This window comes from Stenotrophomonas sp. INTA L402-1, assembly GCF_059295135.1.
Genome location: NZ_JCAFWP010000002.1, coordinates 52,107 through 273,576, shown reverse-complemented (window position 1 = coordinate 273,576; position 221,470 = coordinate 52,107). Strand labels below are relative to the sequence as shown.

The 221,470-nt window shown below is 66.6% G+C and carries 211 protein-coding genes, 5 tRNA genes and 3 pseudogenes (1 of these 219 running past the window's edge); 133 read left to right on the top strand and 86 right to left on the bottom strand.

All coding sequences use genetic code 11. The annotated features are described in order from the left end of the window. Window positions 1-794: 794 nt before the first annotated feature. The gene (locus AC5O77_RS03970) at window positions 795-2,858 is read right to left on the bottom strand and encodes a 3-hydroxyacyl-CoA dehydrogenase NAD-binding domain-containing protein (protein ID WP_494506501.1); all 2,064 of its coding nucleotides are present in this window, start codon (window positions 2,856-2,858) and stop codon (window positions 795-797) included. 235 nt (window positions 2,859-3,093) lie between these two features. Here AC5O77_RS03970 and rpoE point away from each other — a divergent pair, with 235 nt between their 5' ends. From rpoE to recO, 9 genes are all read left to right on the top strand, one after another. Continuing rightward, entirely contained in the window at window positions 3,094-3,714 is a 621-nt protein-coding gene (gene rpoE, locus AC5O77_RS03965; RefSeq protein ID WP_010482816.1) for an RNA polymerase sigma factor RpoE, read from the top strand. Beyond that, window positions 3,711-4,592 (top strand): sigma-E factor negative regulatory protein, encoded by an 882-nt coding sequence (locus AC5O77_RS03960; protein ID WP_032129851.1) that lies wholly within the window; start codon window positions 3,711-3,713, stop codon window positions 4,590-4,592. The genes rpoE and AC5O77_RS03960 overlap by 4 nt, the downstream gene beginning before the upstream one ends. Window positions 4,593-4,666: 74 nt before the next feature. Next, complete coding sequence (locus AC5O77_RS03955; protein ID WP_032129850.1) at window positions 4,667-6,202, top strand: DegQ family serine endoprotease; 1,536 nt, start codon at window positions 4,667-4,669, stop codon at window positions 6,200-6,202. Between the two features lie 179 nt (window positions 6,203-6,381). Continuing rightward, window positions 6,382-8,175 carry a translation elongation factor 4 gene (gene lepA, locus AC5O77_RS03950; protein ID WP_032129849.1) on the top strand — a complete coding sequence of 598 codons (1,794 nt, stop codon included), beginning with the start codon at window positions 6,382-6,384 and terminating at the stop codon, window positions 8,173-8,175. Window positions 8,176-8,229: 54 nt separating this feature from the next. Continuing rightward, window positions 8,230-9,024, top strand: coding sequence for a signal peptidase I (gene lepB, locus AC5O77_RS03945; protein ID WP_032129848.1), 795 nt, complete (start codon window positions 8,230-8,232; stop codon window positions 9,022-9,024). Window positions 9,025-9,076: 52 nt separating this feature from the next. Then, entirely contained in the window at window positions 9,077-9,460 is a 384-nt protein-coding gene (locus AC5O77_RS03940) for a DUF4845 domain-containing protein (RefSeq protein WP_010482821.1), read from the top strand. Further along, a complete protein-coding gene (gene rnc / locus AC5O77_RS03935) occupies window positions 9,450-10,130 on the top strand; it encodes a ribonuclease III (RefSeq protein WP_032129847.1) in 681 nt (226 codons plus the stop codon). Before AC5O77_RS03940 ends, rnc begins: the two co-directional genes overlap by 11 nt. Beyond that, window positions 10,127-11,023 carry a GTPase Era gene (gene era, locus AC5O77_RS03930; protein WP_010482823.1) on the top strand — a complete coding sequence of 299 codons (897 nt, stop codon included), beginning with the start codon at window positions 10,127-10,129 and terminating at the stop codon, window positions 11,021-11,023. The genes rnc and era overlap by 4 nt, the downstream gene beginning before the upstream one ends. Before the next feature lie 18 nt (window positions 11,024-11,041). Beyond that, on the top strand, window positions 11,042-11,761 hold the full coding sequence (recO, locus tag AC5O77_RS03925) for a DNA repair protein RecO (RefSeq protein WP_478058186.1): 720 nt from the start codon (window positions 11,042-11,044) through the stop codon (window positions 11,759-11,761). Window positions 11,762-12,334: 573 nt separating this feature from the next. On the opposite strand, the gene AC5O77_RS03920 is transcribed toward recO, so the two are convergent. Further along, window positions 12,335-13,063 carry a response regulator gene (locus tag AC5O77_RS03920; protein ID WP_032129364.1) on the bottom strand — a complete coding sequence of 243 codons (729 nt, stop codon included), beginning with the start codon at window positions 13,061-13,063 and terminating at the stop codon, window positions 12,335-12,337. A 127-nt stretch (window positions 13,064-13,190) separates the two neighbouring features. Between AC5O77_RS03920 and rlmD the strand changes: the two genes are divergently transcribed. The 9 genes from rlmD (at window position 13,191) to AC5O77_RS03875 (ending at window position 20,523) form a co-directional block, all read left to right on the top strand. After that, on the top strand, window positions 13,191-14,525 hold the full coding sequence (gene rlmD, locus AC5O77_RS03915; protein WP_494506500.1) for a 23S rRNA (uracil(1939)-C(5))-methyltransferase RlmD: 1,335 nt from the start codon (window positions 13,191-13,193) through the stop codon (window positions 14,523-14,525). 33 nt (window positions 14,526-14,558) lie between these two features. After that, window positions 14,559-15,044, top strand: a complete 486-nt coding sequence (locus AC5O77_RS03910) for a CYTH domain-containing protein (RefSeq protein WP_032129341.1) — start codon at window positions 14,559-14,561, stop codon at window positions 15,042-15,044. Between the two features lie 113 nt (window positions 15,045-15,157). Beyond that, window positions 15,158-15,853 carry a DsbA family oxidoreductase gene (locus AC5O77_RS03905; protein ID WP_494506499.1) on the top strand — a complete coding sequence of 232 codons (696 nt, stop codon included), beginning with the start codon at window positions 15,158-15,160 and terminating at the stop codon, window positions 15,851-15,853. A gap of 163 nt (window positions 15,854-16,016) precedes the next feature. Next, on the top strand, window positions 16,017-17,024 hold the full coding sequence (gene nagZ, locus AC5O77_RS03900; protein WP_032129343.1) for a beta-N-acetylhexosaminidase: 1,008 nt from the start codon (window positions 16,017-16,019) through the stop codon (window positions 17,022-17,024). Then, window positions 17,024-17,578 carry a hypoxanthine-guanine phosphoribosyltransferase gene (locus tag AC5O77_RS03895; protein ID WP_005410592.1) on the top strand — a complete coding sequence of 185 codons (555 nt, stop codon included), beginning with the start codon at window positions 17,024-17,026 and terminating at the stop codon, window positions 17,576-17,578. The genes nagZ and AC5O77_RS03895 overlap by 1 nt, the downstream gene beginning before the upstream one ends. 82 nt (window positions 17,579-17,660) lie before the next feature. After that, a complete protein-coding gene (locus AC5O77_RS03890) occupies window positions 17,661-18,407 on the top strand; it encodes an S-methyl-5'-thioinosine phosphorylase (RefSeq protein ID WP_010482830.1) in 747 nt (248 codons plus the stop codon). 88 nt (window positions 18,408-18,495) lie between these two features. Further along, entirely contained in the window at window positions 18,496-18,702 is a 207-nt protein-coding gene (locus AC5O77_RS03885) for a cold-shock protein (RefSeq protein ID WP_005410590.1), read from the top strand. Between the two features lie 102 nt (window positions 18,703-18,804). Continuing rightward, the gene (locus AC5O77_RS03880) at window positions 18,805-20,073 is read left to right on the top strand and encodes an FAD-dependent oxidoreductase (RefSeq protein WP_032129344.1); all 1,269 of its coding nucleotides are present in this window, start codon (window positions 18,805-18,807) and stop codon (window positions 20,071-20,073) included. Between the two features lie 180 nt (window positions 20,074-20,253). Then, window positions 20,254-20,523, top strand: a complete 270-nt coding sequence (locus AC5O77_RS03875) for a hypothetical protein (protein WP_494506498.1) — start codon at window positions 20,254-20,256, stop codon at window positions 20,521-20,523. A 1-nt stretch (window position 20,524) separates the two neighbouring features. Here the strand turns inward: AC5O77_RS03875 and pdeM are convergent, their stop codons facing one another. The 4 genes from pdeM to AC5O77_RS03855 are packed head-to-tail and all read right to left on the bottom strand — an operon-like array spanning window position 20,525 to window position 26,214. Then, a complete protein-coding gene (gene pdeM, locus AC5O77_RS03870) occupies window positions 20,525-21,166 on the bottom strand; it encodes a ligase-associated DNA damage response endonuclease PdeM (protein WP_494506497.1) in 642 nt (213 codons plus the stop codon). After that, window positions 21,156-23,615, bottom strand: coding sequence for a ligase-associated DNA damage response DEXH box helicase (locus AC5O77_RS03865; protein ID WP_494506496.1), 2,460 nt, complete (start codon window positions 23,613-23,615; stop codon window positions 21,156-21,158). The genes pdeM and AC5O77_RS03865 overlap by 11 nt, the downstream gene beginning before the upstream one ends. Next, window positions 23,612-25,219 (bottom strand): ATP-dependent DNA ligase, encoded by a 1,608-nt coding sequence (locus tag AC5O77_RS03860; RefSeq protein WP_494506495.1) that lies wholly within the window; start codon window positions 25,217-25,219, stop codon window positions 23,612-23,614. Before AC5O77_RS03860 ends, AC5O77_RS03865 begins: the two co-directional genes overlap by 4 nt. Then, a complete protein-coding gene (locus AC5O77_RS03855) occupies window positions 25,216-26,214 on the bottom strand; it encodes a ligase-associated DNA damage response exonuclease (RefSeq protein ID WP_494506494.1) in 999 nt (332 codons plus the stop codon). The genes AC5O77_RS03860 and AC5O77_RS03855 overlap by 4 nt, the downstream gene beginning before the upstream one ends. A gap of 113 nt (window positions 26,215-26,327) precedes the next feature. Between AC5O77_RS03855 and AC5O77_RS03850 the strand changes: the two genes are divergently transcribed. Beyond that, window positions 26,328-27,965, top strand: a complete 1,638-nt coding sequence (locus AC5O77_RS03850) for an acyl-CoA dehydrogenase family protein (RefSeq protein ID WP_494506493.1) — start codon at window positions 26,328-26,330, stop codon at window positions 27,963-27,965. A gap of 308 nt (window positions 27,966-28,273) precedes the next feature. Here the strand turns inward: AC5O77_RS03850 and AC5O77_RS03845 are convergent, their stop codons facing one another. The 3 genes from AC5O77_RS03845 to AC5O77_RS03835 form a co-directional block, all read right to left on the bottom strand. Next, entirely contained in the window at window positions 28,274-28,684 is a 411-nt protein-coding gene (locus tag AC5O77_RS03845) for a hypothetical protein (protein WP_014647982.1), read from the bottom strand. 157 nt (window positions 28,685-28,841) lie between these two features. Continuing rightward, the gene (locus AC5O77_RS03840; RefSeq protein ID WP_004153024.1) at window positions 28,842-29,183 is read right to left on the bottom strand and encodes a hypothetical protein; all 342 of its coding nucleotides are present in this window, start codon (window positions 29,181-29,183) and stop codon (window positions 28,842-28,844) included. Window positions 29,184-29,307: 124 nt separating this feature from the next. After that, window positions 29,308-30,483 (bottom strand): thiolase family protein, encoded by a 1,176-nt coding sequence (locus AC5O77_RS03835; RefSeq protein ID WP_494506492.1) that lies wholly within the window; start codon window positions 30,481-30,483, stop codon window positions 29,308-29,310. A gap of 183 nt (window positions 30,484-30,666) precedes the next feature. Between AC5O77_RS03835 and AC5O77_RS03830 the strand changes: the two genes are divergently transcribed. Then, on the top strand, window positions 30,667-33,507 hold the full coding sequence (locus AC5O77_RS03830; protein ID WP_494506491.1) for a S8 family serine peptidase: 2,841 nt from the start codon (window positions 30,667-30,669) through the stop codon (window positions 33,505-33,507). A gap of 44 nt (window positions 33,508-33,551) precedes the next feature. Here the strand turns inward: AC5O77_RS03830 and AC5O77_RS03825 are convergent, their stop codons facing one another. After that, a complete protein-coding gene (locus tag AC5O77_RS03825; protein WP_010482852.1) occupies window positions 33,552-34,649 on the bottom strand; it encodes a Glu/Leu/Phe/Val dehydrogenase dimerization domain-containing protein in 1,098 nt (365 codons plus the stop codon). A gap of 278 nt (window positions 34,650-34,927) precedes the next feature. Between AC5O77_RS03825 and AC5O77_RS03820 the strand changes: the two genes are divergently transcribed. After that, a complete protein-coding gene (locus tag AC5O77_RS03820; RefSeq protein WP_049421268.1) occupies window positions 34,928-36,004 on the top strand; it encodes an HDOD domain-containing protein in 1,077 nt (358 codons plus the stop codon). A 3-nt stretch (window positions 36,005-36,007) separates the two neighbouring features. Here AC5O77_RS03820 and AC5O77_RS03815 read toward each other — a convergent pair whose 3' ends face one another. The 3 genes from AC5O77_RS03815 to AC5O77_RS03805 all read right to left on the bottom strand — a co-directional run bounded on the left by AC5O77_RS03815 (window position 36,008) and on the right by AC5O77_RS03805 (window position 38,913). Continuing rightward, complete coding sequence (locus AC5O77_RS03815) at window positions 36,008-37,573, bottom strand: phospholipase D family protein (RefSeq protein ID WP_478058194.1); 1,566 nt, start codon at window positions 37,571-37,573, stop codon at window positions 36,008-36,010. A 93-nt stretch (window positions 37,574-37,666) separates the two neighbouring features. Continuing rightward, entirely contained in the window at window positions 37,667-38,365 is a 699-nt protein-coding gene (locus AC5O77_RS03810) for an RNA pseudouridine synthase (protein WP_494506490.1), read from the bottom strand. Window positions 38,366-38,412: 47 nt separating this feature from the next. Beyond that, window positions 38,413-38,913, bottom strand: a complete 501-nt coding sequence (locus tag AC5O77_RS03805) for a M48 family metallopeptidase (RefSeq protein WP_012511793.1) — start codon at window positions 38,911-38,913, stop codon at window positions 38,413-38,415. Window positions 38,914-38,974: 61 nt separating this feature from the next. Here AC5O77_RS03805 and AC5O77_RS03800 point away from each other — a divergent pair, with 61 nt between their 5' ends. Together AC5O77_RS03800 and AC5O77_RS03795 are read left to right on the top strand one after the other, a co-directional pair. After that, window positions 38,975-39,532, top strand: coding sequence for a DUF2058 domain-containing protein (locus AC5O77_RS03800; RefSeq protein WP_494506489.1), 558 nt, complete (start codon window positions 38,975-38,977; stop codon window positions 39,530-39,532). Window positions 39,533-39,691: 159 nt separating this feature from the next. Further along, window positions 39,692-39,958, top strand: coding sequence for a DksA/TraR family C4-type zinc finger protein (locus AC5O77_RS03795; protein ID WP_100435179.1), 267 nt, complete (start codon window positions 39,692-39,694; stop codon window positions 39,956-39,958). A gap of 524 nt (window positions 39,959-40,482) precedes the next feature. On the opposite strand, the gene AC5O77_RS03790 is transcribed toward AC5O77_RS03795, so the two are convergent. Both AC5O77_RS03790 and AC5O77_RS03785 read right to left on the bottom strand, forming a co-directional pair. Then, window positions 40,483-41,076: a mechanosensitive ion channel domain-containing protein gene (locus AC5O77_RS03790; RefSeq protein WP_317218168.1), complete on the bottom strand. Its 594-nt coding sequence runs from the start codon at window positions 41,074-41,076 to the stop codon at window positions 40,483-40,485. A 35-nt stretch (window positions 41,077-41,111) separates the two neighbouring features. Continuing rightward, on the bottom strand, window positions 41,112-41,291 hold the full coding sequence (locus AC5O77_RS03785) for a hypothetical protein (RefSeq protein ID WP_049398314.1): 180 nt from the start codon (window positions 41,289-41,291) through the stop codon (window positions 41,112-41,114). A 126-nt stretch (window positions 41,292-41,417) separates the two neighbouring features. Between AC5O77_RS03785 and AC5O77_RS03780 the strand changes: the two genes are divergently transcribed. The 3 genes from AC5O77_RS03780 to AC5O77_RS03770 are packed head-to-tail and all read left to right on the top strand — an operon-like array spanning window position 41,418 to window position 43,418. Next, window positions 41,418-41,996, top strand: coding sequence for an RNA polymerase sigma factor (locus AC5O77_RS03780; RefSeq protein WP_494506488.1), 579 nt, complete (start codon window positions 41,418-41,420; stop codon window positions 41,994-41,996). Beyond that, the gene (locus AC5O77_RS03775) at window positions 41,993-42,526 is read left to right on the top strand and encodes a hypothetical protein (protein ID WP_494506487.1); all 534 of its coding nucleotides are present in this window, start codon (window positions 41,993-41,995) and stop codon (window positions 42,524-42,526) included. Before AC5O77_RS03780 ends, AC5O77_RS03775 begins: the two co-directional genes overlap by 4 nt. A gap of 10 nt (window positions 42,527-42,536) precedes the next feature. After that, a complete protein-coding gene (locus AC5O77_RS03770) occupies window positions 42,537-43,418 on the top strand; it encodes a DUF4097 family beta strand repeat-containing protein (protein WP_494506486.1) in 882 nt (293 codons plus the stop codon). Window positions 43,419-43,467: 49 nt separating this feature from the next. On the opposite strand, the gene AC5O77_RS03765 is transcribed toward AC5O77_RS03770, so the two are convergent. The 3 genes from AC5O77_RS03765 to AC5O77_RS03755 all read right to left on the bottom strand — a co-directional run bounded on the left by AC5O77_RS03765 (window position 43,468) and on the right by AC5O77_RS03755 (window position 45,546). Then, window positions 43,468-43,650, bottom strand: a complete 183-nt coding sequence (locus tag AC5O77_RS03765) for a hypothetical protein (protein WP_005410566.1) — start codon at window positions 43,648-43,650, stop codon at window positions 43,468-43,470. An 11-nt stretch (window positions 43,651-43,661) separates the two neighbouring features. Beyond that, complete coding sequence (locus tag AC5O77_RS03760; protein WP_053462562.1) at window positions 43,662-43,955, bottom strand: YkgJ family cysteine cluster protein; 294 nt, start codon at window positions 43,953-43,955, stop codon at window positions 43,662-43,664. Window positions 43,956-44,184: 229 nt separating this feature from the next. After that, entirely contained in the window at window positions 44,185-45,546 is a 1,362-nt protein-coding gene (locus tag AC5O77_RS03755) for an Hsp70 family protein (protein ID WP_071228695.1), read from the bottom strand. A 192-nt stretch (window positions 45,547-45,738) separates the two neighbouring features. On the opposite strand from AC5O77_RS03755, the gene AC5O77_RS03750 reads away from it, so the two are divergent. Continuing rightward, window positions 45,739-46,074: a zinc ribbon domain-containing protein YjdM gene (locus AC5O77_RS03750; protein WP_010482882.1), complete on the top strand. Its 336-nt coding sequence runs from the start codon at window positions 45,739-45,741 to the stop codon at window positions 46,072-46,074. A gap of 6 nt (window positions 46,075-46,080) precedes the next feature. Here the strand turns inward: AC5O77_RS03750 and AC5O77_RS03745 are convergent, their stop codons facing one another. Next, on the bottom strand, window positions 46,081-47,235 hold the full coding sequence (locus AC5O77_RS03745) for a tetratricopeptide repeat protein (protein WP_494506485.1): 1,155 nt from the start codon (window positions 47,233-47,235) through the stop codon (window positions 46,081-46,083). Between the two features lie 228 nt (window positions 47,236-47,463). On the opposite strand from AC5O77_RS03745, the gene AC5O77_RS03740 reads away from it, so the two are divergent. From AC5O77_RS03740 to AC5O77_RS03725, 4 genes are all read left to right on the top strand, one after another. Then, window positions 47,464-48,066 carry an HD domain-containing protein gene (locus AC5O77_RS03740; RefSeq protein WP_125893954.1) on the top strand — a complete coding sequence of 201 codons (603 nt, stop codon included), beginning with the start codon at window positions 47,464-47,466 and terminating at the stop codon, window positions 48,064-48,066. Window positions 48,067-48,116: 50 nt separating this feature from the next. After that, complete coding sequence (locus AC5O77_RS03735; RefSeq protein WP_049398321.1) at window positions 48,117-48,290, top strand: oxidoreductase-like domain-containing protein; 174 nt, start codon at window positions 48,117-48,119, stop codon at window positions 48,288-48,290. Then, the gene (locus AC5O77_RS03730) at window positions 48,287-48,904 is read left to right on the top strand and encodes a DUF998 domain-containing protein (RefSeq protein ID WP_032130397.1); all 618 of its coding nucleotides are present in this window, start codon (window positions 48,287-48,289) and stop codon (window positions 48,902-48,904) included. The genes AC5O77_RS03735 and AC5O77_RS03730 overlap by 4 nt, the downstream gene beginning before the upstream one ends. Before the next feature lie 78 nt (window positions 48,905-48,982). Next, on the top strand, window positions 48,983-50,329 hold the full coding sequence (locus tag AC5O77_RS03725) for a virulence factor family protein (RefSeq protein ID WP_494506484.1): 1,347 nt from the start codon (window positions 48,983-48,985) through the stop codon (window positions 50,327-50,329). 355 nt (window positions 50,330-50,684) lie between these two features. Here AC5O77_RS03725 and mprF read toward each other — a convergent pair whose 3' ends face one another. Beyond that, a complete protein-coding gene (gene mprF, locus AC5O77_RS03720) occupies window positions 50,685-53,249 on the bottom strand; it encodes a bifunctional lysylphosphatidylglycerol flippase/synthetase MprF (RefSeq protein WP_125893956.1) in 2,565 nt (854 codons plus the stop codon). 192 nt (window positions 53,250-53,441) lie between these two features. Between mprF and AC5O77_RS03715 the strand changes: the two genes are divergently transcribed. Then, on the top strand, window positions 53,442-53,789 hold the full coding sequence (locus tag AC5O77_RS03715) for a RidA family protein (protein WP_005410556.1): 348 nt from the start codon (window positions 53,442-53,444) through the stop codon (window positions 53,787-53,789). Window positions 53,790-53,938: 149 nt separating this feature from the next. On the opposite strand, the gene rnfB is transcribed toward AC5O77_RS03715, so the two are convergent. From rnfB to AC5O77_RS03670, 9 genes are all read right to left on the bottom strand, one after another. Further along, entirely contained in the window at window positions 53,939-54,352 is a 414-nt protein-coding gene (gene rnfB, locus AC5O77_RS03710) for an Rnf electron transport complex subunit RnfB (RefSeq protein WP_080291848.1), read from the bottom strand. A gap of 25 nt (window positions 54,353-54,377) precedes the next feature. Next, complete coding sequence (locus AC5O77_RS03705) at window positions 54,378-54,968, bottom strand: HAD family hydrolase (RefSeq protein WP_049463206.1); 591 nt, start codon at window positions 54,966-54,968, stop codon at window positions 54,378-54,380. A gap of 76 nt (window positions 54,969-55,044) precedes the next feature. After that, window positions 55,045-57,138 carry a methionine--tRNA ligase gene (gene metG / locus AC5O77_RS03700; protein ID WP_182266497.1) on the bottom strand — a complete coding sequence of 698 codons (2,094 nt, stop codon included), beginning with the start codon at window positions 57,136-57,138 and terminating at the stop codon, window positions 55,045-55,047. Window positions 57,139-57,239: 101 nt separating this feature from the next. Further along, entirely contained in the window at window positions 57,240-57,683 is a 444-nt protein-coding gene (locus AC5O77_RS03695) for a DUF2147 domain-containing protein (RefSeq protein WP_006462411.1), read from the bottom strand. A gap of 326 nt (window positions 57,684-58,009) precedes the next feature. Further along, on the bottom strand, window positions 58,010-58,414 hold the full coding sequence (gene gloA2, locus AC5O77_RS03690; RefSeq protein WP_049463208.1) for an SMU1112c/YaeR family gloxylase I-like metalloprotein: 405 nt from the start codon (window positions 58,412-58,414) through the stop codon (window positions 58,010-58,012). Next, window positions 58,411-59,481 carry a serine hydrolase domain-containing protein gene (locus AC5O77_RS03685; RefSeq protein WP_125893962.1) on the bottom strand — a complete coding sequence of 357 codons (1,071 nt, stop codon included), beginning with the start codon at window positions 59,479-59,481 and terminating at the stop codon, window positions 58,411-58,413. The genes gloA2 and AC5O77_RS03685 overlap by 4 nt, the downstream gene beginning before the upstream one ends. Before the next feature lie 16 nt (window positions 59,482-59,497). Further along, complete coding sequence (locus AC5O77_RS03680; protein WP_125893964.1) at window positions 59,498-61,438, bottom strand: DUF885 domain-containing protein; 1,941 nt, start codon at window positions 61,436-61,438, stop codon at window positions 59,498-59,500. Window positions 61,439-61,532: 94 nt separating this feature from the next. Beyond that, window positions 61,533-62,318 (bottom strand): queuosine precursor transporter, encoded by a 786-nt coding sequence (locus tag AC5O77_RS03675; protein WP_049398695.1) that lies wholly within the window; start codon window positions 62,316-62,318, stop codon window positions 61,533-61,535. After that, window positions 62,315-63,010, bottom strand: a complete 696-nt coding sequence (locus AC5O77_RS03670) for a DUF502 domain-containing protein (RefSeq protein WP_005414135.1) — start codon at window positions 63,008-63,010, stop codon at window positions 62,315-62,317. Before AC5O77_RS03670 ends, AC5O77_RS03675 begins: the two co-directional genes overlap by 4 nt. Before the next feature lie 76 nt (window positions 63,011-63,086). Here AC5O77_RS03670 and AC5O77_RS03665 point away from each other — a divergent pair, with 76 nt between their 5' ends. After that, window positions 63,087-64,403, top strand: coding sequence for a hypothetical protein (locus AC5O77_RS03665; protein WP_494506483.1), 1,317 nt, complete (start codon window positions 63,087-63,089; stop codon window positions 64,401-64,403). A 7-nt stretch (window positions 64,404-64,410) separates the two neighbouring features. Here AC5O77_RS03665 and AC5O77_RS03660 read toward each other — a convergent pair whose 3' ends face one another. The 4 genes from AC5O77_RS03660 to trxA form a co-directional block, all read right to left on the bottom strand. After that, window positions 64,411-64,863, bottom strand: coding sequence for a DUF4442 domain-containing protein (locus AC5O77_RS03660; protein ID WP_154353097.1), 453 nt, complete (start codon window positions 64,861-64,863; stop codon window positions 64,411-64,413). Window positions 64,864-64,938: 75 nt separating this feature from the next. Further along, on the bottom strand, window positions 64,939-66,564 hold the full coding sequence (locus tag AC5O77_RS03655; RefSeq protein WP_180836605.1) for a CHASE2 domain-containing protein: 1,626 nt from the start codon (window positions 66,562-66,564) through the stop codon (window positions 64,939-64,941). Then, the gene (locus AC5O77_RS03650; RefSeq protein ID WP_494506482.1) at window positions 66,561-68,261 is read right to left on the bottom strand and encodes a FecR family protein; all 1,701 of its coding nucleotides are present in this window, start codon (window positions 68,259-68,261) and stop codon (window positions 66,561-66,563) included. Before AC5O77_RS03650 ends, AC5O77_RS03655 begins: the two co-directional genes overlap by 4 nt. Before the next feature lie 107 nt (window positions 68,262-68,368). Continuing rightward, window positions 68,369-69,226 carry a thioredoxin gene (trxA, locus tag AC5O77_RS03645; RefSeq protein ID WP_164080895.1) on the bottom strand — a complete coding sequence of 286 codons (858 nt, stop codon included), beginning with the start codon at window positions 69,224-69,226 and terminating at the stop codon, window positions 68,369-68,371. Between the two features lie 125 nt (window positions 69,227-69,351). Between trxA and AC5O77_RS03640 the strand changes: the two genes are divergently transcribed. The 9 genes from AC5O77_RS03640 (at window position 69,352) to AC5O77_RS03600 (ending at window position 77,085) form a co-directional block, all read left to right on the top strand. Then, the gene (locus AC5O77_RS03640) at window positions 69,352-69,954 is read left to right on the top strand and encodes a DUF998 domain-containing protein (protein ID WP_049463216.1); all 603 of its coding nucleotides are present in this window, start codon (window positions 69,352-69,354) and stop codon (window positions 69,952-69,954) included. 105 nt (window positions 69,955-70,059) lie between these two features. Further along, complete coding sequence (gene leuS / locus AC5O77_RS03635) at window positions 70,060-72,702, top strand: leucine--tRNA ligase (RefSeq protein WP_121504589.1); 2,643 nt, start codon at window positions 70,060-70,062, stop codon at window positions 72,700-72,702. A gap of 136 nt (window positions 72,703-72,838) precedes the next feature. Beyond that, on the top strand, window positions 72,839-73,423 hold the full coding sequence (locus AC5O77_RS03630) for an LPS-assembly lipoprotein LptE (RefSeq protein WP_032128984.1): 585 nt from the start codon (window positions 72,839-72,841) through the stop codon (window positions 73,421-73,423). Between the two features lie 9 nt (window positions 73,424-73,432). After that, the gene (gene holA / locus AC5O77_RS03625; RefSeq protein WP_032128985.1) at window positions 73,433-74,470 is read left to right on the top strand and encodes a DNA polymerase III subunit delta; all 1,038 of its coding nucleotides are present in this window, start codon (window positions 73,433-73,435) and stop codon (window positions 74,468-74,470) included. A gap of 3 nt (window positions 74,471-74,473) precedes the next feature. Continuing rightward, window positions 74,474-75,139: a nicotinate-nucleotide adenylyltransferase gene (nadD, locus tag AC5O77_RS03620; RefSeq protein WP_071228712.1), complete on the top strand. Its 666-nt coding sequence runs from the start codon at window positions 74,474-74,476 to the stop codon at window positions 75,137-75,139. Window positions 75,140-75,197: 58 nt separating this feature from the next. Next, window positions 75,198-75,608, top strand: a complete 411-nt coding sequence (gene rsfS / locus AC5O77_RS03615; RefSeq protein ID WP_005418109.1) for a ribosome silencing factor — start codon at window positions 75,198-75,200, stop codon at window positions 75,606-75,608. Window positions 75,609-75,672: 64 nt separating this feature from the next. After that, window positions 75,673-76,143, top strand: coding sequence for a 23S rRNA (pseudouridine(1915)-N(3))-methyltransferase RlmH (rlmH, locus tag AC5O77_RS03610; protein ID WP_317218110.1), 471 nt, complete (start codon window positions 75,673-75,675; stop codon window positions 76,141-76,143). Between the two features lie 22 nt (window positions 76,144-76,165). After that, window positions 76,166-76,242, top strand: a tRNA-Asn gene (locus AC5O77_RS03605). A 165-nt stretch (window positions 76,243-76,407) separates the two neighbouring features. After that, window positions 76,408-77,085 carry a hypothetical protein gene (locus tag AC5O77_RS03600; RefSeq protein WP_139042451.1) on the top strand — a complete coding sequence of 226 codons (678 nt, stop codon included), beginning with the start codon at window positions 76,408-76,410 and terminating at the stop codon, window positions 77,083-77,085. 94 nt (window positions 77,086-77,179) lie between these two features. Here AC5O77_RS03600 and AC5O77_RS03595 read toward each other — a convergent pair whose 3' ends face one another. The 4 genes from AC5O77_RS03595 to AC5O77_RS03580 form a co-directional block, all read right to left on the bottom strand. Next, a complete protein-coding gene (locus AC5O77_RS03595; RefSeq protein WP_494506481.1) occupies window positions 77,180-78,601 on the bottom strand; it encodes a basic amino acid/polyamine antiporter in 1,422 nt (473 codons plus the stop codon). Between the two features lie 138 nt (window positions 78,602-78,739). Next, window positions 78,740-81,574, bottom strand: a complete 2,835-nt coding sequence (locus tag AC5O77_RS03590) for a TonB-dependent receptor (protein ID WP_032128988.1) — start codon at window positions 81,572-81,574, stop codon at window positions 78,740-78,742. 191 nt (window positions 81,575-81,765) lie between these two features. Next, window positions 81,766-82,416, bottom strand: a complete 651-nt coding sequence (locus AC5O77_RS03585) for an energy transducer TonB (RefSeq protein ID WP_494506480.1) — start codon at window positions 82,414-82,416, stop codon at window positions 81,766-81,768. A 216-nt stretch (window positions 82,417-82,632) separates the two neighbouring features. Beyond that, window positions 82,633-83,370 (bottom strand): SIMPL domain-containing protein, encoded by a 738-nt coding sequence (locus AC5O77_RS03580; RefSeq protein WP_006382138.1) that lies wholly within the window; start codon window positions 83,368-83,370, stop codon window positions 82,633-82,635. A gap of 131 nt (window positions 83,371-83,501) precedes the next feature. Here AC5O77_RS03580 and AC5O77_RS03575 point away from each other — a divergent pair, with 131 nt between their 5' ends. From AC5O77_RS03575 to tldD, 4 genes are read left to right on the top strand one after another with little or no spacing between them, the layout of a single operon-like run. After that, window positions 83,502-84,110 (top strand): Maf family nucleotide pyrophosphatase, encoded by a 609-nt coding sequence (locus AC5O77_RS03575; RefSeq protein WP_032128990.1) that lies wholly within the window; start codon window positions 83,502-83,504, stop codon window positions 84,108-84,110. Next, entirely contained in the window at window positions 84,103-85,590 is a 1,488-nt protein-coding gene (gene rng / locus AC5O77_RS03570) for a ribonuclease G (protein WP_010482960.1), read from the top strand. Before AC5O77_RS03575 ends, rng begins: the two co-directional genes overlap by 8 nt. A 30-nt stretch (window positions 85,591-85,620) precedes the next feature. Then, window positions 85,621-89,475, top strand: coding sequence for a YhdP family protein (locus AC5O77_RS03565; RefSeq protein ID WP_180844946.1), 3,855 nt, complete (start codon window positions 85,621-85,623; stop codon window positions 89,473-89,475). A 60-nt stretch (window positions 89,476-89,535) separates the two neighbouring features. Further along, the gene (tldD, locus tag AC5O77_RS03560) at window positions 89,536-90,981 is read left to right on the top strand and encodes a metalloprotease TldD (protein WP_049398683.1); all 1,446 of its coding nucleotides are present in this window, start codon (window positions 89,536-89,538) and stop codon (window positions 90,979-90,981) included. Between the two features lie 41 nt (window positions 90,982-91,022). Here tldD and yjgA read toward each other — a convergent pair whose 3' ends face one another. Next, complete coding sequence (gene yjgA, locus AC5O77_RS03555) at window positions 91,023-91,610, bottom strand: ribosome biogenesis factor YjgA (RefSeq protein ID WP_049398682.1); 588 nt, start codon at window positions 91,608-91,610, stop codon at window positions 91,023-91,025. 68 nt (window positions 91,611-91,678) lie between these two features. Between yjgA and pmbA the strand changes: the two genes are divergently transcribed. Together pmbA and AC5O77_RS03545 are read left to right on the top strand one after the other, a co-directional pair. After that, a complete protein-coding gene (pmbA, locus tag AC5O77_RS03550) occupies window positions 91,679-93,046 on the top strand; it encodes a metalloprotease PmbA (protein WP_197615829.1) in 1,368 nt (455 codons plus the stop codon). Between the two features lie 87 nt (window positions 93,047-93,133). Then, window positions 93,134-93,505, top strand: a complete 372-nt coding sequence (locus AC5O77_RS03545; RefSeq protein ID WP_010482972.1) for a DUF4870 domain-containing protein — start codon at window positions 93,134-93,136, stop codon at window positions 93,503-93,505. Between the two features lie 85 nt (window positions 93,506-93,590). Here the strand turns inward: AC5O77_RS03545 and AC5O77_RS03540 are convergent, their stop codons facing one another. From AC5O77_RS03540 to AC5O77_RS03520, 5 genes are all read right to left on the bottom strand, one after another. Continuing rightward, complete coding sequence (locus tag AC5O77_RS03540) at window positions 93,591-94,469, bottom strand: polyprenyl synthetase family protein (RefSeq protein ID WP_121504580.1); 879 nt, start codon at window positions 94,467-94,469, stop codon at window positions 93,591-93,593. Then, complete coding sequence (locus AC5O77_RS03535) at window positions 94,459-94,719, bottom strand: exodeoxyribonuclease VII small subunit (RefSeq protein ID WP_005410522.1); 261 nt, start codon at window positions 94,717-94,719, stop codon at window positions 94,459-94,461. The genes AC5O77_RS03540 and AC5O77_RS03535 overlap by 11 nt, the downstream gene beginning before the upstream one ends. A 36-nt stretch (window positions 94,720-94,755) precedes the next feature. Beyond that, on the bottom strand, window positions 94,756-96,054 hold the full coding sequence (gene tilS, locus AC5O77_RS03530; protein WP_494506502.1) for a tRNA lysidine(34) synthetase TilS: 1,299 nt from the start codon (window positions 96,052-96,054) through the stop codon (window positions 94,756-94,758). Window positions 96,055-96,759: 705 nt separating this feature from the next. Then, on the bottom strand, window positions 96,760-97,305 hold the full coding sequence (locus AC5O77_RS03525; protein WP_032128996.1) for a WG repeat-containing protein: 546 nt from the start codon (window positions 97,303-97,305) through the stop codon (window positions 96,760-96,762). After that, window positions 97,302-99,008 (bottom strand): alkaline phosphatase, encoded by a 1,707-nt coding sequence (locus AC5O77_RS03520; RefSeq protein WP_032128997.1) that lies wholly within the window; start codon window positions 99,006-99,008, stop codon window positions 97,302-97,304. Before AC5O77_RS03520 ends, AC5O77_RS03525 begins: the two co-directional genes overlap by 4 nt. A 154-nt stretch (window positions 99,009-99,162) precedes the next feature. Between AC5O77_RS03520 and AC5O77_RS03515 the strand changes: the two genes are divergently transcribed. Then, window positions 99,163-100,497 carry a dicarboxylate/amino acid:cation symporter gene (locus AC5O77_RS03515; protein ID WP_046988032.1) on the top strand — a complete coding sequence of 445 codons (1,335 nt, stop codon included), beginning with the start codon at window positions 99,163-99,165 and terminating at the stop codon, window positions 100,495-100,497. A 261-nt stretch (window positions 100,498-100,758) separates the two neighbouring features. Here the strand turns inward: AC5O77_RS03515 and AC5O77_RS03510 are convergent, their stop codons facing one another. Beyond that, on the bottom strand, window positions 100,759-101,532 hold the full coding sequence (locus tag AC5O77_RS03510; RefSeq protein WP_053091065.1) for a C40 family peptidase: 774 nt from the start codon (window positions 101,530-101,532) through the stop codon (window positions 100,759-100,761). A gap of 131 nt (window positions 101,533-101,663) precedes the next feature. After that, the gene (locus AC5O77_RS03505) at window positions 101,664-102,242 is read right to left on the bottom strand and encodes a C40 family peptidase (protein ID WP_065428014.1); all 579 of its coding nucleotides are present in this window, start codon (window positions 102,240-102,242) and stop codon (window positions 101,664-101,666) included. Between the two features lie 73 nt (window positions 102,243-102,315). Here AC5O77_RS03505 and AC5O77_RS03500 point away from each other — a divergent pair, with 73 nt between their 5' ends. The 7 genes from AC5O77_RS03500 to AC5O77_RS03470 all read left to right on the top strand — a co-directional run bounded on the left by AC5O77_RS03500 (window position 102,316) and on the right by AC5O77_RS03470 (window position 108,963). Further along, window positions 102,316-102,798: an FKBP-type peptidyl-prolyl cis-trans isomerase gene (locus tag AC5O77_RS03500; protein WP_049398704.1), complete on the top strand. Its 483-nt coding sequence runs from the start codon at window positions 102,316-102,318 to the stop codon at window positions 102,796-102,798. 99 nt (window positions 102,799-102,897) lie between these two features. Next, entirely contained in the window at window positions 102,898-104,142 is a 1,245-nt protein-coding gene (locus AC5O77_RS03495) for a DUF418 domain-containing protein (protein ID WP_494506479.1), read from the top strand. Window positions 104,143-104,145: 3 nt separating this feature from the next. Continuing rightward, window positions 104,146-105,396 carry an NAD(P)/FAD-dependent oxidoreductase gene (locus AC5O77_RS03490; protein ID WP_293799512.1) on the top strand — a complete coding sequence of 417 codons (1,251 nt, stop codon included), beginning with the start codon at window positions 104,146-104,148 and terminating at the stop codon, window positions 105,394-105,396. Further along, window positions 105,393-106,751, top strand: coding sequence for a glutathione-disulfide reductase (gene gorA, locus AC5O77_RS03485; protein ID WP_293799514.1), 1,359 nt, complete (start codon window positions 105,393-105,395; stop codon window positions 106,749-106,751). Before AC5O77_RS03490 ends, gorA begins: the two co-directional genes overlap by 4 nt. Before the next feature lie 188 nt (window positions 106,752-106,939). Next, a complete protein-coding gene (locus tag AC5O77_RS03480) occupies window positions 106,940-107,860 on the top strand; it encodes a DMT family transporter (RefSeq protein WP_478057009.1) in 921 nt (306 codons plus the stop codon). Beyond that, on the top strand, window positions 107,857-108,195 hold the full coding sequence (locus AC5O77_RS03475; RefSeq protein WP_317217438.1) for an MGMT family protein: 339 nt from the start codon (window positions 107,857-107,859) through the stop codon (window positions 108,193-108,195). The genes AC5O77_RS03480 and AC5O77_RS03475 overlap by 4 nt, the downstream gene beginning before the upstream one ends. Window positions 108,196-108,288: 93 nt before the next feature. Then, a complete protein-coding gene (locus AC5O77_RS03470) occupies window positions 108,289-108,963 on the top strand; it encodes a rhomboid family intramembrane serine protease (protein WP_005410509.1) in 675 nt (224 codons plus the stop codon). Window positions 108,964-109,103: 140 nt separating this feature from the next. Here the strand turns inward: AC5O77_RS03470 and AC5O77_RS03465 are convergent, their stop codons facing one another. Both AC5O77_RS03465 and AC5O77_RS03460 read right to left on the bottom strand, forming a co-directional pair. After that, the gene (locus AC5O77_RS03465; protein ID WP_478057008.1) at window positions 109,104-110,687 is read right to left on the bottom strand and encodes a phytoene desaturase family protein; all 1,584 of its coding nucleotides are present in this window, start codon (window positions 110,685-110,687) and stop codon (window positions 109,104-109,106) included. Window positions 110,688-110,765: 78 nt separating this feature from the next. Beyond that, on the bottom strand, window positions 110,766-111,260 hold the full coding sequence (locus tag AC5O77_RS03460) for a VOC family protein (RefSeq protein WP_032128230.1): 495 nt from the start codon (window positions 111,258-111,260) through the stop codon (window positions 110,766-110,768). A gap of 316 nt (window positions 111,261-111,576) precedes the next feature. On the opposite strand from AC5O77_RS03460, the gene AC5O77_RS03455 reads away from it, so the two are divergent. After that, window positions 111,577-114,600 carry a TonB-dependent receptor gene (locus AC5O77_RS03455; RefSeq protein ID WP_478057019.1) on the top strand — a complete coding sequence of 1,008 codons (3,024 nt, stop codon included), beginning with the start codon at window positions 111,577-111,579 and terminating at the stop codon, window positions 114,598-114,600. A 71-nt stretch (window positions 114,601-114,671) separates the two neighbouring features. On the opposite strand, the gene AC5O77_RS03450 is transcribed toward AC5O77_RS03455, so the two are convergent. After that, on the bottom strand, window positions 114,672-115,874 hold the full coding sequence (locus tag AC5O77_RS03450) for an ISL3 family transposase (protein ID WP_478057018.1): 1,203 nt from the start codon (window positions 115,872-115,874) through the stop codon (window positions 114,672-114,674). Window positions 115,875-116,062: 188 nt separating this feature from the next. Next, a pseudogene (locus AC5O77_RS03445) lies at window positions 116,063-116,702 on the bottom strand (transposase); the annotation flags it as partial. 34 nt (window positions 116,703-116,736) lie between these two features. On the opposite strand from AC5O77_RS03445, the gene AC5O77_RS03440 reads away from it, so the two are divergent. Further along, window positions 116,737-116,958 carry a transposase gene (locus AC5O77_RS03440; RefSeq protein ID WP_478057007.1) on the top strand — a complete coding sequence of 74 codons (222 nt, stop codon included), beginning with the start codon at window positions 116,737-116,739 and terminating at the stop codon, window positions 116,956-116,958. 111 nt (window positions 116,959-117,069) lie between these two features. Here AC5O77_RS03440 and AC5O77_RS03435 read toward each other — a convergent pair whose 3' ends face one another. From AC5O77_RS03435 to AC5O77_RS03410, 6 genes and pseudogenes are all read right to left on the bottom strand, one after another. After that, window positions 117,070-119,076: a M13 family metallopeptidase gene (locus tag AC5O77_RS03435; RefSeq protein WP_478057006.1), complete on the bottom strand. Its 2,007-nt coding sequence runs from the start codon at window positions 119,074-119,076 to the stop codon at window positions 117,070-117,072. Between the two features lie 308 nt (window positions 119,077-119,384). Beyond that, a complete protein-coding gene (locus tag AC5O77_RS03430; protein WP_049398732.1) occupies window positions 119,385-121,487 on the bottom strand; it encodes a M13 family metallopeptidase in 2,103 nt (700 codons plus the stop codon). A gap of 186 nt (window positions 121,488-121,673) precedes the next feature. Next, a pseudogene (locus AC5O77_RS03425) lies at window positions 121,674-123,449 on the bottom strand (TonB-dependent receptor domain-containing protein); the annotation flags it as partial. A gap of 86 nt (window positions 123,450-123,535) precedes the next feature. Continuing rightward, window positions 123,536-124,739 (bottom strand): annotated as a pseudogene (locus AC5O77_RS03420) (TonB-dependent receptor plug domain-containing protein); the annotation flags it as partial. Between the two features lie 413 nt (window positions 124,740-125,152). Continuing rightward, the gene (locus tag AC5O77_RS03415; RefSeq protein ID WP_478057005.1) at window positions 125,153-125,992 is read right to left on the bottom strand and encodes a TonB-dependent receptor domain-containing protein; all 840 of its coding nucleotides are present in this window, start codon (window positions 125,990-125,992) and stop codon (window positions 125,153-125,155) included. A gap of 21 nt (window positions 125,993-126,013) precedes the next feature. Then, on the bottom strand, window positions 126,014-128,803 hold the full coding sequence (locus AC5O77_RS03410; RefSeq protein WP_494506478.1) for a TonB-dependent receptor plug domain-containing protein: 2,790 nt from the start codon (window positions 128,801-128,803) through the stop codon (window positions 126,014-126,016). Between the two features lie 214 nt (window positions 128,804-129,017). Between AC5O77_RS03410 and apbC the strand changes: the two genes are divergently transcribed. Together apbC and dcd are read left to right on the top strand one after the other, a co-directional pair. Beyond that, entirely contained in the window at window positions 129,018-129,872 is an 855-nt protein-coding gene (apbC, locus tag AC5O77_RS03405) for an iron-sulfur cluster carrier protein ApbC (protein WP_478057003.1), read from the top strand. 77 nt (window positions 129,873-129,949) lie between these two features. Then, complete coding sequence (dcd, locus tag AC5O77_RS03400; protein WP_010483020.1) at window positions 129,950-130,522, top strand: dCTP deaminase; 573 nt, start codon at window positions 129,950-129,952, stop codon at window positions 130,520-130,522. 96 nt (window positions 130,523-130,618) lie between these two features. Here the strand turns inward: dcd and AC5O77_RS03395 are convergent, their stop codons facing one another. Genes AC5O77_RS03395 through AC5O77_RS03385 form a run of 3 tightly spaced genes read right to left on the bottom strand, consistent with a single transcriptional unit; the run spans window position 130,619 to window position 131,892 of the window. Then, window positions 130,619-130,786, bottom strand: coding sequence for a LiaI-LiaF-like domain-containing protein (locus AC5O77_RS03395; protein ID WP_005418011.1), 168 nt, complete (start codon window positions 130,784-130,786; stop codon window positions 130,619-130,621). Between the two features lie 15 nt (window positions 130,787-130,801). Then, the gene (locus AC5O77_RS03390) at window positions 130,802-131,224 is read right to left on the bottom strand and encodes an HIT domain-containing protein (RefSeq protein WP_049398714.1); all 423 of its coding nucleotides are present in this window, start codon (window positions 131,222-131,224) and stop codon (window positions 130,802-130,804) included. Next, complete coding sequence (locus AC5O77_RS03385) at window positions 131,221-131,892, bottom strand: dienelactone hydrolase family protein (RefSeq protein ID WP_478057002.1); 672 nt, start codon at window positions 131,890-131,892, stop codon at window positions 131,221-131,223. Before AC5O77_RS03385 ends, AC5O77_RS03390 begins: the two co-directional genes overlap by 4 nt. Before the next feature lie 203 nt (window positions 131,893-132,095). Here AC5O77_RS03385 and rimO point away from each other — a divergent pair, with 203 nt between their 5' ends. Together rimO and AC5O77_RS03375 are read left to right on the top strand one after the other, a co-directional pair. Next, window positions 132,096-133,457: a 30S ribosomal protein S12 methylthiotransferase RimO gene (gene rimO / locus AC5O77_RS03380; protein ID WP_478057001.1), complete on the top strand. Its 1,362-nt coding sequence runs from the start codon at window positions 132,096-132,098 to the stop codon at window positions 133,455-133,457. After that, window positions 133,454-134,290, top strand: a complete 837-nt coding sequence (locus AC5O77_RS03375; protein ID WP_478057000.1) for a DUF3025 domain-containing protein — start codon at window positions 133,454-133,456, stop codon at window positions 134,288-134,290. The genes rimO and AC5O77_RS03375 overlap by 4 nt, the downstream gene beginning before the upstream one ends. Window positions 134,291-134,448: 158 nt before the next feature. Here AC5O77_RS03375 and greB read toward each other — a convergent pair whose 3' ends face one another. Together greB and AC5O77_RS03365 are read right to left on the bottom strand one after the other, a co-directional pair. Further along, window positions 134,449-134,955 carry a transcription elongation factor GreB gene (gene greB / locus AC5O77_RS03370; protein WP_049398718.1) on the bottom strand — a complete coding sequence of 169 codons (507 nt, stop codon included), beginning with the start codon at window positions 134,953-134,955 and terminating at the stop codon, window positions 134,449-134,451. 78 nt (window positions 134,956-135,033) lie between these two features. After that, window positions 135,034-136,539, bottom strand: a complete 1,506-nt coding sequence (locus AC5O77_RS03365; RefSeq protein WP_478056999.1) for a helicase HerA-like domain-containing protein — start codon at window positions 136,537-136,539, stop codon at window positions 135,034-135,036. 122 nt (window positions 136,540-136,661) lie between these two features. On the opposite strand from AC5O77_RS03365, the gene AC5O77_RS03360 reads away from it, so the two are divergent. Together AC5O77_RS03360 and AC5O77_RS03355 are read left to right on the top strand one after the other, a co-directional pair. Beyond that, window positions 136,662-138,266, top strand: a complete 1,605-nt coding sequence (locus AC5O77_RS03360) for a transglycosylase SLT domain-containing protein (RefSeq protein ID WP_071228772.1) — start codon at window positions 136,662-136,664, stop codon at window positions 138,264-138,266. Between the two features lie 24 nt (window positions 138,267-138,290). Beyond that, window positions 138,291-138,638 carry a ribonuclease E inhibitor RraB gene (locus AC5O77_RS03355; protein WP_032128242.1) on the top strand — a complete coding sequence of 116 codons (348 nt, stop codon included), beginning with the start codon at window positions 138,291-138,293 and terminating at the stop codon, window positions 138,636-138,638. Window positions 138,639-138,729: 91 nt separating this feature from the next. Here AC5O77_RS03355 and asd read toward each other — a convergent pair whose 3' ends face one another. Further along, window positions 138,730-139,572 (bottom strand): archaetidylserine decarboxylase, encoded by an 843-nt coding sequence (gene asd / locus AC5O77_RS03350; RefSeq protein WP_478056998.1) that lies wholly within the window; start codon window positions 139,570-139,572, stop codon window positions 138,730-138,732. Continuing rightward, the gene (locus tag AC5O77_RS03345; protein ID WP_006381470.1) at window positions 139,569-140,219 is read right to left on the bottom strand and encodes an SCO family protein; all 651 of its coding nucleotides are present in this window, start codon (window positions 140,217-140,219) and stop codon (window positions 139,569-139,571) included. The genes asd and AC5O77_RS03345 overlap by 4 nt, the downstream gene beginning before the upstream one ends. Window positions 140,220-140,341: 122 nt before the next feature. On the opposite strand from AC5O77_RS03345, the gene prmB reads away from it, so the two are divergent. The 10 genes from prmB to AC5O77_RS03295 all read left to right on the top strand — a co-directional run bounded on the left by prmB (window position 140,342) and on the right by AC5O77_RS03295 (window position 151,393). Next, window positions 140,342-141,271: a 50S ribosomal protein L3 N(5)-glutamine methyltransferase gene (prmB, locus tag AC5O77_RS03340; RefSeq protein WP_032128243.1), complete on the top strand. Its 930-nt coding sequence runs from the start codon at window positions 140,342-140,344 to the stop codon at window positions 141,269-141,271. Beyond that, window positions 141,268-142,371 (top strand): chorismate synthase, encoded by a 1,104-nt coding sequence (gene aroC / locus AC5O77_RS03335; protein ID WP_478056997.1) that lies wholly within the window; start codon window positions 141,268-141,270, stop codon window positions 142,369-142,371. The genes prmB and aroC overlap by 4 nt, the downstream gene beginning before the upstream one ends. Beyond that, entirely contained in the window at window positions 142,364-143,401 is a 1,038-nt protein-coding gene (locus AC5O77_RS03330) for a 2-hydroxyacid dehydrogenase (protein ID WP_478056996.1), read from the top strand. Before aroC ends, AC5O77_RS03330 begins: the two co-directional genes overlap by 8 nt. A gap of 91 nt (window positions 143,402-143,492) precedes the next feature. Then, the gene (locus tag AC5O77_RS03325; protein WP_478056995.1) at window positions 143,493-144,521 is read left to right on the top strand and encodes an aspartate-semialdehyde dehydrogenase; all 1,029 of its coding nucleotides are present in this window, start codon (window positions 143,493-143,495) and stop codon (window positions 144,519-144,521) included. A gap of 148 nt (window positions 144,522-144,669) precedes the next feature. After that, window positions 144,670-146,724 carry a FimV/HubP family polar landmark protein gene (locus AC5O77_RS03320; RefSeq protein ID WP_478056994.1) on the top strand — a complete coding sequence of 685 codons (2,055 nt, stop codon included), beginning with the start codon at window positions 144,670-144,672 and terminating at the stop codon, window positions 146,722-146,724. A 26-nt stretch (window positions 146,725-146,750) separates the two neighbouring features. Then, entirely contained in the window at window positions 146,751-147,113 is a 363-nt protein-coding gene (locus AC5O77_RS03315; RefSeq protein ID WP_032128247.1) for a VOC family protein, read from the top strand. 32 nt (window positions 147,114-147,145) lie between these two features. Next, window positions 147,146-147,916, top strand: coding sequence for a tRNA pseudouridine(38-40) synthase TruA (gene truA / locus AC5O77_RS03310; RefSeq protein WP_478056993.1), 771 nt, complete (start codon window positions 147,146-147,148; stop codon window positions 147,914-147,916). Continuing rightward, complete coding sequence (locus tag AC5O77_RS03305; RefSeq protein ID WP_019660598.1) at window positions 147,913-148,569, top strand: phosphoribosylanthranilate isomerase; 657 nt, start codon at window positions 147,913-147,915, stop codon at window positions 148,567-148,569. Before truA ends, AC5O77_RS03305 begins: the two co-directional genes overlap by 4 nt. 253 nt (window positions 148,570-148,822) lie before the next feature. Beyond that, window positions 148,823-149,488, top strand: a complete 666-nt coding sequence (locus tag AC5O77_RS03300) for a hypothetical protein (RefSeq protein ID WP_478056992.1) — start codon at window positions 148,823-148,825, stop codon at window positions 149,486-149,488. A 48-nt stretch (window positions 149,489-149,536) separates the two neighbouring features. Beyond that, entirely contained in the window at window positions 149,537-151,393 is a 1,857-nt protein-coding gene (locus AC5O77_RS03295) for a C40 family peptidase (RefSeq protein WP_478056991.1), read from the top strand. Window positions 151,394-151,441: 48 nt separating this feature from the next. On the opposite strand, the gene AC5O77_RS03290 is transcribed toward AC5O77_RS03295, so the two are convergent. Then, the gene (locus AC5O77_RS03290) at window positions 151,442-152,329 is read right to left on the bottom strand and encodes a LysR family transcriptional regulator (protein ID WP_032128249.1); all 888 of its coding nucleotides are present in this window, start codon (window positions 152,327-152,329) and stop codon (window positions 151,442-151,444) included. Window positions 152,330-152,426: 97 nt separating this feature from the next. Here AC5O77_RS03290 and trpB point away from each other — a divergent pair, with 97 nt between their 5' ends. The 5 genes from trpB (at window position 152,427) to glmM (ending at window position 157,584) form a co-directional block, all read left to right on the top strand. Next, window positions 152,427-153,644, top strand: a complete 1,218-nt coding sequence (gene trpB / locus AC5O77_RS03285) for a tryptophan synthase subunit beta (protein WP_032128250.1) — start codon at window positions 152,427-152,429, stop codon at window positions 153,642-153,644. Continuing rightward, complete coding sequence (locus tag AC5O77_RS03280; RefSeq protein WP_478056990.1) at window positions 153,641-154,318, top strand: hypothetical protein; 678 nt, start codon at window positions 153,641-153,643, stop codon at window positions 154,316-154,318. Before trpB ends, AC5O77_RS03280 begins: the two co-directional genes overlap by 4 nt. A 1-nt stretch (window position 154,319) precedes the next feature. Continuing rightward, window positions 154,320-155,129, top strand: coding sequence for a tryptophan synthase subunit alpha (gene trpA / locus AC5O77_RS03275; RefSeq protein ID WP_285303114.1), 810 nt, complete (start codon window positions 154,320-154,322; stop codon window positions 155,127-155,129). Between the two features lie 218 nt (window positions 155,130-155,347). Next, window positions 155,348-156,223: an acetyl-CoA carboxylase, carboxyltransferase subunit beta gene (gene accD / locus AC5O77_RS03270; protein WP_285303115.1), complete on the top strand. Its 876-nt coding sequence runs from the start codon at window positions 155,348-155,350 to the stop codon at window positions 156,221-156,223. Beyond that, window positions 156,223-157,584 carry a phosphoglucosamine mutase gene (glmM, locus tag AC5O77_RS03265; RefSeq protein WP_032128253.1) on the top strand — a complete coding sequence of 454 codons (1,362 nt, stop codon included), beginning with the start codon at window positions 156,223-156,225 and terminating at the stop codon, window positions 157,582-157,584. The genes accD and glmM overlap by 1 nt, the downstream gene beginning before the upstream one ends. Window positions 157,585-157,665: 81 nt before the next feature. Here glmM and AC5O77_RS03260 read toward each other — a convergent pair whose 3' ends face one another. Genes AC5O77_RS03260 through AC5O77_RS03250 form a run of 3 tightly spaced genes read right to left on the bottom strand, consistent with a single transcriptional unit; the run spans window position 157,666 to window position 161,568 of the window. Continuing rightward, on the bottom strand, window positions 157,666-158,523 hold the full coding sequence (locus AC5O77_RS03260; protein ID WP_032128254.1) for a polysaccharide deacetylase family protein: 858 nt from the start codon (window positions 158,521-158,523) through the stop codon (window positions 157,666-157,668). Then, on the bottom strand, window positions 158,516-159,661 hold the full coding sequence (locus AC5O77_RS03255) for a glycosyltransferase family 4 protein (protein ID WP_478056989.1): 1,146 nt from the start codon (window positions 159,659-159,661) through the stop codon (window positions 158,516-158,518). Before AC5O77_RS03255 ends, AC5O77_RS03260 begins: the two co-directional genes overlap by 8 nt. A gap of 20 nt (window positions 159,662-159,681) precedes the next feature. Continuing rightward, window positions 159,682-161,568 (bottom strand): DUF3413 domain-containing protein, encoded by a 1,887-nt coding sequence (locus AC5O77_RS03250; RefSeq protein ID WP_478056988.1) that lies wholly within the window; start codon window positions 161,566-161,568, stop codon window positions 159,682-159,684. 195 nt (window positions 161,569-161,763) lie between these two features. On the opposite strand from AC5O77_RS03250, the gene AC5O77_RS03245 reads away from it, so the two are divergent. The 27 genes from AC5O77_RS03245 (at window position 161,764) to pnp (ending at window position 189,695) form a co-directional block, all read left to right on the top strand. Continuing rightward, entirely contained in the window at window positions 161,764-162,699 is a 936-nt protein-coding gene (locus AC5O77_RS03245) for an isopenicillin N synthase family dioxygenase (RefSeq protein WP_032128257.1), read from the top strand. Window positions 162,700-163,473: 774 nt separating this feature from the next. Then, the gene (tpiA, locus tag AC5O77_RS03240) at window positions 163,474-164,229 is read left to right on the top strand and encodes a triose-phosphate isomerase (RefSeq protein WP_478056987.1); all 756 of its coding nucleotides are present in this window, start codon (window positions 163,474-163,476) and stop codon (window positions 164,227-164,229) included. A 31-nt stretch (window positions 164,230-164,260) separates the two neighbouring features. Beyond that, window positions 164,261-164,698: a preprotein translocase subunit SecG gene (gene secG, locus AC5O77_RS03235; RefSeq protein WP_010486424.1), complete on the top strand. Its 438-nt coding sequence runs from the start codon at window positions 164,261-164,263 to the stop codon at window positions 164,696-164,698. A 51-nt stretch (window positions 164,699-164,749) separates the two neighbouring features. Further along, window positions 164,750-164,834: transfer RNA gene (locus AC5O77_RS03230), tRNA-Leu, on the top strand. A 111-nt stretch (window positions 164,835-164,945) separates the two neighbouring features. After that, complete coding sequence (locus AC5O77_RS03225) at window positions 164,946-165,302, top strand: NADH-quinone oxidoreductase subunit A (RefSeq protein ID WP_008265012.1); 357 nt, start codon at window positions 164,946-164,948, stop codon at window positions 165,300-165,302. Then, entirely contained in the window at window positions 165,293-165,847 is a 555-nt protein-coding gene (locus tag AC5O77_RS03220; RefSeq protein ID WP_005410463.1) for a NuoB/complex I 20 kDa subunit family protein, read from the top strand. Before AC5O77_RS03225 ends, AC5O77_RS03220 begins: the two co-directional genes overlap by 10 nt. 33 nt (window positions 165,848-165,880) lie before the next feature. After that, window positions 165,881-166,630, top strand: coding sequence for an NADH-quinone oxidoreductase subunit C (locus AC5O77_RS03215; RefSeq protein ID WP_005410462.1), 750 nt, complete (start codon window positions 165,881-165,883; stop codon window positions 166,628-166,630). Next, window positions 166,627-167,934, top strand: coding sequence for an NADH-quinone oxidoreductase subunit D (locus tag AC5O77_RS03210; RefSeq protein ID WP_006458796.1), 1,308 nt, complete (start codon window positions 166,627-166,629; stop codon window positions 167,932-167,934). Before AC5O77_RS03215 ends, AC5O77_RS03210 begins: the two co-directional genes overlap by 4 nt. A 97-nt stretch (window positions 167,935-168,031) precedes the next feature. Further along, on the top strand, window positions 168,032-168,559 hold the full coding sequence (gene nuoE, locus AC5O77_RS03205; RefSeq protein WP_006381132.1) for an NADH-quinone oxidoreductase subunit NuoE: 528 nt from the start codon (window positions 168,032-168,034) through the stop codon (window positions 168,557-168,559). A gap of 4 nt (window positions 168,560-168,563) precedes the next feature. Further along, the gene (gene nuoF / locus AC5O77_RS03200; protein ID WP_006381131.1) at window positions 168,564-169,904 is read left to right on the top strand and encodes an NADH-quinone oxidoreductase subunit NuoF; all 1,341 of its coding nucleotides are present in this window, start codon (window positions 168,564-168,566) and stop codon (window positions 169,902-169,904) included. After that, window positions 169,901-172,135: an NADH-quinone oxidoreductase subunit NuoG gene (gene nuoG / locus AC5O77_RS03195; protein ID WP_006381130.1), complete on the top strand. Its 2,235-nt coding sequence runs from the start codon at window positions 169,901-169,903 to the stop codon at window positions 172,133-172,135. The genes nuoF and nuoG overlap by 4 nt, the downstream gene beginning before the upstream one ends. After that, window positions 172,132-173,226 (top strand): NADH-quinone oxidoreductase subunit NuoH, encoded by a 1,095-nt coding sequence (gene nuoH, locus AC5O77_RS03190; protein ID WP_006381129.1) that lies wholly within the window; start codon window positions 172,132-172,134, stop codon window positions 173,224-173,226. The genes nuoG and nuoH overlap by 4 nt, the downstream gene beginning before the upstream one ends. 3 nt (window positions 173,227-173,229) lie before the next feature. Then, a complete protein-coding gene (nuoI, locus tag AC5O77_RS03185; RefSeq protein ID WP_006381128.1) occupies window positions 173,230-173,718 on the top strand; it encodes an NADH-quinone oxidoreductase subunit NuoI in 489 nt (162 codons plus the stop codon). 9 nt (window positions 173,719-173,727) lie between these two features. Continuing rightward, window positions 173,728-174,384: an NADH-quinone oxidoreductase subunit J gene (locus AC5O77_RS03180; RefSeq protein WP_032128645.1), complete on the top strand. Its 657-nt coding sequence runs from the start codon at window positions 173,728-173,730 to the stop codon at window positions 174,382-174,384. Beyond that, entirely contained in the window at window positions 174,381-174,686 is a 306-nt protein-coding gene (nuoK, locus tag AC5O77_RS03175) for an NADH-quinone oxidoreductase subunit NuoK (RefSeq protein WP_005417921.1), read from the top strand. Before AC5O77_RS03180 ends, nuoK begins: the two co-directional genes overlap by 4 nt. Window positions 174,687-174,693: 7 nt before the next feature. Beyond that, the gene (gene nuoL, locus AC5O77_RS03170; protein ID WP_494506477.1) at window positions 174,694-176,871 is read left to right on the top strand and encodes an NADH-quinone oxidoreductase subunit L; all 2,178 of its coding nucleotides are present in this window, start codon (window positions 174,694-174,696) and stop codon (window positions 176,869-176,871) included. Between the two features lie 23 nt (window positions 176,872-176,894). Continuing rightward, window positions 176,895-178,403 (top strand): NADH-quinone oxidoreductase subunit M, encoded by a 1,509-nt coding sequence (locus AC5O77_RS03165; RefSeq protein ID WP_032128647.1) that lies wholly within the window; start codon window positions 176,895-176,897, stop codon window positions 178,401-178,403. 15 nt (window positions 178,404-178,418) lie between these two features. Then, complete coding sequence (gene nuoN / locus AC5O77_RS03160; protein WP_032128648.1) at window positions 178,419-179,879, top strand: NADH-quinone oxidoreductase subunit NuoN; 1,461 nt, start codon at window positions 178,419-178,421, stop codon at window positions 179,877-179,879. A 127-nt stretch (window positions 179,880-180,006) separates the two neighbouring features. After that, window positions 180,007-180,083, top strand: a tRNA-Met gene (locus AC5O77_RS03155). An 82-nt stretch (window positions 180,084-180,165) separates the two neighbouring features. Further along, window positions 180,166-180,242 (top strand) — tRNA-Met (locus AC5O77_RS03150). 356 nt (window positions 180,243-180,598) lie between these two features. Continuing rightward, complete coding sequence (gene rimP / locus AC5O77_RS03145) at window positions 180,599-181,189, top strand: ribosome maturation factor RimP (RefSeq protein ID WP_032128649.1); 591 nt, start codon at window positions 180,599-180,601, stop codon at window positions 181,187-181,189. Between the two features lie 4 nt (window positions 181,190-181,193). Beyond that, the gene (nusA, locus tag AC5O77_RS03140) at window positions 181,194-182,705 is read left to right on the top strand and encodes a transcription termination factor NusA (protein ID WP_005410449.1); all 1,512 of its coding nucleotides are present in this window, start codon (window positions 181,194-181,196) and stop codon (window positions 182,703-182,705) included. 92 nt (window positions 182,706-182,797) lie between these two features. Beyond that, window positions 182,798-185,443: a translation initiation factor IF-2 gene (infB, locus tag AC5O77_RS03135; protein ID WP_032128650.1), complete on the top strand. Its 2,646-nt coding sequence runs from the start codon at window positions 182,798-182,800 to the stop codon at window positions 185,441-185,443. A gap of 158 nt (window positions 185,444-185,601) precedes the next feature. Then, window positions 185,602-185,985, top strand: a complete 384-nt coding sequence (rbfA, locus tag AC5O77_RS03130; protein ID WP_005410447.1) for a 30S ribosome-binding factor RbfA — start codon at window positions 185,602-185,604, stop codon at window positions 185,983-185,985. Between the two features lie 107 nt (window positions 185,986-186,092). After that, entirely contained in the window at window positions 186,093-187,001 is a 909-nt protein-coding gene (gene truB, locus AC5O77_RS03125; protein ID WP_478056985.1) for a tRNA pseudouridine(55) synthase TruB, read from the top strand. A gap of 173 nt (window positions 187,002-187,174) precedes the next feature. Beyond that, on the top strand, window positions 187,175-187,435 hold the full coding sequence (gene rpsO / locus AC5O77_RS03120) for a 30S ribosomal protein S15 (protein ID WP_005410445.1): 261 nt from the start codon (window positions 187,175-187,177) through the stop codon (window positions 187,433-187,435). A gap of 151 nt (window positions 187,436-187,586) precedes the next feature. Beyond that, entirely contained in the window at window positions 187,587-189,695 is a 2,109-nt protein-coding gene (gene pnp, locus AC5O77_RS03115) for a polyribonucleotide nucleotidyltransferase (RefSeq protein WP_125427128.1), read from the top strand. A 120-nt stretch (window positions 189,696-189,815) separates the two neighbouring features. On the opposite strand, the gene AC5O77_RS03110 is transcribed toward pnp, so the two are convergent. Beyond that, window positions 189,816-190,802, bottom strand: coding sequence for a tetratricopeptide repeat protein (locus AC5O77_RS03110; RefSeq protein WP_235202879.1), 987 nt, complete (start codon window positions 190,800-190,802; stop codon window positions 189,816-189,818). 222 nt (window positions 190,803-191,024) lie between these two features. Between AC5O77_RS03110 and AC5O77_RS03105 the strand changes: the two genes are divergently transcribed. Further along, complete coding sequence (locus AC5O77_RS03105; RefSeq protein WP_478056984.1) at window positions 191,025-192,215, top strand: glycoside hydrolase family 18 protein; 1,191 nt, start codon at window positions 191,025-191,027, stop codon at window positions 192,213-192,215. A 100-nt stretch (window positions 192,216-192,315) separates the two neighbouring features. Further along, entirely contained in the window at window positions 192,316-192,708 is a 393-nt protein-coding gene (locus tag AC5O77_RS03100) for a VOC family protein (RefSeq protein WP_478056983.1), read from the top strand. A 129-nt stretch (window positions 192,709-192,837) separates the two neighbouring features. Here AC5O77_RS03100 and AC5O77_RS03095 read toward each other — a convergent pair whose 3' ends face one another. From AC5O77_RS03095 to AC5O77_RS03085, 3 genes are read right to left on the bottom strand one after another with little or no spacing between them, the layout of a single operon-like run. Then, the gene (locus tag AC5O77_RS03095; protein WP_478056982.1) at window positions 192,838-194,397 is read right to left on the bottom strand and encodes a PepSY-associated TM helix domain-containing protein; all 1,560 of its coding nucleotides are present in this window, start codon (window positions 194,395-194,397) and stop codon (window positions 192,838-192,840) included. Between the two features lie 10 nt (window positions 194,398-194,407). Beyond that, a complete protein-coding gene (locus AC5O77_RS03090; protein ID WP_478057017.1) occupies window positions 194,408-194,671 on the bottom strand; it encodes a hypothetical protein in 264 nt (87 codons plus the stop codon). After that, on the bottom strand, window positions 194,671-194,967 hold the full coding sequence (locus AC5O77_RS03085; RefSeq protein ID WP_317218280.1) for a hypothetical protein: 297 nt from the start codon (window positions 194,965-194,967) through the stop codon (window positions 194,671-194,673). The genes AC5O77_RS03090 and AC5O77_RS03085 overlap by 1 nt, the downstream gene beginning before the upstream one ends. A gap of 429 nt (window positions 194,968-195,396) precedes the next feature. Here AC5O77_RS03085 and thrS point away from each other — a divergent pair, with 429 nt between their 5' ends. The 10 genes from thrS to AC5O77_RS03035 all read left to right on the top strand — a co-directional run bounded on the left by thrS (window position 195,397) and on the right by AC5O77_RS03035 (window position 203,732). Next, on the top strand, window positions 195,397-197,298 hold the full coding sequence (gene thrS, locus AC5O77_RS03080) for a threonine--tRNA ligase (protein ID WP_180853729.1): 1,902 nt from the start codon (window positions 195,397-195,399) through the stop codon (window positions 197,296-197,298). Between the two features lie 48 nt (window positions 197,299-197,346). After that, entirely contained in the window at window positions 197,347-197,889 is a 543-nt protein-coding gene (gene infC / locus AC5O77_RS03075) for a translation initiation factor IF-3 (RefSeq protein ID WP_005410437.1), read from the top strand. Between the two features lie 266 nt (window positions 197,890-198,155). Next, complete coding sequence (rpmI, locus tag AC5O77_RS03070; protein ID WP_005410436.1) at window positions 198,156-198,353, top strand: 50S ribosomal protein L35; 198 nt, start codon at window positions 198,156-198,158, stop codon at window positions 198,351-198,353. An 11-nt stretch (window positions 198,354-198,364) separates the two neighbouring features. Continuing rightward, a complete protein-coding gene (rplT, locus tag AC5O77_RS03065; protein ID WP_006380762.1) occupies window positions 198,365-198,724 on the top strand; it encodes a 50S ribosomal protein L20 in 360 nt (119 codons plus the stop codon). Between the two features lie 193 nt (window positions 198,725-198,917). After that, the gene (locus AC5O77_RS03060; protein WP_005417865.1) at window positions 198,918-199,913 is read left to right on the top strand and encodes a phenylalanine--tRNA ligase subunit alpha; all 996 of its coding nucleotides are present in this window, start codon (window positions 198,918-198,920) and stop codon (window positions 199,911-199,913) included. Window positions 199,914-199,998: 85 nt separating this feature from the next. Then, window positions 199,999-202,380 carry a phenylalanine--tRNA ligase subunit beta gene (pheT, locus tag AC5O77_RS03055; protein WP_478056981.1) on the top strand — a complete coding sequence of 794 codons (2,382 nt, stop codon included), beginning with the start codon at window positions 199,999-200,001 and terminating at the stop codon, window positions 202,378-202,380. A gap of 27 nt (window positions 202,381-202,407) precedes the next feature. Then, window positions 202,408-202,707 carry an integration host factor subunit alpha gene (locus AC5O77_RS03050; protein ID WP_005410432.1) on the top strand — a complete coding sequence of 100 codons (300 nt, stop codon included), beginning with the start codon at window positions 202,408-202,410 and terminating at the stop codon, window positions 202,705-202,707. Then, the gene (locus AC5O77_RS03045) at window positions 202,688-203,044 is read left to right on the top strand and encodes a MerR family transcriptional regulator (RefSeq protein ID WP_005410431.1); all 357 of its coding nucleotides are present in this window, start codon (window positions 202,688-202,690) and stop codon (window positions 203,042-203,044) included. Before AC5O77_RS03050 ends, AC5O77_RS03045 begins: the two co-directional genes overlap by 20 nt. Before the next feature lie 68 nt (window positions 203,045-203,112). Beyond that, a tRNA-Pro gene (locus tag AC5O77_RS03040) sits at window positions 203,113-203,189 on the top strand. Window positions 203,190-203,273: 84 nt separating this feature from the next. Next, the gene (locus AC5O77_RS03035; RefSeq protein WP_494506476.1) at window positions 203,274-203,732 is read left to right on the top strand and encodes a hypothetical protein; all 459 of its coding nucleotides are present in this window, start codon (window positions 203,274-203,276) and stop codon (window positions 203,730-203,732) included. On the opposite strand, the gene AC5O77_RS03030 is transcribed toward AC5O77_RS03035, so the two are convergent. The 15 genes from AC5O77_RS03030 to AC5O77_RS02960 all read right to left on the bottom strand — a co-directional run bounded on the left by AC5O77_RS03030 (window position 203,716) and on the right by AC5O77_RS02960 (window position 212,071). Continuing rightward, window positions 203,716-204,813: a tyrosine-type recombinase/integrase gene (locus tag AC5O77_RS03030; protein ID WP_494506475.1), complete on the bottom strand. Its 1,098-nt coding sequence runs from the start codon at window positions 204,811-204,813 to the stop codon at window positions 203,716-203,718. The two genes, AC5O77_RS03035 and AC5O77_RS03030, sit on opposite strands and share 17 nt — an antisense overlap. A 2-nt stretch (window positions 204,814-204,815) precedes the next feature. Continuing rightward, window positions 204,816-205,016 carry a helix-turn-helix domain-containing protein gene (locus tag AC5O77_RS03025; protein WP_049441206.1) on the bottom strand — a complete coding sequence of 67 codons (201 nt, stop codon included), beginning with the start codon at window positions 205,014-205,016 and terminating at the stop codon, window positions 204,816-204,818. Window positions 205,017-205,071: 55 nt separating this feature from the next. After that, the gene (locus tag AC5O77_RS03020) at window positions 205,072-205,791 is read right to left on the bottom strand and encodes a hypothetical protein (protein WP_494506474.1); all 720 of its coding nucleotides are present in this window, start codon (window positions 205,789-205,791) and stop codon (window positions 205,072-205,074) included. Then, a complete protein-coding gene (locus AC5O77_RS03015) occupies window positions 205,784-205,936 on the bottom strand; it encodes a hypothetical protein (RefSeq protein ID WP_494506473.1) in 153 nt (50 codons plus the stop codon). Before AC5O77_RS03015 ends, AC5O77_RS03020 begins: the two co-directional genes overlap by 8 nt. Next, window positions 205,929-206,264 carry a hypothetical protein gene (locus AC5O77_RS03010; RefSeq protein WP_494506472.1) on the bottom strand — a complete coding sequence of 112 codons (336 nt, stop codon included), beginning with the start codon at window positions 206,262-206,264 and terminating at the stop codon, window positions 205,929-205,931. The genes AC5O77_RS03015 and AC5O77_RS03010 overlap by 8 nt, the downstream gene beginning before the upstream one ends. After that, window positions 206,261-206,479, bottom strand: a complete 219-nt coding sequence (locus tag AC5O77_RS03005) for a hypothetical protein (RefSeq protein ID WP_032127482.1) — start codon at window positions 206,477-206,479, stop codon at window positions 206,261-206,263. Before AC5O77_RS03005 ends, AC5O77_RS03010 begins: the two co-directional genes overlap by 4 nt. Continuing rightward, a complete protein-coding gene (locus AC5O77_RS03000; protein ID WP_494506471.1) occupies window positions 206,476-206,691 on the bottom strand; it encodes a hypothetical protein in 216 nt (71 codons plus the stop codon). The genes AC5O77_RS03005 and AC5O77_RS03000 overlap by 4 nt, the downstream gene beginning before the upstream one ends. Further along, entirely contained in the window at window positions 206,691-208,379 is a 1,689-nt protein-coding gene (locus AC5O77_RS02995) for a lambda-exonuclease family protein (RefSeq protein WP_494506470.1), read from the bottom strand. Before AC5O77_RS02995 ends, AC5O77_RS03000 begins: the two co-directional genes overlap by 1 nt. After that, the gene (locus AC5O77_RS02990) at window positions 208,376-209,257 is read right to left on the bottom strand and encodes a recombinase RecT (protein ID WP_494506469.1); all 882 of its coding nucleotides are present in this window, start codon (window positions 209,255-209,257) and stop codon (window positions 208,376-208,378) included. The genes AC5O77_RS02995 and AC5O77_RS02990 overlap by 4 nt, the downstream gene beginning before the upstream one ends. 99 nt (window positions 209,258-209,356) lie before the next feature. Continuing rightward, a complete protein-coding gene (locus AC5O77_RS02985) occupies window positions 209,357-209,875 on the bottom strand; it encodes a hypothetical protein (protein ID WP_494506468.1) in 519 nt (172 codons plus the stop codon). Between the two features lie 148 nt (window positions 209,876-210,023). Beyond that, window positions 210,024-210,341 (bottom strand): hypothetical protein, encoded by a 318-nt coding sequence (locus AC5O77_RS02980; protein WP_494506467.1) that lies wholly within the window; start codon window positions 210,339-210,341, stop codon window positions 210,024-210,026. Between the two features lie 109 nt (window positions 210,342-210,450). Further along, entirely contained in the window at window positions 210,451-210,774 is a 324-nt protein-coding gene (locus AC5O77_RS02975; RefSeq protein WP_494506466.1) for a hypothetical protein, read from the bottom strand. After that, the gene (locus AC5O77_RS02970) at window positions 210,771-211,121 is read right to left on the bottom strand and encodes a hypothetical protein (protein ID WP_494506465.1); all 351 of its coding nucleotides are present in this window, start codon (window positions 211,119-211,121) and stop codon (window positions 210,771-210,773) included. Before AC5O77_RS02970 ends, AC5O77_RS02975 begins: the two co-directional genes overlap by 4 nt. A 172-nt stretch (window positions 211,122-211,293) precedes the next feature. Further along, window positions 211,294-211,455, bottom strand: coding sequence for a hypothetical protein (locus tag AC5O77_RS02965; protein ID WP_494506464.1), 162 nt, complete (start codon window positions 211,453-211,455; stop codon window positions 211,294-211,296). A 154-nt stretch (window positions 211,456-211,609) separates the two neighbouring features. Then, window positions 211,610-212,071, bottom strand: a complete 462-nt coding sequence (locus AC5O77_RS02960) for a hypothetical protein (RefSeq protein ID WP_494506463.1) — start codon at window positions 212,069-212,071, stop codon at window positions 211,610-211,612. A 65-nt stretch (window positions 212,072-212,136) separates the two neighbouring features. On the opposite strand from AC5O77_RS02960, the gene AC5O77_RS02955 reads away from it, so the two are divergent. Beyond that, window positions 212,137-212,442: a transcriptional regulator gene (locus tag AC5O77_RS02955; protein WP_494506462.1), complete on the top strand. Its 306-nt coding sequence runs from the start codon at window positions 212,137-212,139 to the stop codon at window positions 212,440-212,442. Next, complete coding sequence (locus tag AC5O77_RS02950) at window positions 212,443-212,634, top strand: hypothetical protein (protein WP_483737077.1); 192 nt, start codon at window positions 212,443-212,445, stop codon at window positions 212,632-212,634. Here the strand turns inward: AC5O77_RS02950 and AC5O77_RS02945 are convergent. Continuing rightward, window positions 212,631-212,798 (bottom strand): hypothetical protein, encoded by a 168-nt coding sequence (locus AC5O77_RS02945; RefSeq protein WP_494506461.1) that lies wholly within the window; start codon window positions 212,796-212,798, stop codon window positions 212,631-212,633. The two genes, AC5O77_RS02950 and AC5O77_RS02945, sit on opposite strands and share 4 nt — an antisense overlap. On the opposite strand from AC5O77_RS02945, the gene AC5O77_RS02940 reads away from it, so the two are divergent. The 13 genes from AC5O77_RS02940 to AC5O77_RS02880 all read left to right on the top strand — a co-directional run. After that, window positions 212,797-213,012, top strand: a complete 216-nt coding sequence (locus AC5O77_RS02940; protein WP_494506460.1) for a hypothetical protein — start codon at window positions 212,797-212,799, stop codon at window positions 213,010-213,012. The genes AC5O77_RS02945 and AC5O77_RS02940 overlap by 2 nt on opposite strands. A gap of 261 nt (window positions 213,013-213,273) precedes the next feature. Continuing rightward, on the top strand, window positions 213,274-213,645 hold the full coding sequence (locus tag AC5O77_RS02935) for a hypothetical protein (protein WP_494506459.1): 372 nt from the start codon (window positions 213,274-213,276) through the stop codon (window positions 213,643-213,645). Continuing rightward, window positions 213,594-214,559 carry a hypothetical protein gene (locus AC5O77_RS02930; RefSeq protein ID WP_494506458.1) on the top strand — a complete coding sequence of 322 codons (966 nt, stop codon included), beginning with the start codon at window positions 213,594-213,596 and terminating at the stop codon, window positions 214,557-214,559. The genes AC5O77_RS02935 and AC5O77_RS02930 overlap by 52 nt, the downstream gene beginning before the upstream one ends. After that, a complete protein-coding gene (gene dnaB, locus AC5O77_RS02925; RefSeq protein WP_494506457.1) occupies window positions 214,556-216,037 on the top strand; it encodes a replicative DNA helicase in 1,482 nt (493 codons plus the stop codon). The genes AC5O77_RS02930 and dnaB overlap by 4 nt, the downstream gene beginning before the upstream one ends. Continuing rightward, entirely contained in the window at window positions 216,034-216,204 is a 171-nt protein-coding gene (locus AC5O77_RS02920; RefSeq protein ID WP_494506456.1) for a hypothetical protein, read from the top strand. Before dnaB ends, AC5O77_RS02920 begins: the two co-directional genes overlap by 4 nt. Beyond that, window positions 216,201-216,653: a recombination protein NinB gene (locus AC5O77_RS02915; protein WP_494506455.1), complete on the top strand. Its 453-nt coding sequence runs from the start codon at window positions 216,201-216,203 to the stop codon at window positions 216,651-216,653. Before AC5O77_RS02920 ends, AC5O77_RS02915 begins: the two co-directional genes overlap by 4 nt. After that, window positions 216,650-216,880 carry a hypothetical protein gene (locus AC5O77_RS02910; RefSeq protein WP_494506454.1) on the top strand — a complete coding sequence of 77 codons (231 nt, stop codon included), beginning with the start codon at window positions 216,650-216,652 and terminating at the stop codon, window positions 216,878-216,880. The genes AC5O77_RS02915 and AC5O77_RS02910 overlap by 4 nt, the downstream gene beginning before the upstream one ends. Then, window positions 216,877-217,260, top strand: a complete 384-nt coding sequence (locus AC5O77_RS02905) for a Ref family recombination enhancement nuclease (protein ID WP_494506453.1) — start codon at window positions 216,877-216,879, stop codon at window positions 217,258-217,260. Before AC5O77_RS02910 ends, AC5O77_RS02905 begins: the two co-directional genes overlap by 4 nt. Continuing rightward, complete coding sequence (locus tag AC5O77_RS02900) at window positions 217,245-217,775, top strand: hypothetical protein (protein ID WP_494506452.1); 531 nt, start codon at window positions 217,245-217,247, stop codon at window positions 217,773-217,775. Before AC5O77_RS02905 ends, AC5O77_RS02900 begins: the two co-directional genes overlap by 16 nt. A gap of 29 nt (window positions 217,776-217,804) precedes the next feature. Then, a complete protein-coding gene (locus AC5O77_RS02895) occupies window positions 217,805-218,218 on the top strand; it encodes a hypothetical protein (RefSeq protein WP_480981240.1) in 414 nt (137 codons plus the stop codon). 318 nt (window positions 218,219-218,536) lie between these two features. Continuing rightward, complete coding sequence (locus AC5O77_RS02890; RefSeq protein WP_494506451.1) at window positions 218,537-218,947, top strand: terminase small subunit; 411 nt, start codon at window positions 218,537-218,539, stop codon at window positions 218,945-218,947. Beyond that, on the top strand, window positions 218,931-220,286 hold the full coding sequence (locus tag AC5O77_RS02885; RefSeq protein WP_494506450.1) for a phage terminase large subunit: 1,356 nt from the start codon (window positions 218,931-218,933) through the stop codon (window positions 220,284-220,286). Before AC5O77_RS02890 ends, AC5O77_RS02885 begins: the two co-directional genes overlap by 17 nt. Beyond that, window positions 220,283-221,470: the 5' portion of a hypothetical protein gene (locus AC5O77_RS02880; protein ID WP_494506449.1), read on the top strand. Its footprint extends 870 nt past the window's final position; only the first 1,188 of its 2,058 coding nucleotides appear in the window; its start codon is at window positions 220,283-220,285; its stop codon lies off the right edge, out of view. The genes AC5O77_RS02885 and AC5O77_RS02880 overlap by 4 nt, the downstream gene beginning before the upstream one ends.

Genomic DNA, 221,470 nt, shown 5'->3' with positions numbered 1-221,470 from the left:
TCCCCTTTGGGGGCCGTACGATCCTTTATCGACGTTCGTGTGCGGGATGGGGATCGCTCGACTCGTCTGTCGGCTAGTATCCGCAGATGCATGCTTGACGGTCCCTCCACCCTGGCTCCTACATACCGCGTAGGAGCCGGGAGGAACATACAAGCTTGCTCGACTGGGGTTCCCGCCAACGGCGCAGCCCCTCGTGGCTGGTTGCTTGGTCGTGTAAAGCAAAAGCCGCGCTTGGCCGGGCGGGGTGGGTTCGCGGGGGACGCCGTGAATCCGTCCTTGGAGGCTTGGCCGCGGCATCCATGCCGCGGACACCCCCGCGAACCCACCCCGCCCGGCCTCTGACAGTTTCCGTGGGCGTCCAGCCACGGAGAAGAAAAAAGAAAATCAAAATCAAACGCCGGTCGCTTCGCTCCTGGTAGCAACCAAGGTTGCCACCCACCAGTTCGCAGTAGCCATCAACCAGATTCGCAGTTCACCAACCGTCACCGGGAAACTGTCAGGGGTGGGGCGGTGTGGGTGGGCAGGACCGTTGGCGCCATGGGCCCGAGGCATGTCTCGGGCGGGTTGGGCAGGACGCCCAACCCCGGTCTTGCCGTGTGCGCAGGACAGCGCACACGAGCAAGGCGCCATCGAGCCCCCATGGACGGGTTTACGGCGTGTCCTGCCTGCCCACACCGCCCCGCCCAACAAACAGAAAAGCCAGAGCCGGCTGTTGCTCCGGCTCTGGCTTTCAGGATTGCCGGCCAGCGGCCGGCACTACCGCGGGTGCCGGGCCGCAGGCCCGGCCGATCAACTCACACCACCGGTTCGCGCAGGGCGGGGTTGTCCCAGCCCGGGCGCGGTGCGAAACGGTCACCATGGCGCTGCTGCAGCGCCTTCAACCGCTCGACGATCGCGTCGGCACCCACCGCGCGGATGTGCTGGATCGGACCACCGCGGAACGGTGCGAAGCCGGTGCCGAAGATCACGCCGGCATCCAGCAGGTCCGCATCGGCCACCACGGCTTCGTGCAGGCAGGCCACCGCTTCGTTCAACAGCGGCAGGATCAGGCGGTCCTCCAGATCGGCCGGGGCCTGGTAATCGCTGGCCACGTCCGGCTTTTTCGGCTTGCCGTTCTCCCAGGTGTAGATGCCCTGGCCATCCTTCTTGCCGCGCTTGTCCGGTTCCACCGTCTGCAGCGCGGCCGGAATCTGCAGGCCCAGGAACGGTGCCAGTTCGCGGCCGACACCGGCGGCTACGTCCAGGCCCACGGTATCGATCAGTTCGATCGGGCCCATCGGCATGCCGAACTTCACCGCCGCCCTGTCGATCACCGGGCCCGGGATGCCTTCGGCGTAGGCAGTGGCGGCTTCCAGCATGTACGGGAACAGCACACGGTTGACCAGGAAGCCCGGGCTGCCGGCCACCGGCACCGGGAACTTGCCCAGTGCCTTGCAGAACGCGGCCAGGCGACGTTCGGTCTCAGGCGCCATGCCGTCGTGATGGATGATTTCCACCAGCGGCATCTGCGCGACCGGGTTGAAGTAGTGCAGGCCAGCGAACTGTGCCGGGCGCTGGATGTGGTCGCGCAGCTCCACCAGCGGAATCGACGAGGTGTTGGTGGTCAGCAGCGCATCCAGCTTCATCTTCGGTTCCAGCGTCTGGTACAGCGCGCGCTTGGCTTCCGGGTTCTCGATGATCGCCTCGATCACCAGATCGGCCTCGGCCACGCCGCTGCCTTCCAGGTCGGCACGCAGGCGCGCGGCCACTGCAGGACGCTTGCTCTCGTCGCGCACCTTCTTGGCGAACAGCGCCTGCGCGCGTTCCATGGCCGGGTCGATGAAGCGCTGCTCGCGGTCCTGCAGGGTCACCTCGAAGCCCTTGTAGGCGGCCCACGCGGCGATATCACCGCCCATCACGCCGGCGCCGACCACGTGCACGTGGCGGATGCCGGAATCACCACCGCCGAGGCCCTTCAGGCGCTCGGTCAGGAAGAAGATGCGGATCAGGTTACGCGCGGTCGGCGTGCTGGCCAGCTTCACCACCGCGCGACGTTCGGCATCCAGGCGCGCCTGGATCGGCTTGCCGCCGCTGCGCTGCCAGGTGCTGATCAGCGCGTAGGGCGCCGGGTACTGGTCCTTCTTGGCCTTGCGCGCGACCTGCTTGACCATCTGCGGTGCCAGCAGGGTGCGTGCCAGCCAGGTGTTGGTGGCCCAGGCCGTCGCGCGCTGCTTGAACGGGCGGGTGGTGCCGGACAGCGCCAGCGCTACGGCCGTGTCGAGCACCACCGCCGGTGCCACCACCTTGTCGACCAGGCCGATGCCACGCGCAGCCGAGGCTGACAGGGTGCGGCCGGTCAGCATCATGTCCATCGCCGCCGGTGCGCCCACCAGCTGCGGCAGGCGCGCGCTGCCACCCCAGCCCGGGAAGATGCCCAGCTGGGTCTCCGGCAGGCCGATGCGGGTGCTGCTGTCATTGGAGGCCACGCGGTAGCGGCAGGCCAGCGCCAGCTCGGTACCGCCGCCCAGGCAGTGGCCGTGGATGGCTGCCACGGTCGGGCAGGGCAGCTCGGCCAGCTTCTGGTAGGTGGACTGGCCACGGCGGATGGCATCGTTCACGGTGCCGCGGCGGTCGAATTCCTGGAATTCCTTCAGGTCGGCACCGGCAATGAAGCCGGCCTTCTTCAGCGACTGGATCACCACGCCCTTGGGCGGGTCCAGTGCAATGCGCTCAAGCAGGTCGCCCAGTTCCAGCAGCACGTCCTGCGACATGGCGTTGACGCTGCTGTCCTGACGATCCAGGGAGAGAACCACCACGCCGTCGTCGCGGATCTCGGGGTGCCAGTGGCTGAAGCGGAGACCATCGAAGCCTGAGAGCATGGACGTTCCATCCGGTTGTGTATGGAGAAGCGGCTATGATCCAGAGGTTGTTTCCCCCGCGTCAAATCCCAATAGCAGGGGAGTGGCGACCCCGGATCCATGGCCGTGGACCGGGACGCTAACGGAACGGTGGTTAAAAGCTGGTGCGGCGCCAGGTGATCGGCGACTGAACTTTTCCCGGGATTGGCAGTCTCATTGCCCGACGTCGGTTGGGCTGACAGGAGTGCGGCCCCTCATGGCCGATGTTGATACACCTCAGGAGCTGGATCTGGAACTGGTCCGGCGCGTGCAGCACGGCGAGAGCGCCGCGTTCGATGTCCTGGTGCGCAAGTACCAGCATCGCGTGGTGGCCCTGGTCGGTCGCTACATCGCCGACTGGAGCGAATGTCAGGACGTCGCCCAGGACACTTTCATCCGTGCGTACCGCGCGATCGGAAGTTTCCGCGGCGATGCCCAGTTCTCAACCTGGTTGCATCGAATCGCCGTGAATACCGCCAAAAACTACCTGGCTTCACACAATCGACGGCCGCCGACCGATGACATCGACATCGGTGACGCCGAACAGTTCGACAGCGGGACGCGCTTGCGCGACACCGATACGCCCGAACGCGAGTTGATGCGCCAGGAACTGGAACAGACGGTGATGAAGGCCGTCAATGCGCTGCCGGAAGAACTCCGGTTGGCGATCACCCTGCGCGAGGTGGAAGGCCTGAGTTACGAAGATATCGCGCAGAAAATGGGGTGCCCGATCGGCACCGTGCGTTCACGGATCTTCCGGGCGCGCGAGGCGATCGACACCGAACTCCGGCCGCTGTTGGACATCGGCAGCGCCACCCGTGAGAAGAGCCGCGTATGACCAGTAATCCGTTCAACGAATCGCAGAACCACCAATCGCCCGCCGGGCAGCGCCTGGACCAGCGCCATCGCGAACAGCTGTCGGCCCTGGTCGATGGCGAGCTGGGCGCCGACGAAGCGCGCTTCCTGCTGCGCCGGATGGAGCACGACCCCGAGCTGGCCGGCTGCCAGGAACGCTGGCAGCTGCTGGGTGACGTGATGCGCGGGCAGGCCTCGGCGCTGGCGCCGGCCGGCTTCAGCGCGGCCGTGGCCGCCGCCATCGCTGCCGAACCGGCGCCGCAGGCCGAGCCGCGCCGCGAGGTGCGCCGCAGCGGTTGGCGGGCCTGGGGCGGTGGCGCCGCACTGGCCGCCTCGGTGGCGGCGGTGGCGCTGTTCATGGGCGGCGAGAAGCTGAAAGAGGCCACCCCGGGCGAGCCGCTGGCACCGCAGGTGATCGCCAGCCAGGCCGAACTTGCGCCCGCGCCGACGACGCCGGCTCCGGTAACCGAAGCCTCGGTGGATACCGCCGCAATGGCCGTGGCCGGTGTACCGGCAGTGGCCATGGCCGCGGCCAGCCGACGCCAGGACACCCGTCGCGCCAGCGCTACCCGCAGCCAGCAGGCCGCGCGTGCCGCCCAGCGCGAGGACATGCCGCAACGCGCCGTGGCCGCCGCACAGGCGCCGCTGACCCCGACCGTGCCGGCCAATGCCAGCCGCAACATGCCGTTCGGTGAGGTTGGTGGCCTGCAGGCGCGACCGTGGCCGCGCTCCAGCCTGGCGCCCGCTGCCGGTGGCGCGCTCAATGCGAGCTTCCCGGCCCACGCCGGGGGCGCCGCGTTCTACCCGTTCGAGCCGCGCCTGCAGGACGACCTGCCGGTGCCGCCGCGCCCGCGCGACTGAGCCGGGCGCTTTCACGCCCCGCCGTCGGCGGGGCCCGTATTCCTCTTTCCATCCGATCCGGAGGTTGCCGTCCGATGACTCCCCGACTCCGCACGCAGGCCATGGGCCTGCTGGCCCTGACCCTGCCGTTGGTGGCCTGCGCGCAGGCCCCGGCTCCGGCCGCCCAGACCCAGGCCGCGCCGGCCGCCGCGCCGCGGGCCCCGGCCCAGCCGCTGGTCACGGGCCTGCCTGACTTCACCAATCTGGTCGAACAGGTCGGGCCTGGCGTGGTCAACGTCGACACCACCATCGTCCGCAACAACCGCCAGGCCTCGCGGGGCCCGATGGGCGGCGACGATGACATGCCGGAGTTCTTCCGCCGCTTCTTCGGCCCGGATTTCCCGATGCCGGGGCAGGGCCCGGGCGGTCCGGACGGTGGCCCCAGCATCAAGGGCCGCGGCATGGGCTCGGGCTTCATCATCTCGCCCGATGGCTATGTGCTGACCAACTACCACGTGGTGGCCGATGCCAGCGAGGTGAAGGTCAAGCTGGGTGACCGCCGTGAGTTCACCGCGAAAGTGGTGGGCAGCGACCAGCAGTACGACGTGGCACTGCTGAAAATCGACGGCAAGAACCTGCCGACCGTGCGCGTTGGCGACTCCAACTCCCTCAAGCCGGGTCAGTGGGTGGTCGCGATCGGTTCGCCGTTCGGCCTCGACCACTCGGTCACTGCCGGCGTGGTCAGCGCCCTCGGCCGCAGCACAGGTGGTCCGGACCAGCGCTACGTGCCCTTCATCCAGACCGACGTGGCGATCAACCAGGGCAACTCCGGTGGCCCGCTGCTGAACACCCGTGGCGAAGTGGTCGGCATCAACTCGCAGATCTTCTCCGCCTCGGGCGGCTACATGGGCATCAGCTTCGCGATCCCCATCGACCTGGCGATGAGCGCGGTCGAGCAGATCAAGAAGACCGGCAAGGTCACCCGTGGCCAGCTCGGCGCGGTGGTGCAGGAAATCGACGGGCTGAAGGCGCAGGCGATGGGCCTGCCGGACAGCCGCGGCGCCCTGGTCAACCAGATCGTGCCGGACTCGGCTGCAGCCCGGGCCGGGGTGAAGATCGGCGATGTGATCCGTTCGGTGAACGGCGCGCCGGTCAACAGCTGGTCCGACCTGCCGCCGCTGATCGGCGCGATGGCACCGGGCAGCCGGGTCACCCTGGGCGTGATCCGTGATGGCAAGCCGCGCGACCTCAGCGCCACCCTGACCGCACTGACCGAAGACGGGCAGGCCGGTTCACGTGGCCCTGCCACCGGCGACAGCGATGCGGCTCCGCAGGCCGGCGCCAATGCCCTGCTGGGGCTGGACGTCAGTGACCTGACCGCACCGCAGCGCAAGCAGCTGGGCCTGGAATCGGGCGAAGGCGTGCGCATCACCGGGGTCAAGGGCCAGGGCGCGCGTGATGCGGGCCTGTCTCCGGGCATGGTGATCCTGCAAGTGGCCAGCACCCAGGTCGGCAGCGTGGACGCGCTGAACCGTGCGCTTTCCAGCTACAAGAAGGGAGACGTGGTGATGCTGCTGGTGCGCACCGGCAGCGGCAACAGCGCGTTCGTCGCGGTCAAGGCCGGCCAGTAAGGCCTGCCGGGGCCGCTTCGGCGGTCCCGGCTTTTCCCCGAAGCCCCGCCCTGGCGGGGCTTCGGCCATTCCGGGCCCGGTCCGATGAGGCCGTTTTCGCGGGCGGGCGCCGGGCATGCGATAATCGACCGTTACCCTGACGACGCCGCGCGCCGCCGCCACCTATGTCTTCTGATTCGATGCGGAACATCCGCAACTTCTCCATCATCGCCCATGTCGACCACGGCAAGTCCACGCTGGCCGACCGCATCATCCAGCTCTGTGGTGGCCTGCAGGCCCGCGAGATGGAAGCGCAGGTGCTCGACTCCAACCCGATCGAGCGCGAGCGTGGCATCACGATCAAGGCGCAGTCGGTGTCGCTGCCGTACCTGGCCAAGGACGGGCAGACCTACCATCTGAACTTCATCGACACCCCCGGCCACGTCGACTTCTCCTATGAAGTCAGCCGCTCGCTGGCCGCCTGCGAAGGCGCGCTGCTGGTGGTCGATGCGGCCCAGGGCGTGGAAGCGCAGTCGGTGGCCAACTGCTACACCGCCGTGGAGCAGGGCCTGGAAGTGGTGCCGGTGATCAACAAGATCGACCTGCCCACCGCCGACATCGAGCGTGCCAAGGCCGAGATCGAGGCCGTGATCGGCATCGACGCCTCCGACGCCGTGCCGGTCAGTGCCAAGACCGGCCTGAACGTGCAGGACGTGCTGGAAGCGATCGTGCATCGCATCCCGCCGCCGAAGCCGCGCGACACCGACAAGCTGCAGGCGCTGATCATCGACTCCTGGTTCGACAACTACCTGGGTGTGGTCTCGCTGGTGCGCGTGATGCAGGGCGAGATCAAGGCAGGTGACAAGCTGCAGGTGATGTCCACCGGCCGCAACCACCAGGTCGACAACGTCGGCGTGTTCACCCCGAAGCGCAAGGTGCTGCCGGCGCTGCGTGCAGGTGAAGTGGGTTGGGTCACCGCCAGCATCAAGGACGTGCACGGTGCGCCGGTTGGCGACACCCTGACCCTGGCCGGCGACCCGGCACCGAAGCCGCTGCCGGGCTTCCAGGAAATGCAGCCGCGCGTGTTCGCCGGCCTGTTCCCGGTCGATGCCGAGGACTACCCGGACCTGCGCGAAGCGCTGGACAAGCTGCGCCTGAACGATGCCGCGCTGCGTTTCGAGCCGGAAAGCTCCGAGGCGATGGGCTTCGGCTTCCGCTGCGGCTTCCTCGGCATGCTGCACATGGAAATCGTGCAGGAGCGCCTGGAGCGCGAATACAACCTGGACCTGATCAGCACCGCGCCGACGGTGGTGTATGAAGTCCTGAAGACCGATGGCTCGATCATCAACATGGACAACCCGGCCAAGCTGCCGCCGGTGAACCAGGTCGAGGAGATCCGCGAGCCGATCATCCGTGCCAACGTGCTCACCCCCGAGGAGTACATCGGCAACATCATCAAGCTGTGCGAAGAGAAGCGCGGTAGCCAGATCGGCATCAACTACCTGGGCAGCCAGGTGCAGATCAGCTACGAGCTGCCGATGGCCGAGGTGGTGCTGGACTTCTTCGACAAGCTGAAGTCGGTCAGCCGTGGCTATGCCTCGCTGGACTACCACTTCGTGCGCTTCGACGCAGGCCCGTTCGTGCGCGTGGACGTACTGATCAACGGTGACAAGGTCGATGCACTGTCGCTGATCGTGCACCGCAGCCATGCCGACCGTCGCGGCCGCGAACTGTGCGAAAAGATGAAGGACCTGATCCCGCGCCAGATGTTCGACGTGGCCATCCAGGCCGCCGTCGGCTCGCAGATCATCGCCCGTACCACGGTCAAGGCCATGCGCAAGAACGTGCTGGCCAAGTGCTATGGTGGCGACGTTTCGCGCAAGAAGAAGCTTCTGGAAAAGCAGAAGGAAGGCAAGAAGCGCATGAAGCAGGTCGGCCGCGTGGAGATCCCGCAGGAAGCGTTCCTGGCCGTGCTGCAGATGGACAACAAGTAAGCCCGCACCGGCCCTGCGGGGCCGGTCGTCTGGTGACGTTGCAAAGGACCCTGAATGAAACTGTTTGAGATCCTCCTGGTCGTGCTGACCCTGGCCTCGGGCCTGATCCTGCTCGCGGACAAGCTGTACCTCGCCAAGCGTCGCGCCCAGCGCGCGGGCCTGCTCGATTCCGAGCCGGTGCTGGTGGACTACTCGCGTGCGTTCTTCCCGGTGCTGGCGATCGTGCTGATCGTGCGCAGCTTCATTGCCGAGCCGTACAAGATCCCGTCCAGCTCGATGATGCCGAACCTGCTGATCGGCGATTTCATCCTGGTCAACAAGTTCTCCTACGGCCTGCGCCTGCCGATCAGCAACACCAAGTTCGTGCCGGTGGGTGAGCCCTCGCGTGGTGACGTGGTGGTGTTCCACTTCCCCGGCCATGGCGAGAACGATCCGGCCAAGGGCGAGAACTTCATCAAGCGCGTGATCGGCGTGCCGGGTGACACCGTGGTCTTCGAAGGCGACGGCGTGATCCTCAACGGCGAGCCGCTGAAGTACGACAACAAGGGCATCTACGCCGGCCACAAGGGCCAGGGCGAGGGCGCCAACCTGCTGGTCGAGCACCTGCCGGGCCGCACCCACACGGTGCTGGAGACCGACTATCCGCGTGGCCAGGGCCAGTGGACCGTGCCGGCCGGCAAGTACCTGGTGATGGGCGACAACCGCGACAACAGCGACGATGGCCGTTTCTGGGGCCTGCTGCCGGAAGAGAACCTGCGTGGCAAGGCGTTCCTGATCTGGCTGAACTGCCAGGGTTGGTTCTGCAAGGATGGCTTCGAGCCGTCGCGGATCGGCTCGAGCATCAACTGATCGGGCACCAACTGAGTATTTTCACATCCAACGCGTATCTGGGGAGAACGCAATGAAGACGATGAACACGCAGCGTGGCATGACCCTGACCTCGTTCCTGACGGTCCTGATCGTGGTTGGCTTCTTCCTCTACATCGGCATGAAGCTGTTCCCGATGTACCAGGAGTACTACGCGGTGCGCTCGGCGATGAAGAGCCTGGCCAACGAGCCGGGCGTGGGCAGCATGGAGCCGGCGCGCATCCAGGACCTGTTCTTCAAGCGCCTGTACATCAACTATTCGGACAACGTGAAGCCGGCCAACGTGAAGTTCGACCGTCGCGACAATGGCTGGACCCTCAAGGTCAACTACGAAGTTCGCCGTCAGCTGATCGGCAACCTCGATGTGGTTGGCAAATTCGATTCTTCCCAGGACCTGACACGAAGCGGTGCCCAGTAAATTCATCCAACGTGGCGACCTGATCGGTCATGCCTTCAGCGACCCGGCCCTGCTCAAGCAGGCGCTGACGCATCGCAGTGCCGGTGCGCCGCACAACGAGCGCCTGGAGTTCCTCGGCGACAGCATCGTCAACATGATGGCGGCCGAGGCGTTGTACCGACGCTGGCCCAAGGCTGACGAAGGCGCGATGACCCGTGCCCGTGCCGAGCTGGTGCGTGAAGGCGCGCTGGCGGTGATCGGGCGCACCCTGGAATTGGGCGAGCGGCTGACCCTGGGCCCCGGCGAAATGAAGTCCGGTGGTCATCGCCGCGATTCGATCCTGGCCGACGCGGTGGAAGCCGTGGTGGCCGCGATCTACCTGGATGCCGGCTTCGAGGCCTGCCGGGCGGTGGTACTGCCCTGGTTCAGCGCTTCGATCGAGGCACTGCCGGCTTCCGGTCGGCCCGAGAAGGACCCCAAGACCCGCCTGCAGGAATGGCTGCAGGCCCGACAGAAGGCGTTGCCGCAGTATGAACTGGTGTCAGAATCCGGTGACGACCACGCCAAGCACTTCCGGGTACGCTGCAACGTAGCCGACCCGGCCGCCAGCACCGAGGGCGAAGGCGCCTCGCGGCGGCTTGCCGAACAACAGGCGGCTGCAGCCGTCCTAGAACAACTGGATTCCAAGTGAGCGAACAAACTTCCCATCATTGCGGCAGCGTGGCCGTCATCGGCCGCCCGAACGTGGGCAAATCGACCCTGACCAATGCCCTGGTCGGCGCCAAGGTCAGCATCGTTTCCAACCGCCCGCAGACCACGCGCCATCGCCTGCTGGGCATCGCCACCTATCCGGAAGGCCAGCTGGTGCTGGTCGACACCCCCGGCCTGCACAAGGTGCAGAAGCGGGCGATGAACCGGGTGATGAACCGCGCCGCGCGCGGTTCGCTGGAAGGCGTCGATGCCGGCCTGCTGGTGATCGAAGCCGGTCGCTGGGACGAGGAAGACAGCCTGGCGTTCAACGTGCTGCGTGACGCCGGTATCCCGGTGGTGCTGGTGGTCAACAAGATCGACCGGCTGAAGGACAAGGGCGCGCTGCTGCCGTTCCTGCAGGAGGTCACGGCCGGCCGCGATTTCTCGTCGGTGCATCCGATCTCGGCGCAGAAGCGCAACGGTCTGGAAGCGCTGGTGCGCGACGTGCTGGCACTGCTGCCGGAAGCGCCGCCGATGTTCGGCGAAGACGAGATCACCGACCGCAGCCAGCGCTTCCTGGCCGGCGAACTGGTACGTGAACAGCTGATGCGCCAGTTGGGCGAAGAGCTGCCGTATGCCACCACCGTGGAAATCGAGCGCTTCACCGAAGATGGCAACCTGCTGCGCATCGGTGCGGTGATCTGGGTCGAGCGCGAGGGCCAGAAGGCGATCGTGATCGGCAAGGGTGGTACCCGCCTGAAGGAGATCGGGGCCAAGTCCCGCCTGCAGATGGAGCGCCTGTTCGGGGCCAAGGTGTTCCTGGAGACCTGGGTGCGCGTGCGTGAAGGCTGGTCCGACGACGAGGCCGCACTGAAGGCCTTCGGTTACGAGTAAGCCGTTGCAGTCGCTTCGATGATGATCGAGGACGACACCGGCTTCGTGCTGCATGCACGGGCCTATCGCGAGACCAGCCTGCTGGTCGAAGTGCTGAGCGCGCAGTATGGCCGGATCGGCCTGCTCGCGCGTGGCGTATCCACCGCCAAGGGACAGGTGCTGCGCGCGGCCCTGCAGCCGCTGCAGTGGATCCGCTTCAGTGCCCAGCAGCGGGGCGAATTGGCCCAGCTGCGGGGTGCCGAGGCACTGGATGCTGCCCCGCGCCTGGTCGGCCAGGCGATGCTGGCCGGCTTCTACCTGAGTGAATTGACCCTGCGCCTGGCCCCGCGCCAGGACCCGCTGCCGGAGTTGTACCTGGCCTACGGCGAGGCACGCGCGCGGCTGGCCGTGGGCGCCGGCCTGGCCTGGACCCTGCGCCGGTTTGAGCGCGAGCTGCTGTCTGCGCTGGGCCTGGGTTTCGATCTGGACAGCGCCAGCGACGGCCAGCCGATCGACCCGGCCGCGCGCTACGAACTGGACCCACAGGAAGGCGCGCAGCGCCTGCTCAGCGAGCGCGGTGGGGAACGCCGGGCGGCCGCGACGGGTTCTGCGCTGCTGGCGCTGGCCGCCGATGAAGAGCCCGATGCCGCCGACCTGGCCAGCCTGCGCCTGCCGATGCGGCGGGTGCTGGCCCATCACCTCGGGCCGCGGGGACTGAAGTCCTGGGAAATGCTCGAGCAGCTCGCGCCCAGGCGTTGAGGGGGGTTCGGCAGGGCTTGCAGCCCTGCACCTGCCGAGGCTAAGGCACGAGCAACAGCAACAGCAACAGCGTGCATTTCGTGGGATGGCAGGGTGGGTCCGGTTGCGGGAGACGCCGTAAACCCGTCCATGGGGGCTTGGCCGCGGCATCCATGCCGCGGACACTCCCGCAACCGGACCCACCCCGCCTTCGACAGTTTCTCGCGAGCTGTCGGAATGGCACTCTGCTCTGGTGGGTGTCGACCTTGGTCGACACAGTAGAGCCACGCCATGCGTGGATGCGTTTCGATTTCAATTCGAAATCTTTGATTCCGATTGAGATTCATCCACGCATGGCGTGGATCTACCAGCCGTCACCGGGAATCTGTCGGGGGGGGCGGTGTGGGTTGGCAGGACCGTTGGCGCCATGGATGGCGCCATCGAGCCCCCATGGACGGGTTTACGGCGTGTCCTGCCCACCCACACCGCCCCGCCCAACAAGCAGAAAGCCAGAGCCGCTCTGGCTCTGGCCTTTGACGTTGCCCTGGCTTGAAGGCTTCGGCAGGTGCAGGGCGCAGCCCTGCCGAGCAACCCTCAATGCAGCAGGGCAGCTACCGCGTCGCGGAACCCCGCCTGGGCCTGCCCGGACTCCGGCGCATGATGCAACTGGCGCACCGCCCGGCCCAACCGCGCCGCGCCCACGAAGCCACAGCTCGCCTGCAGCCGATGCAACTGGCTGCGCAGCTGGCGCTCGTCATGCTGGTCCACCGCCTGCTCGACCGCATCGCGTACGCCCGGCAGCTCGGCCAGGAACAGCTCGCGCAGCGCGATCAGGTGGTTGCGCTGGCCATTGAGCGCGGCCAGTGCCGCAGTCTCGTCCCAGTCCTGTACCTGCAGCTCGACCGCGGCCGGCGCCTGGGCCATGACGATCCCGGCCGGGCTGTTGACCAGGGCGCGGCGCACCGCCTTCAGCAGCTGGTCGCGGCCCAGCGGCTTGACCAGCGTGTCGCTGAAACCGGCCTCGCGCAGGCGCGCATGGATCGAGGTATCGCCGTCGGCGGTATGCGCCAACGCCGGGGTGTCGGGATGTGAACGGCGCAGTTCGCGCAGCAGCTGCGCGCCATTGCCGTCAGGCAGGTTGACGTCGATCAGCCACAGGTCATGCGCGCCGGGTTCGGCGCTGGCCAGGGCGCTGGCCAATGAATCTGCGGTGTCCACGTCCGCCGGTAACGTTTCCAACGCCGCCTTGAAAAAACCGCGGCTGATGATGTCGTCCTCGACAAGCAGGAAGCGGGGCCGGCTGGCCCGCGGGGTCATCTGCATCAGGGCTGCCTCCATGTCAGCTGTTGCAATCATCAAGCACAGCGGCGGCGGGCGCAAGCGGGTCCGGACCCTGCCGGTCAGGATCTGCGACAATACGCCCCCATTTTTGCCCGCAGCCTGTTGCCACGTGGCCCGATCCCGCTCCCGCATCGACCGTACCCCGTTCCAGACCGAGATCCTCGACCTCAGCCATGATGGTCGCGGTGTCGCCCGCCGTGAAGGCGAGGGCGGCAAGGTCACCTTCGTCAGCGGCGCCCTGCCGGGCGAGGTGGTCATGGCCGAACAGACCGCCCGCAGCCGCCATTTCGACGAAGCGCGTACGGTGGAAGTGCTGCAGGCCTCGCCGCAGCGCGTCACCCCGAAGTGCCCGCACTTCGGCACCTGCGCCGGCTGCGTGCTGCAGCACCTGGACGAAGACCAGCAGATTGTCGCCAAGCAGCGCGTGCTGATGGACAACCTGGAGCGCATCGGCCACGTGAAGCCGGGCACCGTGCTGGCGCCGCTGGTCGGCGAGAGCTGGGGCTACCGGCGCAAGGGCCGCTTCTCGGTGCGCCGGGTCGAAAAGAAGGACAAGACCCTGGTCGGCTTCCGTGAACAGGATCCGCGATTCGTCGCCGACCTCAGCCAGTGCCTGACCGTGATCCCCGAGATCGGCACCAAGGTCGAGGCGCTGTCCGCCTTCATCGAATCGCTCGATGGCAAGCGCGACATCCCGCAGATCGAATTCATCGCTGGCGACCAGGCCGTGGTCCTGACCGTGCGCCACCTGCAGCCGCTCAGCGATGCCGACCGCGTGGCCTGGGCCGCCTTCGGCCAGCAGCATGGCTTCGTGATCTACCTGCAGTCCGGTGGCGTGGATACCGTGCAGCCGCTGGACGGGCAGGGCGTGCCGCTGTCGTTCCGGCTGGCGCCGTGGGACGTGGAGCTGGCGTTCCGTCCGTTGGACTTCATCCAGGTCAACGCCAAGCTCAATGAGAAGATGATCGCCCACGCCCTGGACCTGCTGGAGCCGGGTGAGGACGAGCGTGTGCTGGACCTGTTCTGCGGCCTGGGCAACTTCACCCTGCCGCTGGCGCGCCGCGTGCGCGAAGTGGTCGGTGTGGAAGGCGATGCTGGCCTCGTCGCGCGGGCCCGTGAGAATGCCGAGCGCAACGGCCTGACCAACGCCCAGTTCTTCAGCGCCGACCTCACCCAGGACCAGCGCAGCACGCCGTGGATGCGCCAGGGCTTCGACAAGCTGCTCTTGGATCCGCCGCGCTCGGGCGCGATCGAAGTGCTGCAGCAGCTGCCGCTGAAGCAGTTCAAGCGCATCGTCTACGTCAGCTGCCACCCGGGTTCGCTGGCACGCGATGCCGGCTATCTGGTCAACGAACAGGGCTTCACCCTGGTCAGTGCCGGTGCCATGGACATGTTCCCGCACACCGCGCACGTGGAAAGCATCGCGGTATTCGAGAAGCGCTGATCGGCTGTCATGCCCATCGCGCATAATGGCGCGATGGGCATCGAAATCGAACGCAAATTCCTCGTCAGCAGTGATGGCTGGCGCACCGCCGCGCACCGGGTGATCCCGATGGCGCAGGGCTACATCAACGACATGGGCGCGCTCGATCGCGGCACCCAGAACGCTTCGGTGCGCGTGCGCATCGAAGGCGACCACGCCGCGCTGAACCTGAAGTCGCGAACCATCGGCCACACCCGCCAGGAGTTCGACTACCCGATCCCGGTGGACGATGCGCGCGCACTGCTGGCGCTGTGCGTGGGCGGCCTGATCGACAAGCGCCGCCATCTGGTCGAACACGCCGGCCTGACCTGGGAGGTGGACGAGTTCCTCGGCGACAACGCCGGCCTGGTCGTGGCCGAAGTCGAACTGGACAGCGCCGATCAGGCCATCGACCTGCCGGACTGGGTGGGTGCCGAAGTCACCGATGATGCCCGCTACTACAACGTTGCCCTGGCCAGTCACCCGTATTCAGAGTGGTGAAACCTCCAAAAAGGGGACGGAGGGGATTAAGTCGTCTTTACCCATCTGTGCGGAAAACGACTTAATCCCCTCCGTCCCCTTTTATCGAGGGTGTCGGCCCCCATGTGGAAAGGATGAGAATCGACATCTACTCCGACGTGGTCTGCCCCTGGTGCTGGATCGGCAAGCATCGCTTCCAGCAGGGTGTGCAGTTGCTGGGCGCCAACGCGCCTGAACTCGATATCCACTGGCAGCCGTTCCAGCTCGACCCGGATGCTGACGCCACCCCGGTGCCGCTGCGCGAGGCCTATGTGCGCAAGTTCGGCGGCGTCGAGCGTACCGAACAGATCCTCGGTCAGACCCAGACCACCGCGCGGGCCGAGGGCCTGTCGATGGACTTCAGTCAGGGCCAGGTGCGGGTGACCACGCTGCCGGCGCACCGGGTATTGTGGCTGGCGGGCGAGCACGGCGTGCAGGATGCGGTGGGCGAAGCACTGTTCCGTGCCCACTTCGAGCACGGTCAGAACCTGGCGGACCCCTCGGTGCTGATCAAGGCGGGCGCGGCAGGCGGCCTCGACGCGGGTGAAATCACGCAGATGCTGGCCTCCGACCGCGGCTTGGCCGAGGTCGAAGCCAAGCTGGCGCAGGCTCATGCATTGGGCGTTTCTTCGGTGCCGACCTTCGTCATCGATGGGAAGTGGGCCATTTCCGGGGCGCAGCCCCCCGAGGCCTTCGCCAACGCCCTGCGCCAGATCGCCGCCGAGCAGGGCGCGCCTGCGGCCCCGGCTGACGGCGACGAGGCCTGCGGCCCGGACGGCTGCAAGGTCTGACCGGATCCGAAAAGGGGACGGAGGGAATTAAGACGTATCCAGCCCGTAGGGGCCGATTGCGGCTTAATCCCCTCCGTCCCCTTTTTCTGACCACTGCGCCTGTCGGCCGGTTCTGCGACAATGCGGCACTGCGCCATGCGGGCGCGCGTTGTGGAGATCGACCATGCTGCTGATCGGCGTTGCCGGCACCGAACTGACCGCCCAGGAACGTGACTGGCTGCAGCACGATGCCGTGGCCGGGGTGGTGCTGTTCAAGCGCAACTTCGCCTCGCGCCAGCAGGTGACCGATCTGAGCGCGGCGATCCGCGCTGCCGCGCCACGCCCGCAGCTGATCTGCGTGGACCAGGAAGGCGGCCGCGTGCAGCGTTTCCGTGAGGGTTACAGCGAGTTGCCGCCGCTGCAGGACATCGGGGCGATGTACGCCACCGACCCGCAGCAGGCGCTGGCCCTGGCCGAGCAGCACGCCTGGCTGATGGCCAGCGAAGTGCGCGCCAGCGGCCTGGACCTGAGCTTCGCGCCGGTGGTCGACCTTGGCCGTGGCAACCGCGCCATCGGCAACCGCGCCTTCAGTGAAGACCCGCAGGTGGTGGCCGCGTTCACCGCCGCCTACGTGCGCGGCATGCATGCGGTCGGCATGGCCGCCACGCTCAAGCATTTCCCCGGCCACGGCACCGTGCTGGAAGACACCCACGTGGATACCGCGATCGACCCGCGCGCGCTGGACGAGCTGCGCGCCCAGGACCTGGTCCCGTTCCAGGCCGGCATCGCCGCCGGTGCCGACGCGGTGATGATGGCGCACGTGATCTATCCGCAGGTGGCACCGGAACCGGCCGGCTATTCGCCGCGCTGGATCCAGGACATCCTGCGCGGCGAGCTCGGGTTCCGCGGCGTGGTGTTCTCCGATGACATCGGCATGGCCGCCTCGCACAGTGCCGGCGGCGTGCCGGCGCGCGTGCACGCGCATCTGGACGCCGGCTGCGACGTGGTGCTGGTCTGCCACCCGGAACTGGTCGATGAAGCCCTGCACGCGGTGCAGGGACGCTCCCTCAATACTGCTGCGCTGCTGGGCCTGCTGGGCCGCGGCGCGCTCGGCTGGGACGGCCTGCTGGCCGATGCCCGCCATGGCGACACCCAATCCCGTCTGCTTGAAACCCTTGGAAGAACCGTCTGATGCCCAACCTCACCATTTCCCAGGCCCTGGCCCAGGCTGACCTGCTGGTCGACCGCCCCACCATCGACAAGGCCATCGCTGGTATCGCCGACGCCATCGCGCGCGATTACAAGGGCGAGGTGCCGCTGTTCCTGTCCATCATGCACGGTGCGCTGCCGTTCGCCGGCCAGCTGGCGCTGGAACTGGGCGCGCGCGGCCAGGACGTGCAGTTCGATTACCTGCACGCCACCCGTTACCGCGGTGAAACCACCGGCGGCGACCTGGTCTGGAAGCACAAGCCGGCCACCTCGCTGTTCGGTCGCCGCGTGCTGCTGGTCGACGATATCCTCGACGAGGGTTACACCCTGCAGGGCGTGCGCACCTGGTGCCTGGAACAAGGCGCGACCGACGTGCGCATCGCCGCGATGACGGTGAAGAAGCACGACCGCGCGCTGCCGGACGTGACTGCCGACTACGCCGGCATCGAACTGCCGGACCGTTACGTGTTCGGCTTCGGCATGGACGTCAACGAAACCCTGCGCTGCGTGCCGGCCATCTACGCGATGAAGGAATAACGGCGCAGCCGCCCGCGGCGCGTCTTCTTCTGCCGCCGGCATCCTCGGGTGCCGGCGTTCGTCTTTTCATGGAGTGCTTCGAATGCAACAGATCGCCCTGGCCGTGATCGGCGGTACCGGTGTCTATAACCTGGCCAAGCTTGACGACGTGCAGACCCACGAGGTCGACACCCGCTTCGGCCGTCCGTCGGGCCCGGTGCGCGTTGGTACGCTGCTCGGCCATCGCGTGGCGTTCCTGGCGCGGCATGGCGAAGGCCATTCGCTGCCGCCGCACAAGATCAACTACCGCGCCAACCTGGCCGCGCTGCAGCAGCTGGGCGCGCAGCGCGTGCTGGCGTTGAACACGGTGGGAGGCATCACCGAACACTTTGGTCCGCGCGTGCTGGCCTGCCCGGACCAGATCATCGACTACACCTGGGGCCGCATCAGCACGATCTGTGAGGAAGAAGGCACCGACGTGGTCCACGTTGATTTCGGCCACCCGTACACACCAATGCTGCGCAGCAAGATCCTGGCTGCGGCCAAAGTGACCGGCGTCACGGTCCATGACGGTGGCTGCTACGGCGCAACACAGGGCCCGCGCCTGGAAACCATCGCTGAAATCGCCCGTATGCGCCGCGACGGCTGCGATCTGGTGGGCATGACCGGCATGCCGGAAGCCGCCCTGGCACGCGAGCTGGGGCTGGATTACGCCTGCCTGGCGATCATCGCCAACTGGGCTGCCGGCTGTGGTGATGGCGAGGAGATCACGATGGCCGAAGTGCTGGCCAACGTGCAGGCGGCCGGCAACGGACTTCCGGAACTGGTGGGCGAATTGGCACGGGGGTGATTGTCTTCCCCGAGCAAGCTTTGCATACTCAGCTTGTGCGCGGGTTCAGCGTACACCACCCATTCATTGCATAAGGTCTCGCATCACCATGCCGAACGGTACCGTCAAGTGGTTCAACGACGCCAAGGGATTTGGCTTCATCTCGCCGGAGGATGGCAGCGCCGACGTGTTCGCGCACTTCTCCGCCATCAACTCCAAGGGCTTCCGCAGCCTGCAGGAAGGCCAGCGTGTCACCTATGACGTGACCCAGGGCCCGAAGGGTGCCCAGGCTTCGAACATCACGCCGGCCGAGTGATCCACTCGACAGTGCGTTGAAAACCCCGCTTCGGCGGGGTTTTTTTTGCGCGGATTGCCCGCGACCCGCTCGCGATCCACCCACCTCGGGCACAATGCGGCCATGACGGAACGACTGCGCATCGCCGTGATCGGCTACGGCACCGCTGGACAGGCAGTGTCCATCCTGCTCACCCGTGACGGCCACGAGGTGGAGATCTTCGAACGCGTGCCCACGCCGGGGCCGGTGGGTGCCGGTTTCCTGCTGCAGCCCAGCGGCCTGCAGGTACTGTGGCAGATGGGCCTGCTTGATTCCGTGCGCGCACATGCCGCGCCGGTGCACCGCCTGTATGGCGACACGCCGTGCGAGCGCGCGGTGATGGACATGCGCTACGAGGGACTGGATGCGCGCCTGCACGGCCTGGGCATGCAGCGCGGGGCCTTGTTCTCGCTGTTGGACGAGGCACGCGCAGGCGAGGGCCAACTGCATGCCGGTACCACCATTACCGAGGTGGATGCCGAACACGGCCGTCTGCGCGACAGCGACGGGCGCACGCATGGCCCGTTCGACCTGGTAGTGGTCGCCGATGGCGCCGCGTCGACGCTGCGCGGCACGATCGCCGGCGGTGCCGGGCTGGACCGCGTGTATCCGTGGGGGGCGCTGTGGTGCCTGCTGCCGGCCGAGGACTGGCCGCACGTGCAGGAGCTGCGGCAGCGTTACGTGGCCGCGCGCAAGATGATCGGACTGCTGCCGGTCGGCACGCGCCCCGGTGATGACACGCCGCGCCTGAGTTTCTTCTGGAGCCTGCCGCGCGCCGACTTCGAACGCTGGCAGGCCGATGGCATGACGCCCTGGCTGGATGAACTGCATGCACTGTGGCCGCAGGCCAGTGCGCGCTTCGCCCATCTGCGTGATGCCGGCCAGTTGGCGCGCGCGGTCTACCGTGATGCGGTGATGACGCGCTGGCACCACGGCCGCATGGTGCTGGCCGGTGATGCCGCGCATGCGATGAGCCCGCAGCTGGGGCAGGGCGTGAACATGGCGCTGTTGGACGCGCTGGCGCTGCGCGATGCGGTGCGCACCTATGGCGGCAGCACGGTCGCGCTGCAGGCCTACCAGGCGCAACGCAGGGCACACGTTGCGGTGTACCAGCGCTGGAGTCGTTGGCTGACGCCGCTGTTCCAGTCCGACCGCGACGCCTGGGCGAAGGCGCGTGACGTGCTGCTGGGCCCGATGGGGCGCCTGCCCGGGGGCCGTGGCCACATGCTGCGCGTGCTCAGTGGCACCCAGCACGGCTGGTTCGGTGCACTTGCACTGGATCCGGCGTTCGTCGACGCACTGGCTACCGCAGCGGAAATGCCTCGTATCAACGCGATTTCGGCCAATGCGTGAAGCGCGTCGTCACCTGAATTAACGGTTGCCTCACCGCCGATATGCGAGAAGTAGGTTGCACGCGATTGCGCGTCGCCCGTTTTCCTTTCCGTGATCAACATCGCGCGTGGCCCGGGCGGCGCTGCCGTTGCGGCCTGTTGCGGCCCGGACGTGCCGCCTGTTGTTGAAGAGGAGGACGCCATGTTGTTCGCGGTCGAGGAGCTGGAATCGGAAATCTGCAAGCTGCGCGGATTGCTGCAGATGCTGCACGAGGACCAGCCCGACGTACTGGAGGACGTGTTCGAGTTCCATGTCGGCAGCCTGATCAGTCATGCATCAGCGGAGCACCACGCGCGCATCCGCACCTGCGCGCAGGAAATGCTGGCGGCGATCCAGGCGTTGCCGCGACGACGTGAGGGTGACACGCCTGATTTCCTGTTGATGCCGCAGCTGGGCATTCGTCCGGCCTGATTCAAGCCACCGGCAGTTGCACCAGGCCGTTTTCCACGCAGGCGACCCTTTGCTCGCCGCGGGCGGGCACGGGCACGATGCCGGCAGTGAATGCGGAGAAGGCCGGCAGCACCGTCATCCGCTGACGCAGCCAGAACGCGGGGAAGCGCCGTCGCAATGGCGGCAAGGCGACCTGCGGATGCAGATGCCCGGCGATCACATGCAGCTCTGCATCGGGCATCGGCTCATGGCGAAGCAGGAACGGCTGCAGCCGTACTTCATCGTGGGTCTGTACCTGCAACTGAGCATGCGGCAGCTGGCGGTCGTGATTGCCGCGCAGGACATGCACGTCCAGCGAAGCATTGCGTTCGCGCCATGCCAGCCATTGCTGGTACCACGCAGCGCGATGCGCCGGTCCATGCAGGATGTCACCCAGGATCCACAGCTCGCGACAGGCATGCCTGTCCAGCAGCCCCTGCAGGCGTTGCAGGTCTTCGCCGGTGCCGCCGCTGGGCAATGCGATGCCGGCGCGGCGGAATACATCGGCCTTGCCCAGGTGCAGGTCGGCGATTAACAGCGCCTGCCGCGCGGGCCAGTACAGCGCACGCGCGCCAAGCAGAATCAGCGATTCGCCGGCGCGCAGCAGCGGCAGTTCATCGGCCATGGCGGTGCTCCAGCTGCTGGGCCGCGCGTTGCACGCGGGTGCGCCAGTCCTCGTTGCTGAACTGCCCGCGCAGGCGTTCGGCCCATAACGGGAAGCCCAGTGGCGTGAGTGATGTCGGGTGCTGCGCCGAGATGGCCTGCATGCCGATCCTTGCCAGGACCTGCTGTAGTCCCGGCAGATCCAGACTGTCGTGCAGCACTTCGCGTTCGGCCAATGCCAATAGCAGGTGACCGGGGTCATGCTCGCGCAGTACGTCGTAGAGCAGGCCTGCCGAGGCCTGCAGCTGGCGCAGCGATCGCGGCATACCGCCGGGCAGGCTGGGGACCAGCAGGCCCGCTACGCGTGCGATGCCACGGAACTGGCGGCGCGCCAGCTCGCCCAGGTTCACCGCGGCACGCAGATCGTCCATCAGCTGATCGGGGGTGAACAATGCTCGCCATTGCGCCGCATCCAGTTCGATCGCCTGCGCCGGTGCCAGCACCAGGCCATGATCGTTCACCGCGTAGCCGATGCTGTTGCGCTGCCGGCGGGTACAGCGCAGTGCCAGCAAGGCGGCCAGCGCCTCGTGCACGTGACGGCCGGCAAAAGGGTAGACGAACAGGAACTGGCCGTCGCGGCGCCGCACCTCTTCCACCAGCAGATGCTCTGGGCCGGGAAGCGCCGACAACTGCTGCTGCAGTGCCAGCAAGGGGGACAACCAGCGTGATTCGGCACTGTCGTCGGCGCCGGACAGTACCCACTCCAGCTCGCGGCCGAGCGGCATCGACAGTGGCAACTGGCCTCCCTGCCAGCGCGGCACCACACCATCACCGCGCCCTCGTGCCAGCCGCACGAAGGCGGTCATGTCGCGCAGCTGCACCAGTTCCAGCAGGCGCCCGGCGAACTGGAAACGGTCGCCGCGACGCAGGCGGCTGGCGAACTGTTCCTCCACGGCGCCCAGGTCACCGCCGCGCAGGAACTGCACGCGCACGCTGCCATCGCTGCTGATGGTGCCGATCGACAGCCGATGGCGCAGTACCTGGCGGCGATCGTGCATGCGGTAGTAGCCGTCGGCATCACGCGCGACCTTGTGGAAATCGGGGTACTGGGCCAGGGCCTGGCCACCCTGCACGATGAACGTCAGCACGGCCTGCCACTGGTCTTCGCCGAGCGACGCAAAGGCATGGGTACGCCGTACCTGCGCCAGCAGCGCATCGCTGTCGAAGCCACCGGCCAGGGCGCGGCTGACCGCATGCTGGGCCAGCACATCCAGCGACAGCGTCGGCGGCCGGCGTGCTTCGACCACGCCTTCGGCCAATGCACGGCGCACCGCGGCGTATTCGGCCAGCTCCAGTGCATGGCTGGGCACGCACAGGATGGAACCGCTGGCACCCGGGCGGTGACGCGCACGTCCCGCGCGTTGGCGCAGGCGGGCCACGCCCTTCGGGCTGCCCAGCTGCAGTACCTGCTCAACCTCGGGGAAGTCCACGCCGAGGTCGAGGCTGGAGGTGGCAACCACGCAGCGCAGCGCGCCCGCGCGCAGGCCATCCTCGACCTGCTGGCGCAGCGCTGGATCCAGCGAGCCGTGGTGCAGCGCAAGCGTGTCCGGGGCTTCCGGCCAGACCGCGGCCAGCGCCTGATGCCACAGTTCTGCCTGCGCACGGGTATTGGTGAACAACAGGCTGCTGCGTGCCCGCATCAACGCGTCCAGCACCCGCGGCAGCTGCGCCAGGCCCAGATGCCCGGCCCACGGAAAACGTTCGCCGGGTTCCGGCAGCAGGCTGCGCACGCTGATCGCGCGCGGGCGCACGCCCTGCACGATCGGCGCGTCGGGCTGTCCGGGCAGCAGCACGTCGCGCGCCTCATCCAGGTTGCCCAGCGTGGCCGAAAGCCCCCACAGCTGCGCTGCAGGCGCAGCTTCGCGCAACACCGCCAGGTTCAACTGCAGCAGCACACCGCGCTTGTTGCCCAGCAGCTCATGCCATTCGTCCACCACCACGCAGCGCAGCTGGCGCATGCGCGGCAACGTATCCGGATAGCTCAGCAGCAGCGCCAGTGATTCGGGCGTGGTGACCAGTACGTCGATGCGGCCTTCGCGGGCCTGGCGCCGCTCGCGGTTGCTGGCGTCACCGCTGCGCAGGCCGACACGCCATCCCAGTCCCAAGCCGTCGACGACCGCCTGGAGCGCGCGTGCGGTATCACTGGCCAACGCGCGCAAGGGCGTTACCCACAGCACCTGCAATGGGCGCACCGCACTGGCGCGGCGGGGCGAGGGCGGTGGATCGATCAGCGCCTGCAGCAACGGCCCGCCGAACATCGCCAGCGTCTTGCCGCTGCCCGTGGGCGTATGCAGCAACCCGGATTCGCCGGCCAGGTAGTGGCGCCACATCGCGCGCTGGAAGGGCAGTGAGCGCCAGCCGCGTGCCGCGAACCAGTCTTCCAGCCGGCGCAGTGCCTGGCTGCGGGTCATCGCGCCAGCGCCTGCAGGCTGGCCAGCTGATCGGCCTCGCTGGCAGGCTTGTCGTGGCGCCAGCGCAGGATGCGCGGAAAGCGCACGGCGATCCCCGACTTGTGCCGGCTGCTGCGGTTGACCGCTTCGAAACCCAGTTCGAACACCTGTTCGGCGCGTACGCTGCGCACCGGCCCGAAACGCTCGCAGGTGTTGGCGCGGATCCAGCGGTCAAGCGCGAGGATCTCCTTGTCGTCCAAGCCCGAATACGCCTTGGCCACCGGCACCAGCGTGTCGCCGTCCCAGACGCCGAAGGTATAGTCGGTGTACAGCGTGCTGCGCCGCCCATGGCCAGCCTGTGCGTACAAGAGCACCGCATCGATGGTGAGCGGATCGACCTTCCATTTCCACCAGTCACCGCGGCGTCGCCCAGCCAGGTAGGGTGAGCCGCGTCGTTTCAGCATCAGCCCTTCCACGCCACGCTCGCGTGCCACATCGCGCATCGCCGCCGCCTGCGCCCAGTCGACGGCGGCAACGTCGGGCGACAGCTGGATCCGCACATCGTCCAGTGCACCGATGACCGCGGCAAGTCGCGTACGCCGTTCCTGCAACGGCAGCTCACGCAGGTCCGCGCCGTCGTGCTCCAGCAGGTCATAGGCGAGCACGCGTACCGGCGTGTTGCGCAGAGTCGCTGCTCCTGGCTTGCGACGCTGGATGCGGGTCTGCAGGGCGGTGAATGCGCGCGGCAGGTTGGCGGTCTCGTCCCAGGCCAGCAGCTCTCCGTCCAGCACGCAGCCCTCCGGCAACGCCATCGCGGCGTGCTCGATCTCGGGGAAGCGGCCATCCAGTCGTTCCTCGCCACGGGACCACAGCGCGACTTCGCCACGCCGGCGCAGCAGCTGCAGGCGTATGCCATCCCATTTCCATTCCAGCAGCCAGTCGTCGATCGCGCCGAGGCGTTCGGCAGGATCGCCTTCCAGAGGGGAGGCGAGGAAGAAGGGGTAGGGCTGCTGGCGGTCGGACGGCAGCTCGTCCGGTGACAGCAGTTGAGCCAGCAGCCCGGGCGAGGGGACCCACTCGCCGAGCATGCGCTGGGCGATGCGTGCGATGTCCAGGCCGGACCATTCCGCCAGTGCCTGCTGTACCAGTCGCTGCGAAACGCCAACGCGCAGGGCGCCGGTCAGCAGCTTGTTGAACACCAGGCGTTCGCTGCTGCACAGCTGCCGCCACCCGGCGACGACCGCAGCGCGGCGTACTGCCTCGGGTTGGTTGGCCACGGCCAGCAGATGCTGTTCGATCCAATCAGCCAACGGGCGGTCGGCGGCTGGCTGCGATGGATCATCCAGCAGCAGGGTCAGCGTTTCGGCCAGGTCACCCACCTGCGCATAGCTGTCTTCCACCAACCAGGGGGGCAAGCCGGATTCTTCGGCAATCCAGCCGCGCAGTTCGCCGCTGGCGGCGATCTTCCGGCGTGCGCCGCCCACCTTGCCACCGCTGAGCAGGTACAGCGCCCATGCCGCATCGTGCGCGCGCGCCTGGCGGAAGTAGTCGACCAGGGCTGCACGCTTGTCCAGCGTAGCCGTGCTGCGGTCCAGGTGCTGGTAGAGCGCAGCGAAGGCCTTCATTCCTCGCTCCCGAAATCGGTGCGGAAGGCTTCGGCAGCCACGCCGCGCTCGCGCAGGAACGGAATCAACGCATCGGTATTGCCATGGGTAGCGATCACCCGCTGCGCGCCCGTCTGTTCGATGGTCTGCAGCAGTGCTGGCCAATCGGCGTGATCGGAAATGACGAAACCGCGATCGACATTGCGGCGCCGGCGGTTGCCGCGCAGTTGCATCCAGCCCGAGGCGAAACCCAGCTGGTGGCGGCCGAAGCGGCGCATCCATGGTGTGCCCGCGGCCGAGGGTGGGGCGAGGATCAACTGGCCCGCCGCGTCCGGCTGGCGGCCCTGTTCGGCCACCGCGAGCGTCTCCAGCATCGGTACGCCGGCCTGCCGGTACACCGCCACGCCATTGGCGATGGCGCCGTGCAGCCAGGCTGGTCGATCGTCCAGCGGCAGCAGCTCGGCCAGCACCCGCTGTGCCTTGCCCAATGCGTAGCACAGCAGGATCGCGGCTTCGCCACGTTGTTCGCATTCGCGGCGCCACGCCACGATCTCTGCAGCCACCGCCGGCGTGTCCGGCCAGCGGTAGATCGGCAGCGCGAACGTGGCTTCAGTGATGAAGGTATCGCAGGGCACCACTTCGAACGGTGTGCAGGTCGGATCAGGCTGTCGCTTGTAGTCGCCGGAGGCTACCCATACCTGCTGCCCGTCGTCGATGCGTACCTGTGACGAACCGAGCACGTGGCCGGCCGGATGCAGCGATATCTGCACCTGCCCGAGGCGGAACGGCACACCCTCGGCATGCGCCTGCACCGGCACGTCACCCAGGCGCCAGCGCAGGATCGGCAGGCTGCCTTCGCTGCAGTGGTACTCCCCCATGCCCGGGCGGGCATGGTCGCCGTGGCCATGGGTGATGACCGCGCGCGCTACCGGTCGCCACGGGTCGATATGGAAATCGCCGGCGGCGCAGTACAGCCCCTCCGGGCGCAGCACCACCAGATCGTCGTTGCCTGCCATGCGGTCACTGTGGCCTGCGTCTCGTGCAGAGGGTGAGAACCGGCCTGAACACGGGCTTGGCAGGCGATGCGGCACAATCGGGCCGCAGACCTCTTGCCGCCAGGATGGACCGGATGAGTGGACCCAGCTTCAGCAGCAACGCACCGTATGAAACCCATGTGGTGTTGAACCAGCCGCCGCCGTTCGCAGGGCGACAGTTGTGGACCGACGACGTGGCGCTGATGGAGGCCGTACAGCGCGAAGGCGCCGCCAGCTTCGCGCCGCGACTGGGTGTCTATGGTGCACTCGCCGGTGATGAACTGTACCGGCTCGGCTTCGATGCCAACCGTGATCGTCCGCGGCTGCGCACGCATGATGCACAGGGCCATCGCATCGACACCGTGGAGTTCCATCCGGCCTATCACCAGTTGATGGACACGGCAAAATCGCACGGCGTTGCTGGATTGTCCTGGCATGAGCCGCAGCCTGGCGCGCACGTGGCACGTGCGGTGTTGAGCTACCTGCATCACCAGGCCGAGGCGGGCACCAGCTGCCCGTTGACCATGACCCATGCGGCAGTGGCGGTACTGCATTCGCAGCCGCATCTGGCCGAGTGGGCGCGCAAGGCCGCTGCGCCGGTCTATGACCCGCGCGACGTGCCGGTGGCGGACAAGGCCGGCATCACCCTGGGCATGGGCATGACCGAGAAGCAGGGCGGCTCGGATGTCCGTGCCAACAGTACGCGCGCCGAACCGATCGATGGCGAGCGTTACCGTCTGGTCGGCCACAAGTGGTTCTTTTCCGCACCGATGTGCGATGGCTTCCTGGTGCTGGCGCAGGCGCCGGGAGGCCTGACCTGCCTGCTGATGCCGCGCCGGCTGGCCGATGGTGACCGCAATGCGTTCCGGTTGATGCGGCTGAAGGACAAGCTCGGCGATTGGGCCAACGCTTCCAGTGAGGTCGAGTTCTGCGGCGCACAGGCATGGCGCGTGGGCGAAGAGGGGCGCGGCGTGGCCACCATCATCGGCATGGTGATGATGACCCGCCTGGACTGCATGCTGGGTGCAGCGGCGGAGATGCGCATGGCGCTGGCGCAGGCGCTGCACCACGCACGTCATCGACGTACCTTCGGCAAGCTGCTGGTCGAGCACCCGCTGATGACCAACGTGCTGGCTGATCTGGCGCTGGAGTCGGAAGCGGCCACGGTGTTGGCGATGCGGATCGCGCGCGCGGTGGATCGCGCCGGTGTGGATGCCAATGAAGCCGCGATGGCGCGGTTGGGGACGGCGCTGGGCAAGTACTGGCTGTGCAAGCGCGCGCCGGCCTTTGTCAATGAAGCGCAGGAATGCCTGGGCGGTGCGGGCTACGTGGAGGAGTCGATGCTGCCGCGCCTGTACCGGCAGGCACCGTTGAATTCGATCTGGGAGGGCAGCGGCAACATCCAGTGCCTGGATGTGCTGCGTGCGCTGGCGCGTGAACCGGAGGCGATGGCGGCCCTGCGCGGTGAGCTGGCATCGGTGGCTGATCGTGATGGGCGCTATGCAGCGGCATTGCAGCGTTGGGCAGCGGCACCGCCACCGGAGGAAACGCAGGCGCGGCTGTTCTGCGAGCGCACTGCGCTGCTGCTGCAGGCGGCGCTGTTGCTGCGTGCGCGCAGCCCGATGGCGGAGGCGTTCGTGCGTAGCCGGCTGGAAGGGGAGCACGGGCTGGCGTTCGGGACGCTGCCGGCGGGGGTGGAGCTGACGGCGATGCTGGCGCGCGCGCTGCCGTAGGAGGCGGCCAACGGCGGAGCCCCTCGTGGTGGGCGCTGATACTGATGGGTGGGCCGCGCGGGTAGATCGCGCAGGGGGCGCTGCAAGTACGTCCATGTAAGCTCGGGCGCGCCATCCATGGCGCTTACGCCCCTGCGCAACCTACCCGCGCGTCCGTGGACACTTTCCGTACGCGTCCAGCACGGAATCAACAGAAAGAGCAGAGAGCGAAAAGCAGAAAAGCCGCGGCAGTGCCGCGGCTTTTCCTGTGCAGCCGAGCCGATGCTCGGCTGGTCGGTAGCGCCGGGCCATGCCCGGCGAACGAACCGTTAGTGCTTGGCTTCTTCCTTGGCGGCGTTGGCCTTGGCGTCATTGGCGACATCGCGGGCCTTGTCGGCGACCTTCTGTGCGGCGTTCGCGGTGGCGTCGCTGGCATGTGCGGCGGCATCGGTTGCGGCGTCCTTGGCCTTGTCGGCGGCGTTGGCGGTGGCGTCTGCAGCCTTGTCCAGCGCCTGCTGGGTATCGGCGGCGGCCTGCTCGGACGCGGCAGCGGTCTTGTCGGCGGCGTCGCGGGTGGCTTCGGCGGCCTTGTCCACAGCGTCACGGGCGGCAGCGCCTGCGCTGTCGGCAGCCTGCTGTGCGTCCTGCTTGGCCTGTTCGGCTTCCGGGCCCTTGCAGGCGGCCAGGGCCAGCAGCAGGGAGGCGGCCAGCAGGGTGGTGGTGATCGGACGAATCTTCATGGCGGTCTCCGGTACTGCAATGGATGGGGACGCCAGCCTATTCATGCCGTTGTGAAGACGGGGTCGCGATGCAGCGGCTCAGTCGCGCGCATTCGAAAAAAGAAAAAGCCGCTGGCGAACCAGCGGCTTTTCCAGAACAGCGTGAAGAAAGAAGTTATTACTTCTTGGCTTCTTCAGCAGCGTCCTTGGCCTTCTCAGCGGTGCCTTCAGCAGCCTTGGCAGCGTCAGCAGCGGCGCCGGCAGCGGCGTCGGTGGCAGCAGCGCCAGCCTGGGCAGCAGCGTCAACCGAAGCGTCAGCAGCGGTGGCGGCGGTGTCAGCGGCCTGCTGGGCAGCGTCGGCGGTCTGGGCGCCAGCAGCGGCGGCCTGGTCGGCAGCAGCCTGGGCTTCGGTGGCGGCTTCGTTGGCCGAAGCAGCGGCGTCCTGGGCAGCTTCCTGCTTCGAGCAGGCGGCCAGGGCCAGAGCCAGGGACATCGCGACCAGCAGCTTGTTGATGCTCATTGTGTGAATCCTCGTCGTTAGAATTAGGCAACGCGCATGCTGCGCGCCGACAACATGATGACAAGCCAAGATTGGGTGTCAAGCGATCCCGCATTCATTTTTGCGAAATCATCGTTAAATCTTTTTAAATCAATTCGATGGCGATTGCGGTTGCTTCGCCGCCGCCGATGCACAGGGTGGCAATGCCGCGCTTGCCACCGCGCGTGCGCAGGGCGTTGACCAAGGTCACCACCAGGCGTGCACCGGAGGCACCGATCGGATGGCCCAGCGCGCAGGCGCCACCATTCACGTTGAGCTTGTCGTGCGGAATGCCCAGTTCGCGCATCGGCGCCATCGCCACCACGGCGAAGGCTTCATTGATCTCGAACAGATCGACCTGGTCCAGCGACCAGCCGGTCTTGTCCAGCAGTTTGTGCAGCGCGCCGATCGGGGCGGTGGTGAACCACTCCGGTTCCTGCGAATGGGTCGCGTGGCCGACGATGCGGGCCAGCGGGGTGATGCCGCGAGCGGCTGCATCTTCCTCGGTCAGCAGGACCACTGCAGCAGCGCCGTCGGAGATGCTGGAGGAACTGGCGGCGGTGACGCTGCCGTCCTTCTTGAAGGCCGGGCGCAGGGTCGGGATCTTGGCGATGTCCGAGCGGCCCGGCTGCTCGTCGGTGGTGACCTCGACCTCGCCCTTGCGGGTGGCGACCTTCACCGCGACGATTTCATCGGCGAACGCACCGTTGGCCTGCGCCGCCTGCGCGCGCTTGACCGATTCGATGGCGTAGGCGTCCTGCTCTTCGCGGCTGAACTGGTATTTGTCCACGGCGCATTCGGCGAATTCACCCATCGTCTTGCCGTCATAAGCGTTGACCAGGCCATCGTGGGCCATGTGATCGACCGCCTGGAAGTTGCCGAAGCGGTTGCCGGTGCGCGAGTTCGGCAGCATGTGCGGCGCGTTGGACATCGATTCCATGCCGCCGGCGACAACGATGCTGGCCGAACCGGCCTTGATCAGGTCATGACCGAGCATGATGGTCTTCATGCCCGAGCCGCATACCTTGTTCAGCGTGGTGGCACCGGTCGACAGCGGGATGCCGGCAGCGATCGCCGCCTGGCGGGCGGGCGCCTGGCCGAGGTTGGCCGGCAGCACGCAGCCCATGAGGACTTCGGAAACGTCGCTGGCCGGGATGCCCGACTGTTCCAGGGCGGCAGCGATGGCGGCCGCGCCGAGGGTCGGGGTCGGCACGCCGTTGAACTGGCCGAGGAAGGAGCCGATGGCGGTGCGCTTGGCGGCGGCGATGACGATGTTGGACATGGCAATCTCGTTGATGCGTAAGCAATGTTCGGAAAGGAGACCGGGGGCCGTTGGATGTGCCCCGGTTTCCCGGCAGACTGCGTGGGGGTCGACCCAAGTATAGAGGGTCGGGGAGGGCCGCCGCTGGGCGCGGCCGCACGCCTGCCGGGATGAAGGCAGGACAACGTTCATGGGGAGGAATCGATGGAACGCACGATGATGGTGAGGTCTGCCCTGGGAACCGCGCTGGTGGTAGCGCTGACGGCCTGTGGTGGAGGTGGCGGGGGCGGCAACGTGCGCATCGATACCCCGCCACCACCGCCGCCACCGACTACCCCGCCACCGACGACGCCGCCCCCGGTCAAACCGCAGGAGCCGGCCTTCGACGCGCATCTGTCAGTCACCAATGCGCGCGCCGCACAGGCTGCCGGCCTGACCGGCCAGAACGTGCGCATCGGCATCGTCGACTCCGGCGTGCAGCGCAATGCGGTGGCGTTGAATGGCCGGGTGCTGGCCAACCTCAACTACATCGATCCGGCCAGGAACAATCTGGGTGTCGATGATGTGGTCGGCCACGGCACCGCCGTGGCCAGCCTCGCTGCCGGCGCGGCAACGGGCTCCTGGCCGGGTGGCATCGCGCCAAAGGCGCAGATCGTGTCGGCACGGATCATTGCCGACAAGCCGCCGGTCGATGACGGCAGCGGCAAGGGCAATTCCTTCAGCGGCCCGCTGGGCGTGGCGCAGGTCCACCAGGACCTGATCAGCTACAACGTGAAGGTGATGAACAATTCGTGGGGCGGCCTTTACTGGACCGACCTGCCGACCACCGCGCAGGTGGCCGCCGAATATCGCCCCTTCGTGATCAACCATGGCGGGCTGGTGGTGTTCGCCGCGGGCAATGATGGCCGCAGCGAGCCGAGCAGCCTGGCCGCACTGCCCAGCCAGCAGGGCGTGGCCGGCACGCTGCCGGCTGCCGACCTGGAGCGCGGCTGGCTGGTGGCCACCGCAGTGGATCCGTATGCGCCCGGTACGCTGGCCAGCTATGCCAATGCCTGTGGCCAGGCGGCCCGCTACTGCCTGACGGCGCCCGGCAGCGCGGTCTACCCCGATGCCAACGGTGGCAGCTACTACTGGAACTACGGCACGTCATTCGCGGCGCCCTTGATTTCCGGTGCGGCGGCGCTGGTCTGGGAGCGCTTCCCGTACTTCAGCAACGATCTGGTGCGGCAGACCCTGCTGGGTACCGCCAAGGACATCGGTGCGCCGGGCGTGGATCCGGTGTTCGGCTACGGCCTGCTCGACATCGGTCGTGCGATCAACGGTCCGGGTCGTTTCGACTGGGGTGATGTGGTCGCCAACGTGGATCTGGCCTCGACCGGCTCGGCGTGGCGCAACGATATCGTCGGCAGCGGCGGGCTGGTCAAGCAGGGCGGGGGCACCCTGGTGCTGGCCGGCAACAACAGCTACACCGGAGCAACCCGCATCGAACGCGGCATCCTGTCGCTGCAGAACGGTGGCGTGATCCGTTCCAACGTGACCATCCTCGGCCAGTCCGATCCGGATTCGACCGGCCTGCAGTTCAATGGCGGCACGCCCCGCGTGATCGGCAATGTGGTCAACGGCAGCAGCGTATTCCTCACCACCGGCAACACCACCGGCACCATCGAGGGCAACTACACCCAGCAGGCCGGCGCACAGTTGATGATCGCACTGGGCGCCAATGCGCTGCAGGTCACCGGCAATGCCGCGATCGACGGTGGCGTGCGCGTGCATGGCTTCGTTTCCGGCTACGTGCCACAGAACGGCAGCCGGCAGGACCTGATCCATGCGGCAGGCGGACTCAGCGGCACCTTCAGTACGCCGGCTACCTCCAGTGGCCTGCAGGGGCTGTCATTGCTGCAGAGCAGCTACGGCTATGACAGCAACAACGCGTGGTTGAACCTGACCCAGGTCAGCGTCACCGCAGCGGCCAGCGGCCTGGGGGCGTCCGCCCAGGCGGCAGCACAGCGCCTGGAAGGTGCATTCGCAGCGCTGGACAAAAACGCAGGCCTGCAGGGATCGGCCTTTGGTGCAGCGGCCGGTACCCTGCAGTGGACCGGCGGTGGCCCGCAGGGCCTGGCCGCCAGCCTGCAGAGCCTGTCCGGTCAAGCGCATGCGCGAGCCGAAGCAGCGACCTTCGACAGCATCGACATGTCGCGGCGTGCGATCGCCGAGCGCTTTGATCGTGTACAGGCCGCACCGCGCCTGCGCGGGAGCTGGCAGAGCGCGCTGGGTGAGGCGGGGCAGGGCAGCTTTGCCGGCAACGCTGCCGACAGCCGGGGCTGGATGGCCGGCCAGGATCTGCCACTGGGCAGCAATGGCCTGATGGGCGTGGCGTTTGGTGAGACCCGCAGCACTGGTGGCAGCAGTTTCGGCGGCGATCGTGGGCGTGATCGCCAGGCGCAGGCGCAGCTGTACGCCGGCTGGAATCTGGGGCGTGGCTATGCGTTGGCCCAGGTGGGCAGCGGTCAGTTCACCCGCGCGCTGGATCGTCAGCTGCTGCTCGGTGCGGGTGCCTATGGCGTCTCCGCGCGGTACGGCGGCCGTTTCAGCAGTGCCAGCGTGGAGGGCGGGTACCGGCTGGGGCGTGCGGGCGCATCGATGACGCCCTACGTCGGTGCCAGCACCACGCGTGTGGAGACCGACGCCTTCAATGAACTCGGCGGCTTTGGTTTCGGCCTGCGGGGCGATGCCAACCGCGTGCAGCGCAGCCAGATGCTGGCCGGTATCCGCGGCGAGCGCGGCTGGGGGCGTTGGACGCTGCGTGGGCATGCCGAATGGCAGCAACGGCTTGATGGTGCGGATGCGGACTGGCAGGCCAGCTTCGTCGGCGTCGATGCCTGGGCGCCGTTGGCGGGCTGGAACGCGCCGCGCGGCAGTGCGCTGATCGGCGTGGCGCTGGAATCGTGGTGGGGCCGCAATGGCCGCCTGAGCCTGGGCTTCGACCAGCGTGTTGGTGGCGAAGGTGCGCGGCAGGCCGCCTTGCGCTACAGCACCGGCTTCTGAAGGACGGCTCGCGCCGGGTCATGCCCGGCGCGACATCGGCAGGTTCAACCGCCGCGCAGGTTGCCCAGGCGCGGGGTGCTGCGGCCCAGCGGCATCTTCAGCTTGCCGATCGACAGGATGCGGCTTTCGGCGATGCGGTCGGCGGCACGCTGCGGCGCGATGTTCTCGCGCTGCGACAGTTCGAAGATGCGGGTGAGGTTGTGGTAGATGCTGCGGATCAGGCGCATTGCGCGTTCGCGGTTGTAACCGTCGATCTCCAGCGACACGTTCATCACGCCACCGGCGTTGACTGCATAGTCCGGCGCATACAGGATGCCGCGCGCATGCAGCTCGTCGCCGATTTCCAGGCTCGACAGCTGGTTGTTGGCGGTGCCGCAGATGATCTTCGCCTTGATCCGCGGCAGCGTGTCGGCGTTGATCGCACCTTCCAGCGCGCACGGTGCGAACACGTCGGCGTTCACCTCGTGGATCTCATCCGGTTTGACCGCTTCGGCGCCGAAATCGCTGACCGCGCGATCAACCAGCGCGCTGTCCAGGTCGGTGACGTACAGCTTGGCACCGCGGTCGCGCAGCAGCTTCACCAGTTCCATGCCGATGTGGCCCAGGCCCTGCACGGCGATGCTGGTCTTGCCCACTTCCTCATGGCCGAACTTGAAGCGCATCGACGCCATCAGTGCCTGCAGCGCACCGTAGGCGGTGAACGGGGCGGGATCGCCGGAGCCACCATGGACCTGGTGCACGCCGGTCACGAACTGGCTTTCCAGGTAGATGTTCTCCATGTCGTTGACGTCGGTTCCGACGTCCTCGGCGGTGATGTAGCGCCCGCCCAGCGAATCGACATAGCGGCCGAAGGCACGGAACAGCACCTCGGTCTTGTCCACTTTGGGGTCGCCGATGATCACCGCCTTGCCGCCACCCACGTTGAGGCCGGCCAGTGCATTCTTGTAGGTCATCGTCCGGCTCAGCCGCAGCGCATCGGCCAGCGCCTCGTCGGTGCTGGCGTAGGGGCGCATGCGCACGCCGCCCAGGGCCGGGCCGAGGGTGGTGTTGTGGATGGCGATGATCGCCTTCAGGCCGGCGTCGTGGTTGTGGCAGAACACCACCTGTTCGTGGCCGGTGGTGGCGAGGGTTTCGAATAGCATGGCGTCTCCGATGGCGCGATCAGCGGCGAACTGCAGCGAACGGCCAGTGAACGGTAGGGTCCCAAAACAAAAAAAGCGACGTCGTCGGTGCAGGGGGACGGGTCGCGCGGCGCCATTCTAGTCCATTCCCCCGGCCGGTGCCGTCGACATCGGTGGCCTTCCGGTTAAAGAAGATGAAAGTTCGGCCGATGCTGCGACGACGGCGGGTGGCCGGATTCGCGTGAAGAGGCAGGGCGGTCAGTGACGGCAAGGGCACCACAACGACAGGGCGGGCGGCGATGACGCCGGCCTGGTGGCGATCACTGCGTGGCTGGCTGGCGCGTTCGACCGGGACGGCACCGTCCCGGTTGGCGGCGGCGTCGCGGCAGGCGGTGGCGGCGGCTGCGGCCAGCCTGCAGGGCGCGGCTCTGCCCTCGGCCGAGATCGCTGCACATCTGCAGCGTGGCCTGCATGCACTGGCCCTGTACCCGCGCCTGGCCGGTGAATCCACGGCGGTGCAGGCCGCGGGGTTGGGCGAGGCGGTGGCGCGCGCGCTGCAGGACCGGGACTGGGCGGCCCGTCAGCTGCCGCGCCGCCCGCAACTGCTGCCGCAGCTGATCCAGACGGTCAACGACGATGCTGCGTCGGCGCGGGTGATGGCGGCGATCATCGGCCAGGACCCGGTGCTGACCGGCAACCTGCTGCGCATCGCCAACAGCCCGGCCTACAAGGTGCACGAGCGCCCGGTGGAAAGCCTGCAGCGGGCGGTGACGCTGGTCGGTACCGAAGGCGTGCGACAGATCATCAGCGCAGTTCTGGTGCAGCCGGTGATGCAGGTGCAGTGCGAGGTGTTTCCGCAGTTCAGCACGATCATCTGGGAGCACGCACTGCTGGCCTCGCGCGCAGCCGCTGACCACGCGCGCACGGTCACTTTCGGCGATGCCTTCGCCGCCCAGTGGCTGGGCCTGGTACAGGGGCTGGGGGCCGCGCTGGTGATGCGCCAGCTGCTGCAGGAAGCGCAGGCACGCGATGAAACGGTGGAACCGGCGCTGGCGCTGCAGCTGCTCCAACAGTGGTCGCTGCCGTTGGCGCAACGCGTGGCTGCGGCCTGGGAGCTGCCCGAGCCGGTGCACCAGGCGCTGGCGCCCGAGGCGGATGGCCCGCTGGCCGACAGCCTGCGCCTGGCCAGCGCGGCCGCAGCGGCCAGCCTGCTGTGCCGGCACGGACATGCCAGCCAGAGCCGCATGCTGGCCCTGCTTGAACAGTTGCCTTCGGCGCCGCCGCATGCCCTGCGCTGGATCTGGCGGCGCCTGCATGGGCGCAGCGTGGAAACACGGGATGACGCCGGACAGGAAGAGGCGGGTCCTGCGCCCTGAGCGCTACAGCTGCGATTCCACCGGCAGCCAGCTGATCACCCGCGCGGTCCAGCGCTTGCCCAGGCTGGCCCCGGGTTCGGCCTCCACCCAGTGCGGCGGTGGCTGCCGCTCCAGCCAGCGCAGGTCATCATCGCGCCCCAGCGCCAGCCACCAGCTATGCTCCGGGCCGGCCAGGCGCAGGTACTCGTCGCGCAGCTGTGCACCGAGCGCCGGGTCATCGAACAGCACGCCCATTTCGGTATTGAGGTAGGCCGAACGTGGGTCGAGGTTGAACGAACCGACGAAACCGCGGCGGTCATCGACCACGAATGCCTTGGTGTGCAGGCTGGCGCCGCTGCTGCCGAACAGGCTGGCATCCAGCTGGCCGTGTGCCTTCAGTTCGTACAGCTGCACGCCGGTCCTCAGCAGCGGCACCCGGTAGCCCATGTAGCCGCCGTGTACCGCTGCCACATCGTTGGCGGCCAGTGAGTTGGTCACCACGCCCACCTGCGCGCCGCGTGCGGCCAGCGCCGACAGCGCCTCGACCCCATCGTTGCCGGGCACGAAGTAGGGCGAGATCAACAGCGCACTGCGCCGCGTGCTGCGCAACTCGTCGCTGAGACGGCTGACCAGCCAGCCGCGGCGATCGTCATCGCGGTGTTTCATCGGCGGATCGGAGGCGATGCGCACGTTCGCGCTCCAGTGCAGCGGTTCCGGGCTGGGCCGCTGCAGCGCGCGCGACTCGGCCACGCGTTGCAGGTAGGGCTGTGCCTTGGCATGCATGGCATCCAGGTCCGACTGCCGTACCAGCTGCTGCAACTGTGCATCGGTATACGAGGCCAGTGCGGAAATCGGGATCGCCGTGCTGCTGTTCCAGTAGTCGTCGAAGATCTGGTTGGCTTGCTGCACGGCGGGGCCGGCCACCACCAGGTCCAGGTCCTGGAAGTTCACATCGTCGCGCGCGCTGAAGTATTCCTCGCCGATGTTGCGGCCACCGACGATCGCGATGCGGCCGTCGGCGATCCAGCTCTTGTTGTGCATGCGGTGGTTCACGCTGAAAGCGCGTTGCACCAGCTCCAGCGTGCGCGCGATGCCGCTGCGGTTGCGGAACGGGTTGTACAGGCGGATCTCGATGTTCGGATGCGCATCGAGTGCCATCATCAACGCGTCCTTGTCCTTGGCGTTCATGTCGTCAAGCAGGATGCGCACGCGCACGCCGCGCTCGGCGGCGTCGTACAGCGCCTTGGCCATCAGATGGCCGATCAGGTCGTCGTGCCAGATGTAGTACTGCAGGTCCAGGCTGCGGCCTGCGTGCGCGGTGATCATCGCGCGCGCGGCGAAGGCATCCATGCCATCACTGAGGAACGCCACGCCGGACTGCCCGGGGTGTGCGTCCTGCAGCGGCACGATCTGCTGGTCGATGCGGGTCTGCGCCGGCTGCAGTGGCAGCACATGCGAGGGTGCGCCCTGTGCCTGCGGGGTGAGGTGGTCGGCCAGCAGCAGCCCGGACAGGACCAGCAGCAACAGCGCGGCGAGGATGATCGCAGCGGCGCGCAGCAGGCGTCGCCACAGGGGCTTGGGCAGGCTCATGCCCCGATGGTAGATCCACGCCGTGCGTGGATGAAAGCCAACAGACCTATCGCCGTAGATCCACGCCATGCGTGGATGGCAGGGACTTCGCGGTCAGAAGCGCTCGTCGCTGCCCAGGTAACGCCACTGCCCCGCAGGCAGCGGTCCCAGTGCCACGCGGCCAATCCGCAGCCGACGCACGGCCGCGACCTGCAGGCCGGCAGCGGTGACCGCCACGCGCAGGCCCTTGGCCGTCAGGCCCTTGCCGGCGAAGCGCAGGCGCTGCTCGCTCTGCCAGCTGACCTTGGCGCCGCCCGATTCCTGCTGCAGCCGCGCCATCAGCCAGGGGCCGCGCTCGGGACCGCCTTCGGCCACTTCGATCAGGTATTCCTGTTCGGTGCGGCCCAGATTGCGCTGCAGATGGGCCAGCGTGGCCGGGTCCTGGCTGACCACCACCAGGCCGCTGTCGCTGGCCGGAAGCGAGGCGGCCAGCTGCAGGCCGTGGAAGTGACGCTGAAGCGGACGGATGTCGCTGGCATCAAGTTCGCTGCGGCTGTCACTGCTGACCAGCGCGCACAGGGTTTCAGCGGCAACGCCTGCCGGCTTGTGCAACAGCATGCTGGCCCGCTCGGCCTTTTCATCACTGGCCTGCTCGGCCACGACGATCACCGCGCTGTCATCGACCGGGCGCTGCGGCTGCTCGACCACCTCACCATTGACGCTGACCCAGCCGCCTTCGATGTAGCGCCGGGCTTCACCGCGCGGGATGCCGAGCAGGGCGGACAGGCGTTTGTCGAGACGGGTCGGTTCCATGGCGGAAAGGTCAGGCAGGGGGCGCGCAGTGTAGCCGCAACGCCGGTTCAGCGCTGGCCGCGGTTGGCCAGCTCGGTCAGGTACAGGCGGGTATCGAACTCCAGCTGCAGGTAGTCCGGCTCCATGTGCTGGCATAGCTGGTAGAAGGCCTTGTTGTGGTCGGCCTCCTTCAGATGGGCCAGTTCGTGCACCACGATCATGCGCAGGAATGCGGCCGGCGCCTGCCGGAACACGGTGGCGATGCGGATCTCGCGGCTGGCTTTGAGGCGGCCACCGTGCACGCGGGAAATGGCGGTGTGGGTGCCCAGCGCGTGCTTGATGACTTCCAGCGTATTGTCGTAGCAGACCTTGTTGAGCGGCACCGATTTGCGCAGGTAGCGGTCCTTCATGTCCTGCGTGTAGTCGTACAGTTGGCGGTCGCTGCGCACTTCATGCGGGTCGGGGTAGCGTTGCTGCAGCCAGGGGCCGAGCTTGCCCTGCGCCAGTAGTTCGCTGACCTGGGCGACCAGGGGTTCGGGATAGCCGGTGAGGTACTTCAGGACTGCCATGCAGGGGCGGCGGGGCGTCGGTAGAATGGGGCCTCCAGATTACACGCGGTACGCATCGACCATGGCAAAGCCCAACGCGCTGCAGGAACAATTGCTCAAGGCCGGCCTGGCCAAGAAGTCGCAGGCCAGCGCCGCCGCCAGCGCGCAGGCCAAGGCCCGGCAGGGCAAGGCCGAATCGACCTCGGCCGAGGTCCAGCGTGAGGCTGAACGTGCCCGCGCGGAGAAGATCGAGCGCGACCGCGCGCTGGCGGCCGAGCGCAACGCCCAGGCCAAGCAGGCTGAACAGAAGGCCCAGGCCAAGCAGATCATCAGCGCCCATGCCGTGCCCCACAAGGGCGACGACGAGTACCGCTTCAGCGACGGCGCGGCGATCCGCACCCTGCTGATCGACCCCAAGCTGCGCAAGGCGCTGTCGGTGGGCGTGCTGGTCATCGTCGCCCACGGCGAGAGCTACGCGTTGCTGCCGCGCGCTGCCGCCGAAAAGGTGCGTGAACGTGCCCCGGAAGCGATCATCGTCGACCACGGCCAGCCAGGCTCGACCGCAGAGATCTCCACCGGCAACGCCGAAGACGACGCCTACTACGCCCAGTTCCAGGTGCCGGACGATCTGGTCTGGTAAGCAAAAAGGGGACGGAGGGGATTAAGCCGCAATCGGCCTGATCCGGCCCGTCTGCCTTCTGCTCAGCTTGCTGAAGGCCCGCCGGTCATGGCCCGGCGCTACCGTTCACTGCGCGGTGTATCGTCCCCATATCAGGCGACACACCTGAGGAGGATGGCCATGGCCACCGGTTGGGCGGGAGACGGCGCGGTCCAGGACCAGATCGACGCCACCGTTGACGATGCGATTGCCCGCGCGCGGCGCCAGCTGCGTGAGGGCCCGGGTCTGGAACACTGTGAGGAATGCGACGCGCCGATCCCGTTGGCGCGGCGCCAGGCCGTGCCGGGTGTGCGGCTGTGCGTGGCGTGCCAGCAGGTGCATGACGACGAAGAGCAGGCGCATGCCGGCTACAACCGCCGTGGCAGCAAGGACAGCCAGTTGAGGTAAAGGTTGTTCGGCAGGGCTTGCAGCCCTGCACCTGCCGAAGCAACGTCAACGTCAACGTCAAAAGCGGGCGTTCCGTGGGGGGGCGGGGCGGTGTCGGATTGCGGGGACGCCGCAAGTACGTCCTTGTAGGCTTGGCAGCCGCATCCATGCGGCTGACACCCCGCAATCCGGCACCGCCCCACCTCTGACAGATCCCCGCGATCGGGTAGATCCACGCCATGCGTGGATGAAATCTGTCAGATATCGATAGTCAAATTGGGGTCAGAGCCCGTTACGCAGCAACGGGATCCGACCCCGTGCCGTTCCTGCAGATCGCGGAAATCTGTCGAAGGCGGGGTGGGTCCGGTGGCGGGAGTGTCAGCCGCATGGATGCGGCTGCCAAGCCCCGGGGGTCACTTCAGGGATGGGTTTACGGCGTCTCCCGCCACCGGACCCACCCCGCTATCCCACGGATAGCAGGCTTTCGCCGTTGCCGTTGCCGTTGCTTCAGCGGGTGCAGGGCGCAGCCCTGCCGAAAACCACCCTCAGCCGTCGCCCTGGATGCCGCCGGGGGCCTGCGCCGGGTCGCGCCAGCGGCGCACCGTGCGCTGGAAGAACAGGTTGTTCGGCAGCTGCAGCACCGTGCCCTCGTGGCCGTCGCCGGTTTCCTGCAGCGTGGTGTAGATCAGGTTCACGTCGATCACCCGGCCCTTCAGGCCCGGCTTCTCGCCGTTTTCCAGCACCTCGATGTAGTCGTGCAGGCGGAACGGGCGGGTGGTGAAGATCAGCAGCGTGCAGAAGATGTTGGACAGCACGCTCCACGCCGCGAAGAAGGCCACCGCGCCCACGGCTGCAAAGCCGGTGAACGCGGTCCACAGCACCGACGGCTTCGCGCCGAGCAGGCTGAGGATGTACAGCAGGGCACTGAAATAGACCACGAAACTGGTGATCCGGCGCGCACCCATCACCATCTCCGGCGGCAGCGTGTAGTGCTCGGCGAAGCGGCGGATCAGGCGACGGGCGAGCACGCGCAGGAGCCATGCGACCAGCAGCACCAGTACGATCTGCAGGGCGACGCCGGCGTAGTTCAACCACGGGTGGGTCCAGGTGGGCAGGTGATCCTTCAGCGACAACATCATGGGGCGAAAACAGGCGGCGGGAACGGCCCCTGATGTTACCCGGCGCGTGCGGGGGATTCGACCGCCGGGTTCCAGGCCACGCACACCAGCTCCTGGCGGTGCTGCTGCAGGCAGGCGCGGCCATTGTCGGGACGCAGCTGCAGTGACAGGCCCAGCGCCTGCAGCAGGACACAGGCGGTGATCACCAGCAGGGCGGCGCAGGATGGGCTGGACATGGCAGGACTCCTGGACGGCAATTTCGCGAAGGACCTTTCATGGATGCAGCAGCCACCCAAAAGGTTGCATGCCATCGATCATCGATCGGCTCTAAACCTTTTCCCGGGTCGCCGCATCCAAGCGATATGCTCGACACCACCATGCCCGCGCCGCCTGCCGCCAACGACGCCGTCGATGAACCCGCCCTGGTGCGGGCGGCGGCCGCCGGAGATACCGCTGCCTATGAACTGCTGTACCGGCGCCACGCGCCCCGTGTATTCGCTGTGCTGTGGCGGTTGTGTGGCGGCCAGCAGGCACGCGCCGAGGACGCGCTGCAGGAAGCGTTCCTGCAGGCGTGGAAGGCGCTGCCGGGCTTCCGTTTCGAGAGCAGCCTGTCGACCTGGCTGCACCGGCTGGGCGTCAACGCGGCACTGATGGAGCTGCGCGGGCGTGCGGGCGGGCAGGATCACGACAGCCTCGACGAAGTGGACAGAGGGTTGCAGGAGCTGGCAGTGCACGATCGTTGCGCCGGCACCGAACGCGACCTCGAACGGGCACTGTCGACACTGCCGCCACGGGCACGTGCGGTACTGGTACTGCACGACATCGAAGGCTGGAAACACCAGGAAATCGCCGAACAGCTGCAGATGGCCGTCGGCAGTTCCAAGGCACAGTTGCATCGTGCGCGCGGCCTGTTGCGCGCACGGCTGGGAGACATGACATGAGTACACACGACCACGATTCCGACCACGATCTGCTGGCCCGGCTGCGCGCGCTGCCGACCGAACGCGGCGTACCCACCGATGGCTGGGCACGCCTGTCGGCGCAGCTGCCGCCGCGTGAACCGCAGGCGGCACCTGCGCCGGGCGACAACGTGGTGGCCCTGCCAGCGCGCTCGCGGCGTCGCTGGTGGCTGCCGGTCGGTGCGGCGTTGGCGGCCAGCCTGGCGCTCTACGCGGTGTCACCGTGGCGGCATACGCAGCCGGAGGTGCCGGTGCCTTCAGCGCTGCAGCTGCAGGCTGCGGCGATGACCGAGCAGTACCAGCAGGCCGTCGCTTCGCTGCCCGATGGACGGGCGCCGGAATGGCAGCCGGCGCTGCACGAACTGGATGAAAGCGCAGCGCAGATCCGTGCCGCCTTGGCGCAGGACCCGCGTGCACCGCACCTGCTTGGCCAGCTCAAGCGCACCTACGCGCTGCGGCTGGAACTGACCCGGCAGGCGGCCTATGCCGCCGAGTCCGGCTTGACGACCTGAGGAGACCCCCATGACCCGAACCCTGATTTCCTGCTGTGTCGCGCTGCTGCTGGCCCCTGCCGTGGCGCTGGCCGACACCCGTATCGACGAGCGCCACACCCTGGCCGCGGGCGGTCGCATCGAGCTGAGCAATGTGGCCGGCAAGGTGACCGTGCGTGGCTGGGACCGCAATGACGTGCAGCTCACCGGCACGCTCAGCGACGGCCTGCAGCTGCGTCAGGAGAAAAGTGCCAACCGTGTGCGCTGGGAGATCGAATACCCGCGCCGCAGCAGCAATGGTGGCGCGACGCTGGTACTGAACGTGCCGCGCTCGGTGGAGCTGCTGCTGAGCACGGTCAGCGCCAGCCAGGACATCAGTGGCATCGATGTGCGACGGCTGCAGGCCGACACGGTCAGCGGCAGCCTGAGCGCGGCTGGCCGCAGTGGCGACAGCAAGCTCAACACGGTCAGTGGCAGCGTCAGCGCACGCCTGCAGACGCCGAAGCTGGACGTGAACACGGTCAGTGGCCGGATCGAGGCCGGCGGCGGCGTGTCCGGTGATATCGGTGCGCAGACGGTGTCCGGCCGGGTCGAGGTGGATGCCGGGCGCGTGCAGCGGCTGGCGGTGGAGACCGTCTCGGGCAGCATCGATCTGGCAGCGGCCGGTTTGGCTCCCGGCGGCCGCATCAACGTCGAATCGGTCAGTGCCTCGGTCACGCTGAGCCTGCCGCGCACGGTGTCGGCACAGCTGTCGGTGAACAGCTTCAGCGGATCGATCAACAGCGATGCCGGGCAGGTGGAGCGGCCGCGCTATGGGCCGGGCAGCCACCTCGATACGCGTCTGGGCGGCGGTGACGGTGACATCCGCATCCAGTCGCATTCGGGCGGTGTGCGGGTACGCCTGGACCGCTGAACGCGATCCGGCAGGCCGCGGCGGCAGCGCCGCCGCGGTCGATACTGGGTCAGCTGGCTTTCTTCAGCGCCCAGGTGGTGCCGAGGACTTCGATCTTGCCACCGGCCTTGCGGAACGCTGCCAGGTCCGAAGCGATCGAATCGCTGCTGACCACAGTGCTGGCGGCCGCGCCCTTGCGTTCGCTGCGGATGCTGTTGCTGGCCTTCGCGGGGGTCTTTGCCTTGCGGGGCATGGTTGCTCCTGTCAGGTGGAAGGGGAGGAAAGCGCCCAGGCATCGGCCTGGCGCAGGTAGTCCTGCCGCTCGCGGCGGCAGTCATCGCCGCCCATCGAAAACTGGCGGCAGATCGCCGGGCGCTGCGAATAGATCGTGCAGCGCAGGTGATAGGGATCGATCGCCGCGCACCAGCCTTCCTCGTTGCGCGCCATCACGGCACGGCCGTGGGTGTCGCGTGACAGGAACTGGCCGGGCACGTGGTCGCCGGGCTGCAGCAGCACGGGCAGCCGGCAACAGACCGCGTCACAACGGCGGCAGTCGATGGGTGCAGGTGCTGCGTCAGGTTGTAAGGCCACAGGGGCCTGGCGGGTGCCCAAAGCGGGTCTCGATGGCGGCTCAGGTGCTGCGCGGACCATGAACGAGCCAGGAAGGCATGGCCGCTAGGCCCGCGGGGCGGGCCAGGCTGCACTGTGGACACACACCGGCGTGGCCGGCGGAAGGTGCAGCGTGGTTCTAGCCGACCAAGAGTAACTTAGACCGCGTAACGTTTTGTTAATCCTGGCTGGCTGCCGCCAGCGCAAGGCCCTGGACCACGCCCAGCGAGGGCTCGCCGTGGACCATGCGGGCCCCCGGGAAGGCCTCGGCCACGGCCTGGCGCAGGTAGCCGGCACGGGACATGCCGCCGGTCAGGAACACCGCGTCCGGGTCGCCGCCGATGTCGCTGCGGACCTGGGCCAGCAGCTCGCGGATCTGCTCCAGGTAGCCATGGGCGGCGGCGGCCAGGCCGTCGGCGCTGCTGTCGGCATGCAGGTCGCGGGCGATGTAGTCCAGCGTGCTGCGGTGTTCGCTGGCGGCGCTGAGGGCAATCTTGGCGCGTTCGACATCGCGGTACAGGCGGGCGGTATTGCCGGTGTCCTGCAGGGCCTGCAGGCGCGCGCCCCACGGGTCGTCGACGTGATCGTATTTGTGCTGGCGGAAGTCGCGCTGGCGCGTCATGTCCTGCACGGTGGCGGCTTCCACGTAGTGGTGGGCGGGTACGCGGGTGATGCCGCGGCCGAACAGCGGCATGTAGCTGGACAGGCTCAGCGCCAGATCGATGTCGGTACCGCCACGGGCGATACCCCAGGCGCGGTGGATGCGCGGCGCAGCATCGCCACCAACCTCGGCGTGGGCGATATCGGTGGTACCGCCGCCGATATCAACGATCACCGCCTGGTGCCGCTCGCGGCTTTCGGCGTGGTAATGCATGGCCGCCGCGGCCGGTTCCTCGAGGAAATCGATCTGGTCGAAACCGGCCTGGGTGGCGGCTTCGCGCAGGATGTCCAGTGCCTGATCGTTGCCGGCCGCGCCGATCGAGCTGCGGAACTGCACCGGGCGGCCGAGCAGGGCGGCACGCAGCGGCTGGCCAAGCTGGGCGCTGGCGGTCAGGCGGATGTGCTCGAGGATGTGCGCGGCGATGCCGGTGATGGTCTGCTTCGCGCGCGGGTGCAGGTTGTAGCCCAGCATCGACTTCGGGCTCTGCACCAGGTTGCCTTCGTGTTCCTCGAAATAGGCTTCCAGCGCGTCGTCGCCGTAGACCGCGTTCTGCAGCAGGTCGCTGGCGCTGCGCTCCTTGCCGGCGCGGGCTTCCATCCATTCCCGGCGCAGTGCGCGCAGGGCTTCGCGGCGCAGCGCCTGCGGCGTGCGTTCCTGGCCGGCGGCGCGGGCCGCGCGCGCGGCGCTGTCGATCATCTGCTGAAGCTCGTGTTCCTGGCCGGCGTCGAGCTGGAAGTCGTCCGGGTCGGGCACCACGCCAGGGAAGTACACGCTGGTGCGGAACTGCTCGGCGTCGCCGAAGCGGATCGGCAGCAGTTTCCCCTCATGCACGATGGCGGCGGCGGAGTTGCTGGTACCGAAGTCGATGCCGAGGCGCATGGGGAGTTCCGGGGGGCGATCAGGGGCCGCGCACTCTGCTGCAGTTCGTCGCCGACTGCAAGTTCCTGCGGCCTTCTGTTCTGGATGGGGGTTCCGGATCGGGTCATGCGAGCCGCCGGGCGCTGGCCGGAAAAGGGCAGGGAGCCAGGCGGTTACAATGGCGGCTGTTGATTCACTTTGAGGTACTTGCTGATGTCTTCTGCCCCCGCCTGCCCGCAGTGCACCCTGGAAAACACCTACGCCGATGGTGCGCTGTGGATCTGCGCCGACTGCGGTTTCGAATGGACCGCCGAGGAAAGCGCCGGTTCCACCCTGGTCGTGCGTGACAGCAACGGCAACACCCTGCAGGCCGGCGACACCGTCACCGTGATCAAGGACCTGAAGGTCAAGGGCTCCTCGATCCCGCTCAAGCAGGGCACCGTGATCCGCAACATCCGCCTGGTCGAGGATGACGCCGAGCACATCGAAGGCAACTCGGACAAGATCAAGGGCCTGGTCCTGAAGACCTGCTTCCTCAAGAAGGCCTGATCGCCTTCAGCGCTTGGCCTGCTGCTGCGCGCGCCAGCGGGCCAGGCTGTCCAGTTTGGCCTGGTAGCGCGCCTGCTCCGGCGCGCCCCCCAGTTCCTGCGCACGCAGCAGTTCGCGATCGGCGCGCTTGAGCTGGCCAGCCAGGAAATAGACGCGTGCCAGCCCGAAGTGGAACTGATGCGCGGTGTCATACAGGCGCACGGCCTGCCGGTAATAGCGGATCGCCTGGTCCAGCTGGCCGGCACGTTCGGCCTTGGCGCCGAACATGTACTGCGCGAACGGGTCTTCGCGCTGCACCGACTTCAACCGGCGCTCAAGTGACTGCGCCTGCGCGGTCAAGCCCAGGCTGCGGAACAGCGCGGAGGCATTGGTCAGTGCGGCATCCTGGCGGCCTTCCAGCTGCAGCGATCGGTCCAGCGCCTGCCGCGCCGCCTCGTTGTTGCCTTCGCGGTGGTCGAGCACGCCGAGGTTGTTCCACACCGGAGCGAACCCGCTGTCCTGAGCCAGGGACGCGTCGAAGAATGCACGCGCGCCGACGAAATCACCGTCGGCGAGGCGCTCCGCACCCCGGTTGTTGTAGAAGTGCGCCAACGCCCGCGCACGGCTGACGGGAACCGGGCCGCGGCGGTCATAGAGCACATTGCGGTCCAGATCGACGGTACCGAAACGCCCACCGACGTCGACACCGGCGTTGACGTGGCCGACGCTGTAGACCACGCCCGCGTCCTGGTCCTGGTACCAGGACACCACCTGCCCGACTTCCTGCACGCGGGCCTGGATGCCAGCCTCCCGCGCAAGCGTCACGAACAGCAGGGTGAAGGCCAGGCAGTTGGCGCGGCGGTGCTGCCAGATATCGCTGACGGTGTAGGTCGCATTGGCGTCGTACTGCAGGTCCAGCCCGTGCTGGTCGAAGATCATCTCCACGAGCGCCTGCAGCCGCTGGTCGCGGGAGTAGCTGCGCTGGATCACCTGCTTCTGGAGCATCGCACGCAGGTCCGCGGGAATGGCGAACACTTCTTCCGGGGTCGGCACACGTGCGGCCGACACGGTGATGGTCGGGGTCGTCACCACATCGGCGGGCGGTGCCTGGCCTGCGCTGAAGGCAGGAGCACAGAAGGCCAGCAGCGAAAGAGCGAGGCAATGGGCGGCAGAACGGTGCATGACGGTTCCCGGCAGCGGCGGGCGCTCCCGCCTGTGGCGAGTGTATGCCCATGGATGTCCGGCTGCAGCGACCGTTGGTCGGCGCCGCGTTCATCCACAACCGGTGTGGACCAGCGCTCGACAAAGCTGTGGACAACTGGCTCCGGGCCCCGCCCGGCAAGCGTTGTGAGTGCGTGGTGAAAAAACCGCCAGCTTGCCCGGCGCCGGCGCAGGCGGGATGATCCGGTCATGGACTTCTCACCGCTGACGCTTGCCCCGGCGCAGTGGCAGGCGCTGCAGGACAGCTATGCAACGCCGCCACGGGCCTACCACCACTTCGGCCATGTGCGCGCGGTGCTGCAGCACTGCCAGGAGGTCGCCGACGGCCCCGGCTGGAAGCAGCCGGCCGAGATCTATCTGGCCGTGCTCTATCACGATGCGATCTATCAGGCGGGGCGCAAGGACAACGAGGCGCGTTCGGCGCAGCTGGCTCTGCAGGCGATCGCACAGGCGCCAGAGCTTGCCACTGTCGACGCCGCTCGCGTGGAGCAATTGATCCTGCTGACCGCCCGCCACGGCGCGCTTGGTCCAGAGGATGTGGATGCCGAGGCGGCGCTGTTCCTGGACTGCGACATGGCCATCCTGGCCGCGCCGGAGCCGGTGTTCGCTGCCTATGACCGTGGCGTGGCCGAAGAATACAAAGGGGTGGTGCCGGGCTTCCTGTACCGTGCCGGCCGTCGCCGCTTCCTGCAGGGCCTGCTGCGCGCTCCGCGGATCTTCCTCAGCGAGTTCTTCCACCAGCGCCTGGACGCGGCCGCCCGTGACAACCTGCGACGTCAGCTGGGCGTTTGAGCCGGCCCGGTACACTGGTGACCTGTTTCCAATGATTGCCGTTTCCGACCGTGTCCGTCCCTGATCCCGATCCCCGCCCGCTGCCACCGGAAGAACCCGGCCCCAACGAATGCTGCGGCAGTGGTTGCCCGCTGTGTGTGCTGGACCTGTATTCCGATGAGCTGCAGCGCTACCGCAAGGCGCTGGCCGAGTGGAAGACGCGGCATCCAGAGGCCGCACCATGAGCCGTGCACGCCCGGCGGCGGTGCTGGCGCTGGTGGCACTGGTGCTGTTCGTGGCCACCGCGCTGTGGACCCAGGTTGCGCGCAGTGATCTGGACTGGGTGCGGGCGACCTTGAGCCTGTACCTGCACGGGCCGTGGGGGCTGGCATTGCGCGCTGCCTACTGCCTGCTGGCGCTGGCCATTGCGGCGCTTGGCATTGCGCTGTATCGCGGCAGCATCGGCCCGCGGCGCAGTGCGGCCGCACCGTTGCTGTTCACGGTTTCCGCGCTGGGCCTGGCGACGGTCGCCATCGGCGACAGCTGGCTGCCTGAAGCAACACCGCTGCTGGCACCGTTCATCCATGGGCTGGCAGCCAACACGGCGTTCCTGTGTGCCAGCGTCGGCATGCTGCTGCAGGCCTGGTACCTGCGCCGCGAACCGGGTTGGCAGTCCGCTGCGGGCCTGCTCTGGGGCTGGGCATGGCTGGCCTTTGTGCTGCTGTGGCTGCATGTGCTGTGGCGTGGTGGACCACCGCGTGGGCTGGGACAGAAAGTGGTGATCGCGGTGATCGTTGGCTGGCTGTTGTATCTGGCGATGGCGCTGTACCGTCGCAGCCGTCGGGCCGCGGCCCACTGAATCCCCAACGGCCTGCGCCGGTACGTGCCGTGCACGCGGCGGCGGCGTATCGTGTGCGCACTCCATCGGGGATGCGATATGAAGCGTGCAGGGCTGGGCAGGGCAATGGGTGTGGTACTGGCGCTGGCCGCGCTGCCGGCAACGGCGGCCGTGACCCCGCAGCAGTTCAGCCATGGGCGGTTCGAGCAGATTCCGGTGCACATGCCATCCGGCACGCCGCAACGGGTGGTGATCTGGTTCCACGAACCCACGGCCGGTGGTGACACCAGCCGCCTGCCGATCGAGGCCCTGCGTGCCGATGGCGCGCTGGTCGCGGCAGTGGACATTGCGCACCTGCGCGGTGTGCTCAAGCGCGAGGGGGACCCGACCTGTTCGTTCGGTTCCGGTGACGTCGAGAATTTCTCACGTTGGCTGCAGGCCTCGCTGCATCTGCCCGGCTACCACCTGCCGCTGGTCGGCGGTGATGGAGAAGGTGCCGAGATGGCCTATTCGCTGGCAGCGCAGGCCGATACCCAGGTGTTCGCCGGCGTACTGACCACCGGCTTCTGCCCGGACCACAACCACCAGCGCATGGTCTGCGGCGATGGTGTGAAGCACGACAGGCTGCAGCCGGCCGAACTGAATTTTCCGTGGTTGAGCGCGGCCGGTGACCGCGGCTGCAAGGTCGGCCAGGCCAGCGCGTTCGTGCAGCAGGTCGCGATGGCACGCGAGTTCAAGCGCACCGCGCGCGGTGATGCGTCACCGGGCCTGGTGGCTGCGGCACGGGTGATCGGCGCGCAGGCCGGCGTCAGCCTGGCACCGCCGCCTGCTGCACTGAAGGGCCTGCCCGTGGTGGAAGTACCGGCGACCGGCAACGGTGACACGCTGGCCGTGTTCGTCTCCGGTGACGGTGGCTGGGCTGGCCTGGACAAGAACGTGGCGTCGTCACTCAACGAGCATGGCGTGGCGGTCGTCGGCATCGATTCGCTGCGCTACTTCTGGAGCGAGCGCACTCCGAAGGGCTTTGCGGGCGACCTGCAGAAGATCATCGACCACTACCGCCAGCAATGGCACCGCGACAAGGTGATGTTGATCGGTTTCTCGCAGGGCGCCGATGTGCTGCCGGCCACCATCAACCAGCTCGACGCTGGCACCCGTGAGGCGCTGGAGCGCATCGTGCTGCTGTCGGTGGGCAGGAAGGCCGACTTCGAATTCCATGTCAGCAACTGGCTGGGCGGTGGCGGCGACGGCCTGCCGATCGCACCGGAAGTGGCCAGGCTGCCGGCGGAAAAAACGCTGTGCGTGTACGGCGACAAGGATGAGGACGCGCTGTGCCCGGACCTGCCGGCCAATGACGGCGTGAGGAAAGTGAAGCTGGCGGGCGATCACCATTTCGGAGGTGACTACGATCGCCTCGCCGAAGTGATCCTGAAGGGCGGGGTGTAGCGTTTGGTAGACGCCGACCTTGGTCGGCGCTGGGGCTGAAGGAGCCGTGGAATGAGCGTGTCGACCAAGGTCGACACCTACCAGGCGCATGTAGCGTCGAGCCACGCTCGACGGCTGTTGGTAGACGCCGCCGACCTTGGCCGGCGCCGGGGCTGAAGGCGCCGCGGGATGAGCGTGTCGACCAAGGTCGACACCTACCCGGCGCATGTAGCGTCGAGCCACGCTCGACGGCTGTTGGTAGACGCCGACCTTGGTCGGTGCTGGGGCTGAAGGTGCCGTGGAATGAGCGTGTCGACCAAGGTCGACACCTACCGGGTGGCAGGTAGCGCCGGGTCATGCCTGGCGGATCGCGGCTTCAATTCCGCCGCGGATCCAGCGAGATCAGGCGCGTGGCATCCAGGAGCGCGGCCGGCAGATGCATGCCGCCGGGCGCGGCGAGATAGCGCGGCCGCCACTGCGGATCGAACTTCGATTTGAAGCGGCGCAGGCCACTGAATCCGTAGAAGCGTTCGCCGTGCCGCGCCAGCAGGCCGGCCAGTCGGTTCCAGCGACCGGCCAGCCGATGCTGTGCCAGCCCGGACAACGGTGCCATGCCCAGCGAGAAACGCGCATAGCCCTGCGCGCGGCCCCACAGGAACAGTTCGATGAAGAGGAAGTCCATCGTGCCCTTCGGTGCTTCGTTGACGTGGCGCATCAGGTCGACCGACAGCTCGGCGCCGGCCGGTGCCTGCCACAGGTTGGCGAACGCCACGATCTGGCCCTCGGCCTCGACCAGCGCCACCGGGAAGCGCACCAGGTAATCCGGGTCGTAGCTGCCCAGCGAGAAGCCCTTCTCATCGCCGGCCTTGTCTTCCAGCCATGCATTGGAAATTGCGTGCAGGCGCGGCAGCAGGCTGGGAATTTCCTCCACCGGTGCCACGCGGAAGGTCAGGCCACCGCGCTTGCCCCGGTTCCAGGCTTGGCGCAGATCGGCGCGTTCGCGGCCTTCCAGGCCGAAGTCATGCAGCGGCACCATCGCTTCCTCGCCCAGCTTGACCAGGCCCAGGCCCAGGTCGAGGTAGGTCTGCCAGTAGGTCTCGCCCACCTGGTAGAACACCGGGCGCAGGCCCAGCCGGTCGGCTTCCTCGCGGAAGCGCCAGATCAACGCGCGCGCCACGTCAGGCGGGCCGACTGGATCGCCCATCGCGATCAGCGAACCGCCGTAGCGCTGCATCATCACGAAGCCCTGTTTCGCGTCATCGCGCAGCACCGCCTTGTCGGCGGTCAGTACCAGGCAGGCCTGGGTATCGGTGGCACCGGCCAGTACCGGCGCCAGTGATTGCAGCGTGGCCTCGTCGGCGGCTGGCAGCGGGCTGCGCGTGCTGTGCAGCAGCCGCGCCAGGCCGAACATCACCAGCGCGATGGCGACCACCAGCAACGCACGCAGTGCGCGCGGTGCATTGCCCGACACCGCGAACTGCCACCACAGCTCGTTCTGGTATTCGACATGACTGTAGGTGAAGAACAGCAGCCAGGTGACCGCAACCAGCACCAGGCCGAGATTGCGCAGCCACGGCCACGACCAGGCTTCGTCCAGCAGGGCACCCTGGCGGTAGAACTCGCGGCGTGCGGCCCACAGTGCCATCGCCACCAGCACTGCCGAGACCGCGATCAACAGCTGGCCACCACGCAGCCACAGCGGCAGCGGGGTGATCACGCACACTGCCATCGCCAGCATCCACGCCGCATGGCTGCGCCGGGCCAGGCCCTGGCCGATCAGCAGCAGTGCAACGCCGCTGAGGCTGCCGATCAGATGGGATGTTTCCAGGATCGGCAGCGAGGCATTGACCAGGTGACGGCGCGGCGTCGGCAGCGTGCCGTCGATGACCAGCGCGGCGCCGATGCTGAACACCGCCAGCGCGATGATCTGCGGCAGCCACGGGCGCAGCGCGTTCCAGCCGGCACGCGTTGCTCCGGCGCTGGCCTGCAGCGGCTGCCGCAGGGCAGGCGCAAGGGCGAGCAGGGTGGCCAGCACCAGCGGCAGCACGTAGTAGGTGACGCGATAGATCAGCGCCGCCGCCAGCACCGCTGCCGGTGCCACCTGCGGCAACAGCTTCAGCAGGCTCCACTCGAACACACCCAGGCCCGCGGGCACGGTGGAGACCAGGCCGGCCAGCACTGCCACCAGGTAGAGCCCGACGAAGCCTGGTAGACCGGTGGGCGTGGAGTCCGGCAGCAGCACGTAGAACGCGGCACTGGCCAGCACCAGCTCGATGACGCTGAGGACGGTGACACCGATCATGGTGCGGCGGTCGGGCAGCCACAACGCATGACCGAATACGCTGAACTGCCGTCCATCGCGGCCGACCAGCAGCACCGTGGCGAGGTAGGCGAGCAACGCGACGATGCCGACGATACGTACCGCATTGGGATCCAGCGGCAGTGCCAAGGCTGCGGCAGCCGGTTCCATGCACAGCGCCACACTGATCAGCAGCCATGCACCGAACACGAAGCCGAGCGTGCTCATCAGCACCACCTGGCCGATCTGCGCCAGGTCCAGGCCGGCGCTGCGGTAGCCACGCAGGCGCACCGCGCCGCCGGTCAACGCGGCAAAACCCACGGTCTGGCCCAGCGTGTGCGCAAGGAAGGCGGTGATGCCGACGCGCGCGGGGTGCACGCGGATGCCGCTGCGACGCAGGCCGATGGCATCGAAACCGATCAGGCAGGCGTAACTGGCCAGGCCGAGTACCACGGTGAGCGCGATCTGCGTGCCGCTGAGCTGCCGGAACGCCTGGCGGATGGCGCGATAGCCGTGCTCGTCGAACTCGTTGGCCAGGCCGTGCAGGGCCAGGGCGAGGATCAGCAGGGGGATGACGATGGTGGCAACCCGCTTCCAGGTTGGCGTGGAAGAGGCGGTGGTGGAGTCGACGGGGGCGGTCATCGGCGCAAGGGTGCGGCAGGAGGGGCGAGGGCGGTGTCAACGCGGGCGTGGCGCATCGTGCGCCTGTCATCGTCATTTGACCAGTGGGACCGTCCGAGTCCGGTAGTGACGTGTCGCGGAGGATGCCCGTGCACCCACCGTCGACCGGTTTGGAGGACAATGCAGGCCTGATCAACCGCAGGAGCCACGCCCATGATGGAGCGTTACGACGTCGGACCGCGCATGTCCGAAATGACCGTATACAACAAGGTCGCCTATCTCTCCGGCCAGATTCCGGAAGACACCAGCCAGGACATCACCGGCCAGACCCGGCAGGTGCTGGCAGAAATCGACAAGCTGCTGGCGTTGGTCGCCAGTGACCGCCAGCACGTGCTGCGCGCCGAGGTGTTCCTGGCCGACATGGCCGACTTCGACGGCATGAACAAGGCGTGGGATGAGTGGGTGGTCGAGGGTGCGACCCCGGCGCGTGCCACGGTCGAGGCCAAGCTGGCCCACGCTGACTGGAAGGTCGAGATCGTAGTGACGGCGGCGGTACCGTAACGGCAGGCAAGGTCAGGTCCCACCAGCGGAGGGTAGAGTCGACTGTTACTCGACTATCGCGCGCAGCGCGGGGTTTTGCGCCGCCGGAACGAAGAGCAGGCGCAACCGTCGACTCTACCCCGCCGCTCGACTGCCGGTTGGTCTGGTGGCTACGTTGGCACCAGCTCGATGCAATCCACCGGGCACGGTGGAATGCACAGCTCGCAACCGGTGCACAGATCGGCAATGACCGTGTGCATGTACTTGGCGCCACCGACGATGGCATCCACCGGGCAGGCCTGGATGCACTTGGTGCAGCCGATGCAGTCGGCTTCCACGATCAATGCCACCTGCGGCGCCTTGTGCTCGCCGCGCGAACGATCAAACGGAATGGCGGGTACGTCCAGTACCTGCGCCAGTGCGCGCGCGCCAGCGTCGCCGCCCGGCGGGCAGCGGTCCACGCCTGCCTCGCCGCGCGCCATGGCCTGCGCGTACGGGCGGCAGCCGTCGTAGCCGCATTGCCCGCATTGGGTCTGCGGCAGCAGGCGGTCGAGGCGTTCGGTCAGGGGAGGAATCAGGCTCATGCGTGGCGAAGGCTGCGCGTTGGGGTTACTTCAAGGGTTTGCCACGGAACCAGCGCTCGTGGGCCAGCGCCAGCATCGGCTTGTCTTCGGAACTGTCACCGTAGGCATGGATGCGCACGTAGCGTGACAGATCGAACTGGCGACGGATGTGCTCGACCTTGCGCGGGCCACAGTCACCACCGGCATAGCGACCTGTGAGACGGCCGTCCTGGCTCTCCAGCCGATTGCAGATCAACTGCAGGCCCAGCTGTTCGCACCACGGCCGCAGATACAGGTCCAGCGAGCCGGACACGATCACCACGGTGTGCTGCTGTTCCTTGTGCCAGCGGATCTGCTCCAGCATTTCCGGGCGCACCACGTCGGGCAGGAACTCACGCGAGAAGCCGGCGGCCAGCGTGGCGATGTCATCGCTGTGGCGGTCGCTGAAGGTCAAACGGGTGACGCGCGCGCGGATGCGCTCGGCCGAGATCAGTTTCAGCTTGTATGCGGCCAGCCACGGGCCGACTTTCCACCACGCCTGCGCCAGCTGTTCGGCCGTGGCCACGCGGCGCAGGAATCGGCCATAGGTATCGCAGGTGGTCACGGTGTGGTCGAAGTCGAACAGCGCCAGTTCCATTCCGTTGCCTCCCATCGCGTTGCCCCGAGGCCGGTGCTGCCGGCGGGCGTGGCCGCAACCACGCCCGCTGCGGGCATCAGCGGACCGGCATGCCCGGCTGCGCGCCGCTGTCGGCGTCCAGCAGCGCCAGCGCGCCGCCGTCGAAACCGGCCGACAGGATCATGCCTTCGCTCAGGCCGAAGCGCATCTTGCGCGGGGCCAGGTTGGCGATGAACACCACACTGCGGCCGACCAGCTTCTCCGGCTCGCCGTAGCTGGCGCGGATGCCGGAGAAGATCTGGCGCTTGCCCAGCTCGCCGGCGTCCAGTTCGAAGCGCAGCAGCTTGTCAGAACCTTCCACGAACTCGCAGACCAGCACCTTGCCGATGCGCAGGTCGAGCTTGGCGAAATCGTCGATGCCGATGTAGGCCGGAGCATCGGCACCCTTGGCTTCGTCCTTGGCCGGTGCCGGTGCCGGTGCCGGTGCGGCCGGCTTGGCGGCGTCGGTCTTGGCGGCGGGGGCGGCAGCGGCGGCCGGCTGCAGGGTGTCCTTGGAGGCGTCGATCATGGCGTCAATCTTCTTCGGGTCGATACGGGTGAACAGCGGGGTGTACTCGGTGATGCGATGGCCCAGCAGCGGCTGCGCCAGTTCGGTCCAGTCGGTCACCGGCGCGGCCAGGAAGGCCTCGGCCTGCGCAGCGGTGGCCGGCAGCACCGGCTTCAAGGCGGTGACCAGCACGCGGAACAGGTTCAGGCCCTGGCTGCACACGGCCTGCAGCTGCGCGTCGGCGCCATCCTGCTTGGCGATCACCCACGGCTTGACGTCGTCGATGTAGCGGTTGGCTTCGTCGGCCAGGGTCATGGTCAGGCGGATCGCCGCGGCCGGATCGTTGCGCTCGTAGGCTTCACGGATCGGTGCCAGGCCGTCGACGAAGCGCTGGTACTGCGCCGCATCAGGCAGCTGCGCAGCCAGCTGGCCGTCGAAACGCTTGCTGATGAAGCCGGCGCAGCGGCTGGCCAAGTTGACGAACTTGCCGACCAGGTCGGCGTTGACGCGGGCGATGAAGTCACCCAGGTTCAGGTCGAGATCGTCGACGCCACCGCCGGACTTGGCGGCGTAGTAGTAGCGCAGCGCTTCCGGCTCCAGGCCGGCGTCGAGGAAGGTACGCGCCATCACGAAGGTGCCGCGCGATTTGCTCATCTTGGCGCCGTCTACGGTCAGGTAGCCGTTGACGTGCAGGCGGGTCGGCGCGCGGTGGCCGGTGCCATGCAGCACCGCCGGCCAGAACAGGCCGTGGAAGTTGACGATGTCCTTGCCGATGAAGTGGTGCAGCTCGGTGGCGGTGCCGGCGCGCAGATGCGCTTCGAAGTCTTCGCCGAGCTTGCCGCACAGGGTCTGGAAGCTGGACAGGTAGCCGATCGGCGCATCCAGCCAGACGTAGAAGTACTTGCCCGGCTGGCCGGGAATCTGGAAACCGAAGTAAGGCGCATCGCGCGAGATGTCCCACGCGCGCAGGCCACCTTCGGCATTGAGCCACTCACCCAGCTTGGCCTTCACGCCCGGCAGGGCGACATCGCCGGCCAGCCATTCGCGCAGGAATGCATCGAAGTGGCCCACCTCGAAGAAGAAGTGTTCCGAATCGCGCATTTCCGGCGTGGCACCGGAGATGACCGAACGCGGCTCCTTCAGGTCGGTCGGCGCATAGGTGGCGCCGCAGACTTCGCAGTTGTCGCCGTACTGGTCGGGGCTGCCGCAGTTCGGGCAGATGCCCTTGACGTAGCGGTCGGGCAGGAACATGCCCTTGGCCGGGTCGTAGAACTGCGCCACCGAGCGGCGGCTGATGTGGCCGGCCGCTTCCAGCTTCAGGTAGAACTGCTCGGTCAGCGCCTTGTTGGCCGCCGAATTGGTCGAGTCGTAGTGATCGAAGGCCACGCCAAAGGCGGCGAAGTCACGTTCGTGGCTGGCCTGGATGTTGGCGATGAAGGTTTCAGGGGTGACCCCGGCCTTTTCCGCGGCCAGCATGATCGGCGTGCCGTGGGTATCGTCGGCGCAGACGAACCAGGCCTTGCCGCCACTCATTCGCCGCGCACGCACCCAGATGTCGGCCTGGATGTAGCCGACCAGGTGGCCCAGATGCAGCGGGCCGTTGGCGTAGGGCAGGGCGGTGGTGACGAGCGCGGTACGGGTCATGGTCGCGGGGTGAAGCCGAGGGGAACCGCAGAGTATCGCATGCCCGCAACGACGTGACCCGGCCGAAGCCGGGTCACGGGGATGAAGCGGGGCCTGGGGGCTTATTCGCGCTGCCAGGTCTGCGCGCGGCAGATGAAGGCAATGCAGCCGGACACGTCCAGCTTGGTGCCACCCGGCTGCAGCTCCATCTTCGACTTGTAGGTCTTGCCGTTGGCCGGGTCGAGGATGGTGCCGCCGGACCACTTGTTGGCGCCGTCGGCCTTCAGGTTCCAGAGAATGGTCATGCCCTTCACCGGCTTGTTCTTGTTGGCGCCTTCACAGCCGTCGCAGACCGGGTTCGGGCCCTTGTCCGAGTGCAGGATGTCGACCACCTTGCCGGTCAGCGTGCCGTTGGCGGCCTGGGTGATCTCGACGATCGACTTCACCTTGCCGGTTTTGTCGTCGATGGTCTTCCAGCGGCCGGCGGCGCCGTCGGCGGCCTGTGCCGACAGGGCGGCCAGGCACAGCGGCAGTGCCAGCAGCAGGGTCTTGAAGGTTTTGCGCATGGTCCCCTCCCAGGGTTCATTCCGGCACGCTGCCGGCATGGGTCGACTGTATACCCATTCGGCGGGGTATGGGGAAGGGGGGCTTTGCAGGGCTGCGCCCTGCACCTGCTCAATGCAACGGCAACGGCCAGAGCCAGAGCGGCATTCCGTGGGATGGCAGGGCACCGTGGGTTTGCGGGGACGCCGTAAACCCGTCCATGAAGTGACCCCCGGGGCTTGGTCGCCGCATCCATGCGGCTCACACCCCGCAAACCCACAGTGCCCCGCCTTCGACAGGTTCACGCTGCTGATGGTGGGTGCCGACCGTTGGTCGGCACGCGGTCGGCTCAACCGACTTCGTACAGCTCCAGCGGCAGGTCGTCGGGGTCGGCGAAGAAGGTGAAGCGGCGGCCGGTGTATTCGTCCACGCGGATCGGTTCGCATACCACGCCATGCGCGGCCAGGCGCTGGATGAAGGGTTCCAGCCGGGCGACGCGGAACGCGAGGTGGCGCAGGCCCTGGGCTTCCGGGCGGCTGGGACGGGGCGGCGGCGAGGGGAAGGAGAACAGTTCCAGCTGGCCACCGTCGGGCAGGGCCAGGTCCAGCTTCCAGGAATCGCGCGCGGCACGGTGGTTCTCGGCCAGCACGCGCAGGCCGAGGATGCGCACGTAGAAGTCCTTCGAGCGTGCGTAGTCGCTGCAGATCAGTGCGGCGTGGTGGATGCCCAGCAGGGCGTCGGCATCGCGGGTCATTGCAGGGTGTCCAGCCAGCGCTGGGCGATCTTCAGCGCCAGCGGATAGAGTTCGGGGTCGTTGCGGTTGGTCAGCACGATCACGGTCAGGTGCTTCTCCGGGTGGCGCACGATCACGTTGCGGAAGCCGATGCTCTCGCCGCTGTGCCATTGCACCGGGCCATTCAGGCGCCAGCCGAAGCCGTAGTGCGGCACGTCCGGTTCGGGTGTTGCGGTGGCCGGGCTGAACATCGCGCGGCGCGAGGCTTTCGACAGCAGGCGGTCGTCGTACAGCGCCGCATCCCAGCGGGCCAGGTCGTCCAGCGAGGAATAGATGCCGCCATCGCCGAGCACGGCGCTGGTGGTGCTCTGGTCGGTGCGTTGCCAACGGCCATCGATCCAGCTGTAGCCATAGGCGCGTGCAGCGACCGTGTCCTCGCCGTCCTGGTGGGCCACGGTATGCGCCATGCCCAGCGGGCGGAAGATGCGCTGCTGCAGAAAGCTCGCGAAATCCTGGCCGGAGGCGCGGCCGACGATCATTGCCAGCAGTGCATAGCCGCTGTTGCTGTAGCGGTACTGCGTGCCCGGTGCGAAGTTCAGCCGGTCCTGGCGCGACAGCAGGGCCAGCACATCGGCATCGTGTACCTGCCGTGTGTCCGCCGGGTCCATCAGGTCTTCGTAGTCGAGCAGGCCGCTGGTGTGCGAGAGCAGCTGGCGGATCGTGATGGCCGCTGCAGCCGGCGGCAACTCGGGCAGCCACTGCCGGGCCGGCTGGTCGAGCCCAAGCCGGCCATCCTCCACCAGCAGCAGCACCGCCGCAGCGGTGAACTGCTTGCTGACCGAGGCCAGCCGGAAGTTGCTGGCCGCGGTGACCGTGGTGCCGTCCTCCAGCACCGCCAGGCCGTAGCCGCGGCGGAATACCGGTTGCCCGTCGTGCAGTACCAGCACGGCGGCGCCGGGTACCTGGCCATCGTAGGCCTGCATCAGGCCGTCGATGCCCGCATCCGGTGGGGTCAGCACCGGTGCGGCGGAGGTGGCCAGCGGCAGCAGGCCCAGCACGGCGGCGAACAGGGCGACGGCAGGGCGCATGGCGGCTCCGGAGGGGTCAGGGTGAAGGCGCGGGTGTGGCGCTGGCCGGCTGCGCCATCCAGCGCTCCATCTTGCGGTCCAGCACGTCCAGCGGCATCGAGCCATCCTTCAGCAGTTCGGCGTGGAAGCGGCGCAGGTCGAAGGCGGCACCCTGGCGTGCCTTGGCCTTGTCGCGCAGGGCGACAATGGTGGTCAGGCCGGCCACGTTGGACAGCGCCTGGCCGGGCTGGGCCATGATCCGCTCGACTTCGGCGTTGGCGTCATCGCTGCTCATGTCCACGGTCTTCTGCAGGTAGGCCACGGCCTGCTGCTTGCTCCAGCCCTGGGCGTTCACGCCGGTGTCGGCCACCACGCGGGCAGCGCGCAACAGGCGCGAATACAGGTAGCCGATGCGGTCGTAGGGATCGGTGTAGATGCCCAGGTTCTCACCCAGTGTTTCGGCATACAGGCCCCAGCCTTCGACGAAGGCGAGATCGCCACCCAGGCGGCGGAAGCGCGGCAGCTTGGCCAGCTCCTGCTGCAGGCCCAGTTGCACGTGGTGGCCGGGGATCGCTTCATGCAGGTACTGCACCGGCACGTTCCAGCGCTTGCGGCTGGGCAGGTCGCGGGTGTTCACGTACAGCACGCCCGGTTGCCCGGCCGCAGACGGCTGGTAGGCCGCTGCTGCGGCGGTCAGTGCACGCTCCGGTTCCACCGCGCGCACGTCCAGCGTTGACTTGGGCAGGGTATCGAGCACCTGCGGCAGGCGTGCGTTGACCTGCTGCTGCACCTGGCGATAGCGGTTGATCAACGCATTGGCGTCGCCGTACTGGAACTGGCGGTCGTTACGCATGCTGCGCAGCAGCTTGGCCGGCGTGCCGCGCAGCTTGGCGTCCTTCATCACCGTGGCGATCTGCGTCTGCAGTTCCTGCACGCGCTGTTCACCCAGCGCGTGCAGCTGCGCGGCGGTCTGGTCGCTGGCCGTGGTCTGCACGATCAGGTTGGCGTACCAGGCCTGGCCATCGGGCAGTGCGCCCAGGCCGCTGCTGGTGCGCGAGGCGGGCAGGTATTCGGTGGCGATGAAACCGCGCAGGGCACGATAGGCCGGCATGATGCGCAGTTCGATCATGCGCTTGTATTCGGCGCTGATGCGGGCCTTGTCCTCGGCCGCGATGGTGTTGGGCATGGTGCGGATCGGCGACCAGAAGATGCTCTCTTCAGCAGTCGGCTTGATCACTGCATCCAGCTGCGGCAGTACCTTTTCCATCAGGTCGCGTGGCTGCACCACGCCGGCCTTCATGCCCTGGCGCATGTTGTCGATGGCCTGGTCGAACAGCTCGGGAATGCCCAGCGAACGGCGCGACCAGGTGTCGTAGTCCTGTACGGTGTTGAACGGCTGCGCGCCGGCACCTGCACCGAGGATCGCCATGATGCTGCCGACGTTGTAGTACTGGCTGATCGGCATCATCCAGCTCGGGTAGCGCTCGGCGGCCAGCGAAGCGCGCGCGTCGCGCACGAAGATCTCGTAGCTGAGCAGGTCCTGGCCCTGCAGGCCGTCGCTGCCGAGTTTCTCGACCTTGCCCAGCCACTCGGTGGTGAAGTCGTGCGATTGCTGGCGCCACGCGGCGGACAGGATGTTGGGCAGCTGGTCGTTGTAGCGGGCCTCGCCCTGGAAGGTTGCCTGCAGCGGATTCAACCGCATCGAGGCATCCCAGTATTCGTCATACAGGCGCTCCAGCTGCACCTGCTTGGGTACGGCGCGGGCCGGTGCGACCGGACGCGGCGTGGCGCGGCGCGCCGAACTGCCACGGGCCGGCGCGGTAGCGCGGGCAGGCCGGGCCTTGGGCTTGGCGGCCTGGCGGGTCTGCGCGGCGGCAGGGCGGCTGGCCTTCTTTTTCGCTGCTTCGGCCGACGGCACGGCGCTGAACAGGAACAACGCGGCGATGGCGGCGGCCAGGGCGCGGGTGGGATGCGGCATCAGGAGCTTCCGTGGAACACAGACCGTGGAGCTTGCACGATCCGGCCGCGTACGGCCAGCGTGAAGGCGCAGTCAGCTTTTTGCTGCTGGGGCTTCAGTCAGCCGCAGCGGCGGCGCGCAACGATGCGGCTCGCTCGGCACCCAGATAGCGGGTGATGGCACGCCGCATCAGGTACAGCAACGGAATCAGGGCGATCGCAAAGCCCATCTTGTAGATGTAGTTGACGCTGCTGACCGCCAGGAACAGCGAGGTCGGCCAGTGTTGCGGGCCCAGCACGAAGGCGATCCAGATCACCACGAAGCTGTCGACTACCTGCGAGACCGCCGTCGATCCGGTCGCGCGCAGCCACACGTGGCGTTCTCCGGTGGCCTGGCGGATGCGATGGAACACCGCCACGTCGATCAGCTGGCCGAGCAGGAAGGCCACCAGCGAGCCGGCGATGGTCCACATGCCCTGGCCGAACACCGCCGCGAACGCGGCCTGGTAGTCGGGCACGCCGTGGCCATCCATCGACGTGACCCACCAACTGGCCGGCGCCAGCGAAATAGCCGCGAAGGCGAACAGGAAGCCGTAGCCGATCAGCACCACCGCCAGCCACGAGATGAAGCGCACGCCGCGCTTGCCGAAGAACTCGTTGATGGTGTCGGTCATGATGAACACCACCGGCCACAACAGGGTGCCGGCGGTGAAGCTGAGCGAGCCGGTCTGGCCGAACAGGTTCCAGTTCAGCGGAGCGATGCCCAGGGTGTCTTCCAGCGCGAAGATCTTCACCCCGATCAGCTCGGCCAGCACCGCATTGCCGCAGAAGAACGCGGCCAGCACGATGAACAGCAGGACCGCGCGGTCCTGCAGCGGGCGCTCGATCGGCGCCGGGGTCATTCGGTGCGTTCGCCGGTGCGTTCGCCGGCACGGGTGAACGGCACGCTGGACGGCGCCACGGCACCGCCGGAAATGATGAAGCTCATGGCCTGGTCGACGGTCCAGTCGGTCGGCGTCAGCAGTTCCACCGGCACGATTTCCAGATAGCCCGAGGTCGGGTTCGGCGTGGTTGGCACATACACCGCGGCCAGCTCACGGTCGGTGCCGTGTTCCTTGATCACGCGGGTGACCAGGCCGACCGATTTCATGTCGCGGTGCGGGAAGTCGATCAGCACCACGCGCTGGGTGCTGCCCGGCTCGGTCTGCAGCATGTCCAGCAGCTTCTTGGCGCTGTCGTAGATGATGCTGGCCAGCGGAATGCGCTTGATGACCGCGCCCACCCAGCGCAGCAGGCGCTGGCCGAGCACGCGGCGGCTGGCCACGCCCACCGCCAGGATCACCAGCAGGGTGGCCAGCAGGGCGATGGTGTCCTGGATCCATTCGGCGCGGACCCAGCCGAGGTAGTGCGGGAAGCTTGTCGCGATCTGCTCGGACAGCGGTACCACCAAGGGGCTGGAAATGCCCGACAGCAGCACGAACACGAACTTGACCACGACCCAGGTCAGCCAGATCGGTAGCAGGGTCAGCAGGCCGGTCAGGAACAGGCGCTGCAGGGAGGGGCGGGGGACCAGGGCGGGGGCTTCGAGCGACATGCGCGCATTGTAGCGGTCACTGCCGGTCGATTACGCTGGGGAATCGACTGTGGCAACGGCACATGGAAGGGAAGCTGTGTTGAAGATTCTGCGCGGACTGGGCTGGACCCTGGCAGGCCTGCTGGTGCTGGCCATCGTGGTGTGGTGCGCTTCGCGCATGTGGCCGGTGCCCGAATCGCGGCTGCAGGCGCAGCAGCGACTGGAAGCACGCCTGCCGGCGACTGGCCACAATGGTTATGCCCTGTTGTGGACGCTGCCGTTCGACGATCTGGATGCCCGCCAGCGCGAGCAGGCGTTGGCCGAGGACGTGCGCCGTTGGGAGGCCGACCTGCGGGGCAGCAGCGGCGGCCAGACACACCTGGTGGCCAACCATGCCGAGCTGCGCTCGCGGCCCGGTGCCAGTTGCGGGCCGGCCGCCAGCGGCTGCCTCGCCCAGGTCCGCGCGGACCCGCAACGCTTCGTGGAGGCCCATGCTGGGCACCAGCAGTTGCATGCGCGGCTGGATCAGCTGGCCGAAGCGGACTACTTCATGTCGCCGTTCCCGCCGAAGGGCGAGGGCGTTCTGGTTCCGTTGCCGACCTATGGCGTGGTGATGGACGCCACCAGTGCACGCGCGCTGGCGTACGTGCAGGGCGATATCGACGGTGCCCTGCGAGGTGCCTGCAGTGGCCTGCAACTGGGCCGGCGGCTGTTGCCCGGCAGCAGCTATCTGGTCGAGAGCATCATCGGTGCCAGCCTGGTGCAGGCCAATGCCCAGCTGCTGGCCGACATGCTGGTCGAACTGCCGGCCGACCACCCCTTGCCGGCGGAGTGCGAACAGGCCATGCAGCCGCTGCGGGCCGAGGAACAGAGCCTGTGCCGTGCCATGCAGGGTGAGTACGCGATGAGCCGGGCGGCGATCGAGACATCGGCGCGGGAGTTCGGCGGCGTGCTGGTGCTGGATCGCAGCAGCACCCTGGCCCGCGCGGCCGGCAATCTCGGCTGGGCCTGTGGCGCGGCAGCCACGTCGGCGCTGGAAGCGGATCGCCCGTTGCCAGTGCCGGCGCCACCGCAGCATGACTTCGGCTGCCTGTCGAACGTAATGGGCTGCGTGCTGACCGATATCGCCGCGCCGATCTATCCTGCCTATTCGTCACGGCCACAGGATGCCGCGGCGATGGTGCGGCTGCTGGGGGCGCAGCGTTGGCTGCGGCAGCAGACGGATGATCCGGTGGACGCACTGCAGCGGCTGCCGATGCAGTTCCGCTCGCCGGTGCGGGCGCCGCAGCTGTCGGCCGACGGCCGCCACCTGCAGGTGCCGCGTCGCTCTCCAGCGCGCAGCGCTGAAGAGAACCCGTGGCTGTCGGTGCCGTTGCAGAAGGAATCGGCTTCGACTGCTGCGGGACGCGACTGAAGCGCGCTCAGCGTGCGTGCGGCTTCAACCGCAGGTAGACCTGCTTGCGCACCTGGGCGACCACCTCGCCGCTTTCATCGACGACATCATTGCTGAACCATCTCAGCACTTTGTCACCAGCGGCGGCTTCGTCGCGCAGTTCGTCCAGCAGTGCGTCGTCGATGCGGAACGAGGTACGCACGGTACCGCGGCCGGGCTTGAGGAAATCGATGGCGCCGGCACGGTCCCACACGTAGTAGTCGCGGCCGAGGATGTGCAGCAGGCCAAGCATCCAGAACGGATCGGTCATCGCAAACAGGCTGCCGCCGAAATGCGTGCCGACGTAGTTGCGGTTCCAGGGCCGCATGCGCAGTTCGACGTCGATCTGCCGGTAGTCCGGCGAGACCCGGGTGACGTGGATGCCGGTGAACAGGAACGGCGGCCAGAGATTGATACCGAAGCGGAACAGGCGGGCGTTCATGCGGGTCCGGGGGCGCAGGGCGAGGCGCCCAGTCTAACCATTCGCATGCGTATGTTGCACCCCGGGCGGCGAGGGTCACGCCTCGCCGTCGATGACATACCCGTCGCGGCCGTTGGCCTTGGCCTGGTACAACGCGGTGTCGGCGCCTTCGACGAAATGGTGTGGTTGCAGCGTGCCGTCGGGTACGCGGGTGAACACGCCGATGGTGAGGGTGACGCCTGCTTCGCTGCCGTCACCGGGCGCCGGCAGTGCGCGCACGCAGGCAATCAGGTCCTCGATGACCTGGCGCGCGCCCTCGGCCGGGGTATCGGGCAGCACCAGTGCGAACTCGTCGCCACCGTAGCGCGCGGCCATGTCGCGAGGGCGTCGCGCATGCGCACCGATCAGGCGTGCAACATCGCGCAGCACGCGGTCGCCGACCTGATGGCCGTGGCGGTCGTTGTGGCGCTTGAAATGGTCAACGTCGATCAGTGCGAGGCTCAAGGACTTGCCACTGCGTCGCGCGGCATCGCATTCCTGTTGCAGCGACTGCTCGAAACGCAGGCGATTGCCGAGACCGGTCAGCGCATCGCGGTTGGCCAGGCGGTGCCAGGCCGAGACGCGCCAGGTCGCCCAGGCCAGCAGCACCAGCAGGATGCCCAGCATTGCGCTGGCCGGTGCCCACCACAGGTCACCGGCGCGCAACAGCAACCAGCTCAGCAGCGGTGGAAGCGGCAGCGAGCACAGCGCCGAGAGCCAGGGCAGGCGCAGGCCGAGCAGGATCACGCACAGTGCCACCAGTACGCCACTGATGGCGTGCTGCCAGAGGCGGGGCAGCAGGTCGATCTGCTTGTGCTGCAGCAGCATCGAAGCGATGTTGGCCTGGTACTCACTGCCGCTCATCCAGAACTCGCGGGTGGTCGGGGTCAGCAGCCGCGGTGCGATGCCGCTGGCGGTCATGCCCACCACGATGCGGCGGCCGTGCAGCATCGCCATGTCCACGTGACCATCCAGCACATCGGCATAGGACACCTGCGGCAGGCGTTCGGGCGGTCCGGCATAACGCACCCGCACGTAGTCGTTGCGCCGCCATTGATAGGGCGAACCGATCTCCGGGTCGGGGTCGGGCAGGCCGTGCACCGCGCCCGCCGGCAGGTCGGCCAGCGCCAGGCCCAGTGCTGGCCAGTGGGCCTGGCCGATGCCGGCACGCAGGTACACGCCGCGCGCGACACCATCGCCATCCACTTCCACATCGGTGTGGCCGATCGCTGCGGCACTGGCCGCGATCTGCGGAATCGGCAGCATTTCCTCGGCCATGCGGTCGCCGGCGGCCGGTGCCGCGAGTACCGGCAGCACCACCCGGCCGTTGCGGCGTATCGCGGCGGCCAGTTCATCGTCCTGGCGGCTGTCGCGACGATCAGGTTCGGACAGCATCAGGTCCAGTGCGACGCGCTCGGCACCGGCATCGGTCAGCCGGTCGAGCAGGCGGGCATGGATCGAGCGGGGCCAGGGCCATTGGCCGATGCGCTGCAGGCTGCCCTCGTCGATGGCCACGATCAGCACGCTGGGGTCGGGGCGGTAGTCCCAGTTGCCGACCATGGCGTCGTAGGCCGCTTCGTCCTGTCGCCACAGCCACTGGCCCTGGCTGGCGATCACCGTCAGCACCCCGGCCAGCAGTGCCAGCAGGATCCGCTTCGGCCACGGCAGCGGCGAGCGCCTCATAACAACAGCAACAGCAGCAGGGCGCCACCACCGGCGCCGTAGCACAGGCGGCAGGGCAGCTTGATCTGCTGGGCCGGTGAGTACTCACCCGCATGACCATCGTCGTCGATGTACTGCACACGCACATGCAGGGTGCCGCTCCACGGCCGCTTGAAGCTGACCTGCGGCTCGCTCACGGTCTGGTCGACCAGGGGCGCCCTGAAGTCGCCACGACGGTCCACCTGCACCCGGTACTGCTGGCCTTCGCTGCCGGCCTGCCAGCGCAGGGTCAGTTCGCCATGCGCGGCCTCAGGCGGCTGCAGGGCAGGGTCCACCGGTTCATTGCTCAGTTGCAGGGGCAGGGCCTGGCCGTAGCGGCCCTGATGGCCGTTGCCGTCGCGCGACGCCACCCGCCAGAAGTACTCTCCGGGCGGCAGCGGCTGCGCCAGGCGCAGGTCGGTACCTGGGGTGCTCTGTTCCTGTAGTGGCTGCACGAAGCTCGGCTCGGTGGCGATCTGCAGCACGCTGCTGCGCGCGCCCGGCGCCTGGCTCCAACGGAAGCGCGGGCGGTCGCTGTTGACGGTCTGCCCATGCAGGGGGGCCACGGTGAGCGGCGGCGGGGGCTGGTCGCTGAGTTCGAAATCGGCGCTGGCGTCGAGGCCTTCCACGCCCTGTGCATCCACCGCGCGCAACAGGATGCGCAGCTGGCCGGGGGGCAGGTCACCGATCGCCAGCCGGGTGTCGGCGGTGGTGGCGGCAAACAGCAGGATTTCCGGCGTCGCTGCCTGTACCACTTCCACGCGGTAGCGCGCGGCGCCGTCGACGGGGTCCCAGGCAAGCAGGGTCGGCAGGGGCGCCAGGCGCACCTCGTCGCTACGCAGCTGCGGCGCTGGAAGAAGGGCGGAGACAGCGTCCGGTGCGGCATCGGCGCTGCTGCTGCGGCTGGCCTGTCCAGGCTGGACCAGGCGCTTGCCGTGGGTGTTGCCAACCTGCACCTTGCCCTGCAGTACTTCGGTGGCAGCCACCTGGCCGGTGTCACCGGCGCTGACCCGGAAGACGGTGCCGCGCACGCTGCTGGTCGCCGTAGGTGCATCGATGATGTAGCGCGAGGCCGGGCCACGGGCAGGTGTCACCCGATTGCTGGCGCGGCCCTGCTGCAGGCGCAGGCGGGTATCGACCATGCCGGTGTGGCCGTAGCGGCTGAGCTGGTCCAGGCGCAGCCGGGAGTACTCGCGCAGCTGCAGGCGCGAGGCGTCAGCGAATTCAAGCGTGACGCTGGAGTCGCCTTCGGTCTGCACGGTGTCACCGATGCGAAGTTGTTCCCCCGCGAGTATCGCGCGCGAGGCACTGCCATCGGCGCCTGACAGTTCGACCTTGCCGCGCACCGACAGCACGCGGGCAGGTGCCGGTTCGACGCGCAGCCAGCTGATCGGGAAGCGCAGCAGCTGCCCCGGTGGCAGCTGGTAGGGGTTGTCGATGCGGTTGTGCTGTTGCAGCTGCTGCCAGCGCACCGAGGGCTTGAGGTACAGGCCTCCCAGATCCCACAGGGTATCGCCGGGACGGACCCGGTAGTTCCAGTCTTGGGCGGCGGCCATGGCCGGCAGGAAGAGAAGAGCGCAGAGCAGCGCGCCCTGGAAGCGCATGGCGAACGACAGCGAGCGGACGAAGGTCACAGTTTGCAATCCCGGCAATGCGGGGGCGCAGCTGCAAGACCCCATGGCCCCGACCTCATCCCCCCGAACGGATCGTGGCGACCGTACGGCCGCCATCCCGCGCATTATTGCCCGCGTTCAGTGCAGGGATTCTGAACGAAGTGGGTTCCCGTTCAGAACAGCAGGGAGGCCATCCGGCGACGGTACTGGCCGACCAGGTCCTCGTCGGAGATCACATTGAAGGCGTCGATCAGGGCCTTGCGCGGCAGTCCGTCCTCGAACGTGCGGTCGATCCGCAGCATTTCCAGGAACTGGGCCAGCGCGGCTTCGTCGTGGCCACCGAGCAGCAGCTGTACGCCACGCAGGTGGCGTGCCTTGAGGTCCTTGCCATCGGCGGCGATGCGCGCGTCCAGCACTTCGGCGGCCGGGGCGTCCTTCAGGGCCGAGGCGAAGGACAGCCGGGCGCGTGCACGCACGGCACGGTCGTCGGTGGCCAGGTTGGCGGGCAGGCCATCGATCAGCAGACCGGCTTCATCCACGCCACCGATCTGCAGCAGGGCCAGCGCCAGGTCGAGTTTCAGCTCGTCCTTGTCCGGCTCGGCGGCGATCTGCGCGCGCAGCACGTCCACCTGCGCCTGCGGGTCCAGCGGCGCTTCGTCTTCGGCGACGGCGTCGCCGATGTCGGCCGGCACGATGCCGTGCTGGGCCAGGAATTCACGCAGCTGGCCTTCCGGGATGGCCCCCGGGAAGCCGTCCACCAGCTGGCCGCCCTTCACCAGGAACACGGTCGGCACCGAGCGGATCTGGAAGGCGGCGGCGATCTGCTGTTCCTTGTCGACGTCGACCTTGGCCAGTTCGAAGGCGCCGTTGTACTCGGCTGCCAGCTTTTCCAGCATCGGCCCGAGGGTCTTGCACGGCCCGCACCAGGTGGCCCAGAAGTCGACCAGCACCGGCGTCTGCAGCGACTTCTGCAGGACTTCGGCCTCGAAGGTCGCAGTGGTGGCGTCGAATACGTAGGTCGTCTCGGTCATGGGGGAAAGCATCGTTTGGCGTCTGGAGACTGATTCTATGGTGACGATCGATGCCGGTCTCAACCCGGGTTGTAGTAAATGCCTGACAATGCCGCCTTCCTGTCGCCGTCCTTTCCGGAGCCTGCATGTCGTCCCTGTCCCCGTTGCTGCGCCTGTCCGGTCTGGTCGCCGCACTGCTGTTCGTGCTGGCGGTGCTCGGTTTCGGCGCCGGCCTGGAAGGCTACGCACAGGCTCGCCACCCGGTGGCGCTGCTGGGAGCACAGGGGGTGCCGCATGCGCTGGCCTTCAATCTGCTGGGCTTCGTGCTGCCGGGCCTGCTGGCGGTGGTTGTGGCCGAGTGCCTGCGCCGTGGGCTGCCGGCAACCGCCGGCTGGGCGCCCCGGGTGGGCAGCCAGATGCTGCTGCTGGCCGGGTTGGCGTTCGCCGCGATGGGGCTGCTGCCGCTGGATGTGGATGACCTGCACGGGCCGGCCAGCCAGCTGCATGCCAGCGCCTGGATGATCTGGGTGCTGGGTTTCGTTGCCGGGACCCTGTTGCTGGGCACGTCGCAGTTGCGCCAGGCGCATGGCCGCGCGCTGGGCGCAGTGGCGCTCGCCTGTGGCGTACTGGCCGCGCTGGCGGCGTTTGCCCTGCAGGGCGTGTTGGCGGCGCCGCTGGCACAACGGCTTGCGTTCGCCTGCTGGACGGCCTGGCTGGCCCTGGCCCTGCCGTTGTCGCGGCCGCGCTGAGACCGGCCTCGGGCGCTCGCGGAGCCGGCCTTCAGCGGGCGGGATTGGAGACGTTTGCCGCACTGCGGTACGCTGTACCGCTTTGCCGCCGCATCCGCGTGTTCCATGACCAGCGCTGAAACCAACGCCTACGACCCGCAGCAGGTTGAATCCGCCGCCCAGCAGTACTGGGACGCCACCCGTGCCTTCGAAGTCGACGAGACTTCGGACAAGCCGAAGTACTACTGCCTGTCGATGCTTCCGTACCCGTCCGGTGCGCTGCACATGGGCCACGTGCGCAATTACACGATCGGCGACGTGATCAGCCGCTACAAGCGCATGACTGGCCACAACGTGCTGCAGCCGATGGGCTGGGACGCGTTCGGCCTGCCGGCGGAAAACGCCGCGATCAAGAACAAGACCGCACCGGCGGCCTGGACCTACAAGAACATCGAGCACATGCGTGGCCAGTTCAAGGCCATGGGCTATGCCGTTGACTGGTCGCGCGAGTTCGCCACCTGCCGCCCGGACTACTACGTCCACGAGCAGCGCATGTTCACCCGCCTGATGCGCAAGGGCCTGGCCTACCGCCGCAATGCGGTGGTGAACTGGGACCCGGTCGACCAGACCGTGCTGGCCAACGAGCAGGTGATTGACGGCCGCGGCTGGCGCTCCGGCGCCCTGGTCGAGAAGCGAGAGATCCCGCAGTGGTTCCTGCGCATCACCGATTACGCCCAGGAACTGCTGGACGGCCTGGACGAGCTGGACGGCTGGCCGGATTCGGTCAAGACCATGCAGCGCAACTGGATCGGCCGCTCCGAGGGCCTGGAAATCCAGTTCGATGTACGTGACGTTGACGGCGGCGTGCTGGATCCGCTGCGCGTGTTCACCACCCGTCCGGATACCGTGATGGGCGTGACCTTCGTGTCGATCGCCGCCGAACATCCGCTGGCGCTGCATGCGGCGAAGAACAACCCGGAACTGGCCGCGATGCTGGCCGACCTGAAGCAGGGTGGCGTGTCCGAGGCGGAACTGGAAACCCAGGAAAAGCGCGGCATGGACACCGGCCTGCGTGCGCTGCATCCGGTCACCGGCGAGCCGGTGCCGGTGTGGGTCGCCAACTTCGTGCTGATGGGCTACGGCACCGGCGCGGTGATGGCTGTGCCGGGTCATGACCAGCGCGACAACGAAGTGGCCAACAAGTACGGCCTGCCGATCAAGCAGGTGATCGCGCTGAAGGATGCGCGCACCGAAGAAGAGCGCACCTGGGATGGCAGCCGCTGGCAGGACTGGTACAGCGACAAGAGCCGTGCCTTCGAGCTGGTCAACTCGGCCGAGTTCGATGGCCTGGATTTCCAGGGTGCCTTCGAAGCCCTGGCCGAACGATTCGAGCGCAAGGCCCAGGGCCAGCGCCGCGTCAACTACCGCCTGCGCGACTGGGGCGTGAGCCGCCAGCGCTACTGGGGCTGCCCGATTCCGGTGATCTACTGCGCCAAGTGCGGTGCGGTGCCGGTGCCGGAAGAACAGCTGCCGGTGGTGCTGCCGGAGGACGTGGCATTCTCGGGTACCGGTTCGCCGATCAAGACCGATCCGGAATGGCGCAAGACCACCTGCCCGGAATGTGGCGGTGCGGCCGAGCGCGAGACCGACACCTTCGACACTTTCATGGAGTCGAGCTGGTACTACGCCCGCTACACCTCGCCGGGTGCCCGTGATGCTGTCGACAAGCGCGGCAACTACTGGCTGCCGGTGGACCAGTACATCGGTGGCATCGAGCACGCGATCCTGCACCTGATGTATTTCCGCTTCTATCACAAGCTGCTGCGCGACGCGCGGATGGTGGACAGCAACGAACCGGCGCGCAACCTGCTGTGCCAGGGCATGGTGATTGCCGAGACCTACTACCGCCCGAACCCGGATGGCTCGAAGGACTGGATCAACCCGGCCGATGTGGAAGTGCAGCGCGACGAGCGCGGCCGCATCACCGGCGCGACCCTGATCGCCGACGGCCAGCCGGTGGTGGTCGGTGGCACCGAGAAGATGTCCAAGTCGAAGAACAACGGCGTGGACCCGCAGGCGATGGTCGACAAGTACGGCGCCGACACCGTGCGCCTGTTCTCGATGTTCGCCGCGCCGCCGGAACAGTCGCTGGAGTGGAACGAAGCCGGTGTGGATGGCATGGCCCGCTTCCTGCGCCGCCTGTGGGCCCAGGTGCAGAAGCATGCTGCCGATGGCGCCGCTCCGGCGCTGGATGTTGCAGCACTGGATGCCAACCAGAAGGCACTGCGCCGCAAGACCCACGAGACCATCGGCAAGGTCGGTGACGACTATGGCCGCCGCCACAGCTTCAACACCGCCATTGCCGCGGTGATGGAGCTGATGAACGCGCTGGCCAAGTTCGAGGACGGCAGTGCGCAGGGGCGCGCGGTGCGCCAGGAAGCGCTGCAGGCCATCGTGCTGCTGCTCAACCCGATCACCCCGCACGCCAGCCATGCCCTGTGGCAGGTGCTGGGCCATGGCGAGACCCTGCTGGAAGACCAGCCGTTCCCGCAGGCCGATGCCGGTGCGCTGGTGCGCGACGCGCTGACCCTGGCCGTGCAGGTCAACGGCAAGCTGCGTGGCACCATCGACGTGGCAGCCGACGCCGCGCGCGAGCAGGTCGAGGCGCTGGCCCTGGCCGAGCCCAACGCGGCCAAGTTCATGGAAGGCCTGACGGTGCGCAAGATCATCATCGTGCCGGGCAAGATCGTGAACATCGTCGCCGCCTGATGTACCCCGTACCGGCCACCCGCGTGGTGGCCGGTACCATTCCGGTGCAGGGCCCGGCGTTTGATGGCCCTGCATTCACGCGGCTTCGGGCACGCTGTGTGTTGCCGTGATCGCCCGGCTCCGCCAGACTGTCTCCATGACCCGAATCCTGCTTGCCCTCGTTCTTGTCCTCGGCCTTGCCGGCTGCGGTTTCCATCTGCGCAACAAGCTGATGCTGCCGACCGACACAGCACCGGTGAAGGTGGTTTCCACTGCGCCGTACAGCGAACTGGTCAAGCTGCTCAACCGCAGCCTGCTGGCCTCCGGCGCCAGGCTGGCCGATGAGGACAGCAAGGAGCCCAGCGCCCAGCTGCAGGTACTGTCCGAGCGCTGGGGCGACCTGCCGATCGCCATCGACTCGCAGGGCCGTGCGCAGGAATACAGCCTGCGCTACGCGGTGATCTTCATCTTCCGTCGCGAAGACGGCAGCGAACTGGTGCCGCAGCAGGTGATCGAGCTGTCGCGCGACTACGTGTCGCCGCCGACCGACGCCACCGGTACCACCACCGAACGTGAAATCCTGGCCAATGAACTGCGCCGGGAAATGTCCGCCTCGATCATCCGCCGCATCGACAGCGTGGTGCGTGCCGAGATCGAGAAGGGCGGCAGCCTGTCGGCGCCGAAGGACAAGCCGATCGAAGGCGCGGTACCGGCCGAGCCGGTCCCCGCAGCCAAGCACTGAGCCGCGCGCATGGAACTGCGTCCGGAGCAGCTGGCCAGCCAGGGCGCTGATACCGCACTGGCGCCGGTCTACCTGATTGCCGGCCCGGAAACCCTGCGCGTGCTGGAGGCGGCCGACGCCATCCGCGCACGTGCGCGCGCCTCGGGCATTGGCGAACGTGAAGTGTTCGACGCCGATGGGCGTGATTTCGACTGGAACCAGCTCGACGCCAGTTTCAATGCCCCCAGCCTGTTCAGCGCCCGTCGCCTGGTCGAGGTGCGCCTGCCCAGCGGCAAGCCGGGCAAGGACGGTGCCGAGGTGATCAGCCAGTTCTGCGCCAATCCGGCGCCGGACGTGGTGTTGATGATCACCGCCAACGAATGGAGCAAGGCGCACCAGGGCAAGTGGGCCGAAGCGGTCAACCGCATCGGCGTGCTGTCGGTGGCGTGGGCGATCAAGCCGCACGAACTGCCGGACTGGATCGAGCGCCGCCTGCGTGGCAAGGGCCTGCGCGCGGACCCGGCCGCCGTGCAGCGCCTGGCCGAGCGGGTGGAAGGCAACCTGCTGGCTGCCGCCCAGGAAATCGACAAGCTGGCGCTGTTGGCCGATGGCCAGCCGCTGGATGTGGAGCGCATGGAGTCGCTGGTGGCCGACGCCGCCCGCTATGACGTGTTCCGGCTGGTGGAGGCGACATTCTCCGGGCAACCGCCGGCGGTGCTGCGCATGCTGGCCGGCCTGCGAGGCGAGGGTGAGGCGGTGGCTGCGTTGATGCCGATGGTGATCCGCGAGCTGCTGGCCGGTGCTGGCCTGGCCCGGGTGCAGGCCCGGGGTGGCAACCTGGCCGCCGAAATGAAATCGCGCGGCATCTGGGAATCGCGGCAGGCGCCGTACAAGCGCGCGCTGCAGCGGCATCCGGAAAGCAAGCGCTGGGAGCGCTTCGTGGCTGAAGCGGGACTGGTCGACCGTATCGCCAAGGGGCGCGCCGACGGCGATGCCTGGCTGGCGCTGGAGCGCCTGCTGGTGGCTGTGGCCGAACCGCGTGCCGTGCGCCTGCTGGCGCGGGCCTGAGCAATGAGCCTGCGGATCTACTACGGGGGCACCTTCGATCCGGTGCACCTCGGGCACCTGGCGATCGCGCGGGCTGCCCGTGATGAACTGCAGGTTGCCGTGCGCATGCTGCCGGCGGCCGATCCGCCGCACCGTGCCGTGCCCGGCGCCACGGCCGAGCAGCGCTGCACCATGCTGTCGCTGGCCATCGGCGACGAACCGGGCCTGCTGCTGGACCGGCGCGAGCTGGATCGCGCGGCACGTTTCCCCGGTCGGCCGTCCTACACCGTGGACACCCTGCGCGAGCTGCGCGGCGAGCTGGGGCCGAGCCGGCCGCTGGCCTGGCTGGTCGGCGCCGACAGCCTGCTTGGCCTGTCCCGCTGGCACGAATGGGAGGCGCTGTTCGGGCTGGCTCATTTCGTGGTGGCGGAGCGCCCGGGTAGTCCGTTGCAGGCTGCGGTGGATGGCGAGCTGGGCCGGGCGCTGGAAGGGCGTTGGGCCGACACCGAGCAGGCCCTGTTCGCCAGCCCGGCCGGGCGCATCCTGCGCCTGCACCACCCGCTGCGCGAGGAATCGGCCAGCGCCGTGCGCTCGCAGATCGCCGCCGGCGGCCCCTGGCGCGCCCTGCTGCCACCCGGCGTGGCGGACTATGTGGCTGCACACGGGCTGTACCGCCCGGCCAGGCCGTGAATGGCGCAGCGGCGCTATCCCCGTATAATCGCCCCCACGTTTATCGAGTCGATCCACTTTGAGCAACCAGACCCAGCCCCAGACCATCAAGGTCGATCTGCCCAGCCCGCCGCCGTCCGTGCCGGAACTGCTGGCCAGCGTCCGCCAAGCCACCGAAGACCTGAAGGCCAAGGACCTGGTCGAGATCGACGTGCGCGGCCGGTCCAGCGTTGCCGACTACATGATCGTCGTTTCGGGCACCTCGACCCGCCACGTCAAGTCGATTGCCGACGAAGTCGTGCGCTTCGCCAAGAACATCGACGTGATGCCGCTGGGCGTGGAAGGCGAGCGCGAAGCCGAGTGGGTGCTGGTCGATCTGGGCGACGTGATCGTCCATGTGATGCTGCCGCGCGTGCGTGAGTTCTACGCCCTCGAGCGCCTGTGGACCGTCGGCGACCAGCCGCCGTCCAGCGACGACGAAGTGGCCTGAGCCACACGTTGATGCATCCCTTCGACGGCGCCGATGGCGCCGTCGACGTTTTGGAGGACCGTTGATGAAAGCCCGCCTGATCGCCACCGGTGAACGCGCCCCCAGCTGGGTGGCGCAGGGCTTCGCCGAGTACCAGAAGCGGCTGTCGCACTGGCTGCCGTTCGAGCTGGTGGAAATCGAGCCCGGCCTGCGTGGCAAGGGGCGCGATCCGCGCCGCGCCACCGAAGATGAAGGCAAGCGGGTCATCGCCGCGCTGCCCAAGAACGCCTATGTGGTGGCGCTGGATGTGCCAGGGCGACAGCTGAGTTCCGAACAGCTGGCACTGCGCCTGGAACACTGGCGCGGGCAGGGAAGGGACCTGGCGTTCCTGATCGGTGGCCCGGAAGGGCATTCGCCGGAGGTGTCCGCGCTGGCCGATGAGAAGTGGTCGATCGGCCCGCTGACGCTGCCGCACATGCTGGTGCGCCTGGTGGTGGCCGAGCAGTTGTACCGGGCCGCCGCAATGATTGCGAATCACCCCTACCATCGCGCGTGAAGAGTGGTTATACTAGTCGTCTGCCCGAATAGCTCAGCCGGTTAGAGCACTTGACTGTTAATCAGGGGGTCGTTGGTTCGAGTCCAACTTCGGGCGCCACCTTGAAGAGACCTGCATCGCAAGATGCAGGTCTTTTTTTGCGTTGCGCATCGTCAGTGCGTAATGGCGTCTGCGGGGCCAGCGGACCACGCTCCCCGACCGTTGAATGTTCAAAGGGCGCCTTGAATGATGGGAAGATGTGGTCTGGTCGCAAAGAGGCGCTGAATGAGTACCGTTCGCGAAGACTTTGAAAGAAGCTTTTGGATGCTTGTCGAAGACAGTCTGCTTTTGATTGAAGCCTCAGAGCTGAACCCGGGTACGGAGCTTGCAAATTCGCTTGCACGCGCAGCTCTTTTGAATACTTTGGTACTCCCAGAGGTGGTCGCCAATTGCTGTATAGACGACCTCCGTCTGGAAAACTCCGTATACAAGGAGGTTGATCGTCTGTCGGTCGTCGCCAAGTTCGATTTCTACCTGAGAACGAAGTTTCGGAACAAGTCCATCTCTCGTGGCGATAGGCACGTGCAGTCTATTGGCGAATTGAAGAAGCTAAGAGATGACTACGTGCATCCAAAATCAAGACGAGTGCGGTGGATCGGGGATCCTGATGGCGAGCAAACAGCTGAGCGTCCACTAACACCGATTCTGGGTATCGCGAAGAATCCTCGAGACTGGTGGCATGAGGACGCGGTACTCGCAATGCGTGCCACCCACGGTTTCCTTGCCCACTTCTTTAAGGAGCGCTGCCGTTACAGCCGAGTTGCGGTGGCAAGCATTGTTGCTTGTGAGTGTGAGTCTCCAGTGAGGGGGGACTACTACGTGCCCTACTTGCCTCGCCGATTGAAATCAAACCTTGAACATTGGGAAATCAATCTGGATTACGTAAAACACGGCTGGCTCTAGCGACCAAGATGAAAAAGCACTGATGTGTGGGCATGCCTAGCCTTCAGCTCTACATGGCCAGATGCCAGGGTGATGAGTCGAGCACGGCTCTGCTCTACAGTGCCAGCTCACCTCTGGAGAACGCTACCAACGTGGCGATCGCCACCACCAGGATCGCGCCGAACAGCGCCCACTCCCAGCGCGTGAATACCTTTTCCCCTCGCTGGTGCCGGGTGAACGCGAACACCACCACGCCGGGCACATACAGCAGCACCGACAGCAGCAGGTTGTCGAGGCCTCCTGCATACACCAGCCACAACGCGTAGGCACTGGCCAGCAGCGCCACAGCGAAGTCACGCCAGCGCACGCCCGGTTCACCCGCATAGGCGTCCCCGCGCCACGCCAACTGCACGCCGAACGCGGTGGACAGGAAGTAGGGCACCAGGCTCATCGAGGCCGCCAGCAGCACCAGGCCCGTATAGCTGCCGGAGTTGACCAGCACCAGCAGCAGGAACAGCTGGATCAAGCCATTGCTCAGCCACAGCGCGTTGGCGGGCACGCCGCGCGCATTCTCGCGTCCCAGGACGGCCGGCATGGTGCCGTCGCCTGCAGCGGCGTACAGCACTTCGGCACACAGCAGCACCCAGGCCAGCAGCGCGCCGAGTACCGAAATGATCGAGCCGACGATGATCACCGTCGCGCCCCACTCGCCAACGATGGCGCGCAGCACGTAAGCCATCGACGGATTGGGCAACCCCGCCAGTTCGGCCTGCGACAGCACGCCCATCGACAGCAGGCTGACCAGCACCAGCAGCAGCCAGACGCCGAGGAAGCCGATCACCGTGGCGCGGCCGACATCGGCGCGACGGGCCGCACGCCGCGAGTAGATGCTGGCGCCTTCGATGCCGATGAATACCCACACGGTCACCAGCATCATGCCGCGCAGCTGCTGGCCGAGATCGCCGAGTGCGGGCGCGCCCAGGAAATCGGCGCGGAACACATCCATGCGGAAGGCACCGGCGGCCAGGATCAGGAACAACGTGATAGGCAGCAGCTTGGCCACGGTCACCAGGCCGTTGACGATGGCGGCAGTGCGCAGGCCACGCAGCACCAACAGGTGCACGGTCCACAACAGCAATGAGGATGCGGCCACGGCGGCCGGGGTATTGCCTTCGCCGAACACGGGCATGAAGTGGCCCAGGCCACTGAAGATCAGCACGAAGAAGCTGGCGTTGCCGAGCACCGAGGCAACCCAGTAGCCCCACGCAGCGGAGAAGCCGATGTAGTTGCCGAAGCCTTCGCGTGCGTACGCGTAGATGCCGGTATCGAGATCAGGCCGGCGGTTGGCCAGGGCCTGGAACACGAAGGCCAGCATCAGCATGCCCGCGCCGCTCAGGGCCCAGCCGATCAGCGCGGCGGCAGGCCCGGCGCTGCGCGCCACGTTCTGCGGCAATGAAAAGATGCCGGCGCCGACCATCGAGCCGACCACCAGTGCAGTCAACGCGGGCAGGCCCAGGCGTTGCGAAGTTGCGGCCATGCAGATCCCCTGCGGCGGTGATGCCGCGTGCACACGGTAGCCATGTGCCCGTGAACATGCCTGCAAGGGGCGGAACGACGAAGGCCCGGGCAGCTGCCCGGGCCTTCGAAGTTGCTGCGTTGAAAGGTGTTGCCTGTATTACTTGAAGGTGTACTTGGCACCGACGGTGAAGTAGCGACCGATGGCACCACTGAAGTGCAGCGGGTTGTAGTTGACACCGCCGTAGGTGGACGGATCCAGCGGCGCAATGCGATCGAACACGTTCTGCACCGAGGCGTTCAACTCGAAGGCTTCAGTGATGTTCCAGCGGCCCGACAGGTCGAAGGTGGTGAACGAGGAGATCTTCTTGACGTCCGTTCCGTCTGCATACGCGAACAGATAGGAGCCGTTCGGACCACGGAAGTCCTTGTTGTCCATCTTCGAGATGTAGTTGGCAACGCCGCTGACGCTCCACGGACCCTGCCTCCAGGTGGTGCCGAAGTTGATGCGGTCCTTCGGGGTGCCGATGCAGTTGGTCACGTCGCAGTTGCCGTGAGTACCCGCGTAGTCAACCGTCACGTCGGCATCGGTGCGCTCGAACTTGAGCACATGGCTCCACTGCAAGTCCATCTCCAGCTGGCCCGGGCCGATGTCGAAGGTCTGGCGGATATCGGTATCGATACCCCGGACCCGGGTCGATGCGGCATTGATGTACTGCGTGTTGACTGCCAGGATGCTGCCGGTGCCGGGCACGCCGTTGAGCAGGTTGCTGTCACGCAACACGTTGCCGGCGGCAATGGCTTCGGAGGTGCTGCCCTGGGCAATTTCGTTGGTGCGCTTGATCTGCCAGGCATCGATGGTCAGCGAGGTCGTGGACGTCGGCTGCAGGACGATACCCACCGAGTAGCTCTTGGACTCTTCCGGCTTCAGATCCTTGTTCGGGCGGGTGATGATGGCCACCGGCAGGGCACCGCAGTCATCCCCGGTGGCACCCGGTGCCGGGTTGCCGTTCGGGCAACGTACCGGATCGGACGCGTTGGAGAACGCTGCCAGGCCACCATCGCCGTTCTCGGCCGGGTTGGGTGCCCGGAAGCCTTCGGCGTAGCTGCCACGCAGTGCGATCCAGTCGGCCGGGGTCCACTTGATGCCGATCTTCGGCGTGGCCTTGCCTTCACCGCTCTCGTACTTGTCGTAGCGAACCGCACCGGACAGTTCCAGGGTTTCCAGCACGGGCGCAGACAGCTCAACGTAGCCTGCGTACACGTTCTGGGTGCCGTCGTAGGCCGAGTAGCCCAGACCGATGATCTGGCCCTTGTCGGTGTAGGTCTGCGGGGTCAGGCTGTTGCTGGTCTTGCGCCATTCGGTACCCAATGCCAGGCCCAGCGGGCCACCCTTCAGGTCCATCAGGCTGCGCGACACGGTGAAGTCGAACATGTCCAGGCTGGACTTGGCGCGGGCGCTGATATCCGGCGAGATGAAGTCGTACAACGCCTGCGAGTTCATGCCCGCGTTGTCACCGATGCGCCAAACACCACCGGCGCAGTTCGGGTTGGCCAATGCGCAACGTACGTTGTCGTAGTTGAGGAAGCCGGTGCGCTTGTTGACCAGATCAGTGCCCGAGTGCAGATAGGCGGTGTCGTAGCTCCAGTCGCCCCAGTTGCCCTTGACGCCGACCAGGAAGCGGGTGAACTCATTGGTGTTGTTGGTCACGCGGGGACCGACATCCCACGCCGAATAACGCAGGCGCGAGGCCTGGCCGGGAATGGGATTGTCAGGATGATTCGGGCCCAGCACCACTGCGCCCGGGCCACTGTTGCCGTTGACCGGGCCTTCGGGGAAGCCCCAGCTGCCGGATACGCCGGACGGGGTGTTGCTGAAGGTGGTCTCTTTCTTCGAGTAGCCGATTTCGGTGTAGATCTCGCCACCTTCACCAAACGCGAAGCTGGCACGGCCAAACACGTTGACGTACTTCTCTTCCGGGGTCAGATCGCGATACAGCTGGTTCGGATCCCACAGGCAGCCCTGCGCCTGTGCAGTAGCCTCGGTCTGGCCGGGAATGGTGGTCAGGCCAGCACAGCCCGGCAATGCGACCAGGAAGGCAGGATTGTCCTTGGTCACATTGCGATCGTCATACACCGAACCGTTCGGACCAACACCGCCGCGGGTCTTGCCGCTGAGGAAGGCGCCGCCGAGGAACTGGGCGTTGTTGCCATAGCCCCACGGGCGGGTATCGCCGGTACCGATCCACTTGCGGTTCTTGCGATCACTGATCTTGATCGCGTCGGTCTTTGCCACATCCAGGCTGAAGAAGGCATTCCAGCCGTCGGTGGCCAGATCGCCGGTACCGGCGGTCAGGGTCGCCTTCTTCGCGTCGCCATCGCTGTCGCCAGACAGGCCGTAGGAGCCCCGGAGGATCGCGCCCTGGAAATCGCTGCGCAGGATGATGTTGACCACGCCGGCGATGGCGTCGGAACCATAGATCGCCGAGGCGCCGTCCTTCAGCACTTCCACGCGTTCGACGGCGTCGAGCGGGATGGTGCTCAGGTCGGTGAAAACCTTCTGGCCGTCATCGGCCAGGCCGTAGGTGGCCATGCGGCGACCATTCAACAGGACAAGGGTCGAACCCGCGCCCAAGCCGCGCAGCGAGATGCCGGCACCACCGCCGGCAAAGCCGTTGCCGAAGGTCTTGGGAATGGAGCCGGAACCGTCGGCGGTCAGTGTCTGCAGGTACTCGGCAACCGTGGTCTTGCCCGTACGGTCGATTTCCTGGCGGGTCACCACCTGCACCGGGGACGGTGTTTCAGTGTTGGTGCGCGGGATGTTCGAACCGGTGACCGTGATGCGGTCCAGGTTGGTGGCCTTTTCCTGCGCGAAAGCGGAGGTGGAAGCCACGGCGCCAACCAGCAGCAGCGTGCCGCCGGTAAGGATATGGGTGATGGACGATGCCAGGGTGGTGCGGCGGCGGCTGGCGGGCCGTTGGATCAGGTGTTTCACAGCTTCTCTCCTAACTGGAAAACCGTAGCGTTGAGGGCTGTCTCCGGAAGATTCCGGGACGGACCAATCTAGGTTTCCGACAGGTGACGAAGTCGTGAATTTTTGCTTAATCAATAACAGTTGATCCTGTTCCGTCCGTACCCGTCCGGACGGAAGCGCCGGCCCGGCAAGCAGCCGGGCCGGCGATCACCTCAGTCCGGCAGCGAGAACTGCACCGGCACCATGCCGATGGCCGGCACGGCCACGCCATCACGCTGGGCCGGCTCGAAGCGCCAGTGCCTGAGCACCTGCTGGCGTGCGGCCTGGTCCAGGCTGCGCGAGCCACTGCTGCGCTCGATGCTGACCACCGCCGGCTGCCCGTGGGAGTCCACCTCTACCCGCAACAGCACCGTACCCTGCTCGCGGTTGCGCAGTGCCGCCAGCGGGTAGGCCGGCGGCGGGGCGCTGCGGTACTGCAGCGGGGCGCCGGCCAGAGGCGTGGAGGTATCGATGCTCGGTGCCAGCTGGGGCGGGGCCGGTTCGGCGGCCGGCAGTGCGATGCCCTGGGTCTCCTCCACGGTCGCGGTGGGTGCAGGCAGTGGCGGTGCTACCGGCTGCGTCCGGGGTTTCGGCACCACCTGGACGATCTCTTTCGGCGGGATCGGAACCGGTGGCGTGGGCGGTGGCGGGATCTTCTCGATCAGCCTGACCGCAGTCTTGTCACGTGGGACCTGCACGGCCTGGTAGGTCGCCGGGATCAGCAGCAACAGGAAGGCCAGCAGATGCAGGGCGATGGCCGCGCTCCAGGCGGCAACGCGGGCGGGGTCGAAATGCGGGGATGCAACGGGATACGTACGAACCATGGTCCACCTCCATGCCAGTGACGAAGTCCTCAACGCACCAGGGCCCGTGGCGGGGTTGCCGCACGCGGCTGGCAGTCCATCAGTAGCGCGACAGGGCGGCCACTGCCTAGAGGCAGGGGGGCGATCGTTGGGCTGGCCTTCAGCCAACGCCGGCTGCGGGCATGAAAAAGGCGGACCCCCTGCGGGATCCGCCTTTGTCGGCAATGGCGAACGGGATCAGCGACCCAGTTCGAACACCACGTCCAGGTTGACCGAGACGGTCGATTCACCCGGTGCGACCGGGGTGGCCTTGTCCATCGCCGCGCCGGCCGACATGGCCCGCATCATCGGCATCGGGCGGTAGCCGCCGCCAGCGTTCTCGGAAATGCTGACGATGCGGCGCACCTGCAGGCCCAGCGACTTCGCATAGGTCTGGGCGCGGGCCTGGGCCTTCTTCAGTGCAGCCAGGCGCGCTTCGTCATAAACCGGTTCCGGCTGGTCGATCTCGAAGCTGGGGCCGTTGATCTGGTTGGCGCCCTGCGCAGCCAGTGCGTCCAGCACCTTGCCCAGCTTGGCGATGTCGCGCACCTTCAGACTGACCGTGTTGCTGGCCTGGTAGCCGGTGATCTTCGGTGCTTCGTTGTCGGCATAGCGGTACTGCGGGTTGAGGCTGACGCCACTGGTCTGCACGTCGCGCTCGGCGATGCCGGCGGCCTTGATCGCGGCCAGTACCTTGTCCATCTGCTGGGCGTTCTGGCGCATGGCGCTGTTGCCATCAGCAGCCTGGGTGACCACGCCGGCCGACAGGGTGGCCACGTCCGGCACGCGGGTCGCCTCGGCATTGGCCGAGATGTTCAGCAGGGTGCCTTCGGCCGGGGCGGCGATCGACGGCGACGACGGGGCAGCATGGGCGGTCATCGAGGTTCCAAGGGCGAGGGACAGGGCGAGCAGCAGCGGGGTGGCGGTCAGGCGCATGGAGAACTCCTTGTTGTGCCGTTGAGGGTGGTGTCGTAGCGATGAACGCGCTGTGAGCCCGTTCGGGGTTGCGCACGTTCCGGGGCGGGTTGCCGACGATTCAGGTGGCGGCCTCAGGTTATGCTGTGCCGATGCTCTATCTTGCTTCCCGCTCCCCCCGACGCAACCAGCTGCTGGCCCGACTCGGACGCCCCTTCCAGGCCCTGGACCTGGAGGTCGTCGAGCAGCGCGCGCCCGCTGAAAGCGCCGAACAGTATGTCTGCCGGGTCGCCGCCGACAAGGCGCGCGCCGGGTTGGCCCGGGTGCTGGCCGATGACCCGCAGGCGCGCGTGCTCGGCTCGGACACCGAGGTGGTGCTGGATGGCGACGTGTTCGGAAAGCCCACTGACGCCGCCGATGCGCGGGCGATGCTGGCGCGCCTTGCCGGGCGTACCCATCAGGTGATGACCGCCGTGGTGGTGGTCGGCGCGGACGGGCTGGACAGCGAACTGGTCATTTCCGAAGTGACCTTCGCCCCGATCGACGCTGCCGACATCGCCGCCTACGTGGCCACCGGCGAGCCGTTGGACAAGGCCGGGGCCTACGCCATCCAGGGCGGGGCCGAGCGCTGGATCGAACATCTTTCCGGCAGCTACTCCGGCGTCATGGGGCTGCCATTGCTGCATACCGATCGTCTGCTGGCGCGCTGCGGCGTGCCGGCCACAACTGCCGATGCCGCCAGGGAGGCTGCCGATGTCTGAGGAAATCCTGGTCAATGTGACCCCGCGCGAAACCCGGGTCGCGGTGATCGAGAACGGCATGCTGCAGGAACTGCACATCGAGCGCGGTTGGCGCCGGGGTGTGGTCGGCAACATCTACAAGGGCAAGGTGCAGCGGGTGATGCCCGGCATGCAGGCCGCCTTCGTCGAAGTCGGGCTGGAGCGTGCCGCGTTCCTGCATGCCAACGACGTGGTGCGGCCGGCGCCGGTGGCCAGTGCCGATACCGAGAACACCACGCTGCCGCCGCCGTCCAGCGTGCCGATCGTCGAGCTGCTGCGCGACGGCCAGGACATCGTGGTGCAGGTGGTGAAGGACCCGATCGGGACCAAGGGCGCACGCCTGACCACCCAGATCAGCATTCCCTCGCGCTACATGGTGCTGCTGCCGCAATCCAAGGTCGTGGGCGTTTCCGCACGCATCGAGGATGAAACCGAGCGCGCCCGCCTGAAGGCGCTGGTGACCGAACTGTCGGCGCAGCACGGGGGCTACGGCTACATCGTGCGTACCAATGCCGAGGGCCAGCCGGCAGAGGCCATCGCCGAGGACATCGCCTACCTGTCGCGCGTTTGGAACGTGGTCGAGCGTCGTGGCCGCGAAGCGGCCTCGTGCAGCAACATCTATGAAGACCTGAGCCTGCCGCTGCGATCGGTACGCGACCTGATCCGCAAGGACGTTGACAAGGTGAAGGTGGACTCCAAGGAGACCTTCGCGCAGTTGCAGGCCTTTGTTGCCAAGTACATGCCGGTGCTGGCCGAGAAGATCGAGCTGTACAGCGGTGATCGCCCGATCTTCGACATGTTCGGGGTGGAGGACGAGATCGGCCGCGCGCTGGACAAGCAGGTGCCGCTGAAATCCGGTGGCTACCTGGTGATCGACCAGACCGAGGCGATGACCACCATCGACGTCAACACCGGTTCGTTCCTCGGCCAGCGCAACCTGGAAGAGACGGTGTTCCGCACCAACCTGGAAGCGGCACAGGCGGTGGCACGGCAGCTGCGGCTGCGCAACCTGGGCGGCATCATCATCATCGATTTCATCGACATGGACGATGCCGAGCATCGCCGCCAGGTGCTGCGCACCCTGGAAAAGGCGCTGGCCCGCGACCATGCCAAGACCACGGTGTACGACTTCTCGCCGCTGGGCCTGGTGGAGATGACCCGCAAACGCACGGTGGAAAGCCTGGAGCGCCAGCTGTCGGAGACCTGCCCGCAGTGCAGCGGCCGCGGCAGCATCAAGACCACCGAGACGGTGACCTACGAGATCTTCCGCGAGATCACCCGTGCCGTGCGCCAGTTCGATGCCGCGCGCCTGCTGGTGATCGCGTCGACCAAGGTGGTCGCGCGCATCACCGACGAGGAATCCGCGGCGGTGGCCGAGCTGGAGGAATTCCTCGGCAAGAGCATCCGCTTCCAGGCGGACGAGCAGTACCTGCAGGAGCAATTCGATGTCGTTCTGCTCTGATCCTCGCCGGCCGCAGGCCGGCGGTGGCCGATGAGCGCGCCGCCGCGCCTGCGACTGCGAAGGATCCGCCGTCATTTCATTGCCGCCTGCGCGGTGGGCCTGGTCGGGCTTGCACTGCTGGTGGGCACCCTCAGCCAGCTGCTGCCGCTGGCCGAGCGCCATCCCGACAGGATTGCCGCCTGGCTGAGTGAACGCGCTGGCCAGCCGGTGCGTTTCGACCAGCTGCAGACCGCCTGGACCCGGCGCGGCCCGCTGCTGCAGCTCAAGGGCCTGCGCATCGGCGCCGGCCAGGGCCTGGCGATCGGCGAGGCCGAAGTGCTGGTATCGATGTACAGCGGCCTGTTGCCTGGCCGGTCGCTGACCGAGCTGCGCCTGCGTGGCCTGGCGCTCGACCTGCAGCAGGGCGAGGACGGTCGCTGGTCGGTACGCGGCCTGCCGCAGGCCGCCAATGGCGGGGACCCGCTGGATGCGCTGCGCCGGCTGGGCGAACTGCAGGTGATCGGAGGCCGCCTGGGCGTGCATGCGCCGGGGCTGGGAATCGACACCACGCTGCCACGCATCGACGTGCGCCTGCGGGTCAATGGCGACCGCCTGCGTGTAGGCGTGCGTGCCTGGGCCCAGACCGAAGCGCTGCCGTTGACGGCGGTGCTGGACGTGGACCGCGTGCGCGGCAATGGCCAGGCCTGGCTGGGCGCCGATCCGGTCGATTTCCATGCCTGGTCGCCGCTGCTGGCGGCCGGCGGTGTGCGCCTGCGCGAAGGCAAGGGCGAACTCAACCTGTGGCTGACCCTGCGCGATTTCGCGCCGGTGGCGGTGACCACCGATTCGGACCTGCGTGATGTCCGCATCGATGGCGCACCGATGCCCTCGATGGCGGCTCCGCAGCTGCAGCTGCAGCGGTTGCAGGCACGCCTGCGCTGGCAGCGCCAGGCTGATGGCTGGGCGTTGCAGGTGCCGCGCCTGCGCCTGAAAACCGAAGAGGGCGAGCAGCAGCTCGATGGCCTGCAGCTGCAGCTTGGCAAGCAGCTGCGGGTCCGTTCTGGCGAAGTGCAGGCCGGCACCGCGCTGCGTGCGCTGGCCCTGAGCGATCGTCTCGAACCAGGCCTGCGTCGCTGGCTGTTCCTGTCCAGGCCGCAGCTGGACGTGCGCGAGTTGCAGCTGGCGGGCGATCGCGATGGCCCGCTGTGGGCGCAGGGCGAACTGCAGTCGCTGGGCTTCGCCAGCGTGGGCAATTCGCCCGGCCTGCGCGGCCTGGGCGGGCGCTTCGAAGGCGACGCGGATGGCTTCAGCCTGCAGTTGCAGCCGCAACGGCAGCTGCAGTTCGATTGGCCGACCGGCTTTGGTGTGCGTCATGACCTGCATCTGGCGGGACAGGTGGTGGGCTGGCGCGACGAGGGCGGTGGTTGGCGTATCGGTACTGCGGCGATGCGCGTGGAAGGCACCGACTATGCGGCCGACGTGCGCGGCGGGGTCTGGTTCCAGGGGGACGGTACGCGGCCGTGGCTGCAGCTGGCGGCCAAGCTGGACGACGTGCCGATGACTGCGGCCAAGCGCTTCTGGATCCACTCCAAGATGAGCAAGGGCGCCACCGACTGGCTGGACATGGCGCTGGCCGGCGGCCAGGTGCGCAATGGCATCGGCCTGGTCAGTGGCGACCTGGACGACTGGCCGTTCGACAATAACGATGGCCGCTTCGAGGCCACCGGCCATATCACCAACGGTGACATCCGTTTCCAGCACGATTGGCCGTTGATGAGCCAGGTCGACGCCGATATCGCCTTCATCGGCCCCGGCTTCGACATGCATGGGCGCGGCGATCTGGCCGGTGTGGCGGTGCAGAAGTTCGAGGCGGGCATTCCGGATTTCGGGCAGCAGCCGCTGTATGTGCGCGCCGATGCGCAGAGCGAGGCGGGCAAGCTGCTGGCGATGCTGCGGCAGAGCCCGCTGCACAAGGATTATGGCGACACCCTGGACAACCTCACTGCTGCCGGCCCGGCGCATGTGACCTTCGATCTGCTGCAGCCACTGCACCACGATGAAGGTGGCGGCCACCTGCAGGGGACGGTTGATCTGGCCGGCGTGAAGCTGGTCGACAAGCGCTTCCAGCTCGCCTTCGACAACATGCAGGGGCAGGCGCGCTACAGCAATGGCGGTTTCGATGCCGAGGCACTGTCGGTGCGCCACCTCGGCCAGGACGGTCGCCTGAGCCTGCGTGCCGGTGGCTACGTGCACGACAGCAGACTGGCCTTCGAATCGCAGCTGTCGGCCACGCTGGATGCTGGCGTGCTGATCGACCGCGCGCCGGAGATGGCCTGGCTCAAGCCCTACATCACCGGAACCTCGCCGTGGACCATCGCGGTCAGCCTGCCCAAGGTCGCTCCAGGGGCGCCTGCGCCGCCCAGCGAGCTGCGGTTGAGCTCCGATCTGGTCGGGACCCGGCTGGACCTGCCGGCGCCGCTGGACAAACCGGCTGCCGAGCCATTGGCGACCACCGTGGCTGCACAGCTGCCGATGGGGGCCGGCCGCATCGACGTTGCGTTCGGCCAGCGCCTGGCGCTGGCCGCACGCAGCCACAACAACCAGACCGGTGTGCAGGTGACGCTGGGCAGCGACCATGTCGACCGCGAGCCGCCGCCGAGCGGATTGACCGTCAATGGCCGCAGCCCGACCCTGGACGCTCTGGAGTGGATCAGTCTGGCGCGGGGTGGCAGTGATGACGACGCCATGCCGCTGCGTGCGGTGGACGTGCAGGTCGGCCAGTTGAAGCTGATCGGTGGCGTGTTCGAGCAGACCCGGTTGCAGCTGCGCCCGGGCGCGCAGGCACTGGATGTGCGCCTGGACGGCCCGTCGCTGGCCGGGCGCCTGACCGTCCCCAATGCAGACGGCGGCACCATCAGTGGCCAGCTCGACCGCGTGCACTGGCAATCCCTGCCGGCGGCTCCGGGTGCATCGGCCGCACCGGCACGGGTACAGGCCGGCGCCAACGACATGGACCCGGCCAAGCTGCCGCCGTTCGCGCTGGACATCGCCGACCTGAAGTTCGGCAAGGTGGTGCTGGGCCAGGCGGTACTGCGTACGCGGCCGCTGGCCAATGGCCTGAACGTGGACGAGCTGCGCTTCCGTGCGCCCGACCAGGAGATCGACATCAGCGGTCGCTGGCTGGGCCGCACCGGTGGTGCCCGCACCGAGCTGACCGCACAGGTGCGCAGCGAGGACCTGGGCGGATTGATGCAGAACCTCGACTACGGCGGCCAGCTGCGTGGCGGTTCCGGCCAGGCGCAGCTGCAGGCCACGTGGAGTGGGGGGCCGTCGGACTTCCAGCTGGGCAACCTGCAGGGCCGCCTGGACCTGCACGCGCGCAACGGCCAGCTGCTGGAGCTGGAACCGGGCGCTGGCCGGGTGCTGGGCCTGCTCAGTGTCACCCAGCTGCCGCGGCGCCTGATGTTCGACTTCCGCGACTTCTTCTCCAAGGGCTTCGCGTTCAACCAGATCGACGGCAGCATGCAGTTCGGCCAGGGCATGGCGCGCACCGACAAGGTGCTGATCGAAGGCCCGGCAGCCAACATCACCATCCGCGGCCAGGCCGACCTGCGTAACCAGCAGTTCGACCAGACCATCGACGTCAACCCGCGTGCAGGCAATCTGCTGACCGTGGTGGGTGCGGTCGCCGGTGGCCCGGTGGGGGCGGCGCTGGGCGCGGCCACCAATGCGGTATTGTCCAAGCCATTGGGCGAGATTGGCGCCCGGACCTACAAGGTGACCGGTCCATGGAAGGAACCGAAGGTGGAAGTGATCGAGCGCAGCCGCGACAAGGCTCCGCCACCCGTACCGGCACCGGCGCCGGCCATTCCGCCGACCGTCACCGGCCTGCCGCGCTCGCGTTGAGCGCGGCTTTCCTGTTCACGGGGCTTGCCTGAGCGCCCCCGCATCCCCAGATCGAGAACCATGACTGATATCGCCCTGACGCTTGCCCAAGACCGCCTGCTGCGCCCCGGCGGCCTGGATACCGCTGGCCTGGAGCGCACCTTCGGCCAGCTGCTCGGCCCCGGTGTGGACTTCGGCGACCTTTATTTCCAGCATGCCCGCCGCGAGAGCTGGAGCGTGGAAGACGGCATCGTCAAGGACGGCGCCCATTCCATCGAGCAGGGCGTGGGCGTGCGGGCGATTTCCGGCGAGAAGACCGGCTTCGCCTACTCCGACGACATCCATGCCGATGCGCTGCTGACGGCGGCGCAGTCGGCGCGTGCGATCTCGCGTGAAGGTGGCGCCCAGTCCGGGCGGTCGCTGCTGCGCGGCAACGCGCGCGCGCTGTACCCGGCGCTGGACCCGATCGATGGCATCGGCAACGAGGCCAAGGTCGAGGTGCTCAAGCGCCTGGATGGCTACCTGCGCGCCGCCGACCCGCGCGTGAAGCAGGTGATGGTGAGCCTGTCCGGCGGCGTCGATACGGTACTTATCGCCCGCAGCGACGGTGTGCTGGGCGCTGACGTGCGCCCGCTGGTGCGCCTGAACGTGCAGGTGATCGTCGAGCACAACGGCCGCCGCGAGTCCGGCTATGCCGGCGGTGGTGGCCGCTACGGGTATGAGGAGCTGTTCGCCGACGGCCGCCCCGAGGCCTTTGCCCGCGAGGCGCTGCGCCAGGCGCTGGTGAACCTGGACGCCGTTCCGGCACCGGCCGGGGTGATGCCGGTGGTGCTTGGTCCGGGCTGGCCCGGCGTGCTGCTGCATGAAGCGGTCGGCCACGGCCTGGAAGGCGACTTCAACCGCAAGGGCACCAGCGTCTACGCGGGCCGCATCGGCGAGCGCGTTGCCGCCCCGGGCGTGACCATCGTCGATGACGGCACGCTGGACGGACGCCGTGGTTCGTTGAACATCGACGATGAAGGCCACCCGAGCCAGTGCACCACCCTGATCGAGGACGGCATCCTGGTCGGCTACATGCAGGACAGCCTCAACGCACGGCTGATGGGCATGGCGCCGACCGGCAACGGCCGCCGCGAATCGTTCGCGCACCTGACCATGCCGCGCATGACCAACACCTACATGCGCGCCGGCCAGCACGACCCACAGGAAATGATCCGTTCGGTGAAGAAGGGCCTGTACGCAGTCAACTTCGGTGGCGGCCAGGTCGACATCACCAGCGGCAAGTACGTGTTCTCGGCCACTGAGGCCTACCTGATCGAGGATGGCCGCATCACCACGCCGGTGAAGGGTGCGACGCTGATCGGCAACGGTCCGGAAACCATGCAGAAGGTGCGCATGGTCGGCAACGATCTGGCCCTGGACGAGGGTGTGGGCATCTGTGGCAAGGACGGGCAGAGCGTGCCCGTGGGTGTCGGCCAGCCCTCGCTGCTGATCGAGGGCATCACGGTCGGCGGTACCCAGGCCTGAGCCGGGCGATGGCCAGCGCCACCGCCCAGGCCGGCGCGGACTCAGTCCTCGTCGGCTTCGTCGCTGTCGACGGGGTCGGCGTCTTCGGCGCTGGCCTTCAGGCCCAGTGCGGCCGGCAGCATCAGGGCGCGCAGCACCTGGAAGATTTCGCGGTAGGCGCGTGGCGGCTTGTTCCTGGCCTTTTCGGCCTGGGCATTGCGCACCAGCGTGCGCAGCTGCTGGCGGTCGGCCTGCGGGTAGTCGTCCAGCAGTGCAGCCAGCGCCTTGTCACCCTCGGCCAGCAGGCGCTCGCGCCAGTCTTCCGCGCGGTGCATCATCGCCACTTCGCGGCGGCCGGTTTCGCTGTTGGCGTCCAGCGCATCGCGGATCGCATCCAGCGTGGCGTCTTCTTCGCGGCGCATGTGCTTGGCCAGGAACGCCAGCTGGCGCTTGTGGGCGATGTGGGCGGTGATGCGCTTGCACTCGGCGATATGCGGCAGCAGGTCTTCCGGGATCGGCAGGCGTGCCAGCTGGGCCGGGGTCAACGACACCAGCTTCTCGCCCAGGGCCAGGACGTCGAGCGCGTCGCGCCGGTTCTGGCTGCGGCTCTTGTCGTGGAATTCACCGGTTTCTTCGTCGCGTCCGCGCATCGTTCCTACCTGATCTCAAAAAAAGTCGCCCGGCGTGATGCCGGGCCCAACCCGTACAGGATAAAGCATTGAACGTGATCGCCCCTGAAGTCGCTGTCGGCGACGACAGCCTGGCCCGACTGGAACGGCTGGCCGACCTCTCCCAGCAGCTGCTCGACCGCGCCCGTGCGCTGGGCGCCAGCCAGGCCGAGGTCAGCTGCAGCGAGGATCGTGGCCTGGAGGTCAATGTCCGCCTTGGCGAGGTGGAGACCGTGCAGTCCACCCGTGACCGCGGTATCGCCGTCACCGTCTATTTCGGCCAACGCAAGGGCAGCGCCAGCACCGGCGACCTGAACGAGGCCAGCCTTGCCGCCACGGTCGAGCAGGCCTGTGCAATCGCCCGGCACACCGAAGATGACCCGGCTGCCGGCCTGGCCGAGGCCGCGCTGATGGCCTCCGACTTCCCGGATCTGGATGCCTGGCACCCCTGGGCGCTGCAGGCCGACGAGGCGGTGGACCTGGCCCTGGCCTGCGAGAACGCAGGCCGTGAGGCCGATGCGCAGATCCGTAATTCCGACGGCGCCTCGGTTTCGAGCATGCAGAGCCTGTCGGTGTACGCCAATTCGCATGGCTTTTTCGGCCGTGAGCGTGGCACCCATCATTCGGTGGGCTGTGCGCTGATCGCCGGCCAGGGCGATGGCATGCAGCGCGATGGCTGGTACACCAGCGCGTTGGCCCGGGAGGACCTGGAAGACGTGGGCCTGGTCGGCCGTCGTGCTGCCGAGCGCACCGTCGCCCGCCTGCAGCCTCGCTCGATGGCCACCGGCACCATGCCAGTGCTGTTCGCCCCGGAAGTAGCGCGCAGCCTGGTTGGACACCTGCTGTCGGCGGTGTCCGGCGGTGCGCTGTACCGCCAGGCCAGCTTCCTGCTGGACAGCGTTCGCCAGCAGCTGTTCCCGGACTGGATGCAGATCGAGGAACTGCCCCACCTGCGCCGTGGCCTGCGCTCGGCCGCCTTCGACGGTGACGGCGTGGCCACGCGTGCTTCGGCCCTGGTCCGTGACGGCGTGCTGCAGCGCTACGTGCTGGGCAGCTACTCTGCACGCAAGCTGGGCCTGCAGACCACCGCCAATGCCGGTGGCGTGCACAACCTGCAGCTGGCCGCCAACGCGGGCTCCCTGCAGGACATCGCCCGGCAGATGGGCGATGGCCTGCTGGTGACCGAATTGATGGGGCAGGGCGTGAACGGGGTGACCGGCGACTACTCGCGCGGTGCCGGCGGCTTCCGCGTCGAGAATGGTGAGATCCAGTACCCGGTGGATGGCATCACCATCGCCGGCAACCTGCGCGAGATGTTCAGCAGCATCGAAGCGGTCGGCAGTGACGTCGACCCGCGCTCGCACATCCGGACCGGTTCGATCCTGCTGGGGCGGATGACCATCGCCGGTAATGATTGATGGCGTCGATGGCGTAAGCTATGCCCGCCTGACGCAACCAGCTTGGTGCTGGTGGGTCAAGACCACCCAATGAAAAGGAGTTTTGTCGTGAGCGAATTCGATAACGTCCCGCCGCCGCCGGCCACCACCGACGTACCGGCCGACCAGCGCACCATGGCCCTGGCTGCCCACCTGCTGGGCATCTTCACCGGCTTCATCGGCGCGCTGATCATCTGGCTGATCAACAAGGATGACGCGGGCAAGGCCTTCGTGACCGACCAGGCCAAGGAAGCCCTGAACTTCCAGATCACCGTGACCATCGCCATGGTCATCAGCATGATCCTGACCATCGTGATCATCGGCGTGTTCCTGGCCCCGATCGTGGGCATCATCAGCCTGGTGTTCAGCATCATCGCAGCGGTCAAGGCCAACAACGGCGAAGCCTATCGCTACCCGTTCGCACTGCGCCTGATCAAGTAATACCGGCGGCATGCGGAATTGAGAACGCCCGGCATTGCCGGGCGTTTTCATGTGCGGGGAGCGACGGGCGGTGCCCGGCGAGCGATCAATGATCGCGTTCGACCGCCAGCGTCGCCAGTGCACGCAGTGCATCGGCCTCTTCGCCATACCCGGCCAGGATCGACTGCATGCGTGCGGCCAGTTCGTGCAGCTGAGCCTTGGCACCGTCCATGCCGAGCAGGGCGGGGAAGGTGCTCTTGTCCTGCGCCTGGTCCTTGCCGGCGGTCTTGCCCAGCTGCTCGGAACTGGCCTCGACATCGAGGATGTCATCGCGTACCTGGAAGGCCAGGCCGAGTGCGTCGGCGAAGCTGTCCAGCTGGGCCAGCTGAGGTTCGTGGGCCTGGCCGCACAGCGCGCCCATGCGCACCGCCGCACGGATCAGCGCGCCGGTCTTCAGGGCATGCATGCGGGTCAATGCCGCCAGCGTCTGCTGCTGGCCGGTGGCATCGATATCCAGCGCCTGGCCGCCGCACATGCCAGCGGCGCCGGACGCGTGGGCCAGGGTCTGCAGGCAGGCCACGCGCAGCGTGGCCGGCAGCGGTGCATCGGCCAGCAGGCCGAAGGCACGGGTCTGCAGCGCGTCGCCTGCCAGAATCGCGGTGGCTTCATCGAAGGCGATGTGGGTGGTCGGCTTGCCGCGACGCAGCGCGTCGTCATCCATTGCCGGCAGGTCGTCATGCACCAGCGAGTAGGCGTGGATGAGTTCGACGGACATGGCGGCCGCATCCAGGCTTTCCGGCTGCGCACCGAACAGGTGGCCACTGGCGTAGACCAGCAGTGGGCGCATGCGTTTGCCACCGCCCAGCACCGAATAGCGCATGGCCTGGTGCAGGCGCTGCGGTGCTTCGGCAGGCGAGGGCAGCGCGGCGTCGAGCTGGCTTTCGATACGGTCGCGCCAGCGCGCGAACAGAACCTCAGCCGTCATGGCTGGGCGGATCGAAAGGCTCGGATGCTTCCGGCTGCGCCGGATCGCTGAGCAGGCGCACGCGCAGCTCGGCCTGCTCCAGCGCCTGCTGGCACTGGCGATACAGACCGACGCCACGTTCGTAAGCACTGAGCGAAGCTTCCAGGCTCAGCTCGCCGGTTTCCATCTGCTCCACCAGCTGCTCCAGCGATTCGAGCGACTGCTCGAACTGGGCGACCGGGGAGGCGTTTTCGGGGGACTTCTTGGCCATGCGGCAAGTGTGGACGGGCCGCGCGCGGGGGTCAATTCACCAGCCGCCCGGGCGCCACTGCAACTGCGCGCCATGCGCCTGCAACCAGGCCTGCAGCGGTGCGGCGATGACCACGTCGGCGGCGGCCAGCAACTGCGGGCCATCAAAGATCAGCGGCAGCTGCGCGCGGCGCCAGGGGGCGAGGTGTTCGCGTTGGAGGCAGTCCTTCAACGCGTGCGAATGCTGGCGACCGGGCAGCAGAATGCGCTCACCGCCCACGCGTGTACGGACCTGCAGCGGGCGTTCGAAGGCCGGGGTGCCCTGCAGGCGCAGTTGTCCACCATCGGGCAATGGCAGCGGTGCGCGTCCATCCCATTCGGCCTGCCACTCGTGGGGAAGCGCAGGCAGCCGGGCCGGCAGCAGGTAGGCGTGGTCGCGCCACTGTTGGATCGCGTGATCGTGCCAGCGCACCCGCGCCTGGCGATCGTTGTCGGCCGGCAGCAGCTCGTCCAGCGCCTGCTGCAGCACGGTGGCCGGCAGCGGTGCCGCGTCGTGGCCGGCCACCCAGGCACGCAGCACGCGTGCGGCACGGCCCGGTGAGACCTGGCGAAGCAGCTGCAGCGACAGCACGCGTGGAGCGACTTCCAGGTGTGCGATCAGCTGGGCGTCTTCCTCGTCAAGCAGTTCGCGGGTCTGCCCGCAGTGGGTTGCGCTGCCCGCCATCGCCGCAGCGGCATGCGGCCAGCGCTGGCGCAACAGTGGCAGTACCTGCAGGCGCAGGAAGTTGCGATCGGCGTGGTCGTCGGCGTTGCTGGGGTCTTCGATCCAGTGCAGTGCATGCTGGCGGGCATAGTCGAGGAGTGCACTGCGTGGCACTGCCAGCAGCGGTCGCCATAGAGGCTTTTCGCCAAGGCGGCTGTGCGTGGACATCGCCGCCAGGCCATCGACGCCGGAAGCGCGCAGGGCGCGCAACAGGAAGGTCTCGGCCTGGTCGTCCTGGTGCTGTGCCAGCGCCAGGGTTTCGCCGTCGCGCAGTTCGGCCGCGAACGCGGCGCGTCGTGCCAGTCGCGCGGCACCCTCGGTGCCCAGGCCTGTGCCGTTCTCGACCTGCACGCGGTGCACGGCCAGTTCGATGCCCCAGGCGTCGCATTGCTGCTGGCAGTGCAGCACCCAGTCATCTGCATCGGGCTGCAGCCCGTGGTGCACGTGCACCGCGCGCAGCGCCGTGCCGGAAGCTTGCGCGCAGCACCACAGCCAATGCAGCAGCACGGTGGAGTCGACACCACCGCTGTAGCCCACCAGCAGCGGCGCATCCAGCGGAACGAGGGCAGGGAATTCACTCACGCCGGCAAGTATAGGGTTGGTCGGCAGGGCTGCGCCCTGCACCCGCAGACGCGCAAGCAACGGCAACGGCCGAAGCAACAGCAGAAGCGGGTTTCCTGAGGGTTGGCGGGGTGGGTCCGGTTGCGGGGGCCGCTGCAAGTCCCCCTCCGGGGCCCGGCCCAGCCGCTGGCGGCTGTGCGTTCGGGCGCTTGCGAAGCAGTGCTTCGCAAGCAAAGCGCCCTCACCCATGTAAGCTCGGTCGCCGCTTGCTCGTGTGCGCGTTCCTGCGCACACGGCAAGACCGGGGTTGGGCGTCCTGCCCAACCCGCCCGAGGCATGCCTCGGGCCCATGCGGCTCACGCCCCCGCAACCGGACCCACCCCGCCTTCGACAGAATGCCGCGATCTGCCAGAACGGCGTCGTGCACCGCTTTGGTAGGTGTCGACCTTGGTCGACACAGTAGATCCACGCCATGCGTGGATGACTCATTCGATATCTGACAGATGTGTCGACCAAGGTCGACACCTACCAACAGCCGCCGGAAAACTGTCGAAGGCGGGGTACTGTGGGTCTGCGGGGTGTGAGCCGCATGGATGCGGCGACCAAGGCTACATGGACGTACTTGCGCCGTCCCCGCAAACCCACAGTGCCCCGCCATCCCACGGAATGCACGCTGTTGCTGTTGCTTCGGCCGTTGCCGTTGCGTCTGCAGGTGCAGGGCGCAGCCCTGCCGAAAACCTACTTTACCCGACGACCCGAACGGTCGATGCGGAACCGCTCTCCGCCTTCCATCGGCGTGTGGCCATCGGCATCCGGCGTGCCGCGCCGGCAGCCATTGCAGACTTCGGCCACGCCATCCTGGAACGGCCAACCGAAATCGAAGGTGCCGGGCACCACCTGGCGGAACTTCAGATCGAAGTAGGCCACGCGGTTGCCGACGCGGGCGCGCAGCAGGCCTTCCTGCGGTGTTTCCGGACCGTTGTCCCAGGTCAGTACCGGCAGGCTGCGGCCCTTGCGGTTGACGTAGTGGAAGCCCTGGTCGGCGTACACCACGGCCAGGCCATGGTCGTCGTAATTCAGGTCCTTCAAGGTGTCGGCACTGATCTTCGGCCGGTGATCGACCACTTCGCAGTTGGGCAGCGGCCACAACCCGTGTTCGTCGGTCAGCAGCTTGCACGCCGGTGCCTGTGCCGCTGCATTGGCACTGACCAGCACGCCAAGCAGGACCAGCGACCGCGCGAAGCGGCCGCTGGCAGGGGCAGGGTGGGCCTGCCTCACGATCACTTGGCCTCGGCCTTGCGCTCGAATGCGGTCGGCGCCGGCAGCTGTACCGGCACGCCCTTGTCATCGCAGGTGCCGGCCTGGCACAGGCGCTCGCGCAGGGCCGGGGTGGCCTGCACGATCATGTGGTAGATCGCGTTCTGTTCCAGCGTGCCGCGGATCGCCTTGCTGCCCGGGCCGCGTGCCCAGATACCGACGTCTTCGCCGCCGTGCGACTCGGACTTCATCGGCACCAGTGCTTCCTGCATGTAGTCCGGATGCTCGGTGTCGACCTCGCGCAGGTTCGGGCGGCCGTTGGCCGGTTCGAAGCTGCTCGGGTTGTGCGGGTAACGCTTCGGACCGGCCGGCTGCTGGTTGCTGCTGCCGGTGTGGCCCGGGCCGTTGGCGTAGCTCAGCGTGGTGTAGGGCTGGCCGGTGCCGTCCAGCGCGTAGTCCAGCTTGCCGGCGCCATCTTCGCCGCCCTTGTCCTTCACCTTGCCCAGGATCGGGTTGCCGCGTGCCGGGTAGCCGACGAAGTTCAGGGTGTGCGAGTGGTCGGCGGTGACGATGATCAGGGTGTCGTCGGCCGACGTCAGTTCGTTGGCCACGCGCACCGCGTCGGACAGGGCCACGGTCTCGGTCAGCGCACGGTAGGCGTTGCCGCTGTGGTTGGCGTGGTCGATGCGCGCGCCTTCGATCATCAGCACGTAGCCTTCCTGGTGCTTGGCCAGGTTCTTGATGGCTGCCGCCGTCAGTTCGGCCAGGCTCGGCTCACCGCCCGGATCCTGCGGGCGCTCGTACTCGTAGCGCATGTGGTCCGGCTCGAACAGGCCAAGGATGGCCGGCGCATTCGCGGCGGCGGCCAGCTGCTTGCTGTTCCACACGTAGGCACCCTGCGGATGCGCCTGCTGCCATTCCTGCACCAGGCTGCGGCCGTCCAGGCGCTGGCCGACCTTGTCGTCGTACTCGGGATCGCGCTCTTCCACGGTGGTGAACTCACCACGACCACCGCCGAGGGCGACCAGCGGGCCACGGCCATAGCGCGAGGTGGACAACAGCTGCTGGGCGATGTCCTTGCAGCCGGCGGCCTTCGCGGCTTCGGTCAGGTCGGTGTCGTTTTCCCAGTTGCGCTCGGGCGAGTGCGCGTAGGTGGCGGCCGGAGTGGCATGGGTCAGGCGTGCGGTGGACACCACACCGGTGGCCAGGCCGGCGCTGTCGGCCAGCTGCAGCCAGGTCAGCAGGCCCTTGGACAGGCTGTCGGCGCAGTCGGTGCGGCTGCCGGCGCTGACGCCGATCGCGCCCATGTGGGTCTTCACGCCGGTGGTGATGGCGGTCATGGTGCCGGCCGAATCCGGGGTCTGCGAATCGGTGTTGTAGGTCTTGCTGAAGGCCGTGGCCGGGAAGCGCTCCCAGGACAGCAGGTTCTCTTCACCCGAGCCGCCCTTCTGCTGGCCTTCGTAGATGCGCGAGGCGGCCACCGTGGTCAGGCTCATGCCGTCGCCGAGGAACAGGATGACGTTCTTGGCCTTGCCGGACATCGCGCCGTTGGCGGCGGCCTGGGCGGCGCCGCTGCGGTACCACCACTGCGGGGTCTCGCCGGCCGGATGGGCAACGGGGTCGACGGCGACCTTCAGGCCGGCCGGGGCGGACGCGGGGGTGGTGCTGGCGCAGGCGCCCAGCAGCAGGGTGGTGGCGCAGGCGGCCAACAGGGAGACGGAACGGCGCATGGACGCTGGGATCTCACAAACTGTAACGGGACGTTCATTATGCCCGCCCTCGCAAGGCACGCCGATGACACACTGATTTGCCGGCCGGGCGGTCGTTCTGCGGGCCGCCTTGGGCTATCGTGCCAGCATCCCTTCCTTCCCCTCTGGATTGCCTATGAAGCTGGTCTCTGCCTGGCTGCGGATTCCATTCTGGCAGCGCGTGGTCGGTGGCTTCGTGCTCGGCGCGCTGGCCGGCTGGGCGCTCGGCCCGGCCGCGGAAACGTGGTTCGGCCCGCTCGGCGAGCTGTACGTCACCCTGATCAAGATGATCGCCGTGCCGCTGGTGTTCTTCGCGGTCATCAACGCAATCTCGTCGCTGCACGGCCAGAAGTCGGTCGCCGCGCTCAGTGGCCGCACCTTCCTGTGGTTCGTGATCACCGCCGCGTTGGCGGTGTGCGTCGGCCTTGGCGTGGGTACCGTGCTGCAGCCCGGCGCCGGTGGCCTGCAGCTGTCGATGGCCAGCAACTACGTGCCGCGCGAAGTGCCCAGCGTGGTGCAGGTGCTGCTGGACGTGGTGCCGGCCAATGTCTTCTACGCGCTGTCCGGCATCGGCACCAAGGTCAATGCGGCCGGTGAGACCGTGCTGGCTGCCGGTCGCGGCTCGATCCTGCCAGTGATCTTCTTCGCTGGCCTGGTCGGCTTTGCCATCGTCAAGCTGGGCGAGAAGGTGACCGAGGCGCGCAAGCTGGTCGGGCAGATGAGCGACATCATGATCCAGGTGACGCGCTTCGTGCTGGAAGTCACCCCGATCGGCACCTTCGGCCTGATTGCTGGCCTGGTCGGCAGCTACGGTTTCGAGAAGCTGCTGCCGCTGGGCCACTTCGTGCTGGCGCTGTACGTGGCCTGCGCACTGCACATCGTGGTGGTCTACAGCGCACTGCTGCTGGCGCACGGCCTGAACCCGTTGAAGTTCTTCCGTGGCGCGGCGCCGGGCATGCAGGTCGCCTTCGTCAGCTCGTCCAGCTTCGCCGCGATGCCGGTGGCGCTGCGCTCGATCACCCACAACCTGGGCGTGAACAAGGACTACGGTTCGTTCGCGGTGCCGCTGGGCGCCAGCATCAAGATGGATGGCTGCGGCGCGATCTATCCGGCGCTGTGCGCGGTGTTCATCGCGCAGTACAGCGGTGTGCCGCTGACCCCGGAACAGTACGTGGTGGTGCTGATCGCCTCGGTGCTGGGCAGCTTCGGTACGGCCGGCGTGCCCGGTACCGCGGTGATCATGGCCACGGTGGTGCTGAGCGCAGCCAACCTGCCGCTGGAGACCATCGGCTACCTGTATGCCATCGACCGCATCCTGGACATGATGCGCACGATGACGAACGTGACGGGCCAGATGCTGGTGCCGGTGATCGTGGCCAAGGAAACCGGCCTGCTTGACCAGGCGGTGTATGACAACCCGTCCAGCAACGTGGGCGTGGATGATCCCGACCCGACACCGCCACGCGGCTGAGGTTGCGTGGAGATGAAAAGCCCGCCCTGACCGGCGGGCTTTTTGTTTTGGAGCTGACTGGCGCGGTGCCGATCAGGGTAGGTCCCTGGTAGATCCACGCCATGCGTGGATGGCCGCAGTGCCGACCAACGGTCGGCACCCACTGGGGCAGGTGGCGCAGTGCCGGCCAAGGTCGGCACCCAGTGGGGGCGCAAACAAAAAAGCCGCTGCAGGGCAGCGGCTTTCTCGTGTGAGGCGGCGCGGTAGCGCCAACCGGTCAGATCAGAGATCGACCCGGCGGGCCTGCATGAACTTGTTGCCCCAGTAGCCGCTGAGCAGGGTGTCCACGCGGACGTCCTTGCCGGAGCTCGGTGCGTGCAGGAAGCGGCCATCGCCAACATAGATGCCGACGTGGTCGACGCGGCCCTTGCGGCCGAAGAACACCAGGTCACCGGCAGCCAGTGCGGTGCGGTCGTTGATCAGTTCGGCGTTGTCATCGTGCGCCATTTCGCGGGAGACGCGCGGCAGCTCGATACCCAGGGCCGAGCGGAACACGTAACCGACCAGGCCGCTGCAGTCGAAACCGCTGTCCGGGTTGCTGCCACCCCAACGGTACGGGGTGCCCAGCAGGGTCATCGCGCGGCGCAGCAGCGATTGCACCTTGCCGTTGTCGGCGGCGGTGCCGACAACGCTGCCATTGGCGGCGCTGCTGGTGTCGTAGTTGGCGAGCAGGCGGCTGAGATCACCGGCCACCACGGCCGAGCGGTCCATCAGCGGAATGGTGTCGTTGGCAGCCAGGTGCGGCAGCAGGGCGGCCAGCGTGGCGCTGGCGGCGGCATCGACGCGGCTGCGCTGCGGAGCGGCAGCCTCGGCCTTGGCGGCCGGTCGGGGGGTGCTCTCGGCCACCGGGGCCGGGGTCACATCGGAACGGTTCGGAGCAGTCTGCGACCAGGCCGGAAGGCTGGTCAGGCACAGTGCCAGGCCAAGCAACAGCGGGCGGGCACTACGTGAAGATACGGAAGTCTGGCCTTCGCTTTTCAGGTCGTCAGTCGTCACGCGTCGGTCACAGGAAAAAAACGATGGGGCATCATGCCCTGTAAAAGCGGCAATAAGTTAAAAATTCCGTTAGTAAATCGTTAGTTGCATGGTGATGTGCGTCACAATTTTGAACATATCGCCTGTTCATCTTAGCGAAGGACGCGTTTCGCCCCGGTGTAGTGGTCCTTCCAGTACGGACCGCTGAGCGAGTCCAGCCGGACCGTGCCACCGGTGCTCGGCGCGTGCACGAAGCGCCCTTCACCCACATAAATGCCGACATGGGTGACGCTGCCGCGGCTGCCGAAGAACACCAGGTCGCCGGTGGCCAGGCGCTGCGGGTCGATCTTCGGGCCCTGTACCGCCGCCAGGTCGCGCGAGGTGCGCGGCAGTTTCAGGTCCAGCATCTCGCGGTAGACGTAGGCCACCAGGCCGCTGCAGTCGAAGCCGGAGTCGGGGGTATTGCCGCCATAGCGATAGGGGGTGCCGACCAGGCTGATGGCGCGCATCAGCACCGAGTTGGCCGCCTCGGGATTGTCCGGCACGGTCTTCGGCCAGTTCGCGGTCGGCGGGGGCGGCGCGGGTCGGGTGGCCTTGCCGCCGCCGCAGGCGGTCATCAGCACGGGCAGGGCCAGCAGCAGGGCCGGGGCGAGGAGCCGGCGCAGGCCGGACGAAACTGGCGTGATGTGCATGATCTCCGGATAATGCGCCACCTTAGGATTGGCCGTCATGATGGCGGCGTCCCCGCCGGGCGACAACCCGCCCCAACCCGCCTGCCTCCGGCAGATCCAGACAGAGTTGCGCATGAAGATCGAAAAAGACCGCGTTGTCCGCTTCCACTACACCGTTTCCGAAGTCGGCCAGGAGCCGATCGAATCGTCCAAGGACCGCGGCGAGCCGCTGGCGATCCTGATCGGCCACGGCAACATCATCCCGGGCCTGGAAAACGCCATGATGGACAAGGAAGCCGGTGCGACCTTCAGCGTCGACGTCAACGCTGCCGATGCCTACGGCGAGCGCCGTGAGGGCCTGTCCCAGCGCGTGCCGAAGAAGCACTTCGGCAACACCAAGCTGGCTCCGGGCCAGCAGGTCGTGCTGCAGACCAACTTCGGCCCGCGTGCGGTGACCGTGCAGAAGGTCGGCATGAGCGTCGTCGACGTCGACCTGAACCATCCGATGGCCGGCAAGGACCTGCACTTCGACGTGGAAATCGTCGATGTGCGCGAAGCCGGCAAGGAAGAAATCGACCACGGCCACGTCCACGGCGACGGCGGTCACCAGCACTGATCGCAGCGCGATCGTGATGGCAGCAACGGCCCGCTTCGGCGGGCCGTTGCGTTTGTGGAACACGGCGCGGCCATCCATGGCGCGCAGGCCGGCGGCATAATGGCGGACCTGCCCGACGGACGCCCTGTGAACGCCGCTTCTCCTTCCCTGCAGCCGGTGGCTTCCGGCGAACGCATCGCCGTGCTTGACGTGCTGCGCGGTGCTGCGCTGCTGGGCATCCTGCTGATGAACATCGAGGCCTTCAGCGGGCCGCTGGACCTGGCGTTCACCGGCATCGACGTGCATTGGCAGGGCATCGACTACTGGGCCGATGCCTTTGTCTACGTGTTCGTGCAGGGCAAGTTCTTCACCCTGTTCTCGTTGCTGTTCGGTGCCGGCTTCGCGGTGATGGCGCAGCGCGCTGAGGCCGCCGGGCGCGACTTCACCCCGTTCTACCTGCGCCGCAGCGCTGGCTTGCTGCTGATCGGTCTGTGCCATGCACTGCTGGTCTGGTCCGGCGACATTCTGGTGATGTATGCACTGATCTCGTTGCCGCTGCTGGCCTGCCGCGAGGCGCCACGCAGCTGGCTGCCGTGGATGGGGCTGATGGTCTACCTCGGCGGTGTGGCGATGATGCTGCTGGTCGGCGCGATGGTGTCGATGGCTTCGGCCGAAGATGTGCAGGGCATGCTTGCCGAGGCGCAGCGGAGCATTGAGCTGCAGCGGCAGGTGTACGGGCAGGGCAGCTGGGCGCAGGCCAATGTGCAGCGCCTGAGTGAGTTCGGTACGTCGATGGGGGCGCTGCTGATCACCGGTCCGGAAGTGCTGGGCATGTTCCTGATCGGCAGCTGGTTCGCCGGCAGTGGCGCGCTGGCGGCGCCGGAGCGCTTCCCGCGGCTGTACGCGTCGCTGCGCTGGATCGCGTTGCCGCTGGGCCTGCTGGTCACGCTGCTGGGGGTTGCCTGGAAACCCTACCTGGCACCCGGTGCGTACAACCTGCCGGTGACGGCGGCGATGGGCCTGGTGACCATAGGCGGCCTGCCGATGTGCCTGGGCTATCTGGCGTGGATCGTGCACTGGCGCACGCGGCTGGCCTGGCTGGCGCCGGTGGGGCGCATGGCGCTGACCCATTACCTGGCGCAGTCGCTGGTCTGCACGCTGCTTTTCTATCACTACGGACTGGGATGGTTCGAGGTGATGCCGCGCAGCGTGCAGCTGCTGTTCGCACTACTGCTGTTCGCTGTGCAGGTGGGCATTTCGCACGCGTGGTTGCGCCGCTTCCGTTTCGGGCCGATGGAATGGCTGTGGCGTGCGATGACCTACCGGCAGTGGCCGCCGATGCGGCGCGGGGCCGGGCAGGGCTGATCGATGCAGGGCGCGCGCGAGGATGTGATCGTGGTCGGCGCCGGTGCCATTGGACTGGCCGTCGCGCTCGCGCTGCGCGCACAGGGCCGGCAGGTACGCGTGATCGACCATGGGCGTGTCGGCGGCGCGACCTCGCATGGCAACTGCGGCACCATCACCCCCAGCCACGCGCCGCCGCTGCCAGCGCCTGGCGTACCGTTGCGCGCGCTGCGCTGGATGCTCGATCCGCGTGCGCCGTTGTACGTGCGTATGCGACTGGACCCTGCATTGTGGCGCTGGCTGCTGCAGTTCAGCGCACGCTGCAATGCCCGCGACTGGCTGCAGGCCACGCGCGCCCGCGCTGCGCTGCTGAATGATTCCCGGCTGCGCCTGGCACAGTGGGTGCAGGTGCATGCGCTGGACTGCGAATTCGATACCCACGGTCTGGACTACGTGTTTGGCGATGCCCGCAATTTCGATCGCCACGCCGCTGAGTGTGAGGCACTGAACGCGCAGGGCATCGCCACGGCGCGCATCGATGGCGCCGACTATGCGCGCGACAATCCAGCTTTCCATGATCGCATTGCCGGCGCGATCCACTTCCCCGGCGATGCGCAGCTGCGTCCGGACCGCTACACCGCCGAACTGGCGCGCGTGCTGCGTGCACAGGGCGTGGTGATCGAAGAGCACTCGGACGTGCAGGATTTCAGCGCCCACGCGCAGGGTGTGCGCGTGCACGTCGGCGAACGCACGCTGCACGCACGCGAGCTGGTGCTGGCCACCGGGCCGTGGTCGCCGCGCTGGGCACGGCAGCTGGATCTGCGCGTACCGATCCAGCCCGGCAAAGGTTACTCGCTGACCTGGTCGCGACCGGTGCAGGTGCCGCAGCGCCCGGTGGTGCTGAAGGACCATTCCGTGTTCGTGATTGCCTGGCGCGAGGCGTTACGACTGGGCGGCACCATGGAATTCGCCGGTGCCGACCCGCAGCTGCGCACGGCCCGCCTGCAGGCCCTGCAGCAGGCCGCCGACCGCTACCTGCGCGCGCCACGCGGTGCGCAGCTCCAGGAGCAGTGGTGCGGGTGGCGCCCCATGAGCGTGGACGACGTGCCGTTGATCGGCCGCGCGCCCGCGCATCCTCACGTCTGGCTTGCAGCGGGGCATGGCATGCTCGGCATCAGCATGAGCGCCGGCACCGGCCAGCTGATCGCCGATCTCGTCTGCGGCCGCACGCCAGCGATCGATCCTGCCCCTTACCGACCCGAGCGATTCCGATGAGCACTGCATCCTATGATTACGACCTGATCGTCCTTGGCGGCGGCTCCGCCGGCCTGGCCGGCGCGATCCGCGCCGCGCAGCACGGCAAGCGCGTGGCCATGCTGGAGCCCGGTGAGCTGGGCGGGACCTGCGTCAATGTTGGCTGCGTGCCGAAGAAGGCGATGTGGCTGGCGGCCGACCTGCACGAGCGCATCGGCCTGGCCAGTGCGATGGGCTTCGATGTTCAGGCGCGCCCGGCGCTGTCGTGGAAGGAACTGGTGATCCATCGCCAGGCCTACATCAGCAACATCCACACCAGCTACCACAAACGCCTGGATGAGACCGGCGTGGTGCGCATTCCGGCGCGCGGCCATCTGCTCGATGCGCATACCGTGGCCTGCAGTGATGGCGTGCGTTACAGCGCCGAGCACATCCTGATCGCCACCGGCGCGCACCCGCTGCGTCCAGATATCCCCGGCGCGGAACTGGGCCTGGTCTCCGATGATTTCTTCGATCTGCGTGCGGCACCGGCCGAGGTGGCGATCATCGGTGGCGGTTACATCGCGGTGGAGCTGGCCGGCCTGCTGCAGGCACTGGGCAGCAAGGTGAGCCTGCTGGTGCGTGGCCAACGGCTGCTGGATCGCTTCGATTACGAGCTGACTGATCAGCTGGCCGAGAACCTGAAGCAGCAGGGTGTGCGCATCCATTTCGGCTATCGCCTGCGCGAACTGCAGCGCGATGGCGAACGGGTGCGTGCGTTCGGCCATGACGGCCCGCTCGACAGCGTGTTCGACGCGGTGTTCTTCGCCACCGGCCGCCGCGGCAACAGTCGTGATCTGGGCCTGGAAGCGCTCGGCATCGGCATTGGCGAACATCAGCAGGTGCAGGTGGACGAATGGCAGACCACCAGCGTGCCGAGCGTGCACGCGGTGGGTGACATCGCCGGCAAAGTCGGCCTGACTCCGGTGGCGGTGGCGGCGTCGCGGCGCCTGATGGATCGCCTGTTCGGTGGCCGCCCGCAGTCGAAGATGGATTACGAGAATGTGGCCAGCGTGGTGTTCTCGCACCCGCCGCTGGGTGCGGTGGGCATGAGCGAGGAAGAAGCGCGCGCGCGTTTCGACCAGGTGAGCGTTTACCACAGCCGTTTCCGACCGATGCTGCAGGCGCTGGCCAACGGTACACAGCGCAGCCTGTTCAAGATGGTCTGCGCCGGCCCGGAAGAACGCGTGGTGGGTATCCACCTGCTGGGCGAAGCGGCCGACGAGATCCTGCAGGGTTTCGCGGTGGCGGTGAAGATGGGCGCGACCAAGGCCCAGTTCGATGACACCGTGGCGATCCACCCGACCTCGGCCGAGGAAGTGGTGCTGATGCGCTGACCTGCGGTTGCTGCAGAGCCGAGCCCATGCTCGGCCGTCGCTCTTTGTAGAGTCGAGCCATGCTCGACTGCGGTGGAAAGACAGTCGAGCTTGGCTCGACTCTACAGGGCGGGCACCGGACGGCTCCGTGCGACAATGGCCGCCCCCGCGCTTTCCCCAGCCGCTCCGAGCGGCCCGCCGTCGTCCTGATGTCCAATCCCGCTTCCCGTATCGCCACCGCCTCCCCACGCATTGCGCTGGGGGGGATCGGCCTGGCCGCGATCGGCGCCATCGCTGCTTCCGGCAAGGCGATCATCGTCAAGCTCGGCCTGCGTCACGGCGTGGATGCCACCACGCTGCTTGCCCTGCGCATGCTGATGGCGCTGCCGCTGTTCGTTTTGATGGCGCTGTGGGCCGCGCGTCGGGCCGAACCACTGTCCTGGGCCGACCGAGCCCGTGTGCTGTGGCTGGGTTTCACCGGCTACTACCTGTCCAGCCTGCTCGACTTCCAGGGCCTGCAGTACATCAGCGTGACCCTGGAACGATTGATCCTGTACTTGAATCCGACCCTGGTGCTGCTGATCAACGTGCTGCTGGCGCGCCAGCGGCCGGGCCGATGGCAGATCGGCGCGCTGGTGCTGAGTTATCTGGGCGTGCTGCTGGCGTTCGGCCACGACCTGCAGCGTGAGGGCGGGCAGATCATCCTCGGCAGTCTGCTGGTGCTGGGCAGTGCACTCAGCTACGCGCTATACCTGTTCGGCAGCGGCCAGGTGGTCGCGCGCATCGGCGCGGTGCGTTTGACTGCCTATGCCAGTTGCGTGGCCAGCGTGCTGGTGCTGCTGCATTTCGCGGTGACCCATCCGCTGCCGTTGTTGTGGCAGGCACCGGCGCCGGTGCAGTGGTTGTCGCTGGTCAATGCCACCGTGTGCACGGTGCTGCCAGTGCTGGCGATCATGCTGGCGGTGCAGCGCGTGGGTTCGTCGCTGGCCGCGCAGGTCGGTATGCTGGGCCCTGTTTCCACCATCGTGATGAGCCTATGGCTGCTCGACGAACCGATGGGGCCGGCGCAGATCGCCGGCACCGTGCTGGTGCTGATCGGCGTTCTGCTGCTAACCCGCCTGCGGCGCTGACGCCTGAGCAGGCGCGCGCGCGCATCCTGGCGGTGATCCGCGCGATCCCGGCGGGGCAGGTGATGGGCTATGGGCAGGTGGCGCTGCGCGCGGGCCTGCCCGGGCGTGCGCGCCTGACCGCGCGCATCCTCGGCCAGAACGATGACCCGGACCTGCCCTGGCACCGCGTGCTGCGCTCGGATGGGCGCATCGCCATGGAAGAAGGGTCGGCCGGCTGGCGCGAGCAGTCGCAGCGGCTGCGTGCCGAGGGCGTGGTGGTCGAGAATGGCCGGGTGCGGATGCCAGCGACCGATCCGGCGGCAGCGCTGGATGCGGCCGTGTGGGGCCCGGGCTGAGCACCGCTGGCGACTGAACAGGCTACTCCTGCCGGTCGCCAACAAGACACGGTGCTGCGGCTATGATGGAGGCCGTTCCATGCCGGTGCTCCCATGTTCCCGCGACTGCCAACCGTCACCAAGGCCCTGCTGATCGCCAACGCGATCCTGTTCCTGCTGCAGCAGCCGTTCCTGCTCGGCATGCAGACCTTCGAGCCGTTCATGCTGCAGCCGTTGCAGCAGGGCTTCGATGCGTTCTCGCCGGGCGGCAATTTCCAGCCGTGGCAGCTGCTGACCTATGGCTTCCTGCATGGCAGCTTCGGCCATCTGTTCTTCAACATGCTGGCGGTCTTCATGTTCGGCGCGCCGCTGGAGCAGACCTGGGGCGAAAAGCGCTTCCTGCTGTACTACCTGGTGTGCGTGGCCGGTGCCGGTGTCTGCCAGCTGCTGGTGGGGACGCTGCTGGAAAACCCGGCCACGGTGCTGGGTGCTTCCGGCGGCGTGTTCGGCCTGCTGCTGGCCTACGGCATGCTGTTCCCCAACCAGCGGGTGATGCTGCTGTTCCCGCCGATCCCGATGAAGGCACGGACCTTCGTGATCCTGTTCGGTGTGGGCGAGCTGGTGCTGGGCATGACCGGCTGGCAGCCCGGCGTGGCCCACTTCGCGCACCTCGGTGGCATGCTGTTCGGCTGGTTGCTGATCCGCTACTGGCGCGGGCAGCCGCCGTTCAACAAGCGCCGCCCGCCTGGCCCGCCGAAGCGCCCCAACCATCTGCGCAGCGTCAAATGATCCGAAGGATCATTTGACGCTGTAGGTGCCGACCGTTGGTCGGCACGCCTTGTCCCACGCGGGTAGGTGCCAACCTAGGTTGGCACGCTTTGAATGGGATCATTTGACGCGGTAGGTGCCGACCGTTGGTCGGCACACCTCTACCCATCCTGCAGCACCACCTGCGCGGCATTGTGCCCGGGCGCACCGGTGACGCCACCACCGGGATGGGTGCCCGCACCGCACAGGTACAGACCGGGCAGGGCACCGCGATAGCCGGCCTGGCCGACCATCGGCCGTGCCGAGAACAACTGGTTGGCACTGAGCGCACCGTGGAAAATGTCGCCGCCGACCAGGCCGAAGGTGCGTTCCAGATCCAGCGGCGACAGCACCTGCCGACCGAGCACGCTGCCGGCAAAGCCGGGCGCATACCGTTCGACGGTGGCAATCATCAGGTCCGCCACAGTCTCGCGGTGATCATCCCAGTGACGCCCGTCGGGCAGTACCGGCGCCACGTGCTGGCAGAACAGGCTGGCCACATGCTGCCCGCGCGGCGCCAGTGAATCATCCAGCGTGCTCGGAATCAGCATCTCTACGATCGGTTCGCGCGACCAGCCTTCGCGGCGCGCATCCAGCCAGGCGCGGTCCATGTAGTCCAGGCTGGGGGCCATGATGATGCCGGCGCTGAGGTGATCGCCGGGGCCGGGCAGGGCACGGAAGTCCGGTAACCGCGACAGCGCCACGTTCATCCGGAAGGTGCCGGAACCGCAGCGCCAGTTCGTCATGCGTTCGCGTGTGGCAGCGGGTACCTGCGTCGGCTCCAGCAGCTGTTCGTACAGCAGCTTCGGATTGACGTTGGCCACCACCGCGCGTGCACGCAGGGTTTCGCCGTTGACCAGTTCCACCCCCACGGCGCGGCCTTGTTCGGTCAGTACCTGTTGCACACCGGCATCCACGCGCAGTTCGGCCCCGGCCTCGCGCGCCGCACTGGCGATGGCCTGGCTGATCGCGCCCATGCCGCCGATCGCGTGGCCCCACGCACCTTTTACGCCATTGCACTGGCCGAATACGTGGTGCAGCAGTACGTAGGCACTGCCCGCTGTATACGGGCTTGCGTAGTTGCCGACGATGCCATCAAAGCCGAACAGCGCCTTGATCGGCTCGCTCTCGAACCAGCGGTCCAGGTACTCCGCCGCCGACAGCGTGAACAGGTCCAGCAGTTCCTGCCGCAGTGGCGCATCCAGCGCCGCCAGTTCACGACCGAGACGGCCCATCTGCCACAGGGCGGGCAGGGCACGCCAACCGCCCGCTGCCCCCAGGTCCGGCGGCGCGCGCAGGGCCCATGCGCGCAGTACGTCGGCGAAGATTTCCAGGCGTGCCTCGTACGCGGGCAAGCGCTGCGCATCCCGCTCGGAGAACTTGGCCACCTCGGCCTGAGTGCGGCCAGGAGCCGACAACAGATAGCGGTCGTCGGGCAATGGCAGGAAGTTGTTGGCCGGGCGCGCGACGATGCGCAGCCCATGCGCATGCAGCTGCAGGTCGTCGATCACCTTCGGCTGCAGCAGCGAGACCGTGTACGAGGCGACCGAATTGCGGAAGCCGGGATGGAATTCCTCGGTGACCGCAGCGCCGCCAAGAACGCCGCGACGTTCCAGCACCAGCACCTTCTTTCCGGCACGTGCCAGATAGGCCGCGCAGACCAGGCCGTTGTGGCCACCGCCAACGATGATCGCATCCCAGGTCATCTGCACCTCGCGAAAAAGGGGACGGAGGGGATTAAGTCGCAATTCGCATGGGGTCACCGGCAATGGGGAAAAAACGACTTAATCCCCTCCGTCCCCTTTTTTGATCGCTGCTTCGATGGTGGCGATGTCGATCTTCTTCATCGGCATCATCGCGTTGAATGCGCGCTTGGCCAGTGCCTTGTCCTGGCTGGTCACCGCTTCGATGAGCATGCGCGGGCTGATCTGCCAGGAGATGCCCCAGCGGTCCTTGCACCAGCCGCATTGGCTCTCCTGGCCACCGTTGCCGACGATCGCATTCCACAGGCGGTCGGTCTCGGCCTGGTCCTCGGTCTGGATCTGGAAGGAAAACGCTTCGCTGTGCTTGAACGCGGTGCCGCCGTTGAGGCCGACGCAGGGGATGCCGCAGACCGTGAATTCGACGGTCAGTACGTTGCCTTCCTTGCCGTCCGGATAGTCACCGGGGGCGTGATGCACGGCGGTCACCGCGCTGTCGGGCAGGATACTGGCGTAGAAGGTGGCGGCCTCGAGCGCGCCGTTGTCATACCAGACACAGATCGTGTTCTTGTGCGCCATCAGCGTGGCTCCGCAGCGGGTGAGATGCCAGCGATAGCACGTCGACCGTTAATCCGGCATCCGCTGACACCGCGTGCGCGGAGGTGCCTCAGGGCGCTGGAGACGGCTGCAAGTGACTGAAAGATAAATGAAATATGTGCGGTATTCACTATTGTGTCGAAATTAGTCTTTAAAGATCAAATGGTTACATCCGTTCATCTGCCGTTGCATGTGTTTTATTGATGAAATTAAGATCGGGTTCAGTTGTCGTGAAGCCTTCGCTTCGCTGCAGCGGAATTGCCACAGACGCCTGATCTCACTGAATCAAGGAAACTTCATGACCAGCCGCACCAACGTTGCACGGTTGAAGCGCACCGCCCTCGCAGTCGTCCTGACCTCATTCATTGGCGCCGCCGCCGCGCAGAGCACCACCGGCTCGCTGTTCGGCAACGCCCCCGCCGGCACCACCATTGTCGTGCAGAGCGACACCGGCCTGACCCGCTCGGCGACGGTCGACAGCAGTGGCCGCTACAACCTCGGCTCGTTGCCGGTAGGCAAGTACACCATCACCCAGCAGCGCGATGGCCAGACCGTCGAGCGTCGCGAGAACGTGCTGCTGAGGGTGGGCGGTGGCACCGAGGTGTCGTTTGGGGGCGGCGCGGCCGGAGCGACCACGCTGGGTACGGTGAATGTCGTCGCCGCCAACGTGCCGAAGATCGACGTCAGCAACACTGTCTCCAAGTCGGTGATCACCTCCGAGCAACTCGACGTGCTGCCCCTGGGCCGTAGCGCCGAAGCCATTGCGTTGCTGGCGCCGGGTGTGGTGTCTGGTAGTGGATCCTTTACCAATGGTTCGCGGTCGGTGCTGTCGTTCGGTGGCTCCAGCGTTACCGAGAACGCCTACTACCTCAATGGCTTCAACGCCTCCAACCCGCTCAGCAACCTCGGAGGTGTCAGCCTTCCCTATGGCTCGATCGACCAGCAGGAAACCTACATGGGCGGCTACGGTGCCGGCTATGGTCGCTCCACCGGTGGCGTGATCAATCAGCTGGGCAAGCGCGGTACCAACGAATGGCATTTTGGTGTGCAGGCTACGTGGGCACCTGACTCGTTGGCCGCCTCCGCAGCGACGGTGATGTATCCGGACCGGGAGTTGCCTGCAGGCTATGCCTATACCAAGGACTCGCTACGTGGCAGCCTTTATCGCTACCGCAAGGACGATGCCGCGACTCGCACCACCTACAGCGGTTATGCCAGTGGCCCGTTGATCGAGGATCGCCTGTTCATCCATCTGGCCGCCGAGAAGGACCGTACGGAAGGCGTGTCGACGAACAGTGCGGCGGCTTCGCAACAGGTTCGCAACCACTACACGATCGACACGCCGAAGTTCTACGGCAAGATCGACTGGAACATCAACGACAGCAATACCCTTGAGTACACCCGTGTGCAGAACACCGATCGCACTGGTGGCTACTATCGGTCGTTCGAGTACGACGACCTGACCGAAGGCGATCGCACCGGTACCTTCCCGAACACCACGAAGGTCAAGGACGATTTCGATATTTTCAAGTACACCGGCTACCTGACTGATGACCTGACCCTCAGCGCGGTCTGGGGACGCAGCAAGCAGATCAACCTGGAATCCAACCCGGCCTCGTCCGGCATCCCCTATCTCAGTGCTCCGGGTAACCAGGACCCGGCCATCACGGGCGGGCGTCCGATCCGCAACAGCCAGCCTGAGCTCTATGAAAAGGCTGCAGATGCGGGCAGCAAGACTCGCGGCTTGCGACTGGATCTGCAGTATCGCATCGGTGACCACGAGCTGACCGGTGGTATCGACAACATGTATTACCAGGGGCACAACGAAGGCCAGAAGGTCACGGGCCCCGGCTATGCGTGGATCTATGGCCGTGTCGAACCCGGCGAATCGCCGAGCCCGCGCTTCGACATCGCGCCACCGCCGGGTGATGGCTACTTCGTGCAGAAGTACATCCTCTCGACGACCACCAGCATGTCAGTCAAGCAGAAGGCCTACTACCTGGAGGATCGCTGGCAAGTCACGCCGAACTGGTTGCTGACCATCGGCGTCCGCAACGACAAGTTCACCAACTACAACAGTGATGCCAAGCCTTATGTGGAGAGTGGCGATCAGTGGGCGCCGCGCCTTGGTGCAAGCTGGGACGTGTTCGGCGATTCGTCGCTGAAGTTGTTCGCCAACCTCGGCCGCTACTACCTGGCACTTCCGAACAGTGTGGCCATTCGTGGTGCTTCGGCATCGACCTTCACCCGCGAGTACTTTGCCTACAATGGCATTGATGAGAACGGTGTTCCGACGGGCCTCACCGCGCTTGGCCCGGGTCCGGTGTCGTCCAACAACGAGTACGGCCAGACCCCGGATCCGCTGTCGGTAGCTCCAACAGACCTGAAGTCGCAGTATCAGGACGAACTCATTCTTGGTTTCGAGAAGACGCTGGGTGAGCGCTGGAACTCCGGTGCTAAATTCACCTATCGCCGCCTGCAGTCAGCTATCGACGACACCTGTGACTCGGACCGCATCATCGACAAGCTGGACGCGATGGGCGTTGATTCAAGCGATCTGGTGATCCCAGGTTGCGTGATCTTCAATCCCGGCAAGACGAACACCATCATGCTCAAGCATGCGGATGGCTCGGGCTATACGCCTGTAAGGATGAGTTCGGCAGACTGGGGTTTCGGGAACAAGAAGGCCAAGCGCGATTACATTGCTGTGGATCTGTTCATCGAGCATCCGCTGAGTGACAAGTGGTATGGCCGCTTGGACTACACCTGGTCGCGCAACTTCGGCAACACCGAAGGCCAGGTGAAGTCGGACATCGGACAGGATGATGTTTCCAAGACTCAGGACTGGGATGCTGGGGCGTTGATGGAATACGCGGGCGGGTACCTCGCCAACGACCGGCGCCACCAGCTGAAGGGCTATGGTGCATACATGTTCAATGACGAGTGGTCGGCGTCGGCGACCCTGCGTGTCATGTCCGGAATGCCGAAGAGCTGCCTGGGCTACTACGGCACCGATGAAAGCGATCCTTTGGGTTACGATGCGGCGTATCACTATTGTGGTGGCACGCCGTCGCGCCCGGGTGACGCCGGCCGTACGCCATGGACCACGCGCGTGGATCTGGGTGTGATGTATCGCCCTGCGTTTGCCGATCACAAGTTGGCTTTCGGTCTGGATGTCTTCAATGTGCTCAATCAGCGTCGTGCCGTGCAGACCGATGCGGTATATGAGGATGCCCCCTACACCGTGTCGAACACCTATGGTATGGGCACGTTCTTCAGCGCACCGCGTTCGGTCCGTGTCAGTGCGTCCTACGACTTCTGATCGTAGTCACGTGTCGACCTCTCCATGAGATGAATTGGGCCCCGGCAATGCCGGGGTCTTTTTTTGGTTCTTCACCCAACTCCGGGGAAGGCGGCTCGGATTTTGAGGAAGAAATAGGCGTCGTCCCGGTATCCGTAGGCGACGCGCTTTATGACCTTTATCTTGTTGTTGATCCCCTCGACCAGATTCGTTCCGAGGGGCCACCGGCAATGAGCCAGAATGCCTGCCAGATAGGGCTGTAGGCGACGGACAAACGTTCGCAGGGGCTCCAGGCGGCTACGCAATGCGCGCTGTCGCCAGCTCTTCCACGCTTTTGCTGCCCAAGCCTGGCTACGGTAGCGCCAGAGCTGCTTCAAGTCGTCTTTCAGCACATAGGCCGTCAGTAGTACCTTGTTGGCAGCCAGCAGCTCCTTGAGCTTCACTCGTTGATCCGCCGGGACATTCTGCCGGTTGCGCAGCAAGAGCCAGCGAGAGGTCTTCACCACACGCCGAGCAGGTTTGTCCTGGCGCAGCCTGTTGGCTTCATCCACGCGGACCCTGTCGATGACCTCCCGGCCGTATTTGGCCACCACATGGAACAGGTCGTAGACCACTTCGGCATTTGGGCATTGGGCTTTCACTTCTAGGTCGAATGCCGAATTCATGTCCATGGCGACCACTTGGATACGTTCGCAGCCCTCCCGGCCCAACAGCTCGAAAAAGGGGCGAACATCCGCTCGGCTACGACCACGCCCAACCCATAGCACTCGTTTGCGGGACGGCTCTACTATCACCGTGGCGTAGCGATGGCCCTTCTGGATCGCGAATTCGTCCATTGCAAGAATACGGAATCCGGAGAGGTCCACCGGTCCCAACGTCTGCTGCAAGTGCCTGAAATCAAGCGCCTTGACGGTTTTCCAGTCCAGTCCGTGCCATCTGGCTGTGGCATGGATCGACGTGGTAGCACACATCTGTGCAACGCTCTTTGCGAGTCGTTGCGTGACCCGGCAGTGCCGATCCAGCCAGTCCAGATGCTCCAGCTTCGGCCCGCAACGAGGGCAGGCCACGCGCTGCCGCTGCACCTCCAGCTCGACCGGCTCATCGAAAACAGGCAGATCACGGATACGCCGGATCACATGGTCGTGGATGGAGGTAACCCACTTGGAACAGCCGCTGCAGCGGTGCCTGCGGCGTCCATCGGGAAGCAGCGAAAGTACCAGCCACGAGACCCCATGACGAACCTCGCGTCTCCAACCATCCAGGCGATACCCCGCCCAGTCCCCCAACAACGGCATACAATCCAGCTTGGCCACGGCCGGCCCCAGTTTGTAGTCTCGACAACCACAATCTAGCGGGTCGGCCGTGAGCCTCTCCCCTCAGATGGGAGAAGAACCCTTTTTTTGGGAGTGACTCGCATGACCCGACCTACCATAGGTAGACATCTACGGGGGGGGGGATGGTCCGGCAGCCGGCAGGCCAAGGACGCCCGATGCATTGCATCGGGCGTCTGCACATTAAGGCCCAGGTGGGGGCGCTCAGCGTTGTAGATCTCTACTGCCTCACCCACCATCTGGCGGGCCTGTCCCAGGTCCCGTGGGCGATGAAGCGTTCCGATAGCAGTCGTAGTCGCCGGTCATCGAGCAGGTCTGGCCATGCCGCGCATGGATCTTCTAGTAGTAGTCCGAGCAGTACTGGATGCCGCGATCAGAGTGATGGATCAGCTTCTGCTATGTCTTTCTTCCTTTCAATGTCATCTCCAGTGCCTGAGCTACCTGCTCTGTCTGCAGCGTTTCATGCACGTTCCAGACCACGATCTTGCGTGACCATGCATCCGTGACCAGGCTCAGTTATACGAATTTCCCCCGCGTCGGCAGATGGGTGATATCCGCTACCCATACCTGTCCGATACCGGTGGGTGTCACGCAACCTTCGTCCGGTTCGAGCAGGTTCGGATGCCTCCGGAAGCGATGATGGCTGTCGGTGGTCTTGCGATAAGCCGGATCTGTTGGCACCAACAGGCGTGGTTCTTGAAGCACCTCTGACAATCGGTCGCGCCCCAGGGTGATGCCCACCGCCTGTAGCTTCGGTTCGATCAAATGGTGCAGTTTGCGCGTAACGATCCGCACGCGTCACCTGCATGAGGAGGCGCTACAAGGGATGCACCAGCGCGCAACGCCAGAGGCCATGCGCAGGGATCGCTGCACGGTGGAGCACCCGTTTGCGGGCCTGAAGTACCGGATCTTTGGTCATCCGCGGCTACTGATGCGCGGTTTGGCCGGGGCAACAGCGGAAATGGCAATCGCAACCATTGTCTGGAACCTCAAGCGAGCCATGGCGATGCTGGGGGCGCAGGCAATGAGGCGGACGCTGCTCGCTTGACACCAAAACAAACAACGCCCCTGACGGGGCGTTGCTTGTATCGACCGGCTCGGCTGCTTGTTACACAGACTGTTTCGCCGGCCTTTTTCTGTTGTCGCTATGGCCGCACGATCAGCGCCAGACTTTGATCTGGTCGGCTTCGCTGCGCTGCATCGGCTGGCCGGCCTTGCAGCTGAAGGTGGCGCCGAAGGCCGGCAGGTTGGCCAGCGTGCCGTTGCTGCGCCACACGCCCGGTGCACGGATGTCGGCGGTCAGGCGGCGTACGGCCTCGTTCGGCGACAGCTGCTGTGCCCACAGCGCCGACCAGGCACGGAAGAAGCCCTGCTGCTGCGCCTGCTTGGCCTTTGGCTCCTGTGCGACGTAGGCCGCCCAGGCCAGTTCCAGGCCCGCGATGTCGGCCAGGTTCTCTTCCTGGGTGAGCGCACCGTTGACCTTGGCACCCTTCACGCCCGGGAAGTCGTAGGCGCCGTACTGCGCGGCGATGCGGTTGCCGAGCAGGGTCCAGGCGGTCTTGTCGGCCGGAGTCCACCAGCTGCGCAGTTCGCCCTTGGCGTCCACCAGTGCGCCCTTGGCATCGATGGCTCGGGTCAGTTCGTGGCCGACCAGGCCACCGAAGCTGCCGAACTTGTCGGCAGCGTCGGCCTTGGCGTTGAACACCGGGCCCTGCAGGATCGCGGCGGTGACGATCAGGCGGTTCTGGGCCAGATCGTAGGCCAGCGAAGGCTGCTGCGGCAGCACGTCCCAGCGACGGTCGGCGTTGCCCTTGCCGATGCGTTTCATTTCCTCGCGATGGCGCCAGGTCGAAGCAATCAGCATGTTGCCACCGAACGAACCGCGGCCCATCGGCTGCACGCTGTAGTCGAGGTCGCGCAGCGGGGTGCCGATCTCGATCTTCAGCGCAGCCAGCTTGGCCTGCGCTTCGGCCTTGGCTTCGGTGCTCATCCAGCTGCTGTTCTTGACCGCTTCGATCTGCACTTCGCGCACCTTGTCGACGATCCACGCCGCCTGGCGACGATCTTCGGCGGACAGGTAACGGGCAGCGTATTCGCGACCGACCATCGGGCCAGCGGCCACGTTGATCGCCTCCAGCACGTCTTCCCAGCGCTGCGGCGGCAGGGTCTCGCCACGCAGCACGCGGCCGCGGAATTCGAACTCGGCGTCGCGGTAGGCCTTGGACAGGTACGGCGCCATCGAGTCGCCCACTCGCCAGCGCAGGTAGGCCTTCCACTGGTCGGGCTTGAGCTTGGTGACCATGCCGTCGAGCTGCTTGAACAGGCCCGGGTCGGCCAGCGAGACCAGGTCGTCATCCACGCCCTGTGCCTTCAGGAAGGCATCCAGTTGCAGGTTGCGGTAGCGGCTGTTGAGCTCCTTGGTGGAGATCGGCGCGTAGTTGTTGAACGGGTTGTTGATGCCGGCCAGCGACTGCGCATTGCGCGCCAGCTCGGTTTCCAGCGCGATCACCGCCTGCGACTCGGCATCCAGCTTGGCGGCTGGGGTGCCGGTCAGCGCCAGGATCTGCTTGACGTAGTTGCGGTAGCGCCCCATCAGGGCCACGGTGTCGGCATCGGTACGGGTATAGAACGCCGGATCCGGCAGGCCCATGCCGCCCTGCATGAAGTAGCCGATGTGGCGGTCAAGTGCCTTCAGGTCGACGTCCGGGCCGAAGTTGAAGGCCACCGGGATGCCGACCTGGTGCAGCGCGGCGATCGAGGCCGGCACATCCTTGGCCTTCTTGATGGCGTTGATGCGGGTCAGCAGCGGGGCTATCGGGTTGGAGCCGTCTGCTTCCACGGCAGCTTCGTCCAGGCCACTGGCCCAGAAGTCACCCAGCAGCTTCTGCACGTTGCCCTGCGGCGCCTTCATCGCTGCGTCGAGCAGTTCACGCTGCTGCTGGCGGCTGCGGTCGACCAGCTGGCCCAGCGCGGTGGTGGCGCCGGTCTGCGGCACCGGGTTGGCCTTCAGCCAGCCTGCATTGGTGGCGTCGTAGAAGTCGCTGCACTGGGCACTGACAGCCGGGGCACGCGCGGCCTTTTTCTTGGCGGCGAAGGCATCGTGGGTCGGGACCAGAGTCGCCAGGCTGATGCCCAGGGCGATGGCAAGCGGACGGAAATTGGGCATGTGGAACGAATCCGTGATGGATTGAGGGCGCGCGCACTATAGCAAGCCGCGCATGGGCGCGGCATGCACGCATCACGGCGTATCCGCCGGGCATGGTCCGGCGCTACCGGGTGTGCGGCATCGACACCGCATGCACGCATCACGGTGGCTCCGCCATGCTGTGCGCCAACCAAGGTCGGCATCTACCAACGGCGTGGGCCTGCACAGGCGCAGCAGATCCACGCCATGCGTGGATGACGGGCGCCGCAAAAAACAAAGGCCCGGGAATTCCCGGGCCTCTGCAGGTCTACCATGGCATCAGCCAGGGCTTACCAGATCACCACCTGCTGCTCGCCGGCGCGGGCCATCGGCGAACCGGCCTTGCACTGGAAGGCCGCAGCAAAGGTCGGCAGGTTCGACGGCGCACCCATGGCTCGGAACTGCGCCGGCGCGTGCGGGTCAGTGGCCAGGCGGACCTTGGCGTTTTCCGGGGTGTACTTGGTGCGCCACACGGTGGCCCAGTTGAAGAAGAAGCGCTGGTCGCGGGTGAATCCATCGACCTTTGCATCTTCCTTGCCGGCGGAGGCCTTCTGCAGGGCGTCGTAGGCGGTAGCCAGGCCGCCCAGGTCGGCGATGTTCTCGCCCAGGGTCAGGTGACCGTTCACGGCCTGGCCGTCGACCTTGTACTGGTCGAACTGCTTGACCAGCTTGCCGGTCAAGCCTTCGAAGTTCTTCTTGTCAGCGGCAGTCCACCAGTCTTCCATGTTGCCGGTCGGCCCGAAGCGTGCACCCTGGTCGTCGTAACCGTGGGTCATTTCGTGGCCGATCACCGCACCGATGCCGCCATAGTTCAGTGCGTCGTCGGCCTTCGGATCGAAGAACGGAGGCTGCAGGATGGCGGCCGGGAACACGATCTCGTTCTGCAGCGGGTTGTAGTAGGCGTTGACCGTCTGCGGGGTCATGCCCCACTCGGTCTTGTCCACCGGCTTGCCGATCTTGGACAGGTTGAACTTGTAGTTGAACTCACTGGCCGCGCGCACATTGCCCAGGTAGCTGTCGCGCTGGGTCTGCAGGCCCGCCCAGTCACGCCACTTGTCCGGGTAACCGATCTTCGGGGTGAAGGTTTCCCACTTGGCGATGGCCTTGGCTTTGGTTTCATCGCTCATCCAGCTCAGGCCCTGGATGCGTTCCTTCAGCGAAGCGGCCAGGTTCTTCACCAGCTCTTCCATCTTCGCCTTGGCTTCCGGCGAGAAGGCAACCTTCACGTACAGCTGGCCGAAGGCTTCACCGGCGTCGTTCTCGATGGTGCCCAGCACGCGCTTCCAGCGCGGCTTCTGTTCCTTCTGGCCGTTGAGGGTCTTGCCGTAGAACTCGTAGTTCTCCTGAACGAAGGCATCGGCCAGGTAGGGCGAGGCGCTGTCCACGGTGTGGAAGCGCAGGTAGGCGCGCCACACCGACGGATCGGTATCGCCCAGCGCCTTGCTCACTTCCTCATGGAAGGCCGGCATGGCCAGCGAGAACTTCTCCGGCGCGGCTACGCCCTGCGACTTGAAGAACTCGGTCCAGCTGAAGTTCGGGGTCAGCTTGTCGGCGTCAGCCAGGGTGACCGGGTTGTAGTACAGCTCGACGTTGCGCGACAGCTCGACGCGCGACTTGGAGGCCTTGGCCAGGCGGGTCTCGAACTTGACCACGTCCTCGGCCTGCTTGGCAGCGTCGGCAGCGGCGACGCCGGACAGCTCCAGCACCTTGGCGACGTGTGCCTGGTAGGCCTTCAGCTTGTCGGCGTTCTTGGCATCGGTGTAGTAGGTGCTGTCCGGCAGGCCCAGGCCGCCCTGGCTGGCGTAGGCCAGGTTGACGGCCGAGTTCTTGAAGTCGGCTTCGGCGCCGAAGCCGAACAGGACGTTGTCACCCTTGGCCGCGCTGCTGCGCAGGTAGTCGGCGATGGCCGCCTTGTCCTGCAGGCCGTCGATCGCGGTCAGGTCGGCCTTCAGCGGCTCGATGCCCTGGGCATTGATCTTGGCTTCGTCCATGCCGGTGGCCCACAGGTCGCCGACGATCTTCTCGATATGGTTCGGGTTCTTGACCTGCGCGACCTGTTCAGCCAACTGGTGCTGTACGGCCACCGAACGCTCGTCGAGGATGGTGAACGCGCCCCAGCTGGTGCGGTCGCCCGGAATTTCATTGGCGGCCAGCCACTTGCTGTTCACGTAGTCGCCGAAGGCGCCACAGGCGTCCTTGCTGGCATCCAGATCGCTGGGCTGGAAGGCGTTGTAGGCCGGCAGCTTGCTCTCGTCCAGCGTGTAGTTGGTGGCTTCGGCCGCAGCCGGCGTGGAGGCGGTGGCATCCTTGGCCGGGGTTTCGTTCTTGCCGCAGCCGACCAGCGCGGCCGAAACGGCCAGGGTCAGCAGCACGATCTTGGGAGTACGGGTCACTTTGATGGCCTCCAGGCCGAGTGAGTCAGGGAAGGGCCGCGGGGACGGCCGTGGGCCGAACAATACGCCGCCGGCCTGCCCCGCAAGGGTGTCGAAGGTCATGGCCGGGCGCAAGGGGGGGCTTCGCGGGCACAAAAAAGCAGACCCGGCAAAAGCCGGGTCTGCGGGTGTCCAAGTCCGGATGGATCAGAACTTGTAGGTGATACCCATATACATGTAGCGACCGATGCTGTCGTACAACGCCGCACCCGCGTCCGCACCGAAGTAGTTCACCGGCGGATCCTTGTCGAACACGTTGTCCACGCCCAGGTAGACGTCGATGCCCGAACCGGGGAACTTATAGCCAACCTGCATGTTGTGGTACAGGTACGACGGGTTGCGGATCGGGCTCTGCGAACCCGGGTTGGAGTTGTAGCTGTCCGGGGTCACGCGCAGGTTGCCGTCAACGTAGGTCATGTCCCACGAAGCGCGCCAGTCGCCACGCTTGTAGCTGGCGCTGAACTGACCGCGCCAGCGCGGGTCGGTGTAGTAGGTGACGTACTCGGTGAACTCGTCCGGGAAGGACTGGAAGGCCCATTCGCGCGACTGGATCAAGCGGGTACCAACAACTCGCAGGGTGGTGAAGCCACCCAGCAGGTCGAAGCGGTAGTCCATTTCCAGATCGACGCCGACGCGACGGGACTTGGCCAGGTTCTCGGAAATCGCGGTCCAGTTGTAGATGCTGTATTCCGGGAACGGGGTACCGGTGGGCGAGGTGTAGCCGCCAACCGGAGCACGCTTGATCGAGTTGCAGAACGAGTTGTTCTGCACGCCGCCGGGGGAGTCCACGCAACGGGTTGCGAGGGTCTGTGCGGTGACTGCGCCGATCGCATCAGTGAGGGTGATGCGCCAGTAGTCCATCGACATGCCGAAGCCCGGCAGGAATTCGGGCTGCCACACGAAGCCGAACGACAGGGTCTTGGCTTCCTCGGCCTTCAGGTTCGGATTGCCGCCGCTGACACCGGGACGGGTCGCGGTGTAGGTATCCACCCAGTTGTTCGGAATGCCGAGTGCGGCGCAGTTGGCGGCGCGCAGGGCCGGGTCCTTTGCGGTGGCCGGGCGGTTGCTGTTGGTTGACAGCGTGTTGCACGGGTCATTGATGGTGGCGAAGTTCTGCGACTGCGGGTTGTACAGCTCGCCGATGCTCGGAGCACGCACCGCGCTGGCATAGGAGCCGCGGACGCGCAGCGAGCTCAACACTTCCCAATCCAGACCGACGTTCCAGGTCTTGGTGTCGCCGACGGAGCTGTAGTCCGACCAGCGGCCGGCGAGATCCAGGTTCAAGCGGCGGATCAGCGGCAGGTCGGCCAACAGCGGGACGGTGGTTTCGGCGAAGACTTCACGCACACTGTATTCGCCACCGCGGCTCGGGATCGCGTTGAGGAAGGTCAGGCCCAGTGCCGACAGCGCGTCGGTGTTTTCCTGGCTCTGCTCCTTGCGGTACTCCACGCCACCCGCGAAGCCGACGTCACCCGCCGGCAGCGAGAACAGGGAGCTGTTCGCCACCGAGGCGCTGAACACCTGCTGCTTCAGCTTCGACTGGTTCAGCGAAGATGTGTTGAACCATGCTGCAGCGTCAGCCGGGATGGCACCGTTGCCGAACACGCTGAACGGGACGCAGCCTGCGATCAGAGCCTGGTTGTAGCGCTGCCCGGTGTTCGGGTTGATCGCATTGGGGTCCAGCGACGCGCGGCAGACCAGCTTGCCGCTGGCATCGCGCGCAACGTCCATGCCAGCGTGCCAGCGCTCGGTGATGCGGTTGTTCAGGTTGACGCGGTCGATGGTGGTCTGGCCGAAGTTGGCCGACGTTTCATACGTCCAGCTTTCGCCCAGATTGCCTTCCAGGCCGAACACCACGCGGCTGGTCTGGCGTTCGATCTTCTCGCCACGACGGCCAGCGTCGACGTTGAAGCGATTCATCACCAGATTGCTTTCAGCTACGTTCGGGTCGCGCGACACGGCACGGACGGTGCTGGTGCCATCGCGGTTCTGCACGCGCACGGTGCGCGCATCGAGAATGGCGCCCAGCTCGTTGGAAATGTAGGCATTGTCGCGACGCAGGCGCAGGCCGGTGTCGAAGGCCGGCTGACCGAAGAACTCCGACTCGGTCTTGGTGTACTTGCCTTCGAAGAAGAAGCGATGATCATCATTCAGATCGAAATTGACGATCGTATTGAAGCTGAAGCGATCAAACGACGGCTGCAGGTCGGCCACTGCATTGAGGTCGGTGAAGTCGCAGTCCACGCAGCTGCTCGCGCTGACGATGGTGCCATCGTAGCGATTGCGACGGAACGAGCCGTCATTGTTGAACAGGTAGCGGGTGGCTGGATTGAAGGCAATGGTGCGGGTGCCAGTCGGCGAGATGGTGATCTGGCCGAGGTCCATGGTGCCGCCGTAGGACGTGGAGTGGTTGCCACCCGGACGGCTCAGCACGGTCTGCGGATTGCTTTCGCTCGGCGGACGCGTCGGATCGAAGTTGGGATTCGGCACAGAGACTTCATAACGACGGCCGATCTCGCGGTCACCACGGCCAAAGCGGCCCTGGGTGCTGTACTCCATTGCGATCGCCGCGTTACCGCGGCCGTCAGCGAACGGCTTGCCTGCCGAGAAACTGGCAAAACGGCGATCGAAGCTGCCCTCGTCGGCCTTGCCGGTCTGGCCACGGAACTCGTAGCCATCGAATGACTTCTTCATGATGAAGTTGACCACACCCGCAACTGCGTCGGCGCCGTACACGGCCGAGGCACCGCCGGTGATCACTTCCACGCGCTCGATCCACTCCACCGGAATGGTGTTGACGTCAACGGAGGTGGAGCCCGGGCTGGCACCGACATGGCGGCGGCCATTGACCAGCACCAGGGTGCGCGACGGGCCCATGCCGCGCAGATCCATCAGACCCAGGCCAGCAGTGCCGATGAAGCGGGTCGAGTTGCCGAGTGAGTAGCTCGGGGTCAGCTGCGGCATCTTGTTCATCAGGTCGCCGATGTTCGACGCACCTGTGGTGCGGATTTCTTCGGCGGTGATGGCCGTGACCGGCGAGGGGGTCACGAAGCCGGTACGCGCGATGCGCGAGCCGGTCACGGTGACCTTGTCAAGGTCCACAGGGTTGGTGCCAGCTTCCTGCGCCATGGCGGGCATCGAGGCGGCTGCAAGCAGACCTGCCACCAGGGCGGCAGTCAGTGGGTGACGGCTGGGTGAGCGGTACAGAGACATCGTGGTGAATCCCCCTAAGGAAAAGAGAGTGCTCGCTATCCGTGCATTTGTTATGCGTGTGTTCAGCAGTCATCCTGACGTTGATCGAACCTAACACGACCTTAACGGGAATTGCATGATTTCATCACGGGGTGTCTCATTTTGTTCTCAGAACTTGAACATAATTGCAGCAAATACAGTCACTTGGTCTCATTTGTTTCTTCTTTGTTGAATTGCCACGCGCCAATGCTGAATGTGGTGTTAGCGGCCACTTTGCGCAATTTGTCCGTTGGGGCGGTGCACGGTGGACGCCGCGGCATGGGGGGGGGCTAGGTGGAGTCCTGCTCCCACGAGGAGGAGGGGGGCCGGTCGCGGGGAATTCGCGAACGAAAAAGGGCGGCCGAAGCCGCCCTTTCCGTGGATTCACTACGGGATCAGAACTTGTAGGACACGCGCGCGAAGAACGTCCGGCCGTACCAGTCGTACTGCGAGGCGTAGATCGGCACGTTGCCGTAGCGATCACCGGCACCGGCCGAGATCAGGTCCGGAGCCTTGTCGAACAGGTTGCGCACGCCGACCATGATGTTCCAGTCATCCATGTCGTAACCCACCGAGACACTGTGGCGGAACTGCCAGCTGGCCTTGATGTCGCGGGTGGCGTTCTGGTACACGGAATAGGTGAAGTTCGGGCTCAGGTCCTTGTTCTGCGTGCTGCTGACGTAGGTTCCCTGCCAGTTGAACGTCCAATCGCCGCGTTCCAGGCTGACGCTGGCCAGGCCAACGGTCTTCGGACGGCCGATGTAGCCGACCTGGTCGGAGGTGCTGATTCCACTTTCAGCAGCCGAATCGAACAACTGATAGGTGTCCTCCAGGGTATAGGTCACCTGTGCTTCAGCGGAAAGCTTGCCGAACGCGAAGTCGTTGTCGTAATTGATCTGCAGGTCGTAGCCGCGGGCGCGCTCGCGGTTGATGTTGATGTACTTGTTGTAGATCGTGGTGATGTTGTTCGGCGACGTTGGATCCGTGGGGCTGTTGCGGACCAGCTGGCTGCAGAACGCGTTCGGGAAGACCGCCGAGCCGTAGCAGCCGGCGACGATGTCATATTCGTCAAGCTGGGTGATTTCGCCGCGTACGTCGTAATCGAAATAGTCCAGTGCGACGTTGAGGTTGGCAAAGGTCGGGCTCCAGACCAGGCCCAGAGTCTTGGCCTTGGAGGTCTCCGGCGTCCCCGAAGCAAAAAAAGGCCCCGCCGAAGCGGGGCTTGGTCCAGACACGAAGTCCGGAAAACGACGGGATCAGAAGTTGTACTTGACCTGGGCCGAGATCTGGCGGCCGTAGACGCTGTAGAAGCCGTCATTGAACGGGGTCGATTCGTTGCCCGGGTAGTTGTAGCGCTGGCCTTCCGGCAGCTTGTTGAACACGTTGTTGACCATCAGCGACAGGACCAGATCTTCCTGTGCCTGGTAGTTCATGCTCAGGTTGTACGTGGTGTACGAACCCCACTTGCCGGCCTTGGCGCCGGAGGAGTGGACGTAGCCGTAGCTGCGGCCGGTGTAGGCCAGGTAGTTCGGGGTGCTGCCGACGTAGTTGGCGTACACGGTGGTGGTGAACTTGGCGATGTTCCAGGCCACCGACAGATCGCCGCGGACCTTGGCGAAGTTGTCGTAGTACCACATGTTGTACGGATCGCTCAGCAGATCCAGCTTGGCGGCACCCGGCATCGGCTGCACTTCACGCTTCAGCATGTTGGTGTAGTTGCCGGAGAACATCAGCGAGCCGAAGCGGCCGATATCCTGCTGGTACTTGGCCGCCACGGTCACCGCTTCCAGGTTCTGGCTGGCAACGTTGAGCTTCGGCGTGTACACGCGCTCCAGATTGCCGCCCTTGTCACGGGATACCCAGGTGGTCACGTCACCGCAGCTGGCCGAGGTGTTGTTCGGCAGGCCGTTGTGGCACTGGTACTCGGCCAGCAGCAGCTGGTCGCTGCTGAGGGTCTTGACCTCGTTCTTGATCTTCCAGTTGTAGTAGTCGGCCGACAGCGAGAAGTTGCTGACCGGGGCCCACACCACGCCTGCGCTCCAGACGTCGGCGGTGATCGGCTTCAGGTCCGGGTTGCCGGACTTTTCGCTGTACACCGAGGTGTTCTTGTAGAACGAGCAGGCCTCGTCACGCAGGCCGTAGCCCAGCTGGCTGCAGCGGTAGTAGTCGTTCTGGCCGGACGAGTACGAACCGCTCATGCCCTGGAAGGCATCGGACAGGGTCGGCGCGCGGAAGGCGGTACCGTACTTGCCGCGCAGCAGCAGGCTTTCGATCGGACGGAATTCCAGACCGATGCTGTAGGTGGCCTTGTCGACGGTCTTGTCGGCGATCTTGAAGGCGTCATAGCGGCCCGACGCGCTGACGGTCAGCTTGTCGTGCAGCGGCATGCGCAGCTCGCTGGTGACCGCGTAGTTGCTGCGGTGGCCGGCGCCGGCGACGGCAGTGGTGCCCCACACGTTGCCCTTGACGAACGCCTGGTCCGGCGAGTAGTCCCAACCTTCGCTGCCACCTTCCAGCACAACGGCCAGGCCGGCGTCACCGCCCGGCAGGCTGAACAGCGAGCCGTTGGTCACCTGCACGCGGCCCAGGTTCTGCCAGGTCTTGCTGCGGTGGGTGCCGTAGCCGGTGAAGCTGGCGAACTGGTCCGGGGTGATCGGCGAGTAGAAGGCCGCGTAGTCCGGGTTGTAGATGTCGAAGCCATCAGCGGTGGTGCCCAGCGAGGTGCCCAGCACGTTGTCGACGAAGAAGCCATCGATCTTGTCCTTCCAGCGCACGAAGCGGTTCTGGTCCAGGCGGTACTCACCACGGGTGAAGCTGGCGCTGTAGTCCCAGTCGCCGACCATGCCCTTGCCGCCCAGGGTGACCTGGTAGGCACGGCTTTCGTCGGAGTTCATGATGTTGTTGTAGTGGCCCGGGCCGATTTCTTCCGGCGCGAAGGCGCGCTGCAGGTTCACGACCTTGCCCAGGCCCTGGTCGTAGAAGCTGCCCAGGCTCGACTTGGTGCCCCACCACAGGGCGCTGGAGCCGGAGGTGAACTCGGTCTTTTCCTTGCTGTACAGCACATCGGCGAACAGCTGGAAGTTGTCGTTCACGTCGAAGGTCATCGACGAGTAGAACTGGCCGCTGTTCTTGCCGTTCTTCAGGGTCTTGTAGCCGGCGCTGTACACCGAACCGCAGGACTCGCCCGACGGGCGCTGGCCGACCACAGTGGTGCCGTCATACAGTCCAGCGACGTTCGCGCAACGGCTCGGGTCCATCATCAGCAGCTTGTTGTCAGCGTTGGTGATGACGGCGAAGTCGTTCGACGGAACCTGGGCGGTGTAGCCGACCGGGTTGTTCTGGCGGGTGATGTCGCGCTGGTAGCCCCAGATCGGGCTGCCGTTCTCGATCTGCACGTTGAACAGTGCATGGAAGCGGTCGTCGAAGGCGTTGATGCCCTTGGCGGCGCTGAAGCGGATGTTGCTGCCACCGCCTTCGGTGTAGGTGCCGCCACGGAGGGTCATGGTGCCGCCGTCCATGCGCTCCTTCAGGATGATGTTGACCACACCGGCGATTGCGTCCGAGCCGTACAGCGAGGACTGGCCGCCCGGCAGCACTTCGATGCGCTCGACGATGTCGATCGGAATGCCGCTGATGTTGTTGAAGGTTTCGCTGCCGTTGTACAGCGCCGGATACGAGAGCATCGGGCGGCCGTTGATCAGGTACTTGGTGTAGCCCGGGTTCAGGCCGAACATGCCGGCAGCTTCGGCGCCCTGGGTGAACGAACCCGAGGTCTGGCCACCCTGCAGGCCGCCGGTGGTCAGCGACGACTGCTGCAGCACTTCAGCAACACTGCTGAAGCCGCGGGTCTGGATGTCTTGGGCGGTGATGGACATCACCGGGGTCTGGGTTTCAACCTGGGTCTGCGGGATCAGCGAACCGGTGACGGTGATCTTGTCCAGGTTGGTCGCCTTGTCCTGGGCCATTGCCGGGGCGGCGGCCATCAGAGCGGAAATCAGGGCGACGGCGAGCGTGTTGCGACGTGCGGTGTTGCTTACGTAGTTCATGTAGTTCCATTGGAGAGCAAAAACAAAAACGGCACTGCGCATGCGCCATCGCGCGGGCTGGAAATGCCAGCTCCGCAGCCCAAAACAGTGCGGGTCGAACGTAACATGAACTTAACAATCTGTGCACGAATCTGTAGCAATCCTGAATTTCAGTCAGGTTACGTCCAGCTTGTATGATGCTCGGTTATTCCCCCTGACCCCGCCGGTGCTCGTTGTGAACAGTTCTCCCCGCCGTCCCCATGCAAGCCAGGTCCAGAAGGGACTTACGCCGCATGCCCGCATCCGCAACGTGATCGCGGTTGGTTCGGGCAAGGGCGGCGTCGGCAAGTCGACCACTGCGGTCAATCTGGCCGTGGCCCTGCAGCAGCTCGGCGCACGCGTGGGCGTGCTTGATGCGGACATCTACGGGCCGAGCGTGCCGGCCATGCTGGGCCTGTCCGGTCGCCCGGAAAGCCCCGACAACAAGAGCATCGAGCCGCTGCGTGCGTTCGGCGTGGACACCATGTCGATCGGCTACCTGATCGAAGAAGACACGCCGATGATCTGGCGTGGACCGATGGCCACCTCGGCGATGACCCAGCTGTTCAATGACACCCTGTGGGATGACCTGGACTACCTGCTGATCGACCTGCCGCCGGGCACCGGTGACATCCAGCTGACCCTGACCCAGAAGATCCCGCTGGCCGGCGCGGTGATCGTCACCACCCCGCAGGACATTGCCACGCTGGACGCGAAGAAGGCGCTGAAGATGTTCGAGAAGGTCGAGGTGCCGGTGCTCGGCATCGTCGAGAACATGGCGGTGCATACCTGCAGCAGCTGCGGGCATGTCGAGCACCTGTTCGGCGAGGGCGGCGGCGAGCGCATGGCCGCGCAGTACGGCGTGCCGTTGCTGGGTTCGTTGCCGCTGCAGATCGGCATCCGCGAGCAGGGCGATACCGGTACCCCGATCACCGTGGCCCAGCCGGATTCGGTCCCGGCCCAGGCCTACCGCCATGCCGCCCAGCGCCTGATCGAGGAGGTTGGCAAGCGTCCGCGTGCCTCGATCCCGATCCTGTCGTCGCTGCTGTAAGTGCCAGGGCAGGGGCCGCCGGCGACGCCCGGCCCCCTGCTAGAATCCTCGCGCCCCCTCGTACCCCAGGACAAAGCATGAGCATCAAGAGTGACCGTTGGATCCGCCGCATGTCCGAGCAGCACGGCATGATCGAGCCGTTCGAGGCCGGGCAGGTCAAGCAGGCCAACGGCGAGCGCATCGTCAGCTATGGCACCTCCAGCTACGGCTACGACGTGCGCTGCTCGCGCGAGTTCAAGGTGTTCACCAACATCAACTCGACCATCGTCGATCCCAAGCACTTCGATCCGGGCAGCTTCGTGGATATCGTCGGCGATGAATGCATCATCCCGCCGAACAGCTTCGCGCTGGCGCGCACCGTGGAGTACTTCCGCATCCCGCGCGACACCCTGGTGGTGTGCCTGGGCAAGAGCACCTACGCGCGCTGCGGCATCATCGTCAACGTGACCCCGCTGGAGCCGGAGTGGGAAGGCCACGTCACCCTGGAATTCAGCAACACCACGCCGCTGCCAGCGCGCATCTACGCCAATGAAGGCGTGGCGCAGATGCTGTTCTTCCAGGCGGCCGCCGATGACATCTGCGAGACGTCGTACCGCGATCGTGGTGGCAAGTACCAGGGCCAGACCGGCGTGACCCTGCCGCGGACCTGAGCGGCGCGCCATCGAATGACGAAAACGCCGGGCATGCCCGGCGTTTTCGTGGGTGCGGCCACACGCTGCGCTCGCCGGGCATGGCCCGGCGCCAGCTTATTTCCCGCGACCGAACAGCATCGCGATGCCCACGCCCACCAGTGCCACCGGCCACCAGGTCAACAGCAGCTTGGACAGGTTCAGGTGCGTCCAGCCGAGGTTGCTGGCGAGCATGAACAGGCCGATCAGGATCAGCAGGACGGCGGCAACGAGGTTGAATCGCATCGGGTCGGCAAACGCTCAGGACTGGGCTGGATATCCTAGCCGTTCCTTCCAGTAGGCGACATGCTGGTCCAGCGCACCCGGCTCGTAGCGGTGCGCGGGGCCGCTGCCCCAGACCGGGCCCGGCCACGCGGGGTCGCCGTCATGGCGGCCGATCACATGGAAATGCAGCTGGCGCACGATATTGCCCAGCGCACCGATATTGATCTTCTCCACCCCGTCGGCGCCCTTCAGGGCCTTGCAGGCGCGGTTGAGCTCGGTGCGCAGCTTGTCCTGCTGCTCGCCGTCCAGCTCGATCCACTCGGTCACCCCGGCCAGGCGCGGTACCAGCACCAGCCAGGGGAATCGTTCGTCGTTCATCAGCCGCACTTGCGACAACGGTCCTTCCGCCACCAGCACGCTATCGGTGGCCAGGCGTGAATCGAGTTCGAATTCGCTCATCCAAGATGCTCCGAGAAGAAGTCCAGGGTGCGTTGCAGCGCCAGGGTGGCGCTGTCTGGATCATACGCATGTCCGACCTCGCGGTTGAAGGCGTGGTCGGCCGGATAGACGAAGGTGGCCATCTGCGGCAGCTTCTCGCGATGGGCCTGCACGGCCTCCGGCGGGATGCTCTTGTCCTGGGCACCGAAGTGGAAGATCACCGGGGCCTTGGGTGTCTCATCCAGGAACTGGACGTTGCGCGCACCGTAGTAGCTGACCGATGGCAGGCCCAGGCGCAGGGCCGACAGCATCGCCACCGTGCCGCCCCAGCAGTAGCCCACCGTGCCGACCTTGCCGTAGGGGGCCAGCCGGGTCGCCGCGGCACGGACCACCTCCAGCGCCTTTTCCATGCCCAGTGCGCTGACCCGTTCCAGGCCCTGCTTCACGCCGTCGGCGTCATAGGGCAGGGCATCCGGATCGGCTTCTGTGCCTTCAATCAGGTCGAAAAAGGACGGCGCCAGCACCGCATAGCCTTCGGCCGCGAAGCGCTCGGCCACGCCGCGGATGTGCGGGTTGGCGCCGAAAATTTCCTGCACCACCACCAGCCCGCCACGCGGGGTGCCCTCCGGCAGGGCGTGCCAGGCCCGTACCGGGCCGTAATGCGTATCCAGGGTGATCCACTCGGCCATCGTTTCCATCTCGTTGCGGGGAACAGAACCGCATTGTCGGCGCTGCGTGGGTTAGCGCGGTGTCAGCGGCTGTGCGTGATCGGGCGGCTGGCCATTCAGAGCGCGGCCGCCAACCCCGGTATACTGGCGCCCTTTCAGGCCCCGGCCCCCAGGAACCCCTGCCACGACGGCAGGGGCCCAGGCCCCCAGAGTCCCGCGATTCCATGTCCCAGCTGAACCCCAAAGTCGGCTTCGTCAGCCTTGGCTGCCCGAAGGCCCTTGTCGATTCCGAACGCATCCTTACCCAGCTCCGCTCGGAAGGCTACGACATCGTGCCGTCCTACGATTCGGCCGACGTGGTGGTGGTCAATACCTGCGGCTTCATCGATTCGGCGGTGACCGAGTCGCTGGACGCGATCGGCGAGGCGATGAACCAGAACGGCAAGGTCATCGTCACCGGCTGCCTGGGCAAGCGCCCGGAGCAGATCCGCCAGGCGTACCCCAACGTGCTGGCGGTGTCCGGCCCGCAGGACTACCAGAGCGTGATGGAAGCGGTGCACGAAGCGCTGCCGCCCAAGCACGACCCGTTCGTGGACCTGGTGCCCGACTACGGCATCAAGCTGACCCCGCGTCACTATGCCTACCTGAAGATTTCCGAGGGCTGCAACCACAAGTGCAGCTTCTGCATCATTCCATCGATGCGCGGCAAGCTGGTCTCGCGCCCGGTCGATGAGGTGCTGCGCGAGGCCGAACGCCTGGTGCGTGGCGGCGTGCGCGAATTGCTGGTGGTGTCGCAGGACACCTCGGCCTACGGCGTGGACGTGAAGTACGCCGAGAAGATGTGGCGCAACAAGGCCTACCAGACCCGTCTGAAGGCATTGTGCGAAGGCCTGTCCGAGCTGGATGCGTGGGTGCGCATGCACTACGTCTACCCGTACCCGCACGTGGACGAGGTGGTACCGCTGATGGCCGAGAACCGCATCCTGCCGTACCTGGACATCCCGTTCCAGCACGCCAGCCCGCGCATCCTGCGCCTGATGAAGCGCCCCGGTGCGGTCGAGAAGACCCTGGAGCGCGTGCAGAACTGGCGCCGTATCGCGCCGGACATCACCGTGCGTTCCACCTTCATCGTCGGCTTCCCCGGCGAGACCGAGGCCGAATTTGAAGAGCTGCTGTCGTTCCTCGACGAAGCGCAGCTGGACCGCGTCGGCGCGTTCGCCTATTCGCCGGTCGAGGGTGCCACCGCCAACGACCTGCCGGATGCGGTTCCGGAGGAAGTGAAGCAGGAGCGCCTGGCCCGTTTCATGGAAAAGCAGGCGCAGATTTCCGCTGCGCGCCTGGAGGCCAAGATCGGCACCGTGCAGCAGTGCCTGGTCGACGCCATCGAAGGCGATATCGCGGTGGCCCGTTCCAAGGCCGATGCCCCGGAGATCGATGGCCTGGTGCACATCCAGAATGCCGACCAGGTGCCGTTGCGCGTGGGTGAGTTTGTCGACGTGGACATCACCGAGAGCGACGAGCACGACCTGTACGGTGACGCGCTGCCGGCCGCCACCCGCCCGGCATTCGATCTCAAGATGCTGTGACCGCGGCGACGACCGCCGCCGGTGACGGCAGCGGCGTCCGCCGTTTCGTGCCGCCGCCGCGTGCGGCGGTCGATCCACAGGTGTTCGGGCACCCGGTGTTTGCCGGATTGCGCGACGTTCGTGATCTGTTGGAAGGCCCGGAGTGGCCGTCCATTGCAGCGCTCGAGGCACGCCTCGCGCTACCGGGCAAGCAGCTGGTCGAGCAGGATGCCAAGCTGCTGGCCGACGGCCTGCACTACGAAGCCCGCATCGCACAGGGCCGCATCGCCACCCGCGCCGACAACTGGCATGACCTGTTCAACGCACTGGTGTGGGCCCACTACCCGCAGCTCAAGCAGGCGCTCAATGCGCAGCAGTGCCGGCATATCGAGGCGATGCCGCCGGGTCAGCGCAACCGCGCGCAGGCGGCACTGACCCAGTTCGACGAAACCGGCGTGATCGTGCGTGTGCGCGATCCCAGGCTGCTGGCTGCCTGGGATGTGCACGACTGGTCTGCGCTGTTCGAATCGAGACACTGGCTGAGCGGTGACATCGCCATCGCTGCGGTATTCGGGCACGCGCTGATGGAGCAGGCGCTGCTGCCGGGCCGCCGGCTGGTGGGCAAGTGCGTGGTGGTGCACGGCAAAGCCGATGACACCTGTGTTGACGCGGTGACCGCGGCCATTGCCGAAGGCAGGGCAGTGACCGATCCCCTGCAGTTGCGTCCGCTGCCGTTGGCTGGAGTTCCGGGCTGGCACGAGAGACAGGACGCCGACTTCTATGCAGATGCCGAGTACTTCCGCCCGTTGCGTGCCGGCCGCCAGTATCCGCCGCCGTTGCACGGGGCTATGTAGAGTCGACTGTCAGTCGACTGCTCTTCGTTCCGAGGCCGTGAATGCCTGACAGATGGCTTCGGCAAGTCATCAACCGCGATTGAGGATCGCGGTGCGTTTGCCGTCCGGCTGCGGAGGTTTGTGCCGCGCTTCGCGCGGTAGTCGACTGACAGTCGACTCTACAACGGCTCGTATTCCACCCCGATTACCGCAAAGGTGAACTGGCCGCCGGGCAGCTCCACCGAGAATTCATCATCCAGCCGCTTCTTCAGCAGTGCACGTGCCAGCGGCGAATCGATGCTGATCCAACCCAGGCCTGCGTCGGTCTCATCCGGGCCGACAATGCGATAGCGGCTGGTGCCGCCACTGTCCACGTTCTCCAGTTCCACCCACGCACCAAAGAACACCGCCTGCGGATCGGTCGGCGTGGTGTCGACCACGCGCAGCGATTCCAGCCGCTTGGTCAGGTAGCGCACGCGGCGGTCGATTTCACCCAGCTGCTTCTTGCGGTAGGTGTACTCGGCGTTCTCGGAGCGGTCGCCTTCCGCGGCAGCGGCGGCCAGCGCCTTCACCACCTCCGGGCGGCGCACACGCCACAGCTCATCCAGTTCGGCCTTCAACCGGGCGTGGCCGGAGGCGGTGATCAGGGCGGTACTCTTTTCTGCAGGGGGACGCCAACGCGACATGTGGTGCAACTTCTTTTCAGGGGAACGATGGGGCCGGGTCCTTTCCACAGGAAAGGCCTCCGACCCCGGGAGGGCAGGTCAGCGTTTGCCGCCGAAGATGCCGCCCAGCAGGCCGCGCACGATCTGGTTGCCCAGCTTGGTGCCAACGGTACGCGTGGTCTGCTTGGCCATGGTCTCGATCATGCCCTGGCGGCGCTTGGTGCCGAAGATCGCATCCTTGATCGCCTGGCCGAAACCGCCTTCCTGCGCTTCGTCCTGCTCGCGGCTGCGGGCGGCGGGAGCCTGCGCCTGCTCGACTGTTTTCTGCGCACGCTGGGCCAGCAGCTCGGCGGCCGATTCGCGGTTGATCGCGGTGTCGTAGCGGCTGCCGACCGGGCTGCCGGCACGCACCTGGGCGCGCTCGGCCTCGGTGATCGGCCCCATCCGGCAGCGCGGCGGTGCGATCATCGTCTGCTGCACCGGCATCGGCACGCCCTTGTCCTGCAGCGTGGAGACCAGTGCTTCGCCGGTGCCGAGCTGACTGAGCACCTTGGCCACGTCCAGCTTCGGATTCGGCACGAAGGTCTCGGCAGCGGTCTTCACCGCCTTCTGGTCGCGCGGTGTGAACGCACGCAGTGCGTGCTGCACGCGGTTGCCGAGCTGGCCGAGGATGTTGCCCGGTACGTCGTCGGGGAACTGCGAGCAGAAATACACGCCCACGCCCTTGGAGCGGATCAGGCGCACCACCTGCTCGATGCGCTGCACCAGCGAGGCCGGTGCGTCGTCGAACAGCAGGTGGGCCTCGTCGAAGATGAAGACCAGCTTCGGCTTGTCCAGGTCGCCCACCTCCGGCAGCTGCTCGAACAGCTCCGACAGCAGCCACAGCAGGAAGGTGGAATACAGCTTCGGCTTGAGCACCAGCTGGTCGGCGGCGAGGATGCCGATCACGCCGCGGCCGTCGTGATTGACCCGCATGATGTCGGCCAGTTCCAAGGCCGGTTCGCCGAAGAAGTTCTCGCCGCCATCCTGTGCCAGGCGCAACACCGAGCGCTGGATCGCAGCGATCGACTGCGCGCTGACCAGACCGTACTCGGTGGAGATGTCCTTGCGTTCCTCGGCAACCAGGCCGAGCAGGGCGCGCAGGTCGTCCATGTCCAGCAGCAGCAGGCCGCGGTCGTCGGCCAGCTTGAACACGATGTCGAGCACGCCGGACTGGGTGTCGTTCAATTCGAGGATGCGTGCCAGCAGGGTCGGGCCCATTTCGCTGACCGTAGTGCGCACCGGGTGCCCGAGCTTGCCGTACAGGTCCCAGAAAATGGTCGGGCTGGCGGCCGGCGCGTAGTCGGCCACGCCGATCTCGGCGGCGCGCTTGAGCAGGTTCTCGGCACCGGTGCCGGGCACGGCCAGGCCGGACACATCGCCCTTCACATCGGCCAGGAACACCGGCACGCCCAGCCGCGAGAAGCCCTCGGCCAGGGTCATCAAGGTCACGGTCTTGCCGGTACCGGTGGCGCCGGCCACCAGGCCGTGGCGGTTGCCGAGTTTCGGCAGCAGGGTGACGGCAATATCGTCGGTGATGCCTTTGCCGAGCAGAATCGGATCCATGGTCCAGCCCTTGTGATGAATAGCCCAATGTTAACCGCCGGCGGTGACGGGCCGAAGGTCGGCTTGCCCGGACCTTGGCGGCGCCGCTACTCTGCCTGCCTGTTTCGCACACAGTGCCATCAATGCCCGTTCCTGTCCTGATTTCCCGCGGTTGGCCGCTGCTGGCCCTGGCCGGCCTGGTTTCCCTGGCGCCCGACGCCCATGCGCAGCGGGTTTCGGCCCGGGACAAGGTGAAGGTGGATGCGCTGCAGCAGCGCATGACCGCCGCCGAGAAGCGCTACAGCGATGCGCTGCTGCTGGTCGCCAATGCCGACCCCAAGGGCAGCAACGAGGCGGACGCCGCGCTGGAGGACATGGAAGATGTCCTCAACGACTGCGTGAAGCAGAAGGGCTGCCAGATGGGCACCCTGCTGGCCAGCTACAAGCGCCTGCTCAAGCATGATGCTGATGCCGCTGCCAGCGATGACGTGGCCGATGAGGGCGGTGACCGCCTGGAAGCCGACCCCGACCATATCGGCCCGCTTACCGCCGACGTGCCGGAGGCCGCGCGCGCTGCAGCGCTGCTCAACGACAAGCGACATGCCTTCGACACCATGGTCGAGTACAACCCCGCCGTGCAGGCCGGCATCCGCCGCTGGTTGACCGACATGCGCCCGGCGCTGCTGACCAGCTACGAGAACTACCAGAACCTGCGCGCGGTGATGTGGCCGGAGTGGGAAAAGCGTGGTCTGCCGGAGGCGCTGCTGTTCGGCATCATGGCCAAGGAGTCCAACGGCCGTGTGCATGCCTCCTCGCGTGCCGGCGCCGCCGGGCTGATGCAGTTCATGCCGGCCACCGGCCGCCGCTTCGGCCTGGGCCCGGACGGCACCGGCTTCGACACGCGCTTTGACGCACGCAGTGCCGCCGAGGCCAGCGCCAGTTATCTCAACGAGCGCCTGCGCGAACTGAACAACAACGTGGAAATGTCGGTGGCCGCCTACAACGGTGGCGAAGGCCGCGCCGCGCGCGTGTTCAAGCAGAGCGGTGGCCAGAGTTTCTGGACCGACAGCGTCTACAACCAGTTCCCCGGTGAAACCAAGGACTACGTGCCGATGGTGATCGCCGCGGCCTGGATCTTCCTGCACCCGCAGCAGTACGGCGTGGAGCTGCCGAAGATCAGTGCGCAGCCGGCCACGCTGCGCCTGGCCAAGTCCACCACCATCTACGAACTGACCATCTGCCTGGGCAGCCACGGCACCCGTGATGGCTACATGCGCGCGCTGCGCAATCTCAACCCGCGCTATGAGGCCGATGGCTGGATTCCGGCCGGCACGCTGATCAACGCCACCACCCGCATTGCCGGCCTGTACCAGCGCAACTGCGTCAGTGGCCCGCGTGCCGACCTCGCCCGCACCCTGATCACCGCCGATCTGAACGCGGCGATCAAGCGCCCGACCGCGGCCAGCTACACCGGCAGCGTGGCCGTGGGCGGCGTGGTGCCGGTGGCCGACGCCGCGGCCTCCACCAGCGTGCCGACCACACCGGTCGCTCCGGTAGCCACGCCGCGCCCGGCGGCACGGCCGAAGCCGGTGCGCAGCCACAAGGTGGGCCGGGGTGAGACCCTGGGCGCCATTGCCGCGAAGTTCCAGTGCGACGTGCCGACCCTGGCCCGCGCCAACGGCCTGAAGGCCCCGGCCTACAGCCTGCGCCACGGCCAGACGCTGAAGCTGCAGGGCTGCGACAAGTAATCCCCCACGACCTCTGGAACCCACATGGATCTCGAAGACACCCGCAACCTGTTCGCCAACCTCCGCGAAAACACCGACTGGGACATCAACGGCCCGTTGCTGTGGGGGTACTTCTTCGTGCACTCCACGGCTGAGCCGTTGCAGGCACTGGCAGAGCACCTGCAGGCGCAGGGCTACACCTTCGTGGAACTGTTCGAGCAGGAGCCGGAAGAGGGCGACGCGCCGTTCCACGTGCTGCACGTGGAGCGTGTGGAGATCCACGACGAAGCCTCGCTGGATCGCCGCAACCAGGAATTCGCTGCGCTGGCCGCGGAAAAGGGCGTGGAAGACTACGACGGCATGGACGTCGGCCCGGCTCCGGCCCTGCAGTAACGCGCATACCGGTAGTGCCGGCCGCTGGCCGGCAATGCTCGTCGCGTTGGATCAACGGAGATGCCGGCCAGCGGCCGGCACTACCGAAGCCTCAGCGCAGCTTCGCCAGCGCCTGGCCCAGCTGCACCGGGCTTTCGGCGCCCAGCTGCGGGGCGAACTCGGCCACGCCCGGCGGCAGCAGCACGATCACGGTCGAGCCGTAGTTGAAGCGCGCCATCTCGGCGAAGCGCTCCAGCTGGATGCCCTGGCCGCGGTAGTCCTTGCGGGTGATGCGGTCACCGTAGGCCGGAATTTCTTCGCCGCTCCACACGGTTTCCACGCCGGACACCAGCAGCGCACCGACCATCACGCTGACCATCGGGCCGAAGCTGGTGTCGAAATGGCAGGCCAGGCGTTCGTTGCGCGCGAACAGGCGCGGCACGCCGTTGACGGCGGCCGGGCCGACGCTGAACAGACGGCCAGGCACGTGCACGGTTTCGCGCAGGGTGCCGGTCCACGGCATGTGCACGCGGTGGTAGTCGCGCGGCGACAGGTACACGGTGGCGTACAGGCCGTCGTTGTACGGCTTGGCGTCCTCGTCACTGCCCAGCAGTTCGGCGGCGGTGAACGACTGGCCCTTGGCCTGGAAGATGCGGCCGGCCTCGATCCTGCCGAGCTGGCTGATGCGGCCATCGGCCGGCATCACCAGGGTGCGCGGATCGGCATCGGCCACGCGCGCGCCCGGCTTCAGCGCACGGGTGAAGAACTGGTTGAAGGTGGCATAGCTGCGCGGGTCCGGGTTGGCCGCTTCGTCCAGATTGACGTTGAACTTGCGGGTGACCGTGTCGATCAGCCAGCGCGAGACGCGCGGATCGTCCGAGTACGCCAGCGAACGCGCCATCGAGGACAGCAGGCGGTGGGGCAGGGCGTACGTCAGGGCGGTGGTGAGGCTCATGGGGCGGTTTTCTCGGTCAGCTTCTGCAGGTCGCGGGCAATGGCCGGCGCGTTGAACGGGGGGCGCACCAGGCCGGCAAGGCGGCCCTGCGGGTCGAGCACGGCCAGGCTCGCCGAATGCTCGACGGTGTAATCCTCGGGATTCTCGTCGAAGTGCTTGCCCGGCACCTTCTGGAACACGAAGCCCAGCGAGGTGGCAAAACGTTCCAGCGAGGGGACATCGGCGGTGGCGGCCAGGGTGTCCTTGTGGAAACCGTGCACGTACTCGCCGAGGCGGGTGGCGCTGTCACGGTCGGGGTCGACCGAGATGAACAGCACGCGCGGGCGCAGGCTGTCGGGCAGGGCCTCCCACTGGTTCTGTGCGCCGGCCAGCTCGGCCAGGGTGGTCGGGCAGACGTCCGGGCAGAAGGTGAAGCCCAGGAACACCAGGGTCCAGTGGCCCTTCAGTTCGCCCGGGATCAGGCGGGTGCCGTCGGACTGGGCCAGATTGAAGTCGGGCAGTTCGCGCGGCTGCGGGTACAGCGTGATCGCTTCGGTGGCCGGGGCATTGGCCGGCGGCTTCGGCGCGAACACCTGCTGGGCGGCCAGCAGGCCGAGACCCGCCGCCAGGGCGATCAGCAGAATGATGCCGGCGTTGCGATTGAACATGGGAGCCCCCGCGCGAAGTGGGCTCCATCATACCGGCTGTGGCCCGATCGTTTCCGCCGCAACGGATGCCGCCACGGGCGCCAGCCCCTATAATCGGGGGCCACTTTGCCCGCAGTACCGCCATGACCGCTGAAACGGCCGCCGAACTCCACACGATCATCGATCTGATCCGCTACGGCACCAGCCGTTTCAACGAAGCCGGACTGACCTTCGGGCATAGCTACGACAACGCGCTGGATGAGGCCACCCAGCTGGTGCTGCACAGCCTGCACCTGCCGCACGATCTGGGCCCGGCCTACGGCCAGGCGCGTCTGCTGCAGGAAGAGAAGGTGCGTGTGCTGGAACTGTTCCAGCGTCGCATCGACGAACGCATCCCGGCCGCCTACCTGACCGGTGAGGCCTGGTTCGCCGGTCTGAGCTTCAAGAGCGACAAGCGCGCCCTGGTGCCGCGCTCGCCGATCGCTGAACTGATCGAGTGCGGCTTCGAGCCGTGGTTGGCCGGCCGCGATGTCAGCCGTGCGCTGGACCTGTGCACCGGTTCGGGCTGCATCGCCATCGCCATGGGCCACTATTACCCGAACTGGGAAGTGGACGGTGTCGACCTGAGCGACGACGCGCTGTCGCTGGCCGAGGAAAACAAGGAACGCCTGCAGGCGCACAACGTGACCCTGCTCAAGTCGGACCTGTTCAACGGCCTGACCGGTCGCCACTACGACCTGATCGTCACCAACCCCCCGTACGTCACCAACGACGAGACCGATGCCCTGCCGCAGGAATACTCCTACGAGCCGGAGATGGGCCTGCGTGCCGGCGACGACGGCCTGGACCTGGTGCTGAAGATCCTGCGCGATGCCCCGCTGCACCTGAGCGAAGACGGTCTGCTGATCTGTGAAGTGGGCGAGTCCGAGCAGCACCTGATCAAGCTGCTGCCGGAAGTCGACTTCGCCTGGATCGAATTCAAGGTCGGCCAGATGGGCATCTTCGCGGTCGAATGCCGCGAGCTGATCGCCCACAGCGCGCGCATCACCGAGCTGGCGGCGCAGCGCCCGTGAGCTCCAATTCGTTCGGCAAGCTGTTCACCGTCACCACATTCGGCGAGTCGCACGGGCCGGCCATCGGCTGCGTGATCGATGGCTGCCCTCCGGGGCTGGCGCTGGACGCGGCCGAATTCGCTCACGACCTGCAGCGTCGCGCTACCGGCAAGAGCCGGCACACCTCAGCGCGCCGCGAGGCGGACGAGGTCGAGATCCTGTCCGGCGTGTACGAGGGCCTGACCACCGGCACGCCGATCGCCCTGCTGATCCGCAACACCGACCAGCGCAGCAAGGACTACGCCAACATCGGCCAGCAGTTCCGGCCGGGCCATGCCGACTACAGCTACTGGCACAAGTACGGCATCCGCGACCCGCGCGGTGGCGGCCGTTCTTCCGCGCGCGAGACCACCATGCGCGTGGCCGCCGGCGTGGTCGCCAAGAAATGGCTGGCCGAGCGCTTCGGCGTGATCGTGCGCGGCTACCTGTCGCAGCTGGGCGACATCACCCCGGCCGGTTTCGACTGGTCGGCGGTGGAAGACAATCCCTTCTTCTGGCCGCACGCCGCACAGGTGCCGGAACTGGAGGCGTACATGGATGCGCTGCGCAAGTCCGGTGATTCGGTCGGTGCGCGCGTGGACGTGGTGGCCGACAACGTGCCGCCAGGCTGGGGCGAGCCGATCTACGGCAAGCTTGATGGCGAACTGGCTGCCGCGCTGATGAGCATCAACGCGGTGAAGGGCGTTGAGATCGGCGACGGTTTCGCCAGCGCCGCACAGAAAGGCACCGAACACCGCGACCTGCTGACTCCGCAGGGCTTCGCCAGCAACCATGCCGGCGGCATCCTCGGTGGCATTTCCACCGGCCAGCCGGTGGTCGCGTCGATCGCGTTGAAGCCGACCTCCAGCCTGCGCCTGCCCGGCCCGTCGCTGGACACGGCCGGCAACGTGGTGGAGGTCGTCACCACCGGTCGCCACGATCCCTGCGTCGGTATCCGCGCCACCCCGATCGCCGAGGCGATGGTGGCGATGGTGCTGATGGACCAGGCGTTGCGTCATCGCGCGCAGTGCGGCGATGTCGGCACGATCACCCCGCGTATTCCCGGGCAGATCGATGGCTGACACGCGGCCGACCGTGTGGGTGAGCCAGCCGCTGATCGACGCGGCCATCGCGCCGCTGCGCGATCGCGTGCAGCTGCGCAGCACCGACACCGTCACCGCGTGGTCGCCCGACCAGATCGCCGAACAGCTGGCCAGCGCCGACGGCGCCATCATCACCCTCAACGAGCGCATCGGTGCGGCCCAGGTGGCCGGCGCCGCACAGCTGCAGGTGATCGCCAATGTCGGGGTGGGCTACAACAACCTGGACGTCGACGCGCTCAGCGCGGCCGGCATCCTCGCCAGCAATACGCCGGACGTCCTGACTGAAACCACCGCCGATCTCGGTTTCGCTCTGTTGATGGCCACCGCGCGCCGCATCACTGAATCCGAGCGCTGGCTGCGCGAAGGCCAGTGGCAGCAGTGGTCGTTCCAGACCATGCTCGGTGCCGACATCCACGGCAGCACGCTGGGTATCCTCGGCATGGGCCGCATCGGCCAGGGCATCGCCCGCCGCGGCGCGCATGGTTTCGGCATGAAGGTGCTGTACCACAACCGTTCGCAGCTTCCGGCCGCGACCGAAGCGGAGGTGGGGGCCCGTTATGTGGACCTGGACACCCTGCTGGCGCAGTCCGATCACCTGCTGCTGGTGCTGCCGTATACCCCGGCCTCGCACCACCTGATCGATGCCGCCGCGCTGGCGAAGATGAAGCCGTCGGCGACGTTGGTGAACATCGCCCGTGGTGGCCTGGTCGATGAGATCGCGCTGGCCGATGCACTGGCCAGCGGCCGATTGGCTGCCGCCGGCCTGGATGTGTACGAAGGCGAGCCAAAGGTACGCCCCGAACTGCTGGCGCTGCGCAACGTCGTGCTCACTCCGCACATCGGCAGCGCCTCGCTGGCCACGCGCACGGCGATGGTACAGCTGGCCGTGGATAATCTGGTTGCCGGGCTCGGCCTGGACGGCGGCCCGTCGCGCATGCCGAGCGCGATCAACGCTGACGCGGCGATGGCGGCGCGCGTGACTCTGGGCAAAAAAACCGGGAAACGATAGGGAACCTCCGCGCGCCCCGCTTGAGGAGGTTCCCCGAACCCAGCTGTCGTGCGTGTTTTTCCCCATCCCCGTTTTCGTGAGAGTTTCCCCCATGAGCAATGCACAGCGCAGTTTCCACGTCGCCGTCGTCGGTGCCACCGGTGCGGTCGGCGAGACCATGTTGTCGATCCTGGCCGAGCGTGACTTCCCGGTCGGTACCCTGAGTGTCCTCGCTTCCGAGCGTTCGGCCGGCGGCGAGATCGAGTTCAACGGCCAGAAGGTCAAGGTCCAGGATCTGGCCACCTTCGATCCGAGCGGCGTCGAGATCGCGCTGTTCTCGGCCGGCGGCAGCGTGTCGAAGGAATACGCACCGAAGTTCGCCGAAGCGGGTGCGGTGGTGATCGACAACTCCTCGGCCTTCCGTTACGACGATGACGTGCCGCTGGTGGTGTCCGAGGTCAACCCGGAGCAGGTCGCCAACCGTCCGCGCGGCATCATCGCCAACCCGAACTGTTCGACCATGCAGATGCTGGTGGCGTTGGCGCCGCTGCACCGCAAGTACGGCATCGAGCGTATCAACGTCTCCACCTACCAGTCGGTGTCCGGCGGCGGCCGTTCGGCTACCGAGGAACTGGGCAAGCAGACCGGCCAGCTGCTGAGCTTCCAGGAAATCGATCCGCAGCGCTTCCCGGTGCAGATCGCCTTCAACCTGATCCCGCACATCGACGACTTCCAGGACAATGGCTTCACCAAGGAAGAGATGAAGCTGATCTGGGAGACCCGCAAGATCCTCGGTGACGACAGCATCCTGGTGAACCCGACTGCAGTGCGTGTGCCGGTGTTCTACGGCCACTCCGAGTCGGTCGCGATCGAGACCCGCGATAAGGTCACCGTCGCAGAAGCGCGCGCGCTGCTGGAGCAGTCGCCGGGCATCGAAGTGGTCGATCGTCACGAAGCCGGTGGTTACCCGACCCCGGTCACGCATGCGTCGGGCACCGACGCGGTGTACGTCGGCCGCATCCGTGAGGACCTGTCGCACCCGCGCGGCCTGAACCTGTGGATCGTGTCGGACAACGTGCGCAAGGGCGCGGCGTTGAATGCCGTGCAGCTGGCCGAGCTGGTCGCCGCCGAGCAGCGCTGATCACAGCGGTTGCCTCATCGGTAGTGCCGGCCGCTGGCCGGTATTGCCGTGATGGGGGCGTGCGTGTATGCCGGCCAGCGGCCGGCACTACCGAAGGTCTCCCATCGGTGGGTGCGGACCCCGGTCCGCACGCTTTATAGTGTCGCCCATGAATAAACGGGCCAAGGGCGCAAAGCGCCCGCTCACCTATCTGTCCGCCGCACTGCTCGCCCTGGCCAGCAGTTCGGCGCTTGCCCTGGGGTTGGGCGACATCCGGGTCCTGTCCAAGCCGGGCCAGCCCCTGCTGGCCGAAATCCCGGTGGTCTCGGCGGACCCGTCCGAACTGGAAAACCTGCGCGTGGCGCTGGCCTCACCGGTCACCTTCGAACGTGTCGGCCTGCAGCGGCCAACCGGACTGGTCAGTGAACTGCAGTTCGAACTGACCCGCGACACGCAGGGCAGGGCGGTGGTGCGCGTCACCTCGCAGGCGCCGGTGGAGACGCCGTCGCTCAGCTTCCTGATCGAAGCCGACTGGGGCCAGGGCCGCCTGGTGCGTGAGTACTCGGCACTGGTCGATGCGCCGCCCAGTGCGTTGGCCGTGGCCGAGCCGGAAATCGTCGCGCCGGCCGGTACGCTCTCCAATACCATCGTGCGCGAACCTGCACCGGCTTCGGTGCCAGCAGCAGAGACGCCCACGACGACGCCGCCAGCGGTGGCGTCAGCACCGGCACGCCCGCGTGCGGCCTCCGCGCCAGTTGCTGCACCGGCGGCCGATGGCAGCATCACCGTGCAGCGCGGGCAGACCCTGTCGCAGATCGCCAGTGCGCTGGCACGTGGCAACCAGGTCAGTCGTGACCGCGCGATGATCGCCCTGCTGCGTGCCAATCCCGAAGCCTTCATCCGCGGCAACGTCAACCTGCTCAAGCAGGGTGCGGTGCTGCGCATGCCCGGCAGTGATGCGCTTGCTGCGGTCGACGCTGCCGAAGCGGCGACGCTGGTGCGCGAGCATGCCGCGCAATGGCGGCAGTCGCGTACCGTGCCGCAACCGGTGGGCATGGCCGCACCGGTTGCCAGGGCGGCAGCCACGAACGCTTCTTCCCCGGCTGCGGCCAATGGGGCACGACTTGAGATCGCTCCGGCGCTGGCGTCCGACGCCGCGCACGCGGGCACAACCACCGGCACCGCTGCCGGCAGCGAGGGTGACATGCTGGGCAACGAACAACTGCGCCAGGCGCGTGAGGACATCGCCACCCGCGATGCCGAGATCGGCGAGCTGAAGCAGCGCGTGGCCGACCTTGAAAAGCTCAAGGAACAGCAGCAGTCGCTGATCGCGATGAAGGACAACGACCTGGCCGCCGCGCAGCAGCGCCTGACGCAGGCACCGGATGCCCGCGATGCGGCAACGCCGTGGTACTGGCTGGGGCTGCCGGTGCTGCTGCTGGCGGCGGGCGCCGCCTGGCTGCTGCGTCGTCGCAAGCCGTCGCCGCTGCCGCCGCTGCGTGAGGAAGACGATGCCGCCGGCCTGGCCGCAGCGGTGCCGGCGGGTGCGGCGCTGGATACGCTGGCCGAGCAGTCCTCGTGGTCATCGGCTGTTGCCGGCAACGGCCGCCAGGAACCGGCGATGCCCGACTGGGCGACCGAAACCGAAGTGCACGACGTAGTGGTCGCCGAACCCGTCGCCGAGCACGCGGTACGGGCCGACTGGCAGGCCGACACGCTGCGCGACGAGGACGCGGTGGCCTTGCCCGAAGCGGTGACCGATCTGCCGCGCTGGGACGATTCCGCAACCACCGCCGACGAGGTTGTCGTCGCCGCGCCGCTGCGGGACGAACGTGTTGTACCGCAGGCGCCGGCCGACGTGGCGGTGCCGGACTACGCACTGCATGCCGAACAGCAGCCGCAGTTCCGCGGCGTGTTCGATCTGCCGGCCGACGCGCATGACAACGAGACGCCGGCGGATGCCGCTCATCCCGAAGCCATCGACGGCATCGACCATGGCAGCATCGAGGCCTCTCATTCCGACGACGTCGCGTCGAGCGCGGCCGCGCCTGCCGGCGACGCCGGCTGGTCGCCACGTGCCGGCCAGGAGCGCCTGGAACTGGCCATTGCCTACCTCGATCTGGGCGACGCGCAGACGGCGCGCACCCTGTTGCTGGAAGTCGCCGAAGGCGGTGACCTGCACAGCCAGGCCCAGGCCCGCGAACTGCTGGCCCGCCTGCCGTGACCGAATCTGCCGACAAGGACCTTGCCATGAGCCGCGAACGCCGCATCGACTACGTTGAATTCGCGTCCAGCGACCCGGCTGCCAGCCGTGCCTTCTTCGAGAAGGTGTTCGGCTGGTCGTTCGTCGACTACGGCAGCGACTACACGGCGTTCGACGATGGCCGCCTGCAGGGCGGCTTCTTCCGTGGCCAGCCGCAGCGGGCCAGCGACAGCGGTGCACCGCTGCTGGTGCTGTATGCCGACGCACTGGCACCGGTCGAGGCCGCCGTGCGCGACGCCGGCGGCGAGATCGTGCGCGCGGTGTTTTCCTTCCCCGGTGGCAGCCGCTTCCAGTTCGTCGAGCCCGGTGGCAACGAACTGGCGGTCTGGTCCGAACGCGATCCGGCCTGAGCGCCGCCCCATCCGCAACATCGAGGTAGCACATGCGTTATGCGCTTGGCGTCGAGTACGACGGCAGCGATTTCAGGGGCTGGCAGAACCTGGGCGAGGGTGGTCCCAGCGTGCAGGCCAGCCTCGAGCAGGCCCTGTCATCGGTGGCTGATGCGCCGCTGCAGGTGATCTGCGCCGGCCGCACCGATGCCGGCGTGCATGGCCAGTGCCAGGTCGTGCATTTCGATACCGACGTGGTGCGCGATCCGCGCGCCTGGATGCTCGGCACCACCACCCGCCTGCCGCGCTCGATCGCGGTGCGCTGGTGCGTGCCGGTGGCCGATGATTTCCACGCCCGCTTCTCCGCGCGTGCGCGCCGCTATCGCTATCGGCTCCTCAACCGCGAGGTACGGCCGGCGCTGGACCGGCAGACCCTGAGCTGGGAGCGCCGTGCGCTGGACGAGACCCTGATGCATGCCGCCGGCCAGGCATTGCTTGGCGAGAATGACTTCAGCGCGTTCCGTTCGGTGCAGTGCCAGGCGCTGCATGCGCGGCGTGAACTGCAGTCGTTGCAGGTCTGCCGTCATGGCGAAGTGATCGAAGTCGCAGTACGTGGCAATGCATTTCTTCATCACATGGTCCGCAATATCGTCGGATCGTTGATCCTGGTGGGCAGCGGCGAAAAACCGGTGGAATGGATCGCCGAACTGCTGGCCGGGCGCGACCGCACCGTAGCTGGTCCCACCGCACCGCCGCAGGGCCTGGTGTTCCTTGGGCCCCTGTACCCCGACAACTGGCATCTGCCCGCCGAGGTCACGCTATGAGCCGTTCCTACTACCGTACGCGCATCAAGTTCTGTGGAATGACCCGTGCCGGCGACGTCCGCCTGGCCGGTGAGCTGGGCGTGGACGCAGTGGGTTTCATCTTTGCCCGCGAGAGCAGCCGCCGGGTTGCACCGGCCGAGGCCCGCGCGATGCGCCAGGCGATCGCGCCGATGGTCGACGTGGTGGCGCTGTTCCGCAACAACAGCAAGGAGGAAGTGCGCGAGGTGCTGCGTACGGTACGTCCGACCCTGCTGCAGTTCCATGGTGAGGAAGACGAAAGCTTCTGCCGCAGCTTCAACATGCCGTACCTGAAGGCGATCGCCATGGGCGGCCGTGAAGAGGTCAACGCCCGCACCCTGCAGCTGCGCTACCCCAGCGCTGCCGGCTTCCTGTTCGACAGCCACGCCCCGGGTGGCGGTGGCGGCACCGGCGTGGCGTTCGACTGGGGCCGCGTTCCGACCGGGTTGCACCGGCCGTTCCTGCTGGCCGGTGGCCTGAACCCTGAGAACGTCTACGATGCCGTGCTGGCGACGCTGCCGTGGGGCGTGGACGTGTCCAGCGGTATCGAGCTGGAGCCGGGCATCAAGGACGGCTACAAGATGCGCACCTTCGTCGAAGAAGTGCGTCGCGCGGATTGCACCGTTCTGGAGTGATCCGCGTCACCTGAGGGGTCACCCGGAATGTCATCGTCGACGGTGCATTCCGCCGTGCCGTGAAGGCGGGCGAATCCTGAATGCGATGAGTATCACGCTTTCGGTTGATTCAGGTTCCAGCGCCAAAAAGTCGACACCCCCCGAACATCTGATCGGACACAATGCGCCCAGCCTGTCTTGGCTGGGCGCGATGCCGTGTGCGTGTCGCTGGCCGCACCCCTGAGATACGCCCTACCTTTCGAACGAGGACGCAATGGATATGCCCCATCTCTCTTCCCGCCGTATCCGCCTGGCCCGCCTGACGCTCGTGCCCGGCCTGCTGCTTGCCTTGGGCGCGTGTGCGGCCGGTGACTCATCCGCCCCGACCGCATCGGCACCGGCCGCTGCCGCACCGGCAGATGCACCTGCCACAGCACCGGCAGCCGACGGCCTGACTGCGCTGATCCAGGCCAGTGGCGTGAAATGCAGCAACGCCAGTACGGGCAGCGGCTGCACGGCCGGCGATGTGGACAGCGGTGATTTCTACGATGTCGAACTGTCGCCGGACTGTGGCGACCAGGGCTTCTTCGCGGGCGTAGCCGATGCCAAGGGCGTGGAGACGTTGAGTGCGGTGCCATCCACCGGCAGCAAGGCCAGCGTGACCGCGAAGCTGTCGAAGGGGCAGCTGGTCTGCGTGCAGGGCATCGGGCGTACCGGACAGAATCCGTTGTTCTATTACGTCGTTGCGGTTCCCGCTGCGACGGTCGGCAAGTGCAAGGGCAACACGTTGTGTGACACCTATGGCGACAGGCCGATCACTGGCCTGGCGACCACGGGGGGCGAGGCCTGCCATGCGGCGGCGCCGGGACGTTACGCCGGGAACTGCGCACAGGGCTGGGTCAGTGCGGACGTGCTCGACGTGTTTTCCAACGGAATGTAATCACCGCCAGGGGAGCGGTCCAATCAACCACTGGCAAAGGAACAGCTCATGTCGGATCCAAAAATCATCCGGCTGGTCAGCAGCGTAGGTACCACGCGCACGCTGGAAATGGACGATGGCAGTGTCGTCGAACGATCAGGCGGCAGCGTCTCGTGGCGCAACAACAATCCTGGCAATCTCAAGTTTGAATTTGCCGGCAGCGCGGACAAGACGGTGACCAATCCGCGTACCCGCGAGCAGGCGCTGGAATCGGCGCAGGGGCGCTACAAGGGCGTGGTCGATCTCGACCAATGGGGCAACGCGGTTTTCGAAAGCTATGAAGCCGGCCGGGTGGCGAAGATCCAGCTGCTCGAACGCCGGTTCGGCGACAAGACCGTGGAGGAAATGCTGCCGAGCTACTCCACCAAGGATTACAGCGGCACCACCCACCACAAGGAGCAGGCGGCCACCATCTATGCCGAAGGCGATCGCCAGGGTGTCGACCTGCGCTCGAAGACCGTCGGCCAGATGAGCGTGCGCGAGCGTGAAGTGCTGGCCGACGGCATCCGCCGTTTCGAGGGCTGGCAGCCGGGTGAGGTTGCCACGCAGCAGCCACCCACGCGTACACCGGCGGCCGCGCCCGTGCAGACCCAGACCCAACCACAGGTACAGACGCCTTCGGCGGCGGCGCCTGCTGCGGGCCAGGCCGCGGCTGCAGTCGGCAGTGCCGCGCTCTACAACGAGGCCTATCAGCATTTCATGGCCTCAGGCCGCCAGTACGAATACGGGCGCCCGGACCATCCGCGCCCGGGTCGCGACAGCAGCCGGCTGGAGCGTGACCTCGATGGTGACGGACGCTTCGGCGTGGATTGCTCGGCGTTCGTATGGCGCGGCCTGAAGAACGCGGGTTACGACGTGCGGGGCGAGAACGCTGCGGGGTTCACTACGTCGACGCTGTTCAATGGTGCGAACACCACGGCTTACGCACGCGAGCATTTCGATGTGACCTCGGCTGCCGAAGCACGCAAACCGAACGGATCGCTGAAGCAGGGCGACATCCTGATGTTCTCCTCGTCGCAGGGCCAGCATGTCGGCATTTTCAAAGGCTATGACGCGCAGGGAAACATCCAGTTCATCGGTTCACAGGGAAGCACCGGGCCGGCCGAAGTCACCATCCGGCCGGGCGGGTACTGGGATGGCGGAAGCACCCGCATCGTTGGTGCGCTGACACCGAAGCCGGAATTCCAGGTGCGCGCGCCGCTGCACGGCAATGGCGAACCTGCGCCGTCCCGGCCTGCCGCTACCGCGCAGTCGGCTGCATCGCACCCGGCGGCCAGCGAGGTGATGAAGCAGGGGCAGCGTGGCGCCGACGTGCAGGCGTTGCAGCAGACTCTCAACCAGCTCGGTGTGCGTGATGCGCAGGGCCATCGGTTGTCAGAGGATGGTCGTTTTGGTGATCACACCCGCGAAGCGGTGATCGCGCTGCAGAAACAGCAGGGGCTGGTGGCCGATGGAATTGTCGGTCGCCAGACCGCTGCCGCGCTGGCGGCGGGCCGTGCGCAGGGCCACGAACCTGCAGCGGCTGTACCGAAGGGGCCGTCGCTGAACGATGCATCGCATCCGGACCACGCACTGCACTACGCCGTCCGCAGCAAGCTTCCCAGCGTGTTTTCCGAAGAGGCTGCCGCCAATATCACCCTGCATGCAAAGCAGAACGGAATCGACGCGGCCGACAAGCTGCAGAGCATCACGGTGCAGGATGGCAAGGCGTTCGTGATGGGCACGACGCCGGGCTTCCGCACCGCGGTGGACCTGGCCCAGGCGCCGCCGTCGCTGGAGCAGACCAGTGCCAAGCTGCTGGCAGATCCTTCGCACCAGCAGCAGGTGCATGAGGAGCAGCAGCGGGTCGCGATGGGCGGTCGCTGAGGCCTGTGTTGCCGGCTCCGGGCGGTGAACGCCGCCCGGAGCCTCGTCTCATTGCAGTTGCGCTGCTGCCCAGTCGGCCAGGGCGTCCACCCGTGCATCGGCCGGGCCATCCGGCCGCGCCAGCACCCAGAAGCCGCCGGTGGCGGTAAACCCCCACGGTGCGACCAGCCGGCCTGCTGCCAGATCTTCGGCCACCAGTGGCTCCGGTGCGATCGCCGGGCCCAGCCCGGCCACGGCTGCTTCCAGCAGGTAGTACAGATGTTCGAAAGCGGTGCCCAACTGCAGCTTCGCGGTGTCCAGATCGTGCGCCTGCGCCCACGCCGGCCACGCCTGCGGCCGTGAGCTGGTGTGCAGCAGCGTTTCCTGCAGCAGCGCCGAGGGCGGTACCTGCCGCAGGCGCTGCGCGGCCGGATGCGAGGGTGCCACCACCACGCCGACCCGTTCCGGCGCCAGCTCACGCACCTGCCAGCCCCGTGGCCACGGCCCCTGCGCCAGCAGTAGTACGGCATCCAGCGCCGCCTGTGCTTCGGTGAAACTGCCATCCAGCGCCGACCACTGCAGGCGCACGCCGGGCAGGGCGGCCTGCAGCACGGGCAGGCGCGGGATCATCCAGCGCGCCAGTACGCTGCCGCTACAGCCCAGCACCAGTGCTGGGGCCGCCGTCGGCCGGCGCAGCTCGCGCACGCAGTCTTCGATGCCGCTGAACGCCTCGCTGCACGCGGCCTGCAGTCGCGTGCCCGCAGCGGTGAGGCGCAGGCCGCGGCCGGCACGCTGGAACAGCGCCAGGCCGAGATGGTCTTCCAGCAGCTTCAGTTGCCGGCTGACCGCGCCGTGGGTGACATGCAGGTCCTGCGCGGCGCGCCCAACCCCGCCCAGACGGGCGGTGGCCTCGAACGCACGCAGCGCATTGAGGGGAGGCAGCAGGGAACGACTCATGTGAGATTTCCTGACGATATGCGCCAGATAATATCCATTTTCCGGTCACGACCCGTGCGCTAGAGTATCCACCTGTCTCGAACCAGCGGTCGCTTCCATGTCTGCCTCCCCCATTGCCGACTACCACGCCTTCCCGGATGCCCAGGGCCACTTCGGCCGCTACGGTGGCAGCTTCGTCGCCGAAACCCTGGTCGGCCCGCTGCAGGAACTGGCCCAGGCCTATGACCAGGCCCGCCAGGACCCCGAATTCCAGCTGGCCTATGACCGCGACCTGGCCCATTACGTGGGCCGGCCGAGCCCGATCTATCACGCCCAGCGCCTGAGCGATCATGTCGGCGGTGCGCAGATCCTGCTCAAGCGCGAGGACCTGAACCACACCGGTGCGCACAAGATCAACAACACCATCGGCCAGGCGCTGCTGGCCGCGCGGATGGGCAAGAAGCGCATCATCGCCGAGACCGGTGCCGGGCAGCATGGCGTGGCCAGTGCCACCGTTGCCGCGCGCTTGGGCCTGGAATGCGTGGTGTACATGGGCGCCACCGACATCGAGCGGCAGAAGATCAACGTCTACCGAATGAAGCTGCTCGGTGCGACGGTGGTGCCGGTCACCTCCGGCTCGGCCACCCTGAAGGACGCGCTCAACGAAGCGATGCGCGATTGGGTGACCAACGTGCAGGACACCTTCTACATCATCGGCACCGTGGCTGGTCCGGATCCGTACCCGCGCATGGTGCGCGATTTCAACGCCATCGTCGGCCGCGAAGCACGCGAGCAGATGCTGGCCGAGTACGGCCGCCTGCCGGATGCGATCACCGCCTGCGTCGGCGGCGGCAGCAATGCCATCGGCCTGTTCCATGCCTTCCTCAATGATCGCCAGGTCGAGATCGTCGGCGCCGAAGCTGCCGGTGATGGCATCAGCACCGGGCGCCACGCTGCATCGATCGCGGCGGGTCGGCCGGGCGTGCTGCACGGCAACCGCACCTATGTGCTGTGCGACGACGACGGCCAGATCATCGAGACCCACTCGGTATCAGCCGGCCTGGACTATCCGGGTGTCGGGCCGGAGCACGCGTTCCTGGCCGATACCGGCCGCGCACGCTACCTCGGCATCACCGATGAGGAAGCGCTGCAGGCCTTCCACCTGCTGGCGCACACCGAAGGCATCCTGCCGGCGCTGGAATCCAGCCATGCGCTGGCACAGGCGATCAAGCTGGCGCGTGAGCGACCGCGTGACCAGATCGTGCTGTGCAATCTGTCCGGCCGTGGCGACAAGGACGTGCATACCATCGCCGCGCGCGAAGGGCTGGTGCTGTGAGCGCGGGGCTGCGGAACAGTGGCGTGCTGCTGCTGGCGCTGGGCTTGGCCGCGTGCCAGCCGCCGGAGCCGCCGGTGCTGGCACCGGCCGCCAAGGCCACCACGCAGCCTGTGCAGCAGGCCGCCAACGATGATCTTGACCCGATGGCGCGTACGCCGATCGACGATCCGCCGTCTGTGGAAGATAAGGACAGCGATGACGCGCCCGCGGTGGCCTCGGTGGCGCTGGACCATGCCGGCGAGGTGCTGATCGGCCAGCATATGACCGATCTGAAGGCACTCGGGCCGTGGACCGCGCAAGGGGCGGTCGAAGCCATCGGCGGCAGTTGCGAGTACTACGACGGCAAGGGGCTGCCGCCGGGCGTGTCGATGATGACCGACGACGATCGCGTGGTCCGTTTCGATCTCGGCCTGGATCCGGAGAGCGGGGCGCCGACCCAGCAGCCCGGGCCGTTCGGCCTGCGTGTCGGCATGACCCGCGCCCAGGCCATGGCCCAGTTCCCGAAGCCGCCGGTATCCAGCCCGCATGCCTACAACGGTGACCAGGGCGAGTACCTCACCTGGCAGGACCCGGGCTCGGCCCTTGGCATCCGCGTGGAACTGTTTGAAGGGAGGGTCATCCAGATGTACTGGGGGACCAGCGATGCGATTGAACTGATTGAAGGATGTGCCTGAGATGCCTGTATCCCGACTCGATGCCTGTTTCCAGCGACTGCGCGAGCAGCAGCGCAAGGCGCTGATTCCCTTCATCACCGCCGGTGATCCCTCGCTGGAGGCCACCGTGCCGGTCATGCACGCGCTGGTCGATGCCGGTGCCGATGTGATCGAACTGGGCGTGCCGTTCTCCGACCCGATGGCCGACGGCCCGACCATCCAGCGCAGCTCCGAGCGCGCGCTGGCGCGTGGTGCTGGCAGCCGCTACGTGCTGCAGGCCGTTGCGCAGTTCCGCGAGCGTGACGCTCAGACGCCGGTGGTGCTGATGGGCTACCTGAATCCGGTGGAGATCCATGGCTACGCGGCCTTCGCAACGGCAGCCGTGGAGGCAGGTGTGGACGGCGTGCTGCTGGTCGACCTGCCACCGGAAGAAGCCGGCGAAGCGCAGCAGGCCTTCGATGCAGCGGGCCTGGCACTGGTCCTGCTGGCGTCGCCGACTACCAGCGAGGCGCGCGCCGACAAGCTGCTGGCGCTGGCCCGTGGCTACCTCTACTACGTCAGCTTTGCCGGTGTCACCGGCGCGTCCGAGCGCCTGGACAGCGATGCCGCCAGTGCCCGCCTGCAGGCGTTGCGCGCGCGTGCTTCGGTGCCGGTGGTGGCCGGCTTCGGCATCAAGGATGCCGACAGTGCTGCGGCGATGGCCCGCCAGGCCGACGGCGTGGTGGTCGGCAGCGCGCTGGTGGCGGCGCTGGCCGAAGCGGGCTCGGCTGAGGAGGCCGCACAGCGCGCTCGAACCTTCCTGGCTCCGCTGCGGCAGGCGCTGGACCAGTAACGGTAGCGCCGGCCATGCCCGGCGGTGCGGGGCACAAGGGTATCCGCCGGGCATGGCCCGGCGCTACCCGCACGGCGTTGCCGCGCTAAACGTACGTCCCAGCATGGTTTTTTCCGGCGGCCCCGTGTCCGGCAAGGGGGTGCACGGGCGGGGAAAGCGGAGCTAGACTGTCCGCCTTTGCGGCCCTTGGGCCGCCCTGAACGGAAGTGTCCTCCCGCATGAGTTGGCTCAGCAAGTTGATGCCGTCCGGCATCCGCACCGACAACACCCCCAGCAAGAAGCGCAGTGTCCCCGAGGGCCTGTGGGAAAAGTGCAGCAACTGCGGCAGCGCGTTGTACCGTCCGGAACTGGAAGAGAACCTGGAGGTCTGCCCGAAGTGCGGCCACCACATGGCGATCCGCGCACGTGCGCGCCTGGCCGCCCTGTTCGACGCCGACAGCACCACCGAGATCGGTGCGCGCCTGGGCCCGACCGACCTGCTCAAGTTCAAGGACCAGAAGAAGTACAGCGAGCGCATCAAGATCGCGCAGAAGAACACCGGCGAATATGACGCGCTGATCGCCATGCGCGGTCTGCTCAAGGGCCGTGCACTGGTGGCCTCGTCCTTCGACTTCGCCTTCATGGGTGGCTCGATGGGCTCGGTGGTGGGTGAGCGTTTCGCGCTGGCCGCCGAAACCGCGGTCGAGATCGGCGCCCCGTACGTGTGCTTCTCGCAGAGTGGCGGTGCGCGCATGCAGGAAGGCCTGTTCTCGCTGATGCAGATGGCCAAGACCTCGGCCGCGCTGGGCAAGCTGCGTGAAGCGGGCCTGCCGTACATCTCGGTGCTGACCCACCCGACCACCGGTGGTGTGTCGGCCTCGTTCGCGATGCTGGGCGACATCAACATCGCCGAACCGCAGGCGCTGATCGGCTTCGCCGGCCCGCGCGTGATCGAGCAGACCGTGCGCGAGAAGCTGCCGGAAGGCTTCCAGCGCTCGGAGTTCCTGTTGGAGCACGGTGCCATCGACCAGATCTGCGACCGCCGCGAAATGCGCGACCGCCTGTCCGATCTGCTGGGAATGCTGGGCCGTCAGCCGGCGCCGGAGGTGGCTTGATGGGAGGCCGCAAGTACTTCGGTACTGATGGCATCCGTGGGCGGGTCGGCCAGGGCGTGATCTCGGCCGACTTCGTGCTGCGCCTGGGCAATGCCCTGGGCCGTGTCCTGGTTGCCCAGCGCGGCCAGGACGGGCGCCGGCCGATCGTGGTGATCGGCAAGGACACCCGCATTTCCGGTTACATGTTCGAAGCGGCACTGGAAGCCGGCCTGGTCGCCGCCGGCGCCGACGTACAGCTGCTGGGGCCGATGCCGACCCCGGCGGTGGCGTTCCTGACCCGCACGCTGGGCGTGGACGCCGGCATCGTCATCAGCGCCTCGCACAACCCGCATTACGACAACGGCATCAAGTTCTTCTCGGCCCAGGGCGAGAAGCTCGACGATGCCACCGAACTTGCCCTGGAAGCGGCGCTGGACGTTCCGTTCACCACCGCCGAATCGGAGAAGCTGGGCAAGGCATCGCGTGCGCGTGAAGCGGTCGGCCGCTACATCGAGTTCTGCAAGGCCAGCGTGCCGCGCGCGTTCGACCTGCGTGGCGTGCGCCTGGTGCTGGATTGCGCACACGGCGCCACCTACCAGATCGCACCCCTGCTGTTCCGCGAACTGGGGGCCGAGGTGATCGGCATCGGTGCCGAGCCCAACGGCGTCAACATCAACGCCGGTGTGGGTTCCACCCATATCGACAACCTGGCGGCCAAAGTCCGCGAGACCCGTGCCGATCTCGGCATCGCGTTCGATGGTGATGGCGACCGTGTGCTGATGGCCGACGACCAGGGCAACCCGGTCGACGGTGACGACCTGCTGTACATCCTGGCCCGCGCCTGGAAGGACGAAGGCCGCCTGCGCGGCCCGGTGGTCGGAACGCTGATGAGCAACTACGGCGTGGAGAAAGCTTTCGCCGATCTGCAGATCCCGTTCGTGCGCAGCAACGTTGGTGACCGCTACGTGCACCAGGCATTGGTCGAAGGCGGCGGTGTACTCGGTGGGGAAGCGTCGGGCCATCTGCTGTGCCTGGACCGGGCCACCACCGGTGATGGCATCGTCAGCGCTCTGCAGGTGCTGGTCGCGCTGCGCAACAGTGGGCAGACCCTGCGCCAGGCACTGAAGGGCCTGGTGCGGGTGCCGCAGAAGACCGTCAACGTGCGTCTGGGCAATGTCTCGGCCAAGGCCACGGTGCAGTCTGAAAGCGTGCAGTCCGCGCTGGCTGTGGCGCAGCAGGCCGTAGCCGGCCGTGGCCGCGCGTTCCTGCGGCCGTCCGGTACCGAGCCGGTGGTTCGGGTCACCGTGGAAGCCGATGACGCTACGCTGATGCAGCAGACGCTGGACCGCTTGTCCGCTGCGGTGCGTGAAGCCGCCAGCTGAGGCGACTGCGCATCCGTACAAAGAAAGCGCCCCGGAATTCCGGGGCGTTTTCTTTTGCGGCGGCCCGGGTGGATGGCGTGTTCAGGGCCCCGGCACCATCTTCTTCTGGCGTGCCTTGAACCCATTGAACAGCGGCGCGATCAGCGGGTTGTAACTCAGGCGGATGCGCTTGCGCAGCCAGTTGGCCGGGCGGTTGCGGATCGCGAAACGATAGATGCGTTCCGGGTCGCCACCGATCACGTTGCGGCCGAACGGGTGGGTGGTGTGCAGGTAGCGGAAGCCCTGCTCGCGCGCCACTTCGATGTGATCCTGGTCGAAATCACCGTACGGCCAGCACAAGGTATCGGACACGTCGCCAAGCTTGTCCTGCAGGACTTCGCGCGAGATCGCCAGATCCCGGCTCAGGCCCGCGCGGCGCTGCGCACGGTCCAGATCGTCACGGCGCAGCCAGCGGGTGTGGGTATGGGTGTGGCAATGCACTTCGAAGGTGCCGGCGGCGATGGCCGCACGTGCTTCGCTCCAGCGCATCATCACATCGTCACTGCGGTCCTGCTCGTAGATCGCCGCTTCGCAGCCGCGATGGTCCGGCGTCGACGGCAGCGTCGCTCCGGCAATGCCGGCATGCGGACGTTCCGGGCCTTCGCCCATCCAGCCGGTGACCACGAACACCACGGCATGCATGCCGTACTTCTGCAGGATCGGATGGGCATACACCCAGTTGTCCAGGTAGCCATCGTCGAAGGTGATGACGATCGACTTGCGCGGCACCGGCTTGCCGGCCAGGAAGCCGGCGTACTGGTCCAGCGTCAGTGAGGTCCAGCCATTGCCTGCCAGCCACGCGATCTGGCTTTCGAAGTTTTCCGGCGACACGGTGATCATGCCCGGCGAAGGGCTGACATGGTGGTGCATCAGCACCGGAACGGTTCGCGCATCAGCCATGTCCCAGCTCCTTCAGCCACTGGTGGTAGTAGTGTTCGGTGGCTTCACCGTGGCCGTCCGGCGTGAAGCGGTGTGCGCCGTGCATCCAGTCCCAGCCAGCGCGGCCCATCTGCCGCCGCCGTTCCGGGTCGTCCACCAGCAGGCGCAAGGCACCTGTCAGGGCGGCATTGTCTCCCAAACGGGTGAGGATCGCATTGCTGCCATCGACCACCATCTCCGGCACGCCACCCACCCGCGTGGCTACGATCGGTACGCCCACATAAGCCGCTTCCAGGAACACGGTGCCGGCCGCTTCCTTGTGCGAGGCCAGCGCGAAGATGTCGAAGCCGGCCATCAGCCGGCAGGCTCCATCGCGGTAGCCGAGCAGGTGCACCTGGCGCTGCAGGCCGTGCTCGGCGCACATCGCCTGCAGTCGTTCCGTCACGGCCTGACCATCACCGACGATCACCAGGTGCAGGTCCGGGTTGGCCTTGCACAACGGGATCATCGCCTGCAGCAGGTCGGCATGGCCCTTGGGCTCGCGCAGTACCGCCACGCAGCCGACCACGATGTCCTGTTCGCCGAAACCGAGCTCGGCACGCACCTGCGCGCGCGCGTCCTGCAGGCACTGCCAGGGATCGGCCTTGCGGATCTCGCTCCAGCGCGGCGGAACCGCGATCGGCGGCACGATGCCGATGCGCTCGGCCGGAATGCCACGGTCGGCCAGCAGTTGCTTGACGAAACTGCTGACGGTCAAAACCCGGTGCGGAAGCCCGGTATAGGTCAGCAGCGAATTGACCGGGCTCATCAGGTGGCGCGAGCGCACCACCAGCGGCGTGCCGCCCAGGCGTGCACCGGCGGCGGCGATCAGCGCATCGCGGCGGCTGGTGGTGTTGACCACGTCGTAGCGTTCGCGACGCACCAGTCGCGATACCGACCACACGCCGCGCAGCAGGCGCGCCAGGCCTCCCATGCGCAGCGTATGCACGGTGAAACCGTCGTCGCGTGCCAGTGTGGCCAGGCGCGCATCGGGCTGGCACAGCAACGACACTTCATGGCCACGCGCGCGCATCACCTGCATGTGCCGGAAGATGTAGATCTCCTGCCCGCCCATTCCCTTGGCGGATTCGGTATGCAGGATGCGCAGCGGACGGTTCATGCAGGATCGGTCCTTGAAGTTCAGCGGTTGCGGAAGCGGGTCAGCGCTTCCCATGCGGAGCGGATGGCGGCGGCGTCCGGCGCCTGCTGCGGCAGCGGACGGTAGTGCCGGTCGAGCGCGGTGGCGTTGCCGAACTTGTCGAACACGTAGATGGCATCGCCATGGCGTACCGCGCGCTGCGACCAGCTCTCCACCACCAGCGCACGTTCGCTGGTGGTGGGCGCGGCCAGCAGGTCCTGGCCAGTACTGAAGTCGCTCAGTGCGTTCTCGCAGCCCAGTGCGTGGCGCATCAACGTCGGCACCCAGTCCTCATGCGAACTGGTGCGCATCTCATGGCCGCTGGCCTGGCCTGGCCAGTGCAGCACGAACGGCACCTGCAGCTGGTAGTCGGAGAAGTTGCCGTTGTGGCCCCAGTAGTTCAGCTTGAGGTCGTTGAACTCTTCGGCATGGTCACCGGTGACCAGCACGATGGTGTTCTCGGCCAGGCCTTGTGCGCGAAGGTCGTCCAGCAGCGAGCCGACCAGGCTGTCGGCGTAGTGCACGGCGGTGCGGTAGCGGTTGAGCTCCGGCGTCGGGTCGTGGTCCGGGCCGAAGGACAGGAAGTCGATCTCCTTGGCCATCGGCGTGGCCACCGGCGGGTAGCTGGCGGGCAGGTGGTAGCCGGCGTGGGTGGAGTCGAGGAACACGAAGCCGAACCACGGGTGCTGCGCGGCCTGGCTGGTGCGGATGTCGTTCTGCAGCGCGGTGACGATGGCTGCGTCACGCTTGTCGGGTGTCAGGGCGGAGGGGCCCTGGTGCAGCTGGTCGCGTACGTCGGCGAAGGCGGTGCGGTCGAACTCCGGGCTGTACAGCGGCGCGCTGCCGTACAGGTGCAGGTCGTAGCCCTGCTGGCCCAGCACCTGGAACAGCTGCGAGCCGCGCTGTTCGTCCAGCATGCTCTGCCAGTAGCCGCCGGGCAGGCCGTAGAGCAGGCCGAACAGGCCGTAGCGGGTGGCATTGCCGGTGCTGAAATGCTGGTCGTATACGCGCGAAGCCTGTGCCAGTGCCGTCGTATTGGGCATCAGCTGCGGCGTCATGGCGTCCTGGCGCAGCGACTCCAGCACCACCATCAGCACATTCGGCCGATATGGGTTCTGGCAGCGCAGGGGCTGCAGCGGATACAGCAGCTGCGCATGGCGCGGGTCAGGCAGGCCGGCCTGCTGTTCGCTGACAACGCCCAGTTTGCGCATGAAGCTCTTTGCGGTGATCGGCTGTGCCCAGGGCAGGTAGTTCCACTGCGCGATGACATCGCGGTCGCCGCGGGCATCGTAGTAGGCGGTGGCGACCTGGCCGCCCCCCATCAGCAGAGCGACCACCGCCCAGGCCTGCAGGACCCGGCGGCGGCGGGGCAGGGCGGGCAACAGCTTCCAGCATGCCCAGGCCAGCAGGCCTTCGGCGGCGAAGATGGCGGCGACCAGCAGTCCGGCCTGCAGCCAGGTTTTCCAGGACAACGCGACCTGGTCCTGCAGCGCGCCGCCGAACACCATGTTCACCACCATGGCATTGAGGTGGAACCGATACAGAGTGAAAACCTTCGCATCAACCAGCAGCAGGCACAGCCACAGGCCCTGCAGCAGCACGGCGCTGATGCTCAGCGTGCGCGCGCTGCGCGGCCACAGGCCCAGCAGCAGCGGCAGCAGGCCTGCGAGGGCACCGAAGGCGAGCAGATGCCCCGGCAGAGCGACCGACAGGTAAACCAGGCCGATTGCGCCACCGGGGTTGTCGGCCAGCGGTACGTTGCCGAGCGTGATCGCCATCGCCAGCAGCGCGTTGCCGGCCACGAACAGCGACCACCAGGCCAATCGGCGCCAGTGACGTGCCGGGCCAGAGGGCAGGGAGGTGTTGGCAGAAGGAGCAGCAGGGCGCATGAAGGACGGAGGCGGCAGGTGGAGCAGGGGCGGGAGTCCCGGTTGTGACGGAATCGTTAATCCGCGCGCGGGTTGCGCATTGTATCGGTTTGTTTCTTCGTATCGAGTGGCGTCCCCCGGGCGATCTGTCACAATGTTCAGGTGGGCCATGAATGCGCTGGCCCTTCCAGACCCAACGACAAGCCAGGAACCGCTGTGAGCCAGATCCCCACCCTCGACATCACCCGTTTCGACAGCGACCGCGAGGCCTTCGTGGCCGAGCTGGGCGCGGCCTACCGCCAATGGGGATTCGCGGGCATCCGCAACCACGGCATCCCGCAGGCCGACATCGACGCGGCCTACGATGCCTTCAAGGCCTTCTTCGCCCTGCCGGAGGAGGTCAAGCGCAAGTACCACGTGGCCGGCAGTGGCGGCGCCCGCGGCTACACCCCGTTCGGCGTGGAGACCGCCAAGGGCTCCAAGCATTTCGACCTGAAGGAGTTCTGGCACATCGGTCGCGAGATCGCCGACGACTCCAAGTACCGTGACGTGATGGCGCCGAACCTGTGGCCGACCGAGGTCGAGGGCTTCCGCGAGCGCGGTTACGGCCTGTACCAGGCGCTGGACAACCTGGGGTCGCGCGTGCTGTCGGCGCTGGCCCTGCACATCGGCCTGCCGGAAGACTTCTTCGCCGACAAGACCAACTTCGGCAACTCGATCCTGCGCCCGATCCACTACCCGCCGATCACCACCGACGACATCCCGAACGTGCGTGCCGGCGCGCATGGCGACATCAACTTCATCACCCTGCTGGTCGGTGCCAGCGCCGCGGGCCTGGAAGTGCAGTCGCACGAGGGCGAGTGGGTGCCGTTCACCTCGGACGCGGACACCATCGTGGTCAATATCGGCGACATGCTGCAGCGCCTGACCAACCACGTGTATCCGTCGACCATCCACCGCGTGGTCAACCCCCCGGGCGAGCTGGCCCGCCAGCCGCGCTACTCGGTGCCGTTCTTCCTGCACCCGAACCCGGACTATCTGATCGACGTGCTGCCGTCCTGCATCACCCCGGAGAACCCGAGCCGGTACCCGGAGGCGATCACCGCCCACGGCTTCCTCGAGGAACGCCTGCGCGAGATCAAGCTGAAGTAATGAGAAGTGAGGCCGCCGAAAGGCGGCCTTTTTCTTTGCAGTGACCCGTCCTGCACCCGCGGTAGTGCCGGCCGCTGGCCGGCAAGTCCAAAGCCAAAGCGGCTCTGGGTTTCTGCTGGTTGGGCGGGGCGGTGTGGGTTGGCAGGACACGCCGTGAACCCGTCCATGAAGTGACCTCCGACAGTTTCCCGGTGACGGTGGGTAAATCGCGATTTCCGGTAGGTGTCGACCTTGGTCGACACGGTAGATCCACGCCATGGGTGCGGGCAGCTATCCGCACTGCCGCTTTTGCTTTTGATCTTCTTATTTCTTTCCGTGGCGGGCGGAACCGCCGGAATGTGTCAGAGGCCGGGCGGGTGGGGCTGCGCAGGGGCGTGAGCCGCATGGGCCCGAGGCATGCCTCGGGCGCGTTGGGCAGGACGCCCAACCCGGGTCTTGCTCGTGTGTGCAGGACGGCGCCCACGAGCAAGCGGCGACCGAGCTTACAGGGGGGAGGGCGCTTTGCTTGCGAAGCACTGCTTCGCAAGCGCCAGAACGCACAGCCGCCAGCGGCTGGGCCGGGCCCCGGAGGGGGACTTGCAGCGCCCCCTGCGCAGTCCCACCCGCCCGGCCAAGCCCCAAATCCAACCGGGCTCTCCGCGACCAACCCAACCCCACCCCCGCCACGAGGGGCTGCGCCGTTGGCTGAAAATCCATGTAACCGCTTACACGGAAACGGATTTTTGCCGTAACGGGTATCATGACCGGCTGACTTCACACAGGAGCCACCCGCTCATGCGCCGCAAGATCGTCGCCGGAAACTGGAAGCTGCATGGCAGCCGTCAATTCGCCAATGAACTGCTGGGGCAGGTCGCCGCCGGGCTGCCGCTGGAGGGGGTGGACGTGGTGATCCTGCCGCCGCTGCCCTACCTGGGGGAGCTGGTCGAGGACTTCGGCGAGACCGGCCTGGCCTTTGGCGCGCAGGACGTGAGCAGCAACGAGAAGGGCGCCTACACCGGCGAGGTCTGCGCCGCCATGCTGGTCGAGGTCGGCGCCCGCTATGGCCTGGTCGGCCATTCCGAGCGCCGCCAGTACCACCACGAAAGCAGCGAGCTGGTCGCACGCAAGTTCGCCGCCGCCCTGCACGCCGGCCTGGTGCCGGTGCTGTGCGTGGGCGAGACCCTGGAGCAGCGCGAGGCCGGGCAGACCGAAGCGGTCATCGCCGGCCAGCTGGCGCCGGTGCTGGAGCTGGTCGGCGCGGCCGGTTTCGCCAAGGCCGTGGTCGCCTACGAGCCGGTCTGGGCCATCGGTACCGGCCGTACCGCCACCAAGGAGCAGGCGCAGCAGGTGCACGCGTTCATCCGTGGCGAAGTCGCGCGTATCGATGCTAGAATCGCTGATTCACTGCCCATTGTTTACGGCGGTAGCGTGAAGCCCGACAATGCCGGGGAACTGTTCGCGCAGCCGGATGTCGATGGTGGGCTGGTCGGCGGCGCCTCCCTGGTGGCCGCGGACTTCCTGGCCATCGCACGGGCGGCGGCCGCGAACTAATCCTAGAAGTTTTGTCCGAGGGCGGTTTCCAATGCTGATGTTGATCCTCAATGTCGTCTACGTGCTGGTCGCTGTGGCCATGATCGCGCTGATCCTGATGCAGCGTGGCTCGGGTGCGGCGGCGGGTTCGGGCTTTGGTGCCGGTGCCTCGGGTACGGTGTTCGGTGCGCGCGGCGCCTCGAACTTCCTGTCCAAGTCGACCAAGTGGCTGGCTGTCGTGTTCTTCGGCATCAGCCTCTTCATGGCCTGGTATGCCGGTCATGGCAGCCGCCCGGCGGCCGACCAGGATCTGGGCCTGATGTCCGCACCGGCGGCAGTCGCTCCGGCGGCTCCGGCGGGTGAACTGCCGGCCGTTCCGAAGGCCGATGCGGTCCCGGCCGCCCCGGTTCCGGCCGCGAATGTGCCGGCTCAGGCGGAATCTTCGGTTTCTGGTGAAGAAAAGCCTTCGGAAGGCTCCCAGAAAGACTGAAGCCGGTTACAATACGCGGCGCATCGGGAAGATAGTCTGATGTGATCGTTTGCCCAGGTGGCGGAATTGGTAGACGCACTACCTTGAGGTGGTAGCGACGCAAGTCGTAGGGGTTCGAGTCCCCTCTTGGGCACCATTTGTAAGTAAAGCGGGTTCGTCTGGCGCGCAAGGCGCCAGGCAGATTTCCGTCCACTCCCCCATGCCAAAGCGCCTGCAGGCGCGGCGGCAGAGGCAAGAGAGAATCGCTGTGCTGGCCGAATATTTGCCGTCTCTGCTGTTTCTGATCGTTGCCACCGGTATCGGCATTACGCTGATGCTGGTTGGTCGATTCCTCGGTCCCCGCCGCCCCGATCTGGAAAAGCTGTCGCCGTACGAGTGCGGCTTCGAGGCCTTCGAAGACGCGCGCATGAAGTTCGACGTGCGCTACTACCTGATCGCGATCCAGTTCATCGTCTTCGACCTGGAAATCATCTTCATCGTGCCGTGGACCCAGGTCTTCATGGAGCTGGGTGCCCGTTCGCTCATCACCATGGGCCTGTTCGTCGGCATGCTGTTCCTCGGTTTCATTTACGTCTGGAAGAAGGGAGCGCTGGAATGGGAGTGATTCAGACTCTCGATGGCCTCATGAACAACCCCACGCCGGAAGGCCGGGTTGATGACATCCTGCGGCCGGAAGGCGACAACCCGCTGCTGGAAAAGGGCTTCGTCACCACCAGCGTCGATGCACTGCTGAACTGGGCGCGCACCGGCTCGATGTGGCCGATGACCTTCGGTCTGGCCTGCTGCGCGGTCGAGATGATGCATGCCGGCGCCGCGCGCCTGGACCTTGACCGCTACGGCGTGGTGTTCCGCCCGTCGCCGCGTCAGTCCGACGTGATGATCGTGGCCGGTACCCTGGTCAACAAGATGGCCCCGGCGCTGCGCAAGGTCTACGACCAGATGCCGGACCCGAAGTGGGTCATCTCGATGGGTAGCTGCGCCAATGGTGGCGGCTATTACCACTACTCCTATTCTGTGGTGCGCGGCTGTGATCGCGTGGTGCCGGTGGACGTCTACGTCCCGGGCTGCCCGCCGACCGCCGAGGCGCTGGTGTACGGGATCCTGCAGCTGCAGAAGAAGATCTGGCGTACACAGACCATCGCCCGCTGACCCCTTCACCTGACAAGAGCGCGCCAAGCCCCCATGGCAGAGCAAGCATCCTTCATCGACCGACTCTCCGCACGTTTCGCAGGTGCGAAGGTCATCGTGGTCGAACCCCGCGGCGAAGTGACGCTGGAAGTGCCTGCCGCCGAGTGGCACGCCACCGCCCTGGCGCTGCGTGACGAGTTTGGTTTCGAGCAGGCCGTGGATCTCTGCGGCGTCGACTACCTCGGTTATGGCTCCGACGAATGGGACACCGCCGACGTGTCCTCGCAGGGCTTCAGTCGTGGCGTCGAAGGCAAGGCCCAGGGCCGTTTCGCGTGGGGCGAGTTCCCCACCGAGGAAAACGGCGCCGACGGTGCCCGCCCGCAGCACATGCCGACCCAGCGTTTCGCCGTGGTCGCCCAGCTGCGTTCGTACCAGCACAACCTGATGATGCACCTGCGCTGCTTCGCCCCTGACGAAGCGCTGCCGGTGGTGTCCTCGCTGACCGGCATCTGGCCGGGCCTGAACTGGTTCGAGCGCGAAGCGTTCGACCTGTACGGCGTGATCTTCGAAGGCCACCCGGACCTGCGCCGGATCCTGACCGACTACGGTTTCGTCGGCCATCCGTTCCGCAAGGACTTCCCGCTGATCGGCAATGTCGAAGTCCGCTACGACGAAGAAAAGAAGCGCGTGATCTACGAACCGGTCACCTCGGTGGAGCCGCGTGTCGGCGTGCCGCGCGTGATCCGCGACGACGCCCGTCTGCAGACCGCAGAAGGTGAGCGCGCGCAGGAGGCAGTGAAGTGAGCCACGTACACCAGGCCGGCGAAGCCTTCGCCAGCAACGCCGCCGAAAGCCGGCAGGAAATCCGCAACTACACCATGAACTTCGGCCCGCAGCATCCGGCCGCGCACGGTGTGCTGCGCCTGATCCTGGAAATGGACGGCGAAACCATCATGCGCGCCGACCCGCACGTGGGTCTGCTGCACCGTGGTACCGAAAAGCTGGCCGAGTCCAAGCCGTTCAACCAGTCGATCGGCTACATGGATCGCCTGGATTACGTGTCGATGATGTGCAACGAGCACGCCTACGTGCGCGCGATCGAGACCCTGATGGGCATCGAAGCGCCGGAGCGTGCGCAGTACATCCGCACCATGTACGACGAAATCACCCGCATCCTCAACCACCTGATGTGGCTGGGCTCCAACGCGCTCGACCTGGGTGCGATGGCGGTGATGCTGTATGCCTTCCGCGAGCGCGAAGAGCTGATGGACTGCTATGAAGCGGTCTCCGGCGCGCGCATGCACGCGGCGTACTACCGTCCGGGCGGTGTCTACCGCGACCTGCCGGACCACATGCCGAAGTACAAGGAATCGCGCTGGCACAAGGGCAAGGCGCTGAAGCAGCTCAATGCTTCGCGCGAAGGCTCGCTGCTGGACTTCCTGGAGAACTTCACCGTCGAGTTCCCCAAACGCATCGACGAATACGAAACCCTGCTGACCGACAACCGTATCTGGAAGCAGCGTACCGTCGGCATCGGCGTGGTCACTCCGGAACTGGCCCACCAGTGGGGCATGACCGGCGTGATGCTGCGTGGCTCGGGCATTGCCTGGGACCTTCGCAAGAAGCGTCCGTATGCCAAGTACGATGCCGTCGATTTCGACATCCCGCTGGGCAAGGAAGGCGACTGCTACGACCGCTACCTGGTCCGTGTTGCCGAAATGCGCGAGTCCAACCGCATCATCAAGCAGTGCGTGGCGTGGCTGAAGGCCAACCCCGGCCCGGTCATGGTCAAGAACTTCAAGGTCGCTCCGCCCAAGCGCGAGGACATGAAGGACGACATGGAAGCGCTGATCCACCACTTCAAGCTGTTCAGCGAAGGCTATTGCGTGCCGGCCGGTGAAACCTACGCTGCAGTGGAAGCGCCCAAGGGCGAGTTCGGCTGCTACCTGGTTTCCGACGGCGCCAACAAGCCGTTCCGCGTGCACCTGCGCGCACCGGGCTTCGCCCACCTGTCCTCGATCGATTCGATCGTGCGCGGCCACATGCTGGCCGACGTGGTGGCGATGATCGGTACCTACGACCTGGTGTTCGGCGAGGTTGACCGGTAATGCCGTCCGCCACGCCAACGCCCGCTGCAGGCAGCCGGCGCAAGCCGGCGCCGCAGTTTCTGGAATTTCACGTTATGCATTTCGCTGAGGTCGGCCGATGAAGGCGACAGGTAATTTCGAGGCGGCGCGCGACGTCGACCCGATGGTGGTGCTGAGCGACAAGACCCGCGCTCACATCGATCACTGGCTGTCCAAGTTCCCGCCGGACCGCAAGCGCTCTGCCGTGCTGCAGGGCCTGCATGCGGCCCAGGAGCAGAACGAGGGCTGGCTGACCGACGAACTGATCGCCGGCGTGGCCAAGTACCTGGACCTGCCGCCGGTGTGGGCCTACGAGGTCGCCAGCTTCTACTCGATGTTCGAGACCGAGAAGGTGGGCCGCAACAACGTGGCCATCTGCACCAACATCAGCTGCTGGCTCAATGGCGCCGAGGACATCGTCCGCCATTGCGAGAAGAAGCTGGGCATCAAGCACGGTGAATCGACCCCGGACGGCCGCGTCTACCTCAAGCGCGAGGAAGAGTGCCTGGCCGGCTGCGGTGGCGCGCCGATGATGGTCATCAACGGTCACTACCATGAGCGTCTGACCCTGGAAAAGGTCGACGAGCTGCTGGACGGGCTGGAGTAAGGGCATGGCACATCACCACGAATCCAAGGGTCCGGTCGGCCCCGCGCCGCTGCCGCACCAGGTGGTCTACACCACCCTGCATTACGACACCCCGTGGTCGTACGAAAGCTACCTGAAGACCGGTGGCTACGCCGCCCTGCGCAAGATCCTCGAAGAGAAGATCCCGCCGGAGCAGGTCATCGAGATGGTCAAGGCCTCGGGCCTGCGCGGCCGCGGTGGCGCAGGCTTCCCGACCGGCCTGAAGTGGTCCTTCATGCCCAAGGGCAACATGCAGAAGTACATCCTCTGCAACTCGGACGAATCCGAGCCGGGCACCTGCAAGGATCGCGACATCCTGCGCTACAACCCGCATTCGGTGGTGGAAGGCATGGCGATCGCCTGCTACGCCACCGGTTCGACCGTGGGTTACAACTACCTGCGCGGTGAGTTCCACCACGAGCCGTTCGAGCACTTCGAGCAGGCCCTGGCCGACGCCTATGCAAATGGCTGGCTGGGCAAGAACGTGATGGGCTCGGGCGTGGACATCGACATCTACGGTGCGCTGGGCGCCGGCGCATACATCTGCGGCGAAGAAACCGCGCTGATGGAATCGCTGGAAGGCAAGAAGGGCCAGCCGCGCTACAAGCCGCCGTTCCCGGCCAACTTCGGCCTGTACGGCAAGCCGTCGACGATCAACAACACCGAAACCTACGGCTCGGTGCCGGCGATCATCCGCAACGGTCCGGAGTGGTTCAAGGGCCTGAGCCTGACCGCCAACGGCGGTCCGAAGTGCTTCTCGGTGTCCGGCTGCGTGCAGAACGGCGGCAACTTCGAAGTGCCGCTGGGCACCAAGTTCCACGACCTGCTGGAAATGGCCGGTGGCCTGCGTCCGGGCCGCACCCTCAAGGGCGCGATCCCGGGCGGCGTGTCGATGCCGGTACTGACCGCGGCCGAGCTGCAGGATCTGCCGATGGACTACGACACCATCCGTGCGCTGGGCTCCGGCCTGGGTTCGGGTGCGATCGTGGTGCTCGACGACAGCGTCTGCTGCGTCAAGTTCGCCTGCCGCATCAGCCAGTTCTTCCACAAGGAATCGTGCGGCCAGTGCACCCCGTGCCGTGAAGGCACCGGCTGGATGCACCGCGTGCTGGAGCGCATCGTCGCCGGCAAGGCCACGATGGAAGACCTGCACCAGCTGAAGGCGGTGGCCGGCCAGATCGAAGGCCACACCATCTGTGCGTTCGGTGAAGCGGCTGCATGGCCCATCCAGGGCTTCCTGCGCCAGTTCTGGGACGAATTCGAGTACTACATCGTCAACGGTCATTCGATGGTTGACGGCAAGAAGGTGGAGGCAGCCGCCGCATGAGCGCGCAACCCGTAAACCCGAACGTGCCACCGGACCACGTGACCATCGAAATCGATGGCAAGTCGCTGGTCGTGCCCAAGGGTTCGATGATCATCCAGGCGGCCGACAAGGCCGGCATTTCGATTCCGCGCTTCTGCTACCACGAGAAGCTGCCGATCGCCGCCAACTGCCGGATGTGCCTGGTGGACGTGGAGAAGTCGCCGAAGCCGGCGCCGGCCTGCGCCACCCCGGTGATGGACGGCATGAAGGTCGCCACCCGCAGCGAAAAGGCACTGAAGTTCCAGCGCTCGGTGATGGAGTTCCTGCTCATCAACCACCCGCTGGACTGCCCGATCTGCGATCAGGGCGGCGAGTGCGAGCTGCAGGACGTGTCGCTGGGCTATGGCCGTTCGGTCAGCCGCTTCAACGAGCGCAAGCGCGTGGTGCCGGACGAGGACATGGGCCCGCTGGTCGCCACCGAGATGACCCGTTGCATCCAGTGCACCCGCTGCGTCCGCTTCACCGCCGACGTTGCCGGTACCTACGAACTGGGTGGCATGTACCGCGGTGAGAACCTGCAGATCGGTACCTTCGACGGCAAGCCGCTGACCACCGAGCTGTCCGGCAACGTCGTCGACGTCTGCCCGGTCGGCGCGCTGACCAACAAGGTGTTCCAGTTCCGCGCCCGCCCGTGGGAACTGACCGCGCGCGAATCGCTGGGCTACCACGACGCGATGGGTTCGAACCTGTTCCTGCACGTGCGTCGCGGCGAAGTGCTGCGCACCGTGCCGCGCGACAACGAAGCGGTGAACGAGTGCTGGCTGTCCGATCGTGACCGTTACTCGCACCAGGGCCTGTACAGCGAAGACCGTGCGGTCAAGCCGCTGCGCAAGGTCAATGGCGAGTGGAAGGAAGTGAGCTGGGCCGAAGGCCTGGCCGCGGCCGCCGAGATCCTCAAGGCCAACCAGGGCGACAACCTGGGCGTGCTGGTGCACCCGTCCACCTCGAACGAGGAAGGTGCGCTGCTGGCCCGCCTGGCCAAGGGCCTGGGCTCGAGCAACATCGACCACCGCATCAACAACCGCGATTTCTCCGACGCCGCCACCGCCGAAGTGTTCGGCCTGCCGCTGGCCGAGATCGAAGGCGCCGACCGCATCGTCGTTCTGGGCAGCAACATCCGCCACGAACTGCCGCTGCTGCACGCCCGCCTGCGCAAGGCGCAGACCACCAACGGCGCGAAGATCCACGTCGTCAACCCGGTGGACTTCGACTTCGCCTTCAGCATCGCCGGCAAGCAGATCGTCGCGCCGTCGAAGTTCGTCGACGCGCTGGCCAACGCCGAGCTGCGTTCGGCGGTGCAGGGCGGCAACAACACCGTGCTGATCGTCGGTGGCATCGCCGAAAACCATCCGCAGGCTGCCGCGATCCGCGCCGCCGCGCGTGACTTCGCTGCTGCGACCGGTGCCAAGCTGTGCCGCATCCCGCAGGGTGCCAACGCTGTTGGCCTGACCCGCGCAGGCGTGCTGCCGGCCGGCAAGGACGTCGCCGCGATGCTGGCGCAGCCGCGCCAGGCGTACGTGGTCTACGGCCTGGAGCCGGGCCTGGACTTCGCCGACGCTCCCGCCGCGCGCAAGGCGCTGGTCGGCGCCAAGGTGGTGGCCTTCAGCCAGTTCGCCTGCGTCTCCACCCGCGACGTTGCCGACGTGATCCTGCCGATCGGTGCGCTGCCGGAAATCGACGCCACCCTGACCAACCTCGATGGTCGCGAGCAGTCGGCGCGTGCCGGCGGCAAGCTGCCGGGCGAGGCCCGTGAGGGCTGGCGCGTGCTGCGCGCCCTGGGCGGTGAGCTGGCGGTAGCCGGTTTCGACTTCACCGACCTGGCCGGCCTGCGCGCCAGCCTGGCCCCGGTGTCGGTCGCCGTTGCCGCCTCGGCACAGCCGGTGGTTGCCGGCGAAGGCCTGGAAGTGGCTTCGACCGCCGCGATCTACCGCACCGATGCGGTGGTCCGTCGCGCCCCGGCGCTGCAGTCGCATCCGCTCAACAACGCCCCGCGCATCGTGCTGAACGCTGAAGATGCCGCTCGCCTGCAGCTGCAGGAAGGGCAGATGGCCAAGGTCGGCACCGATGCCGGCAAGGCCACCCTGCCGGTGGTGATCGACGCCCGCGTCGCTGCGGGTTCGGTCTGGATTGAATCGGGCCACGGCGCGACCGCGCCGCTGGGTGCCGCTCGCGTAACGGTGGTGGCTGCATGAACGAATTGCTGTTGAACGCGGTCGATCCGCTGCACCAGTGGCTGCTTGGCCTTGGTGACATCGGCGCGCTGATCTGGATCATCCTGAAGATCCTGGTGATCACCGTTCCGGTGATCATCTCGGTGGCCTTCTACGTGGTCTGGGAACGCAAGCTGATCGGCTGGATGCACGTCCGCCACGGCCCGATGTACGTGGGCATGGGCATCTTCCAGGCCTTCGCCGACGTCTTCAAGCTGCTGTTCAAGGAAGTGGTCCAGCCGAGCAGCGCCAACAAGGCGATCTACCTGCTGGCCCCGCTGATCACCCTGGCTCCGGCCTTCGCGGCCTGGTCGGTGGTCCCCTTCGATTCGCAGATCGTGCTGTCCAACGCCAACGCCGGCCTGCTGTACCTGCTGGCGATGACCTCGCTGGGCATCTACGGCATCATCCTGGCCGGTTGGGCATCCAACTCGAAGTATGCGTTCCTGGGTGCGATGCGCGCCTCGGCGCAGATGATCAGCTACGAAATCGCCATGGGCTTCGCCCTGGTCGGCGTGATGATCGCGTCGGGCAGCCTGAACCTGAGCAACATCGTGATGGCGCAGGCTGGCAATTCCGGTTTCTTCGACTGGTTCCTGCTGCCGCTGTTCCCGCTGTTCGTCATCTACTGGGTGTCGGGCGTTGCCGAAACCAACCGCGCGCCGTTCGACGTGGTGGAAGGTGAATCGGAAATCGTCGCTGGCCACATGGTCGAGTACTCGGGCGGTGCGTTCGCGCTGTTCTTCCTGGCCGAATACGCCAACATGATCCTGATCAGCTTCCTGATCTCGATCTTCTTCCTCGGCGGCTGGCTGAGCCCCATCCAGGGCTGGGTCAACTTCGGCGACGTCTCGCCGCTGGTCGACTGGATCTGGAAGGGCGGTGCACCGTGGCTGTTCGTCAAGGTGTTCTTCTTCGCCAGTGCCTACATCTGGTTCCGTGCCAGCTTCCCGCGCTTCCGCTATGACCAGATCATGCGCCTGGGCTGGAAGGTCTTCATCCCGCTGGCCATTCTGTGGATCGCGGTTACCGCCGTCATGGTGTTCTTCGGCGTGATTCAAAAGGGCGTCTAAGTGATGAACAGGATTACCCATTACTTCAAGAGCCTGCTGCTGCTCGAACTGCTGGGCGGCCTTTGGCTGACGCTGAAGTACAGCTTCAAGCCCAAGTACACGATGATGTACCCGATGGAGAAGTTCCCGCAGTCGCCGCGCTTCCGTGGCCTGCACGCCCTGCGCCGTTACCCCAACGGTGAAGAGCGCTGCATCGCCTGCAAGCTGTGCGAAGCGGTGTGCCCTGCATTGGCCATCACCATCGACTCGGCCAAGCGCGAAGACGGCACCCGCCGTACCACGCGCTATGACATCGATCTGTTCAAGTGCATCTTCTGCGGCTTCTGCGAAGAAAGCTGCCCGGTGGACTCGATCGTCGAAACCCACATCCTCGAGTATCACTTCGAGAATCGTGGCGAAAACATCGTTACCAAGCCGCAGCTGCTGGCCCTGGGCGACCGTCTCGAGTCCGAGATCGCCGAGCGTCGCGCCGCCGATGCCGCTTACCGCTGAGGTCGAGAGATGGATTGGGTAAATATCGCTTTCTGGGTGTTCGCCATCGCGGCAACGGTTTCGGCCGGTGCGGTGATCAGCGTGCGCAACCCGGTTCACGCCGTGCTCTGCCTGGTGCTGACCTTCTTCTCCATTGCCTGCGTGTGGCTGCTGGTCGGCGCCGAGTTCCTCGGCGTGGCGCTGGTGCTGGTCTACGTCGGCGCGGTGATGGTGCTGTTCCTGTTCGTGGTGATGATGCTCGACATCGACCCCACCAAGCTGCGTGAGGGCTGGGTCCGCTACCTGCCGGTCGGTCTCATTGTTGCCGTGGCGATGCTGGTGCAGATGCTGATCCTGATCGGCGTGAAGGGCAGGGCGGTCAACCCGTTCCCGGCCGACAACGCCGCCGCGGTCGCTGCCGACAGCTCCAACGTCACCTGGCTGGCGCGTACGCTGTTCACCGAGTACCTGCTGCCGTTCGAGTTCGCCGCCGTCATCCTGACCGTGGCCGTGGTTGCCGCCGTGATGCTGACCTTGCGCCGCCGTACCGGCGTGAAGAGCCAGAACCCGGGTGAGCAGACCATGGTCAAGGCCGGCCAGCGCCTGCGCATGGTCAAGATGGGCGCCGAAGCGCCGGTCGTGCACAGCAACAGCAAGCCGGCCGCCGGCGAGGAGACCCAGCCGTGATTACCCTTGGCCACATCCTTGCGCTGGGCGCGGTGCTGTTCGCCATCAGCCTGGCCGGCATCTTCCTCAACCGGAAGAACGTCATCGTCCTGCTGATGTCGATCGAACTGATGCTGCTGTCGGTGAACATCAACTTCGTCGGCTTCTCGCGTCAGCTGGGCGATCCGTCCGGCCAGCTGTTCGTGTTCTTCATCCTGACCGTCGCCGCCGCGGAAGCCGCCATCGGCCTGGCGATCCTGGTGACCCTGTTCCGTACCCGCCGCACGATCAATGTCGGCGAAGTCGATTCGTTGAAGGGCTGATCCACAGATGGAAATCACTCTCTCCAAGAGTCTGTTGATCGCAGTGGTGCTTGCACCGCTGTTCGGCAGCATCATCGCCGGCCTGTTCGGTCGCCAGGTCAAGCGCTTCGGCGCGCAGACCATCACCATCCTCGGCGTCGCGGTTGCCTGCGGCCTGTCGATGTACACGCTCTACCAGTTGCTGTGGGGCGGTGCGCAGCCGTTCAACCAGAACATCTACACGTTCTTCGAAGTCGGTCAGTACTCGGCCCACGTCGGTTTCATGGTCGACAAGCTGACCGCGATGATGATGGTGGTGGTGACCTTCGTCTCGCTGCTGGTCCACATCTATACGATCGGCTACATGCAGGACGATCCGGGCTACCAGCGGTTCTTCAGCTACATCTCGCTGTTCACCTTCTCGATGCTCACCCTGGTGATGAGCAACAACTTCCTGCAGCTGTTCTTCGGCTGGGAAGCGGTGGGCCTGGTGTCGTACCTGCTGATCGGCTTCTGGTTCAAGCGCCCGACTGCGATCTTCGCCAACATGAAGGCGTTCCTGGTCAATCGCGTTGGTGACTTCGGCTTCCTGCTCGGTATCGCCGGCGTGCTGTGGGTGTTCGGCACCCTGGACTACTCGCAGGTGTTCTCGCAGGCCGGCATGCTGGCTGACCCGCGCGCCCAGCTGCAGATCTGGGACGGCACCATGTTCGGAATGCAGCTGCTGAACGAGCCGGTGATCTGGTCGATCGCCACCGTCATCTGCATCTGCCTGTTCATCGGTGCCATGGGCAAGTCGGCCCAGGTCCCGCTGCACGTGTGGCTGCCGGACTCGATGGAAGGCCCGACCCCGATCTCGGCACTGATCCACGCCGCGACGATGGTGACCGCCGGTATCTTCATGGTCACCCGCATGTCGCCGCTGTTCGAGCTGTCGCAGACCGCGCTGAACTTCATCCTGTTCATCGGTGCCACCACCGCGTTCTTCACCGGCCTGATCGGCATCGTGCAGAACGACATCAAGCGCGTCGTCGCGTACTCCACGCTGTCGCAGCTGGGCTACATGACGGTTGCACTGGGCGTGTCGGCGTACTCGGCCGCCGTGTTCCACCTGATGACCCACGCCTTCTTCAAGGCGCTGCTGTTCCTGGGTGCCGGCTCGGTCATCATCGCGATGCACCACGAGCAGGACATGCGCAAGATGGGCGGCCTGCGCAAGTACATGCCGATCACCTTCGTCACCATGTGGATCGGTACCCTGGCCCTGGTCGGTACGCCGTTCTTCTCCGGCTTCTACTCGAAGGACACCATCATCGAGGCGGCCGAGATCCACGCCCACATGCAGAACAGCTGGGTGGCCACCTATGGCTACTGGGCAGTGCTGGGTGGCGTGCTGGTGACCAGCTTCTACAGCTTCCGCCTGCTGTTCCTGACCTTCCACGGCAAGGAGCGCTTCCGCGACGCGCATGATGATCACGGCCATGCCCATGACGATCACCACGCCGCAGATGCGCACACTGCTGATGCCCATCATGGGGACGCGCACCATGACGACCACGGCCATGGCCACGGTCCGCATGAGCCGCACGAAACCCCGTGGGTGGTGACCCTGCCGCTGATCCTGCTGGCCATCCCGTCGATCGCCATCGGTTTCTTCAGCATCGGTCCGATGCTGCACGGCACCGACTGGGCCGGCCACCATGCACACGACGCAATCAAGGGCCAGGTCAACACGTTCTTCACCGGCATCGTCGATTTCTACGATCCGGCCAAGAACACCGTTGCCTTCCTGGGCGAAGAGTTCCACGGGCCGGTGGCGTTCGCGCTGCACGGCATGATGCTGCCGCCGTTCTGGCTGACCCTGGCGGGCTTCCTGCTGGCTGCGCTGTTCTACCTGTGGAAGCCGGACCTGTCGGGCAAGGCGCGCAAGACCTTCGCTCCGCTGGTGTCGGTGCTGGAAAACAAGTACGGCTTCGACAAGCTGTGGATCGATGGCTTTGCCGGTGGCAGCGTCAAGCTGGGCAAGGTCGCACGCTGGATCGACAGCAACATCGTCGACGGCGTGGTCAATCTTTCGGCACGTGTTGTGGACGTCGCAGCCGGCGTGCTGCGTCGTACCCAATCCGGTTTCCTCTATCACTACGCCTTCGCGATGATCATCGGCCTGATTGCCCTTCTGGGCGTGCTGATGCATTACCTGCGTTGATGACCTGTACGGAATAAGAAGACGTGTCGAACTGGCCTCTACTCAGTGTCCTCATCTGGCTGCCGATCATCGGTGGCGCCCTGATCCTTGCGATCCGTGATGCGCAGACCGCCCGCTGGGCGTCGCTGGGCGTAGCGGTGCTGACGTTCGTGGCGAGCCTCTCGCTGCTGAGCGGCTACAACGCGGGCATCGACGGTCTGCAGTTCGTCGAGACCCATGCCTGGATCCCGGCGTACAAGATCGGCTACAACCTGGGCGTGGACGGCATCGCCGTGGCGCTGATCCTGCTGACCACCCTGGTCAGCGTGCTTGCCCTGATCGGCGCCTGGAGCGCCATCGACAAGCGCGTCAACCAGTACGTGGCCGCCTTCCTGATCCTGGAAGGCGTCACGGTCGGTATCTTCTCGGCCACGGACGCGATGCTGTTCTACGTGTTCTTCGAGGCGATGCTGATCCCGATGTTCCTGATCATCGGTGTCTGGGGTGGTCCGCGTCGCATCTACGCCGCGCTGAAGTTCTTCCTGTACACCTTCCTCGGCTCGGTGCTGATGCTGGTGGCGCTGATCTACCTGTACATGAAGGGGGGCAGCTTCCAGCTGGCCGACCTGTACGCGCTGCCGCTGTCGGCCAAGGAACAGACCTGGATCTTCTTCGCCTTCCTGATCGCCTTCGCGGTCAAGGTGCCGATGTTCCCGGTCCACACCTGGCTGCCGGATGCCCACGTGGAAGCGCCGACCGCCGGTTCGGTGATCCTGGCCGCCATCGCCCTGAAGATCGGTGGCTACGGCTTCCTGCGCTTCAACCTGCCGATCGTCCCGGACGCGTCGCAGGAATGGGCGTGGCTGGTGATCGCGCTGTCGCTGATCGCGGTGATCTACGTCGGCCTCGTCGCCCTGGTGCAGGACGACATGAAGAAGCTGATCGCCTATTCGTCGATCGCGCACATGGGCTTCGTCACCCTGGGCACCTTCATCGCGTTGTGGCTGGTGCGTGAAGCCGGCAACGCCGATGCCGCACGCCTGGGCCTGCAGGGCGCCATGGTGCAGATGATCTCGCACGGCTTCGTGTCCGGTGCGATGTTCTCCAGCGTGGGCGTGCTGTACGACCGCATGCACAGCCGCCGCATCGCCGATTACGGCGGCGTGGTCAACGTGATGCCCTGGTTTGCGACCTTCGCCATGCTGTTCTTCATGGCCAATGCAGGCCTGCCGGGCACCAGCGGTTTCGTCGGCGAGTTCATGGTCATCCTCGCGGCCTTCCAGCGTAATCCGTGGATCGCGCTGGGCGCGGCCACCACCCTGATCATCGGCGCCGCCTACACCCTGTGGCTGTACAAGCGCATCTTCTTCGGTGAAGTGGCCAACAGCCACGTTGCCGAACTGAAGGACATCAACGGTCGCGAATGGCTGGTGCTGGGCGTGTTCGCCATCGGCGTGCTGGCCCTGGGCATCTACCCCAAGCCGCTGACCGACCTGATGGAGCCCTCGATCGCGAAGCTGGCGATGCAGATCGCATCCAGCAAGCTGCTGTAATTCCAGGATTTGATGATGACCACCTCGCCGCTGCTGCCATTGACCGCCGCTGACCTGCCACCGCTCGCTCCCGAGTTGGTGCTGATCGGCAGCGCCTTCGCCCTGATGATCCTCGACCTGTTCGTCAGCAACCGGAACAAGATCGTCACCCACCTGTTCTCGCTCGCTGCGCTGGCCGTGGTGCTGTTCATGCTGGCCACCGGCGTGGGCGGGCAGGGGGAGGTCTTCCATGGCATGTTCGTGCGTGATACCGCCGCGGACGTGATGAAGACCGGGATCGTGCTGCTCAGCGGCCTGACCCTGGTCTACGGCTGGCGCTACCTGCGCGACCGCAACCTGTTCCAGGGCGAGATCCCGGTGCTGATCCTGTTCGGCACCGCCGGCATGATGATACTGGTCTCGGCGGGCAGCCTGCTGATGGTCTACCTGGGCCTGGAACTGCTGGCGCTGTGCTCCTACGCGCTGGTTGCCAGCAACCGTGAGAACGGCCTGGCCTCGGAAGCGGCGATGAAGTACATCGTGCTGGGTTCGCTGGCTTCTGGCCTGCTGCTGTACGGCATGTCGCTGATCTACGGCGCCACCGGCAGCCTCCACCTGGACGTCATCCGCGAGGCCATCCCGCACTCGGAAGAGCGCGTGCTGCTGATCACCGGTGCGGTCTTCATGATCGCCGGCGTCGCCTTCAAGCTGGGTGCCGCGCCGTTCCACATGTGGCTGCCGGACGTGTACCAGGGCGCCCCGGCACCGATCGCGCTGTTCATCAGCTCGGCGCCGAAGCTGGCCGCCTTCGGCATGGCCTACCGCCTGCTGGAAATGGGCGTGGGCCCGCTGTCGACCGAACTGCAGCTGCTGATCGCCGGCCTGGCGGCGGTCTCGCTGGTCATCGGCAACCTGATGGCCATCGCGCAGAGCAACCTCAAGCGCATGCTGGCGTTCTCCACCGTCTCGCACATCGGCTTCCTGCTGATGGGCATTGCCGGTGGCGGCTCGCAGGGCTATGCCGCCGCATTGTTCTACGCACTGGCCTACGCCATCATGTCGACCGCCGCCTTCGGCGCGATCATCGCGCTGTCGCGTGCCGGCTTCGAAGCCGAGAACATCGAAGACTTCAAGGGCCTCAATGCCCGCAACCCGTGGATGGCCGGCCTGGTGCTGTGCATCATGGCGTCGCTGGCCGGCATCCCGCCGTTCCTGGGCTTCTGGACCAAGCTGGCGGTGCTGGGCGCGGCCGTCAACGGTGGCCTGCTGTGGCTGGCCATCCTCGGCGTGCTGTGTGCCGTGGTCGGCTGCTTCTACTACCTGCGCGTCATCAAGGTCATGTACTTCGATGAGCCGGTGGGCGAGGCCATGCCGCGCAGCAACGACCGCGTGCTGGGCCTGGTCCTGGGCGTGAACGCGCTGGCGCTGCTGGCGCTGGGCCTGGCATGGAACCCGATCATGGTCTGGTGCCAGCAGGCATTTGCGCATCTTGCATAAAAGTTGACACAAAGCTGCGCGATTCGTGTAATATGCGCAGCCTGAGTTGTCACTGCAGCGGTTCAGCCAGAACATCGTTGCGGTAGCCCTCCTCGAAAGAGCAGGGCAGCAGTTCAAACACTTCCGGTGCGGGGTGGAGCAGTCTGGCAGCTCGTCGGGCTCATAACCCGAAGGTCGCAGGTTCAAATCCTGCCCCCGCTACCAACTTCATATCGGCGCCAACCGATTTGATGAATGAGGGAAGGCTTGCATGTTTTGAAGCATTCACTCATAATTCCGCTTCTGATGCGGGGTGGAGCAGTCTGGCAGCTCGTCGGGCTCATAACCCGAAGGTCGCAGGTTCAAATCCTGCCCCCGCTACCAAGTAAAGAGATCGCCTTCGAAGTCCTGCTTCGAAGGCGTTTTTCTTTGCGGCTCTGGTTGATCCGCCGGGGCATGCCCGGCGAGCGAAGCGGCCGGTTTCAGGCGGGTCCAAGCCTTGCACCAGCGCGGTGCAGTCGCTATCATCAGCGGCCTAGCAATACCCCTGAAGGCGGCCTCCCAGCGGGAGTCCGGACCCGGAAGGAGGGCCGCAACCGGCAGGCACTGCAGGTTGCAACCGGAATCCAGTCACCGGAGTCTTTCCGGAAAAGGGGCCCAGCGGGCCCTTTGTCGTTTCCGGGGCGTCATGTTTCCATGCCGGCCAAGGCCGGCACCCAACCAAGAGATCAAGGCAGGCTGTGAGCGACAAGGCAACCGACATCGCGAATCTGCTCGCCCCGACCGTTGTGTCGCTGGGCCTGGAGCTGCTGGGCGTTGAGTATCTGCCGGCCCCCGGCGGTGCGACCCTGCGCCTTTACATCGACGTGCCGCTGGCTGAACAGCCCGAGCGCATCATCAATGTCGACGACTGCGAGCGGGTCAGCCGCGAAGTGTCGGCACAGATGGACGTCGAAGACCCGATCAGCGGCAACTACACGCTGGAAGTGTCTTCGCCGGGCGTCGATCGTCCGCTGTTCAACCTGGAGCAGTTCGGCCGTCACCTCGGCGAAATGGCCAAGGTCACGCTGAAGCTGCCGCAGGACAACCGTCGCCGCCTGCAGGGCCGCATCGAAGCCATCGACGAGACCGCAGGTGCCATCACCTTCATCGTCGACAAGGCCGAAGTGGTCGTGTCGGCCGACAACATCGACAAGGCACGGATCATGCCCGACTGGGTGGCGCTGGGGCTGGCCCCGAGCAAGCCGACCGGTCCGGCACCGAAGCGTCCGAAGCCGAACACGAATTCTTCTTCCAACGAGCCGGCGGCAAAGAAGCCGCGCGCGGAGTGAGCCAATGAGCAAGGAACTGTTGCTGGTAGTCGACGCGGTCGCCAACGAGAAGGGCGTGCCGCGTGAAGTGATCTTCGATGCCATCGAGGCCGCCCTGGCCTCGGCAGCGAAGAAGCGCTATCCCGACGAGGAAGTGCTGACCCGCGTGGTCATCGACCACAAGGATGGCAGCTACGAAACCTTCCGTCGCTGGGAAGTGGTGGCCGATGACGTGGTCATGGAATCGCCGGACCGCCAGATCCGCCTGATGGACGCCGTCGATGAAGCCGAAGGCGTGGACGTCGGCGACTACATCGAAGAGCAGATCGAGAACCCGGACTTCGGCCGCATTGCCGCCCAGGCCGCCAAGCAGGTCATCGTCCAGCGCGTGCGCGAAGCCGAGCGCCAGCAGGTCGTGGATGCATGGAAGGATCGCGTGGGTGAGCTGATCACCGGTGTGGTCAAGCGCGCCGAGCGCGGCAACATCTATGTCGACCTCGGTGGCAACGCCGAAGGCTTCATCCCGAAGGACAAGGGCATTCCGCGCGACGTGCTGCGCGCCGGTGACCGCGTGCGCGGCTACCTGGCCGAAGTCCGTTCGGAACCGCGTGGCCCGCAGCTGTTCATCAGCCGCGCCGCCCCGGAATTCATGATCGAGCTGTTCAAGCTGGAAGTGCCGGAAGTCGGCCAGGGCCTGGTGGAAATCAAGGCCTGCGCCCGCGATCCGGGCGACCGCGCCAAGATCGCCGTGCTCGCCCACGACCAGCGCACCGATCCGATCGGTGCCTGCATCGGCATGCGCGGTTCGCGCGTGCAGGCCGTGTCCAACGAGCTCAATGGCGAGCGCGTGGACATCGTGCTGTGGAACGACAACCCGGCCAACTTCGTCATCAACGCGATGGCGCCGGCCGAAGTGCAGTCGATCATCGTCGATGAAGACAAGCACTCGATGGACCTGGCTGTCGCGGAAGACCGCCTGGCCCAGGCGATCGGCAAGGGCGGCCAGAACGTGCGCCTGGCCAGCCGCCTGACCGGCTGGCAGCTCAACGTGATGACCCAGGACCAGGTCACCGCCAAGTCGGAGGCCGAGCAGGCTTCGGCCCGCCAGCTGTTCATGGACAAGCTGGAAGTGGACGAGGAAATCGCCGGCATCCTGGTCAGCGAAGGCTTCGGCACCGTCGAGGAAATCGCATATGTCCCGGTCGGCGAACTGCTGGCCGTGGAAGGTTTCGACGAAGACATCGTCGAAGAGCTGCGCGCTCGTGCCCGCGATGCGCTGCTCAATGAGGCCCTGGCAGTCGAGGAAGGCCTTGAAGACGGCCAGCCGGCGCAGGACCTGCTGTCCCTGAAGGGCATGGACGAAGCCACCGCGTATGCGCTGGCCGGCCACGGCGTGCGTACCAGTGAGGATCTGTCCGACCTGGCCGCCGACGAGGTCATGGACTTCGGCATCGAAGGGCTGGATCAGGCGCGCGCCGCTGCGCTGATCCTGGCCGCACGTGCCGAGGAGATCGCCCGACTGGAACGCGGCGAATGAGCCGGCAATGAACAGGGCCCTGAGCCGCTCAGGGCGTAGAATCCGCGCCACCTCCAGATGCGGGGGGGCGCCCACAAGATCATAGGATCCGAATGTCGCAGCAAACCACCATCCGCAAGCTTGCCGAACTGGTCAACACGCCGGTCGAAAAACTGCTGGAACAGCTGGCCGGTGCCGGCATGAAGTTCAGCGGTCCCGACCAGGTCGTGACCAGCACCGAGAAGGTGAAGCTCCTGGGCTTCCTTCGTCGTTCGCACGGCAAGCCCGAGCAGGCCCCGGAAGAAACTGATCAGTCTGCAAAGAAGATCACGCTCAACCGCCGGAAACAGCAGGAAGTGACGGTCAGTTCCGGTCGCAGCAAGACGACCGTGAATGTCGAGGTGCGCCAGAAGCGTACCTACGTCAAGGATGGTGCTCGCGCCATGACCCCGGACGAAGAGCGCGCCGACATCCTGCGCAAGCTGGAAGAGTCGCGTGCGCGCAACCTTGCCGAACAGCAGGCCCTGGCCGAGAAGGATCGTCTGCGCGACGAAGCCATCGTCCGTGCCCGTGAGGAAGAGGTTGCGGCCAAGGAACGCGCAGAGGCCGAGAAGAAGGCCGCCGAGGAAGCTGCGGCCGCCGCCAAGGCTGCCGAGGCGCTGGCTGCCAGCAAGCCCAAGCGCGCTCCGATCGATGAAACCGCGCCGCGCCCGCCGCGTGCTCCGGCCGCCGCTCCGGCTGCGCCGCGCAGCGCTCCGCCGCCGCCGCGCAACGACGACCGCAACAACCGCAGCGCGCCGCGCAACGAGCGTGGCCCGGGCGACCGTTTCGCCGGCCAGATGCACCTGTCGGCTGCCGACCGCGCGCGTCGTGGCAACAGCAACAACAGCAACACCCGTGGTCGTCCGGGCGGGCGTAACCAGGCCGGTGGCCGTCGCGACATGTCGCGCGGTGGCAACAATGCAGGTCCGCACGCCTTCGAGCGTCCGACCGCGCCGGTGGTGCGTGAAGTGGCGATCGGCGACACGATCACCGTGGCCGACCTGGCGCAGAAGCTCGCGCTGAAGGGCGGTGAGGTGGTCAAGGCGCTGTTCAAGATGGGCGTGATGGCCACCATCACCCAGTCCATCGACCATGACACCGCCGCGCTGGTGACCGAAGAACTCGGCCACAAGGCGATCCGTGCCAACGACAACGACGCCGAAGACGCACTGCTGGCCTCGACCGGTGAAAACCAGGGCGAAGCCACCCAGCGTCCGCCGGTGGTCACCATCATGGGCCACGTCGACCACGGCAAGACCTCGCTGCTGGATTACATCCGCCGCACCAAGGTCGCCACCGGCGAAGCCGGCGGCATCACCCAGCACATCGGTGCCTACCACGTGGATACGCCGAAGGGCGTGATCAGCTTCCTGGATACCCCGGGCCACGCGGCATTCACCTCGATGCGTGCGCGCGGCGCCAAGCTGACCGACATCGTGGTGCTGGTCGTGGCCGCCGATGACGGCGTCATGCCGCAGACCAAGGAAGCGATCCAGCACGCCCGTTCGGCGGGTGTGCCGCTGATCGTGGCGATCAACAAGATCGACAAGTCCGACGCCGACCCGATGCGGGTCAAGAACGAACTGCTGTCCGAGCAGGTCGTGGCCGAAGACTTCGGTGGTGACACCCAGATGGTGGAGATCTCGGCCAAGACCGGCCTGGGCATCGACGACCTGCTGGACGCCATCTCGATCCAGGCCGAACTGCTGGAACTGAAGGCCGTCGACGAAGGCCGCGCTTCGGGCGTGGTGATCGAATCGTCGCTGGACAAGGGCCGTGGCCCGGTCGCCACCGTGCTGGTGCAGCAGGGCCGCCTGAAGAAGGGCGACTACCTGGTGTGCGGCATCCAGTACGGCCGCGTGCGTGCGCTGTTCGACGAAACCGGCAAGCAGCCGGAGTTCGCCGGCCCGTCCATCCCGGTGCAGGTCCTGGGCCTGTCCGGCGTGCCGGAAGCGGGTGATGACTTCGTGGTCGTCGAGGACGAGCGCCTGGCCAAGGACGTTGCCCAGCAGCGTGAGACCAAGCGCCGTGAATCGCGCCTGGTCGCCACCGCCGGCAGCCGCATGGAAGACATCATGGCGACCCTGGGCAAGGGCGAGGGCCAGCAGGTCCTCAACCTGGTCATCAAGGCCGACGTGCAGGGTTCGGTGCAGGCCCTGAGCCAGGCACTGGTCGCGCTGTCCAACGAAGACATCCGCATCAACGTGATCCACTCCGGCGTGGGCGGCATCACCGAATCGGACGCCAACTCGGCCGCCGCTTCGAAGGCCACCGTCATCGGCTTCAACGTGCGTGCGGATGCTTCGGCCCGTCGCATCATCGAATCCAACGGCGTCGATCTGCGTTACTTCTCGATCATCTATGACGTGATCGATCAGGTGAAGCAGGTGGCTTCCGGTCTGCTGGGCGTGGAGATCCGCGAAGAGATCATCGGTATCGCCGAGGTCCGCGACGTCTTCCGCAGCTCCAAGCTGGGCGCGGTGGCCGGCTCGATGGTCATCGAGGGCGTGGTCAAGCGCAACAAGCCGATCCGCGTGCTGCGCGACAGCGTGGTGATCTTCGAGGGCGAGCTGGAATCGCTGCGTCGCTTCAAGGAGAACGTCGAGGAAGTCCGCAACGGTACCGAATGCGGTATCGCGGTGAAGGCCTACAACGACGTCAAGCCGGGTGACCAGATCGAGTGCTTCGAGCGTATCGAAGTGCCGCGCACCCTGTAATGTGGTGTGGCCCGACCAACGGTCGGGCCCTACCATGATGTAGAACCCGACCAACGGTCGGGTACCATGTAGTAGCGCCCGACCGTTGGTCGGGCGACCATTGAATCAAGAGTAGTGCCCGACCGTTGGTCGGGCGACAACTGAACCAAGAGCTCCTCGTGCCCAAGACTTTCCATCGAACCGACCGTGTCTCCGCCCAGCTGCGCCGTGAACTCGGCACCCTGGTGCACAACGCCGTGCGCGAGCACGGGTTGCCCTCGGTGAGCGTGTCCGACGTGGAAATCACCCGCGACATGGCCCATGCCAAGGTATTTGTCACCGCGCTGATGCCGGAACGTTCGGCTGAAGCCGTGGCCGGCCTGAAGGAGCTGGGCTACCGCCTGCGCATGGACCTGGCCCGTGCGATGAAGCTGCGCCACGTGCCGGAGCTGCATTTCCACTACGACGACTCGGTCGACCGTGGTGAGCACATCGACAACATCCTGCGCGATCTGCCTGATACGTTGGCCGCTGAGAAGCGTCGCGAGAGCGACGAAGAATAACCGCGCGACGCCGGGCATGCCCGGCGTTGTTGCATTCCGGCTGCGCGATGTCTGATGCAGACCGCGCTGCAGCAGTCGAGCATGGCTCGACTCTACAAAATCCTGTCATGACCCGAATTCAGTTCCGCCGCCTGGATGGCATCCTGCTGCTCGACAAGTCGACCGGCATGAGCTCCAACGCCGCCCTGCAGGTGGCCCGTCGCCTGTTCCGTGCCGAAAAGGGTGGCCATACCGGCAGCCTCGATCCGCTGGCCACCGGCCTGCTGCCGCTGTGCTTCGGCGAGGCGACCAAGATTGCCGGACTGTTGCTCGGCTCGGCCAAGGCCTACGACGCCGAGATCATGCTGGGCCAGACCACCGACACCGATGACTCCGAAGGCCAGGTGTTGCTGCAGCGCGCGGTGCCGGCGATCAGTGCCGAGGCCCTGCAGGCGGCGCTGGTGCCGCTGACCGGCAGCATCCGCCAGCGTGCCCCGATCTATTCGGCGCTGAAGCAGGGTGGGGAGCCGCTGTATGTGAAGGCCCGCCGCGGTGACGTCATCGAAGCGCCGGAACGTGAGGTGCAGGTGCATGCCATCGAGGTACTGGAGCAGCAGCCGGAACGGCTGCGGCTGCGCGTGACCTGTGGTTCCGGCACCTATATCCGCAGCCTGGCCCGCGACCTGGGCGAGGCGCTGGGCTGCGGCGCCCACATCAGCGCGCTGCGCCGGCTGTGGGTCGAGCCGTTCCGCGAGCCTGCCATGGTCACGCTGGATCAACTGCGGGCGATGGTCGAGGCGGGCGACGAGGCCGGCATGGACGCACTGCTGCTGCCGCTGGCGGCCGGCTTGGCTGAATACCCGCGGGTCGACCTCGATGCCGACCAGGCCCACCGCTTCTGCGTCGGCCAGCGCCAGCGCGACCTGTCCTGGCCGCATGGCCTGGTGGCCGTGTTTGGCCCGGACGATGCTGTCCAGGGCCTGGGCCAGGTCGATGACAGTGGCCTGCTGGCCCCGCAGCGTCGTTTCAACCTCTGACCTGGGCCGGGCGGTTCAGCCCCGGTCCTTGTCCCGGAAGCCCCCGACCGTTACAATTTCGCGGCCGTTTTCCGGCAGCCTGCCTCGCGCAGGTTTCATCCTCGTAGTCCACGGCGAGCCTGGCGGTGCGCGAAGCGCGTTCCTGCCGGCCACGCATCACAGAGAAAAAAGAAATGTCGATCGACACCCAGAAGGTCATTGAAGACAACAAGCGCAGCTCGGCTGACACCGGCTCCCCGGAAGTCCAGGTTGCACTGCTGACCGCCCGCATCGAACTGCTGACCGGCCACTTCAAGACCCACAAGAAGGACCACCACAGCCGCCGCGGCCTGCTGCAGATGGTCAACCGCCGTCGCAGCCTGCTCGACTACCTGAAGAAGAAGGACGTCGAGCGTTACAAGGCCCTGATCGAGAAGCTTGGCCTGCGTCGCTAAGCAACGAATCCCCCGCGGCGCAGCGATGCGCCGCGGTTTTGTTTTGTAGCACCGCAATCCCCGATTCAGGCCGGAACGATCCGGCCACCCGCTGGCGGCAAGGGTCGCCGACGGTCCAAATTCGCAGACAGCATCCCCAAGGACACCCTCCGTGGCAAAAATCACCAAAACCTTCCAGTACGGCAAGCACACCGTCACGCTCGAGACCGGCGAAGTCGCCCGTCAGGCCAGCGGTGCCGTCATCGTCAAGATGGACGACACCGTACTGCTGGTCACCGCCGTCGCCGCCAAGAGCGCGCGCGAAGGCCAGGACTTCTTCCCGCTGACCGTCGATTATCAGGAAAAGTTCTACGCCGGCGGCCGTATCCCGGGTGGTTTCTTCAAGCGTGAGGGCCGTGCGACCGAGAAGGAAACCCTGATCTCGCGTCTGATCGACCGTCCGATCCGTCCGCTGTTCCCGGAAGACTACAAGAACGAAGTGCAGATCATCGCCACGGTCATGTCGTTGAACCCGGACGTGGACGGCGACATCCCGGCCCTGATCGGCGCCTCGGCTGCACTGGCCCTGGCCGGCACCCCGTTCATGGGTCCGATCGGCGCTGCCAAGGTCGGTTACAAGAACGGCGAGTACATCCTGAACCCGACCGTCAGCGAACTGGCTGACTCGCAGCTGGAACTGGTCGTCGCCGGTACCTCCAACGCTGTGCTGATGGTCGAATCCGAAGCCGCGCTGCTGTCCGAAGAAGTGATGCTGGGCGCCGTGACCTTCGGTCACCGCGAAATGCAGAAGGTCATCAACGCGATCAACGAGCTGACCGTCGAAGCCGGCACCAAGCCGTCGACCTGGGAAGCTCCGGCCAAGAACGACGCGCTGATCTCCGCCCTGAAGGAAGCCATCGGCCCGCGCCTGGGCGAAGCCTTCCAGGTGCGCGACAAGCTGCAGCGCCGCGACGCCATTTCGGCGATCAAGAAGGACGTGGTCGAAACCCTGGCTGGCCGCGTGGCCGCTGAAGGCTGGAACCCGGCCGAGCTGTCGAAGGAATTCGGCGAGCTGGAATACCGCACCATGCGTGACTCGGTGCTGGACACCAAGGTCCGTATCGACGGCCGTGCGCTGGACACCGTCCGCCCGATCGCCGTGAAGACCGGCGTGCTGCCGCGTACCCACGGTTCCTCGCTGTTCACCCGCGGCGAAACCCAGGCCATCGTGACCATCACCCTGGGCACCGCCCGTGATGGCCAGGTCATCGATGCCGTTGCCGGTGAGTACAAGGAAAACTTCCTGTTCCACTACAACTTCCCTCCGTTCTCGGTGGGTGAGTGCGGCCGCATGATGGGCCCGAAGCGCCGCGAAATCGGCCACGGTCGCCTGGCCAAGCGCGGCGTGCTGGCTGTCATGCCGTCGCTGGAAGCCTTCCCGTACACCATCCGCGTCGTCTCGGAAATCACCGAGTCGAACGGTTCCTCGTCGATGGCATCGGTCTGCGGTTCGTCGCTGGCCCTGATGGACGCCGGCGTGCCGGTGAAGGCGCCGGTTGCCGGTATCGCCATGGGTCTGGTCAAGGAAGGCGAGCGTTTCGTCGTCCTGTCCGACATCCTGGGTGACGAAGATCACCTGGGCGACATGGACTTCAAGGTGGCCGGTACCGCTGAGGGCATCTCCGCCCTGCAGATGGACATCAAGATCGAAGGCATCACCGAAGAGATCATGAAGCAGGCTCTGCAGCAGGCCAAGGCTGGCCGTCTGCACATCCTGGGCGAAATGGCCCACGGCCTGACCGCTCCGCGTGAAGAGCTGTCGGACTACGCGCCGCGCCTGCTGACCATCAAGATCCACCCGGACAAGATCCGCGAAGTGATCGGCAAGGGTGGCTCGACCATCCAGGCCATCACCAAGGAAACCGGCACCCAGATCGACATCCAGGACGACGGCACCATCGTCATCGCTTCGGTCAACGCCATCGCTGCCCAGGCCGCCAAGGCCCGCATCGAGCAGATCACCTCGGACGTCGAGCCGGGCCGCATCTACGAAGGCAAGGTCGCCAAGATCATGGACTTCGGTGCGTTCGTCACGATCCTGCCGGGCAAGGACGGTCTGGTCCACGTGTCGCAGATCTCCAGCGATCGCGTCGAGAAGGTCGGCGACGTGCTGAAGGAAGGCGATGTGGTCAAGGTCAAGGTGCTGGAAGTCGACAAGCAGGGCCGTATCCGCCTGTCGATGAAGGCCGTTGAAGAAGGCGAAGCCGCCAGCGCCGAATAATCGGCGGTGGGTGTCAACCTTGGTTGACACGCTCCTGGAATCGCTGAAATGAAAAAGCGGGCTTCGGCCCGCTTTTTCTTTGCCTGGAATCCTGTGGATGAGGACCGTTGGTCCTTGCACTTACGCGTCTTCTTCGTCCTCACCCAGCCACCAGACCTGGCCTGGCTCCGGGTCGCTCATCGGGTGCTCGCGCTGTTCGATGGCCTCCAGCACCCGGCCGGGGGCTGCAGCGACCCACACCGCCATGAGCTTTTCCACCGCAGCCCGGCCCTGTGCGGCCACGCCGAGGTCACGTTCGCGTCTCCATTGGTCTTCATCTGGCGCCTCGTCACCATGCTGGTGCGGCGTGCCGTAGCTGCAGCGGCGGCACAGCCGGCGCACGGTAGCCGTCCAGTCCTCGACCATGCCGATGCCGGGCAGGGTGATTGCCTCCAGCGCAGCGATGTCATCGGCCGAATCGCACTGCACGAACACGGTGAAGGTCGCCATGTCCGATGCCTGCAGGCGCTGCATTGCATTGAACACCGGCACCTCGTGTTCGCTGTACGTACGGCGGCCGGTCGAGGCGCCGTCGTGCAGCACGATGTCGCCGAAGCGGAAGCCGCTTTCGGGCAGCGGTACGTTGTCGATGCGTGCACGCACCGGATCAATGCGGCTCATGTACACCACCTCGGCGTCGGACCATGGCGCCAGGCGCACGCAGGCCACGCCGAAGTGGCCCTCGATCGGGCCCTCGCCTTCGGGCAGGGTGATGCCACAGCGGGTCCACTGGCGTCGTGCTTCGGCCCAGTCCGCCATGCCGGTGGCGGCGATGCCGGCATTCCAGGCAGTGGCGACATCGAATTCCCCACGCAGCTGCTCCGATTGCAGGTTGTCCTGCAGTGAGGCAGCCCAGTCGCGCAGATACTTGTGCGCCAATCCGCGCATGTAATGCAGGTACGGCACTTCGGGGGCGAGTGCGATCAGCTCGCCGAACAGCGCCACCGCCTGTTGCAGGTCGCCTTCGCGGAAGGCGCCGTAGGCGCGTGCCTCCAGGGCCTGGCATTCGTCGAGGGTTTCGTCGTCCAGCAGGTCGCCGTCGTCGAGATTGTCGTGGTCGGTGCTCATGTCCATGCGCGGTTGAAGGTCCGCGGCTACCTTAGCCGATGCGCGAGCCCGCGAACGCAGCGTCGGCGTGTGTCCTGCTGCAGTGCATGAGGGTCGTTGCATGACTGGCGCGTTGTCGTCATCCGGCGGGATGCACTTGTCCACTGGACGACATGCCACGACAACCGTCCCACAGCCCCATCCGTTTGCTAACGTGGCTGCGCCTTCGAACCGGGAGATCCCATGTTCCGCCAGACCGTGGCTGCCCTTGCCGTGCTGATTGCCGGTGCCTTGCCCATAGCCGTGCATGCGGCACCCGCGCAGCCGCCGATCTTCGGTGCCTACTACCCTGGTGGTTCGGCCGAGCGCTACCCGGTGTCGAGCATTCCGGCCGAGCGCCTCACCCACCTGTTCTACGCGTTCTCCACCATCGAGGACGGGCGCTGCACGATCGGTGCGGAAGCGCCGAAGAATTTCGCGGCGCTGGCCGAGCTGAAGAAGGCGCACCCGCATCTGCGCACGTTGATTTCGATCGGTGGCTGGGGCGCAGGTGGATTCTCCGATGCAGCGCTGACCGAGGGCCGCCGCAAGCGCCTGGTCGACTCATGCATGGCGCTGTTCTTCGATCGTCATGCTGGCAGTTTCGATGGCGTGGACATCGACTGGGAGTTCCCGGTCAGTGGCGGACCGAAGGAGCTGGCACACCGCCCGCAGGACCGCGCCAATCTGACCCGGCTCGCGCAGGCGTTCCGCGTGGCCCTTGATGCGCATGGCCGCAAGGCGGGGCAGCCGATGCTGTTGACCGCCGCACTGGCCGCCGGTCGCCTGCAGACCGATGGCCCCTACGATCCAGCCGCAAGCTATGACCTGCCGGCGCTGGCCAAGGTGTTCGATTTCATCAACCTGATGAGCTACGACATGGGCACCGGCTTCTCGGCGGTGTCGACGTTCAATGCGCCCCTGCATGAAGTGCCGACCGATCCGCTGGCGCCGGAACTGCGGCGCTGGAACAACGTTGCCGGCGCGGTGCAGTACTACCGCGAGCGCGGGGTGCCAGCCCACAAGCTGGTGCTGGGTATGCCGTTCTACGGGCGCGGCTTCAAGGTCACCGGCGATGCGCCGGATGGGCTGTACCAGTCCTACAGTGCACCGGCCGATGCCGGCGATTGGCGGGTGATCAAGGCGCGTTATCTCGACCAGCCGGGCTGGACGAAGCACTGGCAGCCACAGGCGCAGAGCCCGTGGCTGTACAACGCCGAGCAGAAGGTTTTCATCAGCTATGAAGACCCGCGCTCGATCGGCCTGCGTGCGCAGTTCGCCCGTGAGCAGGGCCTGGCCGGCGTCTTCATGTGGGAGCTGACCGGCGACGACGAACAGGCGAGCCTGCTCAACGCCATGCTGGGTCCCTGGCAGAAGGCACGCATCGGCGATTGAACCTCGCCTGGCTGCGCCGGGTCATGCCTGGCGCAATGCCGCAATGTCATCGGCCCGACACCGCACACTACCGCCACGTCCGCAGCGCTACGCTGCGGGCATGATCCATCTCGAACGCCTGGACCACCTGGTCCTCACCGTCGCCGACATCGACCGCAGCTGTGATTTCTACCAGCGCGTGCTCGGCATGCAGGTCGTGCGCTTCGGCGCCGGTCGTACCGCGCTGCAGTTCGGCCAGCAGAAGATCAACCTGCATCCGGCCAGCGCCCCGCTGCAACCGCATGCGCTGCGGCCCATGCCGGGCAGCGCCGATCTGTGCCTGGTCACGCGCACGGCGACGACCGATGTGCTGGCCCACCTGCAGGCGCAGTCCGTTGCAGTGGAGGAGGGGCCGGTGGCACGTACTGGCGCGCTGGGGCTGATCGAATCGGTGTACTTCCGCGACCCGGATGGCAACCTGATCGAAGTGAGTCGTTACCCCGGCGAGGCATGATCCTGCTTGGGTAGCGTCGAGCTTGCTCGACGGAGCTTGGCGCGAAATCAACAGCTGTCGAGCATGCTCGACGCTACAGGGGGCGTTGCGCGTAACGGTCGGTAGCGCCGGGCCATGCCCGGCGACGGCTCAGTTGGCCCAGACGCTGTTGGGGTCGCCGTTGCGGGCGCGGCGTTGGCTGGCCACAGCCAGGCGGGCGAAGCCGAAGGCCATGGCCAGCGCGATGGCATCGACCCAGAACAGCGGCCAGTGGCCACGCGAGGCAGCACGCCACAGCCAGTCACCATTGAGCGCGCCATGCAGGATCGGCACCAGTGCGGTACTGATCGCCGCCGCCCACAGCAGTTCGCGTGCCGCCTGCGCCGGGCGTCGCAGCGCGGCCCACAGCGCACAGGCCGCCCAGCTGCCGAAGCAGGCCCAGCGGATGCCGTGGTCGACCGCGGACGGTGCCAGCCGCTCCAGCACCAGTGCGGTGACGAACGCCACCGAAATCGCAACGCACAGCCCGATGCAGACGCCGACCGTGGCCCGTGCCATGTTCACCCCGGCACGCGGTTGCTGTGGCTGGCGACGCTTGCGCCGCGATTCGATCCACAACAGGTTGCCGGAGTAGAACAGGAAGGCACCGCCAAGGCCGAGCAGGAAGTACAGCCAGACCACCACACCGTTGCCGAACTCGCCGAAGTGCAGGGCATAGGCCGCGCTTAGCGTGGCGTGGTTGGCGTCGCGCTGGCCGGGCAGCTGCGAGGCCAGGACGTTGCCGGTGGCCACGTCCAGTGCCACCGCGCCGAGCGGGCCGAGCGTTCCGGTGGATTCGCCGGTGATCTCGATGGTGGCGTTGGCATCGCCGGCGTTGGCCAGCTTCAGGTAGGCCGGTTCGAAATTGGCCACGCCCTGTGCGCGGGCCACTTCAAGCGCGCGTGCATGCAGCAGGCGCAGGCTGCCAGGCGGTGCCGGGATGCCGCTGGCGTCGCGCACGGGCGCGGTGTCCATTGCGGTCGGCACCGCCTGCAGGGCCTTGCCGTCGTAGATCAACGGGTTGAGCAGGGCCATCTGCACGAACACCAGGCAGAGCAGGGCACCGGTCACCGCGAACATCAGATGGAAGGGCAGGCTGAGCACGCCGATCACGTTGTGCGCGTCCTGCCACAGCTGCTTCAGGTTGCGGCCCGGGCGCAGCGCGAACAGATCGCCGAACAGCTTCGGCAGGTGGATCACCAGGCCGCTGAGCAGGGCCATGCCATACAGCAGGCTGACGATGCCCATCACGTAGATGCCGGCCACCGGCAGGCCGAGGCTGTAATGCAGCTCGTTGACCAGTTCGGCCAGCCCGGTCTGTGGCGGCGTGGTGCTGCCGGCGATCTGTCCCGGCCAGGCGTAGCGCCAGCTGCCGTCATCGGCCTGCCAGTAGGCCAGTGGCTGCGGGTGTTCGGTGCCGGGGAAGGTCATGCCGACGTGGCGGCGCGCTTCCGGATGCGCGGCAAGCACGTCTTCCAGCAGGTACTGCGCGTCGTCCAGGTCGGCGGGGAGTGCGGTGGCTGCACCGGGCGTCTGCCACAGCGGCAGGTCGTGGTGGAACAGGGTCAGCGCACCCGCGTAGAAGGCCACGAACAGGCCGAAGCCGGCAACCAGGCCGACCCAGGTGTGCAGGGTGGTGAACGTGCGCAGCGTCTGCGAACTGAACTTCATGGGAAAGGTCTCATTGCACCGAGCCGGTCAGGCGCAGCAGCCCGAGCACGGCAAAGCCGGCGGCGGCGCTGCCGGCCAGCACCAGCCAGGCGCGCAGCGCGCTGCGGAAACTGAACGCCCACAGGGCGGCCAGCATCCACAGCGGGATGAAGGCGATGAGGGTCGGCACCAGCGCCCGTTGCCACGGGCCGGGCGGCAGCCACGCCAGCAGGCCGGTGACGGCGGCGGCCAGGAGGAAGCCGGCCACGATGCCGGCGAAGGCGCGCGGCCACATCACGGCGACTCCGTGCCGGGGCGATGCCAGGCGGCCAGTGCCGGCAGCAGCATCGCCGCCAGCATCCAGGTGCACAGCATCGCCACCAGGCCGGCGGCAAAACCGAGCTCGGCCATCCACAGCCACAGCGCGGCAGCGGCGGCGACCAGGCCGATCTGCCGCCCGAGGCGGCCGGCACGGCGCAGGCGCGGCCAGCGGCAGTGCGGCGAGGCGGCATAGAAGGCCAGCGCCGAGAACATCGCCGCCAGAATGCCCAGGCTGCAGAAGCCGAGCGTGGAAAGGCCGACGGTGATCATTGCGCGCGACCTGCGCGGCTGCAGGCTGGCGAACGCGGGGCACGGGCGGGGCCGGCGGGAGCCGGTCGGAGCGGGTGGCGCATCACGGGGTCCTGGGGGAAAGCGGGCAGGCTGGCACAGGGCGGCCTGCGCCGACATGGTAATCATTGCAATTTCACGCCGCCAGCGAGACCCATTCAGCGGACCGTACGGTAGGCCTTGGGCTTTCCCCTGCGCTGGTTTAAGATCAGCGTAGAACCCTGACTGGAACAAGGTGGCCCGCGCCCAGCGCCGGCCGAGCGTGCGACATGAGCACTACCACCGCCCACTGTTGACCTGCCCCCGAAGGCCCTGTGTTCCAGGCGCCCTCGCGGCGCTTTTTTATTGCCCGGGCGCCGCCCCGGGAACGCTTTCCAGCCCGCCCCGCGGGCCCCGCACGAAGCCACTGCGATGATCAACATTACTCTTCCCGACGGCAGCCGCCGCGAATTCGAAAACCCCGTCAGCGTCATGGAGGTCGCCCAGTCGATCGGCGCCGGCCTGGCCAAGGCCACCATCGCCGGTGCCGTGGATGGCGTGCTGGTCGATGCCAGCGACGTCATCGACCACGATGCCAGCCTGCGCATCATCACCGCCAAGGACGAGGAGGGCGTGGAGATCATCCGCCACTCCTGCGCCCACCTGGTCGGCCACGCCGTCAAGCAGCTGTACCCGGACGTGAAGATGGTGATCGGCCCAGTGATCGCCGAGGGCTTCTACTACGACATCTACTCCGAGCGCCCGTTCACCCCGGACGACATGGCCGCGATCGAGAAGCGCATGGGTGAACTGATCGCCCAGGACTACGACGTCATCAAGAAGGTGACGCCGCGCGCCGAAGTGATCGAGATCTTCAAGGCCCGTGGCGAGGACTACAAGCTGCGCCTGATCGAGGACATGTCCGACGACATCCAGGCGATGGGCATGTATTACCACCAGGAATACGTGGACATGTGCCGCGGCCCGCACGTGCCGAACACGCGCTTCCTGAAGGCCTTCAAGCTGACCCGCATCTCCGGTGCCTACTGGCGCGGTGACGCGCAGAACGAGCAGCTGCAGCGCATCTACGGCACCGCCTGGGCCGACAAGAAGCAGCTCGAGGCGTACATCAAGCGCATCGAAGAAGCCGAGATGCGCGACCACCGCCGCATCGGCAAGCAGCAGGACCTGTTCCACCTGCAGGAAGAAGCGCCGGGCCTGGTGTTCTGGCACCCGAAGGGCTGGGCGCTGTGGCAGGTGGTCGAGCAGTACATGCGCAAGGTGTACCGCAAGACCGGCTACGGCGAAGTGCGCTGCCCGCAGATCCTGGACGTGAGCCTGTGGCAGAAATCCGGCCACTGGGACAACTACCAGGACGCGATGTTCTTCACCGAATCGGAGAAGCGCACCTACGCGCTCAAGCCGATGAACTGCCCGGGCCACGTGCAGGTGTTCAACCAGGGCCTGCACAGCTACCGCGACCTGCCGATCCGCTATGGTGAGTTCGGTGCCTGCCATCGCAACGAGCCGTCCGGCGCGCTGCACGGCATCCTGCGCGTGCGTGGTTTCACCCAGGACGACGGCCACGTGTTCTGCACGGAAAACCAGGTCGAGGCGGAAGTGACCGCGTTCCACCAGCAGGCGCTGGCGGTCTACCAGCACTTCGGCTTCGATGAGATCCAGGTCAAGATCGCGCTGCGCCCGGAATCGCGCCTGGGTGACGACGCCACCTGGGACAAGGCCGAGGGCGCGCTGCGCTCGGCACTGTCCAGCAATGGGGTGGAGTGGCAGGAGCTGCCGGGCGAGGGCGCCTTCTACGGCCCGAAGATCGAGTACCACCTGAAGGACGCGATCGGCCGTACCTGGCAGCTGGGCACGATGCAGGTCGACTTCATGATGCCGGGCCGCCTGGGCGCCGAGTACGTGGACGAGAACAGCCAGAAGAAGCATCCGGTCATGCTGCACCGCGCCATCGTGGGCTCGATGGAGCGCTTCCTGGGCATCCTGATCGAGCACCATGCCGGCCAGTTCCCGACCTGGCTGGCGCCGACCCAGGTGGTGGTGGCCAACATCACCGACGCCCAGGCCGACTACGTCTCGGGCGTGACCAAAACCCTTGCGGAGCAAGGCTTCCGCGTCAGCTCGGATTTGCGTAACGAGAAGATCGGCTATAAAATCCGCGAGCATACGTTGCAGCGCGTGCCCTACCTGCTGGTCATTGGTGACCGCGAGAAGGAAAATGGGGCTGTGGCGGTGCGTACGCGTTCTGGCGAAGACCTGGGCAGCATGAGCCTGCAGGCCTTCATCGAGCGGCTCCAGGCCGAGGGCGCGTAAGCAAAGGTCCGGTCCGGGGGCACAGGCACCCGGACCGGTTCGATACCCTTGGGAGAACGTAATATCAGCACCCCTGACAACAAACAGAACCGCAAGAATCAGGAAATCCGTGTGCCGCGCGTCCGCGTGATCGGCAGTGACGGAGAAATGATCGGCGTGTTGTCGCGCGACGAAGCGCTGTCCATGGCCGAAGATGAAGGCCTGGACCTGGTCGAAATCCAGCCGCAGGCCGATCCGCCGGTCTGCAAGATCATGGACTTCGGCAAGTTCAAGTTCGAAGCGCAGAAGAAGGCCAGCGAGGCCAAGAAGAAGACCAAGCAGGTCGAGATCAAGGAAGTGAAGTTCCGTCCGGTCACGGACGAGGGCGACTACCAGATCAAGCTGCGCAAGATGCGCGGGTTCCTCGAGGATGGTGACAAGATCAAGGTCAACATCCGTTTCCGTGGCCGTGAAATGAGCCACCAGGAACTGGGCCGCGAAATGGCCAACCGGATCGAGACCGATCTGGGCGAGGACATCGTCATTGAATCCCGCCCGCGCCTGGAAGGGCGTCAGATGGTCATGATGATCGCGCCGAAGAAGAAGACCTGAGGCCTGACGGGCCGCCTTTCGGGGCGCCTGGCTGAATGGTTCAGGGTAAAGGGACGCCGTCGGCGTCCCTTTGCTTTTGCGGCAGGCCGGTGCAGTGCCGGTAAACGGGTTGCAGGGGCTGGTGGCAGGGCGGTTTTGCCTGTATCATGCCCGGCTCGACCCACCCAGGACGGGTCGTACGCCGATCATGGCAGGACGGAAAGAGCGGCCCAGGCCGCCGCCAGATCAGTCAGAAACCAGGGTCATATCCCATCAAGGACATTGCAATGCCCAAGATCAAGACCAACCGGGCAGCGGCCAAGCGTTTCCGCAAGACCGCCTCGGGCAAGTACAAGTGCGGCCACGCCAACCGTAGCCACATCCTCACGAAGAAAGCGACCAAGCGTAAGCGTAATCTGCGTCAGACGGGCCATGTCCGTGCAGAAGACGCAGGCCGTCTGGACCGCATGCTCCCTTACCTCTGAGGAACTGAAAAATGGCACGAGTTAAGCGTGGCGTACAGGCGCGTCGCCGCCACAAGAAGATTCTGGATCTCGCCAAGGGCTATTACAACGCCCGTCGCAAGGTCTTCCGCGTCGCCAAGCAGGCGGTCATCAAGGCACAGCAGTACGCCTACATCGGCCGTAAGCAGAAGAAGCGCAACTTCCGTTCGCTGTGGATCACCCGTATCAATGCGGCTGCCCGCATCAACGGCCTGAGCTACAGCCGCTTCATGAACGGTCTGCTGAAGGCCGGCATCACCCTGGATCGCAAGGTCCTGGCTGACATCGCCGTGCACGACGCAGCCGGCTTTACCGCGCTGGCCGAAAAGGCCAAGGGCGCGCTGGCGGCATAAGTCCTTCCCGATGCCGTAACCGTTCACTCGGAACGGTGTCAGGTCAAGGCAATGCATGGGGAAGGGCGCAAGTCCTTCCCCATTCTTTTTTGGGTCCCGGCGAGGCCACAGCGGCAGCGCAGGGACGGCGGTGGCGACAGGGGTCGGCCCTTCGCGCATCGCGATGGCAGATCGACTGGAGTTCCGGCCCCCCATGAGCGACATCCAATCCCTCACCACCCAGGCGCTGGCCGATGTGGCCGCCGCACAGAGCCCCGACGTGCTGGAACAGCTGCGCGTGGCCCTGCTTGGCAAGAGTGGCAGCATCACCTCGCAGCTCAAGCAGCTCGGCGCCCTGCCGGCCGACGAGCGCAAGGCCGCCGGTGAAGCGATCAACCAGGCCCGCGACGCGCTGACCCGCGCGCTGGGCGAGCGCAAGGCGCTGCTGGAAGACGCGGCACTGGATGCGCGCCTGGCCGCCGAAGCCATCGACATCACCCTGCCGGGCCGCAATGGCGACCGCGCCGGCCTGCATCCGATCACCCGCACCCTGGAGCGCATCACCGGCATCTTCGGCCGGCTGGGCTACGAGCTGTCGGAAGGGCCGGAGATCGAGGATGACTGGCACAACTTCGAGGCGCTGAACTTCCCGCCGCACCACCCGGCGCGCGCCATGCACGACACCTTCTACTTCGGCGACGGCCGCCTGCTGCGCACGCATACCTCCGGTGTGCAGGTGCGCTACATGGGCGACCACGCGCCGCCGCTGCGCATGATCGCCGCCGGCAAGGTGTACCGCAGCGACAGCGACCAGACCCATTCGCCGATGTTCCACCAGGTGGAAGGCCTGCTGGTGGACGAGCATTCGACCTTCGCCGACCTGAAGGGCACGCTGGCCGAGTTCGTGCGCGCCTTCTTCGAGCGCGACTTCGAGATGCGCTTCCGCCCGAGCTACTTCCCGTTCGTTGAACCGGGTGCGGAAGTGGACATCGCCTGGCAGCAGCCCGATGGCAGCACCCGCTGGCTGGAAGTGCTCGGCTGCGGCATGGTCCATCCGAACGTGCTGCGAAACGTCGGCATCGATCCGGAGCGCTACACCGGCTTTGCCTTCGGCATGGGCGTGGAGCGCTTTGCGATGTTGCGTTACGGCGTCAACGATCTGCGCGCGTTCTTCGAGAACGACGTGCGCTTCCTCAAGCAGTTCGCGTAAGCGCCGGTCCGTAGAGTCGAGCTTGCTCGACTGCTTCTAAATTCGCAGGCCCAGGCGCATGCGCCGGGCCCACCAGGGTGACACCATGAAATTCTCCGAAAACTGGCTGCGCAGCCACGTCCCGACCCGCGCTTCGCGCGATGAACTGAGTGCGGTGCTGACCGCCATCGGCCTGGAAGTGGAAGACGTGACCGCGCTGGGCGAAGGCCTCGAGCACGTGGTCGTGGCGCGCATCGTCGACGCCGTACGCCATCCGGAAGCCGACCGCCTGCAGGTGTGCAAGGTCGATGCCGGGCAGGGCGAGCTGCTGCAGATCGTGTGCGGCGCACCGAACGCACGTCCGGGCCTGGTTGCGCCGCTGGCGATGGTCGGCGCGCAGATTGGCGAGCTGAAGATCAAGCCGGCCAAGCTGCGCGGTGTCGAGTCCAACGGCATGCTGTGCTCGGCCAAGGAGCTGGGCCTGGACAACGATGCCTCCGGCCTGCTGGAGCTGCCGGATGACGCACCGGTCGGCCAGGCTCTGGTCGAGTACCTGGGCCTGCCGGACGCCAGCATCGAGATCAAGCTGACCCCGAACCGCGCCGACTGCTTCAGCCTGCGCGGCATCGCCTACGACGTCGCCGCCGCCACCCGCAGCGACGTGCTGGATTTCACCGCCGAGACGATTCCCGCCATCGGCAGCCGTGAGCTGGCCATCCAGCTCGACGCCGGCGCCGAAGCACCGCGTTACCTGGGCCGCGTCATCGAAGGTGTCAACGCCGCCGCCGAGACCCCGCTGTGGATGGCCGAGCGCCTGCGCCGCAGCGGCGTGCGCCCGGTCTCGCTGCTGGTCGACATCACCCAGTACGTGATGCTCGAGCTCGGCCAGCCGATGCACGCGTACGACCTGGGCACCCTGCAGGGCAGCATCGCCGTGCGCCGTTCGCGTGCCGGCGAGAGCCTGAAGCTGCTGGACGGCCGCGACGCCGCGCTGGACGACAGCTTCCTGGTCGTGACCGACGCCGATCGTACGGTCGGCCTGGCCGGCCTGATGGGCGGCTTCGACACCCGCGTCACCGACGCGACCACCGCCGTGTTCCTGGAAGCCGCACACTTCGCGCCGGCCGCGATCATGGGCCGTGGCCGCAAGCTGGGCCTGCACACCGATGCCGGCCACCGCTTCGAGCGCGGTGTCGACCCGGCACTGCCGCGTACCGCCATCGAGTACGCCACCCGCCTGGTGCTGGACCTAGCCGGCGGTACCCCGGCGCCGGTCACCGAGGCCGTGCGTGAGGCCGATCTGCCGCAGCCGGCAACCATCGTGCTGCGCCGCGCCCGCATCACCCGCGTGCTCGGCATCACCATCGACGATGCGGAAGTGGAGCGCATCCTGCGCGCGCTGGGCATGGACGTGGTTGCCACCGCCGACGGCTGGCAGGTCACGGCGCCGAGCCGCCGCTTCGACATTGCCATCGAAGAAGACCTGATCGAAGAGCTGGCGCGCATCCACGGTTACGAGCAGATCCCGACCACGCTGCCGGGCGGCGCCTCGCGCGTGGCGATGCCGAGCGAGACCCAGCTGGACGCACTGAGCGTGCGCCGACAGCTGATCGCCCGTGACCAGCAGGAAACCGTCAATTTCGCTTTCGTCGACGATGCGCTGCTGAGCCAGTGGCAGCTGCGCGACGGCCTGGTGCCGCTGGCCAACCCGCTGTCGGCCGAACTGGCGGTGATGCGCCCGTCGCTGCTGCCAGGCCTGGTCGCCACGTTGGGCCGTAACGCCGCCCGCCAGCTGGGCCGCGTGCGCCTGTTCGAACTGGGCCGCGTGTTCGCCCAGCAGGCCGGCGACGGCCGGCCGGCGCCGCTGGAAACCCCGCGCGTGGCCGCTGCGGTCTGTGGCGATGCACAGGCACTGCAGTGGGGCCTGCCGGCCCGCAAGGTCGATTTCCATGACCTGAAGGGCGACCTGGAGTCGCTGGCGGCTGCCAGTGGTGCGGTACTGGAGTTCCGCCCGTCGGCCCGCCCCTACGGCCACCCGGCCCGTTCGGCCGAGGTGTTCCGCGATGGCGTGGCGATCGGCTGGATCGGTCAGATCCACCCGCGTCTGGCCAAGGCAATGGACATCGAAGCCGACGTCTACGCCTTCGAACTGGACCTGGAGCCGCTGACCGCCCGCCGCCTGCCGCGTGCCGGCGAGCTGTCGCGCTTCCCGGCAGTGCGCCGCGACCTGGCATTCCTGGTGCCTGAACAGGTGGCCTGGGCCGATCTCGCGGCCACCGTCCGCCAGGCTGCTGGCCCGCTGCTGCGCGACCTGAACCTGTTCGACCGCTACGTCGGCCAGGGCGTCGAGCCGGGATTCAAGAGTCTCGCTATGGGCTTGATTTTGCAGGACAAGTCGCGCACTCTGACGGACCGCGACGTGGATGCGGTGGTGGCCGAGGCGGTCACTGCCATCGAGCGTGAACATCACGCCCGGATCCGCGGCTGAGCGGGCAGCACTCGGGGGTAGCAGGCAATGGCATTGACCAAGGCGGAGATGGCGGAAAAGCTGTTCGACGAAGTCGGTCTGAACAAGCGGGAAGCCAAGGAATTCGTCGACGCGTTTTTCGATGTGCTGCGTGAAGCATTGGAACAGGGACGTCAGGTGAAGCTGTCGGGCTTCGGTAATTTCGATCTGCGGCGCAAGAACCAGCGCCCGGGTCGCAACCCCAAGACCGGCGAGGAAATTCCGATTTCCGCCCGTACGGTGGTCACCTTCCGTCCGGGCCAGAAGCTCAAGGAGAGGGTGGAAGCTTATGCTGGATCCGGGCAGTAACCGCGAACTACCGCCGATCCCGGCCAAGCGCTACTTCACCATCGGTGAGGTCAGCGAGCTGTGCGACGTCAAGCCGCACGTCCTGCGCTACTGGGAAACCGAGTTTCCCAGCCTTGAGCCGGCCAAGCGCCGAGGCAACCGCCGCTACTACCAGCGCCACGACGTGCTGATGGTGCGGCAGATCCGCAGCCTGCTGTACGAACAGGGCTACACCATCGGTGGTGCACGCCTGCGTCTGGACGGTCCCGATGCCCGCGAGGAATCGGCGCTGAGCAACCAGATCATCAAGCAGGTGCGCATGGAGCTGGAAGAAGTGCTGCAGTTGTTGCGCCGCTGATCCCATTTCCATCGTAATCCGCTATACTTCACGGCCCGCCGCACTGGCGGGCACATCGCAGCATCAGTCGGGGCGTAGCGCAGCCTGGTAGCGCATCTGCCTGGGGGGCAGAGGGTCGTCGGTTCGAATCCGGCCGTCCCGACCAAAAGCTGAGATAGGACAAGGGCTTACACTTCGCGGTGTGGGCCCTTTTTCGTTCTACACCCTATTGCCACCCTATGGACACCCTATGGCATTGCTATTTCGAGGCGTTTCCAAGGCGATTGATGACGGTAACGGTGGTCGGATAAAGCCGCATGGCAGTGCGCCGAAAGTCGCAGTTCTTGCTGATGGAAGTTTCCTGTGCGACGGCACAATCACCCTCGGCGAGACGTTCGAGAACGCGGCACGTGCGCATCGGCTGGAATCTGGACTGTACGGCGGCAGCGTCGTGTCCTTTACCCGGGACGCTACCGAAGCACACCGATTCGCTACTTCGAACTTCAGTGAGCAGGGTGTGGTGTACGTCGTAGATGAGGCTCTGTTCGAACAACACGGCATTCTGGCCTGGGAAGGCGAGGATGTTGAATGGGCGGACGAGCAGGAAGTTTCGCTATCCGCACCCGATGGAGGGGACATTCCCCCCGCGGTAGTCGTGCGCAAGTACGAGGTCGATTCCCGCGGCAGGGAGGTCAGCGACCCGGGTTGATCGCCAGATCCACCGGAGTCCATGGCGCCTCATGGCCGCCCAAGTAATGCTCCGTCATCGACGCGTTCCCGTGCCCCATCAGGGTTTGGATCTGCTCAGTGGTCCAGCCCGCATCGCGCAGGAGCGCACCGCCCAGGCTGCGGATCTCATGGAAGGTCGGTGGCGCATCGCCGCCTACGCTGGCAGCATCGCGCGCCTTCGCGAACGCACGCGACAGCTGCTCGGGCAACACCTGCGTGTGGTGAGCTCGGTCCTTCGCGCGCTTGTCGCTGGGCCTGGCCTTCTCCGGCAGCCGGTGGATCACGAACGGCGAAACCACGTCATCACGGCACCGCGTCAGCAGGTCGAGCAGCGGCCCGGCCACGGCGATCTGTAGTCGAACGTTCGTCGAGCCCTCGGTTTTCGACGGCACCACCCATAGGTGGCCGTCGCGCACGTCGGCGAACTTCACCGTCACCACGTCCTCGCGGCGCAGCAGCGTCACCAGCGACAGGTCCATGGCGTTGCGCAACCACGGTGCGGCCTGGTCCCATATGGCCCGGTACACGCCGAGGGTCAGGCGCACGCGCTTCCGCTCGTGCTGGAACCGGCGAGTCGCCAGCGCAGGGTTGGTGTCGATCCAACCTTCCTCCACGGCGCAGGCCAGGATCCAGCCCAGCACCAGCCGGAACTGCTGGCGCGCGCGGTCGGATTCGGTCACTTCGCGGATGAAGGTGGCGCAGACCTTCACCGACACGTCGGCTACCGGCTTCGATCCCAGGCCCGCCTCGATGCGGCGGATCACGCTTTCGTAGACCTCGGCCGTCTTCGGCGCCCACTTCCTGCCGGGCACGTCATCGCGGCGGAACACCACAATCGCATCAGCCACCGTCTCGCCGGGCGTGATGACCCGCGCCACCAAGTCGTCGGTGGGAATCAGTAGCGCGTTGAGCTTCTTGGCCGCGGCGAACGCGCGGGCCTGGTCGGTGCCCATCCACGTTTCTTTCTTCGTGACCGGGTGCCGGTATTTGAACCCATCCCGGTTGGGGTACAGGTTGGCCGGCCATCCCTGGCGGCTCTTGCTTCGTTGCCTCGGTGCCATCGTCAGGCCGCCTCACCCAATACTCGCGCGACAAGATCATCGCCGCCGGCGAGCCATTCGTGTTCGTCGATGAACCAGGTGCCGCCGACCTTGCGGCCGGGCAGCTTGCCCTCGCGCAGCAGCCGCTGCAGCACCTGCATGGATGGGCGGCTGCCTTCTTCGAAGTAGCGGGCCAGCCACCGCTCGGGGGTCATCAGTTGCATGCTGGTCTCCTTCAGTTCGTGGCCAGCGCAGCGCGCAGCTGCTCGGTGGCGGTGTTCATGCGGCGGCAAACAGATCGACAGGCACGGTGACCTGCGCGCGGTTTGCTGCCTTCGTTTCGAGGATGTGCCCCCCCCACTGCTGGGCCATGGCCGCGGCAATCGCCGGGTCGAAGCGCGAGCGCTCCTTTTCACGGTCAGGCCCTGGCGGCATCAAGTGGCAGCGGGCCTCGATCTTCCCGTGCCGCTCGATCACCTGCGCCTTCGTGTGGCTGGCCACCAACGCCGGCAGGTTCTTCAGCCATAGCGTGGCGCCCTTGGTGAAGGGGCTGCCGAAGTCGTATGGCTGCACGGTCTGGGTCGGCCGGCCCAGCACGCTCATGGCCAAGCCATGCGGCTTCGAGTTCTCCGCGGCGATGAACTCCACGGGTGCGGCCATCAGGTCGGCGAACAGCAGCGCGCCCTCCAGGAAGTCGCGCATCCGGTTCGGGTACTTCGGGTGCCGGCGGCGATCGGGCTGCGGCAGCGCAGTGTCGTCCGGGTGGTACATCCAGCGGATGCCGGCCAGCGTGTTGAAGGTGCAGTAGGGGTGGGCCACCATCGCCAGCCAGCGGCCGGCCTGCAGGTGGCTCCGCACGTCGTCCTGGATGTGCCAGCGCGGGTCGCCCTCGCTGGGACGCAGATCGCATGAGTAGGCATCGAAGCCGAAGGCGCGGAAGGCCGACGCCACGGTGTCGCTGTACTCGCAGGCCACAAAGATGGGCAGCAGCTCAGCCATGAGCGCACCTCCGCCAGCACCAGCGCAGCCCATTTCGCGCGGCGCGGCATGCGCGGCTGATCGCCCACAGAATGGCGATGCCGGCCAGGAACCCGGCCAGGGCGAACACGTGGACCATTGCAGCGGTGAGCAGCTGGTCAGCCATGGGCGGCCACCTGCGGAAGCTTCACGCGCCCGCCGGGGCGCACGGTGGAAAGGGTCGCCGGCGCTGCCTCGGCCTCGATCAGGGCATAGCCGATGGCGTCGACGCGCTCGCGCAACACGCGGCGCGCTTTCAGCAGCTCCATTCCGATGAACCGGCGGTGGTCGGTGAGCTTGAACGTCCGCGTCTCGATGTGCAGCTTTCCGGCCAGGTCGCGGCGGAACAGGCGGTAGGTGAGGACGTGGCCGCCCAGCACCTTGTCGATGGACCGGCCCCAGGCGAAGCCCTCGGTGCGCTTCGGCAGCCGGCGGTCGTAGCGGTGGTGGGTCATGCGCGCGCGTCCTTCTTCGTGCGGCTGTTGTGGCCACCCTCGACCACCTGGCGGCGGCTGATGGTGGATCGGTCGATGGGGCTGTTGCCGAGCTTCTGGACCTTGCCGCCTGCGGCTTCGAAGCGAGCTATGTCGGCATCGATCTCCGACCGCTGGCGGTCCTTCTCGGCCTGCGTGGCCAAGTCGAAAGTCGGCTGTACGTGAATGCTGGTCATGGCATGCGCGCCTTCTGCAGGTCGGCCCAGGTCAGGGGGTGAGGGCGCCGCTTGATCCGCTCGTATGCGGCGCTGTGGGATATGTCCAGGATCTCGGCCACCTGCGCGGTGGTGTAGCGCTTGCCCTCGACGACGTGGGCGAACAGCTGCGCGCGGGCCTGGCCAGCACGGCGCAGGCTCTTGGCGTGACAGGGGTACAGGGCGACGTCCATCACGCTGCCTGCGCATTGATGCCCGACAGTGGACGCTGCAGGCTGCGGATCATGGCGGCGCGTATTGCGTCTACCTGGTCGGCGTCGTACAGCTTCGATCCACGTTCAGTGGCCACCGGCTCGAAGCCAAGCTGACGCAAGCCCTCGGCGTCGATCTTCAGCGGTGCGATCAGATCCACGATCTGGCCGAGCTTGATCCGGACAACCTGCCGCTGGGTGGCGCTCGGCGACGGTGCGCTGGCGGCGGTAGCGGCCTCGGCCTGCGCCGGTGCTGCCTCCGCAACCGGCACCTGCTGGACCTGTGCGGCGTGAGCTGCAGCGGCCGCTTCCTGAGCCTTGGCCTGCTCCTGCTCGCGGATCTTGTCGCGCTCAGCGTCCAGCCGTGCCTGCTCGGCCTGCTGGTGCTCCGCAATGCGTGCCGCGACCAGGTTGCGCAGATCCTCCGGCGCCTTCGTCGCGCACAGCTGGACCCGGTCGGCGAACAGCGTTGCGTGCTCGACATGCCCGGCGAGGATGGCCACGTTCGCGCGGATCCGTTCGGCGTACTGGCTGGCGTCGATCTTGGCATTGGCCGCCACCGCGTCCACGGCTTCCTGCATGCTGCTGAAGGAACGCTTGCCCTTCATCGCCTCGGCGATGTCGGCAACCAGCGTCGTCGGCATCGGAATGGCGTGCTCGCCCAGGGTCTCGTTGATGGCCAGCACGTGCTGCTGCACGGCGCGGCGGGCGGCGTTGCCGATTTCAGTGCGGCGCTCGTCCTTGCGGCGCTTCACCAGCTTCTCCAGATCCAGACGCTTGGCCCGAGCCTCGGCCGCGATGTCATCGATCGTGCGGAACAGCAGATCGATGCTCTCGGTCTGGCTGAGGGCGTGCTGCTTGGCCGCCTTCAGCTGTTCCTCGATGTTGCCGCACCACTTCACGGTGGTCTCGGCATCGGCGAAGTCCTGGTCGCTCACCAGCTCGGTGCTGATGCCCTGGAAAACGGCGATAGCCTGGTCCTTCCACTCAGCCAGGTTGGAAGCGGTGACCATTCCGGTCACCTCGATGCGCAGGGCCGGCATCTGGTCCGGGGCGCGGCCGGCGGCAACCGGAGAGGCAACCGCCGCCGGCTCATATGCGGCGACGTCAGCCTCGAACTGGGCCCAGCCCGCAACGATCTTGGCGCGCAGCTCCGGGTTCGGGACGTACCAGCAGTGGCGTTCCTCGACCAATTCGTTGCCGGCCCACTTCGAGGCCATGAACAGCACGCGCTCGGCGCCGCTGACCATCGCCTGATGTTCCATCTGCACCTGGTAGTGCAGCGGCAGGGCATCATTCCCGTCGTGCATGGCCAGACGCAGGTCGTCGTTGAGCGACTTGTGCTCAAACGCCGTGTCCTCCAGCAGCGTCAGGCCGTCGAAGCTGGCCGAGAACTTGCCATGCGTTCCGGTGACCGGGAACAGCTCTTCCCCAAGGATCCTCTCGGCCAGAGGCCGTGCGAGGTCTTCGAAGCGGTGGCCGTCGGCGAAGCGCTGCAACGTCGCGGCGTCGTGTTCAACCGCCGCGCCAGTGGCGAACTCGCGCACCAGCTGGCTACGGGTCTTGTAAGGGCTGCAGCCCATCATCGCCGGCGCATCGCTGGCGTTGAAGTGTGCGGCGCGGTGGGCATGCCATTCCGGAGTGCCCTGGATCAGGTTCACGATCTTCATGCGCGGTCTCCTTCGGCATTCCAGTCGGTGGGATCGGCAGCGTCGGTAGCAGTGGTGGCAGCGGTGACGGGGTCCGCGGCGTTCGTTTCCGGATCGGCCACTTCCTCGGCCACCGTGATGGGCTCGTACTTGCGCAGCTGCTGCCGCTGGTCGTCGGTCATGCGCGCCTTGGCCTTGGCCTCAACCATGGCGATCAGGCCTTCAGCGCTCTTGCGGCCGGATTCGATCACCGTCTTCCAGTTCGCCAAGTTCTTGGTGAACTCGTCGGCCGGGTAGATGGCCGGCTCGGAGGAAACCACCGTTGCCGTGGTGCGATGCACATCAGTGCTCGCGGACGGGACATCCATGATTTCCTCGGCAATCGCCATGCCCTTCAGGACATCGGTGAACATGTCACGCAGGGCGAACGCACGTGCACGCATCTGGCGCATGCGCTTCGGATACTGCGACCACGGCCCCTGCTTGCCGACCAGTCCAGCTTTCTTGGCGTCTTCCATACTGAAGGTCACCAGCGCTTCCTTCTCGCCCTTGCGCTTCACCTTGCAGTAGGCCGTATCGTGCTCGTCCCATTCCTCGACGAACTCGCACACGGGCGAGCTGCGCACCAGGGCGAGCACGGCGTCCCCCCACAGCGCGGCGCGGCCGTTGATGACGGCGATGTTCTGGACGGCCTGCAGCGGCTTCAGGCCCAGCTCGGCGCCCCACTGGATGGCGATCAGGCAGTTGGCCGGCTTGCCCTTGAAGTCCTTCGGGACCAGGTCGCTGTTGGCCAGGTAGTCGCAGAAGGTCAGGGCTTGCTCGAACGTCTGCGGGCTGAGGTCGAACTGCTGGCGCGGCTGCGCGGTGAGAGCGCCGGACTGCTGCACAAGTGCATTCATGGCGTTGAATCTCCTGCCGGCAGCGCCGGCGCTATGGGAATGAAATGCCGGCGTCGTGGAATCCCGGCCGGCGCGGGGCCCGTGAGGGCGGGGAATTCGTTACGCGGCCAGGTCGGCCTGCTGCGCGGCGGCGCTCGGCGGCGTGAGGGTCAGACGCACCTCACCGCGGCGCCAGGCGGAGATCAGCTCGGCGTCTTCGTCCTCGTCCAGCAGCACCGAGACGGTGAAGCCCATGGCCACGCTGCCGCCTTCGAGCGGCTTCCAGGTGATCTTTTTCACCTTGGCGTCGGCGAAGAACACCGGATCGATGTGGTCCATCAGGGAGCCGATCGACAGCTCGTAGCCTTCGAACTTCCCAGTGATGTCCTGCTCGCCCAGCAGCGGCAGGTTCAGCGCCACGAGGTCGGTGCTGCCTTCCATCGGCAGGTTCTGCTGCTGGCCCTTGTCGGCCTTCTTCCAGAACGCCGGCAGGATGGCCGGGTCGATGGTGTTGAGGATGGTGTTCGGGGCGTTCAGCGAGAACTTCAGGTCAGCCGCGGCCGCGTCTTCGTCGCCGTGCTTTTCCTTCCGCAGGTTTAGATGCGAGAACACCGCATCGTGTTGATCGAGTTGGAACATCGGTGGTGCCTCTCGTAGGGGCCGGCCGCGCCGGCGGGAAGTCAGGACCAGGCGAGCGGCCAGCACATCGCCCAGCCAAGGCCGAGGACGATGGCGACGCAGCCCAAGAAGGCGAGGAAGTCGGCGGCGTTACGGCAGCCGATGGCGGTCAGAAGGCGCATGCGTCCTCCGATTCGAAGGCGGCCAGAGCCGCAAGGAGGCGCTCGTCGGCCATGACCTGGTCTGTGAGGTCGCGGGCTGCGAGGGAAGCGCGGGCGGCGGACCGCAACTCGATCAGCGGTTCGCGTATCGAGCGGAGCTCCGCCAGCAGGATGCGTGCGTGTTCTGCCATGCGGTCCGCGGTGATCTGCCTACCGCCGTGCTTGGCCGCCGCCTTGTCGGCCTGCTTGCCGTAGCGTGCGGCGCGGTCCGCCCGATCCAGCAACTGGCGGTCCAGCACGGCCAGAACATCCACACCGCGGCTCACGACAGCACCGCCTGCAGCAGTACGGCGGCCAGCACGCCCAGGCAGAACGACAGGGCATTGGCGACGACAGTGGCGACCACGTGGTGGCGCTGCTCGCGTTCGGCGGCGGTCATGCGGCCTCCCGAATTTCGCGGCGGAGTTCTTCCAGTTCCCGCTCCAACTCGGCGATCCGGCCCTCTGCTTCTTCTGCCTTCTGCTCTGCCGCGATCAGATCGGCGCATGCATCGCCAAGGGCGTCGCGCATCTTTTCGGTGCCGACGTTCTTGACTGCTTCGCGGACCTTGGCGAGTTCTGCCGAGAGGTCGGAAAGCAGGCAGTCAGGAACCAACTTGGAAATCCGGCCCTCAGCGATCACAAAGGCCTCGTCCACCGCTGGGCACGTTTCACCGCAGTAGCCGAACGACCGGCGGAGACGTTCCTTGTAGGCGCTCATGCCGCCACCTGCTGCAGCGCCATTTCCAGCAGCTGCGCGTCGATGGCCGCGGCCTCGTCGCGGGCCAGCCGGTACAGGTCCTGCAGCACACCCGAGCCCATCAGGTCGGCCGGGTCCGTGTGGTGCAGCCGGTGCAGCGCCAGCGACACCTCGGTGTAGTGGGTGCCGCTGAAGGTGCCGGCCGTCTGTTCCTCGGCCTCGCGCAGCTTCGCCGGGTCGGTGCGGTAGGCCTTGGCCAGGTCCGCTGCCTGCTCGGCGCGGTGTTCCTGTTCAAAGCGCGGATCTTCCTGGTCTTCCCAGCTGCGCTGGGCGTTGCGGGCCAGGTCGCTTGCGGTATGCAGTCCCATGGTGGACCCCGTTTCAGATGGCCCGGAAGGGCCGACGGGGCAACATTACCGAAATGGTTATTGGCGGTCAATACCGAAACGGTAATTTTTTTGCGACCGGTTCGGGTCGGTGGACACAAACGCAAAGAACCCCGCGCTGGCGGGGTTCCGGTGGAAGGTCAGGGGGGGGAATTCAGTAGCGATAGCGGAGCAGTCCAGCGTCCTCAAAGCTGACGCCGTCCAGCATGCACTCCTGCGCGCGCTCCAAATCCTTATGTAGCTGGATCAGCGCTTCATCATCGAGCTGTTCGATACCCGCAAGGCCAAACACTGCTTGGTCGATGATCATCTGCATGGGGTGTCCCCAGCGTCGCCGGAAGTGCCTGATCATCTTGCAATGCGACTCTCGCATCAGGTCATCCATGCCGCGCGGGGGCGGTTGTGGCTTTACTAGGCGAAGCCTGGGTCGATCGATTCGTACCTCAGCCTCCATCGCGTTCGCCATTCGACTAGCCAGTTCCTTCAGCCGCTCTTCGCTCAATGCCATCCTGCGCTCCCTTGGTCTTTTCCAGACGAGCCACAAAGGCCCGCATGAAGTCGAGAACGTTGCTGTCGTCCAGACCTGCGGCCTCCGCTCTGACCGTTTCATAGGCAACGGCCAGAGCAACCACGTTGATGTCTGGGACAGGTGGTTCTCCCCTGATCTCCGCCACCAGCTGAAGCAGCCGGTGGGCGGAACGGAGCGTAGCGACGTCTATTCCCACAGGTTGAGACGCAGCAACTGGTGGCCTATCGAGCTCACCGTGAGCGAGGCCCATGGCTGATTCAAGATCACGCGCAAGTCTCCCGCCTATCCCCTTTGGAGAACCTTCAGAGATCCATTGGCTGACCTGTGGCTGTGCCCAGCGGCTGCCGCCGTACTGTCGCGCCCATTCGGCTGGGCCGCCCGCCTGATTGACCAGGCGGCGCATGTTTTCGGTTCGGGCGGTGCTTGCGTCCATGGGGGTAATGGTCACAAGCGACGACCTGCAGGGGAATGACCGAAACGGTATTGACCGCCAATAACCAAAACGGTAATGTGCGGCGCATGAACCTGACCAACTACGCCACCAGCAAAGGGGGAACCGGCACGCTGAAGTGCCCGGTTCTGGTTTCGGTTGCCCAAAAGGCCAACTGCAGCGTTGGAACGCTCTACCAGATCGCGCTGGGCAACAAGCAACCCAGTCCGAAGCTGGCGAACGAGATTCACCGCGCAACGCGGGGGCGGGTCAACCGTAGCGAACTGCGCCCTGACGTCTTCGGCCCGGCGCCGGCAAGCGAGCCGACCGGCACGGAGGCCTGAATGTTCAAGTCTCCATTCGCCGCCGGCGTTGTATGGGGCTTGGGTATCAGCTGCCTCTACGTCATTCCCATCACCTTCGCGACGTTGACTGACACCGGCCTCTACGGCTTCGGCGGCTGCGTGGCCGTGATGCTGCTTGTCGCCGCAGCGATCGCAGAGATCCGCGCACGCAAGAAGGGGGGCAAATCCTAATGCCCGTCCTCGCTCAGCAGCTGTGCCAACTCCTTCTCCAGCGCCGCCACCAGGTGCGAGGCCATCTCGTAGTTGTGCCGGTTGCTTCCCTTCCACGAATCGCGCTCGGCGCGGGCACGTTCCAGCTTTCGCTGGGCTGCTTCGATCTGCTCGGTGGTTGCCATGTGTGAAAAGACCTCGGATCTGTTGGAAGCCTCGCACCGCCAGATGCTGGCGTGGTGCGACGCGAATGGTGGCGTGCCCGAAGGCTACGCTGAGTCGGCCCTGGCCGAGATCGCATTCTGGCGCAGCGTCGAGGCTCACACGAGCGTTGAGTTCGCGGCCGCCATGTTCGGCCAGTGGCAGGACGAGCGCCTGTCTGCATCCGATGGCACCTGACATGGCCACCTCACACCGGCCTGGTGGGGAAGGGCACAACCACGCCCACCGCACCGGCCGCCATCGGCTCGCGCTTCTTCCGCTTCAGCGGACGCACGTGGGTCTTTCCCCCCGCCCTTACGAGGGCAAAGCAGCGCCCACCGGTCCAGATCATCTGGACGACGTTTCCGTGGGCATTCCGCAGTGAACCGGGCATCGGGGCCTTCCGTTGTGGTGGGCCTCCATTTCCGCCCCCGACCCCCTGGCAAGAAAAGGCAAATCATGGAAATCACTGACAACCTGACGGATCCAACTGGACGGCTTCACCTGGGTATCTGCGTGACCCGGAAGCCGAAGGACGCACCGCTGCAGGTCGTGCGGCAGATCGAGACCCCGGACCAGGCGCTGGCCATCGCGATGAAGGCCGGCGACCACAAGCTGGCCAACGTGGCCGCTGCCATCGGCAAGTCGGAGAGCTACGTGTCGCGCATGCGCCGCGGCATGCGTCCGATTCCACGCAGGCTGGTCGGTCCGCTGTGCGCTGCGACCGAATCGAACCTGCTGCGTCAGTTCTTCGACATGCAGGCGGCGCTGGAGTCTCCATGCAGGCGATCGGAAGTGTCGCGCCTGGCCGGGATGTTGAGGGGCGTATGAGCATAGACGCGCGTCTCAGCACGGGTTTGCCCGGCCACCCGAAGACGAAGAAGCTGGTTCGTCGGCTGGGTCCTGCCGCTGGCTGGTCGCTGGTGTGCCTGATCCTGTGGGCGCGCGCCAACCGGCCGGATGGTGATCTGGAAGGCATGACCGCCGAGGACATCGAGCTGGCCGCAGACTGGGCGGGCGATAACGACGCGCTGGTGCGTGAGCTGGCGTCGGTCGGGTTCCTCGATGGCAGCGATGGCGCCTACCAGCTGCATGACTGGGCCGAGCATCAGCCCTGGTCGGCGGGTTCCGACCTTCGTTCGTTGAAGGCGAAGTGGAACGCGGTGAAGCGTCATCACGGTGAATCGGAGGCCAATCGTCAGGTCCCCGAATATGCAGCAATCCGTGCTGCATCTGCAGAACATTCTGCTAGTAGCAATGGTTCGGATGCTGGTAGCAGTTCACCAGCAATGCGCTCAGCAGGAACTAGCAATGCTCCGTCTCCGTCTCCGTCTCCGTCTCCAAAAGAAGAAAAACACCCCCATACCCCCTCGGCTACCGCCGAAGGGGCGAAACCTGGGCGGAAGAAGCGGGAGAAGATCACCTTCGCTGCCTTCCTCGACCTGTGCCAGGAGGCCGGCGAATCGGCCATCCCGAAGACCGATCCGATCTTTGCCTTCGCCCGTGACGCTGGGATCCCGAAGGACTTCCTGCACCTGGCATGGCGGGAGTTCGCTGGCCGGCATCGCGACAGCGGCCGGTTGCAGAAGGACTGGCGCGCCCACTTCCGCGATGCCGTCCGCCGGAACTGGTTCAAGCTTTGGTGGTTGCCGCCTGCAGGTGGCTGCGAGCTGACGACGGCCGGTGTGCAGCTGGCCCGTGAGCGCGATGCCGAGAAGGCCCGTGAGCAGGAGCAGGCCCCATGAGTGCCCAGCCTGCCTACCGCGACGACTACGCCTACCTGCCGGTGCCGCCGCATTCGATCGACGCTGAGCAGTCCGTACTCGGTGGCCTGATGCTGGCGCCGGAAGCGCTGCGCGAGGTCCGCGACGTGCTGGCCGAACGGGACTTCTACCGCCGCGACCACCAGCTGATCTGGCACGCCATCTGCGATCTGGCCGACCGCGAACAGCCCTTCGATACGGTGCTGCTGATCAACTGGTTCGAGAACCAACGGCAGCTGGAACTGGTGGGCGATGGCGCGTACCTGGTCGAGCTGGCCAGCACCACGCCGTCAGCGGCCAACATCCGCGGCTATGCCGAGGTCGTGCGCAACAAGGCGCTGCTGCGGGGCGTGATCGAGCGCGCGACCGAGATCACCAACGACGCCTACGGCACTGCGGACGAGGACGCCGATGCCCTGGTGGCCAGTGCCACAGCGAAGTTCGCCAACCTCAGCGTGCAGTCAGGCGGCAACGGCGGCCTGGTGATGGTGCGCAGCGACCTGCAGGGCATGTGGGAGGAAATGGAGGCCCGGTTCGAGGGAACCGCCGACCTCGGCCTGGTTCCGCCGTGGCAGAACGTGGCCAGGAAGCTGCCCGGCTTGGAACCCACGGACCTGATGATCCTCGCGGCTCGGCCGTCGATGGGCAAGACGGCGAACATGCTGGAGTGGGTCTACAGCGTGGCGGTGCAGGGCAAGCACGCTGCGGTTTTCAGCCTGGAGATGGCCCGCCGGCAGCTGCTGGCGCGGTTGATGAGCATGCACTCGGGCGTGCCGTTGTCGCGCATGCGGGTGAAGGGCGAACTGACCAACGACGACTGGCACAAGCTGAGCATCGCCCGCAACTTCCTGCATGGCCTGCCGCTGGCGATCGATGATTGCGGCTCGTTGCCGGTGGATTCGCTGGTGGCGCGCGCGTCGCGCATGCACGCCAAGGTGAAGGGTGGGCTGGGCGTGGTCGCGGTCGACTACCTGCAGCTTCTGTCGGGTCCGGCCAAGGCCGGCAATCGCACCGAGGAAGTCTCCTACATCTCGCGCACGCTGAAGAAGCTGGCCAAGACGCTGGGCTGCCCAGTGATCGCGTTGTCGCAGCTCAACCGCTCGCTGGAGACGCGCACCGACAAGCGCCCGGTGATGGCCGACCTGCGCGAATCGGGCGCAATCGAGCAGGACGCCGACGTGATCGCCTTCATCTACCGCGACGACTACTACACGAAGGACGCCTGCGGCGCTCCCGGCATCTCGGAATTCATCCTGGCCAAGAACCGCCAGGGCGAGACAGGCACCGCCTACCTGCGCCACCACCTCGAATGCAGCCGTTTCGAGAACTACCACGGCGAGAAGCCGAACTACTCGCTCAAGACCGTGCTGCGCGATGCAGACGATGACAGCGGCGGATTCGATGCGCCGCGCGATCGCCGCAGGAGCGGCAAGGACATGGCAACCGGAGAGCGCGCATGACACCGAACGAGAGGGCGAACTGGTGCATTCAGCAGGCCGAGGAAATCGAGGCAGGCCTGCCACCGGTGGATGCCGATCTGGATCTGATCCCCATCGGCTACGCAATCGCCGGCTGGTGCAGGGGGGTGGCCACCACCTTGGCGACGGAAGAGGAGCGCGCCGCATGAACCTGGGAACCTTCATTCTCCGCGCCGGCAATGCCCGCGACCGCATGGCGGCTGCGTGGCACTTCGCCTGCCAGTTCCTGGAGCTGGGGCAGGACGTGTGCGTGACCGTCAAGGAACACAAGCCGAGCCGTAGCCTGGAGCAGAACGCCATGTTCCACGCCATCTGCGGCGAGCTGGCCACCCAGCTGAAGTGGGCCGGCCGCTACATCGACGCCGAGGGCTGGAAACGCCTGCTGGTCGACGCCTGGGCGCGCGAATCCAACCGCCAGCAGGGCGATGTGGTGCCATCCCTCGACGGCGCCAGCATCGTGAACCTGTCCATCCAGACCCGGCGCATGACCGTTGGTCAGATGGCCGAGCTGATCACCTTCGCACAGGCCTGGGCCGTGGAGAACAACGTGCGCCTGAGCGACCAGGCTCCGAAGCGACTGCAGAGGTACGCGGCATGAGCGGCGCCGGATTCATTCCCTATCGGCAGTGCATGGTCGCTAGCGGCGAGTGCTTCATCCAGGGGCGCTGCCTGCAGAAGTGCAACCAGTCCAGCCTGCATGGGTTGAGCCCCGAGCAGCTGCTGATCATGGCCGCGCAGGCGCAACGGAAGGCCGTGGGCCAGTCTTCGCGCATCGCCGCTGTGATCGACCAGATGGTGCAGGACGTTCGTGGGGGTGCCCGATGAAGCGCGGGCGCAGCACCAGCAAGCCCACCGTTGAGCAGCAGCAGCGCATGGACGCCATCAAGGACATCGGCTGCGTGGTCGCCTATGCCCTCGGCCTGGGCTACATCCCCTGCGAGGTGCACCACCTGACCGTGGGCGGCAAGCACGGCCAGAAGCGGCGCGGCCACGACTTCACCATCGGCCTGAATCCGTGGTCACACCGTGGGGAACCGTTCGGCGGCATGGATGCGGAGACCTGCGAGGCGCTGTTCGGCCCGTCCTACGCCAAGCAGCCACGCCGGTTCCGCCAGGAGATCGGCAACGACGACTACCTGCTGGACCTGCAGAACACCGCGCTGGATCAGTACTGGGGGAGGGTGCGGCCATGGCGCGCAGCCTGACCTTCGGCATCGACCCGGGCCTGACCGGCGCCATCGCCACGTTGGTGGACGGCGAGGCCGGGCCGGTGATCGACACCCCGATCATGGAAGTGGACGGCCACACCGAGCTCGACGCGCGCGCGATGGCGATGTTCATCCGCGCCGCCAGGGAGATGAACCCCGGTGCCCACGTCTCGGCCTGCATCGAACGCGTTCGGGCCATGCCTGCCAAGGGGCGCAAGCAGGGCGCGCAGTCGTCCATGAACTTCGGCGACACCTACGGGAAGGCCAAGGCGGTGCTGGAGCTGCTGGGCATCCCGACCACCAGGGCGGAGCCGGCCAGCTGGAAGCGGTCCTTCGGGCTGCTGAAGCAGGACAAGGACGCCGCCCGTGTTCTGGCGATCACGCGGTTCCCATCCGCCGCGCCGTCCCTGCGCCGCAAGAAGGACAACGGCCGCGCCGACGCGCTCCTGATCGCCCTGTGGTTCGAGAACACCCACTTGGCCTCGCACATCACCGACGAGGCCTCAGCCTGATCACGACGAACCCCACTGGGGGAACGACCATGCGCAAGAAGACCGACAACCAGACGACCAGGCAGGCAGCACCGCACCGGCAGTTCCGCCGGTCAGCGGTCGGCCTTGCCGTGGCCAGCGAGGCGGACGTGCTGGTGGTGGCCAGGAAGGTGCTTTCCCGCGTGCGCGACATCCGCAACGCCCAAGGCGAGGGCAGCTACGTGTTCGGAGACCCGGCCTGCAGCATCTTCGCCCTGCGCATCGGCTCGGCAGCGGGGGAGGGCATGCTGCGGGAACACCCTGACTGGCTGTTCGGGCTCTACGGCGCCGACACCGCCGACGGCAAGCGGGTCAGCTTCCCCAGCCCGGACCAGATCGCCGAGGACCTGCGGGAGCACTACGGCTGGGAGCAGCCCGAGCCCGTCCGCTGGCCGATGCAGCTGGAATTGTTCGCTGCTGCCTGATCGCCATTGATCGGAATGCTCAGGCTGGGATAACAGCAGCATGAGCGACCGCCAGACGCTATCCACCATGGAACTGCTGCACGCCAGCATCGTCCGTCCAGACGGAACGGTGCCGGCTATCGACCGCAGCCCGTCGCCCTGGTGGCGGAACAGTCAGGAAGCCACCCGGGGCGAGTACCGGGACGACCAGCACGCAGGTGTCGACAACAGCGTGCAGCCGACACGGGGAGAGCCGCGTTGCGGCGGCCATGGGGACTTGCCTCTCCATGGTGACGTTCATGCCCCCGGGAATCGGCAGCCTCTACCAGGTGCGCGGACATGCGCGCCCTGACCCCGAAACAGGAATCCTTCTGCCAGCGCTACCTCGAAACCGGGAACGCCAGCGAGGCCTATCGCCTGTGCTACAGCGCCGAGAAGGCCAAGCCCGAGACGGTGAACCGCTCGGCGAAGGAGCTGCTGGATAACCCCAAGATCGCCGCAAGGCTCTCCGAGCTGCGTGCGGAGGCCCTTGTAGGGCACTCGGTGACCGTCGCCAGCCTGCTGAGGGAGCTGGAACAGGCCCGTCTGGTGGCGATGAAGAAGCGCCAGGGGGCAGCAATGGTGCAGGCCACCATGGGCAAGGCAAAGCTGGCCGGGCTGGAGAAGGGCGGCGACCCGGACGACAGCCCCACACCGGCATCGGTACGGATCGAGATCGTCAGCGGGCGGAAGAATGCCAACGCTCAATGAGCCCCAAGCCGCGTTCCTGCAGCTGCCGCACAAGTTCCGCGCCTTCGTGGGTGGTTTCGGCTCGGGCAAGACTTGGGTTGGCTGCGGGTCGTTGTGCAGCCACGTGTGGACGCATCCGCGCGTGCCGGCCGGGTACTTCGCCCCCAGCTATCCGCAGATCCGCGACATCTTCTATCCGACCATCGAGGAAGTGGCCTTCGACTGGGGCCTGCGCGCGCGCATCGTAGAGTCGAACAAGGAGGCCCACCTGTACTCCGGGCGGCAGTACCGCGGCACAGTCATCTGCCGGTCGATGGACAACCCGGCCAGCATCGTCGGCTTCAAGGTCGGCAAGGCCCTGGTTGACGAGATCGACACGCTGAAGAAGCGGAAGGCCCAGGACGCCTGGCGCAAGATCATCGCCCGCCTGCGCGTGAAGGCCGATGGCCTGCAGAACGGCATCGATGTGACGACCACCCCCGAGGGGTTCAACTTCGTCTACGAGCAGTTCCACCAGCTGCCCAGCGAGAACCCGAAGCTGCAGGCGCTGTACGGCCTGGTGCACGCCAGCACCTACGACAACGAGGCCAACCTGCCCGACGACTACATCCAGTCGTTGTTCGAGAGCTACCCGCCGCAGCTGGTGCAGGCCTACATCGACGGGATGTTCGTCAACCTGACCACGGGGTCGGTGTACCCGGCCTTCTCCCGCACGGCCAACAACACCACGGCCGAGATCCAGGATGGCGAGGCGCTGCACATCGGCATGGACTTCAACGTGCTGAACATGACGGCCATCATCTGCGTGATCCGCGACGGCGAGCCGATGGCGCTGGCCGAGCTGACCGGCATCCGCGACACACCGGCGATGATCCAGGCGCTGCGGGACCAGTACGGCGGTCACCGCATGACGATCTACCCGGACGCCAGCGGCGACAGCCAGCACACCAACAACGCCAGCACGTCCGATCTGGGCCTGATCCGCGCCGAACGGTCGATGACCATCGTGGTGCCGGCGGCCAACCCACGCATCCGCTCCCGCGTGGTCAGCGTCAACGCCATGATCCTCAACGCCAAGCGCCGCCGCCGCTTCCTGGTGAACGTGCGCAACTGCCCGAAGCTCACCGAAGCGCTGGAGAAGCAGCCCTACGACGCCAACGGGCTGCCCGACAAGACGACCGGTTTCGACCATCCGCCGGACGCCCTGGGCTACTTCATCCACAGCAAATTCCCCGCCGCAGTAAGCGCGCGCGACCGACCGTCCATTGAACGGCCTCGGGTGCTGGTGCCCCATAGCCGCCAGTGGTTGGAGCACTCCGACCAGCCCTCACTCGCCGAACGTAGGAGATCCGCCCTGTGACCATGCCCACCGCCGACAGCTTCACCGACGCACTGGCGGCCGAGCAGGCAGCCGACGCAGAGCGCGAGGCGCAGGCCCAGGCGCTGGCACAGGAAGAAGCGGACGTCGCCAACTGGCACAAGCGCATCAAGGAGTCGCGCGAGTTCGACAAGCACGCCCGGAAGGGCTATGCGCTGGACCGGCGCTACTGCCGTAACCAGGTCGATCCGGTCTACGACGTGAGCGTGCCCATCGCCGGCACCTACGTGAACCTGCTGACGTCGTTCCTGTATGCGCGTGACCCTGAGCCCGCCGTGCAGCCCGCCGAGTCGGTCGGCTCCAGCCGGGTGAAGCTGGCCAAGCAGGTCGGCCGCACGCTGGAGATCGTCATCGCCTCGCTGTGGAAGCGCGGGCGCTTGAAGCACGCCGCCGACGCCATGGTGCGTTCGGGCCTGAGCATCGGCATCGGCTGGATCAAAGCGGCATGGCACCGCGAGACCGAGCGCGACCCAACCACGGACCAGCGCATCGCCGACCTGCGCGCCAAGCTCGAGGCCCTGGCCCTGATGGAAACCGAGCTGGCTGAAGGCAACGCAGCCAACCCGGACCTGCTGAAGGCTCAGTACGAGCAGCAGATGAAGACGCTCGAAGCACAGGTCGAACACATCATCTACAACGGCCTGGTCTTTGACTTCGTGCGCGGCGAAGACATCCAGGTGTCCATGGACGTGGCCACCCTGAAGGACTACGCCATATCGCCGTGGATCGCCCACCGCACGTTCATGCCGTACGACAAGGCGCAGGCCACGTTCCCGGAGCTGCGCGACGAGCTGGGGAAGGCCGAGGCCTACTACCACGTGCAGCCAGAGAGCCGCGCGCGCGAAGATGGGTTCGCCCCGGCTGATGGTGTGGTGAGCGACAGCGACGCCGAAGTGTTCCGCAGCGCCACGGCAGCGGGGCAGGGCAGTGATGCCGGCCCGCGCTTCCTGTGCATCTGGGAGGTGTGGGACCTGACCACCAACCTGGTGCACACCATCACGCCCGGCCTGCGCCGCAACCTGCGCCAGCCGTACACCCCCGACCAGCGCAGCACGCGCTTCTACCCGTTCTTCCAGTGGGCGCCGCTGTGGGTGGATGGGGAGCGGCATCCACAGTCGCTGGTGGACCGCTCACGCGCCCTGCTGGACGAGTACAACCGTACCCGC

What these genes read in the sequence shown, in the direction of transcription:
- AC5O77_RS03775 (WP_494506487.1), top strand. Translation starts at nt 41,993, where the DNA reads ATGAGTACACACGACCACGATTCCGACCACGATCTGCTGGCCCGGCTG.
- AC5O77_RS02985 (WP_494506468.1), bottom strand. Translation starts at nt 209,875, where the DNA reads ATGTTCCAACTCGATCAACACGATGCGGTGTTCTCGCATCTAAACCTG.
- AC5O77_RS03100 (WP_478056983.1), top strand. Translation starts at nt 192,316, where the DNA reads ATGATCCATCTCGAACGCCTGGACCACCTGGTCCTCACCGTCGCCGAC.
- AC5O77_RS02910 (WP_494506454.1), top strand. Translation starts at nt 216,650, where the DNA reads ATGAGCGGCGCCGGATTCATTCCCTATCGGCAGTGCATGGTCGCTAGC.
- pdeM (WP_494506497.1), bottom strand. Translation starts at nt 21,166, where the DNA reads ATGGCCGATGAACTGCCGCTGCTGCGCGCCGGCGAATCGCTGATTCTG.
- AC5O77_RS03765 (WP_005410566.1), bottom strand. Translation starts at nt 43,650, where the DNA reads ATGCCCCGCAAGGCAAAGACCCCCGCGAAGGCCAGCAACAGCATCCGC.
- rnfB (WP_080291848.1), bottom strand. Translation starts at nt 54,352, where the DNA reads ATGAGCCTGATTCCTCCCCTGACCGAACGCCTCGACCGCCTGCTGCCG.
- AC5O77_RS02990 (WP_494506469.1), bottom strand. Translation starts at nt 209,257, where the DNA reads ATGAATGCACTTGTGCAGCAGTCCGGCGCTCTCACCGCGCAGCCGCGC.
- AC5O77_RS03030 (WP_494506475.1), bottom strand. Translation starts at nt 204,813, where the DNA reads ATGGCACCGAGGCAACGAAGCAAGAGCCGCCAGGGATGGCCGGCCAAC.
- AC5O77_RS02900 (WP_494506452.1), top strand. Translation starts at nt 217,245, where the DNA reads ATGGCGCGCAGCCTGACCTTCGGCATCGACCCGGGCCTGACCGGCGCC.
- thrS (WP_180853729.1), top strand. Translation starts at nt 195,397, where the DNA reads ATGATCAACATTACTCTTCCCGACGGCAGCCGCCGCGAATTCGAAAAC.
- AC5O77_RS03955 (WP_032129850.1), top strand. Translation starts at nt 4,667, where the DNA reads ATGACTCCCCGACTCCGCACGCAGGCCATGGGCCTGCTGGCCCTGACC.
- AC5O77_RS02895 (WP_480981240.1), top strand. Translation starts at nt 217,805, where the DNA reads ATGCGCAAGAAGACCGACAACCAGACGACCAGGCAGGCAGCACCGCAC.
- AC5O77_RS03455 (WP_478057019.1), top strand. Translation starts at nt 111,577, where the DNA reads ATGACCAGCCGCACCAACGTTGCACGGTTGAAGCGCACCGCCCTCGCA.
- yjgA (WP_049398682.1), bottom strand. Translation starts at nt 91,610, where the DNA reads ATGCGCGGACGCGACGAAGAAACCGGTGAATTCCACGACAAGAGCCGC.
- AC5O77_RS03085 (WP_317218280.1), bottom strand. Translation starts at nt 194,967, where the DNA reads ATGATCACCGTCGGCCTTTCCACGCTCGGCTTCTGCAGCCTGGGCATT.
- nadD (WP_071228712.1), top strand. Translation starts at nt 74,474, where the DNA reads ATGAGCCTGCGGATCTACTACGGGGGCACCTTCGATCCGGTGCACCTC.
- AC5O77_RS03255 (WP_478056989.1), bottom strand. Translation starts at nt 159,661, where the DNA reads ATGAACCGTCCGCTGCGCATCCTGCATACCGAATCCGCCAAGGGAATG.
- AC5O77_RS03260 (WP_032128254.1), bottom strand. Translation starts at nt 158,523, where the DNA reads ATGGCTGATGCGCGAACCGTTCCGGTGCTGATGCACCACCATGTCAGC.
- nuoL (WP_494506477.1), top strand. Translation starts at nt 174,694, where the DNA reads ATGGAAATCACTCTCTCCAAGAGTCTGTTGATCGCAGTGGTGCTTGCA.
- AC5O77_RS03305 (WP_019660598.1), top strand. Translation starts at nt 147,913, where the DNA reads ATGAGCCGTTCCTACTACCGTACGCGCATCAAGTTCTGTGGAATGACC.
- nuoH (WP_006381129.1), top strand. Translation starts at nt 172,132, where the DNA reads ATGAACGAATTGCTGTTGAACGCGGTCGATCCGCTGCACCAGTGGCTG.
- AC5O77_RS03600 (WP_139042451.1), top strand. Translation starts at nt 76,408, where the DNA reads ATGAGTACCGTTCGCGAAGACTTTGAAAGAAGCTTTTGGATGCTTGTC.
- AC5O77_RS03920 (WP_032129364.1), bottom strand. Translation starts at nt 13,063, where the DNA reads ATGCAGATGACCCCGCGGGCCAGCCGGCCCCGCTTCCTGCTTGTCGAG.
- AC5O77_RS03320 (WP_478056994.1), top strand. Translation starts at nt 144,670, where the DNA reads ATGAATAAACGGGCCAAGGGCGCAAAGCGCCCGCTCACCTATCTGTCC.
- AC5O77_RS02920 (WP_494506456.1), top strand. Translation starts at nt 216,034, where the DNA reads ATGACACCGAACGAGAGGGCGAACTGGTGCATTCAGCAGGCCGAGGAA.
- AC5O77_RS02930 (WP_494506458.1), top strand. Translation starts at nt 213,594, where the DNA reads ATGCAGGCGATCGGAAGTGTCGCGCCTGGCCGGGATGTTGAGGGGCGT.
- AC5O77_RS02935 (WP_494506459.1), top strand. Translation starts at nt 213,274, where the DNA reads ATGGAAATCACTGACAACCTGACGGATCCAACTGGACGGCTTCACCTG.
- AC5O77_RS03290 (WP_032128249.1), bottom strand. Translation starts at nt 152,329, where the DNA reads ATGAGTCGTTCCCTGCTGCCTCCCCTCAATGCGCTGCGTGCGTTCGAG.
- AC5O77_RS03630 (WP_032128984.1), top strand. Translation starts at nt 72,839, where the DNA reads ATGACCCGAATCCTGCTTGCCCTCGTTCTTGTCCTCGGCCTTGCCGGC.
- AC5O77_RS03845 (WP_014647982.1), bottom strand. Translation starts at nt 28,684, where the DNA reads ATGAAGATTCGTCCGATCACCACCACCCTGCTGGCCGCCTCCCTGCTG.
- gorA (WP_293799514.1), top strand. Translation starts at nt 105,393, where the DNA reads ATGAGCACTGCATCCTATGATTACGACCTGATCGTCCTTGGCGGCGGC.
- greB (WP_049398718.1), bottom strand. Translation starts at nt 134,955, where the DNA reads ATGTCGCGTTGGCGTCCCCCTGCAGAAAAGAGTACCGCCCTGATCACC.
- AC5O77_RS03060 (WP_005417865.1), top strand. Translation starts at nt 198,918, where the DNA reads ATGAGCGACATCCAATCCCTCACCACCCAGGCGCTGGCCGATGTGGCC.
- AC5O77_RS02890 (WP_494506451.1), top strand. Translation starts at nt 218,537, where the DNA reads ATGCGCGCCCTGACCCCGAAACAGGAATCCTTCTGCCAGCGCTACCTC.
- AC5O77_RS03750 (WP_010482882.1), top strand. Translation starts at nt 45,739, where the DNA reads ATGTCTTCTGCCCCCGCCTGCCCGCAGTGCACCCTGGAAAACACCTAC.
- AC5O77_RS03045 (WP_005410431.1), top strand. Translation starts at nt 202,688, where the DNA reads ATGCTGGATCCGGGCAGTAACCGCGAACTACCGCCGATCCCGGCCAAG.
- AC5O77_RS03360 (WP_071228772.1), top strand. Translation starts at nt 136,662, where the DNA reads ATGCCCGTTCCTGTCCTGATTTCCCGCGGTTGGCCGCTGCTGGCCCTG.
- AC5O77_RS03480 (WP_478057009.1), top strand. Translation starts at nt 106,940, where the DNA reads ATGTCCAATCCCGCTTCCCGTATCGCCACCGCCTCCCCACGCATTGCG.
- AC5O77_RS03450 (WP_478057018.1), bottom strand. Translation starts at nt 115,874, where the DNA reads ATGCCGTTGTTGGGGGACTGGGCGGGGTATCGCCTGGATGGTTGGAGA.
- AC5O77_RS03865 (WP_494506496.1), bottom strand. Translation starts at nt 23,615, where the DNA reads ATGACCCGCAGCCAGGCACTGCGCCGGCTGGAAGACTGGTTCGCGGCA.
- rplT (WP_006380762.1), top strand. Translation starts at nt 198,365, where the DNA reads ATGGCACGAGTTAAGCGTGGCGTACAGGCGCGTCGCCGCCACAAGAAG.
- leuS (WP_121504589.1), top strand. Translation starts at nt 70,060, where the DNA reads ATGACCAGCGCTGAAACCAACGCCTACGACCCGCAGCAGGTTGAATCC.
- lepB (WP_032129848.1), top strand. Translation starts at nt 8,230, where the DNA reads ATGAAACTGTTTGAGATCCTCCTGGTCGTGCTGACCCTGGCCTCGGGC.
- lepA (WP_032129849.1), top strand. Translation starts at nt 6,382, where the DNA reads ATGCGGAACATCCGCAACTTCTCCATCATCGCCCATGTCGACCACGGC.
- AC5O77_RS03325 (WP_478056995.1), top strand. Translation starts at nt 143,493, where the DNA reads ATGAGCAATGCACAGCGCAGTTTCCACGTCGCCGTCGTCGGTGCCACC.
- AC5O77_RS02960 (WP_494506463.1), bottom strand. Translation starts at nt 212,071, where the DNA reads ATGCGCCGCCTGGTCAATCAGGCGGGCGGCCCAGCCGAATGGGCGCGA.
- AC5O77_RS03035 (WP_494506476.1), top strand. Translation starts at nt 203,274, where the DNA reads ATGGCATTGCTATTTCGAGGCGTTTCCAAGGCGATTGATGACGGTAAC.
- AC5O77_RS03650 (WP_494506482.1), bottom strand. Translation starts at nt 68,261, where the DNA reads ATGGGGTCTTGCAGCTGCGCCCCCGCATTGCCGGGATTGCAAACTGTG.
- AC5O77_RS03365 (WP_478056999.1), bottom strand. Translation starts at nt 136,539, where the DNA reads ATGGATCCGATTCTGCTCGGCAAAGGCATCACCGACGATATTGCCGTC.
- nuoF (WP_006381131.1), top strand. Translation starts at nt 168,564, where the DNA reads ATGGCACATCACCACGAATCCAAGGGTCCGGTCGGCCCCGCGCCGCTG.
- AC5O77_RS03500 (WP_049398704.1), top strand. Translation starts at nt 102,316, where the DNA reads ATGAAGATCGAAAAAGACCGCGTTGTCCGCTTCCACTACACCGTTTCC.
- AC5O77_RS03810 (WP_494506490.1), bottom strand. Translation starts at nt 38,365, where the DNA reads ATGGAACCGACCCGTCTCGACAAACGCCTGTCCGCCCTGCTCGGCATC.
- AC5O77_RS03540 (WP_121504580.1), bottom strand. Translation starts at nt 94,469, where the DNA reads ATGACGGCTGAGGTTCTGTTCGCGCGCTGGCGCGACCGTATCGAAAGC.
- AC5O77_RS03385 (WP_478057002.1), bottom strand. Translation starts at nt 131,892, where the DNA reads ATGGCCGAGTGGATCACCCTGGATACGCATTACGGCCCGGTACGGGCC.
- nuoE (WP_006381132.1), top strand. Translation starts at nt 168,032, where the DNA reads ATGAAGGCGACAGGTAATTTCGAGGCGGCGCGCGACGTCGACCCGATG.
- AC5O77_RS03330 (WP_478056996.1), top strand. Translation starts at nt 142,364, where the DNA reads ATGGCTGACACGCGGCCGACCGTGTGGGTGAGCCAGCCGCTGATCGAC.
- mprF (WP_125893956.1), bottom strand. Translation starts at nt 53,249, where the DNA reads ATGACCGCCCCCGTCGACTCCACCACCGCCTCTTCCACGCCAACCTGG.
- glmM (WP_032128253.1), top strand. Translation starts at nt 156,223, where the DNA reads ATGGGAGGCCGCAAGTACTTCGGTACTGATGGCATCCGTGGGCGGGTC.
- AC5O77_RS02970 (WP_494506465.1), bottom strand. Translation starts at nt 211,121, where the DNA reads ATGGGACTGCATACCGCAAGCGACCTGGCCCGCAACGCCCAGCGCAGC.
- AC5O77_RS03890 (WP_010482830.1), top strand. Translation starts at nt 17,661, where the DNA reads ATGCAACAGATCGCCCTGGCCGTGATCGGCGGTACCGGTGTCTATAAC.
- infB (WP_032128650.1), top strand. Translation starts at nt 182,798, where the DNA reads ATGTCGCAGCAAACCACCATCCGCAAGCTTGCCGAACTGGTCAACACG.
- AC5O77_RS03875 (WP_494506498.1), top strand. Translation starts at nt 20,254, where the DNA reads ATGTTGTTCGCGGTCGAGGAGCTGGAATCGGAAATCTGCAAGCTGCGC.
- AC5O77_RS03785 (WP_049398314.1), bottom strand. Translation starts at nt 41,291, where the DNA reads ATGTCCAGCCCATCCTGCGCCGCCCTGCTGGTGATCACCGCCTGTGTC.
- rimO (WP_478057001.1), top strand. Translation starts at nt 132,096, where the DNA reads ATGTCCCAGCTGAACCCCAAAGTCGGCTTCGTCAGCCTTGGCTGCCCG.
- AC5O77_RS03910 (WP_032129341.1), top strand. Translation starts at nt 14,559, where the DNA reads ATGGGCATCGAAATCGAACGCAAATTCCTCGTCAGCAGTGATGGCTGG.
- dcd (WP_010483020.1), top strand. Translation starts at nt 129,950, where the DNA reads ATGAGCATCAAGAGTGACCGTTGGATCCGCCGCATGTCCGAGCAGCAC.
- AC5O77_RS03725 (WP_494506484.1), top strand. Translation starts at nt 48,983, where the DNA reads ATGAAGCGTGCAGGGCTGGGCAGGGCAATGGGTGTGGTACTGGCGCTG.
- AC5O77_RS03490 (WP_293799512.1), top strand. Translation starts at nt 104,146, where the DNA reads ATGCAGGGCGCGCGCGAGGATGTGATCGTGGTCGGCGCCGGTGCCATT.
- AC5O77_RS03095 (WP_478056982.1), bottom strand. Translation starts at nt 194,397, where the DNA reads ATGAAGTTCAGTTCGCAGACGCTGCGCACGTTCACCACCCTGCACACC.
- AC5O77_RS03020 (WP_494506474.1), bottom strand. Translation starts at nt 205,791, where the DNA reads ATGGCTGAGCTGCTGCCCATCTTTGTGGCCTGCGAGTACAGCGACACC.
- tldD (WP_049398683.1), top strand. Translation starts at nt 89,536, where the DNA reads ATGACTGATATCGCCCTGACGCTTGCCCAAGACCGCCTGCTGCGCCCC.
- AC5O77_RS03460 (WP_032128230.1), bottom strand. Translation starts at nt 111,260, where the DNA reads ATGGCGCACAAGAACACGATCTGTGTCTGGTATGACAACGGCGCGCTC.
- AC5O77_RS03585 (WP_494506480.1), bottom strand. Translation starts at nt 82,416, where the DNA reads ATGGTTCGTACGTATCCCGTTGCATCCCCGCATTTCGACCCCGCCCGC.
- AC5O77_RS03655 (WP_180836605.1), bottom strand. Translation starts at nt 66,564, where the DNA reads ATGAGGCGCTCGCCGCTGCCGTGGCCGAAGCGGATCCTGCTGGCACTG.
- AC5O77_RS02975 (WP_494506466.1), bottom strand. Translation starts at nt 210,774, where the DNA reads ATGAGCGCCTACAAGGAACGTCTCCGCCGGTCGTTCGGCTACTGCGGT.
- trxA (WP_164080895.1), bottom strand. Translation starts at nt 69,226, where the DNA reads ATGACCGAGACGACCTACGTATTCGACGCCACCACTGCGACCTTCGAG.
- AC5O77_RS03355 (WP_032128242.1), top strand. Translation starts at nt 138,291, where the DNA reads ATGGATCTCGAAGACACCCGCAACCTGTTCGCCAACCTCCGCGAAAAC.
- AC5O77_RS03805 (WP_012511793.1), bottom strand. Translation starts at nt 38,913, where the DNA reads ATGGCAGTCCTGAAGTACCTCACCGGCTATCCCGAACCCCTGGTCGCC.
- AC5O77_RS03695 (WP_006462411.1), bottom strand. Translation starts at nt 57,683, where the DNA reads ATGCGCAAAACCTTCAAGACCCTGCTGCTGGCACTGCCGCTGTGCCTG.
- AC5O77_RS03855 (WP_494506494.1), bottom strand. Translation starts at nt 26,214, where the DNA reads ATGGCAGGCAACGACGATCTGGTGGTGCTGCGCCCGGAGGGGCTGTAC.
- nagZ (WP_032129343.1), top strand. Translation starts at nt 16,017, where the DNA reads ATGCTGCTGATCGGCGTTGCCGGCACCGAACTGACCGCCCAGGAACGT.
- AC5O77_RS03580 (WP_006382138.1), bottom strand. Translation starts at nt 83,370, where the DNA reads ATGCGCCTGACCGCCACCCCGCTGCTGCTCGCCCTGTCCCTCGCCCTT.
- AC5O77_RS02905 (WP_494506453.1), top strand. Translation starts at nt 216,877, where the DNA reads ATGAAGCGCGGGCGCAGCACCAGCAAGCCCACCGTTGAGCAGCAGCAG.
- AC5O77_RS03535 (WP_005410522.1), bottom strand. Translation starts at nt 94,719, where the DNA reads ATGGCCAAGAAGTCCCCCGAAAACGCCTCCCCGGTCGCCCAGTTCGAG.
- AC5O77_RS03410 (WP_494506478.1), bottom strand. Translation starts at nt 128,803, where the DNA reads ATGAACTACGTAAGCAACACCGCACGTCGCAACACGCTCGCCGTCGCC.
- AC5O77_RS03795 (WP_100435179.1), top strand. Translation starts at nt 39,692, where the DNA reads ATGGCCACCGGTTGGGCGGGAGACGGCGCGGTCCAGGACCAGATCGAC.
- AC5O77_RS03815 (WP_478058194.1), bottom strand. Translation starts at nt 37,573, where the DNA reads ATGAGCCTGCCCAAGCCCCTGTGGCGACGCCTGCTGCGCGCCGCTGCG.
- prmB (WP_032128243.1), top strand. Translation starts at nt 140,342, where the DNA reads ATGACCGCTGAAACGGCCGCCGAACTCCACACGATCATCGATCTGATC.
- truA (WP_478056993.1), top strand. Translation starts at nt 147,146, where the DNA reads ATGCGTTATGCGCTTGGCGTCGAGTACGACGGCAGCGATTTCAGGGGC.
- AC5O77_RS02955 (WP_494506462.1), top strand. Translation starts at nt 212,137, where the DNA reads ATGACCGAAACGGTATTGACCGCCAATAACCAAAACGGTAATGTGCGG.
- AC5O77_RS03345 (WP_006381470.1), bottom strand. Translation starts at nt 140,219, where the DNA reads ATGTTCAATCGCAACGCCGGCATCATTCTGCTGATCGCCCTGGCGGCG.
- AC5O77_RS03025 (WP_049441206.1), bottom strand. Translation starts at nt 205,016, where the DNA reads ATGCAACTGATGACCCCCGAGCGGTGGCTGGCCCGCTACTTCGAAGAA.
- AC5O77_RS03595 (WP_494506481.1), bottom strand. Translation starts at nt 78,601, where the DNA reads ATGGCCGCAACTTCGCAACGCCTGGGCCTGCCCGCGTTGACTGCACTG.
- gloA2 (WP_049463208.1), bottom strand. Translation starts at nt 58,414, where the DNA reads ATGACCCGCGATGCCGACGCCCTGCTGGGCATCCACCACGCCGCACTG.
- nuoI (WP_006381128.1), top strand. Translation starts at nt 173,230, where the DNA reads ATGAACAGGATTACCCATTACTTCAAGAGCCTGCTGCTGCTCGAACTG.
- AC5O77_RS03675 (WP_049398695.1), bottom strand. Translation starts at nt 62,318, where the DNA reads ATGACCCCGGCGCCGATCGAGCGCCCGCTGCAGGACCGCGCGGTCCTG.
- nuoG (WP_006381130.1), top strand. Translation starts at nt 169,901, where the DNA reads ATGAGCGCGCAACCCGTAAACCCGAACGTGCCACCGGACCACGTGACC.
- AC5O77_RS03465 (WP_478057008.1), bottom strand. Translation starts at nt 110,687, where the DNA reads ATGACCTGGGATGCGATCATCGTTGGCGGTGGCCACAACGGCCTGGTC.
- AC5O77_RS02950 (WP_483737077.1), top strand. Translation starts at nt 212,443, where the DNA reads ATGTTCAAGTCTCCATTCGCCGCCGGCGTTGTATGGGGCTTGGGTATC.
- AC5O77_RS03840 (WP_004153024.1), bottom strand. Translation starts at nt 29,183, where the DNA reads ATGAGCATCAACAAGCTGCTGGTCGCGATGTCCCTGGCTCTGGCCCTG.
- AC5O77_RS03470 (WP_005410509.1), top strand. Translation starts at nt 108,289, where the DNA reads ATGTTCCCGCGACTGCCAACCGTCACCAAGGCCCTGCTGATCGCCAAC.
- asd (WP_478056998.1), bottom strand. Translation starts at nt 139,572, where the DNA reads ATGAGCCTCACCACCGCCCTGACGTACGCCCTGCCCCACCGCCTGCTG.
- AC5O77_RS02965 (WP_494506464.1), bottom strand. Translation starts at nt 211,455, where the DNA reads ATGCAGATGATCATCGACCAAGCAGTGTTTGGCCTTGCGGGTATCGAA.
- AC5O77_RS03105 (WP_478056984.1), top strand. Translation starts at nt 191,025, where the DNA reads ATGTTCCGCCAGACCGTGGCTGCCCTTGCCGTGCTGATTGCCGGTGCC.
- AC5O77_RS03440 (WP_478057007.1), top strand. Translation starts at nt 116,737, where the DNA reads ATGCACCAGCGCGCAACGCCAGAGGCCATGCGCAGGGATCGCTGCACG.
- AC5O77_RS03010 (WP_494506472.1), bottom strand. Translation starts at nt 206,264, where the DNA reads ATGACCCACCACCGCTACGACCGCCGGCTGCCGAAGCGCACCGAGGGC.
- AC5O77_RS03715 (WP_005410556.1), top strand. Translation starts at nt 53,442, where the DNA reads ATGATGGAGCGTTACGACGTCGGACCGCGCATGTCCGAAATGACCGTA.
- AC5O77_RS03575 (WP_032128990.1), top strand. Translation starts at nt 83,502, where the DNA reads ATGCTCTATCTTGCTTCCCGCTCCCCCCGACGCAACCAGCTGCTGGCC.
- trpA (WP_285303114.1), top strand. Translation starts at nt 154,320, where the DNA reads ATGCCTGTATCCCGACTCGATGCCTGTTTCCAGCGACTGCGCGAGCAG.
- AC5O77_RS03780 (WP_494506488.1), top strand. Translation starts at nt 41,418, where the DNA reads ATGCTCGACACCACCATGCCCGCGCCGCCTGCCGCCAACGACGCCGTC.
- AC5O77_RS03640 (WP_049463216.1), top strand. Translation starts at nt 69,352, where the DNA reads ATGTCGTCCCTGTCCCCGTTGCTGCGCCTGTCCGGTCTGGTCGCCGCA.
- AC5O77_RS03295 (WP_478056991.1), top strand. Translation starts at nt 149,537, where the DNA reads ATGTCGGATCCAAAAATCATCCGGCTGGTCAGCAGCGTAGGTACCACG.
- recO (WP_478058186.1), top strand. Translation starts at nt 11,042, where the DNA reads ATGATGATCGAGGACGACACCGGCTTCGTGCTGCATGCACGGGCCTAT.
- AC5O77_RS03000 (WP_494506471.1), bottom strand. Translation starts at nt 206,691, where the DNA reads ATGGACGTCGCCCTGTACCCCTGTCACGCCAAGAGCCTGCGCCGTGCT.
- accD (WP_285303115.1), top strand. Translation starts at nt 155,348, where the DNA reads ATGAGTTGGCTCAGCAAGTTGATGCCGTCCGGCATCCGCACCGACAAC.
- AC5O77_RS03220 (WP_005410463.1), top strand. Translation starts at nt 165,293, where the DNA reads ATGGGAGTGATTCAGACTCTCGATGGCCTCATGAACAACCCCACGCCG.
- AC5O77_RS03390 (WP_049398714.1), bottom strand. Translation starts at nt 131,224, where the DNA reads ATGAGCGAATTCGAACTCGATTCACGCCTGGCCACCGATAGCGTGCTG.
- AC5O77_RS03315 (WP_032128247.1), top strand. Translation starts at nt 146,751, where the DNA reads ATGAGCCGCGAACGCCGCATCGACTACGTTGAATTCGCGTCCAGCGAC.
- truB (WP_478056985.1), top strand. Translation starts at nt 186,093, where the DNA reads ATGACCCGAATTCAGTTCCGCCGCCTGGATGGCATCCTGCTGCTCGAC.
- trpB (WP_032128250.1), top strand. Translation starts at nt 152,427, where the DNA reads ATGTCTGCCTCCCCCATTGCCGACTACCACGCCTTCCCGGATGCCCAG.
- AC5O77_RS03565 (WP_180844946.1), top strand. Translation starts at nt 85,621, where the DNA reads ATGAGCGCGCCGCCGCGCCTGCGACTGCGAAGGATCCGCCGTCATTTC.
- rlmH (WP_317218110.1), top strand. Translation starts at nt 75,673, where the DNA reads ATGAAAGCCCGCCTGATCGCCACCGGTGAACGCGCCCCCAGCTGGGTG.
- AC5O77_RS02940 (WP_494506460.1), top strand. Translation starts at nt 212,797, where the DNA reads ATGTGTGAAAAGACCTCGGATCTGTTGGAAGCCTCGCACCGCCAGATG.
- AC5O77_RS03680 (WP_125893964.1), bottom strand. Translation starts at nt 61,438, where the DNA reads ATGCCGCATCCCACCCGCGCCCTGGCCGCCGCCATCGCCGCGTTGTTC.
- AC5O77_RS03895 (WP_005410592.1), top strand. Translation starts at nt 17,024, where the DNA reads ATGCCCAACCTCACCATTTCCCAGGCCCTGGCCCAGGCTGACCTGCTG.
- nuoN (WP_032128648.1), top strand. Translation starts at nt 178,419, where the DNA reads ATGACCACCTCGCCGCTGCTGCCATTGACCGCCGCTGACCTGCCACCG.
- AC5O77_RS03520 (WP_032128997.1), bottom strand. Translation starts at nt 99,008, where the DNA reads ATGCGCCGTTCCGTCTCCCTGTTGGCCGCCTGCGCCACCACCCTGCTG.
- metG (WP_182266497.1), bottom strand. Translation starts at nt 57,138, where the DNA reads ATGACCCGTACCGCGCTCGTCACCACCGCCCTGCCCTACGCCAACGGC.
- AC5O77_RS02945 (WP_494506461.1), bottom strand. Translation starts at nt 212,798, where the DNA reads ATGGCAACCACCGAGCAGATCGAAGCAGCCCAGCGAAAGCTGGAACGT.
- AC5O77_RS03180 (WP_032128645.1), top strand. Translation starts at nt 173,728, where the DNA reads ATGGATTGGGTAAATATCGCTTTCTGGGTGTTCGCCATCGCGGCAACG.
- AC5O77_RS03850 (WP_494506493.1), top strand. Translation starts at nt 26,328, where the DNA reads ATGAGTGGACCCAGCTTCAGCAGCAACGCACCGTATGAAACCCATGTG.
- AC5O77_RS03215 (WP_005410462.1), top strand. Translation starts at nt 165,881, where the DNA reads ATGGCAGAGCAAGCATCCTTCATCGACCGACTCTCCGCACGTTTCGCA.
- AC5O77_RS03800 (WP_494506489.1), top strand. Translation starts at nt 38,975, where the DNA reads ATGGCAAAGCCCAACGCGCTGCAGGAACAATTGCTCAAGGCCGGCCTG.
- AC5O77_RS03885 (WP_005410590.1), top strand. Translation starts at nt 18,496, where the DNA reads ATGCCGAACGGTACCGTCAAGTGGTTCAACGACGCCAAGGGATTTGGC.
- rng (WP_010482960.1), top strand. Translation starts at nt 84,103, where the DNA reads ATGTCTGAGGAAATCCTGGTCAATGTGACCCCGCGCGAAACCCGGGTC.
- nusA (WP_005410449.1), top strand. Translation starts at nt 181,194, where the DNA reads ATGAGCAAGGAACTGTTGCTGGTAGTCGACGCGGTCGCCAACGAGAAG.
- AC5O77_RS03250 (WP_478056988.1), bottom strand. Translation starts at nt 161,568, where the DNA reads ATGCGCCCTGCTGCTCCTTCTGCCAACACCTCCCTGCCCTCTGGCCCG.
- AC5O77_RS03905 (WP_494506499.1), top strand. Translation starts at nt 15,158, where the DNA reads ATGAGAATCGACATCTACTCCGACGTGGTCTGCCCCTGGTGCTGGATC.
- AC5O77_RS03825 (WP_010482852.1), bottom strand. Translation starts at nt 34,649, where the DNA reads ATGCTATTCGAAACCCTCGCCACCACCGGCCACGAACAGGTGGTGTTC.
- AC5O77_RS03960 (WP_032129851.1), top strand. Translation starts at nt 3,711, where the DNA reads ATGACCAGTAATCCGTTCAACGAATCGCAGAACCACCAATCGCCCGCC.
- dnaB (WP_494506457.1), top strand. Translation starts at nt 214,556, where the DNA reads ATGAGTGCCCAGCCTGCCTACCGCGACGACTACGCCTACCTGCCGGTG.
- AC5O77_RS03050 (WP_005410432.1), top strand. Translation starts at nt 202,408, where the DNA reads ATGGCATTGACCAAGGCGGAGATGGCGGAAAAGCTGTTCGACGAAGTC.
- rpmI (WP_005410436.1), top strand. Translation starts at nt 198,156, where the DNA reads ATGCCCAAGATCAAGACCAACCGGGCAGCGGCCAAGCGTTTCCGCAAG.
- AC5O77_RS03740 (WP_125893954.1), top strand. Translation starts at nt 47,464, where the DNA reads ATGGACTTCTCACCGCTGACGCTTGCCCCGGCGCAGTGGCAGGCGCTG.
- rpsO (WP_005410445.1), top strand. Translation starts at nt 187,175, where the DNA reads ATGTCGATCGACACCCAGAAGGTCATTGAAGACAACAAGCGCAGCTCG.
- AC5O77_RS03820 (WP_049421268.1), top strand. Translation starts at nt 34,928, where the DNA reads ATGACGCCGGCCTGGTGGCGATCACTGCGTGGCTGGCTGGCGCGTTCG.
- AC5O77_RS03835 (WP_494506492.1), bottom strand. Translation starts at nt 30,483, where the DNA reads ATGTCCAACATCGTCATCGCCGCCGCCAAGCGCACCGCCATCGGCTCC.
- AC5O77_RS03970 (WP_494506501.1), bottom strand. Translation starts at nt 2,858, where the DNA reads ATGCTCTCAGGCTTCGATGGTCTCCGCTTCAGCCACTGGCACCCCGAG.
- AC5O77_RS03745 (WP_494506485.1), bottom strand. Translation starts at nt 47,235, where the DNA reads ATGCACCGTTCTGCCGCCCATTGCCTCGCTCTTTCGCTGCTGGCCTTC.
- AC5O77_RS03435 (WP_478057006.1), bottom strand. Translation starts at nt 119,076, where the DNA reads ATGCCCAATTTCCGTCCGCTTGCCATCGCCCTGGGCATCAGCCTGGCG.
- AC5O77_RS03090 (WP_478057017.1), bottom strand. Translation starts at nt 194,671, where the DNA reads ATGTGGCCGCGCGCCTTCGCCGGCATCGTGGCCGGCTTCCTCCTGGCC.
- AC5O77_RS03110 (WP_235202879.1), bottom strand. Translation starts at nt 190,802, where the DNA reads ATGAGCACCGACCACGACAATCTCGACGACGGCGACCTGCTGGACGAC.
- secG (WP_010486424.1), top strand. Translation starts at nt 164,261, where the DNA reads ATGCTGATGTTGATCCTCAATGTCGTCTACGTGCTGGTCGCTGTGGCC.
- AC5O77_RS03755 (WP_071228695.1), bottom strand. Translation starts at nt 45,546, where the DNA reads ATGCGCCTCGGCATCGACTTCGGTACCAGCAACTCCGCCGCCGCCATC.
- holA (WP_032128985.1), top strand. Translation starts at nt 73,433, where the DNA reads ATGGAACTGCGTCCGGAGCAGCTGGCCAGCCAGGGCGCTGATACCGCA.
- AC5O77_RS03515 (WP_046988032.1), top strand. Translation starts at nt 99,163, where the DNA reads ATGAAGCTGGTCTCTGCCTGGCTGCGGATTCCATTCTGGCAGCGCGTG.
- AC5O77_RS03730 (WP_032130397.1), top strand. Translation starts at nt 48,287, where the DNA reads ATGAGCCGTGCACGCCCGGCGGCGGTGCTGGCGCTGGTGGCACTGGTG.
- AC5O77_RS02915 (WP_494506455.1), top strand. Translation starts at nt 216,201, where the DNA reads ATGAACCTGGGAACCTTCATTCTCCGCGCCGGCAATGCCCGCGACCGC.
- AC5O77_RS03830 (WP_494506491.1), top strand. Translation starts at nt 30,667, where the DNA reads ATGGAACGCACGATGATGGTGAGGTCTGCCCTGGGAACCGCGCTGGTG.
- AC5O77_RS03505 (WP_065428014.1), bottom strand. Translation starts at nt 102,242, where the DNA reads ATGACGGCCAATCCTAAGGTGGCGCATTATCCGGAGATCATGCACATC.
- AC5O77_RS03300 (WP_478056992.1), top strand. Translation starts at nt 148,823, where the DNA reads ATGGATATGCCCCATCTCTCTTCCCGCCGTATCCGCCTGGCCCGCCTG.
- AC5O77_RS03670 (WP_005414135.1), bottom strand. Translation starts at nt 63,010, where the DNA reads ATGTCGCTCGAAGCCCCCGCCCTGGTCCCCCGCCCCTCCCTGCAGCGC.
- AC5O77_RS03395 (WP_005418011.1), bottom strand. Translation starts at nt 130,786, where the DNA reads ATGCGATTCAACCTCGTTGCCGCCGTCCTGCTGATCCTGATCGGCCTG.
- AC5O77_RS03860 (WP_494506495.1), bottom strand. Translation starts at nt 25,219, where the DNA reads ATGAAGGCCTTCGCTGCGCTCTACCAGCACCTGGACCGCAGCACGGCT.
- AC5O77_RS03495 (WP_494506479.1), top strand. Translation starts at nt 102,898, where the DNA reads ATGGCGGACCTGCCCGACGGACGCCCTGTGAACGCCGCTTCTCCTTCC.
- tpiA (WP_478056987.1), top strand. Translation starts at nt 163,474, where the DNA reads ATGCGCCGCAAGATCGTCGCCGGAAACTGGAAGCTGCATGGCAGCCGT.
- AC5O77_RS02995 (WP_494506470.1), bottom strand. Translation starts at nt 208,379, where the DNA reads ATGAAGATCGTGAACCTGATCCAGGGCACTCCGGAATGGCATGCCCAC.
- AC5O77_RS03015 (WP_494506473.1), bottom strand. Translation starts at nt 205,936, where the DNA reads ATGGCTGACCAGCTGCTCACCGCTGCAATGGTCCACGTGTTCGCCCTG.
- AC5O77_RS03005 (WP_032127482.1), bottom strand. Translation starts at nt 206,479, where the DNA reads ATGACCAGCATTCACGTACAGCCGACTTTCGACTTGGCCACGCAGGCC.
- rpoE (WP_010482816.1), top strand. Translation starts at nt 3,094, where the DNA reads ATGGCCGATGTTGATACACCTCAGGAGCTGGATCTGGAACTGGTCCGG.
- AC5O77_RS03660 (WP_154353097.1), bottom strand. Translation starts at nt 64,863, where the DNA reads ATGAACGCCCGCCTGTTCCGCTTCGGTATCAATCTCTGGCCGCCGTTC.
- AC5O77_RS03940 (WP_010482821.1), top strand. Translation starts at nt 9,077, where the DNA reads ATGAAGACGATGAACACGCAGCGTGGCATGACCCTGACCTCGTTCCTG.
- AC5O77_RS03705 (WP_049463206.1), bottom strand. Translation starts at nt 54,968, where the DNA reads ATGGAACTGGCGCTGTTCGACTTCGACCACACCGTGACCACCTGCGAT.
- AC5O77_RS03685 (WP_125893962.1), bottom strand. Translation starts at nt 59,481, where the DNA reads ATGCGCCCTGCCGTCGCCCTGTTCGCCGCCGTGCTGGGCCTGCTGCCG.
- AC5O77_RS02885 (WP_494506450.1), top strand. Translation starts at nt 218,931, where the DNA reads ATGCCAACGCTCAATGAGCCCCAAGCCGCGTTCCTGCAGCTGCCGCAC.
- AC5O77_RS03880 (WP_032129344.1), top strand. Translation starts at nt 18,805, where the DNA reads ATGACGGAACGACTGCGCATCGCCGTGATCGGCTACGGCACCGCTGGA.
- pheT (WP_478056981.1), top strand. Translation starts at nt 199,999, where the DNA reads ATGAAATTCTCCGAAAACTGGCTGCGCAGCCACGTCCCGACCCGCGCT.
- AC5O77_RS03790 (WP_317218168.1), bottom strand. Translation starts at nt 41,076, where the DNA reads ATGATGTTGTCGCTGAAGGATCACCTGCCCACCTGGACCCACCCGTGG.
- AC5O77_RS03770 (WP_494506486.1), top strand. Translation starts at nt 42,537, where the DNA reads ATGACCCGAACCCTGATTTCCTGCTGTGTCGCGCTGCTGCTGGCCCCT.